Raw genomic sequence first — 228,565 nt, 5'->3', positions numbered from 1 at the left:
TGCTGGCAACGCGGTGCGCGGTTTTGTCGATCTCATCGACGGCCTAGAAGAGCAGGTGGGCCTGCTGCCCCTGCACCAGCAGGCGGACATCGCCATCCAGAACTCGGGCCTCAAAGCCATGTACTTGGCTGAGAAAGGGGAAAAATCCCAAGCGCGGGTGGAGAACTTGGAGGAACTGGTGACCGCCTGCCGCCAGTTCACCCGCCCCGAAGAGGCGGACGAGATGAGCGATCTCTCGGCCTTCTTGGCCAATGCGGCGCTGGAGGCGGGCGAAGGCCAGGCCGACGAGCACGCCGACGCGGTGCAGCTGATGACCCTGCACAGCGCCAAGGGGCTCGAGTTCCCGCTGGTCTTCATGGTGGGGGTGGAAGAGGGCATGTTCCCGAGCCAGCAGACCACCGAAGAGGCCGGGCGCCTCGAAGAGGAGCGCCGCCTCTGTTACGTGGGCATGACCCGCGCCATGGAGAAGCTCTACCTCTGCTATGCCGAGAGCCGCCGCATCTATGGCCGCGAGATGTTCCACAAGCCGAGCCGCTTCATCCGCGAGATGCCCGCCGAGTGCCTGGAGGAGATCCGTCTGCGCACCCAGGTGAGCCGCCCGACCCAATATGGGCGCTTTAGCCAGAACGAGGTGCAGCAGAGCTTCGCCCAGAGCGGCTTCAACCTGGGCCAGCGGGTGTTGCACCCCAAGTTTGGCGAAGGCACAGTGCTCAACTTCGAAGGGGTCGGCCCCCAGAGCCGGGTGCAGATCCACTTCGACGACGCCGGCGCCAAGTGGCTGGTGGCGGCGTATGCCCGGCTTGAGGCGCTGTAAGGCGCAGCGCACCCGCCAGTGATGTGAAAAGGAGCCGATGGCTCCTTTTTCTTTGGTGTTCTGCGGCTGACTCGACGGTCCTTTGCAAAAGCACGGCTGGCGCCGTGCAGGACGCGAGGGCGTTGCCCTCGACAGGGTTTCGCCCGCCCTTCGGGCTGGGGCGAGTGACTTTTCTTTGCGTGGCCAAAGAAAAGTCACCAAAAGAAAGGCCACCCCCCGCTGATTCGCTCTCCTTCGTCGCGTTCCCTCACCTCAGCCACAGCACCGACGGTACGCGCCGACGGGCCCTCCATGGCCCGCCGCCGCTCGCTCGACATCCCTGTCTCGCGACCTGGTGCAGTGGCCTCATCTCGGCGAATCAGAGGGGGAGTTAATACTGTGCCTGACAGTGGCTAAGTGGGCTCGCTACGCGGCGCTCGTAATGGTGGGTGTCCCAGATAAATTTCAGTCAACGGCAAGCTGCCCAGCCGCCGGCGAGATCAGGCCCCCTGCCAGCGCTTGAACAGCACGCTGGCATTCACACCGCCAAAGCCAAACCCATTGGAGATGGCGTGCTCGATCCCCATGTCACGGGCCGCGCCACGCACTATGTCCACGCCGTCGGCGAGGGGGTCGGGTTGCTGCAGGTTGCGGGTGGCAGGCACTCTCTGATCGCGAATGGCCAGGGCGGTGAAGATCGCCTCTATGCCCCCGGCGGCCCCCAGCAGATGGCCGGTGGCGGACTTGGTGGAGGTCACGGCTATCTGGTTGTTATCGCCAAAGACACGTTTGATGGCGGCGAGCTCCCCCCTGTCACCCACCGGAGTCGAGGTGGCATGGGCATTGAGGTGCTGGACATCCGCCCCCTGAATGCCGGCCTGAGCCAGGGCCGCCATCATGGCGCGGCGTGCGCCGTCGCCATCTTCGGGACCGGCGGTGAGGTGATAGGCGTCGGCACTGGTGCCATAGCCTACCAGCTCCACTATGGGGGTGGCGCCCCGGGCCAGGGCGTGTTCCAGGGATTCAATCACCAGGATCCCGGCCCCTTCTCCCATCACAAACCCATCGCGGTCGACATCGAACGGGCGGGAGGCCGCTTTGGGATCATCGGCATAGGCGGATGACAGGGCGCGAGCGGCGGCAAACCCGCCCAGACTGACGCGGTCTATGGTGGCCTCGGCCCCGCCACAGATGGCGATGTCGGCCTCACCGCAGCGAATGAGGCGGGCGGCGTCGCCAATGGCCTGCACCCCGGCGGCGCAGGCCGTGACCGGCGCCCCGAGCGGCCCCTTGAAGCCGAAGTTGATGGAGACATGGCCCGCCGCCATGTTGACCAGGAAGGAGGGGATGGTGAAGGGGGATAGGCGGCGCGGTCCCCGTTCATCCGTGGTACGCACGGCATCGACAATGGCGGGGAAGCCGCCGATGCCCGAGGCGATGATGGTGGCGGTGCGCTCCTGCTCCGCCGTCGTCTTGGGGGTCCAGTTGGCTTGCAACAGGGCCTCCTTGGCCGCGGCAATGGCAAACAGGATGAAGCGATCCATCTTCTTCTGCTCCTTGGTCGACACCACGGCATCGGGGTCAAACCCGGCCACGGGATCCTCGGCCAAGGTCGGAACCATGGCACCCACCTTGGCCGCCAGCCCCTCGGTGAAGGCCTCCGGCAGGCGGCGCAAGCCGGACTGGCCCGCCAGCAGCCGCTGCCACACGGTTTCCACCCCAGATCCAAGCGGGGTCACCGCTCCCATTCCCGTTACAACGATGCGATGTGCATTCATGACTCTGATTCCTGTTTCCAAGGGTTATCGCCGCTCATCACACCATTGGCATGGTGCAGACGCTGCTTCATGCCGTCGCTGGCAGCCGGTCCTGGCACCAGGGTATGGCGCGAGGGTGAAATCTCCTGACCCGTGTGCCTGTCCACCAGCATGGGCTCGACCAGCTCGCCCGTCTGGGTATCCCTCAGCTGGATGCTGGCCCCCTCGGGTGCCAGGTGGTTGTTGCCCCAGGTGAGCAGCGCGATCAGCACTGTGCTGAGATCCTGGCCGCGGGGGGTGAGTGCATATTGATAGCGAGGGGGGCGCTCGGAGTAGAGCCGTTTCTCCATCAGGCCCCCCTCGACCAGAGCAGTGAGGCGTCGGGTCAGTATGTTGGGGGAGATGCCAAGGCTCTTTTGAAATTCATCGAAGCGCGACAGGCCATGCATGGCATCGCGGATAATCAGCAGACTCCACCATTCGCCGACGTGATCCAGGCTGCGGGCGATGGGGCACTGCTGTTCACTCAGACTCTTCTTGCGCATATGGGTCATCAGGTTACTTGCATAATGGAAGTAACCTTACGGCCCTTACTTCCATTATGCAAGTGACTCGTGTCATCCGGTGGCGGACGACATCTTGGGGATAGGAAAAGCTGGGATTCAGAAACCCGGCCACCAATGGGGCGCGGCGGCCGGGTGAATTGTAAAGAGTAGGGTGACAGAGTACGCGGGGTATCAGCCTAGTCTAATCAACTCGATGGGGGCGAAACGCTCCTGGGAGTGGGTCAGCAGCACGCACTTTTCGTGCTCAGCCTGATAGGGGGTCAGGTTGTCGGTGTGGGCCTCTTTGAGCACATCCACGGCGCCGGTGGCGGCGATCATCACCCGTTGGCCCAGAGTCAGTGCGTTGCGGTTGCGGTCATAGATCTTCATGGTTTTCTCCTGTGGTATGTCGAGAAACCCGATCAGACTACGCCCCTCAAAAAACGCGATACCTGTTACAGATCAAAAAAGGGCATAAAAAGGACTCACCCGACATCGAGCATGGCGGGCCGGATAAAGGTGGGCGGAACGTGCGGCATACAGGGGGGATCTGGCGGGGTGATGCGCTATAGTGGGTCTCGCCCGAACGGCCCCGCCGTTCATTTATCGAGAGCACACCATGAATCGTGAAATTGCTGCCCAGTTTATCAAGATGCTGACCAACCTCGACCACTGCCTCGCCAAGGCAGAGGCCCACGCCGAAGCAAAGCACTTCAACGTCGACAACTTCGTCGGCGATCGGCTGATCGTCGACATGCTGCCCCTGGCCAAGCAGGTGCTGATCTGCTGCGACTCGGCTCGCGCCGTGGTGGCCACCGCCAGCCTGACCGCCCCGCCGGTGCTGGGGGATGATCCCAAGACCATGGCCGAGCTGCGTGCCCACGTGGGCAAGACCATCGCCTATCTGCAAGGGATGCTGGAGGCCGACTTCAGCCAATACCAGAGCGGGCGCTACGTGCCCCACTGGGCCGGTGGCAAGGGGATGGATGGTCACACCTGCGTGCACGAGTACGGCATCCCCAACTTCTATTTCCACCTGACCATGACCTACGCCCTGCTGCGCCGCGCCGGTGTCGAGCTTGGCAAGGGGGACTACCTGGGCGCGCTGGATCTGCACTAAGGGGCGCCCCACGGCAGGGCTGCGCCCTGCCGCTTTCTCCTGGCCCGCCTGCCCTTGGCGGGCCGTCATCGACCATCACCGCTTTATTCTCGATCCGTCTCGCGGGCTCTGGCTTGTTGCCGGCGCCGATGGCGTGATCCCCCAGACAGACAGGGGCGGGAGGGCTCCCTATAATGGGCCGGTTCACCAGACAGAGTAAGGAGACTCGGGTGCGCTGGGGGTGGTTGTTATTGCTGTGGTTGGCCCTGCCGGGCCAGGCGGAGGAGCTGACTCCCGTGACGGGGTGGCTGAGCGGCGCGTTTTCGAGTGCCGAGCAGGCGGCGCAGGATCGCCGCTTCGAGCGGGTCGAGCTGCGCAGCCGGGAGATCTGGCGCGGCACCAGCCGCACCACCCGCTGGATCTATTTCGAGCAGTACCTGAGCCACAAGCCGGCTCATCCATTTCGCCAGCGTATCTTTCGCCTGACCCCTGAGGGGGGCGGGGTGGTGCGCATGGTCGAGTTCACCATGCCGCGCGCCATCGACTTTGCCGGCGCGTGGCGCACACCGGCGCTGCTGGACGGACTCACCCCGGATCAGCTCTCGCACCGTCAGGGGTGCGATCTGCTGCTGCGCCGCCTCCCCTCGGGGGATTACGAGGGGCGCAACCAGGTGGGCGAGTGTGCCACTGACTTTGCCGGCGCCACGACATTGGTGCAGTACCTCTGGGTCGGCCCGCGCTACATCCGGCTGCTCGATCGCGCCTATGACGACGTCGGTACCCTGCGCTGGGGCAGCCCAGGCGAGGGGTATGTCTACCTGCGCCATTAGCATCAGGCCGCCAGAGGCAGGGCTGTCTCCAGCAAAATCGACCCGCTCACCACCATAAACAGCAGCCCGGTCACCAGGTTGAGGGGGCGCTGCGCCCGTGCGAGCAGGCGCTGGGCGCGCGCAGTGGAAAGGCTCCATGCCAGCAGGCCAAACCAGACCAGCGAAAGGGCAAACAGCTCGAGCGCCAGCAGCAGGCGCACCCCAGTGCCCACCTCCGGGGTCACCATGGCGGCCAGCAGGCCGACAAAAAACAGCAGCGCCTTGGGGTTGAGCAGGTTGGTCGCCACCCCCTGGCGCAGCCCCAGTAGCAGCGATCCCTGCGCCCCCTCCTGTGCAGAAAACCCCGACTGCCGGCTGCGTGCCGCCCGCAGCGCCCCATAGCCGAGCCAGCCGAGGTAGAGGGCGCCGACCACTCTGACCAGGGTAAACAGCAGGGGGGCGCCGGCGATCAGCAGGCTGATGCCGGTCAGGCTGAAGGTGGCGTGCAGCAGGATGGCGAGTGAGATGCCGATGGCGGCGCCGAGCGCGCGCGCCCTGTGGTGGCAGCTACGCAGGATCAGGGCGAAGTCGGGGCCGGGGCTGGCCAGCGCCACTAGGTGCATGGCACCCAGGGTGAGAAACAAAGAGATGTACATGATGGCCTCCTTCAATGGAGGGCCCAGTGTCCCCCTGAGCGCGGGCGCCGGCTTGTAAACAATTGCAGGGCGTTACGGGCGCGGGCCGCGCACCTGCTCACGAAACTGCGCCGGAGTGAGGCCGAAGGCTTGGCAAAAGCCGTGGTGAAAGTGGCTCTGATCGAAAAAGCCCACCGTCAGCGCTACCTCGCTCAGTGCCATGCCGCCGGCCAGCAGCCGCTTGGCCTGCTCTAGGCGCAGCCGCTTGAGCCAGGCATAGGGAGTCATGCCGGTGCGCTTTTTAAACTGGCGCAGGAAGGCAAAGCGCTCGAGCCCGACCTTGGCCGCCAGAGCGTCCAGGGTGTGGCGCTGATCCAGACTGGCGAGCAGTTGTTCGCGCAGAAAACGTAGCTGGGGATCGGCCAGCGCATGACCGGGAACGGGCAGGGCAAACAGATTGCCCAGCAGCTCAAGCAGGGTGCTCTCGGCGTGCAGCGGATCGGCATCTGGCCGCTCCAGATAGGCGTGCAGGCGGGCAAAGCCGTGATAGAGATCGGGGCGGTGCAGCAGCGGGGTAGCGAAGAAGCGCTCCGGCCCCGGTAGCCAGCGGGCAATAAGCTCTGGCGGGATCGAGAAGACCCGCACCTCGTACCCTTCCGGCAGCAGGCTCAGGCCGTCGTGCATCTCGTCGGGATTGACGATGGAGAGGCGCCCGGCCACCAGCTCGTGGCTGTTCCCCTTGTGGATGAACTTCTGCCCGCCGCGCTGCACCAGACCGATGTGGTAGTCGAGGTGAACATGGCGGCCGTAGCTGAACTCCCTGTGGTGGGCACGGCACAGCTCGACCCCGGGAAGCAGGGGGGAGTGCCAGTAATGGATGGGGCGGTGCGGGTTCATGTCGCCATTGTTAGCGCAAAACGGCGGCAGGGGCTTGTAAAAAATTGCGCCATGCAAAAGGGCCCGTGTCGGGCCCTTCGTTTCAGGGGGTGGGCAGCGCGCTCTTGCGGCTGGTGCGTAGGCCATCGAGGCTGAACAGCACCAGGGCGCTCCAGATGCAGGCAAAGGTGACCAGCTTGTCGGCCTGCAACGGCTCGCCATAGAGGCCGACCGCCAGCAGGAACATCAGGCTTGGCCCTATGTACTGGAAGAAACCCAGAGTCGAGAGCTTGAGGCTATTGGCGGCGGCGGTGAAGCAGAGCAGCGGCACCGTGGTGATGAGGCCAGCGGCAATCAGCAGCAGGTTGAGGCTGACCGGGTTGGCACCGAGGTGGCTGGTCGGGCTGTCGGCCACCCCCCACAGGTAGAGGGCGGCGGGCGGCAGCAGGATCAGGGTCTCGAGCAGCAGGCCGGTGAGGGCATCGAGCCCCAGCTTCTTACGGATGAGGCCATAGAAGGCGAAAGTGGCGGCCAGGGTGAGGGCAATCCAGGGCAGCGAACCAAACGCCACCAACTGGATGGCGACGCCGAGGGCGGCCAGAGTCACCGCCCACCACTGTAAGCGGCGCAGCCGTTCCCCGAGGAACAACAGCCCCAGCAGCACGTTGAACAGAGGGTTGATGTAGTAGCCGAGGCTAGCATCGAGCATGTGATCGTTGTTGATGGCCCAGATAAAGAGCAGCCAGTTGCCCCCGACCAGGGTCGAGGTCAGGGTCAGCAGGGCCAGTTGGCGCGGCTGGCGCAGCACCTCGCGCACCTTGTGCCATTGGCGCTTGAGCAGCACCAAGGCCAGCAGCAGCACGCAGGACCAGATCACGCGGTGGGTCAGGATCTCGCCGGCGGGCACCTGGCTTATCAGTTTGAAGTAGATGGGGGCCAGCCCCCAGATGAAGTAGGCCGACAGGGCGAAGATGACGCCCTGGCGCTGCGCAGTCTGTTGCATGGAATGCCTTGGGTGATGGGGATCACAGAGAGGCAGTGTAACGAGTCATGACGTGGGAACAAAGGGGCAATTAAAATGTGCATTATTTTGCTCATCATGGTGGTGGTGGTGCCATTTTGAGTAAAATATTTCTCAAAAAAGCGTACCGATGCTATTTTTGAGCAAAATAATGCTCATCTTGGGAGAGGCCATGGAACTGACAATCCAGATCTACGGTGAGGAGGGGTGGTGTGATGCCGCCTTGCTGAGTCTGGACGAAGGGGCCGGTCGTGCCGCTCGCCTCTCCTATGAGGCGGATTACGCCATTGCGCATCTGGATAAGACAAGCGGCTGGCATGCCTGCGCCCTGCGTTACCCGGTGGAGCTGATGATCCCCCATGATGGCCGCTGGTTCCGCTTTCTCGATGACATCATCCCCTCAGGCAGTGCTCGTCGTTACTGGGTGCGGCAGCTGAATATCGGACATCTGGGCGAAGTGGCGCAGGAGCTGGCGCTGCTGGCGCAGGGAACCATAGCGCCGATAGGCAACTTGCGCATCAAGGAGGCGGTGGAGCGGGTCAGGACACAGATGCCGGAACAGAGCCGGATTGCCCAGCGCCGTTTTCCACTGGCGATGGTATTGGAGCGCGACACAGATTTTCTGGAGTATGCCCAGCAGATGGGCGCCGCCAGCGGGGGCGCCACCGGGGCAGGGGGTGAGGCACCCAAGCTGCTGCTGCGGCAGAATGGGGAGCGAGAGGTCTGGATCGACACCTTCCAAGATGACCCGACCTGTTTGGATGAGAGTTATCTCGTCAAGTTTCCCCGTAACCGAAGAAGCGCCATCGATCAGGATATTCTCAGGGCTGAATATCATTATTATCAAGAGCTTGATGCCCTTGGAATCGATACGATCCCGGTGGGTCGTATGCGACTTGAAGAGGGGACAAGGTATCCCTCGCTCTGGCTGCCCCGCTTCGACGTGGGGGTGAAGGATGGCCGGCTGATCCGTTTCGGTGTTGAGTCGATCTACAGCGTGATGGAGGCCGCTCCCGGCATGGATCTCAATCACCTTCAGGTGCTTGCGACCTTGGTGCCCATGTTGGAGGAAGAGGCCGGGCTAAGGAGCGAGCCCTTCGACAGCGCTGCGTTTGTGATCGAATGGGTTAAGCGCGACCTGCTCAACGTGGTCTTCGGTAACTCAGACAACCATGGCCGCAACACTGCGCTCATCAAGAGTGATCAGGGGATATGGCTGGCTCCGGTCTATGATTTCGCCCCCATGAAGGCAGACCCGGAGGGGATTCGTCGTACCACCCAGTGGGGGCTCGGGCTTGAGGAAGGGGGGCAGTTTGACTGGGTTGCTATCGCCGGGCAGCTATCGGATTGGGTGGCTCCGGCTCGTTTGCTTGCCGAGCTGGCCAGCCTAGCGCGTCAGCTAGTGGGCCTGAAAGCACGCCTTGCCCAGCGGGGCGTGCCTCTCTCCATCCTCGAGATGCCGACGTTCAACTTCAACACCCTCGATGAAAGGCTGGTTTCATGGATCGAGCAGTGGGAGGGCATGCAATGAAAAGCCTATCGATGGAGGCGCGTGAGTCACTGCTGTGTGACCTGCTGGTCAAGTTGCAACGCGGTGAGATCCATGAGGGGGAGCTGCTGCGCAAGTTGCGCAAAGAGGTGCTCGGCATGGATCAGGAGGGGTACGCCAAGCTGGTCGGGATCAGCCGGCGAACCCTGTCGGATATTGAGCGCAACAGGGCGGCCCCTTCGCTCAAGATGATCAATCAGGTGTTCCGCCCCTTCAGCATGAAGATGATGTTGATGCCGAAGAGCCGGGCCTTGCAAGAGCAGATTGCCACTCGGTTGAACGCGGTCGACTAGCCCCCGCGACGGATGTTGGTCACGTCCTTGAGTAGCCACAGCATCAGGGCGACGGCCGAGATCCAGGGGCCCCAGGTGACATAGGCCTCTCCGTGCCCAAGGACGAAGAAAAGCAGGGGCAGCCCGATCACAAGAAACAGTACACTTCCCAGAAAAAACAGCATTTTCTTTATTAAATTTAAGGGTTTGTTACAAGGTCGATTATATCGGCAAGGGCCGCGAGTGAAAGGGCCAAAAAACAAAAAGGGGGATCATCCCCCTTTTTGCCGTGAGAAGCGGTATTTCTGGCACTAAGTGAGCTGGATCCAGGTGCTTTTGAGCTCGGTATATTTCTCCAGCGCGTGGATCGACTTGTCACGGCCATTGCCCGACTGCTTGTAGCCGCCAAACGGCATGGTCATGTCGCCGCCGTCCCAGTTGTTGACGAACACGGTGCCGGCCCGCAGGGCGCGCGAGGCCTTTACCGCCCGGGTCAGATCGGCGGTCCAGACTGCGGCGGCAAGGCCGTAGCAGCTGTCGTTGGCTAGGTTGATCGCCTCTTCTAGGGTATCGAAACCGGTGATGGAGAGCACGGGGCCGAAGATCTCTTCCCGGTAGATGCGCATGTTCGGGTGCACGTCATCGAAGATGGTGGGGGCGATGTAATAGCCGCCACTTTCGCGCAGCACCTGCTCGCCGCCCAGCAGCAGGGTGGCCCCCTCCTGCTTGCCTATCTCGATGTAGTTCAGTACCTGCTTCATCTGCGCCGCATCAACCATGGCCCCGAGGCGGGTGGCCGGGTCGATGGGGTTGTCACAGACCCAGTCGTAGGCGTATTCGAGCACCCGGTCGACGAAGGCCGACTTGATGTTGTTTTGCACCAGCAGCCGGGAGGCGGCGGTACACACCTCACCCTGGTTATAGAAGATGGCTGAGGCGGCGACGCGTGCTGCAAGATCAAGATCTGGCGCGTCGCTCAGTATGATGTTGGGGCTCTTGCCGCCGCACTCCATGAAGGTGCGCTTGAGGTTGGACTTACCCGCGCACTCGAGCAGGTGCTTGCCGACCCGGGTCGAGCCGGTGAAGGTGATGCAGTCGACATCCATGTGCATGGCCAGCGCCTCGCCCACCGTGTGACCAAAGCCGGGCAGCACGTTGAATACCCCGTCCGGGATGCCGGCCTGCTTGGCCAGCGCCGCCAGCTTGAGGGCGCTCAGGGGGGATTTCTCCGAAGGCTTGAGGATCACCGAGTTGCCGGTGGCGAGCGCCGGCCCCAGCTTCCAGCAGGCCATCACCAGCGGGAAATTCCACGGCACTATGGCCGCTACCACGCCGATTGGCTCGCGGGTGACCAGCGCCAAGGCGTCCTCCTCGACCGGGGCCACCTGGTCATAGAACTTGTCGATCGCCTCGGCATTCCAGGCGATGCAGTTGGCGGCGGCGGGGGCGTCGTAGTTCATTGCGTCGCCGATCGGCTTGCCCATGTCGATGGTCTCGAGCAGGGCCAGCTCCTCTTGATGTTCGCGCAGTAGGGCGGCGAAGCGCAGCAGCAACTGCTTGCGGTACTTGGGGGCCATGCCGGCCCAGCGGCGATCGGTGAAGGCCCACCGCGCCGCCTCGACCGCCAGCTCGGCGTCGGCGGCGTCACAGGCGGCCACCTTGGTCAGCAGTTGGCCATTGGCCGGGTTGATGCAATCGAAGGTGGCGCCGCTTTGCGCCGCCACGAAGCGGCCGTCAATGAAGGCGCGCCACTCCAGTTCCAGCTCGCCAGCGCGAGCCTCCCACTCAGCCATGCTCATGTTCGCTCCTTGAACCCTAGGTCGGTGACTGCATCACTATCCTAAACAAGCCGTGGGAAGTAAATCGGCACCTGTAACATTTTCTTAAACAGATCAGAAGGTGGCGGGGGTGTTGGCCGAGATCAGCACGCACTCGTCCTGACCCGGATTGCGAAAGCGGTGCGGGGTGCGGCTGTCAAAGTAGTAGCCGTCACCCGGTTGCAGCAGATAGACCTGCTCGCCGACCGTCACCTCGGCGCAGCCGGTAATGACGATGCCACACTCTTCTCCGTCGTGGCTCAGCATGTCGTCGCCGGTATCGGCCCCCGGTGGCAGCACCTCCTTGAGCATGCCGATGGCGCGGTTGGCCCGGCTGTGGCCGACCAGCCGGTAGCTGATGGGGTGGCTGCCGAGATCCGGCATGTCGGCGGCGCGAAACACCACCTCAGCGCCCATCTCGGTCTCCTCGGTGAAGAAGCTCGCCAGACTCATGGGGATGCCCTCAAGCACCTTGCGCAGGGAGGAGACCGAGGGGCTGACCTGGTTCTTCTCGATCTGCGAGATGAAGCCGTTGGTCACCCCCGAGCGTTTGGCCAGCTCCCGCTGGGAAAGGGCGGCCTTGGTGCGCACGGCCTTGAGGCGATTCCCGATATCCATCGATAGAGACTCCGTCGGTTGCTTGTGTGTTTACTATTATTGGAAATGTGTTAATTATCTTATACCACTCGCAGGGTGGTACCAATCGGAAGGGGACGAGATGTCCCCTTCTTCGGGAGCAAGCTGTTTAATTTAATAGCCGAAAGCTATGGATAGCTAAACACCTTAGGATGAGGTGCCCATGAAGCCTGTCAACGAGATCCCCACCCCCGCCGATCTGTCCGCCTTCTGGATGCCGTTCACCGCCAACCAGCAGTTCAAGGCGGCGCCGCGCATCCTGACTTCGGCGGCGGGGATGCATTATCGCTCAGAGGATGGCCGCACGATACTCGACGGCACCGCCGGCCTCTGGTGCTGCAACGCCGGCCACGGTCGGCGCGAGATCGCCGAGGCGGTGGCGGCCCAGATAAGCCACCTCGACTTTGCTCCGACGTTCCAGATGGGGCATCCGCTCCCCTTCGAGCTGGCCGACCGGCTGGTGGAGACCGCCCCGCCCGGCTTTAAGCACGTCTTCTATACCAACTCGGGTTCCGAGTCGGTCGATACCGCCCTCAAGATTGCCCTCGCCTGGCAGCGGGCGCGCGGCGAGGGAACCCGCACCCGCCTCATCGGCCGCGAGCGCGGCTACCACGGCGTCGGGTTCGGCGGTATCTCAGTCGGTGGCATACCGGGCAACCGCAAGTGGTTTGGCTCCCTGCTGCCCGGCGTCGACCACCTGCCGCACACCCTCGATATTCCCCGCAACGCCTTCACCCGTGGCCTGCCGGAGGCGTGTCCGGCCCTGGCCGACGAGCTGGAGAAGCTGGTGTTTTTGCATGATGCCAGCAACATCGCCGCCGTCATCGTCGAGCCCATCGCCGGCAGTACCGGCGTCATCCTACCGCCCAAGGGCTACCTCAAGCGGCTGCGCGAGATCTGCACTCAGCACGGCATTCTGCTCATCTTCGACGAGGTGATCACCGGCTTTGGCCGCCTCGGTGCGCCGTTCGCCGCCCAAGAGTTCGAGGTGCTGCCAGACATGATCACCTGTGCCAAGGGGCTCACCAACGGGGCCATTCCCATGGGGGCGGTGCTGGTGCAGGGCCCGCTCTATGACGACATGATGGCGGCAGGCAAGGGGGGCATCGAGCTGTTCCACGGTTACACCTACTCGGGGCACCCAGTGGCAGCCGCCGCGGGGCTGGCGACCCTAGAGATATACCGTCAGGAGCAGTTGCTGACCCGGGCGCGCGACATGGCGGGCTATTGGGAGGCGGCGGCCCATTCCCTCAAGGGCTGCAAGCATGTGAAGGATGTGCGTAACTACGGCCTGGTGGCGGGAGTTGAGCTTGAGCCCATGGCCGGGGCGCCGGGGCGGCGCGCCTACGAGGTGTTCGTGCGCTGCTTTGAGCGGGGGGCGCTGATCCGGGTCACCGGTGACATCATCGCCCTCTCGCCGCCCCTCATCATCGAGCGCGAGCAGATCGATCAGTTGTTCAATCTGTTGCAAGAGGCCTTGCAGGCCCAGCGCTGAATTGACGGAGCGTTTGATGTGGCCAGCAATGATTTCTGCTCTGGCCACTTCACAGGCACGGGCCGGACAGGGTACGTTTTTACACTAGGGGGAAGGCGGTGACGGCTGGCCGTAGGGGCTGTCATCGCGTTCACCTTGCCCACCATGACGTCGTCACTGAGCCACAAGGAGTGTGCTGGATGAAATTGGGGATCCTCGATTGCGACCACCTTGACGCGGACTTTACCGAACGGTTTGGCCGCGTCTATTCGGAGATGTTTATCAGCGGTTTCAGGGCGCTACAGCCGGCGCTGACGTTTCGCGTCTGGGCTGCCTGCGAGGGGGAGCTGCCGGCGGATCTGGCCGAGTGCGATGCCTGGCTTATCACCGGCTCGCGCCACGATGCCTACAGCGATCTGCCCTGGGTGGTGGCTCTGCGCGAATGGATCGTGCGGGCTGATGCGGCGCGGGTGCCGCTCGCCGGCGTCTGTTTCGGCCACCAGGCCATCGCCCAAGCGCTTGGCGGTGCCGTGAACAAGTCGGCCAAGGGGTGGGGGCTTGGGGTTGCCACCAACCCTGTGTTGGCATCCCAATCATGGATGGTGCCGGGGAGCGAGCAGATCCGCATTCTGGCCAGCCATCAGGATCAGGTCGAGACACTGCCACCGGGCGCGCAGCGGCTGGCTGGCAACGATTTTTGTCCCAACTTCATGTTCCAGAGCGGTGAACACGTGGTGGCGATCCAGGGGCATCCTGAGTTTTCGGTGGAGTACGATCGCGCCCTCATCGAGAAGCGCCGCGACAGCCTCGGCGAGGCCCGCTATCAGGCCTGTCTGGCCACGCTGGAGTCGGGGGTTGACTCGGCACTGGTGCTGCGTTGGTTGTTGCAGTTTCTCGGGTTGCTGCCAGTCAATCAGGCCGCTGTGGCGTGAGCGGTTTGTCATCGCGTCGCCGTAAATGCTAGATTTTGTAGGAAAATAAAGGATAAAGCGGCGAGTGAATGGCCCCGATGCTACACTGGCCGCCCCGTGGGGCGGCCCGTTCATAGGAGAGCCCCCGAGTCGAATCAGCCAGTGAGGGAGGCGTCTTGAAACTACAGCAGCTGAAATATCTGGTCGCGATCAGGGATCACAATCTCAATGTTTCTGCGGCCTCTGACGCCCTCTACACCAGCCAGCCCGGCGTGAGCAAGCAGATTGGGTTGCTCGAGAGTGAGCTGGGAGTGCGTATCTTCGAGCGGCGCGGCAAGCACCTGCACCGCATCACCCCGGTGGGGGAGGAGATCATCAAGTGCGCCGAGGCCATGCTCAACATCGAGAGCAAGATCAAGGCTATCTCCCGCGAATACCTCGATCCCACTGTGGGCACGCTCAACATCCACACCACCCACACCATAGCGCGCCACCTGTTGCCGAAATCGGTCACCTACTTCACCAAGAAGTACCCCAAGATCTCGTTCCACCTGCATCCCGTGATGTCGTCGAACAAGGATCAGATCAGCAAGGGATATTCGGATTTTTCCATCGTCGCCCACGACATCGGTTTTGATAAAGATCTCATCGTGCTGCCGGCCTACCTGTGGACCCTTTCGCTGATCGTTCCGCAGGATCACCCGCTGGCCAAGGTGAAAAAACCGACCCTGGAGCAATTGTGCCAATTCCCCATCCTCAGCTATGAGAGCGGGGCGACCGGGCGCCAGGCACAGGATGATGCCTTCGAGGCAGCCGGCCTCACCCCCAACTACTACATGACGGTGATGGATGCCGGGGTTATCAAGCGCTATGTCGAGCTGGGGTTTGGCATCGGCATCATCTCTTCGCTGGTCGCCAACGATCGCGACGGTTCGGATCTGGTCTCGATCAACCTCGAACACCTGTTCAAGCCTTGCCCGGCTCAGCTCTGCTTTAGCAAGAGCATTCTGCTGCAAAATTACATGTATGACTTCATCAGCTCCTTCTCACCTCACCTTACCAAGGAGGTGATCCAGAACGTGATGCAGCAGCCGACCCAGGCGCGCATCGACGAGCTGCTCAAGGATGTGGATCTGCCCGTCTACTGATCCCCTTGGTGTGGGCGATGGCGTCCACACCGCATTATCGCCTTTCTTGCGAGGTCTCCATGTCCCGCCTGCTGTTGCTTGCCAACCTCAATTGCGATCATGTGCTCTCCCTCTCCGAGCCGCTGGTGGCGGGGGCCCGTCTGCAATATGTGGATCAGGGGCGACGCCTTGGTGGCGGCGGGGCTAACACTGGGGTGGGGCTGGTGTGGGCAGGCCATCAGGTGCTGCTTGCCTCGCGGGTTGGTCTCGATGAGACCGGCGACTGGCTGCTGGAGCAGGCCGCGGCGTTTGGCCTCGACTGTCGTCATGTGGAGCGCTTCGGTGGGGAGACCGGTGAGCTACTGGTGCTGGTCGATGCCAGTGGTGAACGCACCATACTGCGCCGGCCGCGCCGCCCCGATCTGCCGTCCGGCTTGCCGCAGGAGGGGATCGACTGCCTCTACGTCAACTATCCCGGTACGGCGGTGATCCCCTACCTGCAACAGATGTTGGAGCGCACCTTCGTGGTGGCCCAGTACCCCAAGGGGGGGCAACTGCGCCGTCCCTGCCACGTGCTGGTGGCCTCGTGCAGTGATGTCGCCAGCCATGACGATCCCTGGGCACATGCCCGTGATCTGGCCGGTGAGAGCCTGCAATGGCTGGTGCTGACCGAGGGGGCGCAGGGAGCGGTGGCGATCCATGGCGAAGAGCGGGTCCGGGTGCCGGCCCGGCCCGTTTCGGTGGTCGATACCACTGGGGCGGGCGATGCGTTTGCTGGCGGTCTCATCCATGGCCTGGCCTCCGGCATGGCGATGGAGCAGGCGTTGGCATGCGGTGTCGACTGGGGGGCATTCGCGGTGGCGTCGGAGAGTTCAATTCCACCATTAGCGCTGAAAAAGTGGCTAAATTCGTCCTATTCGTCCCATTGACCGGCATAGTTGCGAAAAATCAAAGAAAGTGTCGATTTATTTCCATCTTCATCGACACCCGCAGTCAGACCCCATACTCTTGCCCTAGAAACTACTTTCCGGAGCCCGCCCCTTGGATCACTGAGGCCATCTGACATGCAATTAACCCGTTTTACCGATTATTCCCTGCGCACCCTGACCTTCCTCGCGATCCAGCCGGACGATCGCCTGTCAACCATCACTGAGGTGGCCGATACCTTTGGCATCTCGCGCAACCATGTGGTCAAGATCGTGCACCAGCTTGGTTTGAAGGGATACATCGAGACGGTGCGTGGTAAGCATGGTGGCATTCGCCTCGGACGGGCTGCGGTGTCCATCAACCTGCGTGACGTGGTGGTGGACATGGAAAACAATCTGGCGCCGGCCTACTGCAAGACCGATGACTGCCGTCTGGCTGGCGGTTGCCGCATTCAGGGGATCTTGCGCAAGGCGATGAATGCCTTCCTCGACGTGCTGGGTGAATATACCTTGGCGGATGCGGTGCGTGACCCGGCTCGCCTGTGTAACCTGCTCGGGTTTGAGCCGGATGAACTGCTCATCATGAGCACGGCGGAGTAAGCCGAAACATGGAATGAGAGGGGCCTGTAGGCCCCTTCGTTTTTTCAGGGGCGCCGGCTAAAGGAGATGGCATCGTGCAGGCAGGCAACGCCGCAGAGGCCGCAGCCGTTGCACGCTTCCTGATTGAGCTGGACTCCTCCCCCCGTCACCTTGATGGCAAAACGCGGGCAGGCATCCTCGCACAGCAGGCAGTAGAAGCCCTGGCTGGCCTGGCACTGTTTGGCGACCCGCACCCGGGTCTGAACCTGGCGGCCAAGGGCCAGATCCAGCGCCCCGGTCGGACAGGTGCGCACACACTGGCCGCAGTAGTTGCAGCTACCAAAGGTGAGATCGAGGGTGGGGGTGCCGAGGATCGGGCTATCCCGGTATTTGGGGTGTTGTGCCGGCCGCAGCAATACCCGAGGGCAGGCAGTGGCACAGGCACCGCAGCGGGTGCACAGCGAGAGGAACTGGAGCTCGTCGACGGCCCAAGGGGGGCGCGGCTCCTGACAGCTGGTTGGCGTCGCCGTGGGCGGCAGGAGACGGCGCAGCCATTGATGTAGGAAGTTGACCATAGCTCTTCTCTTTACCCATTAGGGGTTAATTTTACGATCTCCTTGGTTACCACTCCAGCACCATTCGGAACGCTGTCGCCAGCCGCTCCCCCCTTGTGTAAGCTAGGCGGGTTCATCATCGCGACCGATACTCCTATGCTGCTATTTCTCTGGCGAGCCTCGTTGCTCTACATGTTTCCCCTCATCATTTTCACCTACGGCCGGTTGGCCGATGTCTCTTTCGAGGCCATCGACAGCGGGGTGAACAGCCATAAATGGGTGATCATCGGCGCCTATCTGGCCTATTCGATCATCTGGTTGCTGGCCAACCGCTATCTGGAACAACTGCTGAGACGACGAGGTCGCCGGTGACGGCGCCGCTCTGGGCGCTGCTTGCCGCCGGCCTGTTGCTGTGCGCCATCGCCGGCTGGCTGGCCGGGCGCCGTGATACTCGCCGGCTGGCCGATGAACTGGCTCAGGCGCAGGGACGCATCGAGGCGCTGTTGCTGCGCCAGGATGAACTCAACGACGAGCGTGCCCACCTGCAAGAGCGTCAGGAGGAGCGCCAGCAGCTCATCATCAAGCTCACTGCCCGCCACAAGGAACTCGAGACCATGCTGCGTGCCGAGCGCCAAGCGGCAGCCGAGAAGTTGCAATTGCAGCAGCAGGCGGAGGCGCGCCTGGTCGAGCAGTTCGAGAACCTCTCACACCGCATTGTCGAGCAGAACTCGACTCAGTTTCGCGATCTCAACCAACACAGTCTGGATCGGGTGCTCACCCCGCTGCGTGAGCAGATCGAGAGCTTTCGTCGCCAGGTGGGGGAGACCCACGCCCAGGAGACCGAGCAACGCCACAGCTTGCGCTTCGAGCTGGAGCGTCTGGCCGAGCTCAATGCCCGCATGACCGAAGAGGCGGCGGCCCTGACCCGCGCCCTCAAGGGGGACAGCAAGCAGCAGGGTAACTGGGGTGAAGTGGTGCTGGCCCGCATCCTCGGTGAGTGCGGGTTGCGCGAGGGACACGAGTACGAGACTCAGGTCAGCATCACCAGCGAGAAGGGGCAGCGCTACCAGCCCGATGTCATCGTGCACCTGCCTCAGGGCAAGGAGATCATCATCGATGCCAAGGTCTCCCTGACCGCCTATGAGCGCTGGTACAACAGCGATGATGAGCTGGAAAAGGCGGTGGCGCTCAAGGAGCACGTCGCATCGGTGCGCAACCACATCCGCGAGCTGGGGCGCAAGGATTACCAGCAATTGCCTGGGGTGCGCACCCTCGACTACGTGCTGATGTTCGTGGCGGTGGAGCCAGCCTTCCTGGTGGCGATGGAGGCTGAGCCCGGCTTGGTGCGCTATGGCCTCGAGCACAATATCCTGCTGGTGAGCCCGACCAACCTGATGGTGGCGCTGCGCACCATCGAAAATCTGTGGCGGGTGGATCGGCAAAACCAAAATGCCCGCCTCATCGCCGAGCGGGCAGGGCGTCTTTACGAGAAACTGCGTCTGTTTGTCGAGGAGATGCAGAGCCTAGGTGGCAGCCTGCAACGGGCCAGCGAGAGTTACGACAAGGCGATGGGGCGCCTCGCCACCGGGCGCGGCAACCTGCTGGTGCAGGCCGAGCGACTGCGCGAGCTGGGGGTCGAGGTGCCCAAGCCACTGCCCGAGGCCCTGCGCGAGCAGGCGCTGGAACAGGGCGATGCCGAGCCGCCAGCGCGTCTCGCCGCCAATGAGCCGGAGTGAGAAGGGCAGCCGCAGGGCTGCCCTTCTTGTATGCCGGAGGCGGTTACTGGCGCCAGAAGGAGGGGAAGAAGAGCACTGCCACGGTCAGAATTTCGAGGCGACCCAGCATCATGCCAAACGAGAGCAGCCACTTGGCCGAGTCGGGCAGGGTAGCGAAGTTGGTGCTTGGGCCTATGACCGGCCCCATGCCAGGGCCCACGTTGGCCACGGCGGTGATGGAGCCTGAGATGGCGGTGAGCGGATCGAGGCCGATGGTGGTCAGCAGGGCGGCGATGACCAAGATGACGGCGAAATAGGCCAGCACGAAGGCCACCATGGAGCGCACGATCCCCTCGTTGACTGGCCGGCCATTGTACTTCTGGGGGAAGACCCCGGAGGGGTGCATCAGTTGCAGCATCTGTTTGCGAAAGAGCGCAAACGAGAGCTGGATGCGGAAGATTTTCAGGCCCCCAGCGGTCGAGCCCGAGCAGGCGCCGATGGCCAGCAGCACGAGAAAGAGCAGGCTGGTGAGGGGCCCCCAGGTGCCGAAGTCACCGAGGCCATAGCCGGTGGTGGTGAGCACCGAGACGATGTTGAAGCAGCTGATGCGCAGGGCATCCCAGAAGCCGAACACCTCGCGTTGCCACAGGTAGAGGGTCATGATGATGGTGGTCCACACCACCAGCCAGAAGAAGCCACGCACCTGGGCGTCGTTGATAAGGCCGTGGTCGCGCCGCGCCAAGCTCTGCACGTAGAGCAGGAAGGGGAGCCCCCCGAGGAACATGAACAGGGTGCCTATCCAGTGCGCTGCATGGGAGAAGTGGGACATGGACTGATCCGAGGTGGAGTAGCCCCCGGTGCTGAGGGTGGTCATGGCGTGGTTGACCGCCTCAAAGGTGTTCATGCCGCTAGCCCAGTAGGCGAGAAAACAGAGCATGGAGAGCACCAGATAGACCAGCACTATGTTATTGGCCACCGTCTTGGCGCGCGGCGCACTTTTATCCGACCAGTCCGAACTCTCGGTCTGGAACAGCTTCATCCCACCCACGTTGAGGTAGGGCAGCACCGCCACCGCCATCACGATAAAGCCGACCCCACCGAGCCATTGCAGGATGGAGCGCCACAAAAGGATGCTGTGGGCCATGCGGTCGAGGCCGGAGAGTACGGTCGAGCCGGTGGTGGTCACGCCGGACATGGTCTCGAAGTAGGCGTCGGTGAAGCCGATGTGGTTGATAAAGACAAAGGGCAGGGCGCCGAAGATACACACCACCGCCCACACCGAGGTGGTGAGCAGGAACATTTCGCGCACCCCGAGCCGGAAGTGGGCCTGACGACCGTAGTGCAGGCAGAGGAAGGCGGCCGCATGGGTGATCAGCACCGACTTGAGGAATTCGACGAAGCCCTCGGTGCCGGTGAGCAGTGCCAGCAGGGTGGGCAACCACATAAAAAGGGCCAGCTTGGAGAGCACCAGACCCAGGGTGAAGAGGATGGGACGCAGCTTGATCATGGATGAGCGCCTGGTCGTTGATTAACAAAAAAGCCCGGCCAATCCTGTGAGGGGATGGGGCCGGGCCTGTGTTAGGTGGGTCATATTCGCGTTACAGGAAGAAGGGGCTGGGCTGGAACAGCCGCTCCACTTCGGGGATGTATTTCTTATCGACCAGGAACATCACCACATGGTCATCCTGCTGGATCACGGTGCGATCGTGGGCGATCAATACCTCCTCCCCCCGCACCACGGCACCGATGGTGGTGCCGGGCGGCAGCTTGAGCTCACCGACCGTGCGGCCGACCACCTTGGAGGTGTTCTCGTCGCCGTGGGCGATCGCCTCGATCGCCTCGGCAGCGCCACGGCGCAGGCTGTAGACGTTAGCGATGTCGGCTCGGCGCACATGGGTCAGCAGGGCCGAGATGGTGGCCTGCTGGGGCGAGATGGCGATGTCGATGGAGCCCCCTTGCACCAGATCCACATAGGCGCCGCGCTGGATCAGCACCATGGTCTTCTTGGCCCCCATCTTCTTGGCGAGCAGGGCCGACATGATGTTGGCCTCGTCCTCGTTGGTGACGGCGATGAAGACGTCGGTCTGATCGATGTGCTCCTCGGCCAACAGCTCCTGATCGGCGGCATCACCGCAGAAGACGATGGTGTGTTCGAGCAGTTCGGAGAGCTGCTCGGCCCGCTTGGGGCTGCGCTCGATGAGCTTGACGCTGTAGCGCTTCTCGAGCTGGCGAGCCAGCCCGGCGCCGATGTTGCCGCCGCCGACGATCATGATGCGCCGGTAGGGGCTCTCGAGGCGTTGCAGCTCCGACATCACGGCCCGGATGTGGCCGGCAGCCGCTACGAAGAACACCTCGTCATCGGCCTCGATGATGGTGGTGCCCTGAGGGCGGATCGGGCGCCCCTGGCGGAAGATGGCGGCGACCCGGGTCTCGATGTTGGGCATGTGCTCGCGCAGGGTGGAGAGGGCGTTGCCCACCAGCGGCCCACCGTAATAGGCCTTGACCGCCACCAGACCCACCCGGCCACCGGCGAAGTCCACGACTTGCAGTGCCCCCGGGTATTCGATCAGGCGGCGCACGTAGTCGGTCACCAGTTGTTCGGGGGCGATCAGGTGATCGACCGGCACCGATTCGGGCAGGAACAGGCGATCCCGCTCGGTCAGGTAGGCCGGGGAGCGGATGCGCGCCACCTTGTTCGGGGTGTTGAACAGGGAGTAGGCCACCTGACAGGCGATCATATTGGTCTCGTCACTGTTGGTGACCGCCACCAGCATGTCGGCATCCTGGGCCCCCGCCTCGCGCAGCACCCTGGGGTGGGCGCCGTGGCCATTGACTACCCGCAGGTCGAACTTGTCTTGCAGCTCGCGCAGGCGCTCGCTGTCGGTATCGACCAGGGTGATGTCGTTGTTCTCACCGGCCAGATTCTCGGCCAGGGTGCCGCCAACCTGGCCTGCCCCCAGAATGATGATCTTCATCGTGCGCTCACTGCTTTCTCAGCTTGGCGTAGTAGAAACCGTCCATGTTCTGCTCACCCGGCAGATACTGGCGACCTGGCTGCTCCGGGGTATCCCCGGCGTGCAGCGGCACCAGCTCGGCATCCGGTGTGGCGGCGAGGAAGGCGCGGATCTGATCGCGGTTCTCCTCCGGCAACACCGAGCAGGTAGCGTAGAGCAGGGTACCGCCGCTTTTGAGTTTCGACCAGAGGGCGACCAGGATCTGGCGCTGTAACTGGGCCAGCTCGCGGATATCCTGATCCCGGCGCAGCCACTTGATGTCCGGGTGACGGCGGATCACGCCGGTGGCCGAGCAGGGGGCGTCGAGCAGGATGCGATCGAAGGCCGGGCCTTGCCACCACTGCTCCGGCGCACTGGCGTCCCCGTGGATGAGCTGGGCCTTGAGGCCGATGCGATCGAGGTTCTGCTGCACGCGCTTGAGGCGCTCGGCATCGGCATCGACCGCCACCACGCCAGCCAGCGCCGGCTGGCGCTCCAGCAGGTGGGCGGTCTTGCCGCCGGGGGCGGCGCAGGCGTCGAGCACCCACTCGCCCGGCTGCGGATCGAGCAGCGCTGCCGCTTGCTGGGCGGCGCCATCTTGCACCGAGCAGTCACCTTCCTCGAAGCCGGGGAGCTTGGTCACGTCGCAGGGGCGTTCGAGCAAAATGCCGTCTTCCCCTTGGGCGCCGGCACTGGCTTCGATGCCGGCCTCGGCCATGCGCGCCAGCATGGCCTCGCGGCTCTGACGGCTGGCGTTGTTGCGGATCCACATGGGCGGGCGCTGGTTGTTGGCATCCATGATCGCCTCCCACTCCTCGGGATAGGCGTGGCGCAGCCGTTTGGCCAGCCACTCGGGGTGGCCGAGGCGCACGCTCGGGATGCGGTCGATGCGCATCAGGATCACCTCAGCGCTGCGCTGGAAGTTGCGCAGCACGCCGTTGATCAGGCCACGCAGGGCCTGCCCCTTGAGTAGCTTGGTGGCGTTGACCGTCTCGGCCACGGCGGCATGGGGCGGAATGCGGGTGTAGATGAGCTGGTAGAGTCCCACCAGCAGCAGGTAGTGGAAGATGCGGCTCTTATTTTTGAGCGGCTTGTCCATCATCTCGCCGACGGCGGCGTCGAGACGGGGCAGCCAGCGCAGGGTGCCGTAGCAGAGCTCCTGCAGCAGGGCGCGATCGCGCGGGGCAACCTTCTCCTGGGCGGCAGGCAGCACGGCGGAAAGCGAGTTGCCGTGATCCAGAACCTGTTGCATGACCAGAGCGGCCTGAGCACGTGTTTTCATAGGGTTACCTTAGATTGAGCGCTCGGAAACGAAACCGGCGGGGCTTGGCCCCGCCGCAATCAGGACAGTGTGGTTCCGATGGTGAACCAGTCGCGGCGGGAGTTGAGCAGATCCTGCACCGCCATCGGCTTCTTACCCGGGGGTTGCAGGGTCAGCAGGCGTAGCACGCCACGGCCGGTGGCGATGTCGATCCCCTCCCGGTCGGCCTTGAGCAGGGTGCCCGGTGCCTGACCGTGCTCGCTCTCCAGCACTTGGGCTGACCACACCTTGACGGTCTGACCGGCCACATCGAACCAGCTGATGGGCCAGGGGTTGAAGGCGCGGGTGCAGCGCTCGATGGCGGCCGCGTCCAGGGTCCAGTCGATGCGCGCCTCCTCCTTGGAGAGTTTCTCGGCGTAGTTGGCGAGGGCGTCGTCCTGCGGCTCGGGCTGGATTTCACCGGCGGCAAGCTGGCGGAGGGTCTCGACCAGCGCTTGCGGGCCCAGCTCGGCCAGCTTGTCGTAGAGGCTGGCCGAGGTCTCGTCGGCGGCGATCGGGCAGGCGGCCTTGCTCAGCATGGCGCCGGTGTCGAGGCCCACGTCCATCTGCATGATGGTGACGCCGGTCTCGGCATCGCCCGCCCAGATGGAACGCTGGATCGGGGCGGCGCCGCGCCAACGTGGCAGCAAGGAGCCGTGCACATTGATGCAGCCAAGGCGCGGGGTATCGAGCACCACCTTGGGCAGGATCAGGCCGTAGGCTACCACCACCATCAGATCGGCGCCCAGCGCCGCCAGCTCGGCCTGCGCCTCTTCACTGCGCAGGGTCGCGGGCTGGTAGACCGGCAGATGATGCGCCAGTGCCAACTCCTTGACCGGACTGGCGGTCAGCTTCTGGCCGCGCCCGGCCGGCTTATCGGGCTGGGTATAGACGGCCACCACCTCGTGGCCGGAAGACAACAACGCCGCCAGATGACGGGCGGCGAAGTCGGGGGTACCGGCAAAAATCAGTTTTAGCTTGTTCAAAACGGGGCTTCCTCAGGCGCTCTTGCGATCTTCGCGCGCCATTTTTTCGAGTTTCTGGCGAATGCGCTGGCGCTTCAGCGGAGAGAGGTAGTCGACAAACAGTTTGCCGATCAGGTGATCCATCTCATGCTGTATGCAGATGGCCAGCAGATCGTCGGTTTCCAGCTCGAAGAAGTCACCCTTGACGTCCTGGGCGCGGATCTTGATCTGCTCTGCGCGGGGAACCAGGGCGCGGCTGCCGGGAACGGAGAGGCAACCCTCTTCGATGCCGGTGCTGCCGGATTGCTCGAGGACTTCCGGGTTGATCAATACCAGGCGCTCGTCACGCTCCTCGGAGACGTCGATGACGATGATCCGCTGGTGAATATCGACCTGAGTTGCGGCCAGGCCGATCCCCTCCTCGGCATACATGGTCTCGAACATATCATCTACAATCTGCTGTAGTTCAGGCGTAAAGGCCTCGACGGGGGCGGCAACGGTGCGCAGGCGTTCGTCGGGGAAGCGCAGTACATCTAAAATGGCCATAAATCGGTTTGTAAGCCCTATCGGTAAATAAAGGTTGAAAGCTGGTGCAATTCTAGACATTTACACCGGCAAAGAACAGTCACCGTTCCCAGAGCAGTAACAAGGAGTGTTATGAATCTGACGCGAACCGCCCTGATCGGCCTGCTACTCGGTGGGAGCCAGGGAATATGGGCCGACACACTCGCCCTCAAGCAGGGGTACCCCGAGACTTACATGGTGCGAAGCGGTGACACGCTCTGGGACATAGCCGGGCATTATCTACAGAAACCCTGGCAATGGCCAACCTTGTGGCAGGGAAATCCCCAGATTGCCAACCCCCATCTTATCTATCCCGGTGATCGGCTCCAGTTGAGCTGGGTTGATGGCCAGCCTCGATTAATGAGTGCGGCGAGCGGGAGCAAGCGGGTGATCACCCTTTCACCCCGAGTGCGCAGCGAGAACAAGCTCTCCCCTATTCCCACGCTTTCACTCGATGCCATTGGCCCCTTCTTGCAGGGGGATTACGTCTTTTCCCATGCCGGTGAGGCGAGGGGACTTCCCTTTGTACTGGGTAACAACGACAAGCAGATCGCCGTGCTGGAGCAACATACGCTCTATGTACAGGGGTTGCTGGAGCCGGGCCGGCAGTATGGCACTTACCGCCCTGGGCGGACTTACAAGGACGCCAAGAGTGGTGAGTGGTTAGGGCAGGAGGCCGTGCTAACCGGCATAGTGCAGGCCGAGACCCAGTGGAACAACGGACAGACCCAGGCCAGGTTGCTGGCTAACCGCCGGGAGGTGCGCCAGGGCGATGTCTTGTTGCCATTACCCGATGACGTTCAGGGGCAGGCCCACTTCACGCCCCATGCCGGTGCGCTTCGCCAAGCCGGTCGCGTCATTGCGATCCCCAATCAGGCCAGTGCGGCAGGCAAGCTGGAGGTGGTACTCATTGACAAGGGCGGTCAGGATGGTTTGGATGCCGGCAGTGTGCTTGATATCCGGCGACCGGGTGTCGCCTACGTTGCCGGGGACACTACCCTCCACGACTACCGGGATACCGCCTCCAGCTTTGATCGGGCCTTTCACTCCGGCATCAACCAGCGACTCCCCTCCGAGGCGGTGGCCAAGGTGATGCTGTTCAAGGTCTATCACCGGCTCAGCTACGGCCTGATCGTGCAGAGTCAGGATATGGTTCGGGTAGGCTATTCGGTTGGCGCCCTCTGATACCGGAGTACTCCGCTGGTTGGCTTTGGCCGATCTGCCGGGCATTGGCCCCGTGGGCGCTTGGCGTTTGCTGGCGCGGGCGGAAGGGCGCATTGAAAGCCTATTTGAGCATGCGGACGCGGTACTGGCCTCATGGGGATTGAATGAAGCGCAGCGAGTGGCGCTGCGCCGTCCACCCAAGATGGGCGCGTTGGCGCATGACTGGATGCAACGTCCCGATCACCATTTGCTGACCCCTGACCATCCTCTTTATCCTCCCTTACTGCGAGAGATCCCTGCTGCCCCGTTACTACTCTGGTGCCGGGGCCGGGTGGAGGCGCTTTCTACTCGGCAGCTGGCCGTGGTGGGAAGCCGTCACCCCACCTTTTCCGGAAAAGAGAATGCCAGGCGGCTGGTACAGGCGCTGGTGGCGGCCAAGGTGGCCATCACCTCAGGCCTAGCGCTCGGCATTGACGGGGTATGTCATGAGGCGGCTCTGGATGCCGGTGGCATCACCTTGGCCGTGCTCGGCTCGGGCCTCGATAGCCTCTATCCCAAACGTCATCTTGCCTTGGCTGAACGCATCGTTGCGCAAGGCGGGGTGCTGGTGTCCGAGTTTTTCCCGCAGCAGGGGCCGCTGGCCGAACACTTTCCCCGCCGTAATCGCATCATCAGTGGTCTGGCGTTGGGTACCCTAGTGATCGAGGCGGCGGAGCAGAGCGGCTCGCTCATCACGGCGCGCCATGCTCTCGAACAAGGGCGCGACGTGTTTGCCGTGCCAGGGGCGTTGCAGAACCCACAGGCCCTCGGCTGCAATCGTCTCATTCAGCAAGGGGCAAAGCTTGTGCTGGATATTGCCGATATAGTGGGGGAGCTGGGATGGCCCGGAGCTCCTGTTTCTATGACGGCGTCGATGCCAGAGGCAGAGCCGCCCGGATTGCTATCTATCAGCTTGTTAGATAACGTAGATTATGAGACCACGAGTGTTGATGTCGTAGCCGCTCGGGCAGGCCTCTCAATTGAATCCGTAATCGGACAGTTGGTTGAGTTGGAGTTGGCCGGGCTGGTGACATCGGTTGCAGGTGGATATGTCAGAAGAGGAGGGTGAATCATGTTTGACGTATTGATGTACCTTTTCGAGACCTACATCCACAGCGATGCTGAGGTCATGATCGATCAGGATCAACTGACCGACGAACTGACCCGCGCCGGTTTCCATCAGGACGAAATCTACAAGGCGCTCGGCTGGCTTGAGCGTCTGGCCAATCTGCATGACAGCGAGCGGGAGACCTATGTCACCTGTAGCGCCCCGGGCTCGATGCGTATCTTTGCCCCGCAGGAGCTGGATCGCCTCAGCCCCGAATGCCGCGGTTTCCTGCTGTTTCTCGAACAGGCTCAGGTGCTCAACGCCGAGACCCGCGAAATTGTCATCGAGCGCCTGCTCGAGCTGGATACCCCCGAGATTGAACTCGACGATCTCAAGTGGGTGGTGATGATGGTGCTGTTCAATGTACCCGGTAGCGAACACGCCTATCAGCAGATGGAAGAGCTGGTGTTCGACGAGTCGAACGGTGTCCTGCACTGACATAAGCCGACCGCGCTGCTAGAATCCGGCCCATCCGACTTTCGGCAGCGCGGTAATACATGTCCAAGATCGATCCCTCTCTCTTCTCTGCGCACGAGCATGCCCTCGAGCGCGAAGCGTGCCCCCAGTGCGGCGCCGAGCTGGTGATCCGCCAGGGCAAGCATGGCCCCTTCCTCGGTTGCAGCGCCTACCCCGGCTGTGATTTCATCCGTTCACTTGCGCCAAACGGGCGCGATATTGAGAAGGTGCTGGAAGGTTCCTCTTGCCCCGAATGTGGCCAGCCGCTTGCCATCAAGAAAGGGCGTTACGGCCTCTTCGTCGGCTGCACCCAGTTTCCTCTTTGTCACCACATTGCCTCGTTGCAAGAGAGTGATGAGACCCAGATCGCCTGTCCCGCCTGTGATGAGGGGCACCTGCTCAGCCGCACCTCCCGTTATGGCAAACAGTTTTACTCCTGCAGCCGTTATCCCCACTGCAAATACGTGGTCAACGATAAGCCGATAGCCATGGCCTGTCCCGATTGTGGCTGGAAGATCATGGTGGAGAAGCGGGTGCGTGGCACCTTGCGCTGGGTCTGTCCACAGAAGGGATGTGGCAAGCAGGTGGATCAGGGAACCAAGTAGCAATGCCAGTCAAGGCGTCATGAATAACAAGTGGGGCAGGCTGCATTGGGCAGTCTGCCCCTTTAACTGACAGCAAGGTGAACATGAACGAACTGGAACGTGCGGTCGCGGCCCTCAAGCAGGAGGGGGTGATCGCCTATGCAACCGAAGCGGTGTTCGGGGTGGGATGTGATCCGGACTCTGAAGCCGCCGTCCATAAACTGCTGGCCATCAAGCAGCGCCCGGTCGAGAAGGGGCTGATCCTGATTGCGGATACCCTGGAACAGCTGCTGCCCTATATCGATATTGCTGCCCTGACGGCCGAGCAACGCGCCACCGTCGAGGCCAGTTGGCCTGGCCCGTTCACCTGGGTCATGCCGGCACGGGCCACCACGCCCAAATGGCTGACCGGCCAGTTTGACACCTTAGCGGTGCGGGTCACCGCGCATCCCCAGGTGCGGGCACTGTGCCGCGCCTTCGGCAAGCCGCTGGTGTCGACCAGCGCCAACCTGACCGGCGAGGAGCCGGGGCGCACCACGGCCGAGGTGGTGGCGGCGCTGGCGGGGCGCCTCGATTATGTGCTGCCGGGGGAAGTGGGTGGCCGTGCCAAACCTTCCGAGATCCGCGATGCGCGCACCGGCACTGTGCTGCGGGCATCCTGAGGAGGACGTATGGAAAGACCGGACGTGAGCCAGGTCAGGGCCTTCCTGCTTGGCTTGCAGGATCGCATCTGCGCCGCGCTGGAGCAGGCCGATGGTGCGGCGCACTTTATTGAGGACGCCTGGCAGCGCGAGGGCGGCGGCGGTGGCCGTACCCGGGTGCTGAAAAACGGGGCTGTGATTGAGCAGGGGGGGGTCAACTTCTCCCATGTTTATGGCGATGCGATGCCGGCCTCGGCGACGGCCCACCGTCCTGAGCTGGCGGGGCGTCGCTTCGAGGCGATGGGGGTCTCGCTGGTGATCCACCCGCATAATCCCCATGTGCCGACCAGCCATGCCAACGTGCGTTTCTTCATCGCAGAAAAAGAGGGAGAGGCGCCCATCTGGTGGTTCGGCGGCGGGTTCGATCTCACTCCCTTCTATCCGGTGGAGGAGGATTGCCGGCATTGGCATCGAGTGGCGAAGGATCTCTGTGCCCCGTTCGGTGACGGGGTCTATGAAGAGTACAAGGCTTGGTGCGATCGCTACTTCTTCCTCAAGCACAGAAACGAGACCCGCGGTGTGGGCGGACTGTTCTTCGACGATCTCAATGACTGGCCATTCGAGCAGTGCTTTGCCTTCATGCAAGCGGTGGGCGACGGTTATCTGGAGGCCTATCAGCCCATCATTGAGCGGCGCAAGAGTACCCCCTACGGTGAGCGCGAGCGCCAGTTCCAGCTCTATCGCCGTGGCCGCTATGTGGAGTTCAATCTGGTGTTCGATCGCGGCACCCTGTTTGGTCTGCAAAGCGGCGGGCGGACCGAGTCGATCCTGATGTCGATGCCGCCACTGGCCCGCTGGGAGTATGACTGGCAGCCCGAGCCGGGGAGTGCCGAAGCGGTGCTATACGACTACCTCACCCCACGGCAGTGGTGATGCAAGCGGCCCCGGTTCGGGGCCGTTTCGCTTGTGGCGGCCCGCAAAAAGCCGTTAAATCGAGCCATCAGCCGTATACAGGACAGTTTCGATGGATCGCTATCTCGTCGTTGGCAACCCGGTTCGCCACAGTAAGTCTCCCTTCATCCATACCCTCTTTGCCCGTCAGACCCAGCAGGAGATGGAGTATGGCCTGTGTGAGCCACCGCTCGATGGTTTCACCGATGCGATGCGGCTCTTCTTTGCCCGGGGTGGCAAGGGGTGCAATGTCACAGTGCCGTTCAAGGAGCAGGCCTTTGCCCTGGCCACTGAGCTGACGCCGCGGGCGCGTCGTGCCGGGGCGGTGAACACCCTCAAGCTGGGTGATGACGGGGTGCTGCTCGGTGACAATACCGATGGTGCCGGGTTGGTGGCCGATCTCAAGCAGCAGTCGGTCGAGTTGCAGGGGGCGCGTATCCTGCTGCTGGGGGCCGGAGGCGCGGCGCGTGGCGCCCTGGCTCCGCTGCTGGCAGAGCGCCCCAGTGCGTTGTGGATTGCCAACCGCACCCTGGCCAAGGCCGAGCAGCTGGCAGGCGAGTTTGCCGAACTCGGGCCGGTCAGCGCTGCCGCCTATGCCGCGCTGGAGGGGCCGTTCGATCTCATCATCAACTCCACCTCGGCCAGTCTGGCCGGTGAGCTGCCACCGCTGGATACCGCCCTCATTCATAAGCAGATCACTGTGTATGACATGATGTACGGTACCGGTGATACCGCCTTTAACGGCTGGGCCCGGCAGTTGGGGGCTGAGCGGGTCATCGATGGGCTCGGCATGCTGGTTGAGCAGGCGGCCGAGGCATTCACCCTGTGGCGCGGTATTCGGCCGGGCACCCGTCAGGTGCTGCGTGAGCTGCGCCGCAATCTGGGTTAAGGAGACAAGGTCATGAATCAGGAGATCCTGTTTCCAGATTTACAGGAGTGGCAGGCGGGCGAGCAGCGGGTGGGGTTTCCCGCCCAGGCGATGGGGGCCTTGATCCAGTGCTACATCGGGCGCAGCCAGCTCGAGCGGATGGCGGGTACCGCCCTGCTGGGTGAGGCGGAGGTGCTGCGCGCCTTCGATGCGCTGCGCTTTGACATCGAGGAGCTGGCGACCTTGGCCATCGAGGAGCAGGCGTTTGCCCCCGACGGCTCCATCCTGATCGGTGATGCTGCCCATGCCCGTCACGGTGGGCAACCGTGATGGGTGTTTCCCCCTTCCTTTTGTAGGAAATGGGCTGGCGGTGTGTAGGAAATTAGCTGGGCGTTTTTATTTCGAGATGAAAATAGGCACAAAATTCCTAGAGTTAAGGCGCACTGTAAGGGTGGGGAGGAGGCAATAAAACCGAATGGTGCGTTGAGCTTCATTTCACCTGATGTAAACTGCTTGACCCAGTCGCCAGCGCGCGACTCGCCAACAGGGATGATGCCCCTTCGGGATGAAGGTGGGTGCAGGATGCCCTTCTCCACATCGTGGGCAGGAGCCACGCGACGGGAGTCTAAAAAGAAAGCAAGCACACGCAAGATGTTCCAGGAATGAATAACAAGGTCAGGATGACTCTGTGCGCGCCCCGGGTTGTCCGGCTGGCGCATGATGCACCCTGCATCGGCTATGGAGAGGCAGCTCAGGCTGCCTTTTTTCTATGGACGATTAACCCGTTCCGGCATTTGTGTCAGAATAGCCGCCAATTACGCCCGAGCGGTGCGCGTCAGCGTCCTGTCGTGAATGGACAGAGGCGGTGCCGGGCACGGTCCCGCACTCCCGCCGCGTTCCCCCACCTATTCCCTCCGGAAGCCATCATGGGCTCTTGAGGCGGGTTCCACCTTTTTGTTTTTGGAGTGAGAAGTCATGTCGGCCAAACAACCTGTTCGCAAGCCCAAGAGCGGCGGCAAGAAAGAGTCCCAGGAGAGCGCTCAGGCCGGGCGCGAGCGCAAGCGCGCCGCCAAGCGTAAGGGTCTGAAGGCGGGTTCCCGCCACTCCGGCACCCAGAGCGGCGGCAAGGGGGGCAAGAAGGATCAGAAAGATCCGCGCATCGGCTCCCGCAAGCCAGTGGAGTTGGTGGTTGAGACCGCCAAGCCGCAGGCCCCCAAGGCGGCGCCGGTGAAAGAAGAGAAAAAGCGCGGGCTGACCCCCGAGCAGGAGCTGGCTGCCATCGAGAACGACGAGCGCCTCAACGGCCTGCTCGATCGCCTCGACGAGGGTGAGGAGCTCAGCCCGGCCGACCTGGCCTGGGTCGAGGAAAAAGTGGCCCGTCACCAGCAACTGATGGAAGAGCTGGGGCTGGTCGAGGAGGACGAAGAAGACGAAGAGGCGGAGCCCGCCAGCGATGAAGAGCTGTGGGATCGCTTCCTCGATTCTGACTACAAGCCAGAGCCCAAGCCGTGATCGGATGGGCGCTGGCCGGTGCGGCCATTTTGCTTGTGCTGGCGGTGTATGCTGCCAGCCTGTTGCTGAAACTGCGTGCCCAGAGCCGTGCCCGCGCCACCGCCATCCGGGCACGCAACGAGCGCATTCTCGAGAGCGTGCGCCTCATCGCCAAGGCGGTTAAAGAGGGGCAGTGCGACCCTTCCGAGGGGGCGATTCGCCTCACTAACCTGCTCGATGCCCTGCAATATGCGCGGCCCCGCCCCCATGCCGAGGAGTTCCCCGGCCTGTATGGCCTGTATGAGCGGATCAAGGATCTGCCGACCCATGAGGCGCGCCGGTTACTCAAGAAGAATGAGCTGCTGCGCCAGGATCTCGAGCGGGCCCGCCACGAAGAAGAACATAACGACCAGATCCAAGAGGATGTGGCACGACTGGCCGCCTTCACCCTGCCGGTGTGACGGCTTGCAATGAGGAGCGTGAAGTGCAAGCAGAGAAGATTGTCTGGGATCAGGCCCTGATCGAGAAGTACAACTACAGCGGCCCCCGCTATACCTCCTACCCGACCGCCCTCGAGTTCGACGAGGCTTTCGGATTCGACCAGTTTGAGGTGGCTGCCAGCCAGTATCCGGCGCGCCCGCTCTCCCTCTATGTGCACATCCCCTTCTGCCACAAGCTCTGCTACTACTGCGGCTGCAACAAGGTGATCACCCGCCACCGTCACAAGGCCGATCACTACCTCGACTATCTGGAGCGGGAGATCCGCACCCTGGCCCCGCGCTTTGCCGGACGCACTGTGACCCAGCTGCACTGGGGCGGCGGCACGCCAACCTACCTCGACGAGCCCCAGACCCGCCGTTTGATGGCCATGCTGCGCACGCACTTTCACTTCGCCGAGGCCGGAGAGATCAGCATCGAAGTCGATCCGCGCGAGATCGAACTCTCCATGCTCGACGTGCTGCGCGAGGTGGGGTTCAACCGCATCAGTCTCGGGGTGCAGGACTTCAACAAAGCGGTGCAGACAGCGGTCAACCGGGAGCAGGATAACGACTTCATCCGCGCCATGCTCGAGCGTGCCCGTGAGTTGGGCTTTCGCTCCACCAACCTGGATCTGATTTACGGCTTGCCGCTACAGACCCGCGAGGGCTTTCGCCACACCCTCGAAGAGGTGCTCAAGACCGATCCGGCGCGCCTCTCCATCTTCAACTATGCCCACCTACCGAGCCGCTTTGCCGCCCAGCGTAAGCTCAAGGAGGAGCAGATGCCGGCGCCGCACGAGAAGCTGGCCATGTTGCAGGAGACCATCGCCTTCCTGACCGGCCACGGCTACCAGTTCATCGGCATGGATCACTTCGCCAAGCCCGATGACGAGTTGGCGGTGGCCCAGCGCGAAGGCAAGCTGCATCGCAACTTCCAGGGTTACACCACCCAGGGGGAGTGCGATCTGCTGGGACTGGGGGTCTCCTCCATCAGCATGCTGGGGGATGCCTACTCCCAGAACCAGAAGGATCTCAAGGCCTACTATGCCCAGGTCGATGCACTGGGCCACGCCCAGTGGAAGGGGTGTGCACTGAGTCGCGACGATCTGATCCGCCGCGACGTCATCAAGGGGCTGATCTGCAACTTCCGCCTCGACTTTGCCGAGATAGAGCAGGCCCACGATCTGGTGTTTGCCGACTACTTTGCCGAGGATCTCGCCCTGCTCAAGACCTTCGTCGACGATGGCCTGGTCAGTCTCGACGAGCACGGCATCCGGGTAGCGCCGACCGGCCAGCTGCTCATTCGCAACATCTGCATGTGCTTCGATGCCTACCTGAGGCGGCGGGCCCGCCAGCAGCAGTTTTCCCGGGTGATCTAAACCGGAAGCTGGCAGGGGTCGCATGGGCGGCCCCTTTTATTGGCTTCGACGAGCCCTTATATGCGTTACTGATATAAGCAAAGCGTAACTTATTCGTTCTCACGTATAAAAACTCACGGCATGCTGACACCTCCTCAGATAAGGAGTGTCACCATGAAAGCGTCCGTCATCACCCTCTCCCTCATCGCCACCCTGGCTTGGAGCCCGCTGCGTGCCGCCGACGTGGAGCTACTCAATGTCTCCTACGACCCAACCCGCGAGCTGTTCCAGGAGTACAACAGCGCCTTCGCCAAGTACTGGCAGGCCAAGAGTGGCGACAGCGTCAGCGTCAAGCAGTCCCACGGTGGCTCCGGTAAGCAGGCGCGGGCCGTGGCCGACGGGCTGGAGGCCGACGTGGTGTCGCTGGCGCTCGCCTATGACATCAATGCCATCGCCAAGACCGGCCTGTTGCCCGAGAACTGGCAATCGGCCCTGCCGCACAATGCCTCCCCCTACACCTCGACCATCGTCTTCCTGGTGCGCAAGGGCAACCCCACGGGGATCAAAGACTGGGGCGATTTGGTGCGCGGTGATGTCTCCATCATTACCCCCAACCCGAAGACCTCGGGAGGGGCGCGCTGGAACTACCTAGCAGCCTGGGGTTATGCCTACCAGCAGGGCGGTGAGGAGAAGGCCAAGCAGTTCATCAGCGACCTCTACCGGCACGTGAAGGTGCTCGACTCGGGGGCGCGTGGCGCCACCACCAGCTTTGCCGAGCGCGGTCTCGGCGACGTGCTGCTGGCCTGGGAGAACGAGGCGCTGCTGGTGCTCAATCAGGCTGGCAATGCCGACAAGTTCGAGCTGGTGGTGCCCTCGGTCTCGATCCTGGCCGAGCCGCCAGTGGCGGTGGTCGACAAGGTGGCCAAGAAGCACGGCACCGAGGCGGTCGCCAAGGCCTATCTCAAGTATCTCTATTCACCCGAGGGGCAGCGCATCGCCGCCAAGCACTACTACCGCCCGACCGACCCCTCGGTGGCGGCCGAGGTGAAGGCGCGCTTCCCGGCCGTCAAGCTGCTGACGTTGCAGGAGCTGGAAGGGGATTGGGATAAGGCCCAGAAGCGCCAGTTCGCCAGGGGCGGCCTGTTCGACCAGCTCTACCAACCGGGCCGCTAAGCGCCAAGGGAGGCACACCATGCATCAAGTACTTCTGGTTCCCGGCCTGCACAACAGCGGCGATGAGCACTGGCAGAGCGTCTGGCACCGCCGTTTTCCCCACTGGCAGCGGCTGATTGGCCTGCCTTGGGATCAGCCCAACCTCACCGTCTGGAGCGAGCGGCTCGCCGAGCTGCTGGCCCAAAGCCAAGAGCCGGTGCATCTGGTGGCCCACTCCTTCGGCACCCTGACTGCGGTGGCGGCCAGTCGGCTGCAACCGAACAAGGTGGCTTCCCTGTTTCTGGCGGCGCCGGCCGATCCGGATCGCTTCGGCATCGCTGAGTCGCGCCTGGTCGGCCCGCTGCCGGCCCCCGCCTTGCTGGTGGCCAGCCGCAGCGATCCTTGGATGTCGTTTGCTCAGGCCAGCCGCTGGAGCCGGTTGTGGCAGGTGCCCCTGTTCGATGCCGGCGAGGTGGGCCACATCAATGTCCAGTCCGGCCACGGCGAGTGGGACGACGGGCTGGCCCTGCTCGGCGATCTGCATGGCCACATTGCCCCGCCGCGTCGTCCATTGCCGTGGGCCGAGACCCGGCTCAGGGCGTGGTGATGAGCTGACCGAGAAACAGGGTGAAGAGATCGGCGCGCGAGGCGAGCCCCAGCTTGGCATAGAGGTGCTTGCGGTGGTTTTTCACCGTGCCGGGGCCGATGCCGAGCCGCTCGGCGATCGTCACCGTGTCGCAGCCGTGCAGGATCAAGGTGGCCACCTCCCGCTCGCGGCGGGTCAGGTGGGGGCCGCCGAGCCGTGCCAGAGTGCGGGTCACGGCCTGACGCACTCGCTCCATTTCCGGCTCGCCCTCGGGGGCGGCGGGCAGGGGCGGTGGGGTGGCCCCCCACTGCTGGCGGCAGAGCGCGTGCACTAGCGCGAAGTGGCGGCGCAGCTTGGTCAGCTCGGCGCCGGTGACCGGGCGCCGTCCGGCTAGGCGGCCAAGGGAGATGAGCAGGGTGAAATCGGGGCGCACCGGCAGCAGCAGCCCCAGCTCTTCGCGCCAGCCGGTGGCGGGGTAGAAGTGGTGGGTGTAGTCGGGCTCGCGGCCGGTCAGGCGCGACACCTCGGCCAGGGTCCAGACGCCGGCGCCGAGCCCCTGGCGCAGGGCGAGCAGGAAGGGGTCTTGCTGATGGGCACCGGTCAGGTAGCGCTCGAATAGCAGCTCGCGGCGATCCGGCAGGTTGTCGTAGAGATAGACAGGGCGGCGGCCATGGCCGAGCACGATGGCGCAGTCAAAAGGCACCCAACTGCTCAGCAGGGCCACCAGCGCGGCGGGAAAACCGGGGCCGTGCAGCGTCTCTATGGTGCGGGTCAGAGGGTCGGGTGTGGTGGGCATGGGAGCGGCCAATGCAGTCGGAGTCTGCCCCCATGCTAGCAGGGGATCGCCAAACTGTCCCCTAGGGGACATATTCGGCAGTGTGGTGAGCGGCGAGCATAAGGGCTTTTCCGCCGATGTTTGGAGTGAACCATGACCGACCCCCAACTGCTTGCCGATCTGATGGCGCGCGGGCTCATCGCCCAGCAGACCGATGCCGACGCCCTGGCCGATCACCTTGCCAGCGGAGCGCGCACCGTCTATTGCGGCTTCGATCCGACGGCGGGCAGCCTGCACATCGGCCATCTGGTACCGCTCCTGATGCTGCGACGTTTCCAATTGGCGGGCCATACCCCGGTGGCCCTGGTTGGGGGCGCCACCGGCCTCATCGGTGACCCCAGCTTCAAGGCCAGCGAGCGCACCCTCAACGACGAGGCGACGGTGCTGGGCTGGGTTGCGGCGCTCGGGGCCCAGATCCGCGCCCTGCTGCCGGCCACCGCCGGGCTGGCCGAGCCACAGATGGTCAACAATGCCGACTGGATGGGCGGCATGTCGGCGTTGGCTTTCCTGCGCGACATCGGCAAGCACTTCTCGGTCAACACCATGATGGCGCGCGAGTCGGTGCGCCTGCGCCTGGCACGGCCCGATCAGGGGATCTCGTTTACCGAGTTCTCCTACAGCCTGCTGCAATCTTATGACTTTGCCGTGCTCAACCAGCGCCTCGGCTGTAGCGTGCAGATCGGCGGCAACGATCAGTGGGGCAATATCACCAGCGGCATCGATCTCACCCGTCGCCTGCACGGGGTGCGGGTGCATGGCATGACCCTACCCCTCATCACCAAGGCGGACGGCACCAAGTTCGGCAAGACCGAGGGGGGCGCGGTGTGGCTCGATCCCGAATTGACCTCCCCTTACGCCTTCTACCAGTTCTGGCTCGGCACGGCGGACGCCGACGTCTATCGCTTCCTGCGTTACTACACCTTCCTGCCCTTGGCCGAGATTGCCGCGCTGGAGGAGGCCGATCGCGCCCGCGCTGGGCGCCCGCACGCGCAGCGGGTGCTGGCCGAGCAGATGACCGCTCTGGTGCATGGGGAGGCCGCGCTCTTACAGGCGCAAGCCTTGAGCGAGCTGCTCTTTAGCGGCGAGGTGGCCGCGCTGGATGAGGCCCAGTTGCAGCAACTGGCGCGCGGCGGCCTGCCGGTGACGCAGTGGGAGCAGGAGGGGGATCGGGTCGATCTGCTGGTGGCGAGCGGGCTGGCCGGCTCGAAGCGGATCGCCCGTGAACTGCTGGCCGCCGGCGCCATCGCGATCAACGGCGCCCTGGTGCAGGAGGCCGAGCTGGTCGGCAGCGACTGGCGCTTCGGCCGCTTCTTGCTGCTGCGTCGGGGCAAGAAGCAGTACCACCTGGTGATCCGCCACGGATAAGACAACGCCCTCTTCGGAGGGCGTTTTTAATGGACTCAGCCGGCCAGTGGTAGCAGGTCGGCGTAGTCGTTGAGCGCGGCGAAGCGCGCAAAGCGCAGGGGCGGCTGCTGGCTGTCGGGGCGGGCAATGCCGAGCTGGTGGGCCACGCCGAACTCGGCCGAGGCGGCTAGAATGCGCTCGCTGTCGTCGATAAACAGGGTGCGAGCCGGGTCGAACGGTTCGCGCTGGCTCAGCGCCTGCCAGCTTTGCGGGCTCTCCTTGGCCCAGCCCAGTTGATGGCTGCTGACCATGGCGTCGAGGTGGGCATCGAGACCTAGTTCGGCCACCTTAACTTCGAGGCTGGCCGGGTGGGCATTGGTGAACAGGATGCGGCGCTTACCGGCACGCTTGAGCGCCGCCAGGAAGGGGATGACGTTGGCGCGCCAGCGGATCTTTTCGCGTAGCTCCCGGCTCAGGGCGCGGATGTCGAGCCCCAGCGTCTCACTCCAGTAATCCACGCAGTACCAGTTCAAGGTGCCAGCCACCGCCCCGTAGTGCTGCTCGATGCGGCGCCTAGCCTCGTCCAGCGGCAGGGCGTGGCGCACGGCGTAGCGCTCGGGCACCAGGGTCTGCCACAGGTGGCTGTCGAAATGGAGATCGATCAGGGTGCCGTCCATGTCGAGCAGGACTGTGTCTATGGTGTGCCAAGGCAAGCGGATGGGCATGGGGGTCTCCTTGAATGGACGGGCAGTATAGCAGGGCGCCCCGTCTCACTCCCGCGCGCCGCCAAAGCGTGCCAGCAGCGCCGCCTCGTCACCGATGCGCGCCTGCTCGGCCAGCGCCTCACGCCGCCACTCCTGCATCGCCGGATGGCGCAGCAGGGTCTGCACATAGGCTTGCAGATCCTCAGGCACTGCCACGTTGTAGCTGGAGAGGCGCCACACCACGGGGGCGTACATGGCGTCGGCGATGGAGAAGGGGCCGAACAGGTAGGGGCCGTGCTCTGCCATGGCACGCGCCTCGCGCCAGAGGGTGAACAGGCGCTCGAGATCGCGGGAAAGGGCCGCATCGGGCGTAGCGCCCCGCACCCGCAGGCGGATATTCATCGGCAACTGGCTGCGCAGGGCGCTGAAGCCGGAGTGCATCTCGGCGCTGATGCAGCGGGCGCGGGCACGCAGATCCGGGTGCTCCGGCCACATTTGCGGGCAGCGCTCGGCCAGGTACTCGGCGATGGCCAGGCTGTCCCACACCTGCAATGAACCGTCGTGCAGGCAGGGTACCAGGCCGCTGGCCGAGTAAGCCTTGTGGCGCTCGCTCACCCCCTGCCCGGAGATCGACACCTTGACGGTGGAGAAGGGGATGGCGAAGTGCTTGAGCAGCAGCCAGGGGCGCAGCGACCAAGATGAGTAGTTCTGATTACCGATATAGAGTGTGAGCATGGCTCCTCCTTGAACCTAAATGGGCTTTCGAGTGTGGCACCAATCCGGCTAGGGATACATGCCCCATTGGCGGGAGTGGGGCCATTTTGCCGATAGCCGGGAGCGGGCGACTCGTTTACTCTTGAGGCAAGATTTCAGCCCAGTGATCGCCATGGACCACGCAAAAGAGAAACCCGAGATCCTCAAGGCCGAGCTGGTGGCCGAGAGCCGCCTGTTCAAGGTCGAGTCCCTGCACCTCAAGTTTTCCAATGGGGTGGAGCGAGTCTATGAGCGGATGCGGGGGGGCAACCGGGGCGCCGTCATGGTGGTGCCTCTGATTGACCGCGACACCCTGCTGCTGGTGCGCGAATATGCCGCCGGCACCCACTCGTATGAGTTGGGTTTCCCCAAGGGGTTAATCGATCCGGGTGAGGATGCCGCTATGGCTGGCAACCGCGAGCTGATGGAGGAGGCCGGCTTTGGCGCCCGCGAGCTGATCCCGCTCAAGCAGGTGTCGCTCGCCCCCGGTTACTTCGCCAGCCGCATGGATATTCTGCTGGCCCGGGATCTCTACCCGGAGCAGCGCGAGGGGGACGAGCCCGAGCCGCTCGACGTGATCCCCTGGCCCCTGAGTGAGATGGATAGCCTGCTGGCCCGCCCCGACTTCAGCGAGGCGCGCAGCATCAGTGCCCTGCTGCTTGCCCGCAAGTGGCTCGATGAGGAGGAGTGATGATCGACCTGCTGGCCGTTGCCCCCGAGGCGCGGCGCATTGCCCGTGAAGCCGGGCGAATCCTGAGTGAGATCTACCGCAGCGGCCAGTTTGAGCGCCACCAGAAGGAGGACGACACCCCGGTCACCAGTGCCGATCTGGCGGCCGATGCCTACCTCAAGCAGGCGCTGTCGGCCCTCACCCCCGGCGTGCCGGTACTGACCGAGGAGGCGGCCGATATTCCGCTGGTCCAGCGTGCCGAGTGGCCGGAGTACTGGCTGGTGGACCCGCTCGACGGCACTGGCGAGTTCATCGCCGGCAGCGGGGATTTCGCCACCCTGATCGCCCTAGTACGCCACCACCATCCGGTGCTCGGCATCGTCTATGCCCCCGAGTCCGACGTGCTCTACTGGGCGGTGCAGGGCCACGGCGCCTTCAAGGAGTGTGGCGGCGAGCAGTACGCCATCGCGGCCATGCGCCACGAGGTGGCCCCCACCAGCTTGGTGGTGGCCATCAGCCGGCGCCAGAAGATTGAGCGCCTCACCCGCCGCCTCAACCCCGATTTTCACTACGATCTGCTGCCGCTTGGCTCGAGCTCGCTCAAGTCCTGCCTGGTGGCTGAGGGAGCGGCCGATTGCTATGTGCGCCTTGGCCCCACCGGAGAGTGGGATACCGCCGCCGCCCAGTGCATCGTCGAGGAGGCGGGGGGGCGCATCCTCAACCTCGGCTTGCAGCCACTTAGCTACAACCGCCGCGAGTCGCTAGAGAACCCCGATTTCATCACCCTGGGTGATCCCTCGCTCGCCTGGGAGCGCATCCTGCGTCCCTGATGGGTGCCATAAAAAAGGCGGCCAGTGGCCGCCTTTTTTATCATCCGCCCCTGCTGGGGTGGGCTCAGTACTCGCTATTGGCGCGTTTGGCCCTGTGGATCATGGGGGTGATGGTCATGCCCTGCACCACGATGGAGAACATCACCACCGAGTAGGTCATCACCAAAATGACCTCGCGCAGATCGACCCCGTGCTCGGGCAGCAGCATCTGGCCTGAGGGGAGCGCTAGCGCCATGGCCATCGCCAGACCGCCGCGCAGGCCGCCCCAGGTCAGGATCCGCACCGAGAACTTGTTGTAGCTGCGCACCCGGCGAAACGCCACATAGGGCAGGGCGACGCTGATGAAGCGGGCCGCCAGACACAGGGGCACGGCGATCACCAGCAGCACCCAGTCGTGCCAGGCGAGATCGAGCAGCACCAGCGCCAGACCGATCAGCAGGAACAACAGGGCGTTGAGGAACTGATCCATCAACTCCCAGAAGTGATCCAGGTGGTGCTTGCTCTGCTCGGAGAAGCCGGAGTGGCGGGTCCAGTTGCCGATCATGATGCCGGTGACCACCATGGCCAGGGCGCCGGAGACGCCGAGCATGTTGGCTAGGGCGAAGCCGGCGGTCGGGATGCACAGGGTCAGCAGCAGCTCGAGCGAACCGTCGTCGGTGGCGCTGATCATGATGTGGGCCACCAAACCCAGCACCACACCGAACAGGATGCCGCCGAGGGCCTCATGCAGGAACAGGCTGGCTACGCCGCCGAAGGTGGGCTCGACGCCGCCAAACGCCACGGCGAACACGGTGGCGAAGATCACCAGACCGACACCGTCGTTGAACAGGGACTCCCCCTCGATCTGGATGGCGATCTGGGGCGGCGCCTTGAGCTTCTTGACGATGGCCAGCACGGCAATCGGGTCGGTGGGGGAGATCAGCGCCCCGAACAGCATGCAGTAGACCAGCGGGATCTCCCAGCCGAGCAGAGCAGCAATCCACCAGAAGCCATAGCCGATGATGAAGGTCGAGAGCAGGGTGGAGAAGACCGCCATGATGGTGATCTCCCACTTCTGGTTGCGCAGGGCCGGCAGATTGATGCCGATACCGCCAGCAAACAGCAGAAAGCCCAGGATCCCCTTAAGCAGGAAGTTCTGGAAGTCGATGCTCTGCATGGTGCTGATGGCCAGCGGCTCAAGGTTGAACCAGCCCAATTTCCCGAACAGTACGATCAGGGCGGAAATCAGCATGGACCCCGCCGTGATGGCGATGGTGGTCTGGATCTTGATGACGTACTGATTGGCAAAGGCAATGAAGATCGCCATCGCTGCCAAGAAGCAGAGAGTGTAATAGACGCTCATTGTTATCTTTCTCTTTGGTGGGATAGCAAGCACGTTTGGCCCGCGTCAACGAGCCGCCAATAGGGTACCCCGCGCTACCGGGGGACTCACGAGCTATTTTCGCTTGTGGCTGAAATTTTTGGACAGATAGACGGCTGGATTTCTATTGCTGCGTTTTATTGATAGGATGGAGCGCAGGTCGCATGGAAGTCACAAGAAAAGGAGCAGTCGTGTCGCGAGCCAAACAGAGCCTGGAGGCCCAACTCAAAGAGCGGATCCTGATCATCGACGGTGGCATGGGCACCATGATCCAGGGGCACAAACTGGCGGAAGCCGATTATCGTGGCGAGCGTTTCGCCGACTGGCCTTCCGATCTCAAGGGTAACAACGATCTGCTGGTGCTGACCAGACCGAATGTGATCCGGGAGATCCACGACGCCTACTGCGCCGCCGGTGCCGACATCCTCGAGACCAACACCTTCAACGCCACCCGTATCGCCATGGCCGACTACCGCATGGAGTCCCTATCGGCCGAGATCAACCGCGAGGCGGCCCGTCTGGCCCGTGCCGTAGCCGACGAGTGGACGGCCAAAGAGCCGCACAAGCCGCGCTTCGTGGCCGGTGTCTTGGGCCCCACCAACCGCACCTGCTCTATCTCGCCGGACGTCAACGATCCGGGCAAGCGCAACGTCACCTTCGACGAGCTGGTGGTGGCCTATGACGAGTCGACCCGCGCCCTGATCGAGGGGGGAGCCGATCTCATCCTGATCGAGACCATCTTCGATACCCTCAATGCCAAGGCGGCGGCTTTTGCCGTCGACCAGGTGTTCGAGGCGCTCGGGGTGCGCCTGCCGGTGATGATCTCGGGCACCATCACCGATGCCTCCGGCCGTACCCTGTCGGGCCAGACCACCGAGGCTTTCTACAACGCCATGCGCCACGTGCGCCCCCTCTCGTTTGGCCTCAACTGCGCCCTTGGGCCGGATGAGCTGCGCCAGTACGTGGCCGAGCTGTCGCGCATCTGCGAATCCTATGTGAGTGCCCACCCCAACGCCGGCTTGCCGAACGCCTTCGGTGAGTACGATCTCGGTGCGGCTGAGATGGCGACCCACATCCGTGAGTGGGCGTCGAGCGGCTTTCTCAACCTGGTGGGCGGCTGCTGCGGCACCACCCCAGAGCACATCCGCGCCATGAGCGAGGCGGTGGCCGGCATCGCGCCGCGCCCCCTGCCCGAGCTGCCGGTCGCCTGCCGCCTCTCGGGCCTTGAGCCGCTCACCATCGATGCCGACTCGATGTTTGTGAACGTCGGTGAGCGTACCAACGTCACCGGCTCGGCTCGCTTCAAGCGCCTCATCAAGGAGGAGCTCTACGACGAGGCGCTCGAGGTGGCCAAGCAGCAGGTCGAGAGCGGCGCCCAGATCATCGACATCAACATGGATGAGGGGATGCTCGACGCCGAGGCGGCCATGGTGCGCTTCTTGAATCTCATCGCCGCCGAGCCGGACATCGCCCGGGTGCCCGTGATGATCGACTCCTCCAAGTGGGAGGTGCTGGAAGCCGGCCTCAAGTGTGTGCAGGGCAAGGGGATCGTCAACTCCATCTCGATGAAGGAGGGGGAGGCCAAGTTTATCGAGCAGGCGAAACTGATCCGCCGCTACGGCGCCGCCGTCATCGTCATGGCCTTCGACGAGAAGGGGCAGGCCGACACCCGGGCGCGCAAGACCGAGATCTGCCAGCGCGCCTACCGCATCCTGGTCGAGCAGGTCGGCTTCCCGCCGGAAGACATCATCTTCGACCCCAACATCTTCGCGGTCGCCACCGGCATCGACGAGCACAACAACTATGCGGTGGACTTCATCGAGGCGGTGAAGGACATCAAGGAGAGCCTGCCCCACGCCATGATCTCGGGCGGCGTCTCCAACGTTTCGTTTTCATTTCGTGGCAACGAGCCGGTGCGCGAGGCGATCCACGCCGTGTTCCTCTATCACGCCATCAAGAACGGCATGGACATGGGGATCGTCAACGCCGGCCAGCTCGCCATCTATGAGGAGATCCCAAAAGATCTCAAGGAGAAGGTCGAGGCGGTGGTGCTCAACACCCACCCCGGTGCCACCGAGGCGCTGCTGGCGATTGCCGAGCAGTATCGCGGCGGCGCGGCCGAGGTGGTCGACCCGCGCGAGCAGGAGTGGCGCAGTTGGCCGGTGGGCAAGCGGCTCGAGCACGCCCTGGTGAAAGGGATCACCGATTTCATCGAAGAGGATACCGAAGAGGCGCGGGCCCAGGCCGAGCGGCCGCTGCACGTCATCGAGGGGCCGCTGATGGACGGCATGAACGTGGTGGGTGACCTGTTTGGCGCCGGCAAGATGTTCCTGCCCCAGGTGGTGAAGTCGGCGCGGGTGATGAAGCGGGCGGTGGCCTACCTGCAACCCTACATCGAGGCGGAGAAATCCGGCGGCACCAGCAACGGCAAGATCGTGCTGGCCACCGTGAAGGGGGACGTGCACGACATCGGCAAGAACATCGTCGGGGTGGTGCTCGCTTGCAACAACTTCGAGATCGTCGATCTCGGGGTCATGGTGCCCGCCGAGACCATCTTGAAGACCGCCCGCGAGGTGAACGCCGACATCATCGGCCTGTCGGGCCTCATCACCCCGTCGCTCGACGAGATGGTACACGTGGCCAAAGAGATGCAGCGCCAGGGCTTTACCCTGCCGCTGCTTATCGGCGGCGCCACCACCTCCAAGGCGCACACCGCGGTCAAGATCGAGCAGAACTACTCCGAGCCCGTGGTCTATGTCTCGAATGCCTCGCGCGCCGTGGGGGTGGCCCAGAGCCTGCTGAGCCCCGAGCTCAAGGGCCCCTTCGTCGAGCGCCTCGACAAGGAGTACGAGGTGGTGCGCGAGCAGCACGCCCGCAAGCAGCCGCGCACGCCGCCGGTGTCGCTGGCGGTGGCGCGCGCCAACAAGCACCAGCTCGACTGGGCTCATTACCAGCCGCCGCGCCCGCAGGTGAGCGGCGTGCAGGTGATCGAATCGATGCCGATCGCCACCTTGCGCCGCTACATCGACTGGACTCCTTTCTTCCTGAGCTGGGAGCTGGCCGGCAAGTACCCGCGCATCCTCGAAGACGAGGTGGTGGGGGAGGAGGCGACGCGCCTGTTTGCCGATGCCAACGCCATGCTGGATCGGCTTGAGCAGGAGGGTTCGGTGCGCTGCGCCGGGGTGTTTGGCCTGTTCCCGGCCAACGCGGTGGGCGACAGCATCGAGGTCTACGCCGACGAATCCCGTGAGCGCGTCATCGAGACCTTGCACCACCTGCGTCAGCAGACCGAGAAGAAGGGCTTCCCCAACTACTGCCTCGCCGACTATGTGGCCCCCAAGGAGAGCGGCGTCGCCGACTGGGTCGGCGCCTTCGCGGTGACCGGCGGTATCGGCGAGGAGGAGATAGCCAGGGCCTTCAAGGCCGAGCACGACGACTTCAACGCCATCCTCATTCAGGCGGTGTGCGATCGCCTGGCCGAGGCCTTCGCCGAGTACCTGCACGAGCAGGTGCGCAAAGTGCACTGGGGTTATGCGCCGGACGAGCAGCTCTCTAACGAGGAGCTCATTCGCGAGAACTACCGTGGCACCCGCCCGGCGCCGGGCTACCCGGCCTGCCCCGAGCACACCGAGAAGGGGGCCATCTGGCGGCTGCTGGGGGTGGAGGAGCGAGTCGGCATGAAGCTGACCGAATCCTACGCCATGTGGCCGGGGGCGGCGGTGTCGGGCTGGTACTTCTCCCATCCCGACAGCCGCTACTTCGCGGTGGCCCAGATCCAGCGCGATCAGTTGGAGGACTACGCGGCGCGCAAGGGAATGAGTCTGGAGGAGGCCGAGCGCTGGCTGGGGCCTAACCTCGGTTGATGACATGCTGATGACAAGCGGGCCTACGGGCCCGCTTTTGCGTATTTTGCCTTGTGGTCAGGATAAACAATTGGCGTTGTCGCGCTGGGATGGCACCTTATACTCTCTCGCCCTTTCCCGAGATCCTGAGCGTCATGAAGATAGCCATCCTCTCCCGCGAACCGAACAACTACTCGACCCGCCGCCTGGTGGAGACGGCAGAGCGCCGTGGCCACCGGGTCGAGGTGCTCGATACCCTGCGCTGCTACATGAACATCGCCTCTCACTGCCCCTCCATTCACTACGAGGGGATGGAGCTGGGCGGCTATGACGCCATCATTCCGCGCATCGGCGCTAGCATCACCGCCTACGGCACCGCCGTGCTGCGCCAGTTCGAGATGATGGGCACTTTGCCCCTCAACAGCTCGGTCGGTATCTCCCGCTCGCGCGACAAGCTGCGCGCCATGCAACTGCTCTCGCGCCACGGCCTCGGGCTGCCCATCACCGGCTACGCCCACAGCACCCGCGACGTGCCCGACCTCATCACCATGGTGGGCGGCGCCCCGCTGGTGGTGAAGCTGCTCGAAGGTACCCAGGGGATCGGCGTGGTGCTGTGCGAGACCCAAAAAGCCGCCGAGAGCGTGATCGAAGCCTTCATCCAGACCAACAACAACATCCTGGTACAGGAGTACATCCGCGAGGCCAACGGCGCCGACATCCGCTGCGTGGTGGTGGGGGGCAAGGTGGTGGCCGCCATGCGCCGTCAGGCCCAGGAGGGGGAGTTTCGCTCCAACCTGCACCGGGGCGGCTCGGCCGAGGCTATCACCATTACCCCGGAGGAGCGGGCCACCGCGGTGCAGGCGGCCAAGATCATGGGGCTCGACGTGGCCGGGGTCGACATATTGCGCTCTGCCCGTGGCCCGCTGGTGCTGGAGGTGAACTCCTCCCCCGGTCTGCAAGGGGTCGAGGCGGCCTCGGGCAAGGATGTGGCCGACAAGATCATCGAGTACCTCGAGAAGAAGGCGTCGAAGAAGCACAAGCCAGCCGAATAAGGTGGGGCTCAGCCAAGTGAGATAGGGCGTTCAGCCCCACTCCGCCGCCTGTGGTAAGCCGAGGGTTTGCCCTGTGCGCCAGTGCCAAGCGCCCCCATCCGGGGGCGTTTTGCTATCTACGGGCTCGGCGCCGAGGGTTCGTGTTGGCATGGTGATGCCATGCCGTTTCATCGGTTCGGTTTGGCGTAGGGGGCGATAAGCGGAGCGCATTGCTCCAACTGTGATGTAGGGAGTGCTTGATGCGGCTGCATCGCATGGGAAGCGAGAGCATCGCTTCAATTCGCCGTTAGGCGTAATTGGACGTTTGTGAGTTGGCCCTGAGGTGTTTGATGCGGCTGCGCCGCATGGGACGCGAGGCCGCTGGCCTCGACGGGTTTCGCCCGCCCTGCGGGCCGGGGCGAGTGACTTTGGAAAGACCCAAAGTCACCAAAGGTCTTCTCCCCCGCCAACCCGACCGCTACGCGGTGTCCCTCGGATCGGTCGCCAGGTCGGACGGAGCGCCGCAGATGGGGCATCCCTGCCCCGCTGCGGCTGCGCCATCATCCCTGATGGCGCTCCTGGCCTTGCTCCCTCCCCTCGGCGGGTAGGAGGGGGCTCCAATACCGTGTCCACCCGCGACAGAGAAGGCTGGGCGTCGATCTATTAGCCGCTATGCTCAGATTGGTGGGTGTCCCTGGATATCTCTCTATCCGATATCAATTAATTTATTGATCTTGCTTAGAAAATTATAACCTATATCTTCCATGCACTGTCTCATTCGATAACATACTCGCTTGGAAATCATCTTGTCGAAGTGGCCCATGGGCCAAGCAGAGAAATTTCAAAGGTGAAAAGCAGAAACTAAACACTGTGAGGTTTGTGACCATTACTTTATAACACACCTTCATGTGGTATTAGATTTCACAAGGTAGAGACAAAAAAATGTTTGAAATAGGGAAAATCTACAACCGCAAAGAAGAAATTCACGGTGTATATGGTGGGCAAGGCCAAGGTGGAATTAGTACTCCCTCAAAGCACGCCATGGTTCTCCTCTTCACAAGCGATGCCGGATCAAACTACGGTTACCAGGACCAGTTTCGCCCAGATGGCATGTTCTGGTATACAGGGGAAGGGCAGATCGGAGACATGGAAATTCTCCGTGGGAATGCAGCCATTTATTTTCATGAGAAAACAGGAAAACAATTGCATCTTTTTGAATACATCAAAAAAGCTCATGTGCGTTACCTTGGCAGAGCTCAGTATGTAGGTCATCACATTGAGGAGAGGGCTGATCGTGAAGGTTGTATAAGGAATGCAATAATCTTCCATCTTGCGCTTCTTCCATCTGTTGGAAATGAAGTTAGTGAGGTAAAAGGTAGTTACGACAGTTCTTCTAAACTTCATCGAAATTTATCGCTGGATCAGCTTAAAATATTAGCTCTTCAAGCTGCCTCAGAACATGCATCGAAAGAACAGATCATTAAAAATACCGCTATGCGGTCTGAAGCTATTCGACGTTATGTGCTGAAACTCTCTCAAGGTACTTGTGAAGGTTGCTTATCACCAGCCCCGTTTCGGGGGAGAGAAGGTCCTTTCCTCGAAGTGCATCATATCTTTAGGCTTAGTGATGGTGGTCCAGATCATCCAGAAAATGTAATTGCACTTTGCCCCAACTGTCATCGTCGTGTGCATTTTGGGAAAGATGGCTATGCGTACAATGAACAATTAAAAGGGAAAGTATTGATAATCACAAATTTGAGTGATGTATCTTGAGTTATCAGCGCGATGGGGCTCCTGTTTTTTCAAAATGGCGGGGTCCCATTTTTAACAAGTTTTTATTCCAATATGCTACGCGGAGCAATTCCAACTCCAAGATACTGATTTGGATTATTATTTTAAAAATGATATTCTAGAGGTGTCGAAATGAATGCTCTCTTAGCTACGTTTAAAAAGCTATATCATATTTGTTCTTTTTTTTCTGCTTGGTGTTGTTCTAATATTTATCTTTTCTGTAGACACTCCTGTATATGCTGATAAACCATTTACAGATGGGAATGATATTAGATGGATGAAATATAATGGCGTTACTCATGACTATCAAGTGGCTGAATCAAGTTCAGGAGTATTCAATTTAAAAATCTATGAATTGGATGAAAATAAAAAATACAGTGTAGTTAATGAAAGAACCTTTAAAGTCGATTTGCCTTTGGCCTCACCATTAAAATCAGGCAATTTTTCTTCATATGATGAGCAGAAAGTGGTATTAAAAGTTCCATTAACTTTGAAATAATAAATTGAAAGTCTCGTGCTGATGGGTATTTAGTTTTTTTAAAAACAACCTTGTATTAAATTCCTTCTTGGTAAGAAGAATCGGGGCCCCCCCCGTTGTAATAGCCGCGTAGCGGGGCGTTATGGTGATGGGTGTCCCTGTTTCGCTTCCCTATTTCGTTTCTGATTTCTTACCTACAGAAAGCGTTAGCCTCTGCCTTTGAACTGTTTGATGCTGCGTTTGGCCTGGGTGCGGCGGTTGGCTTGCTTGTCGCGGGGCGGGCGTTTGCCGGCGCCGCTGGCGGGTTGGTCGGTGACCGGGAAGTCGGCGAGGGTCTCTAGCGGCAGAGGGCGGCCGGTGAGGGAGCGGATCGCCGCCAGCGTTTCGGCCTCGCCGTGGCAGGTGAGCGAGAGGGCCAGCCCGCTGCGCCCGGCGCGGGCGGTACGGCCGAGGCGGTGCACGTAGACAGGGGCATTGGCCGGCAAGTCCAGATTGATCACCACCGGCAGCGCCTCGATGTGGATGCCGCGCGCCATCAGATCGGTGGCCACCAGTACCCGCACCTTGCCCCCCTTGAAGTCCCCGAGCGCTTGCTCGCGCGCCCCCTGATCCTTCTCCCCGTGCAGGGCCGCCACCGCGATGCCGGCCTTGGCGAGCTTGCGGGCCACGCTGTCGGCGTCGTCCCTGGCGCTGATAAAGACCAGCACCTGTGGCCATGGGTGTGCCTTTAAAAGAGCGATCAGCGCCGGCACCTTGCTGCTCTTGTTGACCAGATAGAGGTGCTCCTCGATGTGGTCGGCCACGCTGTTGCGCGGATCGGCGTCGACCCGCACGGGCTCGTTCAGCAGGCCGGTAGCCAGGCTCTCCAGCTCGCCCGGCAGGGTGGCTGAGAAGAGCAGGGTCTGCCGCTCTTTTGGCATCAATCCAAGCAGGGTTTGGATGTCGGGCCAAAAGCCCATCTCCAGCAAACGATCCGCCTCGTCCAGCACCAGCATGCGCAGTACCTCCAGCGTCACTATCTGCTGGCTCAGCAGATCGCGCAGTCGCCCCGGCGTTGCCACCAGCAGTTGGGGCCCTTGCGCCAGCGCGATCTGTTGCTGCTCTTGCGCCACGCCGCCGCACAGGGTGACCAGTTGCACCCCCAGCGCATCGGCACCCCCTTGCAGCGCGGCGCTCACCTGGGCCGCCAGTTCGCGGGTCGGCACCAGCACCACACCCTGCACCGAGGGTTGGGCGGGATCGAGCCGCGCCAGCAAGGGTAGGCCGAAGGCCAGCGTCTTGCCGCTGCCGGTGCGGGCCAGCGCCAGCAGATCCCGTCCCGCCAGCACGGCCGGGATGGCTAGCTGCTGCACCTGGGTCGGGTGCTGAAGAGCGGTGGGCAGGGCTGCCAGCAGGGCAGGGGAGAGGTCGAGTTGCTCAAAGGTCATGGGGGCGCACGGATCAGTCTGTGGGAAGCGCAGTCTAGTGAGCGAGGGGACAGAAGTAAAACCTCATCCCCTCTTGGCAACTAGCGATAGCGCCCGCATGGCGCTTTCGCAAGATGCCGCCGGCCTTCAACACCATCACAGGGGGCCTTGGGCCTTCAATACTACCGGGGCGTGCCCTTGTGGATGAGGTGGGCCGCCGTTGGGGTCGGCTGCCACGTATCGCCAGCACCACGGCATCCCTAGATCAGCCAAGCGGCGCTGTTAACGCTATGCCATAGCGCGACAGGGGGGCGAATGGCGCGCCCTTATCATTATCATCTGTTGCAAAATTGCGCGGCGTTAAGATCAAACTCCAGTGTTTAATTAATTTTTGGATGAAGTGGCTGCATTGATGGGGGCCTCTTGCCTCTTTTCGGCACAAACGCTCTACTTAGCCCCCTCCGCTACTCGCGGAACATAAAAATTAAATAAGGCCACATGCAGATTCTCAGCCCGAATTCGCCATTCTGGCCGGCTTCTGCCGTGGTTTTCTCTGGTCACAGGCAGGCAACGCAACATGAACAATCAAAGCTTAACGTCCAAGGACATCGTCGCGCTGGGTTTCATGACCTTCGCGCTCTTTGTCGGGGCCGGCAACATCATCTTCCCACCCATGGTGGGGTTACAGGCGGGCGAACAGGTATGGAGTGCGGCGCTCGGCTTTCTGCTGACCGCGGTCGGCTTGCCGGTGCTGACCGTGGTGGCGCTGGCTAAGGTCGGCGGCGGCATCGATGCCCTGAGCGCCCCCATCGGTCGCAAGGCTGGGCTGCTGCTCGCCACCGTCTGTTATCTGGCTGTCGGGCCGCTATTTGCCACCCCGCGCACCGCGACTGTCTCTTATGAAGTGGGGCTGGCGCCCCTGTTCGGTGACGATGGCTCGGCCCTGCTGGTCTACAGCCTGGTCTACTTCGCTCTGGTGATCGGTATCTCCTTCTACCCCGGCCGGCTGCTCGACACGGTGGGCCACGTGTTGGCGCCGATCAAGATCTTGGCGCTGGCCGCGCTCGGTGTCGCGGTGCTGTTGTGGCCGGCCGGCTCGGCCATTCCCGCCATCGAGAGCTACCAGCATCAGCCCCTCTCCAACGGTGTCATCAACGGCTACCTCACCATGGACACCTTGGGGGCCATGGTATTTGGCATCGTCATCGTCAACGCGGCCCGCTCGCGCGGGGTGAGCAGCGCCGGCTTGCTGACCCGCTACACCATACTGGCTGGTCTCATTGCCGGAGTGGGCTTGACCCTGGTCTACCTCAGCCTGTTTCGCCTCGGCTCGGTGAGTGGCGAGCTGGCCCCCCACGCCCAGAATGGCGCCGAGATCCTGCACGTTTATGTGCAGCACACCTTCGGCGGCATGGGCAGCGGCTTTCTGGCCCTGCTTATCTTCATCGCCTGTCTGGTGACGGCGGTCGGCCTGACCTGCGCCTGCGCCGAGTTTTTCGCCCAGTACCTGCCGCTCTCCTACCGCACCCTGGTGCTGCTGCTGGGGGGCTTCTCCATGCTGGTCTCTAACCTTGGCCTGAGCCACCTGATCCAACTCTCGGTGCCGGTACTGACTGCCATCTATCCCCCCTGCATCGTGCTGGTGGGGCTGAGTTTCACCCTGCGCTGGTGGAACAACGGCAGCCGGGTGGTGGCGCCGGTCATGTTGGTGAGCCTGCTGTTTGGCCTCATCGACGGCCTCAAGGCCTCGGCGCTGGCCGACATGCTGCCGGGCTGGAGCCTTGCACTGCCCCTGAGCGAGCAAGGGCTGGCCTGGTTGCCCCCCTCTCTGGGCACCCTGCTGCTGGCGGCCCTGTGCGATCGCCTGCTGAACCGCCCGCCGGTGGCCACCTGCCAATAAGGCGCGCCGTCCCCCATGCCAACCTCGCCTCTTGGGCCGGGTTAACCATAAAAAAAGGAGCCTACGGGCTCCTTTTGCATTGGGGGGTTACCCCCACAGGGCGAACAGGAGTGTGCCGCTCGCCCCGGCCAGTAGCAAGATGACGCCGACCCGACCTGGGCCGTGCAGCTTGGTCCACATGAAGAGGCTGGTGAGGGCGAGCAGCAGCAGGGCGAGGGCGGCCAGATCGCCGAAGAGCTGCCAACCGAGGCCGGTGCCCATGCCCCGGTGCAGTCGGTTGAGGCTGGCGGCCAAGTTGGCCTGCTGGGTCTCTACCCGCACCTCCAGGGTGCCGGCCACATAGGTCGCCATCAGGCTGTGGCGCAAGTCCAGCATGCGCAGCTCCCAGCGGGCCGGCAGGGTCAGGCTCCCCTCCGGGGTTGGCAGGGTCTGCGGCGGCGTGAGGCGCACGCGCCCCTCCTCGCCGGCCTGAGGGTAGCGCTGGCGCAGCAGGGTGCGCAGCGCATCCACATCGGCCAGCGGGGCGGCCAGCGGCAGGGTCTCGCTCCCCTGTTCGGTGTGGGGGCCGGGCAGAGGGAGCACGGCGCGATGTTGCAGCCACAGGCCGGTCAGGCCATAGAGCAGCATCAGGGTCAGGGTCAGTAGACCGGCCCAGGCGTGCAGGCGGCGCACCCATTTGTTGTTGTGCAGGGGAAGGCGGCGTCTCATGGCGATATTGGCCGGCGTGGCCGGCCCAATCTCCTTCTCATTAGAAGCGGTAGGTGGCGCTCAGGTTCACCTGGCGCGGGCTGCCCGGCATGATCTGCGCGGCGCTGGTGGCACTGACGAAGTACTCCTTGTCGAGCAGGTTCTCCATGGCGAGCTGGGCCTCCCAGTGGGGCCAGCGGTAACCGGCGCGGCCGTCAATGCGGGCGTAGCCGGGTAGCACTGTGCTGTTGTCGTTGTCGGCATAGCGTTTGCCAACCGCAGTGACGCCGCTCTCACCGAACCAGCCGAGCTGGCCCTGCTGATAGCCTGCAAACAGTTCGCCGTTGTGGCGCGACACGTTGCTCGGGCGCTTGCCTTGATAGCGCGCTTCGGCCTTGACCTGTTCGGCGTCTTGCAGGGCGAGGCCGCCGCGCAGGTAGATCTCGTCGCTGAGCTGGGCGCGGGCGCTCAGCTCGATGCCGTCGGTGCGTTGCAGGCCGGTCAGGATCACCCGGGTCGGATCGTCGGGATCCTTGCTGCGCTTGTTGTACATCTCGAGGCGGTAGAGCGAGAGGGTGGTGGCCAGGCGGCCGTCGAACCAGTCGCTCTTCACCCCGGTCTCGTACTGGCGGGTGTGCTCGGGATCGAGGTGGTTGCTGGGATCGCCTGGGGTGATGCCGATGAGGCCGCCGCCGGCCGGGGCAAAGCTCTTGCTGTAGGAGGCGTAGAGTGCGTGTGCCTCAATGGGGTTCCACACCAGACCGAGGCGCGGGCTCAGGCTGTCGTCGCTCACGCTCTGCTGGGTGCCTTTGTCAATGCGCTCGCTGGTGACGGTGAAGTGGTCGTAGCGCAGGCCGGCCAGCAGGTGCCAGTCGCCCAGACTCAGTTGATCTTGCAGGTAAGCTGCCTGGCTGCGCACCCGGTGGCGGGCATCGCTGGCAAGCTTCATGGCGCCGTCGTGGCTCGGCAGGCTGGCCGAGTCATACAGGTTGCCGGGCGGGATCGGGGTGGCGTTTTGCCACAGCGTGGGGGTGCGCTCCTGCCACCCCTGCTCGACCCCGATGAGCAGCCGATGCGCCAGCGGGCCGCTTTGTAGCTGGCCTTCGGCTTCTAGGTTGGAGGCGAGGTTGCGGGCGTGCAGATCCTGCTGCCAGCGGGCACGGGTCACCTGATCGCCCTTGACGGCGGTGACATAGGTGTTGTCGAACTGGCTGTCGAGATCGATGAGGCTCAGCTGGTGGCGCAGTTGCCAAGCATCGCTGATGTCCCAGCTCAGACGGGAGCGGGCCGACTGGGCCAGATCGTTGATGTAGTCGCGGCGGGTATCGCTGTAGACCGCTTTGCGCGACACCTCGGCCGGGCGGCCATCGACGCCGGGAATGCCGCGATCCGGGGTGCGCTTGTACTCGTTGCGCTCGTATTGCAGCAGCCAGCTGGCCCGCTCGCTCAGATCCCAGTTCAGCGCTGGCGCCAGCAGGGTGCGCTTGCCATGTACGCCATGGCGGAAGCTGTCGGCATCCTCCTGAGCCACGTTCAGGCGCAGTTGCACCTGCTCGCCGGCCTCGGCGTTGAGGTCTGCCGCCAGCCGCTGGCTGTCGTGGCTGCCGGCGCGCACGCTCACGCTCGACACCTGTCCCTTCTGCGGTTTCTTGCTGATGCGGTTGACGATGCCGCCGCTGCTGCCACGGCCATAGAGCACGGCGGCCGGCCCCTTGAGCACCTCGACCCGCTCTATGTTACCGAGATCGCGGGTGTACTGCATGTCGTCACGAAAGCCGTCGAGGAACAGATCGCTGCCGGCGCTGAAGCCACGGATGGTGACGCCGTCGAAGCGGGTGTCACCGCTGGCATCGACGCCGGGGATGCCGACCAGCGACTCGCTGAGGGTGCTCTGGCCGAAGGCGGTCAGCTCGCTGGCCGCGACGCTGTCGATGGTTTGCGGCACCAGCTTGGCTGGGGTGGCAGTGCGGGTGGCGGTGGCCACTTCGGGGTGTTGGGTGCGTTTGCCGTTGATGACGAGGGTCTCGTCGCTGGCGAGCGCCGGGCCACAGGTGGCCAGCAGCGCCAGACACACCAGAGAGGGGCTGCAATGGGGGTGGTGCATGGGGTTGTCGACTCTTGTTGTTATTGCCTGAACTGCATCTGTTGATTCTCACGCTCCGGTGAGGTTCGCAATGATAGTTATTTTCATTAGCAATACAACCCCGCGAATAGCAGGGGATCGAGGCGGTGTGAGCCGGGCTGGGAGGGGAATAAACAGGCCCGCATGAGACGGGCCTGGGAAGGGTCAGCGGCGGGCGGCGCAGCGCTCAGCAATTGCCCGCTTCTCGGTCTCATCGAGGAAGGCCAGGGTCAGGCCATTACGCTGGGCCTGGCGGATCTCGGCGGCGCTGAGGCCAACGGCCGGGGCGGCGACGTTATATTCATGGGGCAGCTCGATCCCCTCGACCGCCGGATCGTCGGTGTTGAGGCAGGCCAGGATGCCGTGGGCGAGGAAGGGGCGGATCGGGTGGCGCTCGAAGTTCTCGACCGTGCTGGTTTGCACGTTGGAAGTGAGGCAGGACTCGATGCCGATGCGGCGCTCGGCGAGGAAATCCATCAGGCGCGGATCCTCGATGGCCTTGACCCCGTGGCCGATACGCTCGGCGCCGAGATCGCGGATCGCCTGCCACATGCTTTCGGGGCCGGCGGCCTCACCGGCGTGAACCGTGACGCGCAGACCGGCGTCGCGCACCCGGCGAAAGTGGTCGGTGAACAGCTCACCCGGGAAGCCCAGCTCATCGCCGGCCAGATCGATGGCGACCAGCTGGCTGGCATGGGCCAGGCAGGCCTCCAGCTCGCGGCGGCACTGCTCGGTGCCGAAGGTGCGGCTCATGATGCCGATGAGGTTGGCCTGCACACCGAAGTCGCGGCAGCCGGCCTGCACGCCGTCGATGACCGCCTCCACCACCCCTTGCGGGTCGAGGCGGTGGGCCATGGCCATGTAGGCGGGGCTGAAGCGCAGCTCGGCATAGTCGATGCCGGCGCGCAGCAGATCCTCGGCATTCTCGTAAGCCACCCGGCGGCAGGCGTCATAGTCGGCCAGCACCGCCACCCCCCAGTCCAGTTTCTTCAGGAAGGCGACCAGGCTCGGTTCGTTTTCGACGATCTGCACGTGGGGGCGTAGCGCCTCGAGATCCATGGCCGGCAGGGCGATGTTGTGCTGGCGACCCAGTTCTAGGATGGTCTGGGCGCGGATGTTGCCATCCAAGTGGCGATGCAGGTCGGTCAGGGGGAGCGAGCGATCAATCATGATGAGCCTTCTTGTTCTGTGCCTCGATGAACAGACATTCTAGGGGCGGGCGGCGGAAAAGATAGCCCGCCGCAGCCTAGGTGGAGGTGTGGCGGGCGGGCAATGTTCGGCGGCGTGACGGGAATCGTTTTTACCGATCAGGCGCCAAGCACGAAACGTTCGATGGCGACGGCAACCCCGTCCTCGTCATTGCTGGCGGTGATGTGGCCGGCCAGCGCCTTGAGCTCGTCGGTGGCATTGCCCATGGCGATGCCAAGGCCGGCATATTCGATCATGTGGCTGTCGTTGCCGGCATCCCCCATGCAGATCACCTGCTGGCGCTCGATACCGAGGTGCTCGGCCAGTGCCGAGACGCCGGCGCCCTTGTGGCTGTGGCGGTTCATGATCTCGAGGAAGAAGGGGGCGCTCTGTACCACGGTGTAATCCTGATAGAGCGAGGCTGGCAGTTGGGCGATGGCCGGGGTGAGCAGCTCGGGCGGGTCGATCAGCATCACCTTGAGGATCTCGTCCTCCGGGTCAAGCTCGGCGAAGTCGAGCAGGGTGATGGGCAGATCGTTGAGGCGGGACTCGTGCTCGGTGTAGTGATTGAGCGCCGGGGTGATGAGGCCAAGAGTGCGCGAGAAGGCGTGCACGTTGACGCCAAGCTGGTGGGCCAACTGTGCGACGCGGGAGGCATCGCGGCCACGCAGCGCCTGGCTGCGGATCACGCTGCGATCGGCGGCGCGCTGCACCAGGGTGCCGTTGTAGCAGATGACGTAGTCATCGGCGCCGGTCATCGCAAGCTCGTCTAGGTAGCGGGTCATGCCCTCGAGCGGGCGTCCTGAGGCGAGCACCACGGTCACCCCCTGCTGGCGGGCGGCAGCAATGGCGGCCTTATTGCGAGCCGAGATCTGCTGGTCGTGACCGAGCAGAGTCCCATCCATGTCGAGAGCGATCAGTTTGTACATACGGCTACCTGCAAGGGGTTGAGAAGAGGCCAGAGTCTACTCAAAAGTGCAGGGTGATGCGACCTCAGCGTGCGGTGCGCGGCGCGCTCCACGGCAGCACAACAGCCTTCCCCTCCTGAACCCGGATCTGCACCGGCCCATGCTCGCTGTCGACGCGGCAGGAGAGGGGGCCGAGCTCGACCTCCACCCCGGCATAGAGGTGCTGGGCCGCCACGACCTTCATGCGGCTCAGCGCCATCTGTTGCTCCTCGCGGCAGCGCTCTACCTCGCTTTCGAGTCGCGTCAGGGTGGACATGTGTTGCTCCCGTTGCAACTTGAGGCGCTGCAACAGGGCCGGATCGCGGCGCTCGCGCGGCAGTTGCAGCAGCTTGAGCAGCACCTCATGCACCTTATCGAACCAGAGGTGGGCGGCCTCCTTCTCGCAGAGCAGCTCCTGCTCTTGGCTGCGCAGCGCGAAGACACCGCCAAGCACCTGCAACGTGGTCTGATTGGCCGCCTGGGCGCCGATGATGGCCGCCTGGATGCTCTCGCCTGCAATGTTGAGGCCACCGAGCAGGGTGCCCTTGTGCAGCGCCGGATCGCCGACCAGCAGGTGGTAGCCGGCCCGGCAGTAGCAGTGGGAGATCTGGTTATGGATATGGACATCCAGCTCGGCCTCCAGGCTGGCGTACTGGGCGAAGGCCAGGGTCAGGTTGCCGCCGGCCGTCAGGCAGCAGTTGAAGGGCTCCCCCTGGCGGTTGTGGTGGCCGATGGCTCCATGCTTGATGGTGAGATTGCCCCCCGCCCGTACGCTGGCAGCCTCGACGAAGCCACCGATGACGATGTCGCCACCGGCCTGCACCCGCATGCCAGGCTGCACGTCGCCACTGATCACCAGACTGCCGTTGAACTCCACATGGCCGTGCTTGGCATCGACGTTCTTCAAGGTGAGCAGGTCATCGACCGCCATGCCGCCAGGCTGGTGGCGAGGCATCCCAGCGCGCTGGGCCAGTAGCAGGGTGGTATCGTCGGCCAGCACAGTGCCTTCGCCTGCCGTCATGGTCACCTCTTTCCCCGGTTTGGCGGGGATCACGTGGCCATGGACATCGACGCCGGGCTCACCGGCGGTGGCTGGGTGGCGGCGCAGCAGTGGTGTGTCAGCCTGAACCGTGGCCAATGTGCCGAGATCGCGCAGATCAACTCGGCCATTGTCCAGCTCACGGGGGCGCAGTACCCGTTCGGCCAAGGTTTCGACCAGCGGCTCTAGAAAGCCGTCGCTGCCATGGCGGGGGGGACGTCCTTCGGCGATGGGCAGCAGCAGCTCGTGGCCGGGCGGGGCCTGGCGGGCGGCGAGCAGCGCCTGTTGCTCGAGTTGGGGAGAGAGACCCGTGGTGACGCCGGCGGCTTGCATGGCGCCGTGTAGCCGGGCCTGGGTGATGGGCTCGCCACCCCAGTCGCAGCGGATCTGGGCATAGGCGGTCATCTTGTCTTTGTCGATGCGGATCTTCAGTTCGGCATCGAGGCGGGAGGCTATCCAGAAGCGGTCGAGAACCCCTGGCGGTTCGTGGTGTTCGAGTAAAAATTGCAGGCGTGCCAGGCTTTGTTGAATCCCTTCAGGGCGGGGCTTCCAGCGCGACCAGGGGGACGCATCCAGCAGGGCCCTCAGTTCGGCCTCCGTCGTTTGATACGCCGTATGCAGGCAAATAAACAATCGCCCCTGTTCTGTCTCTTCACCGACACTGAGCCAGCTCTGTTCCAGCATGGACACCTCCTTGTTGCAGGGAGTATCCCGACTCTGGCCTTGTGGCGTCAACCTGAACCGTTCACCGACGCCATAAAGCAACGAGGCTCCTTGCGGAGCCTCGTTGTGGGTCAGTTCACCACGGCGACGTTCACCTTGCCGTTGCCCTGACTCATGCGCACCTTGGCGCCCGGCTGGAAGCTCGGGTTGGCCTTTTGCACCACGGCGATGACCTCGCCGGTGTCCTTGCGGATCTCCAGCTCGACGCCGTCAACCTGGTTGACCTTGTCGTTGATGGCCTTGCCCGCGACCGCACCGGCAATGGCGCCACCGGCAGCGGCCAGGCTGCGACCGGTGCCGCCGCCGATCGTGCTGCCGAGCAGGCCGCCGACCACACCACCACCGACAGTGCCGATGAGGCCATTGTCATCGGCCTGGATCTTGACCGGGCGCACCGCCTGGATGGTGCCATAGGTGACGGTCTGAACCTGCTTGGCACGATCCGAGGTGTAGACGTCACCAGAGTAGATGTCGCTGTTGGCACACCCGCTCAGGGTGGCGACCAGCATGGCCAGGAGGGTAACTTTCTTGTTCAGCATGGATGCCTCCATCAGTGAATCCGTCGAACATGAGCGCGACTTAACTGTAGCTCCGCCCGTGTTCGAGTGAAACACCCTATCTGTTACCCCTTGTTTAGGCGCGGATAGCCGGCTGGCCCTGTTCGAGGGTGAAATGCAGGGCCTTTTCCAGCACATTGCGCGGCTCGCCCGGCCCGAAGTATTCGGCCTCGACCGCCACCAACTGGTAGCCCAGCCGCTGGTAGAGGCGATTGGCCGGGTTGCTGGGGTCGACGGTGAGGCGGGCGCGTTGCATCCCCTGCTTGCGCAGTTGCCACTCCAGCTCTTCCAGCAGGCGCTGCGCCAGACCCTGACCGCGGGCCTCGGGCTGCACCGCCAATGAGAGCACCCAACCGAGTTCCCTATCCTGGCCAAGGCCGCCCAGCACATAACCGAGCAGACGCTCGTCCTGCTCTATCACCAGCAGCAACTCGGGCCACAGATCCAGGGCCTGACGAAAGAAAAAGGCGGGATAGATGGGATCGCCGAAGACGCTCGACTCGATCTGCCAGATGGCATCGAGGTCGGTATGGCGGGCGAGGCGGATAAGGGGGGATGGGGTCATGGCGTCTCCTTCTGGGATAGCGCGGCGAGGCCGCGCCGACGAATGGGATGGCCGCACATTGGCCGGGGTGGGGGAGTATGCCGATGCAAGCCAGCCAGGGCAAGCTGGAGTCTCAGAAAACGAAACGGGGCCCAGCGGCCCCGTCTCAGGTTACAGCAGTGCCGTGGCCTGCTCGAGCCAGGCGAGATCCGCGCCGTCGAGCTGGGGGGCCAGACGGCGGCGCACCTCGGCGTGGTATTCGTTGATCCAGCGGAACTCATCCGGGCTCAGCAGGGCGCGGTCGATGAGGCGGGTATCGAACGGCACATAGGTCAGCCGCTCGAAGCGCAGCATGGGCACTTCCCCTTGCTCATCGCTCTCGCTCACCACCACCAGGTTTTCACAGCGGATGCCGAAGGCGTTCTCGCGGTAGTAGCCGGGTTCGTTGGAGAGCACCATGCCCGGTTGCAGCGGCTCCATGCTCCCCTTGGGAGCGATGCGCTGCGGCCCTTCGTGCACGCTGAGGAAGTGACCCACGCCATGGCCGGTGCCGTGGTCGTAGTTGAAACCGGCGCGCCACAAGGGCATGCGGGCCAGTACGTCGAGCTGGATGCCGGCGGTGCCACGCGGGAAGCGGGCCTGATCGAGCGCGATGTGGCCCTGCATCACGCGGGTGAACATCGCCTTCTGCTCTTCGTCCACCTCGCCGACACAGACGGTGCGGGTGATGTCGGTGGTGCCGTCGAGGTACTGGCCGCCGGAGTCGACCAGATAGATACCATCTTGGCCGAAGGGGCGCGGCACCCCGTTGCTGTGGTGGTAGTGGCACATGGCGGCATTGGGCCCCAGCGCCGAGATGGTGTCAAAGCTCGGCTCGACGTAGAGATCGCTCGCCTTGCGGAAAGATTCGAGCCGATCGGCCAGGGTGCCCTCGTCGACACCGGCGGTCTCACCGCTTTCGACCAGCCGATCCAGCCAGGCCAGGAAGCGCACCATGGCCACCGCGTCGCGCTGGTGGGCGGCACGCATGCCGGCCAGCTCCACCTCGTTCTTGCACGCCTTGAGGCGCAGGGTCGGGTCTTGTCCTGCCACCAAGGTGGCGCCGGCCTGCTCCATGGTGAGCTGGCACCAGGCGTTGGCGGTGGCCGGATCGGCCTGTACCTTCAGGCCATCCTCGCCGAGGCGGGTCAGCACCTCGCCCAGGTTGTCTATGGGGTGCAGCGAGACGTCGTTGCCCACGTGCTGGGTGAAGGGGAAGCACTCCAGCTTGTCGCTGTCGACGAAGAAGTCGAGGGTGCTGTTGGCATAGAGCACGGCAAAGCCAAGCACCACCGGCAGCCGCTCCACGTCGCGGCCACGCAGGTTGAGCAGCCAGTTGATCGATTCGGCTTGGGTCAGCAGGGCGGCGTCGAGGCCGCGGCGGCGCAGATCGGCGGCGATCTGCTCGCGCTTGGCGGTGCTCGACATTCCCGTCAGCTCCTCACCATAGAGGATCACCGGGGCCTTGCTCGGTGCCGGACGATCACTCCAGTGGCGATCGATCGGATTGTCGGTTACCTGAACCAGCTCGATGCCACGCTCGCGCAGCAGGGCGTCGGCTTCGCGGTACCAGTTGAGGCTGTGCAGGCGCGGATCGAAGCCAACCTTGGCGCCGCGCTCAAGCTGGTCGGCCAGCCACACCAAGTGCGGGGTGTCGATCAGGTGGTGGTATTCGAAGATCTCGCCGGGAGCTTGCAGGCGGGCCTGCACGGTATAACGGCCATCGATGAACAGGGCGGCCCGTTCGATGAGCAGCACGGCCAGCCCGGCCGAGCCGGTAAAGCCGGTCACCCAGGCGAGACGCTCGGCCTCGGCCGGAATGTACTCACCCAGATGTTCGTCATCATGGGGGACGATGAAGGCATCCAGTTCCAGTTCTCTCAGGGATTCCCTGACCAGGTTGACCCGGTCTGCGATGATCTCAAAGCTGTTCATTGTCAGTTGCCATTGTGGATTGCGAGCGAATAGACGGTCATGCACCGGCCTGTAGGATGCGCTTGACCGAGGCGGCTGCATCGGCGATATGCCGTTGCAACAACACCACGGCCTCATGCTTGCGCCGCTCGCGGCACAGCGTCAGCAGCTGGGCGTGCTCCCGTTCGGCCTTGTCCACTCCGTCGCTGGCAAACAACAGCTCGAAGCGGACATAGCGATCGCAACCCAGGTTTATCTGGGCGATCAGCTCAAGGGCCTGGGGGCGTCCGGCGGCACGATAGAGGGTGGCGTGGAAGCGGTGGTTCAGTTCGGCCCAGCGCTCTACCTGGGTTCCGCTCTCCAACGCCTGGTCAAACTCGGCCAGAATCGACTCCGCCTCGGCGAAGGTCGCTTCTGTCATCAGGTCGACGGCGTGAAACAGGGTATCGGCTTCCAGTAGGGCTCGCAAATAAAACAGCTCATCAATGGCGGTGGCGTCCAGTGCGGTGACCACGGCGCCGCGATGGGCGGCGAATTTGACCAGCCCTTGTGCTTCGAGCTGCATCAGTGCCTCACGCACCGGGATACGGCTCACCATGAGTTCGCGCGCCAGCGCATCCTGGCGTAGCGGAGCCCCGGCCGGCAGCTCGCCGCTGAGGATCCGGGCGCGCAGGTTGTCCACTACCATCTGGGTTCGGGTTGTATAGCCTTGGCTCATGATGCCCTGTCACTGCCCCTGTTGTCCGGGGGGCAGCAGACCACAGAAGGGGACATGTTGCAAGTCTGTTGCCGGTGCTTGACCGGCGTGATGGCTTGGTAGAGAGTTGTTTGACACCGTTCTCCATGATGGGCCTCGGAGCGGATGCCGGGAGCCTGTTACAAAGGGTTCACCTGACCACAAGGAGTGTGCGATGAATCTGATGTCTTGGTCGCTGCTGGCGACCCTCTGGCTCTGTACCGTGCTCAGCCCCGCCTTGCTGCTGGCGTTGCTGGTGCTCTGCCTGCTGGCCCTGCTGGATATCTGGTGGCCATGGCTGCCCTTGTGGTGCGGCCTGCTGGGCGTGCTCCCCGGCATCGCATGGGCCGAAATCATCCGCCGCCGGACGGGTCTGCTCCCCTTCTATGCCCATCTTCTACACATGCCGCAACTGCTGCGCAGCGAGGCCGATGAGCGCCACCGCTCCTGACGGTCTCTGCCCACACGGATGAGCGCGCTCATTGATGGTGAGTGCGATTGATACTAATTATCATTTACATAATCTTGTCTATCGATAAAATGGGGACACGTTCAGGCCTTCTAGCACCACGAGCCGTCTCACCCACGTTATCCAGATAAGAGCAGAGATCATGACTGTATTTCGTTATTCCCCGCTATCCACGTTCATCGTTGCCACCCTGGCTACCGGGGGGGCCCTGGCCGCGCCGAGTGATGAAGTCATGGTGGTGACCGCCTCGGGCTTCCAGCAGAAGATCGAGGACTCCGCCGCCTCCATCTCTGTGGTTACCCGAGAGGATCTGGAGAAGCGGGCCTACACCGACGTCACCGATGCCCTCAAGGATGTGCCGGGGGTGGTGGTGACCGGGGGCGGCAGCAGCCGCGACATTAGCATCCGCGGCATGGGGGCCAAGTACACCCTGATGCTGATCGACGGCCGCCGCGTCGATACCCGTGGCACCCGCCCCAACAGCGATGGCCCCGGCATTGAGCAGGGGTGGATGCCGCCCTTGCAGGCGATCGAGCGCATCGAGGTGGTGCGTGGCCCCATGTCCTCGCTCTATGGCTCCGATGCCATGGGGGGGGTCATCAACATCATCACCCGTAAGACCAGCAAGGGGCCCTGGCAGGGCACCCTGCACAGTGATGCCACCATGCAGGAGAACCGTGACTCGGGCGATCAGTTCCAGGGCAGCGGCTATGCCGGTGGCGCGCTCATCGACGGCCTGCTCGGCCTGCGCCTGACCGGCCAGATGCTGCGCCGTGATGAGGATCAGATCGTCAACGGCTTCAACGAGCAGCGCACCCGCAACGGCGGGGTGGCGCTGACCCTGACCCCCAGCGAGCAGCACCGCTTCGACCTCGATATCAGCCGCACCCTGCAAGATCGCAACGGCACCCCCGGCCAGTCGCGCGATCTGCTCAACAGCCGTGGTCAGCCCAACAGCGCCAGCCTCAACCGCTATGAGCACACCGTCTATGCCCTGACCCACAACGGCCAGTTCGATGGCGCCTCCTCGACCAGCTATGTGCAGCGCGAGCAGAGCAAGAACCCGGGCCGCGCGATGCAGCTCGACAACACCCTGTTCAACACCCAGACCCAGTTCAATCTGGGGGCTCACATCCTGAGTCTGGGTGGTCAGTACCGCTACGAAGAGCTGGAGGATCTTGGCAACCAGCTAGCCGGGGCCGGCCACGTCAATCAGCTCGATCGCCGTAGCTGGGCCCTGTTTGCCGAGGATGAGTGGGCCATCACCGATCGTTTCGCCCTGACCGGCGGCCTGCGTCTTGACGATGACGAGAACTACGGTAGCCACTGGTCACCGCGCCTTTACGGGGTATGGCATCTGGACGATGAGTGGACCCTCAAGGGGGGCGTCTCCAGCGGCTACCGCTCACCCGAACTGCGCATGGCGGCGGCCAACTGGGGTCAGGCCACCGGCGGCGGCAGCTCGGACGGGGTGATCGTCGGCAACCCCGACCTCAAGCCCGAGCAGAGCGTGAGCGAGGAGATCGCCCTGCTGTGGAACAACCGGGCCGGGCTCTCGACCGGCCTGACCCTGTTCAACACCGACTTCAAGGACAAGATCACCGAGGTGCGCCGTTGCAGCAGCGCGCAAGACCCGGCCTGTACCATCAACGGCCACAGCTATGACTTCGTGAGCGACCGGGTCAACGTCGACAAGGCCAACATGCGCGGGGTGGAGGGCACCTTGGAGTGGGCCATCAATGACGCCTGGTCGCTGGCCTCCAGCTACACCTGGACCGACTCGGAGCAAAAGAGCGGGGTGTTCAGCGGCCAGCCGCTCAACCAGATGCCGCGCCACATGTTCAACACCAAGGTCGACTGGGCGGCCGCCGATGATCTGGATGTGTGGGCGCGGGCCAACTTCCGCGGCAAGACTTCGGAATATCTGAACCGGGTCACCATGGCCGACGGCACCCCCTCCTACACCTTCGTCGATCTGGGGTTGCGCTATCGTGCCAACCGTCATCTGGACGTGACGGCCGGGGTCTACAACCTGCTCGACAAGACGGTGGATTACGCCAGCTATCAGACGGTGCTGGACGGGCGCCGCTACAACCTAGGGGTGACCTACAACTTCTAACCTGAGGGGGTCATAAGACCCCCTTTTCGCGGCTGGCCTTTGCCTGCGCGGACGTGTAGGCTGGGTTTCGGGTGGTGACGATAGCGCCACCACAACGGCAAGAGGTGCGTGCCTCTGATGTCGGCGGCACGCGATAGAGTCTCGGTCTGAAATGGAGCTCACATCATGAGTAAGTCCCACGGCAAAGATGCCAAGAAGAAACCGCAGATGACGTTGAAAGAGAAACGTGAGGCCAAGCGCCACAAGGATGAGTTGAAAAACGCCGCCGGTCCCATGAAGTAACCCACTTGCAGCATCAAGCCAGCCCGAGGGCTGGCTTTTTTATGCCTGAAAACCGACAAAAAAACGGCGCCGTCAGGCGCCGTTTTGGGTCTCGAGTCGGCTTAGGCGCCGGCCGGCACCGCGTGGGCGGTGTTGCGCGGGGCGGGGCCGCTGAACTTCTCCACCTCCAGTTGGGCCATGTGGCCGCAGTTACCCTGGGCCAGGCTCGATGAGCCCACGTCGAAGGTGAGGCAGTTGACGTTGCCGTTCTTGCACAGGCTGCCCGGCTTGCCCGGCTCGGCTGGATCGAACCAAGCCCCCTCGCAGATCCGCACCGCTCCTTGGCGGATCTCGTCCGACACCAGGGCCCCAACCAGGATCTGGCCGCGATCGTTGAAGGCGCGCACCAGATCGCCATTTTGAATGCCGCGCGCCTTGGCGTCCTCGGGGTGAATCAGGATCGCCTCCCGATCGGCCACCGCGAACTTGTCGCGCAGCGGGGTGTTGTCGAGCTGGGAGTGCAGCCGCTGGGTCGGGTGCGCGGTGTTGAGCGAAAGCGGGTAGCGTTTGGCCTCTTCGCCCTTGTACCACTCCTTGGGCTCATACCACTTGGGATGGCCGGCGCAGTCGGCGTAACCCATGCCGGCCACCGTCTTGGAGAAGATCTCTATCTTGCCGGACGGGGTGCCGAGCGGGTTGAGCAGCGGATTGTCGCGAAAATCGCCGTGACGCACCCAGTTACGGTTCGCCTCGGGCACCGGGAAGCGTACGTAGTTGTTGGACTCCCAGAACAGGTTGAACGGCGGCAGCGGCACCCGGGCGGCGCGCGCCTGGGCGGCCATGCCGTCGTACATCTGCTTGAGCCACAGCATCTCGTCCTTGCCCTCGGAGTACTGCTCCTGCACGCCCAGCTTGGCGGCCAGCGCGCTGAAGATGTCGAAGTCGTTGCGCGACTCAAACTGGGGCGGCACGCACTGGTGCATCGGGAACACGTAGCGCTGGGAGTAGTCGCCGCCCATCTCCAGATCGTTGCGCTCATAGCTGGTGGTCACCGGCAGCACGATGTCGGCGTGCTTGGCGGTGGCGGTCCAGTAAGGCTCGTGCACGATCACGGTCTGCGGACGGCGCCAGGCCTCGAGCAGGGTGTTGGTGTCCTGATGGTGGTGGAAGGGGTTACCACCCGCCACATAGACCATCTTGATGTCCGGATAGGTCACCTTGCGGCCGTTGAAGTCGATGGTCTTGCCGGGGTTGGCAAGGCAGTCGGCGATACGGGCCACCGGGATCGGTGCCGGGCTGTTGGCCGGCGCGTTACCGGCCGAGATCCCGGCCAGAATGCCACCCTTGGCGGTCGGGCTGCCGCCGGAGGAGTAGTGGTAGCTAAAGCCAAAACCGCCGCCCGGCAGGCCGATCTGGCCCAGCATGGCGGCCAGGGTGACCAGCATCCAGTTCGGCTGCTCGCCGTGGTGCTGCCGCTGCATGCCCCAGCCGGCCATGATCATGGTGCGCTTGGCGGCCATGTCGAGGGCGAGCTGGCGAATGATCTTGGCGTCGACGCCGCAGATCTCGGCCGCCCACTCGGCGCTCTTGGGCTGACCATCCTCCTTGCCGAGCAGGTAGGCAAGGAACTGCTCGAACCCGACCGTGTAGCGATCGAGGAAGGCCTGATCGTGCTTCTGCTCGCTGTACAGGGTGTGGGCTACCCCCAGCATCATGGCGACGTCGGTGTAGGGGCGCGGGGCAATCCACTCGGCGCCGACCTGCTTGGCGGTCTCGTTGTGCACCGGATCGATGCTGATGATGCGGGTGCCCTTCTTCTTGAGGGCCTCAAAGCCGGCCTGCCCCTCGTGATCCGGCATGTTCCAGCTGTTTTTCAGGGTGACTTGGGCGTTGACCCCCCACAGCACCACCAGTTCGGCGTGCTCGACCACGTTGGGCCAGGCGGTCTGCTGCTCGTACACCTCGATGGAGCCCATCACGTGGGACATGATCACCTGGGCCGCGCCGGTGGAGTAGTCGCCGGCATAGCCGGTGAAGCCGCCCGCCAGGTTCATCAGGCGGTGCAGCAGGGTGCGGCAGTTGTGGAACATGCCCACGCTCTTCCAGCCGTAGGAGCCCGCATGGATGGCCTGCGGGCCGAAATCACGCTGGATGCGCCGGATCTCGCCAGCCACCAGTTCGATGGCGTGCTCCCAGCTCACCCGCACCCACTCATCGGCGCCGCGCAGTTCCGGCTTGGCGCCAGGGCCGTGCTCAAGCCAGCTCTTGCGCACCATGGGGTACTTGATGCGGTTCTTGGCATGCACCTGATAGGGCGCCATCTCGATGAGATCGTTAGGGGCCGGATCGTCGGCGACCGGCTGGACGCGCACCATGCGCCCCTCCTCGACGATGGCCTCGAAGGCGCCCCAGTGGGCGCCGGTCAGAATGCCCTTCTGGGCTGGCACCAGGGTCGGGAACTGCTCCAGTGCGGTGCTGATGGCTTGGGCCAGGGCACTTTTCGGGAACAGACCGCCGAGCAGTGGCAGGGCGGCGCAGGCGCCGAGCCCTTTGAGCAGGGCGCGGCGGGAGAGGTCCGGTTGCTGCGATTTACATGTGGTCATGGAGTGCTTCCTCTTCGGTCCGTTCTCAGTGGGCGGCCATGTCGCTGGCGTGTTTTTGCACATACTGGGTCAGCATGCGCGCCTGTTCCGGGGTGAGGGAGGTGCGCGACTCCATCCCCTTGATGACGCCGATCCACTGGTTGGCGTTGAAGTGATCCAGGGCGGTGAGGCCGTGGCAGCCGGTGCAGTTGTTGGACATCAGGTTGGCCGCGTACTGCCACAGCTTCTCCTGCTCGCCGATGAGCTGGCTCTGGTCGACCCAAGCGGTCAGGCTGACCTGGTGCCAGGTGAGGTTGGTGGCGCTGTCGGTCTCGCTCTGGCCTGTGGTGAGCTGCGCCTTGGCCTTGTCACCGAGCAGCACGCTCAAGATCCGTTTGCCGGGGGCGGCGTAGAACACCTCGCTCACCCCATCCTGCTGCCAGCCCTCAATGCGCACTTGGGCGCGGCCGTTTTCATTGGCCAGCACCTCTACTTGGGTGGAGGGCATCAGGTTGCCCTCGTTGGCCTCCGCCTTGGCGTCCAGATAAAGCGGGGTGGTGGCGATGGCATAGCGGGTGGTGACTGAGGCCGGAGTCTGGGCGGCGGCCTGGGCCAGTTCGCTGGCGCCGGCGGCGGCCAGCTCACTCATGTCGGGCATGATGTGGGCCACGCCGCGGTGGCAGTCGATGCAGGTCTGCCCTTCCTTGATGGCGACCGGGTGCTCGGCACGGGCGTTGGGGCGCTGGGCCAGCACGTCCATCGCTTCGTAGCTGTGGCAACTGCGGCAGGTGGCTGAGTCGTTGGCCTTGAGCTGATCCCACACGCTCTGCGCCATGCGCAGCTTGTGGGATTCGTATTTTTCCGGGCTATCTAAGGTGCCGATCGCCTCGTGATAGATGTCCTTCACGGCGCGGATCTTGGTCCACAGGTAGGCGGTCGGTTCATTGGGGATGTGGCAGTCGGCGCACTCGGCGCGGATCCCCTTGGGGTTTTGGAAGTGAACGCTGCCCTGGTATTCGGCGAGCGGGGTCTGCATCGAGTGGCAGGAGACGCAAAATTCGGTAGAGCTGGTCTTGTGCAGTACGGTGACGGTGACGCCGAGGGCGGCGACGCCGAGCAGGGCACCGAGCAGCAGGATCCAGAACCAGGGCTTCTTGAACAGGGAGCCAGCGATCATGGGGGCCTCACATGTGCGGTTGTGCGGACGCGTTCAGCCTGGTGAGCCGGGGTCAAGGCGTGGCCACGACACGGCGTTTCAGTGCTGAATTTAATTCCGCTTTATTGTGTTTTTGTTGGATGTAATGGAAGTGCGCGGCGAGTTTAACACACAATATTTCTATGGTTAACGCGAAAGCACCACCAAAGAGATAGTTCTTGCGGGGTAAGCGTAGGCGGGAGAGTGGGGTGACACCAGCCCCCGTTTCAGGGGGCGCAGGCCGTGGCCTATGGGGCGGCCGGCAGAGAGACAACCAGCCGGCCAGGGGGCGAGCGGGGGTTACGCTTCCTCTGCCCAGGGCATCTCGGGCAGGGTATCGAGCAAGCCTTGGTAGCGCTCGAGATTGAAGGGGCCCTGGTCGGCCTCCATCGCCATCAGCTCGGCGCCGAGAGCGCAGACGATGTAGTCGATGGCCTCTTCCCGTGGCAGCCCCTTCATGGTCAGGCGCAGCAGGGTGGCGGTGACGTGGGGAGGGTTGCGCTCTGCCAGTTGGTTGGCCACGATCTCGCGCAGGCCGGCTTCGTCAAAAAGTTGTTCGCTCATGGGCTCTCCTCGTTGCGAGCGGCGAGTATATCACGGCAGGTCGCTTGCCTTGCCGCCCCCTTCTCCGGCACCCTGCTTCTTTTCGATGGAGAGTTCCATGCATATCGAGAGCGAACGGCTGCGCTTGCGCGAACTGGTGGCGGAGGATGCCCCCTTCATCCTGACCCTGCTCAACGACCCCGATTTTCACCGCCACATCGGCGATCGCGGGGTGCGCGATCTGGCCGCCGCGCGCGACTATATCGAGCAGGGGCCGCGTCTGAGCTATGCCCGTCACGGCTTTGGTCTCTATCTCATGGAGCGGCGCAGTGATGGGGCGGCCATGGGGATCTGTGGCCTGGTCAAGCGCGATCATCTGCCCGATGTGGACATCGGCTACGCCCTGCTGCCGGCCTTTCGCCGTCAGGGTTATGCCATGGAGGCGGCTCAGGCGGCCCTGCGCGATGGGCGGGAGCGGCTCGGCATCAAGCGAGTGGTCGGCATCGTCAGCGCCGGCAACCGCGACTCCATCGCCCTGCTCGAGCGGCTGGGGCTGCATGAGAGCGGCACCGTCATGATGGGCGAGGAGGCGTGTCTGCTGCTGGTGCCCGCCACTGATTGAGTTTGCCCCGACAAAAAGGCACTCTGAGGGGAACATCAAGACTCTGGGAGAAGGAATGAAAAACCTGGATCAACTCGACCTGGACATATTGTCCCACCTGTTTCGCGACGCGGGCATGACCAACAAGGATCTGGCGGCCCTGGTCGGCGTGGCCCCCTCGACCTGCCTCGAGCGGGTGCGCAAGTTGCAGGCGGAAGGGGTGTTGCTGGGGGCCCACTGTGAGGTGGATCACCAGGCCCTCGGTGGTCACATACAGGCCATGGTATCGCTGCGGCTAGCCCGCCACAGCCGCCAGATCATCGATGAGCTGCGCGACGCCATCATAGGTCTGCCCGAGGTGATCAGCCTGTTCCACATGGGGGGCAAGGATGATTTCCTGGTGCACCTGTGCGTGCCCGATACCGATCACCTGCGCAATTTCGTGTTCGACAATTTCACCTCTCGCGAGGAGGTGGTGCATCTGGAAACCTCGCTGGTGTTTGAGCACCGTTTCAGCCGCTCCTTGCCTTGTTTCATCGGCTCCTGAGGGGCCGGTTTGACCAAGTGGGGGGAGAATTACAAAAACGTTTTCTTTTGCCTTTTCCTTAGGCTGTAGCGTTTTATAATGGCTCTGCTGTTTATAGTAGAGCCAAGTTAATGCCTTTTTTCATTGATGTAGAATTCCTATCTGGCTGGCGCCTGTTTGTCGTGCTCTCCGATGGCACGACCGGTGTGTTGGACCTGTCCGAGTGGAAGATGCAGCCCCGCTGCGCGACGCTGCGGGATGAACGCGAGTTTGCCCGGGTGGCCATCGACGATCACCACGCCTTGAGCTGGCCGGGAGGCCCTCGGTTGGCTGCCCATGAGGTGTATCACCGCATCCGCCGTGACGAGGGCGCCCCCTTTTCTACCTGTTGAGGCGCCGCGGGTAACGGTTTCAGTCACGGTCGCTTGGCGTCGCTCCCGTTAATATGGAGGCCAAATAGTCACTCCACAGCGGGAAGATAACAATGAAACATGGATGGACACGCCGTGGCGCGCTCGGCGCCTTCACTCTGCTGCTGACGGCTTGCGGCGGTGGTGGCGGCGGCAGTAGCAGCACTCCCACCACGCCGACCAACCCCCAACCGCCGGTTCAGCAGGCGACCCGGGCCTGCTATGGCGAGAACCAGGCTGCCTGTAACCTGCGGATGTACCAGGTGATGGTCGAGTCATTCGTCGACGGCGATGCCAGCCGGGGCTATGGGGTCGGCTATGGCCCCTCCCAGCACCAAGGGGATCTGGCCGGTATCCGCCAGAGCCTGGATCACATCGCCTCGCTCGGGGTCAACGCCCTGTGGCTGACTCCGGTGTTTGACTCCTGCGCTGGCCAGAGTGGCGACGATCGCCTCGACGCCACCGGCTACTACGCCTGCAACTACTTCAAGGTTGACCCCAACTTCGGTACCAACGAAGAGCTCAAGGCGCTCATCGACGAGGCCCACGCCAAGGGGCTGTACGTCTTCCTCGACGGTGTCTTTGGTCACGTCAACAAGGTCGGGATCAGCGAACCCTCGCCCGAGGGGCGCCTGCCGGCGCTCAAGAGCGACAGCCCGGGCCAGTTGGTGGATTACAGCAAGCCGCAGAGCCTGGCCTACTTCCAGGAGGTGGCCCGCTACTGGATCGAGCAGTACGGCATCGACGGCTGGCGTCTCGATCAGGCCTATCAGGTCGATCTGGCCAGTTGGCGCGCCATCCGCAAGACGGTGGAAGAGACCAGTGCCGCCCGCAAGGCCAAGGGAGAGCAGTGGGGCACTCTGGGCTACATGGTGGGTGAGGTGTGGAACGACGCCAACACCATCTCCCAGACCGCCTACGGCCCGGCCAGCGCCCCGGCGCTTGGCTCGGCCTTCGACTTCCCGCTGCGCTATGGTCTGGTGCAGGCACTGGCGGTCGAGGAGTCGGGTAAGGGAGGCCAAGGTGCAGCCGTGCTCGACGCGGCCTGGAACAAGGTCGAGAACTACCCGGCCCACGCCATGCCCAACCTGATGCTGGGGAACCACGATCTGGTGCGCTTCGGCGACCTGCTCGAGCGCGGCCACTTCGACCCTGCCGGCTACTGGCTGCGTCACAAGGCCGCCTTCAGCTTCCTGGCCGCCCGCTCCGGCCCCATCACCTTCTATTACGGTGAGGAGTGGGGTGACGAAGTGCCCGGTTTTGCCGCCAAGGTGACCAGTGACTGCGCCGCCAAGGGGTTGTGTGACGACCATGTGTCGCGCAGCGATGGCAAGGTGCCGGCCAACTTCACCCCGAGCGCCGAGCAGAGCGATCTCAAGGCCTACCTGGCTCAATTGATGCAACTGCGCGCCGCTCATCCGGCCCTCTATCGGGGTGAGCGCAGCAAGCTGGTGGCCGAGGGGAGTCTCTATGGCGACATCAAGTCGGCCGATGGGGAGCAGATCGTCTACCTACTCAACGTCTCCAGCGCTCCGCTGAGCTACACCCTGCCGGCCGGCAAGCTGGGCAGTGCGGCGTCACTGGTCGACATGCTGACCGGTGAGAAGATCCTGCTTGGTGGTGGTAGCCAGGCTATCGATGTGCCGGCGTTAACCGGGCGCTTCCTGCTGGCCCAGTAAGACATGCACGTAGCAAAGAGGCCCTGCGGGGCCTCTTTTTTTGTCCTGTTTCAGGCCCTGACCGGCAGCAGGCGGCGCCCGGCCAGCCACAGGGCATCAAGCCCCCAGATGAGCAGCAAGGAGGCGCCCAGCAAGGGGAAGGCCAGCCCCAGCCCAATCAGCAACAGGGCCGCGCCGCGCCAGCCCGGCAGGACGGCGGGCAGGGAAGGGAGACCGAGACGGCCGGCCGGACGGCGGCGCCACCAGATCCACAACCCCGATAGGCAAGAGCCGATCACCATGAGGCACAGGGCCAGCATCAGCAACTGATGGGGGAGGCCATACATACGCCCCATGTGCAGCATCACCGAGGTCTCGACCGTCTTGGCCACGGCGCCATAGTCCTGCCAGCGCACATCGGCCAGCACCTGGCCGCTGTACTGATCGAGGTGCAAGGTGGCGTCGTTGCGCGGATCATCGGCGAACAGGGCGATGGTGAAGACCCCGCTCTCCCCCTTGGGCAGGCTGATGCTGTAACCCGGCGTCACGCCGCGATCGCGGGCGATATCGACCACCTTTTGCAGCGGGATGCGCCCCGCCACCGTGCCGTGCTCGGCCATGGCGTGACCGTGATGGGCGGTGTGGGAGCGCGGCAGCGGCAGGGTCTCGGCGCCCCAGGCGACGGTCTGCTGGTGCGGCTGGTTCAGGCTGCGGCTGAGGGTTGAGCTGGGCACCTCGTTCCACATGGCCGCCGGGAAGCGGTTCCACAGGTCGGCGAAACGCTGGCCCCAGATGCCGGTCCAGGTCATGCCGCTCAAGGCAAAAAAGAGCAGGCCGGCCGCTCCCCAGAGGCCGAGCACCGCATGCAGGTCGCGCCACCACAGGCGGCCGCGGCGATCCGGGCGTGGCAGCAGGATCCCCTGCATGCCCCCCTTCTGTCGTGGCCACCACAGGTAGAGGCCCGAGCAGAGCAGCAGCAGGGTCCAGCCGGCGGCCAGCTCAATCACCGCGTCGCCGGTGTTGCCCAGCATCAGCTCGGCGTGCAGGGCACGGGCGATGGCTTGCAGGTTGTCATGGGCATCCAGAGCGCCGAGCAGGGCGCCATCGGCCGGATTGATGAAGAGGTTCAGCTCGTGCTCCCCACTGCGCAGCACGAACTGGGCGCTGCGATCTGATGCGCTGGGGGGCAGATACTGGGTCAGGACGGCATCCGGATAGGCCGCCTGTGCCACGGCAGCGAGCCGATCGGCAGAGAGGGGGTGTGCGATGGGGGTGACCTGAAGCAGGTGCGGGTACATCAGCTCGTCGAGCTGAGGCTTGAACAGATAGATGATCCCGGTCACCGAGAGCAGGATCAGCAGGGGAGCGAGGAAGAGGCCGGCCAGAAAGTGCCAGCGCCAGGCGCGTTGATAGAAGGCGGTATCTGAGGTGGCCACTGGGTGTCCTTAGCAAAGGTTATAGCTGGTGGAAGGTTTGTGCCGCGCATCCTACAGGCAACGTTTTGTTAACGCCAGTGTTGCATGAGGGAGGGAAAAGCCTTTCCAACCGGCCATCGGCCATGTATTAACTGCATGGATGTGTTGATGAAATGTTGGATGTAAAGGACGCAGAGTGATGCAGCCACACGGCGATTTTCAGGTGCAAAGGCAGGGAGCCATGGTGATTTGCCGCCCGAGCGGCCCGTTCAACCTCGATGGTGCCAGGGCCTATGAAGCGCAATTTCTGGATACGGTAGCGCCGCTGCTCGGGCAGCGCTGGGGGATTGTCGAGATCGCCAGTCAGTTCGAAGCGGCAGGGCCTGAGGTCATGGCGCATTTTCGTAGGCAGTTTGACTGGTGCCAGCGCCACGGGTGCCGCTTTCTGGCGCTGGTGTGCGAGGGGGCCTTCAAGCGCTACATGGCCGAGCGCATCTTTGCCGACATTCCCTTTGAAGCGATGGCTCACTTCGGTGACGAGGGGACGGCGAGGCAGTGGCTGGCCCATCGATTGGGTGGGCCGCGGCCCGCCGCAGGGGAGTGATCGCCCACATCCGTGTGCGCCATGCGTCACCCGCTAGAGGGGCAGCGTGACCCGCGCCTCCAGCCCCCCGGCGGGGCGGTTGTGCAGGGTCAGCTCGCCACCATGCTGGTGGATCAGGGTGCGAGCGATGGCCAGCCCCAGCCCCACGCTGCCACTTTCGGTGTTGCGGGCCTCGTCGAGCCGTACAAACGGCTTGAACACCTCTTCGATCTGTTGCTCGTCGATACCGGGCCCCTCATCGCTGACGCAGATCACCAGCAGCCCCTTCTGGCGCTCCAGGCTTACGTCGGCGCTACCGGCGTACTTGATGGCGTTGCCGATCAGGTTTTGCAGCACCCGGCGCATGGCGTTCGGCCGGCAGGCGTAGACCTGCTTGCCCTCGGCCAGGCTGGTCACCTGCTCGCCCATGTCGCTGTAGTCGTCGCAGATGCTCTCGATGAGGCTTACCAGATCCAGCTCGCGGGTTGGCTCCTGCTGCCCCTCTTCCCGGGCAAAGCTCAGGGTGGCCGCGAGCATCTGCTCCATCTGTTGCAGGGTCTGCTGGATGCGCTCTTTATCCTCCCCATCGGCCAGGAATTCGCTGCGCAATCTCAGGCTGGTGATGGGGGTGCGCAGGTCATGGGAGATGGCCGCCAGCATGCGGGTGCGATCCTGCACGAAACGGTTGAGCCGGGTCTGCATTCGGTTGAAGGCGATGATGCTGCCGCGCACCTCAGCCGGGCCGTTCTCGGCCAGTGGCTCGATATCCTCGCCACGGCCGAGCCGCTCGGCATTGGCTGCCAGCTGCTTGAGCGGGCGGGTGGCGCGGCGCAGCAGCCACACCATGATCCCGATCACCAGGGTGGCGACCAGCAGCAGGTTGAGGGTGGTGCGCAGCGACCAGCCGGCCCCTTCGCTGTCGACCAGCGAGCTGAAGTTGAGCCAGCGACCGTGACCGAGTTCGATGGAGCCGTACAGGCGCATGTCTTGCTGCGGTGGGCGCATCCGTTCACCCATCATGCGGGCGTGGTGACGCCACGCCTTGCTGCGTTGGGCGGCCTCTTTGAGTTCGGCGCTGATCTCGATGCGTAGCTGCTGCGGGTGGTTGAGGCGGGCGCGCAGCAGTTGCTCGAACTGGGGGCTGCGGGTCTCCGGTTGCAGCGGCTCCTCCGCTAGGCGCAGCAGCAGGGTTTCGCTGCGGCTCGCCTTGAGGATCTCGTCATAGAGGTAGGGGGGCGACTGGGTTAGCAGACTCACCACGGAGGAGAGGCGCTGCATGGCGTTGCGACTGCTGACAAAGCCGAGTGCCTCTTCCCGATCGGAGCGGTAGATTTGCAGCGAGAGCAGTTGGATCAGCAGCAGACCGGTGAGGGTCACCAGGATGATCTGGCCGGCCAGACTACCGGGCCACAGGCGCTTAGGCATCCTGCACCTCGGCGGCAAACAGGTAGCCGCCACCCCAAATGGTCTTGATCAGCTCCGGGTTCTTGGGATCGCGTTCGAGCTTACGGCGCAGGCGGCTGACCAGGGTATCGATGGCGCGATCGAAGGCCTGGGCCTCGCGGCCGCGCGCCAGATCGAGCAGTTGATCCCGGCTCAGCACCCGCTGTGGCCGCTCGATGAAGACCTTAAGCAGATCGAATTCGGCGGTGGAGAGGCTGTGGGCCACCCCCGCTTCGTCGACCAGTTCACGGCGGTTGAGATCGAGTCGCCAACGGTCAAAGCGCAGCTCGGAAGGCAGGTCGGTGGGGCGCTCGGGCTCGGCATGGGTGCGGCGCATCACCGCCTTGATGCGGGCCAGCAGCTCGCGCGGGTTGAACGGTTTGGCCAGGTAGTCGTCGGCCCCCATCTCGAGGCCAATGATGCGGTCGGTCTCCTCGCCCATGGCGGTGAGCATGATGACCGGAATGCTGGATTTGACCCGCAGCTCGCGGCACAGGGTGAGGCCATCTTCGCCCGGCATCATCAGATCGAGCACGATCAAATCCATCTCCCGCTCTTCCAGCAGGCGTTTCATCTCGCGCCCGTCGCGGGCTACGCTGACGCGAAAGCCGTGTTGCTCGAGAAAGCGCTTGAGCAGATCGCGGATCTCGCCGTGGTCGTCGACCACCAGGATATGGGGGGACTCCTGCTTCATGACTACCTCATCTGGTTCATCTGGTTGCGAGTATACGGAAAAGAAGCGCGCGGTTTGTGGCAAAGTGTGGCAAACCCGCGCTCCGACATACTCTGCTACAAAAAAGGCCCCAACTGGCATAATTGAGACAAGAGAAAGGGCTGTAATGACCTCAAGCAAGGCGAATGGCCGCCTTGAACCACTGAATCACGAAGAGGAGTTGCACCATGAAAAAGCTGACCAAGACCCTGCTGGCGACCACCCTGATCCTCGGCCTGCCGCTCGGTGCCTACGCGGCCAGTGAAGCTGCCGCCACTGCGCCGGCGACCGCTCAGTCCACTGCGACCCCCTGCCCTATGGGTGGCCCCATGATGGACGGCAAGGGCCCGCATCACGGCAAGCGCCACGACCGCATGATGCGGATGCAGAACATGACCCCTGAGCAGATGAAGGCCAACTTGCAGCAGCGTTACGACAAGATTGAAGATCCGGCCAAGAAGGCTGAGTTCATCAAGAATCTGGACGTGCGTTCTGACACCATGACCAAGCACGCTGAGGTGATGAAAGAGTTCGCTGACGCCAACAAGTAATCCCGTTCTCATGTCAAAAGGGAGGTCGTATGACCTCCCTTTTTTTGTGTCTGCGTTCACGTATTCGGATAAAACGAGCTAAATACGCTCATTTTGTGAGCGAACACGCTCATCATGCGCATGTTCGTGCCGATAGGGTCAAGGTTGATAATGCGACTAGACCCGACGGTACAGGGAGGCAAGATGAGTGTATTGACTGCCACGATTCGTGGCCGCTACACGGCGGTATTTGTTCTTTTCATGGTGCTGGTGACAGGGCTGACCGTGCTCGGCATCCAGTTGTGGGTCAAGCCGCGTCTGCAACAGGCGGCCGAGCAGAATCTGGCCTTGCTGGTCAGCGAGATTGCCACCGACATCACCCGCGAACTGGATGCGGTGCAGAGTCAGGCGCGGGCGATCACCCAGTTGGTGCCTGAGCTTGGCAGCGAGCAGATTGACGCCCTGCTGCCCAGCCTTATCGATCAATACGGCAATGCCATGGTGTTCGGGGGTGGCATCTGGCCGCTGCCCAATCAGCGCGCCGAAGGGCGCGACAAGTTCAGCACCTTCTATCACCGTGACGCCGGCAACCAGCTCATCGTCAATACCTACTGGAACTCGTCCGAGGCCCCCAACTACTACGAGCAGCCCTGGCACAGGGCCGGGCAGCAGGCGCCGCGTGGCCAGTGCGTCTGGGCGGCGGCCTACAAGGATGGTGCCAGCGCCCAGCCGCGCACTAACTGCGCCATGGGGATCTATCGGGGGGGCGCTCTTTATGGGGTGTCGACCATCGACGTGACCTTGGGTTTTTTCAACGATCTGGTGGCCAAGAAGGAGCGCGAGATCGGTGGCCAGGTGCTGATCGTGGAAGGCGATGGCAAGATCCTGAGCCGCAACGGTGCGCTGCAAGGGGATGTGGTGCTGAGCAACCTCTCCGAGCAGGGTAAAGACCCCTTTGCCAGCGCCCTGCGCCCGCTGCTCGCCCAGGTGCAAGGGGATGTGGTGCGCGGTACCTTCAGCGCTCAGGGTGAAGAGCAGACCCTGCTGTTACAGGCGGTGCCGGGTACCCCATGGCTGCTGGCGACCGCGCTGCCGACTCGGGTATTGACCCAGAGCAGCAGTGAGGTGCTGACGCTGCTCGCCTCGATCCAGTTGCCGCTGGTGGGGCTCTTGTTCCTGCTGATGTTGTGGGCCATTCGCCAGCTTGGTCAGCGCTTGGCGGAACTCAAGTGCAACATCGAGGCGCTTTCGGCCGGAGATGCCGATCTGACCGCCCGGATCCGGGTCAGCGGCTCCGATGAAATCGATCAGATAGCCGGCTCCATCAACCACTTCATCGCCTATCTGCAACAGCTGATGCGTGAGGTCACCGACTCCAGCGCCCTGTTTGTGCGTGAGCTGGAACGCCTTGGAGGGCAGACCAGCGACTCCCACGCTACGCTGGCGCGCCATGCGGCGGAGACCGAGCAGGTGGTGACGGCGGTCAACGAGCTGAGCTCCACCGCCGATAGCGTGGCGGGCCATGCCACCGAGACCGCGGACTTCACCCGCCAGGCCAGCAGCCAGGCAGAGCACTCGCGCGCTGTGGTAGCCAGTGCCTCGGCCAGCGTCATGGCGCTGATCGACGAGGTGGATGCTGCCGCCGCCAAGGTGCAGACCATGCAGGAGGAGGCCAACCACATCAGCTGCGTGCTCGGGGTGATCGGCGGTATCGCCGAACAGACCAACTTGCTGGCGCTTAACGCGGCCATTGAGGCGGCGCGGGCCGGTGAGCAGGGGCGGGGGTTTGCCGTGGTGGCCGACGAGGTGCGGGCCTTGGCGGCACGCACCCAGAACAGCACGGCCGAAGTGGGGGGCATGTTGAGCCGCTTGACCCAGGGGGTAGCCCAGGTGGTCGTCGCCATGGAGCAGACCAAGCGGCGCTGCCAGGAGGCCGCCAGCACCACGGGTGAGGTGAACGAAGGGCTCGACAGCATGGCCGACTCTGTGGTGCGCATCAACGACCTCAGCAGCCAGATTGCCACGGCGGCGGAGGAGCAGAGTCGGGTCACCGAGGAGATCAACCGCAACATGGTGGCGATCCGCGACATGCTGAGCCATCTGGCAGACAGCGTCGAGTCGACCCGGGAGAGCACGACGACCCTGACCGGCGCCAACCAGCAATTGCAACAGATGGTTCACCGTTTCAGGGTGTGAACTATCTAAAAGGGAGGGGCGGTCAGCTCCTCCCTAGACCACGTCTGGCGCGGGATTGCGCCCCTCTCTTATCGCTCTTCCTATCGCGGCCTGTTGCTGTTAAAAATGTAAATAAATCACCCCGTCATCGGGGTGGTTAGAATTGTATTCGGCAACATATTGTGTCTTGGCGGCAATCCAATATGATGTCGGTCGCCACATGGGTGGCGCTATTCAGAATGAGAGTGAGCAAGGGCCCACAGAGGCTGCCGAGGGATGGAATGAAAGCCGTATTGATGTGTCTGCTGGCGTTATGGCCAGCATTGAGTTTTGCCTCGCTTTCTGCGGACATGGTGGTGGTGCATAAGTCGCGCTACAGCCTGACTCTGATGAAGGATGGCAAGGAAGTGAAGCGTTACTGGATCGCTCTCGGGCCAGCCCCCAAGGGGCACAAGGAGCGTGAAGGGGATCAGCGGACGCCGGAAGGCCGCTACCTGCTGGATTATAAGAAGACCAACTCCGGTTATCACAAAGCCATTCACATCAGCTATCCGGGGCTGGCCGATTTGGCCAGTGCCAAGGCCAAGGGGGTCAACCCAGGCGGCATGATCATGATCCATGGTCAGCGCAATAGCTGGGGCAGCCCGGCAGTACAGCGTTCGAACTGGACCAATGGTTGTATCGCCATGCTCAATCACGACATGGATGAGGTGTGGGAGGCGGTCCAGCCTGGAACCCCCATCGTCATTTACCCCTGATTTCAGGCTCTTCACTCGCCGCCGATCCGAGACTCGGATTGGCGGTGGTCTCTTCAGATAACGGCGGCGTTATGCCGTCAGCGCTCACTTCACCTGAACCATCGCGATAGGGATACCCTGCTGTTACTGCCGCCGGGGGGTGACCTGTTGCGCCAATACGGCTGGCGTGGTGTGAGCGGGTCGCCTTAACGCTGGGTGTCTGTTCCCAAGAGCGGGTCTGCGCTTTGCAATCAAAAGAGAGCCCCGTCATGCGGGGCTCGCCGTTATCAGGATGCCAGCACGGCGGCGATGGCGTCTGCCACATACTCCACGTTGCGGCTATTGAGGCCTGCCACGCACATGCGACCGGAGCGCACCAGATAGACGGCATGCTCCTCGCGCAGGCGATCCACTTGTTCCGGGATGAGGCCGGTGTAGCTGAACATGCCACGTTGCTGGATGAAGTAGCTGAAGTCACGGCCAGGCACCTTGGCGCTCAGCACGCTGTAGAGTTTCTCGCGCATCGCCTTGATGCGGGTGCGCATCTCGGTCACTTCATTGACCCACATGGCATGCAGTTCGGGCTGGGTCATGACGGCGGCGGTGATTTGGCCACCGTGGGTGGGGGGGCTGGAGTAGTTGCGGCGCACGGTTGCCTTCAACTGGCCCAGCACCCGAGCTGCTTCGTCGCTGGTTTGGCAGACCACGGAGAGACCACCACAGCGTTCACCATAAAAAGAGAGATTCTTGGAGAAGGAGTTGCTCACAAAGAAGCTGACTCCGGCATCGGTCATGGCTCGGATGGCATAGGCATCGTCATCCAGGCCGTCGCCAAATCCTTGGTAGGCAATGTCCATGAAGGGGATGAGGCCCTGCTCGACCACCACGGCAATCACCTGATCCCATTGTTCACGCGAGAGATCCACCCCGGTTGGGTTGTGGCAGCAGGGGTGCAGCAGCACTATGCTGCGAGCCGGCATGTTGTTCAGGCAGGCGAGCATGTCGGCAAAGCGCACTCCACCCGTAGCGGCATCGTAATAGGGATAGTCGTGCACCTTGATGCCGGCCCCCTCGAACATGGCTTTGTGGTTATCCCAGGTGGGATCGCTCACCCATACCTCGGAGCCGGGGAAGTAACGTTTGAGAAAATCGGCCCCGATCTTCAGGGCGCCGGAGCCGCCTATGGTCTGGATGGTGGCGATGCGGCCGGCGTTGACTGCCTCATGACAGGCTCCAAACAGCAGATGCTGCACCGCGGTGCGGTAATTGGCTGCACCCTCCATCGGCAGATAAGGGCGCGGAGCGAGAGCTGCGGCTCGTTGGGTTTCGGCTTGTTGTACCGAAGGCAGCAGCGGAATGCGGCCCTGTTCATCGTAGTAGAGGCCGATCCCGAGATTCACCTTCTGTTCACGTACATCTTTGTGGAAGGTTTCGACCAGGGTCAGGATGGGATCGCCGGGATAGGCGTCAACGTGTTCAAACATGGGGAGTCCTTGAAGTCATGTTTCCAATGCCTCGGAGGGCTCCCCATGATGGCCGAATCCATGACACCGCTCAAGAGAACGAAATCGGCTACGCTATCGAATCTAACGACATTTTCTGACAGAAGAGGAAGGGGCGGTGACAGATGCATTTGTGTGGAGTCATGTGAATATTATTGGAAAATATATACGTGTCAGCAGTAGGATAAACGGGCTCATTGGACTATATCCTGTTGAAGTATCAAACGGGTGAGAGCCCGATGGGTTTCATGCTGAGGGGGGTGGGGTACTGCCCTGATTAATCATGGCAACTGATTCAGTTGCATAATGAAACTATAATTAGATTCCTCGACAATCTGCAGTGTGTCCGGACGTACCTTGCTATCCGGCAATAATAAAGGTGAGCCAGTCGCCAATGATTCGAACGTCTTCTCTTTCTCCTTGGCAGGAGTGGTATGGCCTGGGGGGGTGGAATCTCTACTTTCTCTTCAAACTGGCCTTACTCTGGGCCGGGTATCTTAACTTTCATCCACTACCCAACCTGGTGTTTGCTTGCATCCTGCTGTTGCCATTGCGCCGGCCTAGTTTGCGTAAGGTTCGCCATTGGCTAGCCCTGCCCGTGGGGCTAGTGCTGCTTTATCACGACACCTGGTTGCCAGGTATCGACAGCATCATGAGCCAGGGCAGTCAGGTGTTCTCCTTTACGCTCGATTACTGGCTCGACCTGCTGTCTCGCTTCATCAACTGGGAGATGCTGGGGGCCGCCTTTGTGATGGCCTGCCTCTATCTTTTCCTGGCTCAGTGGCTTCGTTTCACGCCTTGGATCGTACTCTCCCTGCTCTGGCTGTGGTTGGTGCCCATCGTGGGTAATCCATTCCAAGGGCTGTTTGCCGCGGTGACGGCGCCCTCTTCGAGTGCGCAGGCGCCGCGCCAGGAACCCGCTGCTGCCGAGGAAGATCTTGCGCTGCAACTGGATCAGAGTGCACCGCCCACCAATGAGAATCTGACTGCCTACCTCAACGATTTCTATAACGAGGAGATAGGGCACAGGGTCACATTCCCCACCGAGTTGCCAGCGCAGGCTACGCCTTTTGATGTGCTCATCATCAATATCTGCTCACTGGCTTGGAGCGATGTGGAGGCGAGTGGATTGACCGAGCATCCGGTGTGGCGGCATTTCGACCTGCGTTTCACCCACTTTAACTCGGCAACTTCATACAGCGGCCCAGCCTCCATTCGTCTGCTGCGTGCCAGCTGCGGTCAGCCCAGCCATGAAGGACTCTATACGGCGGCGGCCCGTCAATGCCTGCTGATGGAAAACCTAGCTTCGCTGGGGTTCGAGAAGCAGGTTGCCATGGATCACTCGGGAACGTTTGGTAACTACCTCAAAGATCTGAACGAGTATGCCGGATTGGATGTATCGCCCATGGATCGGCAAGGGTTGCCCCATGATATTGCCTCATTCGACGGAGAGCCCATCTTCCGCGGTGATGCGGTGTTTGCGCGCTGGGCCAAGCTGCGGGAGCAAAGTGAGGCGGCCCGCAATGTCACTTTCTTCAACCTGATCGCCCTGCATGACGGCAATCGCTATGTCGCCAATAAGCAGATTGCTCCCTTCAAGCCACGTCTGAAAACCCTGCTCGATCAAATGGATCACTTCATGACAGAGCTGGAGTCTTCGGGCAGGAAGGTGGCGGTGATCGTGGTGCCTGAGCACGGTGCCGCGCTGTCTGGCGATCGGATGCAGATGTCGGGGTTGCGTGATATTCCCAGCCCCTCCATCACGCAGGTTCCGGTGGGGGTGGCATTGCTTGGCACCAAGGCCAAACATGAGCAGACCCGGATCATCGATGCGCCGAGCAGCTATCTGGCCATCTCCGAGCTGGTCTCCAGACTGGTGAAGGGTGATTTGTTTGGCAGCGACTCCATCGACTGGGGCCAGCTATTGCAAGGATTGCCACAGACGCCGGTGGTCTCTGAAAACAGCGGCGCCGTGGTGATCGAATACCAGGACAAGTATCACATTCGGTTGGGCAAGGGGGACTGGGTTCCCTATCCCCAGTAATTGCGAGGCCATGAGCTTGAAACAACAACCGGAAACCACCGATCTGCCCTTTGGAGTCACTGTTGAAGACTTCGCGGCAACCGATATCGATATGTTGCAGAGAACCTTTGGGGTGACTCTGCCCTACCATGACATCGCCCGTCAGGAACACCTGATTGTTCTTGGTCAGCACTTCCCACTGCTGGCCGAGTTACCGGTCAAGGTGGTGAGACCATGATGAGAGTGGGCTTACAAGGGTTGCGCGGTGGTGTGGGCACCACCTCTATTGTCGCGGGCCTCGCCTATGCCGCATGGCAGCAAGGGGCGCGGGTGCTGGTGGTGGAACTCAATCGGGAGGGGCAGCTCGGACTGCACTTCGGCCTCCCTTACGACACGCCCGGTGGCTGGAGCGTGTTACCGCATCCGGAGCAGGAGTGGCGTCAGGCCTTACATCACTGCCAGGATGGCCTGGATCTGTTGCTGCACGGCGGAGAGGAGGGGACATATTCTTGGTTGGAGCAGTTGGATGGTTATGATCTGCTGCTGCTGGATCTCCCCCGCTCACAGCGGATCCCTCACCTCGATCGCCACTTAACGGTGGTTAACGCCGATGCCAACTGCCACGTACGCCTCTATCGACATGAGTTTGAGCAAAATGAACAGGTGCTGGTGACCCAATTCACCAGCCGCCGCGCCCTGCAACAAGAGCTGCTCGAGCTGTGGCTAGATGGTGGCGTGCCCTTGCTCAGCATTCGCCTGCACCGGGATGAGGCCATGGCAGAGTCCCTAGCTGCCAAGCAGCCGGTGGGTCAATACCAGCCCGAGAGCCTGATCGCCAGTGAACTGGTTGCCTTGGCTCGCTGGTGTCTGGAGTCGGTATGATGGCGCTTCGTTGGTTGACGCCTCATGCCGGACACTGGTTGCGGCTGCGCTATCGCTGGCTGCGCTGGCGAGGTGCCTCCCGCCTAGGGGCCATGGGGCTAAGCATGGGATGGTTGCTGGCTTGGGCCCTGCTGCCGCTGGAGCGCTCCAACTGGCAGTTGGTCATGGCTCATGGCCGCGATCTCTTTCCCCACCTGGATCGCCCCCGTTGTGGTGATCCACTCCGGATGGTGCTTCAGGTCATCTGGCTGGTGATCTGCCGCCCAGAGCCGCGTCCTTTCCAGTGGCCCGCCTCTTGGCGCCGCCTCTGGTTGCGCGGAACTACCGCCCTTTCCGAGCTATTGCGAAAACCCGAAGTCGTGGGGATCCGTGCCGAACGCGAGGCACCTCGCGCCGCTCGCTGGCAGAGCGTGGCGCTTTGTGTGGCGGCGGGCTTACTCTCCTTGCTTTGCATTACCCAGCCCTTCGATCTCGAATCCCAGTTGATCTTTGTGCTGCTGCTGGCCGCCATGGCCTGGGTGCTGCGTGCGGTACCGGGCCGTTATCCCATGCTGATGATGATGGTGCTCTCGCTCACCGTCTCCTGCCGTTATATCTGGTGGCGCTACACCGCCACCCTGGACTGGCTCGATCCCATGAGCCTGTTTTGTGGCATGTTGTTGCTGTTTGCGGAGACCTATGCCTGGGTGGTGTTGGTACTCGGCTATTGGCAGACCGCGTGGCCATTGAACCGCCCTCCCGCCCGGCTGCCGGATGATCCTTCTACCTGGCCGTGTGTGGATCTCATGATCCCCACCTACAACGAGGATCTCTCCATCGTGAAAGGCACCGTCTATGCGGCGCTGGCGCTGGACTGGCCCAAGGAGAAGCTCTCTATCTGGCTACTCGACGACGGGGGGCGTGAGGAGTTTCGTCAGTTTGCCGAGGATGCAGGGATCCGTTATGTCGCCCGCACCACTCACGAGCATGCCAAGGCGGGCAACATTAATAACGCCTTGCGTCAGGCCACCGGCGATCTGGTGGCCATCTTCGACTGTGACCACTTGCCAACCCGTTCTTTCCTGCAAATGACGGTCGGCTGGTTCTACAAGGACCCGAAGCTCGGGGTGGTTCAGACGCCGCACCACTTCTTCTCGGCCGACCCGTTTGAGCGCAACTTGCAGCGTTTTCGCAAGATGCCCAACGAAGGGGCCCTCTTCTATGGTCTGGTGCAAGATGGTAACGATATGTGGGATGCTACCTTTTTCTGTGGCTCTTGCGCCGTTATCAAGCGGTCGGCCCTTAACCAGATTGGCGGCATCGCCGTTGAGACGGTGACCGAAGATGCTCATACCTCGCTACGGCTGCACCGGCTCGGCTATACCTCGGCCTACATCCGTATTCCCCAGGCGGCAGGGCTGGCAACCGAGAGCCTCTCAGCCCACATTGGCCAGCGTATTCGCTGGGCGCGCGGCATGGTGCAGATCCTGCGCCTCGACAATCCGCTGTTTGGCAAGGGCATGAGCCTGGGCCAGCGTCTGTGCTACTTCAATGCCATGCTGCACTTCCTGTCGGGGATCCCGCGCCTCATCTTCCTGACGGCGCCGCTCGCCTTCCTGATCCTGCATGCCTACATCATCTATGCCCCTGCGGTGCTCATCGCGCTCTACATGTTGCCGCATATCTTCCACAGCTCTATCACCAACTCCAGAATCCAGGGGAAGGTGCGCCACTCCTTCTGGGGTGAGGTCTATGAGACGGTGCTGGCTTGGTACATAGCCCGGCCGACCACGGTGGCCCTGTTTGCTCCCCACAAGGGGACGTTTAACGTGACGGCCAAGGGGGGGCTGACTGAGGAGGTCTATCTAGACCTGGGCGTCTCTCGCCCCTACTTGGTGCTGGTGTTGCTCAATGTGGCCGGTCTGGGATTTGGGATCTGGCGCATCTTCTACGGTCTGGCAGACGAGGTACCGACCGTGCTGCTCAGTATGCTGTGGACCCTCTACAACCTGACCATACTGGGCGGGGCACTTGCGGTGGCGTTCGAGTCACGCCAGGTGCGAACCAACCCTCGTGTCGAGATGACGATGCCGGCGGCCATCAAGCTCGCCAGCGGACATATCTATCCCTGTACCCTGAAGGACTACTCCAACGGCGGGGTCGGTGTCGAACTCGCGGCCAAGCTGCCGTTGCAGGGCAAGGAACGGGTCTGGCTGCTGCTGCGCCATGGCCAGCGTGAGGCCGCCTTCCCAGCCAAGGTACAGCGTGCCTTTGACTGCAAGCTGGGGCTGGAACTTGACCCCATGGACAAGGATCAGCACATCGCCTTCATTCAGTGCACCTTTGCCCGGGCCGATACCTGGTCACTGTGGCAGACACGTCTGAGCACGGATCGCCCGCTGCACAGTCTTGTCGACATTACCCTGCTGGGTTGGAGTGCCTACTGGCGCCTGCTCAAAGCCTCCCCGGTAGGGCGTATCTGTATTGTTTTTGAGAAGCTGGGTCGCTGGCTGCTCTCATTTGTACCACGTCGCGTCTCACCGGATTTCCGGTATCAGGCTCCGACCTCACAGACAGTGAAAGGATGATGAAACTACAACGCTATCTAATCCCTAGCCTGCTGATGACACAGTGTGCGGTGGCGGCAGAGTCGCAACCGACTGTCTCGGAGACAGGGCCACTGCCACCGTTTCCTGCACCGATCCGCACTCAGACGCTGACTCTGGAACAGCTGGCAGCCGCTCCGGGCACCCTCTCATTGCGAGGAGTATCCCCGGAAGGTCTGGCTGATTTCACCGTTCGTCGTGACGAAGTGGTGACGAGCGCCGCTCTGGCGGTGGACTACACCCCGTCCCCCTCGCTGCAACCGCTCATCTCCCAGCTTAAGGTCTATTTCAATGACGAGCTGATGGGGGTCACCGCCTTCCAGCAAGAGCAGATGGGGCAGCGCAGTCATGCCGACTTCGATCTGGACCCGCGTTACGCCAAGGATTTCAACCGCCTCAGATTTAACTTCATCGGCCACTACCCGGCGTCATGTGAAAATCCAGCCAGTGAGACCCTGTGGCTCAACGTGAATCGTGACACCAAGCTGACGTTGCAACTACAGACGCTACCGGTACGCAATGAGCTCTCGTTCTTCCCTATGCCGTTCCTCGATACCCAGGATCACGGCAAGCTGGAGCTGCCCATGGTGTTTGCCGGTCAACCCTCTTTGACCGAACAAAAGGCCGCGGCGGTGTTGGCCTCCTGGTTCGGGGTTCAGGCTCAATGGCGTGGGCAGCACTTCCCGGTGGCCTTCAACCAGGTGCCCGAGCGCAACAGCGTGGTCTTTGCCACCAATGAGTCGCGTCCTGCCTTCCTGGGGGACTACCCCAAGGTGAAGGGGCCGACCATCGACATGATCAGTACTCCCGACAACCCTTACGTCAAGTTGCTGCTGGTGTTGGGGCGTGATGACGAAGATCTGCTGACGGCGACCCGCGCCCTGGCCCAGGGCAATGTGCTGCTGCGTGGCCAGAGTGTCTTGGTTGAAGAGTTCAAGCCGCTGGCACCGCGCCAGCCTTATGACGCGCCAAACTGGGTGCGCCTCGACCGGCCGGTACGCTTTGGCGAACTCATTGACTACCCGAACCAGCTGCAAGCGGCGGGCCGTAACCTGTGGCCGCTCAGCCTGACCCTGCGTCTGCCACCGGATCTCTACATCATCGGCTCCCAGGGGCTGCGGCTGGATCTGAAGTATCACTACACCTCACCGACGACCCGGGATGGCTCGCGACTGGACGTCTCCATCAACGATCAGTTCATGAAGTCCTACTCGCTGCCACCCGATGACATTCAGGGCGAACAGCTGATCAGCCTGCCGCTGTGGCTGTTTGGGGATGGTGATGAGCGGGTGCTGCGCATGCCGGGGCTCAAGACGGGGCAACCCAACCGCCTTGGTTTTTCGTTTGAATATGCCCAGCAGTTCCTAGGGGGAAGCTCTGGTGGGAGTTGCAGCATGACCATGCCCACTGGGCAGCAGGTGCGCATCGATGATAACTCGACTATCGATGTCACCGGTTATCGCCACTTCCTCGAGATGCCGAATCTGCGCGCCTTTACCGGTTCCGGTTTCCCGTTCAGTCGGCTGGCCGATCTCTCTGAGACCCAGGTCGTGATGCCTGCCAAGCCGCTGCCGGGGCAGATTACCACCCTGCTCGATACGGTCGGTGCCATCGGTGCCGAGACCGGTTATCCGACTCTGGCGCTGCAACTGGCCGATGATTGGGCCAAGGTGCGCGATGCGGATCTCGACACCTTGCTGATCGGTACGCTGCCCACTGAATTTCGTGGTGACGCCGAGCCCGATGCCCTGCTCGAGATGACCCGCAGCTGGGTCAATCAGCCCATGCAGCCGCTTGGCAATGAGTTCCAGCGCTCCTTGGACGATCGCAAGGCCGAGGCCCGGGTGGGGATGCGCGGTAATACCGCCATCGCTGCCATTTTGGGGGTGCAGTCGCCGAGCCACGAACAGCGTAGCGTCGTCGCCCTGCTTGCCGACAGCGACAGCGGCGTCAAGCTGCTCAACGAAGCGATGCAGACTCCAGCCCTGCGCGATCAGGTGGCGGGCTCGGTCGCCATCGTTCGTGAGTCCGGCGTGACCAGCCTGGATGTGGGCGAGCGCTATGAGGTCGGTAACCTGCCTTGGTGGGAGAAGCTGTGGCACCGCTTTGCCAATCACCCTGTCTATCTGGCCATGGTGGCCCTGATCAGTATGTTGTTGCTGGGGTGGGGTCTGCGGGTTCTGCTGGCGGGCATCAGTCGCCGTCGCCTGAAGGAAGAGTGAGAATGAACATGATGAAAACCCTCTGTGGTGGCCTGCTGTTGTGGGCCCTCTCCATGCTGCCGGCCATGGCGGATTGCGACTGGCCCGAGTGGCAGCGTTTCAAGCAGGACTACATCAGCGAGGATGGCCGGGTCATTGACCCGGCGGGTGGCCAGCGCATCACCACCTCAGAAGGACAGAGCTACGGTCTCTTCTTCGCCTTGGTCAATAACGACAAGGAGACCTTCGATCGCTTGTTGCAGTGGACTGAACTTCAACTCTCGCGCGGCGATCTGACCGGTTTTCTGCCGGCCTGGCTGTGGGGAGAGCGCCCGGATGGCAGTTGGGGCGTGCTCGATGAGAACAGTGCCTCCGATTCTGACCTGTGGATCGCCTACACCCTGCTTGAGGCTGGCCGCCTGTGGGACAACCACAGTTATGAAGCGGTCGGCACCATGCTGCTGCGCCGGGTCGCCCGTGAAGAGGTGGCCAGACTACCTGGTCTCGGCCCCATCGCCTTGCCGGGGGCTCACGGTTTTGCCGCAGAGGGGCGCTGGACGCTGAACCCCAGCTATCTGCCGCCTCAGTTGCTGGCCCGTTTTGAGCCGATGCTCGGCCCCTGGAAGGAGATGCGGGCTCTGCTGCCGCGTTTCCTCAGCGAGAGTGCGCCCAAGGGATTTGCCCCCGACTGGATCGACTGGAGTGGCACTACCGGCTGGCAGGTGAGTGAAGGTAAGGGGCCGCTCGGCGGTTATGACGCCATCCGGGTTTATCTGTGGATCGGCATGCTGAGCGATGAGGATCCGGCCAAGGCGGCCCTGCTGCAACATTACGCGCCCATGCGCACCCTGCTGGCAGAGGGCAAGGTGCCCGAGAAGGTTGACGCCCAGACGGGCCAGGTCAGTAGCTGGGGTGGCCGTGGTTTTGCCGCAGCGCTGCTCCCCTTGATGCAGGGGCAACCTGGGCTGGAGACGCTGCGTGAGCAGGTGCGCCAGCAAGGCATGGACGCCGATGCCTACTTTGGCAGTGTGCTGACTCTGTTTGGGTCTGGCTGGGATCAAGGACGCTATCGTTTCGCCGCCGACGGTACCCTGGTGCCGAACTGGAGCGCAACATGCCAAGACGCACACTGACCGCCAGCTTGCTGCTGGGGGTATTGCTGACCGGTCTTCCCGCTCATGGCGCGGTGGAGCCGGTCAGTTGGTTGCTGGAGCAGATCCGCATTGGCGAGGCGACCGGTCGTGAGGATCTGGTCAGCAACTCGCTCTATTCTCTCTCCCTCATCGATGAGGCCCATCCCGAGCTGCTGGCCGCTCAGGCCAGACAGGCGCTGCGCCAGGGCAAGGTGGAGGAGGCCAAGCGGCTGTTGGCACAGCTCGGTCAAGTCGCGCCCGACTCGCCACTGTACCGGCAGGGCATGGCCAACCTCGCCTTAAGTGAACCCGCCAAGCGGCAGCAATTGCAGCAGGCACGCCTGTTGGTCAACGCGGGCCGGCTGGACGAGGCGCAGGCGCTCTATCAGTCACTGCTGGTCGATGGCCTGGCGCCAAATCTGGAGGTCGCCGTTGAGTATGCCCTGCTGCAAGCCAGGATCCCCGCCCTGCATGCCAAAGGGGTGGCGGCGTTGCAGGCGCTGGAGCAGCAGTACCCTGGTCAAGCCGGGGTCCGTGCCGGCCTGGCTCGCCAGCTGCTGAACGATGGCCGCAACCAGGAGGCGTTTGCCATCCTGGGCAAGATGGCACAGAGCCCGAGCAGCCGGGGAGAGGCTGCCGACATCTGGCTGGCGGCCATCAAGGAGATGCCGGTCGGGCCGCAGAGCATTAAGGCGCTCGAGCAGTACATAGTGACCTTTGGCAGCGGTGACAATGTGAACGAGGCGCAGACCTTGCTGGCCGATTATGAAAGCAAGTGGGCATCACCGGCCTTTCGCTCACGTCAGCAGGCGCTGGAGCGACGCGAGAGCGGGACGGCCTCGGTGGCCGAGCTGCAACGAGCCCTGGCCCAGAATCCGAGCGATACCGAGTTGATGGGCGCATTGGGCGAGGCCTATTCCCGCAACAACCAGCGGGCACTAGCGATCGCTCAGTTCGAGAAGGTGTTGCGCCAGAGTGACGTGAAAGACCCGGACAAGTGGCAGGGGTTACTCGACACCAACCGCTACTGGTTGCTGCTTGAGCAGGCGGAGAAGGCCCAAGAGAAGGGGGATCTTGACCGTGCGCAGAGCCTGTATCAGCAGGCGCAGCGCCTCGATGGGCGCGAACCGGAAGGGTGGCTCGGGCTGGGCGATGTCCAGCTCGCCCGTGGCAACAAGGCGGAGGCTGAACGCACTTATCGCAAGGTGCTCTCTCTTGAGCCCGGTAACGAGCGCGCCTTGCGTCGACTGTTTGATCTCTACCGTGAAGAGGATCCGGCCAAGGCGCTGGCCTTTATCGAGCAGACCCGCAGTCGCAACCTGGCTTCACTCGGCCACGACTTGAAGGCCGAACTGCTGCAACAGGAGGCCGACCTGCTGGAGCAGCAGGGGAATTTGGACGCCGCCCTGGCCAAGCGCCAGCAGGCGCTGGCCATGCAGCCGCAGGATGTCTGGCTGGCCTATCGCACCGCCAATCTGCTGGCGGCGACCGGCCATTCTGAGCAGGGTGAAAAACTGCTGCGCGATCGCCTCGCCACCACTCCACGCGACACCACACTGCGTTACGCCACCGCGCTCTATTTGTCCGGGCAGGACAAGGACAGCGAGGCTCGTACTCTGCTGGCCGGTGAACCTACCAGTGGCTGGAGCGACAACATGCGCGAACTCGACGCTAGGCTGGCCCGTGGCGCCAGGTTCGATGAGGCGCGCCGCCTGCGTGCGGCCGGTGATGAGGCGGCCGCCGAGCAGTTGCTGGCCGAGCTGTTGCCTGATGAGCGGGCGCTGCTGATGCTGGCGGAGTGGGCCCAAGAGCGGGGTGACTGGCAGATAGCCGAGCAGCATTACCGCATCCTGCTGGAGAAGGATCCGGATGATCAGCAAACCCGCCTCAGCATGGCCAGGCTACTGCTGGCCAAGGGCGATCGTGCTGGCGCCCGCAGCTATCTGCCGGCCTGGCCGGTCTCGCCGCTGCCGGGTGGCCAGGCCAACCTCTATCGGCGGGTAGCCAACCTCTACCGTGAGCTGGGGGATGAGCAGACGGCGAGCGCCATCTTCGATGCCCTCTCGACCGAGGTGGCGCGCCAACCGGCCTCCGAGGCGTCGGCCCTGTTCTGGCGCGATGCGGCCCGTCAACGCTTCGCGCAAGGGGACAACGAGGGGGCGCTGGCCTTCGATCGCAAGGCGCTGACCGCCGCAGGGCTGGCGCCGCGCGAGGATATCGACGATGCCTCACTGACCCGGATTGGCCGCGCCAGAGAAGGGGAGGGGTGGCTCGCCGCCGGGCTGCGCAGCGATCTCGATAAGCACTATCGCCAGAGTCAGACCACGGTGTCGCTCGACAGCGATTATTGGGGCGACAAGGGCACGGGGGGGATCTCGGATCTGCGCGCCCTGACTCAGATGCTGCAACTCGATACGCCGCTGGCGGCGGGGCGGGCTTTCGGCCGTCTGGAGTGGGTGCACCTGGATGCCGGCTCGTTTGCGGACTCCCCTTATCGCGAGAAGTTCGGCACCTGCTATCAGCGCGATTGTTACGGCGATGAGCAGCAAAAGAGCGACGGCGTCACGCTGGCGGCCGGCTGGGCCAACGAACGATTCGCCTTCGATCTCGGTACCACCCCGCTTGGCTTCGAGGTGGTGGACTGGGTCGGCGGTGCCAGCGTCAAGAGCGACTGGCACGATTTTGGTTTTACCTTTACGGCCTCGCGCCGACCGATCAGCAGCTCGCTGCTCTCCTATGCCGGCACCGTCGATCCCGGTACCGGCATCCGTTGGGGGGGGGTCAGGGCCAACGGCGTGCGCGTCGATGTCAGCCACGATCTGGGTGGCGCTGTCGGTTACTGGGGCAGCCTGCAACAGCATCTGCTGACCGGTGAGAATGTCGAGGACAACTGGCGTACCCGCCTGATGGGGGGCACCTACTACAAGGTGGTCAACGAGGAGCAGCGCCGGGTCAGCGTCGGCTTGAGCAGCATGTTGTGGCGTTTCCAGCACGACCTGAGTGCCTACACCCTGGGGCAGGGGGGATACTACAGCCCGCAGCGTTACTTCTCGCTGGCGGTGCCGGTCAACTACCGGCAGCGAACTCCGGACTGGTCGTGGGAGCTGGGGGGCTCGGTCTCTTGGTCGGCTTCCAAGACCGATGACGAGCGGCGTTATCCGCTGCAAGGGCTGATCCCGACGTCACTGCCGGATCGGGATGCGCTGGAGGAGGGGAGCAGTAGCACCGGCTTTGGCTATACCCTCAACGCTCTGGTGGAGCATCGGTTGACCGACCACTGGCGAGTCGGCGGGCGGGTCGACATCCAGCAGGCGGATGACTATGCGCCGAGCCACTTCCTGCTCTACCTGCGCTACACCTTCAAGCCGTGGCAGGGGGATCTCGATATGCCGCCACAGCCGCTGACCCCTTACGCAGACTTCGATTGACCCAACGCCCGGCAATGCCGGGCGTTTTTTTGTCCCTTATTTTAAGTAAGAGCGCAGCACCCGGCTGATCTGCTCGAGATCCTGCTGGCGTTGCTCCTGGCTGGCCGCTTCATCCATCAGGTGCTCGCGCATGTGTCCTTCCAGCACCTCCATCATCAGACCGTTGACGGCGCCGCGGATGGCAGCGATCTGTTGCAAGATGGCCCCGCACTCCCCCCCTTGCTCAAGGGCCTGCTCGAGGGCGCCGGCCTGACCACGGATCCGGCGTACCCTGGCCAGCAGCTTCTTCTTGTCGTGGATGGTGTGGGACATCTAGGCGCTCCAGTGGTGTGAGAGTATACTGGGGGGGAGTATATTTCATGAGACTGGAGCCGCCAACATGCATGCCCACCCCTTCCCTTGTTATGCCCCCTTGGTCAATGAGGGGAACCCCTTAGCCGAGCGTAAGACCCGCTGGGCCGTGTTGCTTACTCTGGTCATGATGGTGGCCGAGATCGGGGGTGGCTGGTGGTTTAACTCGATGGCGCTGCTGGCCGACGGCTGGCACATGAGCTCCCATGCACTGGCACTCGGGTTGGCGATCCTCGCCTATCGGGCGGCTCGTCACTTTGCCCGTGACCACAGGTTCAGCTTCGGAACTTGGAAGATCGAGGTGTTAGGCGGTTTTACCAGTGCGCTGATGTTGGTGGGAGTGGCGCTGCTGATGCTGGTGGAGTCCACCGAGCGGCTGCTCAATCCGAGTGCGATCCAGTACCAACAGGCGATTGCGGTGGCGCTGCTTGGGCTGCTCGTCAACCTAGCCTGCGCCTGGCTGCTCAAGGATGACCATCACCACGACCACGATCATCCGCACAGTCATGACCATCACCACGAGCATGAGCACGAGGATCTGAACCTCAGGGCTGCCTACATCCATGTACTGGCCGATGCTGCCACCTCAGTGCTGGCGATCATCGCCCTGTGCGGTGGATTGTGGTGGGGGGCTAGTTGGCTCGATCCGGTGATGGGGCTCGTCGGTGCGGCCCTGGTCGGGATCTGGGCGGTGGGGCTGCTGCGTCAGACCGGGCGGGTACTGCTCGATGCCGAGATGGATGCGCCTGTCGTGGAGGAGATCCGCGCGATCGTGGCCGCAGCGCCAGAAGGGGCCACCTTGCGCGATCTGCATGTCTGGCGGGTCGGGCAGGCCCGTTATGTCTGCATGCTTTCGCTGCATACCGAGCAGCCGCTGAGCGCCGACGAGATGCGGCGGCGGCTCTCGATACACGAGGAGCTGGTGCACATCACGGTCGAGATCAGCCAGCGGGGGGAAGATGGTGCAGGGCTGCCAGCAACAGCCTGAGCAGCAGCGCCGGCGGGTCGTCGAGCAGATGGCCCGCCTCCAGTTGTAACCGCCCGTCCGCATGCAGGGTGAGGGCGGCCAGCACCTGGTTGCCCTCATCGCGGATCTGCATGTGCCCGAGCAGCTCGCCGCTCGGGCTGGGGCGGCATTGCAGCACTAGCCAACGCGACTCGCCGAGCAGGCTGAATTGCCGTGACTGGGAGGGCTCGTCCTCGTAGTCGGGCCAGCTCAGCCAGCCATATTGTCCGCAGAGGCTGCCCGCCTCAATGCAGAAATGGCTAAACAAGCGCTGCAGCGCCGCATACTCCTGATCCAGGCGCTCGGCCTGCTCTTTGTGTTTGTTCATCGCCCCCTCCTACTGCCTTCATGAAGCATCCCTCTTCCCTGCGGCAAGTCTGTGACCTGACTCGAGTTTTTATTACAAAAAAATTACAAGGTTCCTTTGAAAAAGGTTTCAGTCACGTTCGTCCTGATGGGCTCTGACTAGTATGTGCGCTATCCCGTGCCGGTCGTTTCAGGCGCGGGCGGACACACAGATCCGACGACAAACTACAGCGGGAATAACAACGACATGGATATGAAAAAGACCAAAGTGGCGCTGGCGACAGTGTCACTGCTTGCCTTATTGGCAGGCTGTAATGGCAGCTCCTCCAGCAGTAACGGAGGCCAGACGGACGATCCCCAAGCCCATCTTCCTCAAGTCACCCCTCCCAGTGAAGCGCTGACCGCCAGCGACAACGAAGCGGTGATCTCCTATGTAAACACCTCTGGCCTCGCCGCGCGTGGTGTCGATGCCGCCTACGCCGACTGGAGCCTGCACCTGTGGAACAACGAGGCTTGCTCCTCGACCGATCCGGCCGGACTCAACAGCAGTTGGGATGACAAGTCTAAGACCCCGGAGACCTCCGATAGCTTTGGCCCCACCTGGGTGGTGCCCTTGTCCAAGCTGGAAGGTTGCATCAACTTCATCGCCCGTAACAGCGACCTCGGTAACCTGACCGGTCAGGACATGAAGCTCGACTTCGCCGAGCACCCTGACCGTACCATCGCCATCGTGGCGGGCAAGGGCACCATCTACGGCAGCCGCGCCGAGGCGTTCACCGCCTCCTTCGGGGTGGCCGGTGCCAGTGCTCACCTTATCGACGACAGCACCCTGATCTGGGAAGGGGGCAAGGGCCAGCCGCTGGTTCGCCTCTACTACAGCGAATCCGGTACCATCCAGGCCAACAGTGAAGGGGTGTTTGACTTCCCCTACATCAAACTCAACGCCACCGAGCTGAGCGAGGCCCAGCAGGCCAAGTACCCGCACCTCAAGGGCAAGGCCGCCTTCCGTCTGCCGGCTGACCAGGATCTCAAGGGCATACTCAAGGGCGAGCTGGTGGCTATCGCCACCGACGCCAACGGCGTCTTGCAGTCCGCCACCCTGGTGCAAAGCGCCGGTGCTCTCGACGCCCTCTACTCGGATGCCGCCAAGGCGCTCCAGTACGGCGCCGTGGTCGATGGCAGCAAGGTGCAGTTCCGCGTTTGGGCGCCGACCGCCAAGTCGGTCAAGCTGGCACTCTATGACGCCAACCACCAGAAGAGCGGCGATGTGGCCATGACCTTCGACAGCGCCAGCGGTAGCTGGAGCTATGAAGGCGGCAGCGACCTGATCGGTCAGTACTATCGCTACGACATGGAGGTCTACCACCCGGTCAGCCGTAAGGTTGAGCACTATGAGGTGACCGACCCCTACTCACTGAGCCTGGCGATGAACTCCGAGTTCAGTCAGGTGGTGGATCTCAACGATCCGGATCTCAAGCCCGCCGGTTGGGACAGCCTCAAGGCTCCGCACAGTCAGGCTAATCCGGCCGACATCGTTATCTATGAGGCGCACGTGCGTGACCTCACCGGTAACGATGAGTCCACCCCGGCTGAGCATCGCGGCAAGTTCGTCGGCCTGACCGAAGGCGAGAGCAAGCCGGTACAGCACCTGAAGTCGCTGGCCAAGTCCGGCGTCAGCCACCTGCACCTGCTGCCGGTGTTCGACATTGCCACCGTCAACGAGGATCCGGCCAAGGTGGCCAACCTCAGCGACGACTTCAGCAAGCTGTGCGAGGTCAACCCGGATGTGAAGAGCTCCAGCTTCTCCGGTTATTGTGGCGGCGGCCAGACGGTCGGCCAGGTGCTCGAGAGCCTGGACCCCAGCAGCAATCAAGCCCAGTCGCTGTATAGCTACATCCGTGGTTTTGACTCCTTCAACTGGGGTTATGACCCCTATCACTACACGGTGCCGGAAGGCTCCTATGCAACCGATGCCGAGGGCACTGCCCGGATCAAGGAGTTCCGCGAGATGGTCATGGCCATCAAGCAGAACATCGGTATGAACGTGGTGATGGACGTGGTCTACAACCACACCAATGAGGCCGGTCTTGGCAGCAAGTCCGTGCTCGACAAGATTGTCCCCTGGTACTACCAGCGCCTGAACCCGGAAACCGGCTCGGTCGAGAACTCCACCTGCTGCTCCAATACGGCGCCGGAACACGCCATGTTCGCCAAGCTGATGGACGACTCCCTGGTGACCTGGGCCCGTGACTATAAGATCGATGCTTTCCGCTTCGACCTGATGGGTCACCACCCCAAGGCGCAGATGGTTGAAGCGCTGGCGGCGGTGAAGAAGGTCAATCCCGAGATGTACTTCTACGGTGAAGGCTGGAACTTCGGTGAAGTGCAGGATGACGCCCGCTTCGAGCAGGCGACCCAGAAGCACCTGGCCGGCACCGGTATCGGCTCCTTCTCCGATCGCCTGCGTGACGCGGTGCGCGGCGGTAGCCCGTTTGATGGTGGCGACGCCATTCGTGAAACCCAGGGCTTCGGTAACGGCGCCTTCGTCGCTCCGAACGAAGCCAACAAGGTGGATGAAGCTACGGCGCTGCATCAGGCTGACTTGGTTCGCCTTGGCATGGCCGGTAACCTCAAGGATTTCATCCTGACCGATAAGGATGGCATGCCGCGTAAGGGGAGCGACATCGACTACAACGGTCAGGCCGCCGGTTACGCTCAGGATCCGACCGAAATCCAGAACTATGTCGACAAGCACGACAACCAGACCCTGTTCGATAACCTGGTCTATAAGGCGCCGGAAGGGGCCGATCTGGTGCGGATGCAGGGCGTTTCGCTGGCCACCGCTATGCTGGGTCAAGCTATCCCCTTCACTCACGCCGGTGTTGAACTGTTGCGCTCCAAGTCCATGGAACGTGACAGCTATGACTCAGGTGACTGGTACAACAAGGTCGACTACACGCTGCAAGACAACAACTTCAACAAGGGGTTGCCGCGCAGTGACAAGGATGGTGACAACTATCCGTTGATCGAGAAGGTGCTTGGCCTGCATAACAAGCCGGCCCCGGCTGATATGACCACCATGGTGAGCTTCTACCAGGAGCTGGCCGAGCTGCGGCAATCCTCCCGCCTGCTGCGTCTTGGCAGCGGTGCTGAGGTGATTAAGCGGGTCGACTTCCGCAACACTGGGCCTGAGCAGGTTCCGGGTCTCATCGTGATGAGCGTGGATGACGGTGTCAAGGCGGGCTCCGATCTGGACTCGACTATCGATGGCCTGGTGGTGATGATCAACGCGACCAACGCGTCTCAGAGCATCGGTGACTTCCGCGATGGTGACGATAATCCGATCGATCTCAGCGGCATGGTGCTGAGTTCGGCTCACCGCGACAGCGACAGTATCGCCAAGGATGCAGCCGTCAGCGGCGGCAAGCTCACCCTGGGCCCCTGGTCTGCGGCCGTCTTCGTCAAGCCGCAGGTGGGTGCACAAGGCAGCGGTCTGCCGGTCAGCAAGAAGGTGGATCTGAGCACGGTACCGCCGTTTGGTGAGACCGAGCTGTTCCTTAAGGGCTTCCAGGATCCCCTCTTTGGAGACAAGAATCCGCTGATATTTACCAGCAACTTCATGTACGAGTTCACCACTGAGGTGACCGAGGAGCAGTTGGGTAGCACCGAAGTGAAGGTGGCTGATTCTGGCTGGTCCGTTGCTAACTATGGCATTTGCAACGATGGAGACAAGCTGGTTGTAGGGACGCCACTGACCATGTGCCACGATGGCGGCAATCTACCGTTTGAGATCACCAAGGCGGGCACCTACAAGTTCGTGTTCACTGCGATGAACAAGGACAAGCCGACCTTAAGCGTCAGCTACACCGAGCCGCTGCAAAGCTGCAAGGTGCTCGATACCGTGGCAGGTGATCCGCTTGGCTATCCGCTCTTTGTGCGCGGCAGCTTGAGCGGCTGGAATCCGAAGCCAGAGTACCAGCTGCGCTACAAGGGGATGGACGGTGATCTGGCCATCTACCAGGCCGTGTTCAACTACGAAGGCAGCTTCGACTTCAAGTTTGCCAATGATGACGACAGCTGGACCAAGCAGTTCTTCGTCAAGGACGCAGGTGGCGCGCTGATTGCCTTGGAGCCGGAGCAGTTCTATCCGCTACAGCATGGTGATGGCGGCATGGGTAACAACAGCGTGGCCCTGGATAACGGTCTGTGGAGCTTCCTGCTCAAGATCGATCCGAGCAAGGCCTCCGGTGAGGTCGGTTCGATGATCATCCAGGAGTGCAGTGCCAAGTAATTCGCTTGGGCCCTGGCAGTTGACTCGGCACTGCCAGGGTGGAATTCCTCCCTTGCCAAGGGGCGGAATAACACCGAGAGAGTAATAAAAGCGCGGCTTTGCCGCGCTTTATTTTTTTGTTTAAGAAAACGGGGAAACTGGTCGCTCTGTTTTGTCTAAAGTAACTATCTGTTATCTGCGGGTCAGCACCCGCCATGCCGAGTATGCACAAATGACCCAAGAGATCATGAAATTTGCCATCGATGATGGCTCCACCAACGTCAAGGCCAGCTGGATCGAGAACGGGATCCTCAAGACCGTGGTGTCCCCCAACTCGTTTCGCAAAGATTGGAAGAGCGCGGCCCTGCTGCGCGGGCAGAAGGTGTTCAACTACACCATAGGCACCACCAAGTACACCTACGACGCCACCTCCGACAAGGCGCTCTCCACCACCCATATCGAGTATCAGTACGACGATCTCAACTTGCTGGCGGTGCATCACGCCCTGCTGCAAAGCGGTCTCGAACCCCGCCCGGTTTCCCTGGTGGTGACGCTGCCCATCACCGAGTTCTACAACCCGGACGACTGCCAGCGTAACGAAGCCAAGATTGAGGCCAAGCGTCGCAATCTGATGCGCGACATCGAACTCAACAAAGGCGAGCTGTTCCAGATCGTGGAGGTTGAGGTCATGCCCGAGAGCTTGCCGGCGGCCCTTTCCCACCTGCTGAGCGCCAATTGCAGCGAGTTCACCAAGTCGCTGGTGATCGACTGTGGTGGCACCACTCTCGACATGGGGGTGATCGTGGGTGAGTTTGACGATGTCTCGGCCATCTACGGCAACAACGAGATTGGCGTCGCCATGGTCACCGATGCGGCGCGCAAGGCGCTGGCTGCGGCTGACAGTGACTCCAGCTATCTGGTGGCCAACGAGCTGATCAAGCGCCGCCACGACATGAGCTTCGTGCAGAGCGTGGTCAACGACGAGTCGCGCATTCCCGAGATCCTGCAACGCATCGAAACCAAGATCCGTGAGCTGGGGGATCAGGTTGCCTATGAGGCGAAGAAGTTCGCCAAGCACCCGAACCGGGTCTATCTGGTGGGCGGCGGCGCGCCGCTGATCGAGGGGGCGATCCGTGAGGCTTATGCCACCTTGGGAGATCGGGTCGTGATGGTGGAGAATCCGCAGAGCGCCCTCTCGCGTGAGATCTGCCTCTATCATGCCCAGCAGCCGGCCAGCGCGATCGCTGAGCCGGTGCTGCTTGAGGTAGGGGAAGATGCATAAGGGACCGGTCAAGCGGATCAATCCCTCTATCCACCTCAATCCGGAGCAGAGTGAGGCGGATCGCCGTGCCATCCTGGCCTTGCAGGAGTGGTATCAAAAGCTGCGCCAGAGTGACAGTGAACGCGACTCCATTAACGTGGCGATGCGCACCTTCCATCGCAGCGTCTATCTGGCCGGCTTGCGCCTGCATCTGCTCAGCCCGCGGCTGTGTCAGCATGTCGCCGAGTCACTGGGGCGTGAGTCACGTTCGTTTCCTGAACTGCTCGTCGAGTTAGGTGAATGCGGGTTGTTGCCCGCCGGTACGGCCATGCCTAGCGTCACGGTCGCGGCGCCGGGGGGAGCTGAGGGAGAGGCAGACTTTTCTTCGCGTCAGTTGGAGCGGCTAGCGGCGCTCATGGGGAGTGCCGGAGAGGGCGCCGCGAGTGGGGCGCTGCTGGCCCAGCTTGAGGCGCAGCGAGGTGAGTTGGCGGAGCTGCGCGCCATGCTGGCCTCATCCTCACCGGCCCAGGCTGCTCAAGGAAGCCAAGGGGATGGCGCTGCCTTGCTGGCCGCGCAGGGCGCCGAGTTCGAACGCTTGCATCAGGAGTTGGCTCAGTTGCGTACCCTGGCTGAGCAGCAGGCGTTGCAGTTGCAGCAGTTGCGACTGAGCGGGCGCGGCACGGTCGCCGAGCCGACCCGTAGCGGGGGCGGCACCGAGGAGGTGCTGCTCGACGACGTTGCCCCGGCGGCAGAAAAGCTGCAACGGGTGCGGCAAAAAGGACTGTTCTGAGCAAAGCGCGTGGCCATGGTCACGCGCTTCTCTTTTAGGGGTTACAGAGCCAGAGCAGGGCTGAGAAGAAGAGCAGATTACCGGCAACGCTCAGCCACAGCGGCAGCTTGTACTCCTTCTTGCTCGATTTGTGGCGCAAGTAGTGACGGGCCAGCAGGGCGCCCGGCCAGCCGCCGAGCCAGCTCCAGCCGTGCAGGGTGCGCTCCGGCACCCGGCTCCTCTTGAGGCGGGCTGCCCGCTTATCCCAGGCATAGACGCAGAAGGTGAGCAGGCTCATGACGGCGTAGAGGCCGGCCACCGCCAGCGGCAACATGCCAATGAAGGTCAGTAAGGGGAGGGCGGCGAGCTGACTCAAGGCCAGCAGGACGGGAAAGGGCACTGAGATTAGTCTCCTGCGGGGTTACGGCGGGTGGCCTTGATGGCCCCCTTGCGTTTCTTGGCATCGACCCGGCGCCGTTGGGAGGCGCGGGTCGGGCGGGTGGCATGGCGCACCTTGGGGCGTTCGGCCGCCTTGGCGAGCAGGGCGTGCAGCCGGTCGATCGCCTCCTGGCGGTTCATCTCCTGACTGCGATGGGTTTCGGCGCGGATCAGGATGAAGCCATCATGCACCCGGCTGTCGCGCAGCCGATCCAGCCCCTCTTTGAGGTGATCGGAGAGGGTGGGGGAGCTGCGGTAATCGAAGCGCAGCCAGACGGCGGTCTCGGTCTTGTTGACGTGCTGGCCACCGGCGCCTTGGGCGCGCATGGTCTGAAAGGTGAGCTCCTGCCAGGGCAGGGTCAGGCGGGACATGGCTTGCTCCGTTTTGGTGCGTTATCGTGCGGTGATCCAAGATGGTGCGTCGCTTTGGCGCACGGGGTGCCAGATTGGCGCTAGCGACCGGCCATGAGGGGCTCGGCAGACAAGATCCTCCGCGCATCAATAAGTTGGCACAGGAATTGTTTATTGGTTATCCGGACCACCTAAGGATTGGGAGAAACCAGATGAAACTCATCACCGCCATCATCAAGCCCTTCAAACTGGACGACGTGCGCGAGGCCGTCGCACAACTTGGCGTCGAAGGGTTGACTGTATCCGAGGTCAAAGGCTTCGGCCGCCAGAAGGGCCACACCGAATTGTACCGCGGAGCCGAGTATCAGGTCGACTTCCTGCCCAAGGTGAAGCTGGAGATCGCTACCTCTGACGACAATGTGGAGCCGGTGATCGAGGCCATCTGCAAGGCGGCCTACACCGGCAAGATCGGCGATGGCAAAATCTTCGTCTATGACCTGGAGCACGCGGTGCGGATCCGAACTGGCGAGGCCGATGGCGAAGCGCTTTGACGCCGCAGGCGCGGATACGATACCGACCGGATGGCTTGCCGTCCGGTTTTTTTATCTGTGCTGCAATTTTGTGATACCGCTCTGCGCTTTTGCTTGTGTCTGGTCGGTGAGTGTGCAAAATACAAACGCGAATTATTGCTACTTGCAACTCACACCAGGAACCTGCTGAGATGAAAAAGAGACTGCTGGCATTGACCCTTTGCACCATGGCCGCGCCTTCTGCCTTTGCCGCACAGGAAGTGAACGTCTACTCCAACCGTCAGGATGAGCTGATCAAGCCGATCATCACGCAGTTTGAACGGGAGAGCGGTATCAAGGTGAACCTGGTGTTCGCCAAGGATGGGCTGACCGAGCGCCTGCAACGTGAGGGCAAACTGACCCCGGCCGATCTGATGCTGACCACCGACATCAGCCGCCTGACCGAGCTGGTGGACAAGGATCTGGTACAACCGGTACAGAGCCCGGTTCTGGAGCAGAACATTCCGGCGGCCCTGCGCGACCCCGACGATCGCTGGTTTGCGCTCACTACCCGGGTGCGGGCCATCTATTCGAGCAAGGATCGTCTGGGCAAGCTCGATGCCATCAGCTACGAGGATCTCGCCAAGCCCGAGTACAAGGGCAAGATCTGTGTGCGCAGCGGTAAGAATGACTACAACGTGGCCCTGGTGGCCTCGATGATTGCCCACCACGGCAAAGCGGATGCCAAGCAGTGGCTGGAAGGGCTCAAGGCCAACCTGGCGCGCAAGCCCCAGGGCAACGACCGGGATCAGGTCAAGGCGATCAAGGACGGGGTGTGTGACCTGTCGCTTGGCAACAGCTACTACCTTGGCAAGATGCTGGCCGATCCGGCCCAGAAGGCGTGGGCCGATGCCGTTTACATCAACTTCCCGAACCAGCAGAACCGTGGTGCCCACGTCAACGTGAGTGGCATGGCCATGACCAAGTTCGCCAAGAACAAGGAGGCCGCCGTCAAGCTGATGGAGTTCCTCTCCGGTGATGAGGCCCAGCATCTGTACGCCGATCTCAACACCGAGTATCCGGTCAAGCCGGGGGTTGAGCGCTCGCCGCTGGTTAAATCCTGGGGGGATTTCAAGGCCGACAGCCTGCCGGTGAGCGATTACGCCAGACTGCGCAAGGATGCCCTGACGCTGCTGGATGAAGTGAAGTTCGATCTGTAAGGTGTGGGGGTTTTTCTCACCCGAGTCAGGAAACCGATGAAGTATTCCGGTTGGATGGCCGGCAGTTGGCTCACGGGTCTGCTGCTGGCCTTGCCCATTGTGGCGCTCTTCTTTTCCGCTCCGTCTGCCGACGGGGCGGTGATCTCGCATCTGGTCGACACCGTACTCGGAACCTATGTGGCCAACACCCTGTTGCTGGTGGTGCTGGTGGTGGCCCTCTCGCTGCTGCTCGGGGTGCCGACCGCTTGGTTGGTGGCCATGTGTCAGGTGCCGGGGCGGCGAGCCTTAGAGTGGGCGTTGATCCTACCCATGGCGATGCCCTCTTATATCGTCGCCTACGTCTATACCGACCTGCTCGACTTCTCCGGCCCGTTGCAACAGGCCCTGCGCCGCTGGTTCGGGCCGGATCTGCGGCTGCCTGAGATCCGCTCCCTCGGCGGCGCCGCCTGGATGCTGGCGCTGGTGCTCTTTCCCTATATCTACCTGTTGGCCCGCGCCGCGTTTTTGGAGCAGTCGGTGAGCCTGATCCAGTCGAGTCGCCTGCTCGGTTGCTCCCCCTGGCAGAGCTTTGCTCGCCTGAGTCTGCCGCTGGCACGCCCGGCCATCATGGTCGCCGCCTCGCTGGTGGCGATGGAGACGCTGGCCGACTTTGCCACCGTGCACTTTTTTGCCGTCAACACCCTGACCACGGCGGTGTATGACACCTGGCTCGGTTATGGCAGTCTGTCGGCCGCCGCCGCCCTCTCCTGCTTCATGCTGGTGGGGGTGGTGGCGCTGATCGCTCTGGAGCGTTTCAGCCGGCGCCGCCGTCAGGTGTTCCAGAAAGGGACGGGGCAGGAGGCCGCGCTGCGCTACCCGCTTTCGCCGCTGCGCCGCTCGCTGGCCGGCCTCTGGTGCTGGTCACTGGTGCTGGCCGGTTTTGCCCTGCCGTTTGCCATCTTGCTCGGTTATGCCATCGACTACGCCGGCCCCTCGTGGACGCCGGAGTTTGTGCGCTTCTCCGGCAACAGCCTGCTGGTCTCCTCTCTGGTGGCCCTGCTTGCTACCTTGGTGGCGGTGCTGCTGGTGTTTTACCGTCGCCTCGAAGGGGGTGTGCCGAGTCTGATCCCGCTGCGCCTCGCCGCGCTTGGCTATGCCCTGCCGGGGACCGTGCTCGCCATCGGTGTGCTGGTGCCGCTCACCGCCCTCGATTTTGCCCTCAATGATCTTGCCCAGTGGTGGGGGCTAAGCGGCCCAGGGCTGCTCTTTACCGGTACCCTGGCTGCCATCGTGTTCGGCTATCTAGTGCGTTTTTGCGCCATCGCCATCGGCTCGGTGGAGAGCAGCATGGCCAAGGTGGGGCCGAGCCTCGATATGGCGGCGCGCACCCTGGGGGAGAACAGCGCCGGCATGTTGCGCCGGGTACACCTGCCGCTGGTGCGCCGTGGCCTGCTGGCCGGAGCCCTGTTGGTGTTCATCGAGTCGATGAAGGAGCTGCCGGCGGCCCTGCTGCTGCGCCCCTTTAACTTCGAGACCCTGGCCACCCATGTCTATCAATTCGTATCAGACGAGATGCTCGAGCGCGGTGCGCTCGGCGCCATCGTCATCGTGCTGGTCGGCCTGTTGCCCCTCATCTGGGTCAATCGCTCGCTCGATCGCCACTGATTTGTAAGGAGTTGCCGATGTCTGTGCTTTGCGTCGAACGGGTCAGTTGCCGCTATAACGGCAGCAACGTGCTCGAGGATCTCTCTCTTCACGTCGCAGAGAACGAGATCGTCTGCCTGCTCGGGGCGAGCGGTTGCGGCAAGACCACCCTGCTCAAGGCCATCGCCGGTCTGTTGCCGCTGGCTGCGGGCGCTATTCGCCTCGGTGATCGCCTGCTGGAGGGGGAAGGGCGTGTGGTCGCCCCCGAGGATCGCCAGATCGGCATGATCTTTCAGGATTACGCGCTCTTCCCCCACCTGACGGTGGCGGGCAACATCGCTTTTGGCATCGCGCATCTGCCCGCGCGGGAGCAGGCCGCCGAGGTCGAGCAGGTGCTGGCGCTGGTCAACTTGCAAGGGCTGGCCGACCGCTACCCGCACCAGCTCTCCGGCGGTCAGCAGCAGCGGGTGGCCATCGCCCGCGCCCTGGTGTGCCGGCCACGGCTGATGCTGCTCGACGAGCCCTTCTCCAACATCGACACCCAGGTGCGCATGAAGCTCATCGCCGAGATCCGCACCCTGCTCAAGAGCCGCGGCATCGGCGCCGTGTTTGTCAGCCACAGCAAGGAGGAGGCGTTCGCCTTTGCCGATCGGCTGGCGCTGTTTCGTGCCGGTCACATCGAGCAGGTGGGTGAGCCGGAGCGGCTCTACCGCCGACCCGGCAACCGCTTCGTGGCCGACTTTTTGGGGGCCACCAACTACCTGCTGGCCGAGGGGGTGGATGAGTGGCGCGTCATGACGCCGGTTGGCCCCGTGCAGGGCAGTGAGCCGCACGGTCTTGCATCCGGTCAGCGGGCCGTATTGATGCTGCGACCGCATCAGCTGCGGCTGATCCCGGACGAGGCGGGCAGCGAGGTGCGGGAGCAGCAGTTTCTCGGCCACCATTGCAAGGTCACGATCGCCTGTGGTGAGCAACTGCTCGAGGCGAGCTGTAGTGAGCCGCTGCATGCCTCCCGGGTGCGCGTGGACGTCGCCCCCCATCCACTGGTACTGTTTGACCCCGCGCCGTGAATCCCTTGCTCTGGGGCAAGGAATGGGCGGTGCGCCGGCCTATAATGGCCAGACCCATATGACGAGGGAGAAGATATGCAAGCACAACAAGGCATCTGCGCCGAGCCCAATCTGCACGCGCTCTATCTGATGCTCAACCGCACCGGCGATGCGACCGAGCTGGTGGCCCGTCTGGCCAAGGTGCCGACCCTGTGGGAGTCCGTTCAGGCCGATTTTTCCGATGCGCATTTCAGCGGTCTGGTGGCTATCGGCGCCGAGGCTTGGGATTCCCTCTACCCGGCAGCGCGCCCGCCCCAGCTACGCGGTTTCATGGCTCAATCGGCCAATGGCCAGGAGGCGCCGAGCACGCCGTTTGATCTCTTCGTCCAACTGCGGGCCGATCGCATCGACGTGCTGCACCATGCCGGTCACCGCCTGCTGGCCCTGCTCGATGGGTTGGTGGAGATCGCCGAGGAGCAGCGCGGTTTTCGTAACCTCGACCTGCGCGATCTGACCGGCTTTGTCGATGGCACCGAGAATCCGCAGGGCGATCATCGCCCGGAAGTGGCGCTGGTGGCCGAGGGTGAGTTCGCCGGTGGCTCCTATCTGCACGTACAGCGCTGGGTACACAACCTGACTGACTGGCAGCGACTGGCCCTGAAAGAGCAGGAAGACATTATCGGTCGCACCAAGGTCGACAACATCGAGTATGAATCTGAGGACAAACCGCTGACCGCCCACATCAAGCGGGTTAACCTCAAGACCCCTAAGGGGGAGTCGATGGAGATCCTGCGCCAGAGCATGCCGTGGGGCACCATGCGTGAGCAGGGGCTCTATTTCATCTCCTGCTGCCGTACCCCGATGCACTTCAATACCATGCTGGCCAGCATGTACAAGGGCGAGGGCAGTCACTTCGATCACCTGCTGCGTTTCACCCGTGCCGTGACCGGTGCCGCCTTCTTTGCGCCGAGCATCGATTTTCTGCGCCGAGCCGGCCGCTGAGCTGACTCGGACACAAAAAAACCCGGCCAAGGCCGGGTTTTTTCATGGGGGAACACACCTCAGGCGGTCTGCTCGAACAGCTCGAGCGCCGACATGTAGAGCTCTTCGACGTCGGTGTCGCTGGTCGGGGTGATGAAGATGGTGTCATCACCGGCAATGGTGCCGAGGATCCCCTCCGCCTTGCCGAGGGAGTCGAGCAGGCGGGCGATCAGCTGCGCGGCACCGGGGCTGGTGTGGATCACCACCAAGGCGCCGTTGTGGTCGATGTCTAGCACCAGGTTCTTAAGTGGACTGGAGGTGGTCGGCACCCCCAGCTCCACTGGCAGGCAGTAGACCATCTCCATCTTGGCGTTGCGGGTGCGCACCGCACCGAAGCGGCTCAGCATCCGCGATACCTTGGACTGGTTGATGTTTTCGAAACCCATTTCCTGCAAGGCGGCAACAATTTCCGCCTGGGAGCCAAACCGTTCTTCCTTGAGCAGAGCTTTGAAGGCCTTCGCCAGCTTTTCTTGCTTGTCGTTGTGTTTCATTTTGGTCTCGTAGATGAGGAAGTGAGGCCGCCATGGCCGGATCCGGGCGGACCGATTTGCCCGCTTATTCTGCATTCAGAGAGGCTCTGGCGCAAGAAATAGGGGTTTGTTTTGCATATTGATGCAAATATGGCTTGCATCAACCTATCTGGGGACTAAAATCGGAAGCTAATTCTGAAAACTTATTCACTAATAATCTATGGGTATTGAGCTTACCGGTGTCGCCAAGTCGTGGCAGGAACACACCATATTGCAGCAGGTCACGTTTCGCTCCGAGCCCGGAGAAACCCTGGTATTACTGGGGCCGAGCGGTGCCGGAAAGAGCTCTTTGCTGCGTTTACTGAATCTGCTCGACGTGCCGGATCAGGGAACCTTGCGCATTGGCGACAGTGCATTTTCTTTCCCGAACACCCTGTCGGCAGCAGAGTTTGCTCGCCAGAGTCAGGCGCTGCGGCGCAAGGTGGGCATGGTGTTCCAGCAATACCATCTGTGGCCGCACCTGACCGTGATGGAGAACCTTATCGAGGCGCCGACCAAGGTACTTGGCATGAGTCGTGCTGACGCTATCGACAAGGGACGCTATCTGCTGGCCCAGTTGCGCCTCGCTGACAAGCAGGACGTGTGGCCGGCCCGCCTCTCCGGTGGCCAGCAGCAGCGGGTGGCGATCGCCCGTGCCCTGATGATGGATCCGCAGATCCTGTTGTTTGATGAGCCGACGGCGGCCCTTGATCCCGAGATCACCAAGGAGGTGGCCGAGATCATCCGGACCCTCGCCGGCACCGGCATCACCCAGGTGGTGGTGACCCATGAGGTGGACTTTGCCCGCCGCATCGCCAGTCAGGTCATCTATCTGGAGCGGGGGCAGATTGTGGAAATGGGCGGACGCGAGATTTTTGACGCCCCGCAAACCGAGCGCTTTGCGCAGTTCTTGAAGCATTGATAAGGAAAGTTGTCATGAAAAAAGCCGTACTGCTGTTGGCTGCCGTGGGAATGCTGGCAGGTCAGGCCGTTGCCAAGGAAGTGAAGTTCGCGACCGAAGCCACCTACCCGCCGTTCGAGTACATCGACGACAAGAACGAGTTCCAGGGCTTCGACATCGAGCTGGCTCGTGCCATCTGCGCCGAGGCCAAGCTGGAGTGCACCTTCCACAACCAGGCCTTTGACAGCCTGATCCCGAGCCTCAAGTTCCGTCGTTATGACGTGGCCATTGCCGCCATGGACATCACGCCGGAGCGCGCAGCCCAGGTCGATTTCTCTGATATCTATTACGAGAACTCTGCCGTGTTCGTGAGCAAGAAGGGCGCCTTCAAGAGCCCGGAGGCCCTGACCCAGAAGACTGTGGGCGTGCAAAACGGCACTTCCCATCAGACCTATGTGCAGGACAACTGGACCAGCAAGGGGGTGCTGAGCGTGCCTTATGCCAGCTACCAGAATGCCTTCCTCGATATGCTTAACGGCCGTATCGATGCCGTCTTTGCTGACACCGCCGTGGCCGCTGAGTGGCTCAAGAAGCAGCCCGAGTACGCCATGCTGGGCGACAAGGTGACCGATACCAAGTACTTCGGTACCGGTTTTGGCATGGCGGTAGCTAAGGGTAACGGCGAGCTGCTTGGCCAGCTCAACGCGGGTCTGAAGGCGGTCAAGGCCAACGGCACCTACCAGAAGATCTACGACAAGTACTTCAGCCACTAATCCATGCTGCAACTGTTGTTACAGGCCACCCTCATGACCCTGGGTCTGGGGCTGGCCTCTTTAATTGGTGGCCTGCTGCTGGCCATACTGCTGAGCGCCGCTGAGTTGTCGGGTAAGCGCCTGCTGGTCTGGCCGGTGGCGCTGTTCACCTCGCTGATCCGCGGTCTGCCCGAGATCCTGGTGGTGCTCTTCATCTATTTCGGCTCGACCCAGCTGCTGTTTCTCATCACCGGTGATTATGTAGAGTTCAGCCCGTTTGCCTGCGGCGTGCTGGCGCTCTCGCTGCTGTTTGCCAGCTATGCCAGTCAGACCTTGCGCGGTGCCCTCAATGCGGTGCCGATGGGGCAGCGTCAGGCGGCATGGGCACTCGGCTTGGGGCGAACCCGCACTTTCTTGCGTATCGTCTTGCCCCAGGCATGGCGCCATGCCCTGCCGGGTCTTGGTAACCAGTGGCTGGTGCTGCTCAAGGATACGGCGCTAATCTCCCTCATCGGGGTCAATGATCTGATGCGTCAGGCCCAGCTCGCATCGGCCAGCACCTACGAGCCCTTTACCTGGTACGCCACGGCGGCCCTCATCTATCTGGTCATCTCCCTGTGCAGCGAGTGGCTGCTGGGGCGGGCCACCCGTTATACCCGCCGCTACGGAGGCTAGTCATGCTCGGCTATCTCATCACCCTGCTTGAGGGCATGACCACCACCCTCGGCCTGAGCGCGGCCAGCTTGCTGGTTGGCCTGACCCTGGCCCTGCTGATGACCTGGGCGCTGGAGCGCCGGGTCGTGCTGTTAACTCAGGCGGTACAGCTGTGGATCCTGCTCTTCACCGGCACTCCGCTGCTGGTGCAGATCTTCCTCATCTATTACGGCCCCGGGCAGTTTGTCTGGATCAAGGAGAGCTGGCTCTGGGAGTGGCTCAAGCAGCCTTGGTTCTGCGCCATGCTGGCCCTGGCGTTTAACACCGCCGCCTACTCAACCCGCCTGTTTAAGGGGGCGCTCGACGCCATTTCGGCCGGTGAGGTCGAGGCGTGCCGCGCACTCGGGATGAGTGCCGGGCAAACCCTCTGGATGAAGGTACGCCATGCGGCGCGGCGACTGGTGCCGGCCTACTCCAACGAGGTGATCCTGGTGATCAAGGGGAGTTCGCTCGCCAGCACCATCACCATCATGGATATCATGGGGCTGGCCCAGCGCCTCAATGCCCAGACCTATGACACCCTGGCGGTGTTCGGGGTCGCGGGTGCCCTCTATCTGGGTATGAACGGTTTGTTAACGTTAATGTTCCGCTGGTGCGAAAAACGGGCACTCCGTTTCCAGTCGTAAACGCTCAAACGAGCATAAAAACGAAAAAAAACCGTGTTTCATATCCATTTCTGGGTAATCAAGACCGATAAAATGGCGTGCATGTACGGCGGCTCACAGAACCCGAAGTTGTCCCTGTTATCAGATTGTTTTTTCTGGGGTGATCCAGTAAGGTGAGGCGCACAAGAACATAATGCCTTCCAACCTACGCTTAAACAGGGAGTTGATCATGAAAGTTGCCGTTCTGGGTGCCGCCGGTGGTATCGGCCAGGCCCTTGCTCTGCTGCTGAAGAACCGTCTGCCGGCTGGCGCCGAACTGAGCCTGTACGATATCGCGCCTGTCACCCCGGGGGTTGCCGTGGATCTCAGCCACATCCCGACCGACGTCAAGGTGAAGGGGTTCAGCGGTGAAGATCCCACTCCGGCCCTGGTCGGCGCCGATGTGGTGCTGATCTCCGCCGGTGTGGCCCGCAAGCCCGGCATGGATCGCTCCGACCTGTTTAACATCAACGCCGGTATCGTGCGCAACCTCATCGAAAAGTGCGCAGCCACCTGCCCGAAGGCCCTGATCGGCATTATCACCAACCCGGTCAACACCACGGTAGCCATCGCGGCCGAAGTGCTCAAGAAAGCCGGTGTCTATGACAAGCATCGCCTGTTCGGTATCACCACGCTGGATGTGATCCGTGCCGAGACCTTTGTTGCCGAGGCTAAGGGGCTGAACGTCGATAACGTTCGCGTCAATGTCATCGGTGGCCACAGTGGTACCACCATACTGCCGCTGCTCTCCCAAGTGGAAGGGGCCTCCTTCACCGAGGAAGAGGTCGCGGCCATGACCAAGCGCATCCAGAACGCCGGTACCGAGGTGGTGGAAGCCAAGGCCGGTGGCGGCTCTGCGACCCTCTCCATGGGTCAGGCGGCTTGCCGCTTTGGCCTGTCGCTGATCAAGGGTCTGCAAGGCGAGGCCAATGTGATCGAGTGCGCTTATGTGGAAGGCAACGGCGAGCACGCTACCTTCTTCGCCCAGCCGGTACGTCTTGGCAAGAACGGTATCGAGGCCGTGCTGGATTACGGCAAGCTGAGCGCCTTCGAACAGCAGGCCATGGCGAGCATGCTGGATACCCTCAAGGCTGATATCCAGCTCGGTATCGACTTCGTCAAGTAAGTCACGGCCACGCGAAAAAGGGGAGCTTCGGCTCCCCTTTTGCATTGTTCCGGCTTCAAGCCTGACGCCGGGCGGCCGATAAACGGGGATAGCAGGAGGGTAGTATGAAGAGAAAGCTCTGGATATCCCTGTGGGGCATGCTCTCGCTGGCGCAGGCTGCCGAGGAGATACCGGTGGCGCGGCCCCCGCTGCCGGCGGTCGATCCGTCGCTCCAGGTGGTACAGATTTACCGGCAAGATGATCTGCTCGACTGGATTGAGCAGGGCAAGCACCTAGCTAGGGTGAAGGCGGACAAGTGCCAGCTGACTCAAGATATCGAGGCGCGCGCCGAGGTGATGAAGCTGCCCGCATATCAGTTCCTGTGGGGCGACATGCTGGCATGGGGCGTTTGTACCCAACGCAATGCCGAACTCGGTGTGCAGTACATGTGGGATGCCGCCGATCAGGGGCTGGCTCCCGCCCTCGAGCAATTGGGGCGCTACTACTGGAAGGGCACTCTGGTGCAGAAAGATTTGCAGCGCGCCGAGGTGCTGCTGCGTGAGGCGGCGGGGGCTGGGTTTCTCAAGGCCCAGTTGGAGTGGGTCGAGTTTTTGCTGGCAGGTCATGGCAGCCCGCTTGATTATGAGGATGCCTACCGTTGGCTGCACAATGCGGTGATAGGCGATCAGGCGCTGCATCGCCAGGCTAGCACCCTGCTTGCCAGGTTGGAGGGGCGGATGCCGGCCAACGTGGTGCAGAAGGCGGCAGCGATACGTTGATATGAAAGGGGGAGTGCCGTGGCACTCCCCCTGCTCTTTTACAGCTCTTGATGAGGGCCGAAGCACTCGTAGTGGATGCGTTCATTCGGAACACCGCGTGCCACGAGCTGGCTCTTGATGGCTTGCATGAAGCCGGTGGGGCCGCAGAAGTAGTAGTGGGCGCCGGCCGGCAGCAAGTCATTGACCTGCTCGAGATCCATGGTGCCGTGAAAGTCGAAATGGCTTGCATCCTCGGTACGCGGGGTACGATACCAGGTACGCGCTGCGAGCCGTGGGTGGGTAGCGCTCTTGCTGGCCACCTCTTCTGCGAAGGCATGCACGCCACCGTGCTCGCAGGCGTGCAACCAACGGATCTCCGCTTGGTGTTCACCGGCCAGCAGTTGATTGAGCATCGCCAGCATGGGAGTGAGGCCGACCCCGGCCGAGAGCAGTACCACAGGGGTCTGTGCATCGGCAGTCAGGGTGAAATCCCCAGCAGGCGGCATCACGGCCAGCTCGTCGCCCTGCTGGATCTGGTCGTGCAGCAGGTTAGAAACCTGGCCATTGGCCTCACGTTTGACGCTGATACGGTAGGATTGACCGTTGGGTGCATCGGAGAGAGAGTACTGGCGGATCTCGGTGTTGGCGAGGCTTGGATGGGTAAGTTGCAGGCTTAGGTACTGGCCCGGTACGAAGTCGATGACCGGCTGGCCATCCTTGGGCTCCAGAACAAAGTTGGTGATGAGTTCGGATTCGACCCGCTTCTCGCGCACGATGAAGGCTCGGGCGCCACGCCAGCCCCCTTTGGCTTCGGCGCGCTCGGTATAGAGTTGCTCCTCGCGGCCGATGAAGACCGAGGCCAGCAGGCCATAGGCCTGTTCCCAGGCATACAGGATCTCGTCGCTCACCGCGTCACCGCCCACTTCTTTGAGCGTGGCTAAGAGATGGCTACCCACTATGTGATATTGTTCCGGCTGGATCATGAAACCGGTATGCTTGTGCGCGATGCGCTCGACCGCACCGGTGAGGGCGCCTAGATTGTCGATGTTGCGGGCATAGGCCGCCACGGCGTTGAACAGGGCCACCGGCTGGCCACCGCTGTGCTGATGCGCCAGATTGAACACATCCTTCAGCTCGGGGTTGTGGTGGAACATGCGCTGGTAGAAGTGCTGGGTCAGCGCCGGCCCGGCAGACTCCAGCAGAGGGATGGTGCTCTTGATGGTTGCAATGATCTGTGGATCCAGCATCATGATCTCCGTTTAATTGAACATGTAAAATGCCATTTAATGAAGTGGCATCCTAGATGTTTATTTGATTTGGATCAATACGCATGATGTCATGCGTGCGGACATATATATGAGACTGACCAGCTATACCGATTTTGGATTGAGGGCTCTGCTCTATCTGGCCACCCTGCCGGAGGGAGAGTTGTCCAGTGTGGCCAAGGTCTCGGCCCTTTACGGCGTTTCCCGCAACCACATGGTCAAGGTGATCAACCAGCTAGTGAAGCTGGGCTATCTGGGTTCCCAACGAGGTAAGAACGGGGGGATCTGGCTGGCGGTCAAACCGGCCGAGGTGAACATTGGGGCGGTGATCCGCGAGCTGGAGGGGAACCTAGACGGCATCGACTGCGGCTCACCGGCCTGCCACATCGTCTCGGTCTGTCTGCTGAAAAATGCGCTGAAGGAGGCGATGAACGCCTTCTTGGGCGTGATGGATGGTTACTCGCTGGAAGCGCTGCTGGCCAACAAGGCCGAGCTGCAACAGGTGTTTGGGGAGCTCATCCCCACCCTGATGGTGGAAGAGGCGCCGCTCGAATAACGAGCGGCCTCTGAGCGCGGCGTTATTCCTCGTCGCTAGTGGGTTGGTACCAGGCAGGCATGATGCGGGCCAGTTTCACCATGTTCTGCTCTACCTCAACGATTTCGATGGGGTAGCCAGCCAGCCGCATGCTGATGTTGGGCTGGGGCAAGTCTTCCAGATACTCCAAGATCAGGCCGTTGAGGGTGCGTGGCCCATCGGTCGGCAGATGCCACTCCATCTCCTTGTTCAGCTCACGGATGCTGACGCCCCCCTCGACCAGGAAGGTGCCGTCCGGCTGGGGATGGATCTCGTCGCTCGGTGCCGGTGCCATCGAGGTGGTGAAGTCGCCGACGATTTCTTCCAGAATGTCATCCAGTGTCACCAGCCCCTGAATATCGCCGTACTCGTCGACGATGAGCCCGATGCGCTCCTTGTTGCGCTGGAACTTGGCCATCTGCACATTGAGTGGCGTTCCTTCCGGAATGAAGTAGATCTCTTTGACCGCGCGCAGCAGGCTCGACTTGTTGAACTGCTCTTTGGCCAACAGGCGCAGGGCGTCGCGGGCGTGCAGAAAGCCCACCACGTCGTCGATGTTGTCTCGATAGAGCAGCACCTTGGTGTGCGGGCTGTGGATCAGTTTGCGTACGATGACCTTCCAGTCGTCGTTGATGTCGATGGCATAGATGTCGCTGCGCGGCACCATGATGTCCTCAACTTGCACTTTGTCGAGATCCAGAATGCTGAGCAGCATATCCTGGTGATGCTGGGGAATGAGATTGCCCGCCTCGTTGACGATGGTGCGCAGTTCATCACTGCTGAGGTTGTGATCGCCACCGGGTTTGAGATGCAGCAGTTTGAGCAACAGGCCGGTGATGCCATTCATCAGCTGCACAAAGGGATAGAGCGGCACCATCAGGAACTTCAGCACGATGGAGGCCGGGTAGGCCACCTTCTCCGGGTACATGGCCGCCAACGTCTTGGGAGTGACCTCCCCGAAGATCAGCACGACGATGGTCAGGCCAAAAGTGGCCACCGCCACCCCGAGATCGCCGAACAAGCGGATGCAGACCACGGTGGCGATGGCCGAGGCCAAGATATTGACTAGGTTGTTGCCGATGAGAATGAGGCCGAGCAGGTTGTCCGGGCGTTCAAGCAGCTTCTCCACCCGGCGGGCGGCGCTGTGCTTGCTCTGGGCCAGATGGCGCAACCGGTAGCGGTTGAGCGACATCATGCCGGTTTCGGAACTGGAGAAAAAAGCGGAAAAGAGGATCAGCAGCACCAGCGTAATGAGAAGGGTGCTTGTCGATATGCTATCCAAGAGTGTCTCCCATGGTGGAACAGGTGAGCCGGCGCAGGCCGGCTCAGCTCAGGATGACTTCCTTGACGAAACGGCTTCCAAAGTAAGCCAGCGTGAGGATGAACCCTCCCAGCAGGCTCAACCAGGCGACGCGGCGGCCACGCCAGCCATGCACATGATGCCCCCATAACACGAGCACATAGGTACACCAGGCGACGATCGAGAGGATCGCCTTGTGCGCCTTGCCTTGAGCAAACATGTCGTGGAGGAAGAAGAGGCCGGAGGCGATAGAGAGGGTGAGCAGGAACAAGCCGATCGTCATCAGTTGGAACAGGCGCTGTTCGACCGACATCAGCGGCGGCATGGAGGGGAGCTGGGTCAGTTTGCGCGACTTGAGCCGATAGTCGAGGTAAGCCAACTGCAAGGCAAACAGACTGGCGATGGAGAGCACCGAGTAGGCGAGCAGTGCCAGACCGATGTGCAACAGCAGTTGGGGGTGATTCTCCAGATGGGTGATGTAGCGGTTCGGGATCAGGGTATCGGCCACGATCAGCAGGGCCGAGAAGCCGTAGACCACCGGCAGCAGGATCCATCCATTGACGCGGCGGGCAATGCCCGTCATGAAGGCGCTGATGATGAGGCTGATGAGCGACGCCACGTTGAGCATGCTCAGGTTCTGCCCAGATTGGGTCATGACCTCCTGAGTCAGCAGGATGGCATGGCAGAGCAGGGCAAGCGCGCCGCACGCAAACAGCCGTCCATATCCCTCTTTGCCCGGGTTGAGCAGCAGATGCAGGGTGGCGATGCTGGCCAGCAGGTAAAAGGCCAATGCCAATAGGGAGGAGGCGATCATGGGGTAAGTGGTTGCCGGGTAAACTGTTATGGGCCTAAGGAGGGCAGTATACCCCCTGCTGAGGTATGGTCGCCAGTTGTACAGCTCGGATCCTGCCCCCATCTCTGTTGACATGAGGGCTAGCTCACCATCGTGCCGGGGACGATGCTGGGTTATAATGCCGCCAATTTGCAACGCCAGAACATTCGGAACGCGTCATGTTTGAGAATTTGACAGATCGACTCTCGCGCACCCTGCGCAACATCAGTGGCCGTGGCCGCCTCACCGAAGAGAACATCAAAGAGACCCTGCGCGAAGTGCGCATGGCCTTGCTGGAGGCCGACGTTGCCCTGCCGGTAGTGCGTGATTTCGTGGCGCGCGTCAAGGAGCGGGCGGTGGGCCAGGAAGTGGCCAAGTCGCTGAGCCCGGGGCAGGCTTTCATCAAGATCGTCCACGGTGAGCTGGTCGGTGTGATGGGGGAGGCCAACGAAGCGCTCAATTTGGCGGCGCAACCACCTGCCGTCATCCTGATGGCAGGCTTGCAGGGGGCCGGTAAGACCACCTCGGTAGCCAAACTGGCCAAGTTCCTGAAAGAGCGCAATAAGAAAAAAGTGCTGGTGGTCAGTGCTGACGTTTACCGTCCGGCCGCCATCAAGCAGTTGGAAACCCTGGCCAACGACATTGAGGTCGATTTTTTCCCGAGTGAGGCGACCCAGAAGCCCATCGATATTGCCAATGCCGCCGTCGATCATGCCCGTAGAAAGTTCTATGACGTGGTGATCGTCGATACCGCAGGCCGCTTGCACGTGGATGGCGAGATGATGGAGGAGATCAAGGATCTGCACGCCTCCATCAAGCCGATCGAGACCCTGTTCGTGGTCGATGCCATGACTGGCCAAGATGCGGCCAATACCGCCAAGGCCTTCAGTGAAGCGCTGCCGCTGACCGGTGTCATCCTCACCAAGGCTGACGGCGATGCCCGTGGCGGTGCCGCCCTTTCGGTTCGCCACATCACAGGCAAACCGGTCAAATTTATCGGGGTCGGTGAGAAGACCGATGCCCTCGAGCCGTTCCATCCGGACAGACTGGCCTCCCGTATCCTCGGCATGGGGGACGTGCTCTCCCTCATCGAAGAGGTGGAGCGCAACGTCGACAAGGAGAAGGCCGCCAAGCTGGCCGAGAAGGTCAAGAAAGGGAAGGGGTTCGATCTCGAGGACTTTCGTGAGCAGCTGGCCCAGATGCGCAACATGGGCGGCATGATGGGGCTGCTCGACAAGCTGCCAGGCATGTCGGGGCTGCCGGATAACGTCAAGGATCAGATGGATGACAAGCTGACCGTGCGCATGGAGGCCATCATCAGCTCCATGACCCGCAAGGAGCGCGCCCACCCTGACATCATCAAGGGATCGCGCAAGCGCCGTATCGCTGCCGGTGCCGGTGTCGAGGTGCAGGAGGTCAACCGCCTGCTCAAGCAGTTCACCGAGATGCAGCGCATGATGAAGAAGATGTCCGGCAAGGGGGGCATGCGCAAGATGATGGGACAGATGCGGGGCATGATGCCGCCAGGCTTTGGCGGTGGTCGCGGATTCTGACACCCGATCCTCCAGATACAAGGGGCTCGCCATGGCGAGCCCCTTGTTGTTCGGGTTGGGCAAAAAGTGGCAGGTTCGGTTGCATTTGTCCCGAATCCAAGTAGAATTATGCGGCTTATTTTAAGCTAGGGTCCGCGTGTTTGCGGGCCTTGTTCATTTGATGTTTATGAGGACGATATGGTAACCATTCGTTTACAACGTGGCGGCGCGAAAAAGCGTCCGTTTTACCAGGTAGTAGTTGCCGATAGCCGTAACGCCCGTGACGGCCGCTTCATCGAGCGTGTTGGCTTCTTCAACCCGATCGCCGCCGGCCAAGCTGAAAAGCTGAACCTGGACATGGCTCGCATCGACCACTGGGTTGCCACTGGCGCTACCCTGTCTGATCGCGTTGCCAAGCTGATCAAAGACGCCCGCAAGGCTGCTTAATCAGTCTGATTGGTAAGGAGTCCGAGGTGGAAAAACCTGTAGTCATGGGCACGCTGGGTACCGTTTACGGTATCAAGGGCTGGCTCAAAGTGAACTCCTTCACCGATGTTGCCGAAGCGATTTTCGATTACACCCCCTGGCTGATTCAGCAACATGGGGAGTGGCGTGAAATCCAGGTTTCTGCTTGGAAGCGCCACAACAAGGGTCTGATTTGCAAGCTCGATGGTATCGATCTGCGCGAAGATGCCCTCGCCCTGACCAATCTCGAGATTGGCGTCAAACCGGAACTGCTGCCGGAGCTACCCGAAGGGGAGTTCTACTGGCGTGACCTCATCGGTTGCTCCGTAGTGACCACCAAGGGGTATGACCTTGGCAAGGTAACCGAGTTGATGGAGACCGGCTCCAACGATGTGCTGGTTGTCATGGCGAATGTAAAAGATGCCTTTGGCAAAAAGGAGCGGCTGCTGCCGTTTCTGGAAGGGCAGGTGATCCTCAACGTGGATCTGGCTGCCAAAACAATCGAAGTAGATTGGGATCCTGGTTTCTAGTTCCCTGATATTCGGGGGCGGAGGTTTCAGATGTGGATTGGGGTCATAAGCCTCTTCCCGGAAATGTTCCGAGCCATCACCGAACACGGGGTAACGGGTCGGGCCGTCAAGAATGGCCTGTTGCAGATTGAGTGCTGGAACCCTCGGGACTTTACCCACGACAAACACCGCACGGTCGATGATCGTCCATACGGTGGTGGGCCCGGTATGTTGATGATGGTTCAGCCGCTGCGTGATGCGATTCACGCGGCCAAGCAGGCGGCAGGTGACGGGGCGAAAGTCATCTATCTCTCACCGCAGGGGCGCAAGCTGACACAGGCTGGCGTGACCGAGCTGGCGGTTAACCAGAAGCTGATTCTGGTGGCCGGTCGATACGAAGGTATCGACGAGCGGGTAATCCAGACCGAGGTCGACGAAGAGTGGTCCATCGGTGATTACGTGCTCAGTGGCGGCGAACTGCCTGCCATGACCCTGATCGACGCGGTTTCGCGGCTGGTTCCAGGTGTCTTGGGGGATCAGGCAAGTGCCGAGCAGGACTCCTTTACGGATGGCCTGCTGGATCATCCCCACTACACCAGACCCGAGGTGTTGGATGGGCTGACGGTGCCGTCAGAGCTGCTCAGTGGTAACCATGCGCTGATTAAGCGCTGGCGCCTGAAACAGTCTCTGGGACGGACCTGGCAGAGAAGGCCGGAACTAATTAACAACCTAGCTCTGACTGACGAGCAAGAATCACTTCTTGCCGAGTATGTCCGCGAACAGCATGACATCGTTAAGTAGAGTTATCAGTTAACCCTAGGTAGGAAAAGACAATGAGCAAGATTATTCAACAGCTTGAACAAGAGCAACTGCGTACCGACATCCCGGCTTTTGCCCAGGGCGACACCGTACGTGTTCAAGTTCGCGTAAAAGAAGGTGGTAAAGAGCGTCTGCAGGCTTTCGAAGGCGTTGTCATTGCCAAGCGTAACCGCGGTCTGCACTCTGCTTTCACCGTTCGCAAGATCTCCAACGGCGAAGGTGTTGAGCGTGTATTCCAGACCCACTCCCCGCTGATCCACAGCGTGGAAGTGAAGCGTCGTGGTGACGTTCGCCGCGCCAAGCTGTACTACCTGCGTAACCTGTCCGGTAAGGCTGCTCGTATCAAAGAGAAGCTCAACTAATTCCGACAGGAAGCAAAGAAAGGCTCGCCATTGGCGAGCCTTTTTTGTTGCCGCAGGATCAGGGCTGAACCTGGACGACCGAGTTATCCCGACCGTAGGGGCAGGGCACGTAGGCATCCGCTTCCCAGTCGTTGTCGTAGCGCTCGGTACCGGCCTCATCAATCAACTGGTAGCAGAACTGATACTGCGCCTGTTCATCCGTGGGCAGATTGAGGGTGGTCTTGAACTCACCGCTTTTGAGTCGGCGCATGGCATGCGGTTGCCATTGATTGAACTCTCCGACCAGGAATACCTGATGGGCATCTCCGGCAGCTTCACGGGTGACCACGAAGGTCACCTTTACCTCGGGACGTGACTTCAGGAATTGCTTTATCAGCGACATGGGGGCTCCTCTGTTCATGATGCGAATCCATTAGCGGAGAACAGTTTTACACCATTTAATGATAAAGGTGTTAGTTTGCGGCTTGTCCCATACCGGCGTAATAGTTGCGCAGCAGGGCATGGGTGAACGCAATTTTCAGATAGAAGCCGCGCGGGCGGGTCAGTGTCGGTTCACCATCGTGGCCGATGGCGCGGGTCAGTGCCTGCCCATTGGCCGCCTTGGGTCGCAGTTGCAACACCTGGCCGTGGCGCGCCGTGATTTGCTCCACCTCGCCCAGCACTATCATGTCCATCAGCTCTTCCCAATCCTGACGTAACAACGCCTCCTCTTCACGGGAGGGGCTCCACAGCAGCGGCATACCGACGCGGCGTTCGGCTAGCGGGATCGTGCGAGAGCCTTCGACCGGGATCCACAGCACCCTGGATAGCTTGTTGCGGATATTGGAGTGTTCCCAGGTCAACCCGGATACCCCCACGAGTGGTGCCACGCAGACAAAGGTCGTCTCGAGCGGCTTACCGAAAGGATCGATGGGGATCGTCTTGAGTTCGATGCCGAGGTCGGGGAAATCCTGCTCCGGTTTACTGCCGGCGCTGGCACCCAGGTGCCACTCGATCAGTTGACCTATCCACCCCTTGTGGCGGCGTAGATCGCGGGGAACCTGCTGGCCTGCCATGGCCGCTAATTCACCCAAGGTGAGACCGGCCAGGGCATCGGCTCGTTCCAGTAGGAGCTGTTTATTGTGGGGGGGAGAAGGCGCTTTCATGTGGGCAGTTTACCGGAATTGTCGCACTTCGTCTTTTTGGTGTTTTTTTGAACATAAATATTTGGCTAGTTGGGAATGGATCCCAAAACCATGTGTAAGCTAAATTATGTTTACAATCAATTGGTTATTGGTTTTTTATTGTCTGGTTATCGCTACTTTTTAATTGTGCTCCGCTTGTCCCATGGTTGGGCAAGGTTGGTGCACACACTTATCCACAAAAAAATGGGATAAGTGGATGGGAAGGGCGGTAAAAGCATTTACCAAAGAAAATAGTGTGAGGGCCAGACCATTTTTACAGCCATTCCGGTCGATATTATGGGCATGATTTGTGGATAAAATCGCTTTGTTTATTCTTTGAGCAGTCAAACTTGTTCACAACGATCCTGCCGGATCTTGTCTGGATCCTGAACTCGGTAAAGGATCCTTTTTTATGCTGTATCTTAATGTTTTTACATGGATTATTATCTTTAGAAAAGACGGTGAGTCGAGTGGCAGCAGGATGATTCCGTGCAGAGAAATGGTAGCTATACCAAGATATCCCAAGCTTTTTCCACAGAACAGGTGGGAAACTCCATCTGATCTGGCACGAGAAATGTTTATAAGTCTGCTTGAAAAGTAAAGTTATTCATGATGAACCCTGTTCCGAGGTGGTTTGCCGCCATCAGATGAATATGGAACAATCATCCCAATTAGATTTAGCCTTAAGGTGATCACGTGATTGATGGTGACGGGTTTCGTCCCAATGTCGGCATCGTGATCTGTAACCGTGATGGGCAGGTGTTGTGGGCGAAGCGCTACGGCCAGCACTCCTGGCAATTTCCGCAGGGGGGCGTGGATGATGGAGAGACGCCTGAGCAAGCCATGTATCGCGAGCTTTACGAAGAGATCGGTCTCAAGCCAGAGGATGTCACCATCCTGGCGACCAGTCGAAACTGGCTCAAGTACCGCCTGCCCAAACGCCTGGTTCGCTGGGACAGTTCACCGGTCTGCATAGGCCAAAAACAGAAGTGGTTCCTGCTGCTGCTGGGGCAGGGCAAGGAGTCCCATATCGAGTTTGGCTGCCATGGCCACCCGGAGTTTGATGACTGGCGCTGGGTCAGTTTCTGGTATCCGGTACGTCAGGTGGTCTCGTTCAAGCGCGAAGTCTATCGCCGGGTGATGAAAGAGTTCGCCCCTGTGGCCATGCCGATGTCACAGCCGGCCGTACCCAGGCAGGGGAAAAAGGAGGGGCGACGGCATCGCCCGCGTTGAGGAGAAGCAGATTGCTGACACAGCTGCGCCACATCGTCGAGAGCATGACCGAGGCGTCCTCTCTCGAGCAGGCACTGCATGCCCTGGTGCGGCTGACGCGTTCGGCCATGGTGGTCGATTGCTGCTCGGTTTACGTGGCCGAGCCGGAGCAGCGTTGTTACCGTCTGGCGGCCACCGATGGCCTGGCCGCTACGGCCGTCGGTAAGGCTTTTCTCCCCTTCGAGGAGGGGATTGTTGGGCTGATCGGCCAGCGCGAAGAGCTGATCAACCTAGCGGATGCCCCCTCTCACCCTGCCTTCAAATTTCTTCCCGATGTTGCCGAGGAGCCGTTTCGCTCCTTTCTCGGCGCACCCATCATGCATCAGCGCCAAGTGGTCGGAGTGTTGGTCGTGCAGCAGAAAGATTGCCGCCTCTTTGACGAGGGGGAGGAGTCTTTTCTGGTGACCCTGGCGGCCCAGTTGGCGGCTCGAATCGCGCATGCTCAGGCCAAGGGACTATTGCGCAAGGCTGACTGGAGCAAGCCGCTGCGCGGCGTAGCCGGTTCACCCGGGGTGGCGATTGCCAAGGCGTGGGTATGGCGTCCACGCAAGGAGCTGTCGGCTATCACACCGCGCAAGAGCGACGATAGAGCCGCTCAGCTGACCCACTTCGAGGAGGCCGTCGGAGCGGTCCGCCGTGATGTGGAGGCGCTTGCCCTGCGCTTTCGTGATAGCGCAGGGCAAGATTCCGCTACCTTGTTCGACATCTATCTTCACCTGCTGGATGACCCCAGCTACATCCGCCCCATCAGCCACCGCATCACCCAGGAAGGGTGGACCGCCATCAGCGCGGTCAAACTGATCAGTGAAGCGCTCATGGGGCGTTTCTCCGCCATGAAAGATGCTTATTTTCGTGAACGCGCCAGCGACATCAAGGATATCGCTCAGCGCATCATAGGGCGTCTGGCACAGAGTGAACCCGACCACATCCATGTTAGCGAGCCGGTGATTCTGGTGGCCGAAGAGGTAACGGCGACCGTGCTGGCCGAAGTGCCGCGCCACTGTCTGGCTGGGGTTGTCTCGTTGACCGGCTCTACCAACTCCCATGCGGCCATTTTGGCGCGCGCCATGGGGGTGCCGGCCATCATGGGGGTGGACTTCCCGCTGGCCGAGATCCATCAGCACCTGCTGGTTGTCGATGGCTACAGCGGCGACCTGTTTGTGGAACCGAGCGAGCCACTGCTTATCGAATATCGCCAACTGCTGCACGAGGAGCAGGCGCTCGATGCCTTGGTGCACAGCACCGACGGACAACCCTCCGAGACGCTGGACGGGGTCAAGGTCTCCTTGCTGCTCAATGCCGGTCTCAGTGCCGATACCGAAATCGCCCTCAACGATCTGGCCGACGGTGTGGGGCTGTATCGCACCGAGATCCCTTTCATGCTGCACGACAGTTTCCCCTCCGAATGGGAACAGACCGAGCGTTATCGGGCCATTCTCGAGACCTATCGGGGTCGCCCCGTCTGCATGCGCACGCTGGATGTGGGCGGTGACAAGCAGTTGCCCTATTTCCCGATTGTCGAGGAGAACCCCTTTCTCGGCTGGCGCGGTATTCGCCTGACTCTGGATCACCCCGAGCTGTTTCTGGTGCAGCTCAAGGCCATGCTGCGTGCCAGCGAGGGGCTCGACAACCTTTCTATCATGTTGCCGATGATCAGCTGCATCGGTGAGATAGAGTCGGCCCGCCGCCTGCTCGATCAGGCGTGGCGCGAGGTATCGGAAGAGGTGGCCTCGCGTGGTCATACCCTGCATTACCCCTCACTTGGTGTGATGATTGAGGTGCCCTCGGCCCTCTACATCCTGCCCGAGATGACGCCCCTCATCGACTTCTGGTCGGTCGGCTCGAACGATCTCATCCAGTACCTGCTGGCGGTGGATCGTAACAATGCTAGGGTGGCGAGTATTTACGACGCCTTCCATCCCGCGGTGATCCGGGCGTTGCAATTGCTGGTCGACTCGGCGCGCCGCTATGGCAAGCCGGTCTCGGTCTGTGGCGAGCTGGCCGGTGATCCGGTGGGGGTGCTGGTGCTGCTGGCCATGGGCTATCGCCGCTTCAGCATGAACACCTTCAACATACCGCGCATCAAATACGTGTTGCGTCATGCCCGCCTCGACGAGCTGACCCCGCTGCTGGCAGAAGGGCTGAGGGTCGACTCACCCCATACCCTGCGTGGCTTGTTTGCCCGCTATCTCGAGGAGCGCGGGATGGGAGGCTTCTTGCGTGCCGGCCATAAGAGTCGTTAATCGAGATTCCATCGCGCCTTGATCGGCTCTCGAGGTTGCCCGTCGATGTGAATGATTGCACAATGCGGGCACTTTAAATTCATGCGACAGACTCTCCTATGCAAGTGCAAGACGGTTATTGGGTATTCCCACAGTTCGATCCTGTGGCCTTCTCGATGGGGCCGCTTCAGGTGCGCTGGTACGGTCTCATGTACCTGTTCGGTTTCGCCTTCGCCATGTGGCTGGCTGGTCGACGTGCCGATGAGCCGGGCAGCGGATGGACCCGTGATGAGGTCTCTGATCTGCTGTTTTACGGCTTTCTTGGGGTGATCCTCGGTGGCCGTGTCGGTTATGTGCTTTTCTACAATTTCGATCTGTTCCTGGCCGACCCTCTCTATTTGTTCAAGATCTGGACGGGCGGCATGTCGTTCCACGGTGGCCTCATCGGTGTCATCACCGCCATGATCTGGTTTGCCCACAAGACTCGGCGCCACTTCTTTACCGTGGCGGATTTTGTGGCGCCGCTCATCCCGTTTGGTCTCGGGGTGGGGCGTATCGGTAACTTCCTCAATGGTGAGTTGTGGGGTCGTGTCACCGACGTCCCTTGGGCGATGATCTTCCCGGAGGCGGGCAACATGCCACGTCACCCCTCTCAGCTCTATCAGTTCGCCTTGGAAGGGGTGGTGCTGTTCGTCATCCTGAATCTGTTCTGGCGCAAGCATCCGCCGCGCGGGGCCATCTCCGGTCTGTTCCTGCTGTTCTACGGCCTGTTCCGCTTTCTGGTGGAGTTTGTGCGCGAGCCTGACAGCCAGCTTGGCCTCTACTTCAACGAGATCAGCATGGGGCAGATCCTCTCCACCCCGATGATCCTGGTCGGTATTCTGATGGTCTGGGCTGCCTATACGCTGCCGCGCCTGTTTGGTGTTAAACCCGAGGGAGTGAAATGAAGAGTTATCTCGACCTGATGCGCAAGATCTTGGCCGAAGGCAGCGACAAATCAGATCGTACCGGCACCGGTACCCGCTCCATCTTCGGCCACCAGATGCGCTTCAACCTGGCCGAGGGGTTTCCCTTGGTCACCACCAAGAAGTGTCACCTGCGCTCCATCATTCATGAGCTGCTGTGGTTCCTCAACGGCGATACCAATACTGCCTACCTGAAGGAGAACGGGGTCAGTATCTGGGACGAGTGGGCCGATGAGAATGGCGATCTCGGCCCTGTCTATGGGGCTCAGTGGCGCTCCTGGCCGACCGCCGATGGCGGCGTGGTGGATCAGATCCAGAAGGCGCTTGACGATATTCGCAGCAATCCCGATTCACGGCGCATCATCGTCTCGGCCTGGAACGTGGGTGAGCTCGACAAGATGGCGCTGGCTCCTTGCCATGCCTTCTTTCAGTTCTATGTGGCCGGTGGCAAGCTCTCTTGTCAGCTCTACCAGCGCAGTTGCGATGTCTTCCTCGGCCTGCCGTTCAACATTGCCAGCTATGCCCTGCTGACCCACATGGTGGCCCAGCAGTGTGATCTGGAGGTGGGTGACTTCGTCTGGACTGGTGGTGATGTGCACCTTTACTCCAACCATATGGAGCAGACGGCACTGCAATTGAGCCGCGAGCCGCGCCCATTGCCCCAGCTGGTGATCAAGCGCAAGCCGGACACCCTGTTCGACTACCGCTTTGAGGACTTTGAGATCGTGGGTTATGACCCCTATCCCGGTATCAAAGCACCTGTGGCCATCTGATGGCTACGGAGATAAAAAAAGCGCCTAAAGGCGCTTTTTTTATATGGTAATTCCATTTTTGTTCGGTTTTACCGAGGTGTTAGTTAACTAGAATCGATTTTTCAAGATGCCTCTCACTCACTAGACTGAATCCATCTGACAAGACGAGGTTTTGTTCAATGAGTGAAATGGTCAAAAAATTCCTGCGTCTGGAGTCGGCATCGGGGATCATTCTGATCCTGTCGGCAGCCTTGGCGATGCTGCTGGCGAACTCGTCATTGGCGGGTAGCTACCAGGCTTTTCTCGACGTACCAGTACAAATCCGCATCGCTGCGCTCGATATCAACAAGCCGCTGTTGCTCTGGATCAACGATGGTTTCATGGCGATCTTCTTTCTGCTGGTCGGCCTTGAGGTCAAGCGGGAGATGCTGGAGGGCGCGCTCTCCACCCGTGAGCAGGCCACCTTCCCTGCCATCGCTGCCCTGGGTGGCATGTTGGCGCCTGCGCTGGTCTACACCCTGTTCAACTACTCCGACGAGGTTGCCAGGGCTGGCTGGGCGATTCCGGCTGCCACCGATATTGCCTTTGCCCTCGGCGTGATGGCGCTGCTTGGCAAGCGAGTGCCGCTCAGTCTCAAGGTGTTTTTGCTGGCGCTGGCGATCATGGATGACCTAGGGGTCATCGTCATCATCGCGCTGTTCTACACCAGTCAGCTTTCGCTGGAGGCCCTGGTGGTCTCATTGATGGCCATCGCTGTGCTGTGGTGGATGAACCGGCGCGGGGTCGACCGCATCTCGGCCTACATTCTGGTCGGGGTAGTGCTGTGGGTGGCTGTGCTCAAGTCGGGCGTACATGCCACGTTGGCCGGTGTCATCGTCGGCTTCATGGTGCCGATCAAGGGGGTACGCCACGAGTCGCCACTTAAGCATCTGGAGCATGCCTTGCACCCTTGGTCTGCTTATCTGATCTTACCGCTGTTTGCCTTTGCCAACGCCGGTGTGTCGCTAGCCGGCATCGGTCTGGCCGACATGCTCAAGCCAGTGCCGCTCGGTATCATGCTGGGGCTCTTCATCGGTAAGCCGCTGGGGGTGTTCACCATCAGCTGGCTGGCGGTCAAAATTGGGGTTGCCAAGATGCCGGATGGGATCACCTTGCGCCACATCTTCGCCGTCAGCATCCTGTGCGGCATTGGCTTCACCATGTCGATGTTTATTGCATCGCTCGCCTTTGAGCATGGTGGCCTGGACTATGGCAACTATTCACGGCTCGGGATCCTGAGTGGCTCGACGTTGGCGGCTGTGTTTGGGTATCTGGCACTGCGCTGGGCGTTGCCCTCCCATACGACACGCTGAATGAGACAAGCCCGCCATTGGCGGGCTTGTTGTTGGCGAACAGGCAACCCTCTGTGACATACTGACGGCGCCGCCCCTCCTGTAATGATTCTATGTCGCACCTCAATTACAACCACCTTTATTACTTCTGGATGACCCAGAAGAAGGGATCTGTTACCCAGGCCGCCGAGGCGCTGTTTCTCACCCCACAGACGGTGACGGGGCAGATCAAGCTGCTCGAGCAGCGCCTCGGCGGCAAGCTGTTCAAACGTAAGGGACGCTCTCTCGAGGCGACCGAGTTGGGCCAGCTGGTCTATCGCTATGCCGATCGCATGTTCAGCCTCTCTTACGAGATGCTAGATATCGTCAACTACCGCAAAGAGAACCAGATCCTGTTCGATGTGGGGATCGCCGATGCGCTCTCCAAGCGATTGGCGAGCCGAGTGTTGCTCTCGGTCATTCCTAATGATGGCTCTATTCACCTGCGCTGTTTCGAGTCGACTCACGAGTTGCTGCTGGAGCAGTTGAGTGAGCACAAGCTGGATATGATCCTCTCCGACTGCCCGGTGGACTCCTCCCAGCATGCGGGTCTGCTCTCCAAGCGTCTCGGTGGCTGTGGGGTCAGTTTTTTTTGCAAAGCTCCGCTGCCAGAGAAACCCTTCCCGGCCTGCCTTGAGGAGCGCAAGCTGCTGATCCCTGGCCGGCGCACCGCCATGGGGCGCCAGCTGACTCAGTGGTTTGAGGAGCAAGGGGTGACACCCAGCATTCTGGGGGAGTTTGATGATGCCGCTTTGATGAAGGCATTTGGCTTCTTCAACCAAGGGATCTTCATGGCCCCCTCCATCTATCGCGACGAGTTGTTGGAGAGTGAGGAGGTGGTGCTGCTAGGGGAGACCCAAGATCTCAAGGAGGAGTACTACGTCATCTTCGCTGAGCGAATGATCCAGCATCCGGCGGTCAAACGTATCTGTGAGAGTGATTTTACGGCGTTGTTTGCTGGCGATGAGCATCTGGATCAGTCGCCTCCCGCAGCACTCTCGTTTTAAAAGTGGGGGGTAGCCAGTATGATACGGGCCTTTCAGAGAGGAGGTAAGTGATGGAACTTGCACAGATGGAGGCCAATGCATCCCGCGCGGTTGCCCTGCTCAAGGCGCTGGCCAACGAACGACGTCTGTTCATCCTATGCCATCTGTTGGATAAAGAGCTCTCGGTCAGTGAACTCAATGGCATGCTGGGGCTCAGCCAGTCGGCGCTTTCACAGCATCTGGCGGTGCTGCGTCGTGATGGGTTGGTGGCGACCCGTAAAGAGGCGCAGACGGTCTACTACTCCCTCAACAGTCATGAGGTCAGGGAGGTGATCAGCTTGCTGCATTCGCTTTACTGTCAGCCTAAAAAATAAAAAACCGGCAATTCTGCCGGTTTTTTCGTTCGTGCGAACAGCTGTGTCGATTAGGCGAGAGCCTTGATCTGAGCAGCCAGACGGCTCTTGTGACGAGCAGCCTTGTTCTTGTGGATCAGACCCTTGGTTGCCATGCGGTCGAGGATCGGCTGAGCCTTCTCGAAAGCGGCAACGGCAGCAGCCTTGTCACCAGCGGCAATGGCAGCTACGACTTTCTTGACGTAGGTACGGGTCATGGAACGACGGCTGGCATTGTGCTGACGACGTTTCTCTGCCTGAATCGCGCGCTTCTTAGCAGATTTGATGTTAGCCAAGTTAAACTCCTAAAACTGTCTTAGCGAGTGTATTGCAAAGGCCGAGGAATATGCCTTTGCAACCACATTTTGTCAAACAATTTGTGCAAATAAGCACCGACCCCCGATGGTGTGTCAGCGGGTGTGCGGGTAAACTGTCGGCCGATTCTATCAGCATTCGTTGCATTCCGACAGTTCCCGAGGCCCTCCTTGAGCAAGAAATTGATTAAATCCGGGATGATTGTGTCCTTTATGACACTGCTCTCCCGCATCATGGGTTTGGTGCGTGATATCGTCATCGCCAACCTGTTGGGGGCGGGTGCCGCCGCCGACGTGTTCTTCTTCGCCAACCGTATTCCCAACTTTTTGCGCCGCCTGTTTGCCGAGGGGGCCTTCAACCAGGCCTTCGTACCGGTGATGACGGAATATAAGAAGGAAGGGGACGAGGAGAAGGTGCGCGAGCTGCTGGCTGCGGTATCGGGCACGCTGGGGGGGATCGTCACCATAGTGACCCTGCTCGGCGTGCTCTTCTCCGGGGTGCTGACCGCACTGTTCGGTTGGGGCTGGTTCTGGGAGTGGCTGCACGGCGGCCCCTCTGCCGAGAAGTTCGAGATGGCGAGCCTGATGCTCAAGATTACCTTCCCCTACCTTTGGTTCATTACCTTCACCGCCATGGCCGGGGCTGTACTCAATACTTTCGGCCGCTTCGGGGTCTCCTCGTTTACTCCCATCTTTCTCAATATCACCATGATTGCCGCCGCCTGGTGGGTCGCGCCTTGGCTTGATGATCCTGAGCTGGCATTGGCTCTGGGTGTCTTCTTCGGTGGTCTGGTGCAGTTCTTGTTCCAGTTCCCCTTCCTGCGCCAGCTCAACATGCTGGTGCGGCCGAAGTGGGGCTGGCATCACCCGGGAGTGGTGAAGATCCGCACCCTGATGATCCCGGCCCTGTTCGGGGTGTCGGTGAGTCAGATCAACCTGCTGCTCAACACCATGCTGGCGTCGTTTCTTGCCACCGGTGCCATCAGCCATCTCTATTACTCGGATCGGTTGCTGGAGTTCCCGCTCGGCCTATTTGGGGTAGCCATCAGTACTGTCATCCTGCCGGCCTTGGCCAAGAAGCACGTCGACGCCGACTCGGCCGACTTTGCCCGCACCATGGACTGGGGGGTGCGCATGGTGGTGCTGCTCGGTCTGCCGGCCATGGCCGGGATTGGTGTGTTGCGTGAGCCGATCCTGCGGGTGCTCTTCATGCGTGGCGAGTTCGGCATGCATGAAGTCAGCATGTCGAGTGCCAGCCTGCTGGCATCTGTCTCTGGTCTGCTCTCGCTCATGCTCATCAAGGTGCTTGCCCCCGGCTACTATGCCCGCCAGGACACCAAAACCCCGGTGCGTATCGGCATCATCGCCATGGTGGCCAACATGGTGTTCAACCTGGCCTTTATCTACCCCCTCGATTATGTGGGGCTGGCGCTCTCGACGGCCTGCTCGGGGACGGTGAATGCCTTCCTGCTCTATCGTGGTCTGAGTCAGCACGGGGTTTATCGTATTACCCGCGAGACGTGGAGCTTCTTCCTGCGGCTGTTGCTGGCGACGGTCACCATGTCCCTGTTGCTGTGGCAGTTGTCGCCGAGTCTGGCCCAGTGGGGTGAGTGGAACATGCTCAAGGCCAGTTGGGAGCTGACCAAGCTGTTGATCTTGGGAGGGGGGACCTATGGCGGCATCCTGTTGTTGACCGGTATTCGCCTGCACCACCTGAAAGCGGGACGCGAGGGCTGATCGCAGAGCCCACCTGAGATATAATCCGGCGATTTCGACAGCAGCAAGACACAAGGCACTGATGGAGCTTATTCGCGGCATCCACAATCTGCGGCCTCGCCACCGGGGCTGCGTGTTGACCATTGGCAACTTCGACGGGGTGCATCTTGGCCATCGCGCCGTGTTGGCGCGCCTGCAAGAGAAGGCCGCCAGCCTGGGCCTGCCCGCTTGCGTCATGCTGTTCGAGCCGCAGCCGCTGGAGCTGTTTGCCGACGCTAAGGCGCCGCCACGCCTCAGCCGGCTGCGCGAGAAGGCCGAGGCGTTACAGGCCATCGGCATCGAGCGGCTACTCTGCGTACGCTTCAACCATGATTTTGCCAGTCAGTCGGCCGAGCGCTTCATCGAGGAGTTGCTGGTCGGCAAGCTGGGGGTGCGCTATCTGGTGGTGGGGGATGATTTTCGCTTCGGCAAGGGGCGGTGCGGTGACTTCCATCTGCTGGAAGAGGCTGGCCGCCGCTTTGGTTTCGAGGTGATCAGTACCCAGAGTTTCAGCCTCTCCCGTCAGCGGGTGAGCAGCACGCTGGTGCGTGAGGCGCTGGCTGCCGGCCGGATGGCCGAGGTGGAGATGATGCTGGGGCGCCCCTACAGCATCAGCGGGCGGGTCGCCCATGGCGACAAGCTTGGCCGCACCATCGGTTTTCCTACCGCCAATCTGGCCCTGAAGCGGCGCGTGGCGCCAGTCAGTGGCGTCTATGCGGTGGAAGTGTTATGTTCCGGCAAGACCTTCCCCGGCGTTGCCAATGTGGGACAACGACCCACCCTGAACGGTACACAAGCCCGTTTAGAGGTACATCTTTTTGATTTCTCCGGTGATCTCTACGGGCAACAGGTGCAGGTTATGCTGCACCACAAACTGCGCGAGGAGCAGAAATTTCCCTCCTTCGACGCCCTGCGAGCCCAGATCGAACGCGACGCCCAGGCCGCCCGACATTGGTTCGGCCTGCCGGCAACCGATGAACCATCCGGCACTCTTTTAGAAATGCAGTCTTTAGATATGAAGGGAAACCAGGATCGATGAGCGACTATAAACACACCCTGAATCTTCCGGAAACCGAGTTTCCGATGCGCGGCGATCTGGCCAAGCGTGAACCCCAGATGCTCCAGCGTTGGTATGATCAGGATCTCTACGGCGCGATTCGCAGCGTCAAGAAGGGCAAGAAGTCCTTCATCCTGCACGATGGCCCTCCCTATGCCAACGGCAGCATCCACATCGGTCACTCCGTCAACAAGATCCTCAAAGACATCATCATCAAGTCCAAGGGGCTCTCTGGTTTCGACTCTCCCTATGTGCCGGGTTGGGACTGCCACGGCCTGCCTATCGAGCTCAAAGTCGAAGGCATGGTCGGCAAGCCGGGCGAGAAGGTGACCCCGGCCGAGTTCCGTGAAGAGTGCCGTAAGTATGCCAAGACCCAGATTGAGGCCCAGAAGGCCGATTTCATCCGTCTTGGCGTGCTGGGCGATTGGGAGCATCCCTACCTGACCATGAATTTTGGCACCGAAGCCAACATCATCCGCTCCCTGGCCAAGATCGTTGGTAATGGTCACCTGCACAAGGGCTCTAAGCCGGTACACTGGTGTACTGACTGCGGCTCCGCCCTGGCGGAGGCCGAGGTCGAGTATTACGACAAGAACTCTCCCTCCATCGACGTGCGTTTCAAGGCCGTCGACGAGGCCGCCGTGGTCGCCAAGTTTGATTGCGCCGAAGGTCATACCGGCAAGGGGCCGCTCTCTGCGGTGATCTGGACCACCACGCCGTGGACTCTGCCGGCTAACCGCGGTATCGCCATGAATGCCGAGCTCGACTATGCCCTGGTGCAGGTCGAAGGGGACAACCCTGAGCGTCTGATCCTGGCCACCGAACTGGTCAAGGATGTGATGGATCGCGCCGGTATCGAGCATTATCACAACCTGGGCTTTGCCAAGGGAGCGGCTCTTGAGCTGCTGCGCTTTAACCACCCCTTCTACCACTTCGACGTACCTGTGGTGCTGGGCGACCACGTCACCCTGGACGCGGGTACCGGCGCCGTACACACCGCTCCTGGCCACGGCCAGGAAGACTTCGTGGTCGGTCAGAAGTACGGGCTTGAAGTGGCGAACCCGGTTGGCAGCAACGGCGTCTATCTGCCGGATACCGAGCTGTTTGCCGGTCAGCATGTGTTCAAGGCCAATGCCTCCGTCATCGACGTGCTGATCGAGCGTGGTGCCCTGCTGCATCACGAGGTGTTCAACCATTCCTATCCGCACTGCTGGCGTCACAAGACCCCGATCATCTTCCGTGCCACCCCGCAGTGGTTCATCAGCATGGATCAGAACGGTCTGCGCAAGCGCGCCTTGGAAGAGATCGATCGCATCGAGACACAAGGCATCGCCGAACACGGCCAGAGCGGCTGGGTGCCTGCCTGGGGTAAGAACCGCATCCAGGCCATGGTAGAAGGTCGCCCGGACTGGTGTATCTCCCGTCAGCGTACTTGGGGTGTGCCCATCGCACTGTTCGTGGATAAGGATACTCATGCCATCCATCCGGATTCGGTCCGTCTGATGGAAGAGGTGGCCAAGCGCGTCGAGCAGAAGGGCATCCAGGCCTGGTGGGATCTGGACAAGGCCGAGCTGCTGGGCAGCGATGCCGATCAGTATGAGAAGGTGCCCGATACCCTGGACGTCTGGTTTGACTCCGGTTCGACCCACGCCTCCGTGGTGGACGCTCGCCCGGAATTCAACGGCAAGCCGGCCGACATGTATCTGGAGGGCTCTGACCAGCACCGTGGCTGGTTTATGTCCTCGCTCATGATCGGCGTGGCCATGAAGAATAAGGCCCCCTACAACCAGGTGCTGACCCACGGCTTCACCGTGGATGGCCAGGGCCGCAAGATGTCTAAGTCGATCGGCAATGTGGTGAGCCCGCAGGACGTGATGAACAAGCTGGGGGCCGACATCCTGCGTCTGTGGGTCGCCAGCACCGACTACACCGGCGAGATGACGGTCTCCGACGAGATCCTCAAGCGCTCTGCCGACGCCTATCGCCGGATCCGCAATACTGCCCGCTTCCTGCTGGCCAACCTCAACGGCTTCAACCCGGCCACCGACATGGTCGCTCCCAGCGACATGGTGCTGGTGGACCGTTGGGCCGTTGGTCGTGCCAAGGCGGTGCAGGCGGAGATCGTCGAGGCGTTCGATGCTTACAACTTCCACGGTGTGACCCAGAAGTTGATGCAGTTCTGCTCGGTCGAGATGGGCTCTTTCTATCTCGACATCATCAAGGATCGCCAGTACACCGCCAAGGCGGATAGTCTGGCTCGTCGCTCCTGCCAGAGCGCCCTCTACCATATCGCCGAGGCCATGGTGCGCTGGATGGCACCCATCATGAGCTTCACTGCCGATGAGATTTGGGCCCTGCTGCCGGGTGAGCGCGCCAAGTTCGTGTTCACCGAGGAGTGGTACCAGGGGCTGTTCGGCCTGGCTGCGGATGAGCAGATGGGCGATGCCTTCTGGGCCGAGATCCTGAGTGTGCGTGGCGAAGTGAACAAGGCACTGGAAGCGGCCCGTGGCGAGAAGCGCATTGGCGGCTCTTTGCAGGCTGAGGTAACCCTCTATGCCAAGCCGGCGCTGGCCGAGCAGCTGCGAGCCCTGGGCGATGAGCTGCGCTTCGTGCTGCTGACCTCCAAGGCCACCGTGGTGACTGCCGAGGCCGCTGGCGAGGGCGCGGTAGCAACCGAGCGTGACGATCTGTGGGTGAGCGTGGTGCAATCTGCTGCGGCCAAGTGCGATCGCTGCTGGCACCATGTGGAAGACGTGGGCACCATAGCGGGCCACGAAGAGATCTGTGGCCGCTGTGTGACCAACGTCGATGGCGCCGGCGAAGTGCGGTCCTTTGCCTGATGGGTGACATGATGCAACACAAGAGTGGTTTGCGTTGGCTGTGGCTGGCCGTGCTGGCCTTCATCCTTGACCAGGCGAGCAAGCTCGCCGTGGTCAAGATGCTGCCATACGGCTACCCGGGGGTGGAGATCACCCCCTTCTTCAATCTGGTGCATGTCTACAACAAGGGCGCTGCGTTCAGCTTTCTGGCCGATCAGGGCGGATGGCAGCGCTGGTTCTTCGCTGTGCTGGCCTTTGCCATCTGCGGCCTGCTGACCCATTGGCTGCGCAAGCAATCGGTCACCGAGCGCTGGAGTGGTATTGCTTACGCCTTCATCATCGGTGGGGCGCTCGGTAATGTGTTCGATCGGCTGGTACTGGGTCACGTGGTCGACTTTCTCGACTTCTACTGGGGCCGTTCCCACTGGCCGGCCTTCAATCTGGCCGACAGCTTCATCTTCATCGGTGCTGCCATGATAGTGTTGGATGGCCTGCGCGGTGACAAACAAGCCAAGGAGCCTGCATGAGCAGCGTCATCGCGGCAGACAGCCAGGTAATTTTCCACTTCACCATCAAGCTGGAAGATGGTTCGGTGGCGGACAGCACCCAGCTCGGCGGTAAGCCGGCCCGGCTGGTGATGGGGGATGGTAGCCTGACCCCGAGCTTTGAGGCGTGCCTACTGGGCCTAAGTGCCGGTGAGACCAAGAGCTTCACCTTGGCGCCGGAGCAGGCCTTTGGCCTGCCCAACCCCGACAATATCCATCACCTCGATCGTGCCAAGTTCGGCGCCGACGCCGAACCCGAGGTCGGCGCCATCATCGGGTTCAGCCTGCCTAATGGCGGCGAGATCCCGGGGATTGTCAGAGCCGTGGAGGGGATGTCGGTGACCGTCGATTTCAACCATCCGCTGGCCGGGCATACCGTGACCTTCGAGGTCGAGATCCTGGCGGTGGATGAGGAGCTGGAGGAGGCCTGATGGAGATCCTGCTTGCCAACCCACGCGGGTTTTGCGCCGGTGTCGACCGTGCTATCAGCATTGTCGAGAGCGCGCTGGAGAAGTTTGGTGCACCCATCTATGTGCGCCATGAGGTGGTGCATAACCGCTATGTGGTGAACAAGCTCAAGGAGGCGGGGGCCATCTTTGTCGAGGAGATCGACGAGGTGCCGGATGACAGCATTGTCATTTTCTCTGCCCATGGCGTTTCCAAGGCGGTACGTGAGAAGGCCAAGTCGCGGGAGCTCAAGGTATTTGACGCGACCTGCCCACTGGTGACCAAGGTGCATATGGAAGTCCATCGCGCCAGTCGCAAGGGGTCAGAGGCCGTGCTCATCGGCCACGCAGGTCATCCTGAGGTGATCGGCACCATGGGGCAGTACGAGAATCCGAACGGCGGCATGTATCTGGTGGAGACTCCGGATGATGTGGCGCGTCTTATCGTGAAAAATCCGGACGATCTCTGCTTTGTCACCCAGACCACCCTGAGCGTGGATGAGACCTCTGACGTCATCGATGCCCTGCGTCGCCACTTCCCCAAGATCCAGGGGCCGCGCAAGGATGACATCTGCTACGCCACCCAGAACCGTCAGGATGCGGTGCGCGAGATGGCGGGCCTGGTGCAGGTCATGCTGGTGGTGGGTTCGCGTAACTCCTCCAACTCCAACCGCTTGCGCGAGCTGGCCGAAAAGGTGGGCGCCCGTGCCTATCTGATCGACGATGCCGCCATGATCGAGCCGAGCTGGCTGGAAGGGGTTGAACGGGTGGGGGTCACCGCGGGAGCCTCGGCCCCCGAGGTGCTGGTTCAGTCGGTCATCACCAGGTTGCGCGAGCTGGGCGGCCAGATGGTGGCCGAGCATCCCGGCCGTGAAGAGAATGTAGTGTTTGAGGTGCCCGCCGAGCTGCGGATCCTTTAATCCGAGATGCCGGCAGATGCCGGCATCATTCTTTTTGTCCCCTTGATTCTTTCTATTTCCAGCAATCAGCAGGTGTCTTTATATCGGCCTTATTGATGGTCATGGTGGCACAACCGGTGTCACCTACTTGCGCTCCTTTAGCAACCGCCCTGAGGGTGTAGGTCGTGGCACTAGCCCCTGAGATGGAGAAGTCGTAGTAATCACTGCTCGGATTACCGACTTGTGCCGGGTTGCTGCTGTAGCTGGCATTGCTGAGACGATACTCCTCCTGCTTTAGCTGCATGGAAAAGAGCCCCTTGATGGCGTCAGCGCGGCGGGTCTGCTGCAACCCCTTAGTAAAGGAGGGGTAGGCTATGGCCGCGATGATCGCCACGATGGCCACCGCAACCAACAGTTCGATGAGTGTTATGCCATTCATTGAGCGTTTTGACATCGGCACTATTCCTGAAAAGAGTCGATACTGTGAGGATAGTAGGCCATGCCCACGGAAGGGCGGTTGATGGGGGCGCAGTAGATGAAAAGGGCGCGTTGTGAGCAGGGACGGGGGTTCACGTTATTGGAGCTGATGGTGTCCATTGCGATGGTCGCCATTCTCGTTACCGTCGCCTTGCCCAGCTACAGCTCTTTGCGTCAGGAACAACTCGTTAAAGCGGCCACCCAAGCCATTTATACCGACATGATGCTGCTCAAGTCCGAGTCGATTAAGCGCAATCAGGGGCTCTCCCTCATCATCTTTAACAGCGGCCAGAGTAACTGGTGCTATCGCATCGCCATCGATGGCACGGCGACGTGCACCAGTTGCAACACCACTTGTTCGACTCTGGAGGGGCGTAAAGGTGGGGATGCAACCGAGTTCCCCGGTATTTCCCTGAGTGCTAACTATGGCGAGTCGGCCAGCAATATTCGCCCTATCGACTTCTCTCCGCGCCGTGGATCGCTTACAGCGGGGCATGTTCTACTGAGCGCGAATGCCTATAGCATGCAGGTTGTTACTTATCATCTGGGCCGAGTGCGAAGCTGTGCGCCTGCCGGAAGTAAGGTCGGAGGGGTACCCGCATGCTGAGCCGTCACACTGGTTTTAGTCTGGTGGAGCTGATGGTGGCCATGGTCGCTGGACTGCTGCTGGTTGCCGCCGTATCGGCACTGTTTGCCTCCATTCTGCGCGCCAATCAGACCTCGATGCAGGTCAGCCGGCTCAATCAGGAGATGCAATCGATCGTGGACATGATGGCCAGAGATCTGCAGCGCTCCGGCTATGATGCAGGCGCAACCGCCTTTCTTGGGGCAACATCGAGTGCCCGCTCCTCCTTCTATTTTGACTCCACAACCGATCTGATGAACGAAACGGTAGTGGGCTCCAAGCGCTATCAGTGCCTGCGTGTTCGTTATGATGATGATGCTGATGGATGCGTGGATGACCCAGGCAATCTATCAAAGCCTCCAGCATGTCGAGATCCAGCAGAGACTCGGGTCTACAGCTACAGCAGTGCCAGCATGGGGGTCAGGCTCGATACCGGGGATTCTGCTTCTTGCTCGGGGGGGAATCTACTCAGTACCGATAACACCATAGCGATATCGGCTCTGACTTTTGAACTGTTGGGGAGCAGTCTGACTACCGGCGCAAGAACCATCCGCCTTTCCATGACAGGTAATTACAAGGCGGCACCGGCCATATCTCTTTCGCTGCAGCGCGATATCAAGCTGCGCAATGATGGGTACTGACACGATGCGGCGCTCGCTTGGTTTCACCACCTTTACTGTCACCTTGTTGCTGATCACCATTTTGATTGGCGTCTCGTTGCTGGTCGGTAAATTGATGGTGGTCGACAGGCGGATCACACTGAATGAGGTGCAGTACCGTCAGGCTCTGGCTCTGGCTGAACTGGGGATCGCTGATGGTATTGGGCGGCTGGCCTACGACGCCAGTTGGCGAACCAGTGGTAGTGGAACCACAGTCTCGTCGGCAACCGGCAGTTACACCCTGATCGCACTCAATGATACGGCACTTAATGTGGGATCGGCCGTAGTGACCCCGGTTCGTGTGAGAGCTCAGGCCACTCTGGCTGATACGACGGCGCAAGCCGCAGTGGAGGTCAAAACCGTGAGTGTGAATGTGCTGGCAGGAACACCCGCAGCGCCGTTGACTGTGGCTGGGGGCATGGTCATTGGCGGTAATTTTACTGCTGTAGCAAATCCCAACGGCGGGGGGCTCGGAGTGCCCCTCTCCGTCTGGACGAATGATGATGTTGGTGGGCACGGCTCTTGGCAAACCTGCCATCAAGGTGATTACAGCGCTGGGTGTAGTTCTAACCTCAGTGATAACAGCCACAAGAACTCCGATATCAAGGACAACGACCCGGATTTCCCGACCGACCTGGTCTGGTACCTGTTCAATCAACCTGATACGGAAGAGGGGTGGTTGAATCTGGAAGCCTTGGCCGTACAACAGGTAAATGACTGCAATGGTCTCACTACGGCGTCGAGCGGCTTGATCATCGTTGATGGGGATTGCGCCATGCCAGGAGAGATCGGCAGTGTGGCGAGTCCGGTCATACTGATTGTCAGAGACGGAGAGCTGACAATGAACGGGGGCAGTGTCTTCAATGGCCTTATCTTTGATTATTCATCTGACCCCGCCACGATTGTTCCGGATGCCAAGGCAAACGGGACGGCGACCGTGAATGGCGCTTTGGTGGCTAACTTCCCGCTCGAGATTACCAGCGGGACATTCAATGCTGTCTATGATGCGTCGGTGTTGCAGAATCTCGGAAGCGGGGCTGCCTTTAAGCGGATCAATATGGTTCCTGGCAGTTGGCGAGACTGGTAGAGGTCATCATGAAACAGTGGAAGTCTCACAAGGGATACGGTCTGCTGGAGATCTTGCTCACACTGGTGCTGCTGGGAGTCGGTGTGGCGGGATTGGTGGCATTCTCCCGAGGACTACTGGGCGTCTCTCAAGATGGAAAACGCTACGAAGTGGCTATGCGCTTGGCTGAGTCCAAGCTGGATGAATTGCGTAATTTCAATGGCATCGTAACAGCGGTATCACCTCTGCGTGCCTATCAGGGGATATCGGCGGGCAGTGGCAATCAGACGGTCTCAGGGGATACCTACAGCCTGAGCTGGGCGGTCAGTAATCAGTTTTGGGGGGGGAGTGGTTGGGTCACCAGCCAACCTGCGGGTTATCTCTTTTCCTATCCAGCACGCAAAGTTGTGACGGTGACGGTCAGTTGGAGTGATAACCAAGGGCAGAGCAAAAGTCTCCAGCTATCAGGAGCGATAACCCCCGTCGATACACTCTCGGCCTCTCAACTGAACAATGGTCTGGATACTACCCGTCCTAAGCCAAAAATCTCTTACACACCAGGTGTGGTCCCCGACGTGGTTTCGGTCGATCTGGGTAATGGCAGCAAGAAAGAGACCAGCAAGCCGCTACCTCATATCAAGGGCAACACGGGCTCCAGTCGACTGATCCAGTTTGACTCGATCACTTATCAAACCCAGGGCACGGCCAGCAATAAACAGTCGCTACAAGACACGGCCACGGTCTACTGTTCTTGTTCCACGACCGGGAACCTTGAAAAAGCTTATCTTCCTGACACTCCTTACTATTCAGCTAATGACAGGGTTCAGTACTGGAAAACGGGGGAGTTGGTCGACAAAGGGGTTGGGGTATTGCAGGGTAACAGCAATCAGCAAGAGACTCTCTGTCCCTCCTGTTGCCGTGAACATTATGATGTGGCTGACAAAGGGTTTTTTGGTTATTACGCCCCCTTGAATACCAGTCGCAACAAATATCGGATCAGTGGCTCTTCGCTACAGTCTGTCAGTAGCGGCGAGTATATAGATGCGTGCCGTTTTATCAGAATCGATGGTGTTTACCGACCAGCCCCGGATTGGCGATTGGTCTCATTAACAACCTTTTCCGCAGCGTTTCTTAACGATGCAACCAATCTTGCCAATTACCAAGCCTATATCGCCTACGTCATCACCGAGCATGCAAAATGGCAACAGAGCGCCTTTGCCAGCAAAAGTGACAGCAACTGGTCGGCTGTCAGTTCATCCCCTTCGATACCGAGCTTTAACACCTGGTTGGCTGACAATCGAGGTGGCAGTAGTACCGATCTCTCCACCCCTATCGGAACCCTGCAACTCATCAGTCGGGGTATCTATGTCGATATTATGTCTCCCGGCTACTTGAATAATGAGGTCTTTCAAGGGGGAGTGAGCGAGCCGAATATCGCCAAGATCCCCTTCCAGGATGTCAACATGACCCTGCTCAGTGAGTGGAGCAGTGGTGACAGTAACAAGGCGACGGTGACCAGCCAGCCCATAGCGACGGTCGTCGACCCGACCAACAACTATTACGGCACTTATAGTCGGGGGTTACTCAGTGCCAAGAATTCCACTTTCTCCGGCACACCACAGACTGACACACCGATCACCATCACGGCCCGCAGTTATCAGGGGAACTCCGGCATAGTGGGGGCTCCGGTGTCGCAGCAGGATATCGATGCACAGGTCAGTTCGACCATGCAGGTCAGCATCCTGGCATCTGCTGTTGCCAATCTGCACGGTGTCGTCGAGTGCTTGCAGTTGAAGACAACGGGGAATGCAAATAATCCCAATCACAGCGCCGTCTCTTGTGATGCGACCTCTGTCGGTTTGAGTGTGGGCGTCAACAATATGAATGTCACCTGCTCGCTCCTCGATATGGGCAAGCCTGCCAAACCGAATTACACCTGCAGTGGAGTGCCTAACTCGAGTTTCACGCTGACCTTGTCCAAGAGTGGTTACAGAGTGACCCCCTCTTCCCAATCACTGACCTTGCCAGATAGTGGTTCAACCAGTAGTGGTTGTGTGATGATGGTGGAGGAGGCATTGTTGGCCGTTCTGCCAGCGACGCCCACAACTTGTAGCTCTCAGCCTTGAGTTGCCTATAATCGGCGCATTGTGTTTATGGAACGGAACTAATGATGACTGACGATCCTTGGGCCCTGTGCCATCTTGATGACTCCTTCGATGCCTCGGTGTTAGGCACCAAAGGCGCTCAACTGCAATGGTTTGAAGATCGGGATGATCTGCTGGAATTCCTGCGGGAGGATTTCGTCGACCTGCTGGCCGATACTGGGGAGCTGGACGAGGAGCAGACTGAGGCGGCCAAGGCTCGTTTTGCGCTGTTGATCGAACAGAGTTTTGACGACAGAGGGCTGGTGGATGCGCTCAATGATCTGGCGTCAGGCCTGCGCCGTATCATCTGGATGGGGCCGCTCTCCGAGTTGGCGGAGGTACATGAAGAGTTTGCATCGGCCCTGCGGCGCTATTTCTGGGAGCAGTTTGAGGGGGATGAAGATGATCCCGATGCCTGGATTCCAGAAGAGTTATGGCCACAGCTGGCTGAAATCGTGGATGAGTTTTTAGCTGAGGGTGAGTACTGAGCTTCATCTTTATCGGGGCGTGAATCACATCAAGAAAAAGGCCGACGGTATCTGTCGGCCTTTTTCTTGATGGCGGGATGGATAGCCTGGAGTCATTTGTCGTGCAGGCCAAAGGTGACCCGGCTGAGCTCTTCATTGACGTCGAAGAGCTTGTACTGAACGTTACGGGCCCCCATCGCCAGCACTCGCTGCTCGTGCATGGTGACATAAGCGCGGGCGTGCTCTTCGTTGTCAAACAGGTAGATGCCTCCCGCTTCACCGGTTTGTGGATTTTCAGTCCAAATCTTGGAAATAAATCCGGGCTCGTGGGTGATGGATTCAGCCAGAGGGAGGGCCGCGCTGGCTAACGAGGGCCCCATCATGTCAGCAGGAAAATCGAAGTGGATCTGTAGCAGGGTGGTCACGGTGTTCTCCTTTTCGATATGTGGTTGGCATCATAGGGAGCTGGGGGACTCTTCTGCAAGAAGGCACTTTTTCGTGGCATAGTAACTAAAAAGTAACCTCTACCGAGTATGAGACGCGATATGAACGAACCCCTTTGTCCCGCCTATTCCGTGTTGAGACTACTCAGCGGTAAGTGGAAGCCCGCAATTCTCTATCACTTGCGTGAGGGGAGCCTGCGTTTTGGTGATTTGCGGCGATCTCTGCCTGGGGTCAGTCAAAAGATGCTGACGGCTCAGTTACGTGAACTGGAAGCCGATGGCGTGGTGGTCCGCAGTGTGATGGCCTGCGTACCGCCACGAGTCGATTATGCCTTGAGCTCATTAGGGCTTGCACTATTGCCTCTTCTTCAGCAGATGGATGATTTTGTTCAGGAAAATAGAGAGTTTTTCCCATCAGAAGAGGGATGACTGAAAGGTCGTCTTGGTGGTCATGCTGTTGCGTGGGTGTGAGCGCAAAGGGGGGCTGCTGAGCCCCCGTGTTTTTAAGGTGACGTTGTGTTGTGCACTGCTGAGAGGGGGCTTTCGGTACTCCGTCTCATTCGATTCGGCGTGCTAAGGTGGGGCGTATGCAATGTGGTTCGATAGGTTCGGTTTTCACATTCCCCACCTTGATTGGCCGTGGTGTATCTCCCTGGCGTTGTGGTCGCTAGTTCTAACCTACCTGAGTAGCCCCGTCTTGGTTTTGTGGGGAGGGGCGGTTATCCCTCCTGCTTGTTGTTTTCGCCTCAGGGGAGGATGTCTCCTGTGTGAGGGGATATAGGGGAGAGGAAGGCTGGCGTGGATAGGGAAAGTAGTGACCGCTTAACGGCACATCAACGGCACTGGCTAGCGCGTCTCCGACAGTGAGCCTTATCCCCAGCCCTCGAACGACCCCAAGATCGACGGGTTTACCGTGACCAAGTCGCGTGATGGGGAGCCCAAGGCGACGATAAATACGTTCCACAGGCGTGCTGGCGACACCTATTAACTCTTTCACTCCATGCTCCATGGCGTAGGCATTGGTTTCACGAAACAGCACTAGGGTCAGCTCGCTGACGCCGTTGCCAAAGCGCGGGGCGCGCTCGGCATCTATGGCTAGCCGGGTCATCTCCCAACTTTGTGCGGTGCGGGGGGCCGGTTCACCGGCCAGGGTGGAGGGAAAAATATCGGGCATCATATAAGGCCCGTCACAACTGAGTAGTCTGACGCAGGCAATCAGCTCTCCATCATCCTCTATCAATACCCATCTAGTCTGCTCCGTATCATAGCCGTCCCGCTCCTGATCCCCTTCGGGTGAGACTTCCCAGCCCAGTCGGTCGGCAAAGACTTGTTTGCGGAACTGATAAAGTTGGCGGGATATGCTCGGATTGGGGGGCTCGGAAAGGGTTCCTCTAAAGATATGCATAGTGCTCTTCTCCACGACTCGCGTTTATAATTCCGCTCACCACCGGACGCGGGAGCGGAGACATGAATCAAGACCGGCAACTTGAATATCTGGAGCAGTTTTCGTTGGCTTCGGACGCACAGGCGCTGTCGACCCTTATCGGTCGATTTACCCGTGAAATGGGATATGACTATTTTGGTTTCACCCTGATTTTGCCGATGTCGATGCAGCGTCCCAAGGTGGTGCTGTTTAACGAGTGCCCCGACTCTTGGGTTCAGGTCTATACCGAAAACCATCTGATGACCCGGGATCCCATCATCCATTTGGCGCGAACCCAGACATTGCCGATCTACTGGAACCGGCTCGATGAGCGAGCCAGTTTCCTGCAAAAGGAAAGTTTGATCGTGATGGAGCAGGCGGCTGATTTTGGCCTGCGTAATGGCGTATCGTTCCCGCTCCATGGGGCCTGTGGGGAAAGTGGCATCCTCTCTTTTATCACTCGCGAAGCGGCCTCGACCGAGCTGCTGCTGGATACCTCGCCGATCCTGAGCTGGCTTTCTCACTACATCTTTGATGCGGCCATCAGGGTGGTACTGGCGACTATGCCGGAGGGGAAAGAAGAGCCGTTGACCGAGCGTGAGACCCAGTGTCTGTTCTGGGCGAGTGAAGGGAAAACATCGTCGGAGATTGCCTGCATCCTGGGAATTACCGAGCGCACCGTTAACTTTCATCTCAATCAGGTCACTCGCAAGACGGGCACGATCAACCGCTACCAGGCCATAGCGAAAGGGGTCAATCAGGGGATTATTCGCCCCAATCTGGAACAGGTGGTCATCACCAACTACTCGTCCTGCCGCAGGTTGCAATAACGAGAAATCAAGACATCTTGATCAGGGAGGGGGGGGCTGGCAATTGACAGATCCTGTAATTGACAAAACAGCTATTAATGAGGGCGTGGCCATTGTTTGAATAGAATGGCCCTTTATAGAGTGTTTTGTCAGCTTAAAAGACCACTATGAAGCAACTCATACTGAAGTATGTCCACCGAGGCAGAATCTTTAACCCAAATGGGGGTGGTCTATATCTGTTTGTATTGTAAGAAAAATACGGATTTTAACGGCGCCTCATGCTTTTTTAATACTGAGACTTTTACCAGTGCTGAATTAATCTTTTCGTGAAGTGTGTAAAAGTTTTGGTTATTAGTAGTAAGGAAACAGTGATGTCCGTGGCGCATCATATAGGTCTCATCACCGAGGATAATTTACAGGCGGATATGCTCCGTCATTACCTCATGGAGCAACTGGCACAGGATATCGTGCTGGTGCGACAGACCGAGGAGCTCTCCATGCTCTGCTCTGTGATTCCCCAACTGCTGTTGATCGACTTGGATTATCTCAAAGGGCTGCATGGCTCCCGGTGGCGGGATGCCATCATGGCGCAGAGCGCAGGCGCGAGGGTGGTGTTGCTCAATGCCCCCCATGATGTTGGGCATGAGATGCTGGTGGATTGGCCCAATCTGAGTGGTCTGTTCTTTCGGCGAGATCCCCTGCAACAACTGGTCAGCGGTATTCGCAGGGTGTTGCTGGGAGAGATGTGGTTGCCGCGTCAGCTGATGAGCGAGTTGCTCTGTTATTACCGCGATAGCCAGCCGCAGGGGCGACGTCAGGTTGTGGGGTTGACCCTGCGTGAACAGGAGATCCTTCGCTACCTCATGACGGGGGCGTCAAACGGTGAAATTGCGAACAGCTTGTTCGTGAGCGAGCACACCATCAAGTCGCACCTCTATAACGTATTCAAGAAGATCCACGTGAAGAACCGGTTGCAAGCGATGCAGTGGGCCAAAGAGCATCTTGACGCTAGAGGCTGGCACTGAGTCCCCTCCACTGTCTATTCATCCAGTATTCTCTGTGCGATACTCACCCGCCTGACGTGTCGAAACGAGCGTGTGCAAGATGGAAAAAATAGTGGTCCGGGGTGCTCGCACCCACAACCTTAAGAACATCAACCTGACCCTGCCCCGCGACAAGCTGATTGTGGTCACCGGCCTCTCTGGCTCGGGCAAATCCTCCCTGGCGTTCGATACCCTCTATGCCGAGGGGCAGAGGCGCTATGTGGAGTCGCTTTCGGCTTATGCCCGCCAGTTTCTCTCTCTGATGGAGAAGCCGGACGTGGATCATATCGAAGGGCTCTCGCCAGCCATCTCCATCGAGCAGAAATCCACCTCGCACAACCCGCGTTCTACGGTCGGCACCATTACCGAAATTTATGACTACCTGCGGTTGCTGTTTGCCCGGGTCGGTGAGCCCCGTTGTCCGACTCATGGCATCCCGCTGACGGCCCAAACCATCAGTCAGATGGTGGATCAGGTGCTGGCGCAGCCCGAAGGGGCCAAGCTGATGTTGCTTGCCCCCGTGGTGCGCAACCGCAAGGGGGAGCACGTCAAGCTGCTGGAGAACCTGGCCGCCCAAGGCTACATCCGTGCCCGTATCGACGGCGAGGTGTGCGATCTCTCCGATCCCCCGAGCCTGGAGCTGCAAAAAAAGCACACCATCGAGGTGGTGGTGGATCGCTTCAAGGTGCGCGACGATCTGCAACAACGCCTCGCCGAGTCGTTCGAGACGGCGCTGACCCTCTCGGGTGGCATAGTGCAGGTGGTGCCCATGGACGGGGAGGAGGGGGTTGCCCCCATGACTTTTTCGGCCAACTTCGCCTGCCCTGAGTGTGGCCATTCGGTCTCCGAGCTGGAGCCGCGCATCTTTTCGTTCAACAACCCGGCCGGGGCGTGCCCCACCTGCGACGGGCTTGGGGTGCAGCAATATTTCGATCCGGATAAGGTGATCCACGATCCGAGCCAGAGTCTGGCCGGCGGCGCCATCCGTGGTTGGGATAAGCGCAGCTTCTACTACTTCCAGATGCTGAAATCGCTGGCCGAGCACTATGAGTTCGATCTCGAGGCGCCGTGGGAGGATCTGCCGCCCAAGGTGCAGGAGGTGCTCCTGCGCGGCTCCGGTCGCAGCGATATCGAGTTTCGCTACATGAACGACCGTGGCGATGTGGTGGTGCGCAAGCATCCGTTCGAGGGGATCTTGCACAATATGGAGCGCCGCTACCGGGAGACCGAGTCCAACGCGGTGCGCGAAGAGCTCTCCAAATACATCGCCAACAAGCCCTGCACCAGCTGTGGTGGCAGCCGGCTGCGTGAAGAGGCGCGTCACGTCTTCATCGAGAACCGCAACCTGCCGGCCATTGCCGACGACTCCATCGGCGATGCGCTCAGCTTCTTTGCCGGCCTGACCCTGACCGGCCAGCGCGCCCAGATTGCCGAAAAAATCTTAAAAGAGATCGTCGAGCGACTCGGTTTTCTGGTGAATGTGGGTCTTAACTACCTAAGCCTGTCGCGCAGTGCCGAGACCCTCTCCGGTGGTGAGGCGCAGCGCATCCGGCTGGCTAGCCAGATTGGCGCTGGTCTGGTGGGGGTGATGTATGTGCTCGACGAGCCTAGCATCGGTCTGCATCAGCGCGACAACGAGCGGCTGCTCAAGACCCTGACCCATCTGCGCGATCTCGGCAACACGGTGATCGTGGTGGAGCACGATGAAGATGCGATCCGGCTTGCCGATCACGTGCTCGATATCGGCCCCGGTGCCGGGGTGCACGGTGGCAACATCGTGGCTCAGGGCACGCCCCAGCAGATCATCGACAACCCGGAGTCGCTGACCGGTGACTATCTCTCCGGCCGCAAGCAGATTGAGGTGCCGCGTGAACGTACGCCGCTCACCGGCAAGTGGTTGAAGCTCAAGGGGGCGAGCGGAAACAACCTGCGCAACGTCAATCTGGACTTGCCCATCGGGGTGATGACCTGCGTCACCGGGGTCTCCGGCTCCGGCAAGTCGACCCTGATCAACGATACCCTGTTTCGCATCGCGCACCGGGAGTTGAACAAGGCGACCGAATCGACGCCGGCGCCTTATCGCAGCGTCGAGGGGCTGGAGCATCTGGACAAGGTGGTCGACATCGACCAGAGCCCGATCGGGCGCACTCCGCGCTCAAACCCGGCCACCTACACTGGCCTCTTCACCCCGATCCGCGAGTTGCTCTCCGGTACCCAGGAGGCGCGGGCTCGTGGCTACCAGCCGGGCCGCTTCTCCTTCAACGTGAAGGGCGGGCGCTGCGAAGCCTGCCAAGGGGATGGGGTCATCAAGGTGGAGATGCACTTCCTGCCGGACGTCTACGTGCCGTGCGACGTCTGCAAGGGGCAGCGCTACAACCGCGAGACCTTGGAGGTGAAGTACAAGGGCAAGAACATCCACGAGATCCTCGAGATGACGGTGGAAGATGCCCGGGCCTTCTTCGACCCGGTGCCGGCGGTGGCGCGCAAGCTGCAAACCCTGATGGACGTGGGGCTCTCCTACATCCGCCTCGGTCAGTCGGCCACCACCCTGTCAGGCGGTGAGGCGCAGCGGGTCAAGCTGGCGCGCGAGCTCTCCAAGCGCGATACCGGCCAGACCCTCTACATCTTGGACGAGCCGACCACAGGGCTGCACTTCCACGACATCCAGCAATTGCTCAAGGTGCTGCACCAGTTGCGCGATCGCGGCAACACCATCGTCATCATCGAGCACAACTTGGATGTCATCAAAACCGCCGACTGGATCGTCGATCTGGGGCCGGAAGGGGGCTCGGGAGGGGGCTGCATTCTGGTGACGGGGACTCCAGAGGCCATCTGCGATAACACCGAGTCGCATACCGCGCGTTTCCTGAAGCCGATGTTGTGACCAAGAAAAGTGACCAAACAAGGGGCCGATGGCCCCTTTGCTTTTAGACGGTTCGATGCCAGCATACGCCGGCCCGATTCGGATGCTATCGATAAGATTCATCATAATAAGGGCGAACGGCCTCAGGAGTCTCAGGCATGAACAGAGCGATGCGGACAATCAACTATCAGGTGGCGTTCTCCATGGCGCGGATCTGGGCTATCGCCATGGGGCTGATGGTGATGCTGTTGTTCAGCATACTGGTGCCTGAGTTACGCCGCATGGAGCAGCAGCAGATGCGCCAGCAACTGGCCCGGGCCGTGGGGTTGATCCAGACCGATCTCGAAAGCTTGCGCGCCTTTGTCAGAGATTGGGGAGCCTGGGACGATGCCTATCACTTTATGGCCGAACACGATAGCCGCTTCGTCCGCTCCAACCTGTTAACCGATATGCCGATGCAGGATTTTCGGCTAAACGTGATGAGCTTTCTCGATCTCTCGGGTCACGAGCGTTGGAGCCGGGTTCGCATGCCGGATGTGGACCCCGAGCTGCTGCTCGACTATCCCCCCTTCTTCGAGCGTCTCAAGCAGGAGCTGCTCCCTCAGGTGGGCCGTGATGGGCTACAAGGGCTCAAGAGCACCAGTTGGGGGCCTGCCCTGTTCGCCATCTTTCCCATCACCGACTCCCAACGCAGCCAGCCCAACAACGGTTATCTGTTGGTGACGCGCTGGCTCGACGACACCTATCTGCAAACCCTGTCGGAGCGGGTGGCCGCCCCATTACAACTGCGTGAGCTGGTTCATGCTGGTGAGACCCGTCACTTCATGCGGCTGCATGAGGGCTCTCTCTATCGGGTAGGGTATCGGGGCCTGGGTATCATGTGGGGCGAGGTGCTGCTGCTCGATAGTCAGGGCAAGCCGGGACTGGTATTGCGGCTAGAATCGACCCGCGACCTCATTCTCGGTAGCGCTCAGGTGTTGCTGTGGACACTGCTGGGGACATTGCTGATCTGTCTGCTGTGTGGCTTGCTGGCATTTCGGCGGTTACAGGCGATCGTACTACAGCCGCTCGACGCCTTGATCCATGGCGTGCAGCAATACGCCTATGATGCCGAGGTGCAGCATCTGCCCAGCATCGACTCCAGCCGCGAGATGAGCATATTGACCCGCCGGTTCCGCGAGATGGCGCTGCGCCTGAGCCAGCGCCAGCAAGCGAGCCAAGCCTATGGCCAGCGCATGGAGCAGGCGGCCTACCTAGATCCGCTGACCCACTGCTTCAATCGACGTTATCTGGATGCCTGGTTGGAGCAGATCGACTATCGCACGTCACACCATGTGCTGATGATCCTCGATATCGATCACTTCAAGCTGGTCAACGACACCCATGGCCATGACATGGGGGATCAGATCCTCTGTCAGTTTGCCGATGTGTTGCGCCGCCAGTTGCGGCATGGGGAGCGCTTGGTGCGGCTGGGGGGTGAGGAGTTTCTGGTGATTGGCGAGTGTGACTCATCGGCGCAGGCGAAAGCCATGGTGGGGCGGCTGCGGCGGGAGATTGGGCAGAGTGATTTTGGTTCGCCTGAGCTACCGCTTGGCATGACGGCCTCCATCGGTTTCTGCCTCTATCCGTTGGGGGCTGAGAAGCACCAGGCTGGCTGGAAGTTGTGTCTCAAGCTGGCGGACATCGCGCTCTATCGGGCCAAGTTGAACGGACGCAATACCTGGGTAGGCGTGACCTGTGATGTCGATGGGCCATTGCCACTGCTGCAAGCTGAGGAGTTGATCCGGCGGGAGGTGGTGCATCTGCTACAACCGGAGGATAAATAGGTTGATGTGATATGCAGCATTGGATGAATTGTTATGTGTGGCGCGATGGGGATGGAGGGCGCGACGCCCATTGCGAAGATGATTAGTACATCCATCTTTATATTGAGTAACAATTGAGCTAAATCAACTGACGGGGTGTTACCTTCCCGTAAAGTGTGGGTGCTTGCAGCACAACTAACACTAAAAAGGTAATAACGATGAAAAAGTCACTTCCTCTGCTGATGACCGCTATGTTGGTTTCCCCCTTGGCGATGGCCCATCAGGCTGGCGACATCCTGGTGCGTGGCGGTATCGCCGTCGTCTCCCCGCAGGAGAGCAGCGATGATGTTGCTAACTCCGGTGAATTGCAGATCGACAGCAACGCCCAGCTCGGGCTGACCCTCTCTTACATGATCACCGACAACTGGGGGGTTGAACTGCTGGCCGCCACGCCGTTCTCTCACTCCGTCAGCACTCCGGGTCTGGGTGACGTGGCCAAGGTCAAGCACCTGCCGCCGACCCTGATGGCCCAGTACTACTTCGGCAATGCCCAGAGTAAGGTGCGTCCGTATGTCGGTGTAGGGGTCAACTACACCACCTTCTTCGACGAAAAGGGCAAGGGCGCACTGGCCGGCACTGATGTCAGCGTCGACGACTCCTGGGGCGTGGCCGGTCAGATTGGCGTGGATATGGCGCTCACCGATCGCTGGTTCGTTAACGGCTCGGCCTGGATCATCGATATCGACACCGACGTAAATACCGCTGTCGGTACCATCAAGACCCACATCGATCCCATGGTGTTCATGGTCGGGATGGGCTACCGCTTCTGATCTCGCTTCAGCTAAGGGCCCGCATCCTGGGCCCTGCACGCTCCTTGGCCCGACTAGTTCGGGCCTTTTTGTCTCCGCAAGGGGGGCAATGCAGACTTGAGTCACCCGTCGCGGCGGGTTAGCCTGAGCGCCGGTTTGACGACAAGGAAGCCAAGATGCTGGAGATGCAGGTTGATCCGCGCTTTCAGGAGACCGACGCCCTCGGCCACATCAATAACACGGTACCGGCGGTCTGGTTCGAAGCGGCCCGAGAGCCGCTGTTTAGGATCTTCACCCCCGATCTCGATGTGCGGCAGTGGCGCCTGATCCTGGCGGGCTATACGGTACAGTTCAAACGCGAACTCTTCTATGGCGAGCCGGTCACCATTCGCACCGGCGTCAAGCGGATTGGCTCCAGCTCTTTTACCCTCTGGCAGGAGGCCTGGCAGCAGAACATGCTGGCGGTCACTGCCGAGACCACCCTGATCCATTTCGATTACCCGACTCGCTCCCCCGTGCCACTGGCCGAGCATCATCGCGAGGGGCTGCGGGTCTGGCTTGTGGAGGATACCCATTGAAGCTCTCCCCCCTTCTGCCATTGACGCTGGCGGCCACTTTTCCTGCTATGGCGCTACCCATGATGACCCTTGATCAGCAGTTCGACACGATGGAGAAGGCGGCCCGTGGCGCCCTCGATACCCGCCAGTTCACCTTAGATGGGGTGGTGGTGACTGCTTGGCTGGATGGTGACACGCCCGTCATCATTGCGGTGCCACGCCTTGATGAGAAGGGGCAGGAGCAGGGGGTGAACCGCTACTACTTCAAGGGCGGGGTACTGTTTGGGGTGCGTGAGCCCGAGTCGCGCTTTCAGTTCGAGCAGGGAAAATTGACTGCCTGGCTGGATGAAGAGGGTCAGCCACAGCCCTTCGTCAGCCAGGTCAGCCTGGCGCAGCGTGAACAGTGGCTGCTCAAGCGTGCCGCGCAGCTACGAGGGCTGTTCACGCCGAGCCAGGGTGAACAACGGTTGGATCGCCAAGACCCGTCGGTCAAGGTCACCGGCACCGATCGCACCCAGTGGCTCTGTCACGACAAGCTGGTCACCCTGACCGGCGGCGAGAAGGTGATTTTCGACGCCGGCAAGGTGCAGGCCTCAGAGCAGGACGTAAAGGGCAGGGTCAGCCTGCTAAAGGGGGATGATTGGCAGGATCTCGATATGCAGTGCCATGTCCGTGGCTACCGGGTGGTGAGCCTCATCTGGCGAGCGCCCAAGAGGTCATGAAAAAGCGGGGCCTAGGCCCCGCTTTTTCTTGCCGCAACGGCCTATCGCTCGGGTAGGCAGGGCTGCTGGGTTCCGATGGTGCTGAGAGAGTGGCAGAGGGTGGGGGAGCCAATAACGATCGGCTCACCGAGGAATTTGGGCTCTTTGCTGAGAATGTAGAGATCGAGCAGGCTCATGAAACGGGCGAAGATCTCGCGCACCCGGGTTTTGAATCCCTCGTGGGGGGCCAGGTCGGGGGCATTGAAACCGATGGCATCAATGCCGAAGCGGTGGGCGATGAAGATGGCGCGCTCGTTATGGAATTTCTGGGAGACGATGATGTAGGAGGCTTGGCCGAATACCTCCTTGGCCCGCACCACCGAGTCGAGGGTGCGAAACCCGGCGAAGTCCATATAGATGGCGGAGGCGGGGATTCCGGCTTTGATCAGAGCGCGGCGCATCAGGCGTGGCTCATTGTATTGCACGGTGGCATTGTCACCCGAGACGATCAGGTAATCGACCTTGGCATTGTTGTAGAGTTCGATCGCCGCCTTGATCCGATTGCTGAAGTAGGGGTTGTGACCTCCCCCGACCAGATACTTGGATGTCCCAAGCACCACGGCCACCTTGTGATAGGGCACCTCGGTGACGTTGTCGTAGGTAAAGCGGGACGTTTTGGAGACACGCCACTCCCCGTAGCCAAGCAGCCCCAGCGCGATGACCAGCAGCAGTAACAGTATGGCGAGGAGGAGTAAGGCAAATCTCTTCATGAGCACCGGTGGTTCGAGGCGAATGGCCGCATTCTATTACAACTGGCGCGCTGCGTCAGCGCGGGTGGGCAGATCGATTCAGCCAGCAGTAAGCGAAAAGGGGGCATTTAAGCCGGCGATGCGGGCAAGGAGCTTATGGCTTCACCGGCCTATCCCCTGATTCGTGGCCCGGCTTTTGGGTGGCGTGAGCGGATGAATGCCGGCTCGCTGCGACGATTTTGAGCTGCTGACGGGAAGGCTTGAGCGCGCCCCCCAGATCGGGCCAGGGCAGCCAGTCATCGGGCACCATGAAGCCGGGAAGGGCGGCCCGAACCCACTGCTCCAGCTCGAGTTCGCTCATCGGCTCGCCTTGCCAGTCGATGAAGCAGGCCGGCCGCTCCCCCCACTCCTCGCTGGGGACGGGCACCACCAAGGCCTGTGCAATGGCGGGATGATCGACCAGTCGCTGCTCTATGGTCTCGGGCTGGATATTCTCCCCTCCCGAGATGAAGAGGTTATCGAGTCGCCCTTCCACCACCAGTTCACCTGCCGCCGTCAGAGAGCCCTTATCCCGGGTATGAAACCATCCTTGTGCATCGCGGGCCGTATCGAGCCCGGCGGGGTGGTCATAACCAAGAAACAGGGTGTCACCGCGCACACAGATCTCCCCCTCTTCAATTTTGACCTCGCGCCCCGGCAGCGGATGGCCGACCAGGCCGGGGCGACTAGGCGCAGCGGTGCACACCTGGCTGCCCATTTCGGAGAGGCCGTAACTCACCTTGGGGGTCAATCCCATGGCGCTGAGGCGCTCGACCAGCGGCGCTGGGATGGCGGCCCCGCCCAGCAGCAGTTCGCGCAGGCGGGTACGGGCAGGATGGAACCCTTCGGCCAGCAGCCGCCACAACTGGGTCGGCACCAAGGAGAGATGGGTGATGGGCTGGGTCTCGAGACGCGCCTTGAGGGGGCGATCCCGTTCATCGAGTACCAGTGCTGCGCCGGCCAGGAAGACCCGGAACAGGATGGCGTAGCCGCCGACGTGAAACAGCGGCAGCGAGAGTAGCCAGCCGCAGTCGTGATCGAGGGGAATGAGGCTGGCCGAACCGCGTGCCGAGGCTAGGTGGTTGGCCAGTCGGTGCAGCACCGCCTTGGGCTCTCCGCTCGAGCCGGAGGTGAGGATGAGGTTATTGGGCTGCTCTGGCGCTAGCCACACCTCGTCGGCAGCCTCACGCTCACCGGAGAAATCGAGCTGCAATCTGTGCCACGGGCCCGCCACGCTGGCCTCGGTAGACCAGAAGCCGTCGATGTTGAGCCGGGTTGCCAGCGCCTGTTGCCGGGCCGGCGGAAAGGCGGGATTGAGTGGGCAGAAGATGAGACCGAGCCGCACGCAGGCCCAGGCCAGCAGCACCCCTTCCAAGCTGGCGCGCACCGGGGCGGCCAGCCGCATGCCACTGTGCATGCCCTGTGCCTGTAGCTGGGCGGTGAGGTGGTTGAGCCGGCGATCCAGCGTCCGGTAATCAAGGGTGATACCCTGGCTGATAAGGGCCGGCTGCGCCGGACGCTCTTTGGCCCAGCGGCGAACCGGACAAGCTTCAGCCATGTTGCCACACGGTATCGAGCTGGCTCATCTCCGGTGCTCCCTCTTTCCCCATCAGATCCTGAGCGAGGAAACGGCGGGTGCCGAGCCCGGGGGCCTGCTGCGGATCCCACTCGGCGCCAAGCTGGGCCAGCTGGGCCAGACCCAGGCCGGACTCGAAGCAGGAGGAGACGATCACCTTGAGGTGCAACTCACGCGCCTTGGCAACCAGCGCCTCGCAGTGGCACAGGGAGCCGAGCAGGGTGGGCTTGAGCACCAGAGCCCGCAGTTGGGGGATAGGCTCCCACGGTTTGCCTTGGGCCAGCAGCTCGTCGAGGGCCACCGGCATGCCGGTGCGGTTGGCCACGAAGCGGATGTCGTCGAAATCGGCGCACGGATCTTCGAGGTACTCGATGCGGGCAGGATCGAGGTGCAGGCAGAAGGTCCACGCCTCCTCACGGTTCCATCCCTGGTTGGCATCGAGGATCAACTTGAGATTCGGGTTGCGATCGAGCAGCAAGCGGATCAAGGCCAGCTCGTCGCGCATCGGATAACGGGCCACCTTGAGCTTGGCCTTGTTGGTGGGGGCGTTGTGCAGCACCACCTTCCAGTTCTTGAGCAGATCCTGGGGAGCCCCTTGGATCAGCGGATAGGGATCGGGCAGCGGCGCCTTGAGCGTGGGCCAGCTGCGACGGGCGCAGTCGAGGCCGAACTGCACCGAGGGCAGGGTGGCGGTGATGGTTTCGCCGCGGGCCAGCGCCTTGAGGCAGAGCAGGGCCTGCTCCTGGGCCTCGGCCAGGGTTTCGCGGGAGAAACCGGGCAGGGGGGCAATCTCCCCCCAGCCGCCATCTATGTTGACCAGCAGGCCCTGACGCACCGTTTCGACCCGGCCATGAAACGTCAGGGGGTGAGTAAAGAGCAATTCGTAGCGATACAGGGCCAGTTTCATCAGGGGTTCCGTTTGAATTTGGAAAAATCAGGACGGCGCTTCTGGTTGAAGGCGTTGCGTCCTTCCTGACCTTCATCGGTCATGTAGAACAGCATGGTGGCGTTACCGGCCAGCTCTTGCAGGCCGGATTGACCGTCGCAGTCGGCGTTCAGTGCCGCCTTCAGGCAGCGCAGCGCCATCGGGCTGTGTTGCAGCATCTCACGGCACCAGCGCACGCTCTCGCGCTCCAGCTCGGCCAGCGGCACCACTGTGTTGACCAGACCCATGTCGAGGGCTTGCTGCGCGTCATACAGGCGGCACAGGAACCAGATCTCGCGGGCCTTCTTCTGGCCGACGATGCGCGCCATGTAGGAGGCACCCCAGCCGCCGTCGAACGAGCCCACCTTGGGGCCGGTCTGGCCAAACATGGCGTTGTCAGCGGCGATGGTGAGGTCGCACATCATGTGCAGCACGTGGCCCCCCCCGACCGCATAACCGGCCACCATGGCGACCACCGGTTTCGGGCAGGTGCGGATGTCGCGCTGGAAGTCGAGCACGTTGAGGTGATGCACGCCGGAGTCATCGCGATAGCCACCGTAGTCGCCCCGGATCTTCTGGTCACCGCCGGCGCAGAAGGCCTGATCACCGAAGCCGGTCAGGATGATGGCGCCGATGTGGTCGTCATAGCGGGCGTCGGCCAGAGCCTGGATCATCTCCTTCACCGTCTGGGGGCGGAAGGCGTTGCGCACCTGGGGGCGGTTGATGGTGATCTTGGCGATGCCCTCGGCGGACTTGTGGTAGAGGATGTCCTCGTAACCGGCGGTACAGTCGCGCCATTCGGCGGGGGCATACAGCTGCGCTTCGGTCATACCTTCAATCATGTGCTCTTCTCTTCTGGTTGAGTGGCCCAGCGAGCCAGCTCGCGGGCATAAACCTCGGGGAGGGCAGCGTGCAGATTGTGCCCGCCGTCTAGCACCCGCAGGTCGATTGTTGAACCCGGCGTCGCCAATTGGCAAGCCAAGTTGTGGAATTTGTGATCTTGCCGCCCTGCCACATAGGTGACGGGCAGCGTTGTGGTAGCCAGCCAGGTGCGCAGCTCTGGCTGGTGGCCGAGCGAGGTGGCGCGCAGCATGGCGGCGACGGCCTCGCCCCGGTTGCCGAGGCGCCGGACGATCAGGTGCTCCCGCTCTTGGGTGTCGAGATCCGAGAAGACCCCCTGACAGTACCAGTCATGCAGCACGGTTGGCAGCGGCTCGCTCTCGAAACGGTGGGCCCAGCGAGCGTCATGGGCCAGGCGCATGGCGCGTTCGACTTCAGGCAGGCCGGGGTGGCTGTTCTCCAGCCATAGCGCCGTCAGCCCTTGTGGCTGCAAGCTGGCGTGATAGAGGGCGATGCGCCCGCCGAGGGAATAGCCGGCCAGCCGGTAGCGAGTGACGCCGTGCTGCGACAGGGTATCACGCAGCCAGTGATCGCACTCGGCAAAATCGGCTACGTCGAGATCCTGCCGCTCACCGTGTCCGGGCAGATCCAGCGCCAGCCAGGGGCCGGTCAGATGATGGGTGACCGAAGCCCAATCGTGCTGGTCACCGAGCAGGCCGTGCAGCAGAACCGTGGTGATCTCAGCCATGCAGCACCCTCCCCAAGGTCTTGAGATCGTCGCTGACCCCCTCGCTGGGCACCCTGATCTCGATCAGGGTCACGCCGGATTGCAGTGCCGAGCGATAGGCCAGCTCGAACGCCTCCAACGTCTGTGGCGCGACATAGTTCAGGCCGAACATGGCCGCCGCATGGGCGAAGTCGAGGCCGTGCGGCAGCCGGTAGTAGCTCTCCCTGAGCCCCTCGGCGGTCGGCACCGGCAGCATGTTGAAGATGCTGCCGCCGTCGTTGTTGAGCAGCACCAGCACCATCGGGGCACGGCGCTTGGTGAGCAGCGCCAGGCTGTTGAGATCGTGCAGGGCGCTGAGATCGCCGATGAGCAGGGTGGTGGGCTGCGCACTGCTCTCGGCAAAGCCGCAGGCGCTGGCGATGAGGCCGTCGATGCCCGAGGCGCCTCGGTTGGTCATCACCCGACTGGGGCCATGGCCCGGCGTGCCCAGCATGTCCATCAGTCGCGCCGGCATGCTGTTGCCAACGAACAGTTGCCCCTCGATCAGGCGGTTGAGGCGATGGCAGACGCCAAGCTCGGAGAAGTGGGCGCAGGCCTGCTCGATCTGCGCGGCGACCCGCGTCAGCACGGGCGCCAGTGCGGCCCAGCCGGACGGCGCATGGTCGATGGGATGGGCGGCGGCGAAATCCGGCGCCGAGCCAAGCAGGCGGCGACGTACCCGGTAGTCAGGGTCGAGGCGGGCCGGTTGGGGATCGACCAGCCAGTAATCCTGCCAGGTGTGATCACGCACGAAGTGGGCGAGGCGCTTGGAGATAAGGCGGGCTCCAAATTGCAGCAGCACCTCGGCGCGCCCTAGCTCGGCGCGAAAGGCCGGGTCATGCAGGGCAAGATCCGTGTGCAGCAGCGCCCGCGGGTCAAAGCGCAGTTGGCTTTGCAGGTCGGCGATGAGGGGCCAGCCGAGCCGCTCGGCCAGCGCGGCCACGGCGTCGGCCTCCTTTGGATCGTCGATACGCCCGGCGATGATGAGGCCACGGCGCGCCGCGAAGCTCGGCCACTGTGGCTGGGGCGTGATGGCGCGGGGCGGCTCTTGCCATGGCCCCCACGGGGCGCCACTCGTCAACCAGTCTCCGAGGGGGGCTAGGTAGTCGGTAAAGTCGGGCTGCTCGGCACCTGGGTAGAGGGGCTCGGGATACATGCAGTTGAGGTGCACCACGCCCGGCGTGCGGCGCTGCACGGCGAGCGCCTGATCCACGCAGCTCAGCACGAAGGGGGCGGCGATGGTGGGGGTCGGGCTCGGCAGATTCTGCTGGTACACCGGGTAGCGGGCGAAGATCCCCTGCTGATCGATGGCCTGGTTGGCGCCGTTGTCGATGAGCTCGGGTGGCCGGTCGGCCGACAGTATGATGAGCGCTACCCCGGTCAGTTGGGCCTCGGCCACGGCAGGCCAGAGGTTGGCCACGGCGGTGCCCGAGGTGGTGATGACGGCGACCGGCCGGCCGCTGCCCTTGGCCAGACCGAGGGCGAAGAAGCCGAGGCCGCGCTCATCGAAATGCACGTGGCGGCGCAGGCCGGGGTGAGCGGCGGCGGACATGGTCAGCGGTGCGCTGCGCGAACCGGGGGCCAGTGCCACGTCGCGCACCCCCAGACGGTAGAGCTCCTCGAGCAGGAGCGCAGCCCAGAGGTGGTTGAAGGTGGCGTGACGGCTCGCGAACATGGGATCTCCTTCGGGCTAGCGCTGCTCCAGCAGGGAGAGCACGTTACCTATCTTGTTGTCGAGTTCGGCCCACTCGGCGGCAGGCTCAGATCCGGCGACGATACCGGCACCGGCAAACAGGGTAACCGACTTGGCATCGAGCAGGGCACTGCGGATGCCGACGGCGAACTCGCTGGTGTCGCGACTGAGCAGGCCACAGGCGCCGGCATACCAGCCCCGTTGATAGGGTTCGTGATGACGGATGAAATCGAGCGCCGCCTCGCGCGGGGCGCCGCCGACCGCCGGAGTCGGGTGCAGCGCGGCCAGCAGTTGCCAGTCACACACCTCGGGCTTGAGCGCAGCCTCGATGTCGCACTTGAGGTGCTGCAACAGGCGCAGCTTGAGGATGCGCGGCTCGGTCAGGCTGGTTTGCTCGGCCAGTGGGGCCAGGCGTTGCAGTATGTCGGCGTGTACCAGCCGGTTCTCCAGCCGGTTCTTGCTGTCGGCCAGCAGTTCGGCGGCCAGGGCCGCGTCCAGCGCATCGTCACCGCTGCGACGAATCGTGCCGGCCAGCGCCTCGGTGAAGAGGTGGCGCCCCTCGCGCCGGTAGAGGCGCTCGGGTGAGCAGGAGATAAAGGCCTGCTCGGGGGCGAACTCGAAACCGAAGTGGAAGCAGTCGTGGGCCCGTTCACGCCAGGCAGCCAGCATCGACCAGGGGGCAACCCGGATCGGGCTGTCGAGGCGGCTGGCCCGTGACAACACCACCTTGGGGGTGTGGGCTTGGAAGTCGGGGGCCGTGACCTGCTCGACCAGTGTGCGCCACAGCGCCGGGTCCGGGCTGTCGCTGCGCACGAAAGGTTGGGCCGGCAGCGGTGGCAACGGCTGCGCCGGGCGCAGCGCTTGCAGGGCCTGCTCGGCGGCGGCCAGTTCGGCCTCCCGATTGCTGGCATCGAGGCAGAGGTTGAGGCACAGGCTCACCTCTTCGCCACGGCGCACCAGTTCGATCCGTGGCAGCACGAAACGACAGGCGCCGAAACCGGGCCAGCCGGGGGACGTCGGATCGAAGGCAAGGCCGCCAAAGTAACGCGGAGAGTCAGCGCCCGCCTCGGCGATCTGTTTGCACAGGGCGGTCAGTTGCTGGGGATCATCCAGGGTGTGAATGCTGCCGAGCGCGGCGTACTCGGGCCGCTCTGCACCGCGGGAGTGCCAGTAGATGCGCGGATAGAGCGGTTGCGCCGCCAGCCAGCCGAGGAAGGAGTCGACCACGAACGGGATCCGCAGGCGAACAAAGCCTGTGGTCGCGTCATGGCGAAGGGCGTCCAGTTGTTGCAGGAGATGTGTGGGTGCCAGCATGGGTCAGAGTTCGGAGGGCGCAGCGCCGGTGTGTGCCAAAAGGCTAACAATTCATATATATTAACGGCCCATTCTTCCATGTAAATCATCTGGACATCTGATCCCGGGGCGTGGCCAGTATAAGGGGGGGGCCCCCGCCATAACCTCGACAGGATCAATATCCGGCTGCTTGGCTACCGACTATGACTGAAAAACTCACCGCCTGGGTGCTGGCGGCTCGTCTGCGCACCCTGCCATTGGCCTGTTCCTCGATCCTGCTGGGTACCGGCCTGGCGGCTCGCAACGGCGCCTTTGACGGAGCCATCATGGGGCTGTCGCTGCTGACCGCGATCCTGCTACAGATCCTCTCCAACCTAGCCAACGACTATGGCGACGCCGTCTCGGGGGCCGATAACGAGACGCGCATCGGGCCACAGCGGGCCGTGGTTTCTGGCCTCATCAGCCGTGGTGAGATGGTGCGCGCCATGGTGCTGGTGGCCCTGGGGGCCGTGGCGAGCGGGCTGGGACTGCTGATCACCGCGTTTGGCAACAACTGGCTCGATGTGCTGCTGTTTGTCGCCTTCGGTGGTTTCGCCATCATCGCCGCCATCACCTATACGGTGGGTAAGACCCCCTATGGCTATCGTGGCTTTGGCGATATTTCGGTGTTCCTGTTCTTCGGGCTGCTCGGGGTGCTGGGCTCTTTCTATCTCTTCACCCACAGCCTGAGTTGGCCGCTGCTGCTACCGGCGGCCGCCTGTGGCCTGCTGGCCACCGCCGTGCTCAACATCAACAACGTGCGTGACATCGAAGGGGACAGGGTGAGTGGCAAGATCACCCTGGCGGTGCGACTTGGTCGGGAGAAGGCGATCGCCTATCACTGGGTGTTGCTGGGCGCGGCCCTGTTGCTGACCATCGCCTTTTTACTGCTGGAGGGGGCGGGGCCCTGGCCCTGGATCTTCCTGCCGGCCCTCAAGCCGCTCAGCGGCGCCGCTCGCATCCTCTCCGAGACGCGCGACGGGGCACGCCTCAACGGGGCCCTCAAGCAGACCGCCATCAGCGCCTTCCTCTACAGCCTGCTGCTGGCCATCGGTCTGGCCCTGAGTTGAGGGCAGACAGGCCGATGCGGCTTTGTTAGTGTGAAAAGGGGCGCCAGTGGCGCCCCTTCGCTATGACAAGGTGGGGAAAACCCAACCGATGAGAGGGAATTTATGTCTGCCAGGACCTATTTTGACGAACTAAACCGGGACTACCTTGCGGTGCACCGACGCAAGGAGGATCTCTTCTGGGCCACCTACATGGGCACCAGCGACGATCAGGCCGGCTTCACGGCGGCCGAGCAAGCCTACAAGGGGTTTTGTGCCGATCCGGCGCGACTGCCACAACTGCGTGCCGCGCTCGAGCAGGCGGGTGACGACCCGCAGCTCGCCGCCGGCCTGCGTGGCTGGATCGCCTTTTTCGAGTGCAATGTAATAGAAGACTCGGCCGCTGCCCACCTGATGGATGAGTTGGTGGCGGCCGAGTCGGCCCTGTTTGCGGCGCGGCGCACCCTGACGCTGACCCTGACGGGTGAGAATGGGGAGTCGTTGCCGGGCTCACTGCCGGCCGCTGCCACCTTGCTCGGCACCAGCCCGAGCGAAGCGTCGCGGCGCAGTGCCATCGCCCTTTTCCAGACCCTGGAGCAGTGGGTGGTGACGCACGGTTTTCTCGACATAGTGCGGCTGCGTAACCGTTTTGCCCGCGCCATGGGGTATCGCGACTACTTCGATTACAAGGTGCACAAGAATGAGCGAATGAGCCCGGAGCAGCTGTTTGCCGTGCTCGATGCCTTCGAGGCCGCCACCGAGGCGCGCTGCGTGGCCTCCCTCGCTGAGTTGCGGGCGCGTCACGGAGAGGTGGCCTGCGCCCCCCATAACCTGCGCTTTTTCTCCGGTGGGGATGCCATTCGCCAGCTCGATGCTTATGTGCCTTTCGAGCGCGCCTTGCGCGACTGGGTGGAGAGCTTCGCTCGCCTTGGCATCCAGTTTCGGGGCGCCACCCTGACCCTGGATCTGCTGGAGCGGGCCGGCAAGTACGAGAACGGCTTCTGCCACGGCCCGGTGCCGAGCCACTGGCAGGGAGGGGTCTGGGTCCCTGCCATGGTCAACTTCACCAGTCTGGCGCGCCCGGATCAGGTGGGCAGCGGTTGGCGTGGCCTCAACACCTTGTTCCACGAGGGGGGGCACGCCGCTCACTTTGCCAACGTGACCGGTAATGCCCCCTGCTTCTCCCAGGAGTTCCCCCCCACCTCCATGGCCTATGCCGAAACTCAGTCGATGTTCTGCGACAGCTTGCTGGGGGATGCGGACTGGCTCAAACGCTATGCCCGCAACGAGGCCGGGGAGGCCATTCCCGATGCGCTGATCCATACCTTGATTGAAACCAGTCAGCCGATGCGCGCCTTCAACGAGCGGCAGATTGCCCTGGTGGCCTACTTCGAGCGGGATCTCTACCGGCTGGCGGAAGATGAACTGACGGGTGAGCGGGTGATCGCGCTGGCCCGCGAATGGGAGCGGCGCATTCTCGGTGTTGAGAGCCCGCGGCCGCTGTTGGCCATTCCCCACCTGCTCAACCAAGAGTCGGCCTGTGCCTATCACGGCTACCTGCTGGCCCAGATGGCGGTGGAGCAGACCCGCGCCTTCTTCCTGGCCCGAGATGGTTATCTGACCGACAACCCGCGCATCGGGCCGGATCTGGCCGCCCACTACTGGGCGCCGGGCAATGGCAAGAGCCATGATGAGACCTTGCAGAGCCTGACCGGGGAGGGGTTCAACCCCCACTATCTGGCTGAGGCGTGCAACCGGACGGTCGAGCAGACCTGGCAGGAGGCTCAAGCCTGTATGGCGGCCGCCGCCGCGCGTACAGCCCCCGGCGATGGAGTACCGCTTGAGGCCATCATCCGGGTGGTGCATGGGGAGGAGCTGATCGCCGATAACAGTGAGTCGCAAGCGCAGATGCTGGACGACTTTGAGCGTTGGATCCGGGATCATTATCCTGCTGTATCGCAGGGGTGAGACTCGCCTGAAATCGAACCCGGACGCCCTCCCTTGTGGAGGGCGTTTTTTTGTCATTCGGTTCGAATAAAGATGAAAAACGTGTTCTACATCAAGGGAATGGGGGGCAATAAGGCTCCAGTTACCGTTTAAGTGGCCGATAAGCACTATGTTGAACACACTCCCTAGTTTGAGGACAGCGACATGAGTCTCTCCATAGTGCAAAGGATCATTGCCGGTTTTGTGTTGATGCTCCTTCTGCTGATCCTGCTTGGCACCGTTAGTGCGCTCAAGATCCGTGGCATCAATGCGGGTCTGACCGAGGTGACCGAGCGAGCAACACCGCTGGTGGTGGCGGCGGCCAACCTGAAGGGAACCCTACAGGATGCCAATCGTTGGGTACTGGAGTACCGCAACAGTGAAGAGGGCAGTGCCCTGGATGGGCTGGCGGCACAGATCAGCCAGCAGCGACAGCGTTTCGAACAGAGCCGTGAGGCGTTGGATCAGGGGGATGAGGCGGCCGCCAAGCTGCAATCGGTCAGCGAGGCGGCCGAGCACTTCTTTGCGTTGAGCGATCAAGTGATGGCCCAGCACCGCCTCTGGGTGGCGGCGCACCAGCACCTGACCGAGCTCGGCAAGGGCTTCATTCGTCTTGAGGATACCTATCAGTGGGCCGCCGATCTGCTGTTGCAGCAGGCCTCGAGCCAGCGCTCCATGCGTAACAAGGCCGAACTCATCACCTCGGGCATTGCCCGCGATATCAAGAATATCCGTCGCGCCGATCAGCAGACCGATCTGGCCACGCTGGAGAAGGTGCTCTCGACTGACATCGACATGGCCCGCAAGCGCCTCGAGCGGGTAGCGGTGGCCGATGACGTCAAAGCCCGCTATCTGGCCAACCTCGGCAAGCTCGAAGAGCTGACCTTGGGCAAGAGCGGCATGCTGGTGACCATGCGCAGCCAGCAGCAGTTGGGGGCCACCCTCAAGGATCTCAACTTGCAACTCGACAGCACCCTAGCCAAGGTGCTGGGGCTGCTCGACGAATTCAGTGCCAGCGCCACCCACACGGCCTCGGTCAGTCGTAACAGCGCCGACGGGGCAGTGAGCAGCGCTAGCTTCTGGATTCTCACGGTGGCGGCCGTTTCGGCGCTGGTGGCGCTGGTGATCGGCTACACCACGGCGCGCAGCATTCAGCGTCCGCTGCAACGGATCAACGGCGAGCTGGCGCTGATGGCCGCCGGGGACATGACCCGCCGCATCAACTACCGCAGCGGTTGTGAGTTTGGGGCGCTCTCTAAATCGATCGACACCCTGGCTAGCAAGACAGGTGAGTTGCTGAGCGAGATCAGTTCGGGTTCGCGCCATCTGGTGGATGAGGCGGCCCGTGCCGCCGAGATCAGCGAGCGCGCCATGGCTCGGGTACAGGAGCAGAAGAGCCAGACCGATCAGGTGGCCGCCGCCATCACCGAGCTGGAGGTGAGTGCCGGCGAGGTGGCTCGCTCCACCGAGAACACCAAGCGTGAGGTGGATCTTGCCAACGATGAGGCCAAGTCGGGGCGGCGCAAGGTGGCCGATACCCGGCGCCTCACCGAGGGGCTGGCTACCGCTATGGAGGAGGCCGTCGGCATCACCCACAAACTGGGTGAGTTCAGCGACAACATCGGCAGCATTCTCGATGTGATCCGCAGCATCGCCGAACAGACCAACCTGCTGGCCCTTAACGCCGCGATTGAGGCGGCCCGAGCCGGCGATGCCGGACGTGGTTTTGCCGTGGTGGCCGACGAGGTGCGGGCGCTGGCTAACCGTACCCAGACCAGCACGGAGGAGATCCAGGCGATGATCGAGAACTTGCAGTCCTCGAGCCGCCACGTTGTGGAGGTGATGGGGCGCAGCCAGGATCAGACCCAGACCTGCGTGACCCAGACCCGTGAGATGGATGACGCGTTGCAGTCTATCGCCCGGCGGATGGAGGTGATCAAGGAGCTGGCCGATCAGGTCGCCCACGCCGCAGATGAACAGATCTCGGTCAGCCAGGGGGTGGCACAACACATCTCGGGGATTGCCGAGGTGGCCTTCGAGACCGAGCGTGAGGCGCGTCAGTCGGCGGGCAGCAGTGAGGTGTTGGCCGATCTGGTCTCGCAACAACAGAAACTGATTTCCCACTTCAAGGTCTAGGAGGCGCTATGTCAAAGCAATGGTTAGGGGCGCTCGGCCTGCTGTGTTGTTCCCATCTGGTGGCGGGTGAGCTGGTGATAGAGAGCTGGCGTGTCGATGACAAGGCCCTGTGGGAGCAGAAAATCATTCCGGCGTTTGAGAAGAGCCATCCCGGGATCAAACTGACCTTCCGCCCGGTACAGAACGTCAGCTTCATGCCGACACTGCAAGAGAGCCTCAAGGCTGGCAAGGCGGGGGATCTCATCACCTGCCGCCCGTTTGACGACTCGCTGGCCCTGTTCAAAGCCGGTCATCTGGCTGAGCTGACCGAGATGGCGGGGATGGAGAACTTCCCGAGTTTCGCCCAGTCCCCATGGCAGACGGACTCGGGGGCTCAGACCTTCTGTGTGCCGATGGCATCGGTCATCCACGGCTTTTTCTATAACAAGGGGATCTTCAAGGATCTGGGGATTACCCCGCCGCAGACTCGGGATCAGTTCTTTGCAGCCCTCGACAAGGTCAAAGCCGATGGTCGCTATGTACCGCTCGCGATGAGCGGTGCCGAGAGCTGGGTGGCCTCTGAACTCGGCTTTCAGAATATCGGCCCCAACTACTGGAAGGGGGAAGATGGCCGATTGGCGCTCATCAGCGGCAGTGAGCGGCTCGACAATGCCCCCTATGTGCAGGCTTTCAGCGAGCTGGCCCGCTGGCGCCCCTATCTGGGGGAGGGGGCTGAACTGCGTGATTATGCAGCGGCGAACGAACTGTTTACCTCGGGCAAAGCGGCCATGTATGTTGCCGGCTCCTGGGAGATCGCTCCTTTCACCGGCAAGGTCGATTTTGGCGTGCTGCGTCCGCCCGTCGCCAAGGCGGGAGACAGTTGCTACTTCACCGACCATACCGACATCGGCATGGGGATGAACACGGCGAGCAAGAACAAAGAGGAAGCCATGCAGTTCCTGCAGTGGCTCACCACTTCCGAATTTGCCGAACTCTACACCAACGCCTTGCCCGGTTTCTTCTCTTTATCGAACCACTTCTTCGATGTGAGCAACCCGGCGGCGCGCGAGATGATGGAGTGGCGCGATCAATGTGACTCCACCATACGGGTGGCGACTCAGATCCTCTCGCGTGGCAGTCCCAAACTTGGGGATCAGCTGGCAGAGGTGAGCCAGCAGGTGTTGCTCGGTAAGCTTGAGCCCCAGGCGGCCGCCACCCAACTGGAGAGTGGGCTGCTCAGTTGGTATGCGCCGCAGCAGAAGGGAAAGAAGGGCGCCGCCGCTTGCGACTGTACGGCGCCAACCCCGGCAGCGGCGCCCACCGTCGCCCCGTCGACGGCCCCAGCCGTTCAGGAAAATACACCGGCTCCGGCCACCATGGCGCCGGCGGCGAGTGCCGCGGCCACGGCAGCCAGTGAAGAGGCGCTCTCTAGAGAGCTGGAGCAGGGGGCGACCCCGCAGTAAAGGGGGTGGGATAAAAACAGGGAGGCCATTGGCCTCCCTGTTTTTTTATGGCTCTGGCCGCTTTCGGCGAAACAGGCTGCCCAGCCGGCCCCGCGTCTCAAAGCCGAGGTTGCGGTAGATGCGATGGGCAAAGTAGTCGCTGTCGGCCACGATGATGATCTCGGGCACCCGTTGCAGCCCGTGGGACGCCACCTGATAGAGCAGGTGCCGGCACAGGCCGCGATTGCGCCAGCGTTCGCGGGTGCGCACCCATTGAAAGCGGCCGAGTGACCCCTTGAAAAAGAGGCCACAACTGGCGACCAGCTCCTCTCCCTCCCACATTCCCCACCACTGGCCGAGACCATCGGCAATCATGGCGTGGTAGAGCGCCATGCGTCCGTCAAGAAAGCGAGCGTAGTCCCGCGCATTATGTGCGGGGTCTCGCTCTGCCAGTTCGAGCGCATGCCAGGCGGGCCAATCATGATGGACGAAGGGGCGCACAGGCAGGGGTTGCTTCCCTGCGGGTTGCCGCAGTTGTGTTGCCGTGACACAGAGCGCTTGCAGCTCCAGGTAGTGGTATCCGGAGGTGATGAAACCCGCCAGGCGGCTGTGTTGCCCCTCTTGGAGCGTCCACTGGAAGGTGCGGTGACGAATACGGGGATCTCGCCCTATGTGGCGATCGAAGCTCTGCTCCAGCCACCCCTTGTCATGGTCGTGAGGAGGGGTGGCCAGCAACAGGTAGTTGCCGAAGTAGTCATCGGGCGCATCGGGAACCGTAATGGCCCAGAAGTCGGGGTAGCGGGCAATTTGTCCCCGATAGCCATCGAATAGCAATTCGGTGGCAATGGCGGGATGGTCGTCCATGACAGGCTCCTTATAGGGACTCTCATGGTTATCGGCGGCAGGCAGTAAAAAAAGAAGGGCCGGAGAAAACTCCGGCCAAACAATCACACGCAGATTCAGAACGTAAAACGTTCTCGTCGGTATGATACTGTGCTTCTTGTCGATTTGGGATGGGGTTTATTCATTCTACTGACATTTTTATTTTTTTACGGAGCGGACACGGGTAAAAAAGAGAGGGTGTGATTGACATCATGGGGAAATCCGGTAAGGATAGAAAGACGTTTGGACGTCCAAACATCCAGATTTCGGAAACGTGCAGTACAGGGAGAGACACAGATGGGATTTCACAGTGCACGCCAGGTTGAAGCACTCAACCAAAGCATCGCGGACTTGAGCGGCGACATTTCGGTCAGTTTCGAGTTCTTTCCGCCCAATAGCGAGAGCATGGAGCAAACCCTGTGGCAATCCATCGAGCGGCTCAAGGTGCTCGAGCCCAAGTTCGTTTCGGTTACCTACGGCGCCAATTCGGGCACCCGCGATCGCACTCACAAGGTGATCAAGGATATCAAGGAGCGCACCGGCCTCATCGCCGCGCCGCACCTGACCTGTATCGATGCCAGCCGTGATGAGCTGCGCACCATTGCCCGTGATTACTGGAACAGCGGGATCCGCCACATCGTTGCCCTGCGCGGTGATCTGCCGCAAGGGGTCGACAAGCCCGAGATGTACGGCGCCGATCTGGTGGCCCTGCTCAAGGCTGAAGCCGATTTCGACATTTCGGTGGCGGCCTATCCGGAAGTCCACCCGGAGGCGCGCAGCGCCCAGTCGGATCTGCTCAACCTCAAGCGCAAGATCGATGCCGGCGCCAACCGCGCCATCACCCAGTTCTTCTTCGACGTGGAGACTTACCTGCGTTTTCGGGATCGCTGCGCCGCCATCGGCATTGATGCCGAGATAGTGCCGGGCATACTGCCGGTCTCCAACTATCAGACACTGGCCAAGTTCGCCGGTTTCACCAACGTCAAGGTACCGCGCTGGATGCATCAGCGCTTTGAGGGGCTGGATAACGACCAGATGACCCGTAACTTGGTGGGAGCCAGCATCGCCATCGATCAGGTGCGGGTACTGAGTCAGGAGGGGGTGAAGGATTTCCACTTCTATACCCTGAACCGCTCCGAGCTGACCTACGCCATCTGCCATACCTTGGGGGTGCGCCCCAAGCAGGCCTGAACGCAGACGTGAAAAAGCCCCGCAGTGCGGGGCTTTTTTTATTGCAGGCAGATCAGCGCTTGCGCAACAGACGCAAGGCATTGGCGGTGACCAGGGCGGTGGCCCCGGTATCGGCCAGTACCGCCAGCCACAGGCCGGTCAGACCGAGCAGACTGGTGACCAGGAAGATCGCCTTGAGACCGAGGGCCAGGGCGATATTCTGGTGAATGTTGGCCAGCGCCGCCCGTGACAGACGGATCATGGCCGGCAGACCATGCAGCTGGCTGGTGGTCAGGGCCGCGTCGGCGGTCTCTAGCGCCACGTCGGTCCCGGAGCCCATGGCGATGCCGATGCGGGCCCGCTTCATGGCGGGGGCATCGTTGATCCCGTCCCCGACCATGGCGATCGCCCGTTGCCCGGAGAGGGCCGCGATGGCATCCACCTTGTCGGCGGGGAGCAGGCTGGCGCGGTAATCCAGGCCAAGTTGCCCGGCGATGGCCGCGGCGGCCCTCGGGTTGTCTCCGGTCAGCATCACCCCCTCAATGCCCAGTGCTTTCAGCTCGTCCAGGGCGGCGCGGGCGTCGCTGCGCAGTTGATCCTGTAGCGCCAGCAGCGCCAGCGGGCTCTCTTCGCGGGCCAGCACGATCACTGTCTTGCCTTGCTGCTCCAGGGACTGGATGCGGGCCTGGGTCGGCTCATCCAGTCCCTGCTGGTGTTGGGGGGCCAGCAGGCTCCAGCGTTTGCCATCGATGATCCCCTCGACCCCCATGCCGGGGAGGGCCCGGATCTCGCCCGCCGCGGCAGTCGTGATACCTTGTTCGGTGGCGTGGCTCACCACCGCCTGCGCCAGCGGATGATGGGAGCCGGTCTCGATGGCGGCGGCCATGGTCAGCAGGAAGGTGGCCTCTTCGGCGGAGCCCAGCACCTCGAGGTCGGTGACCGCAGGCTTGCCCAGGGTCAGGGTGCCGGTCTTGTCGAAGGCGATCATGTCAATAGCGGCCAGTTGCTCCAGTGCCGCTCCCCCTTTGATCAGCGCCCCTTGGCGGGTCGCGGCGGCCAGAGCCGAGGTGACGGCTGCCGGGGTCGAGATCACCAGGGCGCAAGGGCAGCCGATCAGCAGCAGGGCCAGGCCACGGTAAGTCCAGGTTTCCCAGTCGGCACCCAATGCCAGGGGAGGGATCAGGATGACGGCGAGGGCTACTAGCATCATGGCCGGGGTATACCAGCGGCTGAACCGGTCAATGAAGCGTTCGATCGGTGCGCGCTTGGATTCGGCCTCTTCGATGAGCTGCAATATGCGGTCGATGGCATTGTGGCCGGGTTCCGAGGTGACGCGCAGCCGGATCAGTCGATCCACGCAGAGGGAGCCGGCGGCGATCTTCTCGCCGGCGCGGCGTTCGACCGGGATCGACTCTCCGGTGAGGGCGCTCTCGTCAAAGGCGGCAAGCGAGTCGAGCAACACCGCATCGGCTGGCAGGCGTGCTCCTGGGGCCACCTCTATGATGTCGCCCGGCCGCAATTCGCTCGCCTCTACCTCTTCGCGTTGCTCATCACGTACCCGGATGGCCCGCTCTGGCACCAGCGCCATCAGGGCGGTGACACCGGCGCGGGCACGTCCGGCAGCATAGGATTCAAGCTTTTCACCGAGCATGAAGAGCAGCAGAACCATGGCGGCCTCGGCGGTCTCGCCGAGATAGAGGGCGCCGACAGCGGCGACACTCATCAGGGTTTCGATGGCAAATGGAGTGCCACTGCGTGCCAATTGCCATGCCTTACGGGTGACCGGCCACAGGCCCCACAGGGTCGCCAGGGTAAAGAGCCACTGGCCGAGTTCGGGCATCACTTGGCCAAGCAGGGTGGCCAACCCCATCATGGCGGCAAGTGAAATAATGCCTGCATTTTCACGCAGCCAGTTGGACTGAGTTGCAGAGCTGGCGGTTCGAGAGGGGCCACCACTTAGGGTAAAGCCCGCGGCACCGACCGCCTCCATGATCACGCTGGGGGAAAGAGTGGGAGCGGCATCCACAACGAGTCGCTCGGTCGCAAACAGCACGCGTGCCTGGCTGACACCGTCTAGGCGGCCCACAGCGGTCTCGATCTTGCGGGCACAACTGGGGCAGTCCATCCCGCTGACTTGCCAGCTGTGACGCTGGTTACCGGAGACGGGCGCTCGGGGGGGATCGTCGTCTTCTGTCGATGCGTCATGAACATGGCCGCTGTCATGGGGGTCATGTTCGGCGTGGGAGTGCGGTGAGGCGGTGGCATCACAGCAGTGGCTATTATGCTGATGTGCTTCGCTCTGGGTGGGCTTGGATTTGCCCGAGCAGCAGGAGTGGCTCATGGGGGGCTCCTTTGAGTGTCAGTGCTTGCTGGAGACTGTAGACCTTTGACCATAGTCCAAGGTCAAGCATGAGATTCGTAGTAGTTCACACTGTTTATCGCTCTTTGAGATTGGGAGCGCTAAGCAAGGGAAGCGGCAGGCGAAAACTGTGGCGTAGGCTGGAGAGATACACTGTCAGCCCCCTTGCGAAGACGCGTGGTCTGTTGTGGATGAGATCTCGTTGAACCGTGCGGCAGAAGTTAAGGTCATAACATTGATGATGGTCAGGGATTGGCGAGGCCAAGCCGACGCCATCGTGCGCTGAGGAGTTCTTGCTGTTACTATGTCGGGCACGGTTGTGGCAGACTGCGACCCCTTGCCTGCCAGGTCAGGCCCAGTCGGGACAACATGTAGTACCGCCAAGGCGCTGCCTGAATTGCGGGCAAGCAAACGATGAATATGGCCGGACAAGAGCCGGTTTAAAGAATGAGGTGAGAGTGAATTATGGCCAGTCGCGGCGTCAATAAAGTGATCCTGATCGGTAACCTCGGGCAAGACCCCGAGGTGCGCTACATGCCCAGTGGGGGTGCGGTGACCAACATCACCCTGGCGACTTCCGATACCTGGCGCGACAAGCAGACCGGCGAACAGAAAGAGCGGACCGAGTGGCACCGTGTCGTGTTGTTTGGCAAGTTGGCCGAGGTCGCCGGTGAGTATTTGCGTAAGGGCTCCCAAGTCTATATCGAAGGTCGTCTGCAAACTCGTAAGTGGCAGGATCAGAATGGCCAGGAGCGTTACACTACCGAGGTCGTGGTCGATATCGGTGGCAGCATGCAGATGCTGGGTGGCCGTCCGCAAGGTGGTGGTCAACCGATGAATCAGGGTGGCGGCCAGCAGCAGAGCTGGGGTCAGCCGCAGCAACCGATGCAACAGGCCAGCCGCCCGGCGGCATCGCCTAGCCCGCAGCAGCAAGGTGGTTACAACCGTCCGACCGCTCCCCAGGCTCAACCCCAGTCCGCCCCGCCGGTCTACAATGAGCCGCCGATGGACTTTGATGACGATATTCCGTTCTAGGGCCGGTTTTTTTAAAATGTAAAGCGTTTTGTAAAGCGAAATGCCTAAAAACCCCGATATTTCGGGGTTTTTTCTTTTCTGAGAATGTAAAGATTGCACATTCTGAAAGCACGCAGTATACCTTAGGAATGGGTGTATAAAAGTGTAAAGGAGTGATGCAGTGAAGCTCAGAACCGTCAACATGAAGCAGTACAATGAACGTAAGTATCTAATCGTTGATGAGAGAGGACTCCCCATCCCGAGGCTATGTGAGTTCACACTGACACACCTGTATGGTGCGGAAAAAACACAGGAGAATAATGCAAACCACCTAATCCATATCGAACGATGGGCAGCAATGCTAAAAGTAGATCTAGCGGAAATTGTTGCTGGCACAGGGTTTGCTGACACTGGCTTATACCAGAGTTTTCTCAAACATCTTGAGCATCGCTCATACGATATCAACGGAGCAAGACCCCTCCGACCAGATATTGTTAGTCCTGATTATTTCAATCAACGCCTTGATTTGGTATTGGTTTATTTTCAATTTTTAGCCGACAAAGCAATATCCAAGCGCCGTAATACTGATCCTCTATTCAGTCAAATCCCCGAGATGATGAGAAGGCTTCAAGTAAAACTAGTCAAGCTGAGAAGACCAAAGACAGCTCCAGGCCGCATTCTTGGATTGTCATTAGTCCAACAAGCAACACTGTATGACATCATGGAAATACCGAGTTCTCTTGGCTGGAATAAATCTACTCAGTTACGTAACAAGCTAATTCTTAGGTTACTTTTAGAAACAGGAATTAGAAAAAGTGAACTGCTATCACTTACTACATCAAACTGCCATACGAGCAAGCTGGTACATGGTGTTTACCCATTTATCCTGACACAACAGAATATTGAACATAACGATCCTCGTAATAGAGTGCCACGCGAGAAAACAGTTGGCAGGATTATTCCTATTTCATTTCCTCTAGCTTCACTGATTGATGAATATAAACAGGCGAGAAAATCTCTTGGCGACTCAGCCATGAAGAGCCCCTATTTACTCTTATCGACAACTAAGCCACATAATCCGCTATCAATAGCAGCATTGGATGATATTTTCTCAAGTATCAAGAATAAAATTTTAGAGTTATCAGATATTCATCCTCATAAATTAAGGCATACACTCTTTGAAAATATTGACAGAATGCTTACTAAAATGGGGATTGACGCAGCTCAACAGAAAAAGATAAAAAATAATGTTGGGGGGTGGAAGTATAACTCAGATAGTAGTCTAATATATGAAACTGGGTCAATAATGGAGCAATGCAACCTAGTTCTAAACCAACTTCACGCTGAAATGGAATTACATAGAAAAATATCATAAAAAATTGCCAAGGTGGTGGCCATGCCGACAAAAAAATTAGATAAAAACGAAATCATGTTGGTACAAATAGACCAGCATCCACAATTTTCTTATGACCCATATCCTGTAAGCCAGTCAGGCCAACAACTGGATTTAACACAAAGTAAAGTAGTTCTGGAACCGGAGAGGGAGACCCTATTCTTTGAAAAAATCTCTCCCCAACTAAGAGAGCATGCCCGTGCATGGATTTCTTATGCTTGTCATATCTACTCTAACTATGCTCTTTTCTCACAACAACATTGTTGGCGCCTACTCAAAATCCCTGACGATACTGTAGCAGAAGATATTGCCGAAAAAATACAAGAAATCTACAGAGAGCTTTTGAGCTCTGAACGTAGTCCTAGCACTAAATCTGCTTTAAGAATACTGTATAAATGGTGTGTTGAAGAGGGTCTACCACACTTTGATGAAGACTTTTATGATTACTACCTAGCCAGTATAAAGTTTGGTACAGCTGAGGGTAAGGGCCTTGATGTAATTATGGAAATTCCTGACCGTGGACCACTCACGATCAAGGAAGAACGAATCTTCATCTCCACATTAAACTCAGTTTTACCAGAGACACTCACCACCCATGAGTTACAGGGATTGGTGTCACTAAAATGTGCCCAAGTTCTTGGCATGAGAAATATCCAGGTGATGAGACTAAAGTTCTCCGACTTGCAAATCTCTGACAAAGGTGTACATACCCTAAAAGTTTTAAGGGCAAAACAAAGAGGGAGGACCAATAATAACGTTTATAAAATTCGCCCCATAACAAAAACACTTGCAAAACTAATTTCATCAATGAAATCACGTTACGAAGATATACTAGGTACAAAAATCACTGATGATTGGCCTGTAATCTCAGAGTATTACAGTCTTAGAGATGAATTAGTTAAGCAGCAAGTAAAGATAACCAAGATAACATACATCACCAATCAGTTCAGAATGGCTGTTGGATTGGACTTCAAGGTAACCAACCGTAGACTTCGTAAAACCTTCTGCTCGCGGCTAATCGCCAAGGGCACTCCTATGACTGTTGTTGCAGAACTAATGGATCATAGTGATTTACAACAGCTAGACGTTTATTATAGACAATCGCATAACGTTGCTAAAAAACTAGATGATATACTGCGAAGTCAGGCCATCGACATAATCGATGTATTTGCAGGTAAAGTTGTTACGCCCGATTATGCCTCTCAGAGAGGACAAGGAATTTTCGCCCCATCGAAAAATTTAAATCTTGTTAAAATTGGTAGCTGTGGTAGCACAACCCCATGTTCTCTTCAACCCCCACTTTCTTGTTACAACTGTTCTTCTCTAGAAGCCTTTGAAGACGTTGACCATAAGGAAGTTGTAGATACGATGGTAGAAGAAATAAAAGAAGTATTTGGTGATGCTCACGCCATAAATATTCTACAACATAAAGATTTTTTAGCTGCTCGCAAGTTTGCTGACATGTTTGATCGGGGTGAACTATGAATACCAGCCTACAATTATTACCGTCAATTGGTGTGGATTCTGATAGCAATCTGGCACAATTGGTTCACTTTTACAAAAAAAACACTCCCTTTGCAAAAATAGAAAGTTGGGAATGGGATGACATTAGCTGGGATGCTAAAGGTATTTGTAAGACTCAAGCTAGAAAATCTGGATATAATATATCAGTCAATTTTAGCAGAGATAACAAGCTCGGAAAAAAAGTTAAGTCATCATATAATGACATAAAGCCGTTTCACAATCTTGATCTATCTGATATCGCTAAATGTCATATCTCAGCATTGCAAATTGAGAAGGCGAAAGATGTAGGGACACTCAATTTCTATATTGTTGCATATCGGTATTTAGATAATGCGATGCTAAAAAGGAATATTACAGCAAGTAATCTGACTACTTATGACTTCAAAGTAGCAGAGGCTGAAGCACACGATAGGTTAGAAAGTTCTACCTTCTATCGTATTGGTCAGAAACTTGAATCCATTGCGACTTTCATTAACAAGAAGAAGCTTTCTATCCAAAAGATAGTATTCAAAAAGTCAGCTAAACGCGGTGACACGCATACCGCCAGTGATTCAAGAATCGATTTTGAGTCAACTACCAAACGGCATGAGAAGTTACCTACCCACGAAAGCCTCATCGCAGTAGCAACACTTTCTAACTCGAATCTAGAAGGTGATGATGCCCTGTTTCAGGCTATCGTAGAAATTATGTTTGCAACAGGTCTGCGATTTGATGAGGTGATCTGCTTGGATGTCGAGTGTTTACAGGCCAGGGAAGTTGAGGAGCTAAACGTCTTCACAGGCGAAATTGACATAGTATGCATTAATGAGATCCGCTATCGAGCCAAAAAAGGCGCTGCATATCAGACCAAGGCTATAGCCTCAAGCCTGCTGCCGATTCTACAAAAAGGTCTGACTAGCGCACTTGAAATATTAGCACCTGTACGTGACACGATTAAATGTGTCATTAATGGAAAATACGACTTCTTCCCAATTATCACCGAAGATTGTGAGCTGTTTGTCACTGACATTTGGGAAAGATTAAACTGGTCATCACGTTCAAATCTATTATCCTATCTAAAGAAAAGAAATGTTAATCTGACTAATAAACTGAATCCAAATACAGGTAAAAATGCGGCCGCATTCCACTCAGTAGACTTAAAGGAAAAAACATTTTCATTAGCGAAGAAGTCTATCGATGAATTATGGAAACAGATGTCAGTGTTAAGTGTGGCTGATTGCCCAGATAAACTAATATTTGTTACCCAACATCAGCGCCATCATTCTGATAAGAGCACAGAGCCCTGGGAATTCACAATGATAACGCATACTCAGATATCAGACTATATTTCAGGTCGCCCTGAACTTGGTATCAAAAATATATTTGAACGCAAACATCTGTGCTATCAAGGTGAACAAATCCGGCTGACATCACATCAATTTCGTCACTTTCTAGGCACTATGCTGGAGATCTCAGATTCAGTAACTCCTATAGAGGTTGCTCGCTACTTTGGGCGAAAGTATACTCCAGACAATATAGCCTATGACCACACTAATCCAGCTAAAAGAGTCATGGATAACGCAGACATACTCTTTGCCGCCTCAAATATAACACCAGAGCAAGCAAAAGAGGCATCAGTGATCTTTACGCTGGTTGATCGTGATGAGGTTCTTGAAACGATAGAAGACATTGGCACAACACTTATCACTGCAATTGGCTTATGTAAACATGACTATAGTGACTCTCCATGTGGAAAATACTATGCATGCGTCCGTGGGTGCTCTGAGTATTATCGTATAAAAGGAAAACAAGGAGAGATAATTCATTTACAAAAACTTCAAGATGAACAAGAAACTCGAATTCAGCATGTTAAGGCAGCTGTTGACGCAGAATATCATGGCTCCAATAACTGGCTACGTTCTCATGAAGAGCTATTAAATGGTTGTCGTATAGCCCTCGCTATTGAGCAGGATAATTCAATTTCAGATGGCGAACGAGTGCAAGTTTTTCCTAATGGTAATAATGGGTGTGTTGCAATATGAAAAAAGAACAGAAACAAATTACAGCTGCACTAGAGCAAGACTTCTGCAAACTCATCGTAATCCTAGCTGCCCGCAGTGGGAGGAATAAGGTCACCTGGAAGGAACTAGAACAGGAGACAGGGTTTACTCGGCAAGCATTGTCCAAAAAAGAATCTATTGTTAAGGCTTATAAAGAAGCCAATCAAAGTAGCAACATAATAGAAAATATCGGCAGGCGTGCAGAAGAAACCCAATCAAAACTTGATAAAGTGAAAGAGGAAAATATCAAGTTAAAAAAACTATTAGCTGACTATGATGAGACTTTTGTTCGCTGGTTCGCCAATGCAACAAGTCATGGTATGTCCATTGAGGAGTTGGAAGCACCGCTCCCACACTCTATGAAGACAAAAGCTAGATTGAAAGATCTTAAAAAATGAATAGAGCATTCAGTATTAGTCGTGAACTGGAAGATTTCGATCTCGATAGAATGCATGCCAAGGCGCGTGAAAATCTAGTTAAGGTGGCAAATTTGGTCGGGCCACTTGACCTTGCTGAATGGCAAAACTTCATAGAAAATGGCAGTTTAAATGCAACTGCAATAATAAAAGAGATTGGCATATCTCGCTCTAGCTATTACCAAAACAAATACATTGTTGCGTACCTTAAAAGTAAGGCTCAATGGCTAGCTGAACAGAATACCTTACAGGAGCTGCCCTACCAGGCTCGGGATACTTCAAAAACACCCGCAAATCGATACAGCCCGCTAGAAAAGAGCATTCAAGAGAAAGATAAAATGATTCGCCAATTACAGCTACGGGTTGCAGAACTAGAATCTCATCTAGAAGGATTGAAGCAGGAATATAAATCTCTTCAATCAAATTCACATCGAGATCAGCATCGCATGGAATTGCTAGAAATATTTAAGCGGGTGCCAAGATGAATGACTTCGGGCAAGAGAGGTTTTTCCGCATCACAAGATCACCATATTCATCCAGAAAAGGTCGATCATTTCATGCTGTACAGATAGATCCTGACACTCTACGTAACTGCAATTACAAGCAGAACTACATCATTCACATAAATGAACATAACAGTGAGCGCCTATCACTAATATTGGCAAAGGGTGCATTGGTTAAATTAGCTGTCAAAAAGCAGTATAGTAGACGAGTAGAGCACGGAGGTATTCTCACTGTAATCACCCCTCAATACCTAGACCTTATTAGGCCATCAGGGGAGCAGATCGCACTTATGTTAGGCAGTCACACCAGATTTAAAGGTGTTGGCCCAGTGAAAGCCCGTAAATTATGGTCTACATTTGGTGAGTCCCTATTTGAAATATTGGATAATGGGGATATTGTAAGCCTGCGTAAGATATTAAGTGAAAACACTGCAAAAAATACTGCCGATGCATGGCGTAGCTATATAAATATTAATGCTATGCGATTCTGCAATGCAAATTTAGGCTTATCAGTATCAACCTCATTTTTGGTATCAGATTATTATCAACAGGAAACCATAAGTAAGATAAGCGAAGATCCTTACCGATTATTAGCATTTGGTGTTGATTTTAATGAATGTGATCGGATCTCACTGGCTCTAGGCTTTCAATTGGACGCTCCTATTAGGTTCGCAGCAGCAGCCGAGGAGGCGTTGTACTGTCATCTTTCTAACGGGAGTACATTAGCAACACGATATGATTTAGATATATGGCTGAAACAACTCTTGCATATCCCAATGAATCCAGAAAAAACAGAGTGCTATGTTAATCAAGCATTCGCACTCGCCACATCGTGTGAAAATATCCTTGAGGTTGGTGATAATGAATTACAGAGCGCAGGTGCTTTCACCATGGAAGCATATGTTGCTCAGCGATTGGTGAACCTCATCACAACCCCGAGTAAATTATCTCTCGATGAAAAAAGGATAAACTTCTATATCAATCAATACGAAAGTAAAAAGTGCTTTCACTTAAGCTCTCTTCAAAAAGAAGCTATCTTTGGGGCTATAAAACATCGTTTTCTAATTATTAATGGTGGTGCAGGTGTAGGTAAAACTACATTATTAGATGCGCTTTATTCAGTGCTTCATAAGTTAGATATAATACCAGTACAAGTCGCACTTGCAGGCAAAGCAGCAAAAAGGATGGCAGAGGCAACAAATCAAGAGGCTTATACTATCGCAAGATTTATTAGAAATTTCAATGCTAAAGATTATGAAGGCAGACAACTTGTTATTGTTGTCGATGAAAGCTCAATGGTAGACTTACCTAGTATGTACCGCCTATTGAGATGTGTTCCTAATTCTGCACATGTAATCATGTTAGGCGATATTGGGCAGCTCCCACCTGTAGATTTTGGTCTTGTTTTCCATGAACTGGTGCCAATGCACGACATTCCCAAAATCACATTAACAGAGGTTCGTCGGCAAGATAGACTCTCAAATATTCCGGCTATCTCAGCCGCTATCCGTAATGGTGTTCTTCCAACATTTAGCTACGATGATGTCGTCCATATTGATATAAATGGAACTAATGCAATTCAAAGGAGAGCAGTCTCAATATATTTAGAAAAACCTGATGAAACACAAATAATTTGCGCTACAACCAAAATGGTTAATGATATAAATAAACGCTGCGTAGCATTTAATAAAAGCAAGCCATTAAGAGTATTCATAGAAGAAGTAAATCGATATTTAGATACTGAGTTTAAACTACATGACAAAGTAATGTGCTGCTCCAACCTTTACGACCATGACCTGATGAATGGTTCCACAGGACACATTTGCCAAGTTTACAACGTAATGAAAATTCTAAAGAATGATGACAACGATGAATCTTTGACTAGCTTTGGTAAGATACTGTGGGATGACGGCATAGAACGAGAGATCTCGTTGGATATAATCAATGCCCTTCGCCATGCTTATGCTATGACAATTCACAAGAGTCAGGGTTCACAGTTTAAACAAGTCATCATTGTTCTGGATAAGGCCCCAAACATTGATCGAACAATGTGTTATACCGCGATTACACGAGCCGTAGAAAAGGTCTACTTGATCGGGCCTTTGAATATTCTGAGCCAAGCTCTAACGCATGAGTCAGCAAGCAAACGAAATGTTGATCTTGGACATAAGGTGAAGGCGTTGCTATTAAAAAAATAGCAGGCCTTCCTTTAGCTATTGGTGAATAGCTACCCAGAGTTTGAGTCACTTATCATATCAAAGACCGATTCTGAGCGAACGGGTTCAGGCAATAACCCCATGTTCAATCCGACCAATGAGATCGACCACGGCTTGGACACCGCTTGGTGTAGTCAAGATATTCATAGGTATCTCACCTCCCAGCCCTTTTGCAGGGCAATGTAACCAAGCCATAGCCATAGCCATAGCCATAGCAAGATCATCATTGTGTAGCGAGATTGTTGCATCAAGTGCTTGTATTACACTGTATACTCTAGACCCTTGCTCAGGAGTTAGAGGAGTTCCATTCTTTAGTTTACGGGTTATGGTCCTTTTGCTAATACCAACAAGATGACAGATTGTCTTCATATCAGACCTGACAGATTCAACAAGCCTTATAATAATCTCAGGGGGAATTCCTGCAACAATCCATGAATGAACACTCAATGGGTCGGAAGGAATACCTAGAGACATGACAAGTCGTGCACAATGGGGCTTCACATGCCCCTGATTATATGCTGAGTAAGTCATAATGCTCATGTTCTCATTGCAAGATATAGTCTTAAAAGTAGCGATAAAATTCTTCACTGGAAAGCACATCGGTACACTCGATGATCCTCCGTAGGCAACCGAGCGTTAGGTCTTCTCACAGTGGCGACCAGAACCAGCCCGTGAAGTTCAGGTGTTTCCCACAGGTGCGACCTGAACCAGCCCGTAAAGTTCAGGTGTTTCCCACAGTGGCGACCTGAACCAGCCCGTGAAGTTCAGGTGTTTCCCACAGTGGCGACCTGAACCAGCCCGTGAAGTTCAGGTGTTTCCCACAGTAGCGGCCTGCACCAGCCCGAGAAGTTCAGGTGTTTCCCATATTGAAGTCATATCGACCTCCCACTCGCACCACAAAGTTCAGGCATTTCCCGTAGTGGCGACCTGAACCAGCCCGTAAAGTTCAGGTGTTTCCCACAGTGGCGACCTGAACCAGCCCGTGAAGTTCAGGTGTTTCCCACAGTGGCGACCTGAACCAGCCCGTGAAGTTCAGGTGTTTCCCACAGTAGCGGCCTGCACCAGCCCGAGAAGTTCAGGTGTTTCCCATATTGAAGTCATATCGACCTCCCACTCGCACCACAAAGTTCAGGCATTTCCCGTAGTGGCGACCTGAACCAGCCCGTGAAGTTCAGGTGTTTCCCACAGTAGCGACCTGAACCAGCCCGAGAAGTTCAGGTGTTTCCCATATTGAAGTCATATCGACCTCCCACTCGCACCACAAAGTTCAGGCATTTCCCGTAGTGGCGACCTGAACCAGCCCATGAAGTTCAGGTGTTTCCCACAGTAGCGACCTGAACCAGCCCGTGAAGTTCAGGTGTTTCCCACAGTGGCGACCTGAATCGGCCCATGAAGTTCAGGTGTTTCCCACAATAGCGACTTGAACCAGTTCATGAAGTTCAGGTGTTTCCCACAGTAGCGACCTGAACCAGCCCGAGAAGTTCAGGTGTTTCCCATAGTAGCGACTTGAACCAGCTCATGAAGTTCAGGTGTTTCCCACAGTAGCGATCTGAACCAGCCCGAGAAGTTCAGGTGTTTCCCATATTGAAGTCATATCGACCTCCCACTCACACCACAAAGTTCAGGTATTTCCCATAGTGGCTATCTGAACCAGTCAGGGAAGTTCAGCTGCCCCATATTGAAGTCATATCGACCTCCCACTCGCACCACAAAGTTCAGGCATTTCCCGTAGTGGCGACCTGAACCAGCCCGTGAAGTTCAGGTGTTTCCCACAGTAGCGACCTGAACCAGCCCGTGAAGTTCAGGTGTTTCCCACAGTGGCGACCTGAATCGGCCCATGAAGTTCAGGTGTTTCCCACAGTAGCGACCTGAACCAGCCCGTGAAGTTCAGGTGTTTCCCACAGTGGCGACCTGAATCGGCCCATGAAGTTCAGGTGTTTCCCACAGTAGCGACTTGAACCAGTTCATGAAGTTCAGGTGTTTCCCACAGTAGCGACCTGAACCAGCCCGAGAAGTTCAGGTGTTTCCCATAGTAGCGACTTGAACCAGCTCATGAAGTTCAGGTGTTTCCCACAGTAGCGATCTGAACCAGCCCGAGAAGTTCAGGTGTTTCCCATATTGAAGTCATATCGACCTCCCACTCACACCACAAAGTTCAGGTATTTCCCATAGTGGCTATCTGAACCAGTCAGGGAAGTTCAGCTGCCCCATATAGAGACCCTATCGACCCCTGGCGCACTACAAAGTTCAGGTATTTCCCATAGTGGCAACCTGAACCAGCCAGGGAAGTTCAGCTATTCCCCATATTGAGGTCATATCAACGGCCTTTCGCGATGGAAGCTGTGCGGTATACCGATGTACCTACGTTTGTGATCTTGAAAGCCCAGGATCATCGTCGGGAAAGGAACGATTCCGCACACCTCATCCATGCGGGCATTCTGGTCAATACAGGATAGAATATACAAAACTTAGCCTATAGAGGGTTGTTAGCTGTTCAGCTAATGATACGATAAGGCCTAAACATTAGCTGAAAAGGCGTTTTTTGCTGTACAGCTAATAATGCTATGGGGGCTAAGGTTATGGAACGTTACTCACATCATTCGGGGTTCGAATTCGAAAGGCAGATGTTGGATGCACTGGTTGAGGCTCTTGCTGGGGCATTCGGCCCTGAAGCCTCGGTGCACAATGCTTCGCACGAGCTTCGTGGGGTTGGGGTTGAGCTTGATGGCATGATCGAGATAAAGGCTCCGAGTAAAACCCTACTGGTATTCGTCGAAGTCAAAAGAGAGGTCTATCCAAGAGACTTAAGAAATGCAGTGTACCAGCTCCACAGGCGCATACGCGACACTCATCATAGTCACGACGCGATTGGATTGCTCGCGGCAGGCGTACTAAGCTCAGGGGCTAAGCAGGAGCTTAGGGAACAGAATATCGCCTCATTCGAACTAGGAGGCAGCCTTTATCTAAAGCACGACGGCTGGCTCATCAATATTGAAAAGCCTTCTCACCGTACCAAAAAGAACACCCAGGGCATTGCTCTTTTCACTGGAGCTCGTGAAAGTGTAATCCACTCGCTTCTGATGAATAGTCATGGGTGGCTAACTGGTAGAGAGCTGGCCGAGCAAGCCGAAACTTCTGCGTACACCTGCTCTCTTGTGTTGCAGGAACTGACGTTACGTGAATGGGTGAAATCTACTGGTGGAGGACCTAGCAAGCGTAGAATGCTCACTCACCCTGATAAGCTTTTGGACGCTTGGTCTGAGCAGTGGCGGCATCGCAAAGAACAGAAGTCGAAGTGGTACACCTTTGTCGAAAATCCCAAACACCTGTTAGCTCATCTGGCAGAACGGATAGACCATCAGAAGGTGGATTATCCGTGGGCGTTCACAGGTGCTGCTGCCGCCAATATTCTTGCACCGTTGCTGACCAGTACTGAAGGAGCGGAGATCATTGTGCCCAAGGGCTACGCGGATAGAATGGCTGACGTGCTAGGCCTGAAGCCAGTCAGCAAAGGGGCAAACGTCACACTTATCGAGCGCGAACCCGCGAGTTTGCTTTACCGGGATGTGAGCCCAAACCACCCTATTTTTTTCGCAAGTCCTTACATTCTGTACTTGGACTTATTGGATGGCCGAGGCCGCAATAAAGAACTGGCGGAACATATCAGAGAACAATTGGAGTCTTTATGGCAACGGGATTGAAGCCTCGTACAGCGGCTGGATATAGTCAAGACGTTACATCGGCGTGCGAGATGACACTGCTCACACTGCTAAGCGCCTTTGGACATCTGAAGGAAACCCTAAGACTTGTCGGCGGCCTGGTTCCTCGTTATCTCACTCCAGAGAACCTACCCGATGTTCCGATGCATGCGGGGACTTCGGACGTGGACATAGTATTAAACCTAGAGGTGCTGGCAGCTGACAACGAATACGCTAGCCTTGCGGATCAGCTAAAAGCTCGGGGCTTCATCAGGTGGGTCGAAGAGGGAAAGCCCGCATCTTGGCGCTGGCGTCGCAAGGTCGATGACCATATAGAAGTAGTCGTTGAACTTCTACGAGATGCCGGTGCAGAGGAACCTGGCAGGACCATCAGCGTCGATGGGGAAAGAGTATCGGCGCTCACCATTAAGCATGCCCGAATCGTCCACGACTGGTATCAGGAGAAGATAGTTTCTGCCCAGCTCCTGGGTGGTGATGGTCTATCAGTGGATACTGTGCGATTTGCGGACGTGCCAGCATTTGTAATTTTGAAAGCTCTGGCTCTGGATCAGCGTCAGGAGAGGAAGGATGCCGCTGACCTAATTCATGTGATCCAATACTCAGGCTCGGTAAAGGAAGTCGCAGCTCTATTCGTTGAACGCATCCGTTCACAACAGCATCAAGAGGCAATGCAAGATGGGTTAGCAGCGTTAGCGAGACGTTTCGGGGACGACGAGCATGGTGAAGGCTATGAGAAGGTGGGGGCTGTTGCCTACGCACGCTTCCACGGTGGAGACAACGAAGATGAGCTTGTTGGTCGTCAGCGTTTTGCCGCAGGGTTAGTCCAAAGCTTACTGGCCGAAGTTGAGAGGCAACGGGTAATATAAGGAAAGTGCGAATAAGTACCTCTTGCGCAAAAACTGAAACTTAGTCATTTAATATCAATTAGTTATGGTGGAGTGTTTTTGTGTCAAGTGACTTGTTAGCACCTTCCCTAGAACTACAAAGCTCAGGTGTTTCCCACAATGTTAACGCTCATAATTCAGCAACTACCTCAGTACTCAACGATAAAATCGCGTGGCATACGTCATAGATCATCTAGCGATACGCTGACCTTATCGAGTAGGGCCATGCGTTCATCGGCGATACGATTAAGCTCAGCGTCTTCGGCTAGTTCTATATAGTAAGCAAAGAGCTCTGGTGGCACGCAGTAGAAGGCTGGTTCGTTGTGCTTGAGGATAGCAACGGCAGAACCATTGCCTTTTTTGACAGTGCCCATGGGGTTGCGTTTCAGTTCGGTAATGCTGGCCGCCGCAGCGGAGAGAATCTGGTAGCTCATGTTCGGTTCCTACTCGTTTTGGCATTAATTATTGTGGGGTTCTAGGGATTTTCCGTCCAAAAACGACAAAGTGCTCTGGAGGCCCCGCCGTCTGTGGCCTCCAGAGGGGTATTACTTTTTTCGAGATCCCTATTTGGGCTCTGTTTGAGTAAGATTTAGTCTTTTTGGGCTAAATCCATGGCATTCGAAGAACGTGTCCAAATCTTGTCCGAGGCAGAACAAGATGAGTTATATGGACCCCCCGCTTTCACCTCCGCCGACCAACGCTTCTTTTTCTCGCTGAACGATAAGGAACTGGCGATCGCTAAAAGCCTCCGTCATCGGGGCCAGCGTTACATGCTGGTGGTACTGCTGGGCTATTTCAAAGCCAAGCCGGTGGTGCTGAATCCCGGCTTTCATCAGATCAAGCAGGACCTCAAATACGTTTATCAAACCGTTCTACCAGGCCCAGGCTGTAGACCCTTTAATCTCACGCCAAAAGAGAACGAACGGATTTACCAACGTGTTTTCCAGCTCTGCAACTACCAGCGCTGGAATGTCAAAGACCATGGAGCGGCGTTGAGAGATTACTTATCCCAGCAAGCCAGAGCCTGGACAGCGCCTAGGCACCTCTTCGATGCGGCCATTGAATATTGTTCGGGGCAGAAGATCGCAATCCCTGCCTACAGCACGCTGCAAAAGATCATCAGTCAGGTGGTGGGAGACGAACAGGAACACATGGCCGCGCACCTTGAGCGTGCAATGTCACGCGGTCTTAAGCAAGCACTGGCGGAGCTCGTGAACGGCACAGGTCCACTGCCGTTCCGACAGTTGCGACAATCGGCTCGTAACTTCACCGGAACCGAGTTGGAGAAAGAACTGATTGTCTATCGCCATATCCAGCATTGGATGCCGGAAGTGGATCTGCTGTTGAGCACGCTATCACTGTCGCAGAAAAATCTGCAACACCTGGCAGAGAAAGTCGACTACTACGGTGCCAAACTGAAACGTCAAACCGTAGGCAGCCAATGGCTGTATTTATTGTGCTATCTTCAAACGCGATGGCAGCAAGCGCTGGAACGTATTGCCGATGGCTTTGTGCATCATGTCAGACAGACCAAACAGAAGGCAAAGGATTATGCGCAGGAAGCGGTGTTTAAGGATTGGCAAAAAGCAGCTAAAAATGTCAGCAAGGCAGCTGAAGTACTGCACCTGTTCATTGATGACAGCATTGATCTGCAACTACCGTTTGCAACAGTAAGACAGCAAGCACTGAGCCTGCTGACCAAAAGGGATCTGGAATCTGTATGTCTCTTCCTGAACGAGCAGCGACGATCGGTCGATGAAGCCATGTGGCAGTACTGCGACGAGAAAGAAAGTCTGCGGAAAGGTTTGCTGCGAGAGTTGTTCCTATGTCTGCGCTTCGAAGGCTGCGACGGCACCCAGCACTTAGCGGCCGCCTTGGCGAAAACACAAAACGAACTCAACGGCCAGGACGCTCAGTTGCAAACTGCCGACACCAGACTCCTTTCCAAAAAATCACGTGAATTCCTGCTGGATGGTGAAGGGAATATCCTGATCGATCGTTATGAGTGGTTCCTCTATCAACAGATTCCTGATCGCCTGAATGGCCAGCTGACGCTGCCTGATATCACTAAATACCGGGCACTCGACGCCGACCTGATCGACGGGGAACATTGGCGAAAAAACAAATATACGCTGCTTCAACAGAGCCATTTTACAAAATTAGCGGAGGAGCCTGAAAAGCTGATCAAACAGATGGCCATGGAATTGGATACCCGTTTGTACGAAGTCGGCGAATATCTTGAACAGGAAGACAACCGGAATATCATCTTGCGTAATCCGCAGGGTAAACGCTTCTGGCGCCTGCCTTCGGCCAGCAAACATCATCTGGTCAACAATCCCTTCTTCCAGCAAATTCCCACAACGGGGATTGCGGATGTACTGCGCATGGTTGATCGTGACACCGGTTTCATTGACTGCTTCGCTCATGTGCTGGGTTCCCAATCCAGAAGCCGTTCCCATGAATATGACCTGTTGGCAATTCTGGTCGGCAATGCAACCAATCAAGGCATTTACGGCATGGCACAGATCTCTGATCGTACCTATGATCAGCTCAGCACTATCCAGGCGAACTATCTTCGCCTGGAAACATTGAATGCTGCTAACGACAACATCAATAACGCGACAGCCAAGCTACCCATCTTCCGGTACTACAACATCCAGGAAGATGTGATCCACGCCAGTGCCGATGGTCAAAAGTTCGAAGCCCGGCGCGAGACCTTCAAAACCCGTTATTCGTCGAAGTACTTTGGCACTCAAAAAGGTGTTTCTGCCATGACCTTGATCGCCAATCACGCTGCGATCAACGCCAGAGTGATCGGCGCCAACGAACATGAATCGCACTACATCTTTGATTTGTTGATGAGCAATACGTCAGACATCATTCCGGATGTGCTCTCAACCGATACCCATGGGGTGAACCATGTGAACTTCGCGTTACTGGATCTGTTCGGATACCAGTTTGCCCCACGCTATGCCCAGGTTGGCAAAGTGATCAATGACATGTTTGATGTCAAGGAAGACAAAGAACACCGAATTCAGCTGTGCTTAAAAAGCCAATCAATACCCATCGTATTGCGCAGCACTGGGATACCATCCAACGGATTGCAGTATCACTTAAGCAGCGGAAAACAACGCAAGCCACCTTGGTGAGAAAGCTCTCGGAGTACAAGCGCAATCACCCGCTGCTGGAAGCCCTGACGGAATACAATCGCCTGGTGAAAGCGAATTATCTACTGTGCTACATCGATGATGCCAGTTTAAGAAACTATGTTCAGCGCGCGCTGAACCGGGGAGAGGCCTATCACCAACTGCGTCGGGCCGTGAGCAGCGTCAATGGGGATCAGTTCCGGGGCAGTTCAGACGAAGAAATCCAGCTATGGAATGAGTGCGCTCGCCTGGTCACCAATGCCATCGTTTACTTCAACTCCAGGATACTCAGCCAGCTGTTGACCAGCTTCGAATACCAAGGAGATACCAAGAGAATAGATATCGTCAAACAGGCATCCCCTGTGGCCTGGCACAACATTAACCTCAAGGGGACTTACCACTTCGAATTGAGCGAAAAATTGCCAGATCTGGAGGAGCTTATGCGCTCAATCGAGGGATATTTACCCGTCAGCGAAAAGTAATACCCCTCTGGAGGCCACGGACGGCGCGGCCTCCAGAGCACTTTGTCGTTTTTGGACGGAAAATCCCTAGAACCCCAAGAAGGCGAGCGGTGCGCTCCTCAGGGTCTGTGAAGGGCGCACACTAGGGGTCCCGCCGCAACGCCTCCGGACCGAGTGGTCCCGTCTGAAGCCTACGAGGCGGCGACTGAAATCCTGCGGACCGCCGCCAAGCCATTCGCGCTGGCGCATGTGTTGGCTCTCTCTCCTCCATTACACCGTGTGGCCGTAAAGGCGTAGGCGTCGGACCGGTGTGGCCGGGCGGTCGGGTGTTGTGGTAGTTGGACTGCGTGAACTCCCAAGCCGACAACTTTGACGACGACCAGGAAGCGACCGCCGAGGGCATTGCCGACATTGAGGCAGGCCGGACTATCAGCCACGAGGCTGTGAAAGCCTGGCTATTGTCGTGGGGAACGCCGAACGAACTGCCGCCCCCCAAGGTTGGCGATTAGCTGACGGCAACATCGGAAGGCATGTCGCTGAGCTACCCTTTTGGCGGCCCCCAAGCACCTCATGCGACCCCTTTTGGCGTAGGCCGATGCGAGCGTCTCCTTGGAGGCATCGCATGCAGCAAGGCACATTATTCACCCGGCGGACGGTCGAGCGACATTTTCGCAAACATCAAGCTCGCTGCCCGCCGGAATACCGCGAGATCCTCATCGAACGGATTCTGGCCAAACGGTGGACAGAAGCCTCGCTAGGCAAGGTCGTCGGCATTGTGGCCTCAACCTTCGCCCGCCACCAACTTACCGACTACGATCGACTTTTGGCGATCTCCGGTATGGCTCGCGCCGAGGCGCGGTTAATTGTCAGCCGCGAAGTAAGCGACATTCTAGAAAGCTGGCGCAGCACCGCGCTCCCCTAGCCAAATCGGTGGAGCGAGCCGCGCGCACGCTTATCCGCCGGTGCATGGCTATGCACCCCCGCCCCGTCCCAGCGCCCAATGCGCTAGGAGTAGCTTAAGCACTCCGCTGGCATCGTCGAGACATGGATGCCGTCGCTGCAACTCGCGACTAGGAGCTCGGATCTCAGGACGAAGGTCTCCGCGAATGTCCGGTCGATCCGCGCGACGTCCCAGGCGGGCGTTCCCTTGGCGGACATCCACGCCGCAGCGTCGTGCATCAGCCGCACAACCTCGTCGATATCACCCGAGCAGGCGACCCGAACGTTCGGAGGCTCCTCGCTGTCCATTCGCTCCCCTGGCGCGGTATGAACCGCCGCCTCATAGTGCAGTTTGATCCTGACGAGCCCAGCATGTCTGCGCCCACCTTCGCGGAACCTGACCAGGTCCGCTAGCGGGCGGCCGGAAGGTGAATGCTAGGCATGATCTAACCCTCGGTCTCTGGCGTCGCGACTGCGAAATTTCGCGAGGGTTTCCGAGAAGGTGATTGCGCTTCGCAGATCTCCAGGCGCGTGGGTGCGGACGTAGTCAGCGCCATTGCCGATCGCGTGAAGTTCCGCCGCAAGGCTCGCTGGACCCAGATCCTTTACAGGAAGGCCAACGGTGGCGCCCAAGAAGGATTTCCGCGACACCGAGACCAATAGCGGAAGCCCCAACGCCGACTTCAGCTTTTGAAGGTTCGACAGCACGTGCAGCGATGTTTCCGGTGCGGGGCTCAAGAAAAATCCCATCCCCGGATCGAGGATGAGCCGGTCGGCAGCGACCCCGCTCCGTCGCAAGGCGGAAACCCGCGCCTCGAAGAACCGCACAATCTCGTCGAGCGCGTCTTCGGGTCGAAGGTGACCGGTGCGGGTGGCGATGCCATCCCGCTGCGCTGAGTGCATAACCACCAGCCTGCAGTCCGCCTCAGCAATATCGGGATAGAGCGCAGGGTCAGGAAATCCTTGGATATCGTTCAGGTAGCCCACGCCGCGCTTGAGCGCATAGCGCTGGGTTTCCGGTTGGAAGCTGTCGATTGAAACACGGTGCATCTGATCGGACAGGGCGTCTAAGAGCGGCGCAATACGTCTGATCTCATCGGCCGGCGATACAGGCCTCGCGTCCGGATGGCTGGCGGCCGGTCCGACATCCACGACGTCTGATCCGACTCGCAGCATTTCGATCGCCGCGGTGACAGCGCCGGCGGGGTCTAGCCGCCGGCTCTCATCGAAGAAGGAGTCCTCGGTGAGATTCAGAATGCCGAACACCGTCACCATGGCGTCGGCCTCCGCAGCGACTTCCACGATGGGGATCGGGCGAGCAAAAAGGCAGCAATGACGCCGTGGCACATTGGCGACTTCCACGTGGAAGTTTCACCGAGCTGACTCGGCTGGAGCATGGGCTTGGTCATGATGCGGTCCTTCGAGTCGAAAAGCCCGGCAACCGATAATGGCTTCCGGGCAACCTTATATGAAGAAATGTCGCATGAACGGCCGACTATGGCAAACATAAACGCCAATTTGGTAGCAAAAAGCCCGCGCGAGAGTAGCGTCGCAACTGTTTGAGATTCATGATGAAAGGCGTCGCGTTAATGAAGACTCACCGTGGCGCAGCGGCAACGCATCCAACACCCAGCGACGAACAGGCGACCGCCGTCAGGGCGTCAGGTAACGGATCACTGGATCGGCATAGGCGAACGGTGATCGGCCATAGCGCCGGTCCGCAAACGCCCAGGACTTCCAGACCCGGGCGTCGGCGCAGTGGCCCACAAACAGCCACGGCCACCCGCGCATCGCCCGGGCGGTGAGGCCTGATAGTCGATGTCGATCAGCGGCCGAAGCGGTCTCGATCTGCTTGGCGGCGTAGGGCGCGGGATCACCGCCCCAACTGCGCGCGACCTCGTCGCGCAGACCCTGCGACCGCTCGCCGCCGCTGAGCACGGTCATCACCTGACGAACCAGGCCGAAATAGGCCAGCGGGTGAATGGCCTCCAAGTCGGTCCGCGGGACGACGTCGGGCGCGAGCATTTCGCTGAGCCGAAACTCGAACTGTAGCGCCTGGCTCTCGGCCGCCATCACCGGGTGGTCGCGCCGATCGGCGGTGCAGATGTGGCACCAGGGATCGGCGCCCCGATGAGGGACCGCGGGCGCGCCGCAGTCATGGCAGCTGTCGGCCAGCACCAAGCCGTGGCGAGGACAGGTGCTGGCGATCGCCAGGCGCCAGCGACGCCGATAGTAGGGCTCGGCGTCCTCGGTCAGGCAGAGGGGGCACCACTGCTGGCCCGGCCGCCGGCGGGTGCGGTGATGAATGCCCACGGGCAGCAGCCACTGGGTCGCCCCCGTGACCCGGACCTCTTCGAACAACGTGCCGACCCAGGGCCGGAAGGTCGTCAACTCCGCGACCTGCGCATCGACCCCGGTATGCGCGACCAGCCCCTCCATGAGCCGAGGCGGCGCCAGCCCGTCGATGTCGCGATTCCAGATCTGCAGCCCGGGCCAGACGGCGTGACAAAAGCTATGCAGCTTGGCGGAGTTGCCGAGCGCGATCCGCCGCAGCCAACTAGAGAGCAGTTCGTCGGCCTGCGGGCGGGGACGCCAAGGCCACAGACGCAGGTCCGACATCTCAGAGCGGCGGCAGCGAGGCGGCTCTGAGGAGGACGTCCTCCCGCTGCCGCCGAACCGATGGCCTCACATGGTTCAGCGAGCGCAGCAGCGGAAGATCAATGCGCTCTTTCTCTGAGCGGATGGCCATCAGGGCGGCGCGGCGCACCAGATAGGCGATCTCGCGCGTGGTCCCCTCCGACTCGTTGATAATCCAGGTCGCGATCTTGTCATCGGAAAGCCCGGAAGCGTGGCGAAGCGGCAGACAGGTCTCCAGGCTGTTGAGCAGGCCATAGGTCTGTTCGTTATGACCCCAGACCTCGAGTCGATGCGGCTCGAACCGGCGCTCGATCTGCGGGTCCCACCGAAGCGTGCGCAGCGCGGCGATCGTGCCGCACCCGACGATGGTGATGCCGAGGTCATTGCCGAGCAGCTTGATTGTCGCCAGCGCCTCTTCGCGTTGTTTGCGATTGCCCTTCTCGATGTGATGCAATTCGTCGATGACCAGGATCTTGACCCCGCTGGTTCGGAGCAGTCTGAGGACGTCAGGATAAAGGGTGTCGGTGCTCGCGCTCTTGCCGTAGGGCGCGTTGAGTTGCCCAAGGATCCGCACCAGCAGCCCTCGGGCAGAACCGGTCGGCCCCATGCTCACGACCAGCACCGGGACGTTGGCCTTGGACGCCCTCGGATCGTCCGGGAGGTTCTGCAACTTGGCGAAGCGCTTGACGATTTGGCTTTTGCCGATGCCCGACGGCCCCCAGATCAGGATGTGGCTGTCGCCTTCGGTCGGATAATCCTCCAGCGCCTCCTGAAGCCGCTCGGTGATCGCATCGGCGGCGGCGTAGCGGATGAAGACTTTCTGCCGGATCAGGTTGAGCCGCTGGGCGGTGTTGTCCGCCTCAAGCGCCTCGCGGGCGGCCTTGGTGAGGCGGCGGTCCTGCGAGATGAGGATCATTCGTCGATCTCATAAAAGATGTCGCGACGAACCGGAGCCTGCGGCGCTGGCGGTGCGTCTTCGGAGATGGGCGCATGCGGCGTGAGTTCGGCGGTGACTTGTTCGCCGACCCGCCGACGCTCCTGCTTCAAGCGACTCCTGTGTCGCTTCTTCGCGTTCTGTGCGTCCTGCTCCAGCAGGCGTTGGCGCTCCATTGACGCCATGATGGTCGCCATGTCCGGCTTGTCGCCGATTTGGGCGACCAACCGCTTGCGGGTCTCGTTGAACTCCCACACCGACACGTTGGGAAGGGTAATCTGCTCGCAGCGCAGCTCGCAATAGGTCCCCTCGATTGGGTGGAGGAAGTAGATGCGTGAGGCGTCGTAGGGGTTTCGGCGGACGACGAACTTGCGTTGCTCTCCAGCGTCCAGGAACGGCCGCAACACCTCGTCCCAGTATTCGATATTGTCCCAGCGCATGCCGTAGCGCTCGATCGTCCGGTCTTCGATGTCGGCGAAGTCGAGATAGAGCTTCTGCTTGTCAGCGATGATCGGCGGGAGGCCGGCGCCTGCACGCTTCTCGGTGCCATAGATGCCGCGCTCCCAGGCCAGATCCGGGCGCTGCTTGGTCGTGCTGTGCGGCCGGACGTGATACTGGCCGCAGATGAACTCGAGCATCCAGACCTCTAGCTCATCGAGGGTCATCTCGGCCGCCTCGTTCGGATTGCGGGTCTTGACCTTGTCGAAGCCGCGATCACGGGCGGTTGCTGCGGGGAGCAGCCGCATCTGGTCCATCGCCGTGCCCATGAAGCGTTCAATGATGCCGCCGAAATGGACCAGCCCTGGCGGGCGATGCTCCGGCGGCGCGATGCCGTATTCCCTGCACCCATAGAACAGGGCGCGTGACCAAAACTCAGCTGCGTTGTCGAGATAGACGCTATTGGGCGTGCCATACATCGGCCATGGGAGTGGAACGCCGACGCGCTCCAGCCACTCATCCTTGGGCGTCATCACCCGCGTCATGCACTGAGCGACGGTCGAGGCGTTTGGATATTCCCAGGTCAGCACGAACGCGAGGACGGCTCGGGTGCATTCGTCGAGCGCGATAGTGATCCAGGGACGGCCGACATGCTCACGGTCGAAAGCGCTCGCGCAGACCACGTCGACGAGCGTGTGGTCGATCTGGATACGCTCAAGTGGAAACGTCGTTTCGGGCGTCTTGCCTCGGATATGCTCGTATCGCTCACGAGCCACCTTCTTTCCGTACTTCAGGCCGACGCGCTCACGCGCCGGAACGCCGGCGAAGCGGCTTCGCAACGTGTTGTGCGAGGGCGGTATCAAGCCCCGCCGCACGCAGCGGTTTCGAATCTCGGCGAATGCGTGATGGTTCTTGGCCTCCTTGCGATGACGGCTGAACTCCAGCCGCACCTCGGTGATGACTTCCTCGACGCGGAGGTCGAGCCGCAGCCGCCCCCGCCCGCCGCTCCGCCCGCGCGGCAACAGGCAGGTCAGCGCGCCGGTATTTCGGAGGCTTTTGCGGTAGCGGTTAAATTGCCGCTTGCTGGCTCCGAACTCGGCGGCGGCAGCCTCCACGGTCGCGCTGTCGAAACGACCGCCGGCTTCCAGGCGCGCGATGATGTCGCGCCGGCGCTCGGCTTCGGCGACCTGCGCCTCATCCATCGTCGAAATGTCGAGCGGCGCCCCTGGCCCGGGTAGTGCGCGCTTCGCCTCATAGTCGCTTCTGCGATCCAACAACGGCAACCCACGTCTGAGGTCCAATCGGCTGACCGCGGTCGAGGGAGAGTTGGCCTCGCGCGACCATACGGTAGAGCACGGGCAGTAGAGCTTGAGGATTAAGACCTCGTTGTTGCGCCAGCGCGAGAATCTCGCTGATGCGGTAGCTGTCACGTTGTTGCAGGAACGCGACGCAATCCTGCTCGAATTGCACATCGAAAGGCTTGTCGAGGTGGCCTGACAACAACCGGGTGCTGGACAACCATTCGCCGCTCATCATCCGGTCGGTCACCACTCGGAAGATCGTGCCTTCTTGGGGTTCTAGGGATTTTCCGTCCAAATGCGACATTCAGACTGCTAAGTGATTGATTTATTGTGACTGGCTATGTGAAGCGCCAAAAAAGTAATACCCCTCTGGAGGCCGCGGACGGCGTGGCCTCCAGAGCACTTTGTCGTTTTTGGACGGAAAATCCCTAGAACCCCAGAGAGGCCGAGCGCGGCCGTGAGGCTTGGACGCTAGGGCAGGGCATGAAAAAGCCCGTAGCGGGCTGCTACGGGCGTCTGACGCGGTGGAAAGGGGGAGGGGATGTTGTCTACATGGCTCTGCTGTAGTGAGTGGGTTGCGCTCCGGCAGCGGTCCTGATCAATCGTCACCCTTTCTCGGTCCTTCAACGTTCCTGACAACGAGCCTCCTTTTCGCCAATCCATCGACAATCACCGCGAGTCCCTGCTCGAACGCTGCGTCCGGATCGGCTTCGTCGAAGGCGTCTATCGCGGCCCGCAACAGCGGCGAGAGCGGAGCCTGTTCAACGGTGCCGCCGCGCTCGCCGGCATCGCTGTCGCCGGCCTGCTCCTCAAGCACGGCCCCAACAGTGAAGTAGCTGATTGTCATCAGCGCATTGACGGCGTCCCCGGCCGAAAAACCCGCCTCGCAGAGGAAGCGAAGCTGCGCGTCGGCCGTTTCCATCTGCGGTGCGCCCGGTCGCGTGCCGGCATGGATGCGCGCGCCATCGCGGTAGGCGAGCAGCGCCTGCCTGAAGCTGCGGGCATTCCCGATCAGAAATGAGCGCCAGTCGTCGTCGGCTCTCGGCACCGAATGCGTATGATTCTCCGCCAGCATGGCTTCGGCCAGTGCGTCGAGCAGCGCCCGCTTGTTCCTGAAGTGCCAGTAAAGCGCCGGCTGCTGAACCCCCAACCGTTCCGCCAGTTTGCGTGTCGTCAGACCGTCTACGCCGACCTCGTTCAACAGGTCCAGGGCGGCACGGATCACTGTATTCGGCTGCAACTTTGTCATGCTTGACACTTTATCACTGATAAACATAATATGTCCACCAACTTATCAGTGATAAAGAATCCGCGCGTTCAATCGGACCAGCGGAGGCTGGTCCGGAGGCCAGACGTGAAACCCAACAGACCCCTGATCGTAATTCTGAGCACTGTCGCGCTCGACGCTGTCGGCATCGGCCTGATTATGCCGGTGCTGCCGGGCCTCCTGCGCGATCTGGTTCACTCGAACGACGTCACCGCCCACTATGGCATTCTGCTGGCGCTGTATGCGTTGATGCAATTTGCCTGCGCACCTGTGCTGGGCGCGCTGTCGGATCGTTTCGGGCGGCGGCCGGTCTTGCTCGTCTCGCTGGCCGGCGCTGCTGTCGACTACGCCATCATGGCGACGACGCCTTTCCTTTGGGTTCTCTATATCGGGCGGATCGTGGCCGGCATCACCGGGGCGACTGGGGCGGTAGCCGGCGCTTATATTGCCGATATCACTGATGGCGATGAGCGCGCGCGGCACTTCGGCTTCATGAGCGCCTGTTTCGGGTTCGGGATGGTCGCGGGACCTGTGCTCGGTGGGCTGATGGGCGGTTTCTCCCCCCACGCTCCGTTCTTCGCCGCGGCAGCCTTGAACGGCCTCAATTTCCTGACGGGCTGTTTCCTTTTGCCGGAGTCGCACAAAGGCGAACGCCGGCCGTTACGCCGGGAGGCTCTCAACCCGCTCGCTTCGTTCCGGTGGGCCCGGGGCATGACCGTCGTCGCCGCCCTGATGGCGGTCTTCTTCATCATGCAACTTGTCGGACAGGTGCCGGCCGCGCTTTGGGTCATTTTCGGCGAGGATCGCTTTCACTGGGACGCGACCACGATCGGCATTTCGCTTGCCGCATTTGGCATTCTGCATTCACTCGCCCAGGCAATGATCACCGGCCCTGTAGCCGCCCGGCTCGGCGAAAGGCGGGCACTCATGCTCGGAATGATTGCCGACGGCACAGGCTACATCCTGCTTGCCTTCGCGACACGGGGATGGATGGCGTTCCCGATCATGGTCCTGCTTGCTTCGGGTGGCATCGGAATGCCGGCGCTGCAAGCAATGTTGTCCAGGCAGGTGGATGAGGAACGTCAGGGGCAGCTGCAAGGCTCACTGGCGGCGCTCACCAGCCTGACCTCGATCGTCGGACCCCTCCTCTTCACGGCGATCTATGCGGCTTCTATAACAACGTGGAACGGGTGGGCATGGATTGCAGGCGCTGCCCTCTACTTGCTCTGCCTGCCGGCGCTGCGTCGCGGGCTTTGGAGAAATTCTTCAAATTCCCGTTGCACATAGCCCGGCAATTCCTTTCCCTGCTCTGCCATAAGCGCAGCGAATGCCGGGTAATACTCGTCAACGATCTGATAGAGAAGGGTTTGCTCGGGTCGGTGGCTCTGGTAACGACCAGTATCCCGATCCCGGCTGGCCGTCCTGGCCGCCACATGAGGCATGTTCCGCGTCCTTGCAATACTGTGTTTACATACAGTCTATCGCTTAGCGGAAAGTTCTTTTACCCTCAGCCGAAATGCCTGCCGTTGCTAGACATTGCCAGCCAGTGCCCGTCACTCCGCGGTCTTCACTGCGTGATCGAGTTGATCGACACCCGCCGTGACACGCTCCATGAAGTGCCTGCCTGCGTCTGTTAGCCGAACGCCCCGCGCATGGCGCTCAAATAGCAGGACACCAAGGTTATCCTCCAGCGCTTTCACACGCGCGCTGACGCTCGACTGGCTGATACCAAGTGCCTTGGCCGCATGCCGAAAATTCAGATGCTCGGCGACGGCGATGAACTGAACAAGGGAAATGAGCGGTATCCTGCCAGACAGGATACCGACATTCACGAGGTTTCGATGGTTAGTGCGCCGCATCGGAGCGGGCCTGCTACCAGTCGTCGGTTAGACGACTGGCGACTTCTCGGTGGCAGCCCCACGGAGCCGAAGGAGCACCAGCCCCAACGAAACCAGTACCGCCATCGCCGTGGCGTAACAGATCACGGGCCACGCTGTGTCACCGTTTAAAAGTGCCACCGCCAATGTCCCGACAATGCTGACTATCAGGCTTTGAACGCAGAAGTAGAACGCGACCGCTGATCCCGCGATGTCGTCGAACTCTGCCAAAGCGCCGTTCGCGGTAACGGACACCGTGAAGACAATACCGACCGCGACAACCCACATCGGTAGGATGAAGGTGAGGAATGACGGCGAGCCGTAAAGTTCGCCGATCCCCAACAGGACCGCTCCGCAAACAAGCAACGCCATCCCACGCGCCACGCATCCTGCGATGCCCCATCTGGCGACAAAGGACTTCGCGAAACGGGTTGTCACGATCATTACAAGCGCGACAGTGGCGAAGGCAAAGCTGAATCCGATCTCGGAATATTCCGCTTGGCCTATGAGCACACGGGGAGCCGTCGAGAAGAAGACGAAGTAGGTGCCCATACCGGCGCTAAAGCCGACAGTGTAAACCCAAAAAGCCGGACTCGCGAAGATCGGCAAGACAGATCGGCGCGTCTTGACTTGATCCAGAGGGCGGGTTTCGTGCCACCTGAAACCCGCATTTAGGAGTGCGAGCATCGCCAGTATAGCCAAAGTAATGAATATCGCCTGCCATCCCAAGAACTCGCCGATCAATGTTCCGGCGATAGGGCCGAGCGCAGGCACGAACGCCAGCATCGAACTGAAAAGGCCGTAGATGACGACACCCTCAGGACGGTTGGCATAAACGTCGCGAACCGTCGCGAACGTCGCCACCAGCATGGCCGACGCGCCCACTGCTTGAAGTAGACGGAAAGCGACAAAGGCCGGTGCAGTTGAAGACCAAGCTGCTCCCAGAGACGCAATGACGAAAGCCGTTGCGCCCGCAAGTAGAATTGGCCGTCGCCCGATTCTGTCTGAGAGCGGACCAAAAATCACCTGGCCCACGCCGAGCATCACCATATAGAGGCTCAACGTGAGTTGGATCATAGCGGGCGTCGTGTTCAGGATGCCGGGCATCGCTGGAACGACAGGGAGATAAATATCCATCGCCAGTGAAGCGAGGATGTCGAAAGGAGCCATCAGCAGCAGTGCTGCCGGCAGCGTATAGGCCCACGCGGGGCGTGTGGTGGTCATGACGAATCAACCCTCGATTAAGGAATACCGGGCGACGTCTGCTCGTCAGCAATCAGATGAGACTAGCCTTACAGAGCGCCGCAACAACAATACTGGTTGTTGCGGCTTACTTGTCTGCTGACTTGGAATTTCCCATCTGATTACTCCACGCTTACGAATATGAATTGCTACATTTTATCCGATTATCTTTTGCTTCGCAATGCGGCATGGGCGCACTCAGCGTTCCAGCCCCCTCTGCCGCCCTAACTGCCACGACACCGACCCGCCCTGCACGATGCCCATAACCTCGCGGCCGAGTTGGCGGTCGATGATCGGCCGCCACGGGACAAGGGTGAACTCATGGGATTTCTCGACCACGGCGAACTTGCCGCTCGATAGATGCACGGTTCCGGTAAACTTGCCGCTGACGCTCTCGCCGTCCGTGGCGGCGCGGAACGGCAGGCCCTTACTCAAAGCCATATCCGATCCGACGCCGGCTACCTCGCGCTCCCGCAGGATGGCGAGAAGGTTGCGCCGGTAGAAGACGCGGCTGTCCCGGCTGCGGGTGGCGTCGCCCTGTTCGATATGGTGCTCGCGGCGCTGGTCCATGGCTTCGCGGACTTGTTGCCCGAAGCCGGTTGGCGCAAGGTCGGCCGTCTCGCCGTGGATCAGCCGCCGGTCCAGCCAGGTCGCGCCGTCCGATCCGATCTGTTTGTTCAGATCGACCGGGGAAAGGACGCGAACGCTGGCCTGACTGTCTCGGCCGGCGTCATGGGCGGCGGCACGGCTGACCAGATCATTGGGGATGCGCCATTGGTCGGCGTCGATCCGCTCGACGATACCGGCCCGGCGTAGCGCCTCCAGCCGGCGCACATGGGCATCGACATAGCCCTCATAGTCGCCGCCTGGAACGCGGCACGTATAGGAAGAATAAACGCCCTTTTCACCCAAGTCCAACAGCTTTGGACCGCAGTTGACTCTTTCGACACCCCTGCGATGCAACCCAATCCGGCTGACGGGGAGCCAGCAACGCTGAAAATTTACCCTCCTCTTTCCCACTAGCGGCTCCTTTTCCGACAACCAGCACGGCGGATCCCTGCCGCGGCGCTGTGAACGCAGCATTTTGATTGGTATCGTTGGCCTTCAGGCTCGTCAGTCAAACAGACCCAGGAGCAGCTCAGCCGGTGGCGCCCGGCTTTCGGGTAACGCCCTGGTCCCGCTGGTTTCGGCTTTGTGCTTCAGGTGATCAAGGATCTGCTTGATCACTATAGGGTCTTCAATGCAGGCGATGACTTTCATGGCGCCGCCGCAGCCGCTGCAGGTCTCGATGTCGATATTGAAAACACGCTTGAGCCGTTGCGCCCATGTCATCGACGCTCGCCGTTGTGCTGGTGTTGCCGGTTCATCAGCCACCCTGACCTTGTTGCCCCTGCCCCGTTTTGCCGGCGTGACCAACGCCCGGTGCCGACTGTTGGGTGCGAACACCCCGTGGAAGCGGGTTAGGTTGACTCTGGGCTTCGGTACCAGGGCGGCCAGCCTTGCAATGAAATCCAATGGTTCGAAAATGACGTGCGTGGTGCCGTCCCGGTACGGCGTCTTGAGCTGGTAGCGCACGTTGCCGCCTCGTGTTAACGACAGCCGCTTCTCGGATACCGCCGGGCGGCTGATGTACCGGCACAGCCGTTCGAGCTTCTTGCGTTCATCGGCCCTGGCCGCCACGCCGGCGTGCAGGCTGGACCCGGCTACCTTGCCAATCCCGTCACCGAACGGATCACCACTGGTCGGCAGAGTTTGCAAAGTGAACACCTTTCGCCCCGCCTGTGAACCGACAGCGATACGGTAAGTGATCGAGTGCCCCAGCAGGGGTGTCATCGGGTCGTCATCCACCGCATCCGAGGCCAGATAGCTGTTTTCGACATCCCGTTCCAGCAGGCCTTGCCGTTCCAGATAGCGACCCACCCGGTGGGCGATGGTGTGCGTCAGCTGGGTGAGCTCTGGGCTGGTCGGCGCCTTGACCCAGCGGAAACGCGCTGAGCCGTGGGATTGCTCGACATACACACCGTCGAGAAACAGCATGTGGAAGTGAACATTCAGATTGAGCGCCGATCCAAAACGCTGGATCAGGGTGACCGCGCCCGTCTTGGCCACTTGGTGGGTATGGCCCGCTTTCTTGACCAGGTGCGTGGCAATGACGCGGTAAACGATGCCCAGCACCCACCCCATGATCTCGGGCCGGCTGGCAAACAGGAAACGCAGCTGAAACGGGAAGCTCAACACCCACTGACGCATGGGTTGTTCAGGCAGTACTTCATCAACCAGCAAGGCGGCACTTTCGGCCATCCGCCGCGCCCCACAGCTCGGGCAGAAACCGCGACGCTTACAGCTGAAAGCGACCAGGTGCTCGGCGTGGCAAGACTCGCAGCGAACCCGTAGAAAGCCATGCTCCAGCCGCCCGCATTGGAGAAATTCTTCAAATTCCCGTTGCACATAGCCCGGCAATTCCTTTCCCTGCTCTGCCATAAGCGCAGCGAATGCCGGGTAATACTCGTCAACGATCTGATAGAGAAGGGTTTGCTCGGGTCGGTGGCTCTGGTAACGACCAGTATCCCGATCCCGGCTGGCCGTCCTGGCCGCCACATGAGGCATGTTCCGCGTCCTTGCAATACTGTGTTTACATACAGTCTATCGCTTAGCGGAAAGTTCTTTTACCCTCAGCCGAAATGCCTGCCGTTGCTAGACATTGCCAGCCAGTGCCCGTCACTCCCACTCGATTGTAAACAAGCACACAAAACCCTTTAGTGACAACAATTTGCAAGAACTATCAGGCTCAGTGCCATGAAAAATACCATGACCAGATCATGAGGTTGAACACGGCTTGCGCCGGCAGCGTTCACGCTCCTGGTCGGCGATCTCGCCCGGCTGCAATGCTAGCTCAGCATCGGTCATGCGCTCCAGCACGTCGCGTAGGCGGATGGTGCAAGGAATGGGCGGCAGCTCGAACTCATAGCCGCCGGCGATCATTTCGGCCGCAATCTCCTCGGTGATGAAAAACGGCTCGTCGTCTTGGTTCGGCTTCTTCATGCCCTTTCCTCCTGGCGCTCATCCTGGCCGACAGCGGCCAGGGCATCGGCTTCCGTCAATGCGTCCTCCACGAACGCGCCGTGCTGCTTCGCTTCGGCCTGGCTGACCTCGGCCCATATCCGTTTCACCTGGGCCGCACTGTACCCGGCCAGCTCGGCGGTCTTGTTGATGCTGTAGCCGGACTTGCGCAGCGCGACAACTTGGGCGCGGCGCTTCGGATCAGCACGGCGGCCCTTGTACCGCCCGGCCTGGCGGGCCAACTCAATGCCTTGGCGCTGGCGTTCGCGCCTGTCCTCGTAGTCGTCGCGGGCCATCTGCAAGGCCAGGCGAAAAAGCATGATCTGCACGGCTTCCAGTACGATCTTGGCGACGCCCTGGGCCTCGGCCGCCAGGTCGGATAGATCGACCACGCCAGGGACGGCCAGGCGTGCGCCTTTGGCCTGTATCGAGGCCACCAGGCGCTCGGCCTCGGGCAAAGGTAGGCGGCTGATGCGGTCGATCTTCTCGGCAATGACCACCTCGCCGGGCTGTAGGTCGCCGATCATGCGCAGCAGCTCAGGCCGGTCGGCGCGTGCGCCGGATGCCTTCTCACGGTAGATGCCGGCGACGTAGTAGCCGGCGGCCTTCGCGGCCGTAGTGATCGCCTCTTGGCGTTCCAAGTCCTGCGCGTCGGTGCTGACGCGCAGATAGACCCGCGCCACCATCGGCGCGGCTACTGGCTTCGTCCTGCGCATACTTGCGGGCTCCTTTGGGCATACGCAAAGTGTCCGGTCATGCTACCCCCGGCCAAAAAGGCCGTCATGCGATTTATCTTGGCCGGGTCGTTATTGGCGGGTCTAAATGGCCGCTCCGTGGATCTCATCGCCAGAAATGGCGATGCGAGATCCAGGGCAGGGCGGCCGCCATCGTCAGACCTGGCGATGGTCGACGCCGGCGCGCATCGTCGGATGTGGCGATGCGAGCTCGAGGTCGGTGGCCACCGCCGGCGACCTGGTGCCATCGTCGGCAATGGCGATGCTGCAGCTCGACGTGCGCGGCCTGGTCGTCTCGGCATCGTCGGATGCGGCGATGCTCGAGCGAGGCGAAAAAAAACCGCCTCGGGGTGTCCGAGGCGGCAAGTCTGCATGCGGTTCAGGGAGGAAGAAACCGCGCCGGCGATCAGGGAGGAAAACCGCGCGGCCTGATGTGCAGCTCGGCCACTTTAGCCGGATTTTTCGACTTATCCGATGCGAGCGGCCCGCCGTGGGCGCTGCTCGATCTGCTGTTGCTTTTTCTCGACGTGCTTCTGCTCCTGGTGCTGCTGCTCGTCGCGCGGCACTGTTGCAAAGTTAGCGATGAGGCAGCCTTTTGTCTTATTCAAAGGCCTTACATTTCAAAAACTCTGCTTACCAGGCGCATTTCGCCCAGGGGATCACCATAATAAAATGCTGAGGCCTGGCCTTTGCGTAGTGCACGCATCACCTCAATACCTTTGATGGTGGCGTAAGCCGTCTTCATGGATTTAAATCCCAGCGTGGCGCCGATTATCCGTTTCAGTTTGCCATGATCGCATTCAATCACGTTGTTCCGGTACTTAATCTGTCGGTGTTCAACGTCAGACGGGCACCGGCCTTCGCGTTTGAGCAGAGCAAGCGCGCGACCATAGGCGGGCGCTTTATCCGTGTTGATGAATCGCGGGATCTGCCACTTCTTCACGTTGTTGAGGATTTTACCCAGAAACCGGTATGCAGCTTTGCTGTTACGACGGGAGGAGAGATAAAAATCGACAGTGCGGCCCCGGCTGTCGACGGCCCGGTACAGATACGCCCAGCGGCCATTGACCTTCACGTAGGTTTCATCCATGTGCCACGGGCAAAGATCGGAAGGGTTACGCCAGTACCAGCGCAGCCGTTTTTCCATTTCAGGCGCATAACGCTGAACCCAGCGGTAAATCGTGGAGTGATCGACATTCACTCCGCGTTCAGCCAGCATCTCCTGCAGCTCACGGTAACTGATGCCGTATTTGCAGTACCAGCGTACGGCCCACAGAATGATGTCACGCTGAAAATGCCGGCCTTTGAATGGGTTCATGTGCAGCTCCATCAGCAAAAGGGGATGATAAGTTTATCACCACCGACTATTTGCAACAGTGCCGTTTGTTCCACAGGCGCAACGTCGCCTTTTCCCTTACCTCTGAAATCAACCGGGTCAGCGTAGTGGCTCCGGGGAGAATAATACGATGTTGCATAAGCCACCCTGTCGCCAGATCGAAAAGCAGGCCAGGACGTTCGTTGCTTATCCAGCTCCGGGTATATAAAAGACGGGTAAGGCGAAATGTCCAGGGCCAGGCAAATTCACGATACTGATAGTGCTGACGTATCAGCGCTGCATGCTCACGGCGGGTATTTTCCCTCTGACCGTATTCTGCAAGAACGGTGATATCACGAATCCCGAGCTGTCTGGCGGTAAAATGCCGGGCACTGTTGCAAAGTTAGCGATGAGGCAGCCTTTTGTCTTATTCAAAGGCCTTACATTTCAAAAACTCTGCTTACCAGGCGCATTTCGCCCAGGGGATCACCATAATAAAATGCTGAGGCCTGGCCTTTGCGTAGTGCACGCATCACCTCAATACCTTTGATGGTGGCGTAAGCCGTCTTCATGGATTTAAATCCCAGCGTGGCGCCGATTATCCGTTTCAGTTTGCCATGATCGCATTCAATCACGTTGTTCCGGTACTTAATCTGTCGGTGTTCAACGTCAGACGGGCACCGGCCTTCGCGTTTGAGCAGAGCAAGCGCGCGACCATAGGCGGGCGCTTTATCCGTGTTGATGAATCGCGGGATCTGCCACTTCTTCACGTTGTTGAGGATTTTACCCAGAAACCGGTATGCAGCTTTGCTGTTACGACGGGAGGAGAGATAAAAATCGACAGTGCGGCCCCGGCTGTCGACGGCCCGGTACAGATACGCCCAGCGGCCATTGACCTTCACGTAGGTTTCATCCATGTGCCACGGGCAAAGATCGGAAGGGTTACGCCAGTACCAGCGCAGCCGTTTTTCCATTTCAGGCGCATAACGCTGAACCCAGCGGTAAATCGTGGAGTGATCGACATTCACTCCGCGTTCAGCCAGCATCTCCTGCAGCTCACGGTAACTGATGCCGTATTTGCAGTACCAGCGTACGGCCCACAGAATGATGTCACGCTGAAAATGCCGGCCTTTGAATGGGTTCATGTGCAGCTCCATCAGCAAAAGGGGATGATAAGTTTATCACCACCGACTATTTGCAACAGTGCCCTGAGACGTGTCGGGTGGCCCAGTTCTCGAAGTGCGTTTGCAGCAGTGTTTAAATCCATAATACCTCCTTTATCTATATTTCCAGAATAATAGAAATATAGCCTGCGTCAATCGTTTCTGCCGTGAGGGGTTCTAGGGATTTTCCGTCCAAATGCGACATTCAGACTGCTAAGTGATTGATTTATTGTGACTGGCTATGTGAAGCGCCAAAAAAGTAATACCCCTCTGGAGGCCGCGGACGGCGTGGCCTCCAGAGCACTTTGTCGTTTTTGGACGGAAAATCCCTAGAACCCCAATGTTCTCGGCCTGGCGTGGCTCGGCCTGATCGGAGCGGGTTTAACCTACTTCCTTTGGTTCCGGGGGATCTCGCGACTCGAACCTACAGTTGTTTCCTTACTGGGCTTTCTCAGCCCGGGGACCGCCGTGTTGCTAGGATGGTTGTTCTTGGATCAGACGCTGAGTGCGCTTCAAATCATCGGCGTCCTGCTCGTGATCGGGAGTATCTGGCTGGGCCAACGTTCCAACCGCACTCCTAGGGCGCGTATAGCTTGCCGGAAGTCGCCTTGACCCGCATGGCATAGGCCTATCGTTTCCACGATCAGCGATCGGCTCGTTGCCCTGCGCCGCTCCAAAGCCCGCGACGCAGCGCCGGCAGGCAGAGCAAGTAGAGGGCAGCGCCTGCAATCCATGCCCACCCGTTCCACGTTGTTATAGAAGCCGCATAGATCGCCGTGAAGAGGAGGGGTCCGACGATCGAGGTCAGGCTGGTGAGCGCCGCCAGTGAGCCTTGCAGCTGCCCCTGACGTTCCTCATCCACCTGCCTGGACAACATTGTTTGCAGCGCCGGCATTCCGATGCCACCCGAAGCAAGCAGGACCATGATCGGGAACGCCATCCATCCCCGTGTCGCGAAGGCAAGCAGGATGTAGCCTGTGCCGTCGGCAATCATTCCGAGCATGAGTGCCCGCCTTTCGCCGAGCCGGGCGGCTACAGGGCCGGTGATCATTGCCTGGGCGAGTGAATGCAGAATGCCAAATGCGGCAAGCGAAATGCCGATCGTGGTCGCGTCCCAGTGAAAGCGATCCTCGCCGAAAATGACCCAAAGCGCGGCCGGCACCTGTCCGACAAGTTGCATGATGAAGAAGACCGCCATCAGGGCGGCGACGACGGTCATGCCCCGGGCCCACCGGAACGAAGCGAGCGGGTTGAGAGCCTCCCGGCGTAACGGCCGGCGTTCGCCTTTGTGCGACTCCGGCAAAAGGAAACAGCCCGTCAGGAAATTGAGGCCGTTCAAGGCTGCCGCGGCGAAGAAGGGGTTGTAAGCCGGAACCGCCGAAATTTCCGTCAACTCCTCTAACCCCCTGCCACAAGGGCATCTAGGTCAATCATCTTGCGGTCACTCTGAAAGATTTAATTCTTTACCAACCCCAACCCCTGCAACGAAGTCGGGATCGTGAGAAACCAATAGCAGAGTGCCTGGGTAGTCCGCCAGGACCTGAGTGAGCAACTGACGCGAGGGGTGATCCAGATGGTTGTCCGGTTCATCGAGCAGCAGCAGGTCGGGCAGTTGCGCCAGTACCATCAGCAGACCCAGTTTTAACCTCTCCCCCCCACTCAGACCATGACAAGGCGTCAGAGCGCGATCGCCGCGCAGGGCTATGCCCGCCAGCCGTGTTCTCGCATCACTCTCGGCCAGTGTCGGAGCCACTGTCAACAGGTTGGCAAGCGGGCTGAGATCCCGCGCAATCAGGCTGAGCCCCTGATCGAGGCAAGCCATCTTGCCATTGATGCGAAAGCTGCCCGTCTCGGGCTCCAGCACCCCGCGCAACATCTGCAGCAGACTCGATTTGCCGCAGCCATTGCGACCGCCGAGCAAACAGCGCTCACCCCGTTGCAGCACCAGATCAACCCGCTGGCCATGCCAGCGCACGTGAGACGCAGCCGTAATCACCAGCGGCTGGGCAGCCCCCTTGCGCTCGATCTCCTCCGGCCACTGCATGATGAGCGGCTGCACCGCCGCCAGCGCGGCTGCTGCCTCGGTGCGGGCCTCCACTTGCGCACTGTGGCCCCGCTCGTGGCGGTCCAGCACTCTGCCAAGGGATTTGCCTGCCTGTTCCGCCTTGAAATCAAGCAGGATTTTGGCTTGGGAGCCGCGCTCACGCCGCCCCTGACTGGCTCGTCTGGCCGCCTGTTCACGCACTTTTTGCAAGCTGCGCGCCGCCGCCTTTTCGCCTCGCACCGCTTGCGCCAAACTGGTGCTGCGGGCAGCCTGTACCTCGGCCTGCTGTGCCAGAAACTCGTCAAACGAGAGGCGGGCACTCTGTAACCCCTGCTCGCTCAGCTCCAGAATCTGACTGGTTTGATTGAGCAGGCGCCGGTCGTGGCTCACCAGCAGGTAACCTCCGCGATGTCTGGCCAGTTGCTGGCTTAGCCAGTCGATGCCAGAGGCATCGAGGTGGTTGTCTGGCTCATCAAGCAACAGAAAGTGAGCAGGCCTCGCAAACAGCGCCAGCAGGCGCAAACGGGTGAGCTGGCCACCGCTCAGGGTGCTGACCGGGACATGGGGATCGAGTCTGAGGCCTGCTTCTGCCAGCAGGTCGGCAAGATCGCTGCGCAGGTTCCAGCGATCAGCCAGCAACTCGAAATCGTCCTGGGCGCAGCTCCCCTGCTCGATGCGCTCAAGGGCCCGTAGCGGCTCGCCCCAGCCGATAAGGTCGGCCACACTGGCTGCGCAGTCATGATCTTGAGCCGGTGCAAACTGGGACAACCAGCTGATGGGGGTCAACCACTCGATCTTGCCAGAATCCGCGCGGCGCTGGCCCGCCAGCAGTTCCAGCAGCAGGCTCTTGCCGATGCCGTTACGGCCGATCAGGGTGCAGCCCGCAGCGGGCAAAGTGAAGGTAAGGGGCACAGTACAGGCGACGAAGGGCAGCTGCAAAGTGTTGATATGACATGCGATATGGGTCATCTGAACTCCTGTAGGCCAATGCGGAAGCCGCAGGCCAAGAGCTAAACCAAATGACAGGGACACGTGTCCACAAGTGGGAAAACAGCAGAGGAATCAGCATCAACCTGTCACGGTGAGACGCACCCGCTCTCCCTGGCGGGAGAAGAATCAAAAGTGGGGTGCGGACAGGTTAAATGCGCATCGGCGAAATACTCTTTACTGATGAAAGTAAAATCATACTTCAGATAGTAAAAAATGCCAAATGTTCCGGTATCACTCACTTGCATGTTGTATCAATAAGTCAAGTGTCAGTCTGGGCTATACCCTAACTTGATGTCAGATGCCATGTGTCATTTTCAGAAGACGACTGCACCAGTTGATTGGGCGTAATGGCTGTTGTGCAGCCAGCTCCTGACAGTTCAATATCAGAAGTGATCTGCACCAATCTCGACTATGCTCAATACTCGTGTGCACCAAAGCGAGGTGAGCATGGCGACGGAGGCTCTGTTGCAAAGATTGGCGGCAGTCAGAGGTAGGCTGTCGCTCTGCGCCGATCAGGCGGCTGCTGCGAAATGGTGGTTGAGCATGCCCATGGCCTCCGTCAGCGCCGAGGGCCCAATGCCAAAAGCTCTCTCCACAAGGCGCACCTCGCCCCTGATGCCGGGCTGCAGGCACCAGGGGCGAGCCTGTCCTTTGCGCAGGGCTCGCATGACTTCGAATCCCTTGATCGTGGCATAGGCCGTGGGGATCGATTTGAAACCGCGCACCGGCTTGATCAGTATCTTGAGCTTTCCGTGATCGGCCTCGATCACGTTATTGAGATACTTCACCTGCCGGTGGGCCGTCTCCCGGTCCAGCTTTCCTTCGCGCTTCAATTCGGTGATCGCTGCACCATAGCTCGGCGCTTTGTCGGTATTGAGCGTGGCAGGCTTTTCCCAGTGCTTCAGGCCTCGCAGGGCCTTGCCCAGGAACCGCTTCGCTGCCTTGGCGCTGCGGGTCGGCGACAGGTAGAAATCGATCGTGTCGCCCCGCTTGTCGACTGCCCGGTACAGGTAGGTCCACTTGCCCCGCACCTTGACGTAGGTTTCATCCAGGCGCCAGCTCGGATCAAAGCCACGCCGCCAGAACCAGCGCAGCCGCTTCTCCATCTCCGGGGCGTAGCACTGGACCCAGCGATAGATCGTCGTATGGTCGACCGAAATGCCGCGTTCCGCCAGCATTTCCTCAAGGTCGCGATAGCTGATCGGATAGCGACAATACCAGCGCACCGCCCACAGGATCACATCACCCTGGAAATGGCGCCACTTGAAATCCGTCATCGTTCCGTCCGTCCAATCTCCGCCAAGCATGCTCAAGCTTCACGATTTTTGCAACAGAGCCCACACGAGTATTGAGCATAGTCGAGATTGGTGCAGATCACTTCTGATATTGAACTGTCAGGAGCTGGCTGCACAACAGCCATTACGCCCAATCAACTGGTGCAGTCGTCTTCTGAAAATGACAATCGTGCCACCGGCTCCAGGTCTTATCGAACAGCTCAGACACATGGTCCAAATGCTGGTCGATCCGTTCGGCCAGTTTTTCGATGGCCTCTTGCTTGAGCTTGTCACTTTCCCTGAACTCGATGTTCAAGGCCCTGGCCACCTGGTTGAGGTTCCGGCCGATAGCTCCAAGCTGCCGGCACGATTCCCGTACGGTGTTCACTTCTTCATCAGTGAGGACCGGCATCCGGTTCAACGACCGCAGTCATTTCTGTACCTAAACAGTCCTGCGAATATGTGAGTTTTGACCTAATGAGCCACAAAAACTCATTTTCGCCCACGATAATTTTTCTACTTCCTTTCTTTGGAATGCTCATTTCAATATTCACATAACGTCGCTATCAATCGCGGAAAAGGCGTAGTGCGCGAAGCGAACGAAGCTTTTTGCCGTCGATTGCATAGCTTTGTTAACCCTTTTTCCAAATTTGATAGCAATAGTTAATGTTTGAAGTAAAGTGTTGCTCAAAAACAACTTCGAAGGTATTTGGAATACTCGGGAAGAAAACATCCCCCTCTGGCTCGATGTCGATCGTCGATAAGTGGAGCGTAGAGGCCATGGGTAATGTTTCTCGGTAAATTTCTCCGCCACCAGACACTATAACGTGACCGGTGAATTCAGCTAGCCTGTCCATGGCCTCTTCGATTGACTGAAATACAACTACATTGTCATCATTTGATGTCCAACCTGAGCGGGTAACGACCGCGTATTTCCTATTGGGGAGTGCGCCCATAGATTCAAACGTCTTGCGACCCACCAGAAGCCACTGATTGTAGGTCAATGCTTTAAAAAGTAGCTGCTCCCCTTTCGCGGACCAGGGTATGTCTGGACCGCAACCAATCACGCCGTTTTTCGCTTTCGCAGCCATCAATGATACTTTCAAGGTTCTCATCCTGGGTTAACGCTTGAGTTAGACATTATTTGCCGACTACCTTGGTGATCTCGCCTTTCACGTAGTGAACAAATTCTTCCAACTGATCTGCGCGCGAGGCCAAGCGATCTTCTTCTTGTCCAAGATAAGCCTGTCTAGCTTCAAGTATGACGGGCTGATACTGGGCCGGCAGGCGCTCCATTGCCCAGTCGGCAGCGACATCCTTCGGCGCGATTTTGCCGGTTACTGCGCTGTACCAAATGCGGGACAACGTAAGCACTACATTTCGCTCATCGCCAGCCCAGTCGGGCGGCGAGTTCCATAGCGTTAAGGTTTCATTTAGCGCCTCAAATAGATCCTGTTCAGGAACCGGATCAAAGAGTTCCTCCGCCGCTGGACCTACCAAGGCAACGCTATGTTCTCTTGCTTTTGTCAGCAAGATAGCCAGATCAATGTCGATCGTGGCTGGCTCGAAGATACCTGCAAGAATGTCATTGCGCTGCCATTCTCCAAATTGCAGTTCGCGCTTAGCTGGATAACGCCACGGAATGATGTCGTCGTGCACAACAATGGTGACTTCTACAGCGCGGAGAATCTCGCTCTCTCCAGGGGAAGCCGAAGTTTCCAAAAGGTCGTTGATCAAAGCTCGCCGCGTTGTTTCATCAAGCCTTACGGTCACCGTAACCAGCAAATCAATATCACTGTGTGGCTTCAGGCCGCCATCCACTGCGGAGCCGTACAAATGTACGGCCAGCAACGTCGGTTCGAGATGGCGCTCGATGACGCCAACTACCTCTGATAGTTGAGTCGATACTTCGGCGATCACCACTTCCCTCATGATGTTTAACGTTTGACATGAGGGGCGGCCAAGGGCGCCAGCCCTTGGACGTCCCCCTCGATGGAAGGGTTAGGCATCACTGCGTGTTCGCTCGAATGCCTGGCGTGTTTGAACCATGTACACGGCTGGACCATCTGGGGTGGTTACGGTACCTTGCCTCTCAAACCCCGCTTTCTCGTAGCATCGGATCGCTCGCAAGTTGCTCGGCGACGGGTCCGTTTGGATCTTGGTGACCTCGGGATCATTGAACAGCAACTCAACCAGAGCTCGAACCAGCTTGGTTCCCAAGCCTTTGCCCAGTTGTGATGCATTCGCCAGTGACTGGTCTATTCCGCGTACTCCTGGATCGGTTTCTTCTTCCCACCATCCGTCCCCGCTTCCAAGAGCAACGTACGACTGGGCATACCCAATCGGCTCTCCATTCAGCATTGCAATGTATGGAGTGACGGACTCTTGCGCTAAAACGCTTGGCAAGTACTGTTCCTGTACGTCAGCAAGTGTCGGGCGTGCTTCTTCTCCGCCCCACCACTCGACAATATGAGATCGATTTAGCCACTCATAGAGCATCGCAAGGTCATGCTCAGTCATGAGGCGCAGTGTGACGGAATCGTTGCTGTTGGTCACGATGCTGTACTTTGTGATGCCTAACTTTGTTTTAGCCACCAATGATGCCCTCACTTTCCATGATTTTGGTGGGAATGGATTTTCTTAGCGGCAACTTACTTTCGTTGTCTATATCCATGTTAAAGGCGAAAAAGTAAACCTCTGTCTCCTTCTCAACCCACCCAACCCACCATGCGACACCAGGATTTGACTCAGTTCCCACACCAGAAAAACCAGTTTTTGAATGCACTAGATATTCAGGTGCCGCCTCCGTTACCAAAGCCTCTTTTACTATTAGCTGGTTTTCTTTAGATGCTGACAATTTATTTAAATATAGAGACTCTAGAAACTCCACTTGATTAACTGCGGAAATTCTAAGCTGGCCTTCCAACCAGAATTTGTCAATGCCACCACTGATATTCTGGTTGCCATAGGAAAATTTTTTAAGGTATTTCTGCATTCTTACTTCGCCAACTTCTCTGGCGATTTGTTGAAATACGGGAACAGCTGAAACTTGTATTGCCCCTCTTAAGGTCAAGTCTCTTTCCCATTGCTTCATGGCTCTTGGCTTTCCGTCCCATTTGAAAACCTGATGCTCATTCTTTATGACACCAGTTTCTAGGCCGATAATTGCGTTGGGGATCTTAAATGTTGATGCTGGAAGATATTCCTTTGATGCACGAGCTAAGTCATTGGTAGCGCAGGATTTACTGCTACTTTTACAAAGCACGAAGACACCATTGACGGCTTCGGCAGAGAACTCTTTGTTCCAAGACGTATTTTCTGTAATTGAACCAGCTAATGCCGTACTCGAAAGACACGCGATAATTACATATGCGGCAAATGTTTTCATGGCACCTTCTTGGTGGCTAACGTTAATTCGACCTCAGAGGCGTTTAAGTCAAAATACCTCTGACGTCTAACATGATTAATCAAAGTCTGATTTTTTAACAAAATCAGAAAGATAGACGCGAAACTTTAAAACAAAGGCGTCAACACTTCAAGTAGCGATCTTTCGCTTCGGCGAGGCCTAACGCCTGAGCTCAGCCGACCGAAACCGCGTAGCGGTTTTGGGTCGGCTGCAGCGATTTGTTGGGCGATAGCTTGCCACATTCTCTCAACGATTGGGATTTGATGTACTTTCCGCACTTTGTAGCGCGACCACATCATGCTCCCCCTGGCCGCGAGAGCCCTTCACTCGGGAAACACAAGACAGACCGAGCACGACTGTTGCAAGGGTCAAACAGTACACGACAACCGGCCAAGCCGTGTTGCGCGGCAACAGCGAAATGATCAACGTTCCGATGCTTCCTAGCAGTACACCGCCCAAGCAGAAGTAGACTGCCGTGACCGTTCCAGCAACATGGTCGAATCCTCGAAGAGCGCCATTGGGCGACACAGATACCGCTGTGGCGACACCAATACCCACTAGCCACATTGGAGCAATAAAGCCTAACACGGACTGCGAAGCCCATATTTCGGTGATGGCAAGCAATACTGCTCCAGCTATCAGGCATCCCATTCCCATTCGCAAGACACTTGGGCTGCCCCACTTGGGTATCACACGCCCCATAAAACGAGCCGTAAACACCATGGCAATTGCCACTGTGGCGAACAGCAGGCTGAAGCCAAGCTGAGACACACCTTGCCTGCCCATCATTAGTCCGGGCGCAATGGAGAAAAAGACGAAGAAGCTACCCATTCCAGCGGCGTAACACAACGTGTACAACCAGAAGTTCAGGCACTTAACGGGGAGTAGCAGCTGCGACCATTGCAAGCCCGCAACTCGTTGCACCCGGGTTTCAGGCCAGAATCGCCACGCTGCTGCAGATGCAGCGATCATGCCCAAACCTAGAAACGCAAAGATAGCCCGCCACCCAAGCCACATGTCGACGAGCGCTCCGAGCAATGGGCCTACCGCCGGGACCATGGCCAGCATGGATCCGAGTATGCCGTAAATGACATTACTTTCCTCGCGACCTGCGTAAATGTCACGTACTGTTGCAAATGTGGAAACAAGGCACGCCGAGGCACCACAAGCCTGAAGAATCCGAAGCCCCAGAAAGACTTCAGCCGATGACGTAAGAGCGAGGCCCATTGACGCCACAACGTAGGCGAGGCCACCTCCCAGTAGAACGGGGCGGCGCCCCAGTCGGTCCGATAGCGGTCCAAACAAGAGCTGACCGGCACCAATCATGACCAAGTACGTTGTCAGCGTAAGCTGAATTGTGCTCGCTGTCGTACCAAGCGCGTTTGGCATAAACGGCACTGCTGGCAAGTACATGTCCATGCCGAGTGATGCCAATAAATCGAACGGTGATAACAACAACACCGTGGCGGCAAGGGAGTACCGCCAACTAAAGTTTTTTGAGCGCACGAAACCATCTCCTTGAACAAAGGATTTGGCGGCGCTCCCGTAGAGCAAAAGGATTCATGAGAACGCCGCAACAACCGAAAAATGAAGGTTGCTGCGGCTTACTTGTCTGCGTTCTTGGAAGTGCTCATCTGCTGACTATCTCATGATTGAATTTGAATCGTAACAACTTTCAAGCAACTCTGCGAGGAGCCTTATTGTGCGCCCAACGTTTGACTTAGGCATCACTGCGTGTTCGCTCGAATGCCTGGCGTGTTTGAACCATGTACACGGCTGGACCATCTGGGGTGGTTACGGTACCTTGCTTCTCAAACCCCGCTTTCTCGTAGCATCGGATCGCTCGCAAGTTGCTCGGCGACGGGTCCGTTTGGATCTTGGTGACCTCGGGATCATTGAACAGCAACTCAACCAGAGCTCGAACCAGCTTGGTTCCCAAGCCTTTGCCCAGTTGTGATGCATTCGCCAGTGACTGGTCTATTCCGCGTACTCCTGGATCGGTTTCTTCTTCCCACCATCCGTCCCCGCTTCCAAGAGCAACGTACGACTGGGCATACCCAATCGGCTCTCCATTCAGCATTGCAATGTATGGAGTGACGGACTCTTGCGCTAAAACGCTTGGCAAGTACTGTTCCTGTACGTCAGCAAGTGTCGGGCGTGCTTCTTCTCCGCCCCACCACTCGACGATATGAGATCGATTTAGCCACTCATAGAGCATCGCAAGGTCATGCTCAGTCATGAGGCGCAGTGTGACGGAATCGTTGCTGTTGGTCACGATGCTGTACTTTGTGATGCCTAACGCCCGCCTAAGGGGCTGGCAACGCATGACACTAAACCCAAACACAACAGCCGTAACCACCACAGCTCATTGGGACTGGAAACGCCACGCGTTGACAGTCCCTCTTGAGGCGTTTGTTATGTGTGTGTTCAAACCATCAAATTTAGTCAGGAACTACTATTAAACCTAATTGCTCTAAAAGTTGTTCTTGCTGCCACGAACAGATTTTTACACCTGTAAGGTCAACTTTCCGAGGGTCTAAACCATACAACTCCGAGTGGCTCAAATCACAACCTTGCAACCTACACTGGCTCCAACACCCTTCAGAAAATACTCCCCGACTTAAATCAGACTCTTTAAATGATGCACCACTCAGATTTGCGCCAATCCATCTATTCTCAAACAAATCACACTTTTCGATACACTGCCTTTCAAAGTTGGCGTATGAAAGATTACAACCTGTTATATAAGCTGAACAAAAATACATTCTGTTCGATACCTGATTCATGAAGCTAGCTTGAGCAAAATTGGCACCCTTTAAATCGCATTCTCTGAACTCGATACCAAAACAATTTGCACCTTTGAAATACGACATTGAAAGACTGCAGTTTTTAAAAGATGCATCTCTAAGATCCGAGTAAGAAAAATCACACCCCTCTAATTCACCTCGTTCAATGAAAGAACAATCTACAAATTGTGTATCGCGGAGGTTCGCTCGTTTAAAGGAACAGCAGAAAAATTTGCAATTTTTAAAATACTGACCACTCATGTCTTGATGTGAAAAGTCTGCTTGTACATATAACTGGTCTGTTTTATCCATTTTCTAGCCCTCTTTCTATTTGAGTCGAAGACTAACATTTACCAACCAGTTCTCAAGAAAAATAAACACCTTAAAAACAGCAACTTACAACCACTTAAAATCGCAAAAATAAGGTACCAAATTGACGCTCTAAGGCACTGTTTTTTAATTCACCCATGCCGCATGGCTAGAAAAAAGTTTTGATTAATCATGGCGCTTGCAAGAAAAACACATAACTTTGTTTTAGGGCGACTGCCCTGCTGCGTAACATCGTTGCTGCTCCATAACATCAAACATCGACCCACGGCGTAACGCGCTTGCTGCTTGGATGCCCGAGGCATAGACTGTACAAAAAAACAGTCATAACAAGCCATGAAAACCGCCACTGCGCCGTTACCACCGCTGCGTTCGGTCAAGGTTCTGGACCAGTTGCGTGAGCGCATACGCTACTTGCATTACAGCTTACGAACCGAACAGGCTTATGTCCACTGGGTTCGTGCCTTCATCCGTTTCCACGGTGTGCGTCACCCGGCAACCTTGGGCAGCAGCGAAGTCGAGGCATTTCTGTCCTGGCTGGCGAACGAGCGCAAGGTTTCGGTCTCCACGCATCGTCAGGCATTGGCGGCCTTGCTGTTCTTCTACGGCAAGGTGCTGTGCACGGATCTGCCCTGGCTTCAGGAGATCGGAAGACCTCGGCCGTCGCGGCGCTTGCCGGTGGTGCTGACCCCGGATGAAGTGGTTCGCATCCTCGGTTTTCTGGAAGGCGAGCATCGTTTGTTCGCCCAGCTTCTGTATGGAACGGGCATGCGGATCAGTGAGGGTTTGCAACTGCGGGTCAAGGATCTGGATTTCGATCACGGCACGATCATCGTGCGGGAGGGCAAGGGCTCCAAGGATCGGGCCTTGATGTTACCCGAGAGCTTGGCACCCAGCCTGCGCGAGCAGCTGTCGCGTGCACGGGCATGGTGGCTGAAGGACCAGGCCGAGGGCCGCAGCGGCGTTGCGCTTCCCGACGCCCTTGAGCGGAAGTATCCGCGCGCCGGGCATTCCTGGCCGTGGTTCTGGGTTTTTGCGCAGCACACGCATTCGACCGATCCACGGAGCGGTGTCGTGCGTCGCCATCACATGTATGACCAGACCTTTCAGCGCGCCTTCAAACGTGCCGTAGAACAAGCAGGCATCACGAAGCCCGCCACACCGCACACCCTCCGCCACTCGTTCGCGACGGCCTTGCTCCGCAGCGGTTACGACATTCGAACCGTGCAGGATCTGCTCGGCCATTCCGACGTCTCTGGGGTTCTAGGGATTTTCCGTCCAAATGCGACATTCAGACTGCTAAGTGATTGATTTATTGTGACTGGCTATGTGAAGCGCCAAAAAAGTAATACCCCTCTGGAGGCCGCGGACGGCGTGGCCTCCAGAGCACTTTGTCGTTTTTGGACGGAAAATCCCTAGAACCCCTGGATGCTCTGGCCGGCGAGCTCTCGCCGGCGGCTCAGGATCCCGTCTCCCCAGATCTCGGCGAGGTCGCCGCATAGGGGTCGTTTGCGGGAGAGGGCGAAATCCTACGCTAAGGCTTTGGCCAACGATATTCTCCGGTAAGATTGATGTGTTCCCAGGGGATAGGAGAAGTCGCTTGATATCTAGTATGACGTCTGTCGCACCTGCTTGATCGCGGCCGCGATAGCTAGATCGCGTTGCTCCTCTTCTCCATCCGCGTTCCAAGCTGCGGAAAGGCACCCATAAGCGTACGCCTGGTCGAGCAGGCGACGCGGATCGACGTCCAGCGCACGAGAGAATGCGTCCGCCATCTGTGCAATGCGTCTAGGATCGAGACAAAGGTCGTCTCTGTCAGCCGGATCGTAGAACATATTGGCGGCGCCAAAGCCCACTTCACCGACCAGACCGACGGGATCTATCACCAGCCAGCCGCGACTGGAGAACATGATGTTTTCATGATGCAGATCGCCATGTAGCCCACGCAGTTCCGAGGCATTGCTCATCATTTGATCGGCTATAATCGCCGCGTGGACGTAGTCAGTTTGACAACCTGCGTTTTGATCATCGCGCGCCCGCTGAAACAAAGCTGCAAAGCGATCCCGGATCGGGAGAAGGGCAGAAGGCAGGGGTTCCTCAGATGCGGCATACAGCTTCGCCATTAGTTCCGCTGCAATTTCGGTCGCCTGGTAGTCGCCGTGCTCGGCAACGATGTGAGAGAGCATTCGCTCCCCGGCATATTCGAGCAACATCAGATTGTTCTCACGACCGAGCAACCGGACTGCTCCCCTCCCATTGCGCCATACCAGATAGTCGGCCCCGCGCAGTTCATCAGCAATGTCTTCTATAGGTTTCAATCCCTTGACGATTGCAGGAGTCCCGTCTGGCAATGAAACTTTCCAAACGAGGCTGGAAAAGGTGTCCGCAATGAGAACAGGTTGCGAAACGTGCCAATGAGCAGGAAAAACAGGCGGCATGAACATCAACCCCAAGTCAGAGGGTCCAATCGCAGATAGAAGGCAAGGCGTTCGCGGTCGGGGGCTTCGATCCCCAATACATTGAATAGGACAGCGAAGGCGCGCTCTGCTTCATCTGGCGCTGCCCAGTTCTCTTCGGCGTTAGCAATCATGAGTGCCAAATCGGCATAGCGATCTGCTGTTCCGAGCCGCCCAAGGTCGATCAGACCCGTGCATTGAAGAGTTTTAGGGTCCACCATGAAGTTCGGCATGCAGGGATCACCATGGCAAACAACCATATCGGTGCGCTCTTGGTCGAGCCGCACCGGTAGCTCTCGTTCGACACGAGCCAAAAGATCGAGCTGCGGCGTACTCTTGTCCTCGTCCGGTAAGAAGTCGGGATTGACGGCATTGCGGGACACCACATCAACGGCGCGTCCGAACATTCGCGACAGCCTGCGCTCAAACGGACATTGATCAACCGATAGGCTGTGAACAGCGCCAAGTTGCTGCCCCATTGACGGCCACGCTTTGAGCAAATCCGCTCCAGACAGATCAGCCGCCGGTACTCCCGGAATTGCCGTTATCACCAAGCATGCACCCTCCTGTTCCTCCTGCCAGTTGATCACCTCGGGGCAAGCCACACCTCGACCTTTGAGCCAAATGAGGCGGTCACGCTCTCCAGCGAGCTCACCGCGGCGGGAAGCAGGTGCGATTTTCGCGAAGGCATGCCCGTCACCACGTCGAAAAACAAAATCACCAGATTCTCCGCCTCTGACAGGCAACCAGTCAGAATGCGATTCACCAAAAAAAATATTAGTTCGATTCAATGGAGGTTCCTTCAGTTTTCTGATGAAGCGCGGAGGTGGCTCAACCTGCGAAAAGAAACGAGTTGCTACGTAAGTCCGAGAACATGCTTTCCATGGTCTCTGAGCTCGCCTTTGGGACCGACATATCGGTAGAGAGTGACGCGCTCGATGCCGAGTTCCTTGCAGAGATCGGAAACTGAAGTATCGCGCTGGGCCATGGCGGCTTGCGCGAGACGCACCTGAGCTTTGGTGAGCGCGAATTTTCGTCCGCCCTTGCGACCGCGCGCTCTCGCGGAGGCGAGACCCGCCATGGTGCGCTCTCGGATCAGATCCCGCTCGAACTCGGCCAAGGTGGCGAAGATTCCGAACACCATGCGACCGGACGCAGTCGTGGTGTCGATCTGAGCGCCCTTTCCAGTCAGAACCCGCAGGCCGATCTTGCGGTCTGACAGCTCCTTCACCGTGTTGACGAGATGGGCAAGCGATCGTCCGAGGCGATCGAGCTTCCAGACCACCAGCACATCGCCGTCACGCAATGACTTGAGGCAGGCAGTCAAGCCAAGGCGATCATCACGACCGCCGGAAGCAAGATCATCATAGATATTGTCCCGTTCGACACCTGCGGCGCGCAAGGCGTCGTGCTGCAGGTCGAGAGACTGCGAGCCATCGGCTTTGGAGACGCGGGCATATCCGATCAGCATGTATCACAAACGTTGGTTTGAGGCGGCGCTTCGGCCACGATTGCATTGACCTCTGGAAATGTATCTCAACCAGCTTCATAAACAAAGCGTCTTGAACGCTATCAGATTTTGAAAAAGGAACATGTATGCCGCGTCGCGTCACTCTAACCGATCGGCAGAAAGACGCGCTGTTGCGCTTGCCGACTTCACAGACGGATTTGCTCAAGCACTATACGCTGAGTGATGAAGACTTTGGGCATATCAGGCTGCGTCGGCGCGCTCACAACAGGTTCGGCTTCGCCCTGCAATTGTGTGTCCTGCGCTATCCCGGCCGGGTGCTGGCTCCAGGCGAACTGATCCCTGCAGAGGTCATCGAATTTATCGGAGCGCAGCTTGGCCTGGGTGCCGACGATCTCGTAGACTATGCTGCCCGCGAGGAAACACGGCACGAGCATCTTGCCGAGTTACGGGGGCTCTACGGCTTCCGCACCTTCTCCGGACGTGGTGCGAGCGAGCTGAAGGAATGGTTGTTCCGAGAAGCCGAGATGGCGGTGTCGAACGAGGATATCGCCCGTCGCTTCGTAGCCGAGTGCCGACGCACCCGCACTGTCCTTCCCGCGACATCCACGATCGAGCGGCTTTGTGCCGCGGCTCTCGTCGATGCCGAGCGACGCATCGAGACGAGGATCGCCAGTCGGCTGCCTATGTCGATCCGAGAACAGTTGCTGGCATTGCTCGAGGAGACGGCTGATGATCGGGTGACCCGTTTTGTGTGGCTGCGCCAGTTCGAGCCTGGCTCGAACTCTTCGTCGGCCAACCGGCTGCTCGACCGGCTCGAATATCTGCAACGCGTCGATCTCCCCGAGGATCTGCTTGCCGGCGTTCCTGCCCATCGGGTGACTCGTCTGCGCAGGCAGGGTGAACGGTATTATGCCGACGGCATGCGCGATCTCCCGGAGGACAGGCGGCTTGCGATCTTGGCTGTTTGCGTCTCGGAATGGCAGGCGATGTTGGCCGACGCAGTGGTCGAAACCCACGACCGGATCGTCGGCCGTCTCTACCGTGCTTCGGAGCGTATTTGCCATGCAAAGGTCGCAGACGAAGCGGGGGTGGTGCGTGACACCCTGAAATCCTTCGCCGAGATCGGGGGCGCCCTGGTCGATGCACAGGATGATGGCCAGCCGCTGGGCGATGTCATCGCGAGTGGGTCAGGGTGGGACGGCTTAAAAACCCTTGTTGCAATGGCAACCAGGCTGACCGCCACCATGGCCGACGATCCGCTCAATCATGTGCTCGACGGTTATCACCGCTTCCGCCGATACGCTCCACGCATGTTGCGCCTGCTCGATCTGCGAGCTGCGCCCGTTGCACTGCCGCTTCTGGAAGCGGTGACGGCCCTTCGTACCGGTTTGAACGATGCCGCGATGACCAGCTTCTTGCGGCCCAGCTCGAAATGGCATCGCCACCTTCGGGCCCAGAGGGCTGGCGACGCTCGCCTATGGGAGATCGCGGTGCTGTTCCATCTGCGCGATGCGTTCCGCTCCGGAGATGTCTGGCTTACTAGGTCCCGGCGCTATGGCGATCTGAAACACGCACTCGTTCCGGCACAAGCCATCGCGGAAGGCGGTCGTCTCGCTGTGCCATTGCGGCCGGAGGAATGGCTGGCAGACCGGCAAGCTCGCCTCGACATGCGGTTGCGCGAGCTTGGCCGTGCCGCTCGCGCAGGCACGATCCCGGGCGGGTCGATTGAAAACGGCGTTCTGCATATCGAGAAACTCGAAGCCGCCGCGCCGACAGGCGCCGAAGATCTGGTGCTCGATCTCTACAAGCAGATCCCGCCCACGCGCATCACCGATCTCCTGCTGGAGGTGGATGCGGCGACCGGCTTCACCGAAGCGTTCACCCATCTGCGCACAGGAGCACCCTGCGCTGACCGGATCGGGCTAATGAACGTTATCTTGGCGGAAGGGATCAACCTCGGCTTGCGCAAAATGGCGGATGCGACAAACACCCACACCTTCTGGGAATTGATCCGCATTGGACGGTGGCATGTCGAGGGCGAAGCCTATGACCGGGCGCTGGCCATGGTGGTCGAGGCACAGGCAGCGTTACCCATGGCCCGGTTCTGGGGCATGGGCACGTCGGCTTCGAGCGACGGACAGTTCTTCGTCGCTACAGAGCAAGGTGAGGCCATGAACCTGGTCAACGCGAAATATGGCAATACCCCGGGCCTGAAAGCCTATAGCCACGTCTCCGACCAATATGCGCCGTTCGCAACCCAGGTGATTCCTGCAACGGCAAGCGAAGCGCCTTACATCCTCGATGGCCTGCTGATGAACGATGCTGGACGCCATATCCGCGAGCAGTTCACCGACACGGGCGGCTTCACCGATCACGTCTTTGCCGCATGTGCCATTCTCGGCTACCGGTTCGCTCCGCGCATCCGCGACCTGCCATCCAAACGGCTCTACGCGTTCAATCCGTCGGCCGCCCCGGCGCACCTGCGAGCGTTGATCGGCGGAAAGGTCAACCAAGCCATGATCGAGCGCAATTGGCCCGACATCCTGCGCATCGCCGCCACCATTGCTGCCGGGACCGTCGCGCCAAGCCAGATTCTGCGGAAACTCGCCTCCTATCCGCGGCAGAACGAGCTCGCGACAGCCCTGCGGGAAGTCGGTCGCGTCGAGCGCACCCTGTTCATGATCGACTGGATTCTGGATGCCGAACTCCAACGGCGTGCCCAGATCGGGCTCAACAAAGGCGAAGCTCATCATGCGCTGAAGCGGGCAATCAGCTTCCACCGCCGCGGTGAAATCCGCGACCGTTCCGCCGAAGGCCAGCATTACCGCATCGCCGGCATGAATCTGCTCGCCGCCATCATCATCTTCTGGAACACCATGAAGCTCGGCGAGGTCGTTGCAAACCAGAAACGCGATGGAAAGCTGCTATCGCCCGATCTCTTGGCCCATGTTTCGCCGCTCGGATGGGAACACATCAATCTCACCGGAGAATATCGCTGGCCAAAGCCTTAGCGTAGGATTCCGCCCCCTCCCGCAAACGACCCCATGGAGGCCGGAAGGTAAGCAGGGACAAGAAAAAGCCCGTAGCGCGTGCTACGGGCTTTCTTGCCGGTTCCCCGATACAGCCGAGGGGAGGGGAGGGCGGCTAAGCCATCTTGGACTTGGAAAAGATCGGGTCATAGAACACTTCGACCAGCTTCCGATCTTTGAAGAACAGCACAACGTCAATTGTCGTGTAGAGCACCAGCTTTATCATTTCCATTTCGAGCTGACGGCCCACATCGGATTTCTTGATGAGTGTGGCGCACCGCTCGAATGTCTGCAAAGCATTGTTCGCGTGCGTCGTCGTGATCGAGCCGGGATGCCCGGTGTTCAGTGAATTGAGGTATTCCCAAGCCTCATTGCCGCGCAGCTCGGCCAGAAAGATGCGGTCGGGTGACTGGCGCATACACGCGGCCAAGCACTCGTCGGCCGACACCCGGCCCGCACCGTAGCCATAGAGCATGTGAACCCGGTTCGGATGGTTCGGCAAGAAAAGCTCGTGCACATCTTCAATCGTGATGATGCGTTCCTCGGGCGGCACTTTTTCAATCAACGACCGGGCAAACGTGGTTTTGCCCGAGCCGGTCTTGCCCGCGATGATGGGGTTCTAGGGATTTTCCGTCCAAATGCGACATTCAGACTGCTAAGGAAAGTGCGAACAAGTATCCCAAGAACAAAAAATGAAAATTTTAGTCATTTAATATCAATGGGTTACCAGTAAATGCTCTCGTGCCATATGACTTATTCGCACCTTCCCTAGTAAGAACGGCTGGGAAGTGTCTAAATCACTGGTGGCGATTCAGGGAATGAGCTAACAATGAAGCTAAAAGCCACCTTAGATTTTCATCATCACAGCCCCGAGACTTCAGAACTGGTGTAGTATGACCTCAGTAATCAGAGGAAGACGTTCGAAGAGTTGTGTAAACTTTTTTATCGTATAAGTATCAGATGTTGACACGAACAGCGTTAATGATAGGTTTAATGCGATTTATGGGCATGTGGGTGAGATAACAAGGTGGATAGAAGCTGTCGTTACTTGCCATGCACCCAACCAACTCACACACACAGTAGTATTTACACTGTAATGTTCCTGCCCTTCCTTTTTAGGATTTACCTAAGACATTTTTATAACGAATTCGCGCTCAAGCCTCTGTTTATACAGAGGCTTTTTTGTTTTAAGCGCCCCAACGGGTCAAGTGTTGATGGACAGCTTTACTGAATCGCCTCCGAACCAGAAACAAGATGAAAAAGTGCGGCAATAGGAATGCTTGTACGAAGCCATAGCTGCATATTGACATATATGAATATATAAAATAGTCTTCAGTCAGAATCCGCTGCACTCACCTCAGGAGGCGCCCCATACAAAACACCAGTGATACCCACCAAAGCCACCTTCCCGGCAGCAGCGACGGCCTGTTTGTCGACAACCGGTGGCTGACGGTGAAACTCTCGATATCATCAACCCGGTAAACGAAGAAATTCTCACCAGCATCCCAAATGCCACCGCTGCGAACCGCGCAGTGCGGGTTGCGCAACGTGCCTTCGTCACGAGGCGTACTCGCTCACCAGTGGAACGCGAAATACATTGCTGAAGATCGCCGACCTGCTGGAAGCCGCCGTTCTGGAAAACCTTGATCTAGGCAAGCCCATGCGTGAATGTCGCGCTATCGACATCCGTTTAAGGATGAAGCTGAGGTCATCGCCATGGCCAATGACTCCGAGTACAGCCTAGCGGATGCAGTTTGGATCCAAGGTTCAACCGGGCGCTGCGCGTAGCACGCGCGGTGGAAACCGGACGTATGTGGATAAATACCTACCATGAGATCCATGCCCCACCTTTGGTGGCGACAAGACTTCGGGCCTAGGACGGGAACCCCACAAATCAAGGCTGGAAGCCAACAGCCAGAAGAAAAACATCGATATCAGTCTCAACGAGACAACTCTCGGGCGCTTGTGAGGCATGTATCCACGCTTTTTTGACTCTAAATATTGAATATTTTAGATATGCAGGTAAATGAAATGACAAAGTCAGAACTCTTCAACGCCACCCAACTGGGCCCATACACCCTCAAGAACCGTATCGTTCTGCCGCCACTGACGCGTTCGCGCAGCTCCCAACCCGGCAACATTACGAACGACCTCATGGCCACCTATTACCGTCAGCGCAGCGGTGCTGGCTTTATGGTGACCGAGGGCACCCAGATTGAGCCTAGGGGGCAGGGCTACGCCTGGACCCCAGGCATTCATAGCCCAGAACAGATACAAGGCTGGCGTAAGGTCACCGACGCTGTTCACGCCGAAGGGGGGGTGATCTTTGCTCAACTTTGGCATGTGGGCCGCGTGTCGCACACATCATTGCAGCCCAGGGGTGAAGCACCTATCGCGCCATCAGCCATCCGTGCGGACAACGTCAAGGTGTTCATCGAGACTGGCCCCGGCACGGGTGTGCTGGCCGAACCATCGCTCCCACGCGCGCTGTCCACCAAGGAGGTAAAAGAACTGGTTAAGCTCTACGCCCAAGCCGCCCAAAATGCCTTGGACGCAGGTTTTGACGGAGTCGAGCTTCACTGCGCGAACGGGTATCTGGTAAACCAGTTC

Annotated in this window: 204 protein-coding genes and 8 pseudogenes (2 of these 212 only partly in view); 118 read left to right on the top strand and 94 right to left on the bottom strand. The window is 59.9% G+C overall.

What is annotated here, in order from left to right; translation table 11 throughout:
• Positions 1–814: the end of a DNA helicase II gene (uvrD, locus tag FE240_RS16560; protein WP_193002517.1), read on the top strand. Its footprint begins 1,358 nt before the window's first position; 814 of the gene's 2,172 nt are visible here — the last part of the coding sequence; its start codon lies off the left edge, out of view; its stop codon occupies positions 812–814.
• A 479-nt stretch (positions 815–1,293) separates the two neighbouring features.
• On the opposite strand, the gene fabF is transcribed toward uvrD, so the two are convergent.
• The 3 genes from fabF to ydfZ all read right to left on the bottom strand — a co-directional run bounded on the left by fabF (position 1,294) and on the right by ydfZ (position 3,485).
• A complete protein-coding gene (gene fabF / locus FE240_RS16555; protein WP_193002515.1) occupies positions 1,294–2,571 on the bottom strand; it encodes a beta-ketoacyl-ACP synthase II in 1,278 nt (425 codons plus the stop codon).
• Positions 2,568–3,104: a winged helix-turn-helix transcriptional regulator gene (locus FE240_RS16550; protein ID WP_226798877.1), complete on the bottom strand. Its 537-nt coding sequence runs from the start codon at positions 3,102–3,104 to the stop codon at positions 2,568–2,570. The genes fabF and FE240_RS16550 overlap by 4 nt, the downstream gene beginning before the upstream one ends.
• Positions 3,105–3,287: 183 nt before the next feature.
• Positions 3,288–3,485, bottom strand: a complete 198-nt coding sequence (ydfZ, locus tag FE240_RS16545) for a putative selenium delivery protein YdfZ (protein ID WP_042045869.1) — start codon at positions 3,483–3,485, stop codon at positions 3,288–3,290.
• 229 nt (positions 3,486–3,714) lie between these two features.
• Between ydfZ and FE240_RS16540 the strand changes: the two genes are divergently transcribed.
• Together FE240_RS16540 and FE240_RS16535 are read left to right on the top strand one after the other, a co-directional pair.
• Positions 3,715–4,215 (top strand): DUF1993 domain-containing protein, encoded by a 501-nt coding sequence (locus FE240_RS16540; RefSeq protein ID WP_042045870.1) that lies wholly within the window; start codon positions 3,715–3,717, stop codon positions 4,213–4,215.
• Between the two features lie 173 nt (positions 4,216–4,388).
• On the top strand, positions 4,389–5,024 hold the full coding sequence (locus tag FE240_RS16535; RefSeq protein WP_193002513.1) for a chromophore lyase CpcT/CpeT: 636 nt from the start codon (positions 4,389–4,391) through the stop codon (positions 5,022–5,024).
• A 2-nt stretch (positions 5,025–5,026) separates the two neighbouring features.
• On the opposite strand, the gene FE240_RS16530 is transcribed toward FE240_RS16535, so the two are convergent.
• From FE240_RS16530 to rarD, 3 genes are all read right to left on the bottom strand, one after another.
• Positions 5,027–5,659, bottom strand: a complete 633-nt coding sequence (locus FE240_RS16530; RefSeq protein ID WP_193002511.1) for a LysE family translocator — start codon at positions 5,657–5,659, stop codon at positions 5,027–5,029.
• Positions 5,660–5,731: 72 nt separating this feature from the next.
• A complete protein-coding gene (locus FE240_RS16525) occupies positions 5,732–6,535 on the bottom strand; it encodes an AraC family transcriptional regulator (protein ID WP_193002509.1) in 804 nt (267 codons plus the stop codon).
• Between the two features lie 82 nt (positions 6,536–6,617).
• The gene (gene rarD / locus FE240_RS16520) at positions 6,618–7,517 is read right to left on the bottom strand and encodes an EamA family transporter RarD (protein WP_193002507.1); all 900 of its coding nucleotides are present in this window, start codon (positions 7,515–7,517) and stop codon (positions 6,618–6,620) included.
• A 190-nt stretch (positions 7,518–7,707) separates the two neighbouring features.
• On the opposite strand from rarD, the gene FE240_RS16515 reads away from it, so the two are divergent.
• A complete protein-coding gene (locus FE240_RS16515) occupies positions 7,708–9,066 on the top strand; it encodes a type II toxin-antitoxin system HipA family toxin (protein ID WP_193002505.1) in 1,359 nt (452 codons plus the stop codon).
• Positions 9,063–9,377, top strand: a complete 315-nt coding sequence (locus tag FE240_RS16510; RefSeq protein WP_193002503.1) for a helix-turn-helix transcriptional regulator — start codon at positions 9,063–9,065, stop codon at positions 9,375–9,377. Before FE240_RS16515 ends, FE240_RS16510 begins: the two co-directional genes overlap by 4 nt.
• Here the strand turns inward: FE240_RS16510 and FE240_RS19020 are convergent.
• The 3 genes from FE240_RS19020 to FE240_RS16500 all read right to left on the bottom strand — a co-directional run bounded on the left by FE240_RS19020 (position 9,374) and on the right by FE240_RS16500 (position 11,791).
• Positions 9,374–9,508 (bottom strand): hypothetical protein, encoded by a 135-nt coding sequence (locus tag FE240_RS19020; RefSeq protein WP_264293145.1) that lies wholly within the window; start codon positions 9,506–9,508, stop codon positions 9,374–9,376. The two genes, FE240_RS16510 and FE240_RS19020, sit on opposite strands and share 4 nt — an antisense overlap.
• 159 nt (positions 9,509–9,667) lie before the next feature.
• Positions 9,668–11,155: an aldehyde dehydrogenase gene (locus FE240_RS16505; RefSeq protein WP_193002501.1), complete on the bottom strand. Its 1,488-nt coding sequence runs from the start codon at positions 11,153–11,155 to the stop codon at positions 9,668–9,670.
• Between the two features lie 93 nt (positions 11,156–11,248).
• Entirely contained in the window at positions 11,249–11,791 is a 543-nt protein-coding gene (locus FE240_RS16500; protein WP_193002499.1) for a cupin domain-containing protein, read from the bottom strand.
• Between the two features lie 181 nt (positions 11,792–11,972).
• Here FE240_RS16500 and FE240_RS16495 point away from each other — a divergent pair, with 181 nt between their 5' ends.
• From FE240_RS16495 to FE240_RS16475, 5 genes are all read left to right on the top strand, one after another.
• On the top strand, positions 11,973–13,304 hold the full coding sequence (locus tag FE240_RS16495) for an aspartate aminotransferase family protein (protein WP_193002497.1): 1,332 nt from the start codon (positions 11,973–11,975) through the stop codon (positions 13,302–13,304).
• Between the two features lie 179 nt (positions 13,305–13,483).
• Positions 13,484–14,215, top strand: coding sequence for a glutamine amidotransferase-related protein (locus FE240_RS16490; protein ID WP_193002495.1), 732 nt, complete (start codon positions 13,484–13,486; stop codon positions 14,213–14,215).
• Positions 14,216–14,370: 155 nt separating this feature from the next.
• On the top strand, positions 14,371–15,342 hold the full coding sequence (locus tag FE240_RS16485; RefSeq protein ID WP_193002493.1) for a LysR substrate-binding domain-containing protein: 972 nt from the start codon (positions 14,371–14,373) through the stop codon (positions 15,340–15,342).
• Positions 15,343–15,401: 59 nt separating this feature from the next.
• Positions 15,402–16,250, top strand: a complete 849-nt coding sequence (locus FE240_RS16480) for a PfkB family carbohydrate kinase (RefSeq protein WP_193002491.1) — start codon at positions 15,402–15,404, stop codon at positions 16,248–16,250.
• 135 nt (positions 16,251–16,385) lie between these two features.
• Complete coding sequence (locus tag FE240_RS16475; protein WP_193002489.1) at positions 16,386–16,847, top strand: Rrf2 family transcriptional regulator; 462 nt, start codon at positions 16,386–16,388, stop codon at positions 16,845–16,847.
• A 44-nt stretch (positions 16,848–16,891) separates the two neighbouring features.
• Here the strand turns inward: FE240_RS16475 and FE240_RS16470 are convergent, their stop codons facing one another.
• Positions 16,892–17,401, bottom strand: a complete 510-nt coding sequence (locus tag FE240_RS16470) for a 4Fe-4S binding protein (RefSeq protein ID WP_193002487.1) — start codon at positions 17,399–17,401, stop codon at positions 16,892–16,894.
• A 135-nt stretch (positions 17,402–17,536) separates the two neighbouring features.
• On the opposite strand from FE240_RS16470, the gene FE240_RS16465 reads away from it, so the two are divergent.
• Together FE240_RS16465 and rmuC are read left to right on the top strand one after the other, a co-directional pair.
• Complete coding sequence (locus tag FE240_RS16465) at positions 17,537–17,752, top strand: hypothetical protein (protein WP_042045894.1); 216 nt, start codon at positions 17,537–17,539, stop codon at positions 17,750–17,752.
• Positions 17,749–19,116 carry a DNA recombination protein RmuC gene (gene rmuC, locus FE240_RS16460; RefSeq protein WP_193002485.1) on the top strand — a complete coding sequence of 456 codons (1,368 nt, stop codon included), beginning with the start codon at positions 17,749–17,751 and terminating at the stop codon, positions 19,114–19,116. Before FE240_RS16465 ends, rmuC begins: the two co-directional genes overlap by 4 nt.
• A 43-nt stretch (positions 19,117–19,159) precedes the next feature.
• Here the strand turns inward: rmuC and FE240_RS16455 are convergent, their stop codons facing one another.
• From FE240_RS16455 to def, 5 genes are all read right to left on the bottom strand, one after another.
• Entirely contained in the window at positions 19,160–20,602 is a 1,443-nt protein-coding gene (locus tag FE240_RS16455; RefSeq protein ID WP_193002483.1) for a TrkH family potassium uptake protein, read from the bottom strand.
• Between the two features lie 91 nt (positions 20,603–20,693).
• Complete coding sequence (gene trkA / locus FE240_RS16450; RefSeq protein WP_193002481.1) at positions 20,694–22,070, bottom strand: Trk system potassium transporter TrkA; 1,377 nt, start codon at positions 22,068–22,070, stop codon at positions 20,694–20,696.
• Between the two features lie 7 nt (positions 22,071–22,077).
• Positions 22,078–23,370, bottom strand: a complete 1,293-nt coding sequence (gene rsmB, locus FE240_RS16445) for a 16S rRNA (cytosine(967)-C(5))-methyltransferase RsmB (RefSeq protein ID WP_193002479.1) — start codon at positions 23,368–23,370, stop codon at positions 22,078–22,080.
• A 59-nt stretch (positions 23,371–23,429) separates the two neighbouring features.
• Positions 23,430–24,374 (bottom strand): methionyl-tRNA formyltransferase, encoded by a 945-nt coding sequence (gene fmt, locus FE240_RS16440; protein ID WP_193002477.1) that lies wholly within the window; start codon positions 24,372–24,374, stop codon positions 23,430–23,432.
• 12 nt (positions 24,375–24,386) lie between these two features.
• Positions 24,387–24,899 carry a peptide deformylase gene (gene def / locus FE240_RS16435; RefSeq protein ID WP_193002475.1) on the bottom strand — a complete coding sequence of 171 codons (513 nt, stop codon included), beginning with the start codon at positions 24,897–24,899 and terminating at the stop codon, positions 24,387–24,389.
• Positions 24,900–25,010: 111 nt separating this feature from the next.
• Here def and FE240_RS16430 point away from each other — a divergent pair, with 111 nt between their 5' ends.
• The 13 genes and pseudogenes from FE240_RS16430 to FE240_RS16370 all read left to right on the top strand — a co-directional run bounded on the left by FE240_RS16430 (position 25,011) and on the right by FE240_RS16370 (position 35,815).
• Entirely contained in the window at positions 25,011–26,102 is a 1,092-nt protein-coding gene (locus FE240_RS16430) for a LysM peptidoglycan-binding domain-containing protein (RefSeq protein WP_193002473.1), read from the top strand.
• Positions 26,089–27,200: pseudogene (gene dprA / locus FE240_RS16425) on the top strand (DNA-processing protein DprA). The gene FE240_RS16430 and the pseudogene dprA overlap by 14 nt, the downstream one beginning before the upstream one ends.
• Entirely contained in the window at positions 27,193–27,666 is a 474-nt protein-coding gene (locus tag FE240_RS16420; RefSeq protein ID WP_042045908.1) for a DUF494 family protein, read from the top strand. Before dprA ends, FE240_RS16420 begins: the two are co-directional and overlap by 8 nt.
• A 59-nt stretch (positions 27,667–27,725) precedes the next feature.
• Complete coding sequence (locus FE240_RS16415; RefSeq protein WP_193002469.1) at positions 27,726–28,289, top strand: DNA topoisomerase family protein; 564 nt, start codon at positions 27,726–27,728, stop codon at positions 28,287–28,289.
• An 83-nt stretch (positions 28,290–28,372) separates the two neighbouring features.
• Positions 28,373–28,930, top strand: a complete 558-nt coding sequence (locus FE240_RS16410) for a Sua5/YciO/YrdC/YwlC family protein (RefSeq protein ID WP_193002467.1) — start codon at positions 28,373–28,375, stop codon at positions 28,928–28,930.
• A 9-nt stretch (positions 28,931–28,939) separates the two neighbouring features.
• The gene (gene hemF, locus FE240_RS16405; RefSeq protein ID WP_193002466.1) at positions 28,940–29,842 is read left to right on the top strand and encodes an oxygen-dependent coproporphyrinogen oxidase; all 903 of its coding nucleotides are present in this window, start codon (positions 28,940–28,942) and stop codon (positions 29,840–29,842) included.
• A gap of 91 nt (positions 29,843–29,933) precedes the next feature.
• A complete protein-coding gene (gene aroE, locus FE240_RS16400; RefSeq protein ID WP_193002464.1) occupies positions 29,934–30,749 on the top strand; it encodes a shikimate dehydrogenase in 816 nt (271 codons plus the stop codon).
• A 12-nt stretch (positions 30,750–30,761) separates the two neighbouring features.
• The gene (locus FE240_RS16395; RefSeq protein WP_193002462.1) at positions 30,762–31,058 is read left to right on the top strand and encodes a DUF1488 family protein; all 297 of its coding nucleotides are present in this window, start codon (positions 30,762–30,764) and stop codon (positions 31,056–31,058) included.
• Positions 31,059–31,703: 645 nt separating this feature from the next.
• Positions 31,704–32,240: a Der GTPase-activating protein YihI gene (gene yihI / locus FE240_RS16390; RefSeq protein ID WP_042045917.1), complete on the top strand. Its 537-nt coding sequence runs from the start codon at positions 31,704–31,706 to the stop codon at positions 32,238–32,240.
• Positions 32,240–32,680, top strand: a complete 441-nt coding sequence (locus tag FE240_RS16385; protein ID WP_193004588.1) for a DUF2489 domain-containing protein — start codon at positions 32,240–32,242, stop codon at positions 32,678–32,680. The genes yihI and FE240_RS16385 overlap by 1 nt, the downstream gene beginning before the upstream one ends.
• A gap of 23 nt (positions 32,681–32,703) precedes the next feature.
• Positions 32,704–34,077, top strand: a complete 1,374-nt coding sequence (gene hemN, locus FE240_RS16380; protein ID WP_193002460.1) for an oxygen-independent coproporphyrinogen III oxidase — start codon at positions 32,704–32,706, stop codon at positions 34,075–34,077.
• A gap of 153 nt (positions 34,078–34,230) precedes the next feature.
• On the top strand, positions 34,231–35,229 hold the full coding sequence (locus tag FE240_RS16375) for a sulfate ABC transporter substrate-binding protein (RefSeq protein WP_193002458.1): 999 nt from the start codon (positions 34,231–34,233) through the stop codon (positions 35,227–35,229).
• A 19-nt stretch (positions 35,230–35,248) separates the two neighbouring features.
• Complete coding sequence (locus FE240_RS16370) at positions 35,249–35,815, top strand: RBBP9/YdeN family alpha/beta hydrolase (protein WP_193002456.1); 567 nt, start codon at positions 35,249–35,251, stop codon at positions 35,813–35,815.
• On the opposite strand, the gene FE240_RS16365 is transcribed toward FE240_RS16370, so the two are convergent.
• Positions 35,802–36,590: a helix-turn-helix transcriptional regulator gene (locus tag FE240_RS16365; protein ID WP_193002454.1), complete on the bottom strand. Its 789-nt coding sequence runs from the start codon at positions 36,588–36,590 to the stop codon at positions 35,802–35,804. The two genes, FE240_RS16370 and FE240_RS16365, sit on opposite strands and share 14 nt — an antisense overlap.
• A gap of 132 nt (positions 36,591–36,722) precedes the next feature.
• On the opposite strand from FE240_RS16365, the gene tyrS reads away from it, so the two are divergent.
• Positions 36,723–37,994, top strand: coding sequence for a tyrosine--tRNA ligase (gene tyrS, locus FE240_RS16360; protein ID WP_193002452.1), 1,272 nt, complete (start codon positions 36,723–36,725; stop codon positions 37,992–37,994).
• A 35-nt stretch (positions 37,995–38,029) separates the two neighbouring features.
• Here tyrS and yrfG read toward each other — a convergent pair whose 3' ends face one another.
• A complete protein-coding gene (gene yrfG / locus FE240_RS16355; RefSeq protein ID WP_193002450.1) occupies positions 38,030–38,698 on the bottom strand; it encodes a GMP/IMP nucleotidase in 669 nt (222 codons plus the stop codon).
• A 45-nt stretch (positions 38,699–38,743) separates the two neighbouring features.
• Complete coding sequence (locus FE240_RS16350; protein WP_193002448.1) at positions 38,744–39,412, bottom strand: glutathione S-transferase family protein; 669 nt, start codon at positions 39,410–39,412, stop codon at positions 38,744–38,746.
• Between the two features lie 151 nt (positions 39,413–39,563).
• On the opposite strand from FE240_RS16350, the gene nudE reads away from it, so the two are divergent.
• Together nudE and cysQ are read left to right on the top strand one after the other, a co-directional pair.
• Positions 39,564–40,121, top strand: a complete 558-nt coding sequence (nudE, locus tag FE240_RS16345) for an ADP compounds hydrolase NudE (protein WP_193002446.1) — start codon at positions 39,564–39,566, stop codon at positions 40,119–40,121.
• On the top strand, positions 40,121–40,930 hold the full coding sequence (cysQ, locus tag FE240_RS16340; protein ID WP_193002444.1) for a 3'(2'),5'-bisphosphate nucleotidase CysQ: 810 nt from the start codon (positions 40,121–40,123) through the stop codon (positions 40,928–40,930). The genes nudE and cysQ overlap by 1 nt, the downstream gene beginning before the upstream one ends.
• 64 nt (positions 40,931–40,994) lie before the next feature.
• Here the strand turns inward: cysQ and FE240_RS16335 are convergent, their stop codons facing one another.
• Positions 40,995–42,272 carry a cation:proton antiporter gene (locus FE240_RS16335; RefSeq protein WP_193002442.1) on the bottom strand — a complete coding sequence of 426 codons (1,278 nt, stop codon included), beginning with the start codon at positions 42,270–42,272 and terminating at the stop codon, positions 40,995–40,997.
• 209 nt (positions 42,273–42,481) lie between these two features.
• Here FE240_RS16335 and metH point away from each other — a divergent pair, with 209 nt between their 5' ends.
• The 4 genes from metH (at position 42,482) to FE240_RS16315 (ending at position 49,453) form a co-directional block, all read left to right on the top strand.
• Positions 42,482–46,153, top strand: a complete 3,672-nt coding sequence (gene metH / locus FE240_RS16330) for a methionine synthase (protein ID WP_226798875.1) — start codon at positions 42,482–42,484, stop codon at positions 46,151–46,153.
• Between the two features lie 134 nt (positions 46,154–46,287).
• Positions 46,288–47,184, top strand: coding sequence for a 30S ribosomal protein S6--L-glutamate ligase (gene rimK / locus FE240_RS16325; protein ID WP_042045931.1), 897 nt, complete (start codon positions 46,288–46,290; stop codon positions 47,182–47,184).
• Between the two features lie 921 nt (positions 47,185–48,105).
• Complete coding sequence (locus FE240_RS16320; protein WP_193002438.1) at positions 48,106–48,936, top strand: HNH endonuclease; 831 nt, start codon at positions 48,106–48,108, stop codon at positions 48,934–48,936.
• Between the two features lie 295 nt (positions 48,937–49,231).
• Complete coding sequence (locus FE240_RS16315) at positions 49,232–49,453, top strand: hypothetical protein (RefSeq protein ID WP_193002436.1); 222 nt, start codon at positions 49,232–49,234, stop codon at positions 49,451–49,453.
• A gap of 185 nt (positions 49,454–49,638) precedes the next feature.
• Here the strand turns inward: FE240_RS16315 and FE240_RS16310 are convergent, their stop codons facing one another.
• Entirely contained in the window at positions 49,639–50,859 is a 1,221-nt protein-coding gene (locus FE240_RS16310) for a DEAD/DEAH box helicase (protein ID WP_193002434.1), read from the bottom strand.
• A gap of 556 nt (positions 50,860–51,415) precedes the next feature.
• Here FE240_RS16310 and brnQ point away from each other — a divergent pair.
• A complete protein-coding gene (gene brnQ, locus FE240_RS16305) occupies positions 51,416–52,738 on the top strand; it encodes a branched-chain amino acid transport system II carrier protein (protein ID WP_193002432.1) in 1,323 nt (440 codons plus the stop codon).
• A gap of 87 nt (positions 52,739–52,825) precedes the next feature.
• Here brnQ and FE240_RS16300 read toward each other — a convergent pair whose 3' ends face one another.
• The 9 genes from FE240_RS16300 to FE240_RS16260 form a co-directional block, all read right to left on the bottom strand.
• A complete protein-coding gene (locus tag FE240_RS16300; protein ID WP_042045936.1) occupies positions 52,826–53,446 on the bottom strand; it encodes a PepSY-associated TM helix domain-containing protein in 621 nt (206 codons plus the stop codon).
• Positions 53,447–53,486: 40 nt separating this feature from the next.
• Positions 53,487–55,529 carry a TonB-dependent receptor gene (locus FE240_RS16295; RefSeq protein ID WP_193002430.1) on the bottom strand — a complete coding sequence of 681 codons (2,043 nt, stop codon included), beginning with the start codon at positions 55,527–55,529 and terminating at the stop codon, positions 53,487–53,489.
• Positions 55,530–55,712: 183 nt separating this feature from the next.
• On the bottom strand, positions 55,713–56,717 hold the full coding sequence (gene add, locus FE240_RS16290; RefSeq protein WP_193002428.1) for an adenosine deaminase: 1,005 nt from the start codon (positions 56,715–56,717) through the stop codon (positions 55,713–55,715).
• 137 nt (positions 56,718–56,854) lie between these two features.
• Positions 56,855–57,664, bottom strand: a complete 810-nt coding sequence (gene yidA / locus FE240_RS16285; protein ID WP_193002426.1) for a sugar-phosphatase — start codon at positions 57,662–57,664, stop codon at positions 56,855–56,857.
• Between the two features lie 64 nt (positions 57,665–57,728).
• Positions 57,729–59,405, bottom strand: a complete 1,677-nt coding sequence (locus tag FE240_RS16280) for a DUF342 domain-containing protein (protein WP_193002424.1) — start codon at positions 59,403–59,405, stop codon at positions 57,729–57,731.
• 110 nt (positions 59,406–59,515) lie between these two features.
• A complete protein-coding gene (locus tag FE240_RS16275) occupies positions 59,516–59,983 on the bottom strand; it encodes an outer membrane lipoprotein (RefSeq protein WP_404800036.1) in 468 nt (155 codons plus the stop codon).
• A 94-nt stretch (positions 59,984–60,077) separates the two neighbouring features.
• A complete protein-coding gene (locus tag FE240_RS16270; protein ID WP_193002422.1) occupies positions 60,078–60,566 on the bottom strand; it encodes a GNAT family N-acetyltransferase in 489 nt (162 codons plus the stop codon).
• 150 nt (positions 60,567–60,716) lie between these two features.
• Positions 60,717–62,519, bottom strand: a complete 1,803-nt coding sequence (locus tag FE240_RS16265) for an aminopeptidase P family protein (RefSeq protein WP_193002420.1) — start codon at positions 62,517–62,519, stop codon at positions 60,717–60,719.
• A 37-nt stretch (positions 62,520–62,556) separates the two neighbouring features.
• The gene (locus FE240_RS16260) at positions 62,557–63,216 is read right to left on the bottom strand and encodes a GntR family transcriptional regulator (protein WP_193002418.1); all 660 of its coding nucleotides are present in this window, start codon (positions 63,214–63,216) and stop codon (positions 62,557–62,559) included.
• Between the two features lie 193 nt (positions 63,217–63,409).
• Between FE240_RS16260 and FE240_RS16255 the strand changes: the two genes are divergently transcribed.
• Positions 63,410–63,685, top strand: coding sequence for a hypothetical protein (locus tag FE240_RS16255; RefSeq protein WP_193002416.1), 276 nt, complete (start codon positions 63,410–63,412; stop codon positions 63,683–63,685).
• Between the two features lie 160 nt (positions 63,686–63,845).
• Positions 63,846–65,822 carry a ligand-gated channel protein gene (locus FE240_RS16250; RefSeq protein WP_193002414.1) on the top strand — a complete coding sequence of 659 codons (1,977 nt, stop codon included), beginning with the start codon at positions 63,846–63,848 and terminating at the stop codon, positions 65,820–65,822.
• 383 nt (positions 65,823–66,205) lie between these two features.
• Here the strand turns inward: FE240_RS16250 and torA are convergent, their stop codons facing one another.
• The 3 genes from torA to FE240_RS16235 all read right to left on the bottom strand — a co-directional run bounded on the left by torA (position 66,206) and on the right by FE240_RS16235 (position 70,424).
• Entirely contained in the window at positions 66,206–68,686 is a 2,481-nt protein-coding gene (torA, locus tag FE240_RS16245; RefSeq protein WP_193002412.1) for a trimethylamine-N-oxide reductase TorA, read from the bottom strand.
• A 25-nt stretch (positions 68,687–68,711) separates the two neighbouring features.
• Complete coding sequence (locus FE240_RS16240; protein WP_404800035.1) at positions 68,712–69,842, bottom strand: NapC/NirT family cytochrome c; 1,131 nt, start codon at positions 69,840–69,842, stop codon at positions 68,712–68,714.
• Positions 69,843–70,160: 318 nt separating this feature from the next.
• Complete coding sequence (locus tag FE240_RS16235; protein WP_042045951.1) at positions 70,161–70,424, bottom strand: hypothetical protein; 264 nt, start codon at positions 70,422–70,424, stop codon at positions 70,161–70,163.
• A gap of 97 nt (positions 70,425–70,521) precedes the next feature.
• On the opposite strand from FE240_RS16235, the gene FE240_RS16230 reads away from it, so the two are divergent.
• The 4 genes from FE240_RS16230 to FE240_RS16215 all read left to right on the top strand — a co-directional run bounded on the left by FE240_RS16230 (position 70,522) and on the right by FE240_RS16215 (position 73,619).
• A complete protein-coding gene (locus FE240_RS16230; RefSeq protein WP_193002410.1) occupies positions 70,522–71,025 on the top strand; it encodes a GNAT family N-acetyltransferase in 504 nt (167 codons plus the stop codon).
• A gap of 55 nt (positions 71,026–71,080) precedes the next feature.
• Entirely contained in the window at positions 71,081–71,551 is a 471-nt protein-coding gene (locus FE240_RS16225; RefSeq protein WP_042045955.1) for an Lrp/AsnC family transcriptional regulator, read from the top strand.
• Positions 71,552–71,661: 110 nt separating this feature from the next.
• Entirely contained in the window at positions 71,662–71,922 is a 261-nt protein-coding gene (locus tag FE240_RS16220; protein ID WP_193002408.1) for a DUF2442 domain-containing protein, read from the top strand.
• A gap of 92 nt (positions 71,923–72,014) precedes the next feature.
• Positions 72,015–73,619, top strand: a complete 1,605-nt coding sequence (locus FE240_RS16215; protein ID WP_193002406.1) for an alpha-amylase family glycosyl hydrolase — start codon at positions 72,015–72,017, stop codon at positions 73,617–73,619.
• Positions 73,620–73,669: 50 nt separating this feature from the next.
• Here FE240_RS16215 and FE240_RS16210 read toward each other — a convergent pair whose 3' ends face one another.
• Positions 73,670–75,034 (bottom strand): PepSY-associated TM helix domain-containing protein, encoded by a 1,365-nt coding sequence (locus FE240_RS16210; RefSeq protein ID WP_193002404.1) that lies wholly within the window; start codon positions 75,032–75,034, stop codon positions 73,670–73,672.
• Positions 75,035–75,212: 178 nt separating this feature from the next.
• Between FE240_RS16210 and FE240_RS16205 the strand changes: the two genes are divergently transcribed.
• A complete protein-coding gene (locus FE240_RS16205) occupies positions 75,213–75,617 on the top strand; it encodes a hypothetical protein (protein ID WP_193002402.1) in 405 nt (134 codons plus the stop codon).
• A 33-nt stretch (positions 75,618–75,650) separates the two neighbouring features.
• Here the strand turns inward: FE240_RS16205 and FE240_RS16200 are convergent, their stop codons facing one another.
• Together FE240_RS16200 and FE240_RS16195 are read right to left on the bottom strand one after the other, a co-directional pair.
• Positions 75,651–77,021, bottom strand: coding sequence for an ATP-binding protein (locus FE240_RS16200; RefSeq protein WP_193002400.1), 1,371 nt, complete (start codon positions 77,019–77,021; stop codon positions 75,651–75,653).
• Positions 77,014–77,733 carry a response regulator gene (locus tag FE240_RS16195; RefSeq protein WP_193002397.1) on the bottom strand — a complete coding sequence of 240 codons (720 nt, stop codon included), beginning with the start codon at positions 77,731–77,733 and terminating at the stop codon, positions 77,014–77,016. The genes FE240_RS16200 and FE240_RS16195 overlap by 8 nt, the downstream gene beginning before the upstream one ends.
• 206 nt (positions 77,734–77,939) lie before the next feature.
• Here FE240_RS16195 and FE240_RS16190 point away from each other — a divergent pair, with 206 nt between their 5' ends.
• The 3 genes from FE240_RS16190 (at position 77,940) to FE240_RS16180 (ending at position 81,214) form a co-directional block, all read left to right on the top strand.
• A complete protein-coding gene (locus FE240_RS16190) occupies positions 77,940–78,302 on the top strand; it encodes a hypothetical protein (protein WP_193002395.1) in 363 nt (120 codons plus the stop codon).
• 183 nt (positions 78,303–78,485) lie between these two features.
• Complete coding sequence (locus tag FE240_RS16185; RefSeq protein WP_193002393.1) at positions 78,486–80,477, top strand: methyl-accepting chemotaxis protein; 1,992 nt, start codon at positions 78,486–78,488, stop codon at positions 80,475–80,477.
• Positions 80,478–80,737: 260 nt separating this feature from the next.
• A complete protein-coding gene (locus FE240_RS16180) occupies positions 80,738–81,214 on the top strand; it encodes a L,D-transpeptidase family protein (protein WP_042045971.1) in 477 nt (158 codons plus the stop codon).
• A 266-nt stretch (positions 81,215–81,480) separates the two neighbouring features.
• Here the strand turns inward: FE240_RS16180 and FE240_RS16175 are convergent, their stop codons facing one another.
• A complete protein-coding gene (locus FE240_RS16175) occupies positions 81,481–82,677 on the bottom strand; it encodes an amino acid aminotransferase (protein WP_193002391.1) in 1,197 nt (398 codons plus the stop codon).
• A 412-nt stretch (positions 82,678–83,089) separates the two neighbouring features.
• On the opposite strand from FE240_RS16175, the gene bcsG reads away from it, so the two are divergent.
• Genes bcsG through bcsC form a run of 7 tightly spaced genes read left to right on the top strand, consistent with a single transcriptional unit; the run spans position 83,090 to position 94,947 of the window.
• Complete coding sequence (bcsG, locus tag FE240_RS16170; RefSeq protein ID WP_193002389.1) at positions 83,090–84,739, top strand: cellulose biosynthesis protein BcsG; 1,650 nt, start codon at positions 83,090–83,092, stop codon at positions 84,737–84,739.
• 10 nt (positions 84,740–84,749) lie between these two features.
• Positions 84,750–84,956 (top strand): cellulose biosynthesis BcsR family protein, encoded by a 207-nt coding sequence (locus tag FE240_RS16165; protein WP_193002387.1) that lies wholly within the window; start codon positions 84,750–84,752, stop codon positions 84,954–84,956.
• Complete coding sequence (locus FE240_RS16160; protein ID WP_193002385.1) at positions 84,953–85,600, top strand: cellulose synthase operon protein YhjQ/BcsQ; 648 nt, start codon at positions 84,953–84,955, stop codon at positions 85,598–85,600. The genes FE240_RS16165 and FE240_RS16160 overlap by 4 nt, the downstream gene beginning before the upstream one ends.
• Positions 85,597–88,167, top strand: a complete 2,571-nt coding sequence (gene bcsA / locus FE240_RS16155) for a UDP-forming cellulose synthase catalytic subunit (protein ID WP_226798873.1) — start codon at positions 85,597–85,599, stop codon at positions 88,165–88,167. The genes FE240_RS16160 and bcsA overlap by 4 nt, the downstream gene beginning before the upstream one ends.
• On the top strand, positions 88,164–90,407 hold the full coding sequence (bcsB, locus tag FE240_RS16150; RefSeq protein WP_193002383.1) for a cellulose biosynthesis cyclic di-GMP-binding regulatory protein BcsB: 2,244 nt from the start codon (positions 88,164–88,166) through the stop codon (positions 90,405–90,407). Before bcsA ends, bcsB begins: the two co-directional genes overlap by 4 nt.
• Positions 90,408–90,409: 2 nt before the next feature.
• Positions 90,410–91,519 (top strand): cellulose synthase complex periplasmic endoglucanase BcsZ, encoded by a 1,110-nt coding sequence (gene bcsZ / locus FE240_RS16145; RefSeq protein ID WP_226798871.1) that lies wholly within the window; start codon positions 90,410–90,412, stop codon positions 91,517–91,519.
• A complete protein-coding gene (gene bcsC, locus FE240_RS16140) occupies positions 91,501–94,947 on the top strand; it encodes a cellulose synthase complex outer membrane protein BcsC (RefSeq protein ID WP_193002381.1) in 3,447 nt (1,148 codons plus the stop codon). The genes bcsZ and bcsC overlap by 19 nt, the downstream gene beginning before the upstream one ends.
• Positions 94,948–94,983: 36 nt before the next feature.
• Here bcsC and FE240_RS16135 read toward each other — a convergent pair whose 3' ends face one another.
• A complete protein-coding gene (locus FE240_RS16135) occupies positions 94,984–95,259 on the bottom strand; it encodes a metal/formaldehyde-sensitive transcriptional repressor (protein WP_193002379.1) in 276 nt (91 codons plus the stop codon).
• Positions 95,260–95,326: 67 nt separating this feature from the next.
• Here FE240_RS16135 and dmeF point away from each other — a divergent pair, with 67 nt between their 5' ends.
• Positions 95,327–96,286 carry a CDF family Co(II)/Ni(II) efflux transporter DmeF gene (gene dmeF, locus FE240_RS16130; protein WP_193002376.1) on the top strand — a complete coding sequence of 320 codons (960 nt, stop codon included), beginning with the start codon at positions 95,327–95,329 and terminating at the stop codon, positions 96,284–96,286.
• Here dmeF and FE240_RS16125 read toward each other — a convergent pair.
• Positions 96,240–96,632, bottom strand: coding sequence for a hypothetical protein (locus FE240_RS16125; RefSeq protein ID WP_193002374.1), 393 nt, complete (start codon positions 96,630–96,632; stop codon positions 96,240–96,242). The two genes, dmeF and FE240_RS16125, sit on opposite strands and share 47 nt — an antisense overlap.
• A gap of 225 nt (positions 96,633–96,857) precedes the next feature.
• On the opposite strand from FE240_RS16125, the gene pulA reads away from it, so the two are divergent.
• From pulA to FE240_RS16110, 3 genes are all read left to right on the top strand, one after another.
• Complete coding sequence (gene pulA / locus FE240_RS16120; protein ID WP_193002371.1) at positions 96,858–100,901, top strand: pullulanase-type alpha-1,6-glucosidase; 4,044 nt, start codon at positions 96,858–96,860, stop codon at positions 100,899–100,901.
• Between the two features lie 211 nt (positions 100,902–101,112).
• Positions 101,113–102,162 carry a plasmid segregation protein ParM domain-containing protein gene (gene parM / locus FE240_RS16115; RefSeq protein ID WP_193004583.1) on the top strand — a complete coding sequence of 350 codons (1,050 nt, stop codon included), beginning with the start codon at positions 101,113–101,115 and terminating at the stop codon, positions 102,160–102,162.
• Positions 102,155–102,931, top strand: a complete 777-nt coding sequence (locus FE240_RS16110; RefSeq protein WP_193002369.1) for a hypothetical protein — start codon at positions 102,155–102,157, stop codon at positions 102,929–102,931. Before parM ends, FE240_RS16110 begins: the two co-directional genes overlap by 8 nt.
• 34 nt (positions 102,932–102,965) lie before the next feature.
• Here the strand turns inward: FE240_RS16110 and FE240_RS16105 are convergent, their stop codons facing one another.
• The gene (locus tag FE240_RS16105; RefSeq protein ID WP_226798869.1) at positions 102,966–103,310 is read right to left on the bottom strand and encodes a DUF1294 domain-containing protein; all 345 of its coding nucleotides are present in this window, start codon (positions 103,308–103,310) and stop codon (positions 102,966–102,968) included.
• A 5-nt stretch (positions 103,311–103,315) separates the two neighbouring features.
• On the bottom strand, positions 103,316–103,720 hold the full coding sequence (gene arfB, locus FE240_RS16100) for an alternative ribosome rescue aminoacyl-tRNA hydrolase ArfB (protein ID WP_042045994.1): 405 nt from the start codon (positions 103,718–103,720) through the stop codon (positions 103,316–103,318).
• Between the two features lie 191 nt (positions 103,721–103,911).
• On the opposite strand from arfB, the gene glnK reads away from it, so the two are divergent.
• The 5 genes from glnK (at position 103,912) to FE240_RS16075 (ending at position 109,102) form a co-directional block, all read left to right on the top strand.
• Complete coding sequence (gene glnK / locus FE240_RS16095; protein ID WP_042045995.1) at positions 103,912–104,250, top strand: P-II family nitrogen regulator; 339 nt, start codon at positions 103,912–103,914, stop codon at positions 104,248–104,250.
• Between the two features lie 170 nt (positions 104,251–104,420).
• Positions 104,421–105,428: a Fe(3+) ABC transporter substrate-binding protein gene (locus FE240_RS16090; RefSeq protein ID WP_193002367.1), complete on the top strand. Its 1,008-nt coding sequence runs from the start codon at positions 104,421–104,423 to the stop codon at positions 105,426–105,428.
• A 36-nt stretch (positions 105,429–105,464) separates the two neighbouring features.
• Positions 105,465–107,072 carry an ABC transporter permease gene (locus FE240_RS16085; protein WP_193002366.1) on the top strand — a complete coding sequence of 536 codons (1,608 nt, stop codon included), beginning with the start codon at positions 105,465–105,467 and terminating at the stop codon, positions 107,070–107,072.
• 17 nt (positions 107,073–107,089) lie between these two features.
• Positions 107,090–108,121 (top strand): ABC transporter ATP-binding protein, encoded by a 1,032-nt coding sequence (locus FE240_RS16080; RefSeq protein ID WP_193002364.1) that lies wholly within the window; start codon positions 107,090–107,092, stop codon positions 108,119–108,121.
• Positions 108,122–108,196: 75 nt separating this feature from the next.
• The gene (locus tag FE240_RS16075; RefSeq protein ID WP_042046002.1) at positions 108,197–109,102 is read left to right on the top strand and encodes a Dyp-type peroxidase; all 906 of its coding nucleotides are present in this window, start codon (positions 108,197–108,199) and stop codon (positions 109,100–109,102) included.
• A 59-nt stretch (positions 109,103–109,161) separates the two neighbouring features.
• Here FE240_RS16075 and argR read toward each other — a convergent pair whose 3' ends face one another.
• The gene (gene argR / locus FE240_RS16070) at positions 109,162–109,632 is read right to left on the bottom strand and encodes a transcriptional regulator ArgR (protein ID WP_042046003.1); all 471 of its coding nucleotides are present in this window, start codon (positions 109,630–109,632) and stop codon (positions 109,162–109,164) included.
• A 199-nt stretch (positions 109,633–109,831) separates the two neighbouring features.
• Here argR and FE240_RS16065 point away from each other — a divergent pair, with 199 nt between their 5' ends.
• The 6 genes from FE240_RS16065 (at position 109,832) to FE240_RS16040 (ending at position 114,545) form a co-directional block, all read left to right on the top strand.
• Positions 109,832–110,572, top strand: a complete 741-nt coding sequence (locus FE240_RS16065; protein WP_193002362.1) for an ATP-binding cassette domain-containing protein — start codon at positions 109,832–109,834, stop codon at positions 110,570–110,572.
• 14 nt (positions 110,573–110,586) lie between these two features.
• On the top strand, positions 110,587–111,324 hold the full coding sequence (locus FE240_RS16060) for a lysine/arginine/ornithine ABC transporter substrate-binding protein (RefSeq protein WP_193002360.1): 738 nt from the start codon (positions 110,587–110,589) through the stop codon (positions 111,322–111,324).
• A gap of 3 nt (positions 111,325–111,327) precedes the next feature.
• The gene (artQ, locus tag FE240_RS16055) at positions 111,328–111,978 is read left to right on the top strand and encodes an arginine ABC transporter permease ArtQ (RefSeq protein ID WP_042046008.1); all 651 of its coding nucleotides are present in this window, start codon (positions 111,328–111,330) and stop codon (positions 111,976–111,978) included.
• A gap of 2 nt (positions 111,979–111,980) precedes the next feature.
• Positions 111,981–112,643 (top strand): arginine ABC transporter permease ArtM, encoded by a 663-nt coding sequence (artM, locus tag FE240_RS16050; protein WP_193002358.1) that lies wholly within the window; start codon positions 111,981–111,983, stop codon positions 112,641–112,643.
• A gap of 208 nt (positions 112,644–112,851) precedes the next feature.
• Entirely contained in the window at positions 112,852–113,787 is a 936-nt protein-coding gene (gene mdh / locus FE240_RS16045) for a malate dehydrogenase (protein ID WP_193002356.1), read from the top strand.
• Between the two features lie 104 nt (positions 113,788–113,891).
• Positions 113,892–114,545, top strand: coding sequence for a tetratricopeptide repeat protein (locus FE240_RS16040; RefSeq protein WP_226798867.1), 654 nt, complete (start codon positions 113,892–113,894; stop codon positions 114,543–114,545).
• Between the two features lie 38 nt (positions 114,546–114,583).
• Here the strand turns inward: FE240_RS16040 and hmpA are convergent, their stop codons facing one another.
• Positions 114,584–115,771: an NO-inducible flavohemoprotein gene (gene hmpA, locus FE240_RS16035; protein ID WP_193004580.1), complete on the bottom strand. Its 1,188-nt coding sequence runs from the start codon at positions 115,769–115,771 to the stop codon at positions 114,584–114,586.
• 109 nt (positions 115,772–115,880) lie between these two features.
• On the opposite strand from hmpA, the gene FE240_RS16030 reads away from it, so the two are divergent.
• Positions 115,881–116,345, top strand: a complete 465-nt coding sequence (locus tag FE240_RS16030) for an Rrf2 family transcriptional regulator (RefSeq protein WP_193002354.1) — start codon at positions 115,881–115,883, stop codon at positions 116,343–116,345.
• A 22-nt stretch (positions 116,346–116,367) separates the two neighbouring features.
• Here FE240_RS16030 and FE240_RS16025 read toward each other — a convergent pair whose 3' ends face one another.
• Together FE240_RS16025 and FE240_RS16020 are read right to left on the bottom strand one after the other, a co-directional pair.
• Complete coding sequence (locus tag FE240_RS16025) at positions 116,368–117,645, bottom strand: HlyC/CorC family transporter (protein WP_193002352.1); 1,278 nt, start codon at positions 117,643–117,645, stop codon at positions 116,368–116,370.
• 43 nt (positions 117,646–117,688) lie between these two features.
• Positions 117,689–118,477, bottom strand: coding sequence for a cytochrome C assembly family protein (locus FE240_RS16020; RefSeq protein WP_193002350.1), 789 nt, complete (start codon positions 118,475–118,477; stop codon positions 117,689–117,691).
• Between the two features lie 197 nt (positions 118,478–118,674).
• On the opposite strand from FE240_RS16020, the gene ffh reads away from it, so the two are divergent.
• The 5 genes from ffh (at position 118,675) to rplS (ending at position 122,182) form a co-directional block, all read left to right on the top strand.
• Positions 118,675–120,048, top strand: coding sequence for a signal recognition particle protein (ffh, locus tag FE240_RS16015; protein ID WP_193002347.1), 1,374 nt, complete (start codon positions 118,675–118,677; stop codon positions 120,046–120,048).
• A gap of 177 nt (positions 120,049–120,225) precedes the next feature.
• Complete coding sequence (rpsP, locus tag FE240_RS16010) at positions 120,226–120,474, top strand: 30S ribosomal protein S16 (RefSeq protein ID WP_042046019.1); 249 nt, start codon at positions 120,226–120,228, stop codon at positions 120,472–120,474.
• A 26-nt stretch (positions 120,475–120,500) separates the two neighbouring features.
• A complete protein-coding gene (gene rimM, locus FE240_RS16005) occupies positions 120,501–121,022 on the top strand; it encodes a ribosome maturation factor RimM (protein WP_226798865.1) in 522 nt (173 codons plus the stop codon).
• A 30-nt stretch (positions 121,023–121,052) separates the two neighbouring features.
• Positions 121,053–121,802: a tRNA (guanosine(37)-N1)-methyltransferase TrmD gene (gene trmD / locus FE240_RS16000; protein WP_042046022.1), complete on the top strand. Its 750-nt coding sequence runs from the start codon at positions 121,053–121,055 to the stop codon at positions 121,800–121,802.
• A 32-nt stretch (positions 121,803–121,834) separates the two neighbouring features.
• Positions 121,835–122,182 (top strand): 50S ribosomal protein L19, encoded by a 348-nt coding sequence (gene rplS, locus FE240_RS15995; protein ID WP_042046023.1) that lies wholly within the window; start codon positions 121,835–121,837, stop codon positions 122,180–122,182.
• A gap of 58 nt (positions 122,183–122,240) precedes the next feature.
• On the opposite strand, the gene FE240_RS15990 is transcribed toward rplS, so the two are convergent.
• Positions 122,241–122,564 carry an isoamylase early set domain-containing protein gene (locus tag FE240_RS15990; protein ID WP_193002346.1) on the bottom strand — a complete coding sequence of 108 codons (324 nt, stop codon included), beginning with the start codon at positions 122,562–122,564 and terminating at the stop codon, positions 122,241–122,243.
• A gap of 70 nt (positions 122,565–122,634) precedes the next feature.
• Positions 122,635–123,327, bottom strand: coding sequence for a DNA mismatch repair endonuclease MutH (mutH, locus tag FE240_RS15985; RefSeq protein WP_193002344.1), 693 nt, complete (start codon positions 123,325–123,327; stop codon positions 122,635–122,637).
• A gap of 714 nt (positions 123,328–124,041) precedes the next feature.
• On the opposite strand from mutH, the gene rppH reads away from it, so the two are divergent.
• The 7 genes from rppH (at position 124,042) to FE240_RS15950 (ending at position 131,286) form a co-directional block, all read left to right on the top strand.
• Positions 124,042–124,578 (top strand): RNA pyrophosphohydrolase, encoded by a 537-nt coding sequence (rppH, locus tag FE240_RS15980; RefSeq protein ID WP_042046030.1) that lies wholly within the window; start codon positions 124,042–124,044, stop codon positions 124,576–124,578.
• A gap of 11 nt (positions 124,579–124,589) precedes the next feature.
• On the top strand, positions 124,590–126,860 hold the full coding sequence (gene ptsP, locus FE240_RS15975) for a phosphoenolpyruvate--protein phosphotransferase (RefSeq protein WP_193002342.1): 2,271 nt from the start codon (positions 124,590–124,592) through the stop codon (positions 126,858–126,860).
• Between the two features lie 98 nt (positions 126,861–126,958).
• A complete protein-coding gene (gene lgt / locus FE240_RS15970; protein WP_193002340.1) occupies positions 126,959–127,786 on the top strand; it encodes a prolipoprotein diacylglyceryl transferase in 828 nt (275 codons plus the stop codon).
• The gene (gene thyA / locus FE240_RS15965) at positions 127,783–128,577 is read left to right on the top strand and encodes a thymidylate synthase (protein WP_193002338.1); all 795 of its coding nucleotides are present in this window, start codon (positions 127,783–127,785) and stop codon (positions 128,575–128,577) included. Before lgt ends, thyA begins: the two co-directional genes overlap by 4 nt.
• Positions 128,578–128,735: 158 nt before the next feature.
• On the top strand, positions 128,736–129,908 hold the full coding sequence (gene nhaA / locus FE240_RS15960) for a Na+/H+ antiporter NhaA (protein ID WP_193002336.1): 1,173 nt from the start codon (positions 128,736–128,738) through the stop codon (positions 129,906–129,908).
• Between the two features lie 92 nt (positions 129,909–130,000).
• Entirely contained in the window at positions 130,001–130,933 is a 933-nt protein-coding gene (nhaR, locus tag FE240_RS15955; protein ID WP_193002334.1) for a transcriptional activator NhaR, read from the top strand.
• Positions 130,934–130,983: 50 nt separating this feature from the next.
• A complete protein-coding gene (locus FE240_RS15950) occupies positions 130,984–131,286 on the top strand; it encodes an ArsR/SmtB family transcription factor (RefSeq protein WP_042046036.1) in 303 nt (100 codons plus the stop codon).
• A 50-nt stretch (positions 131,287–131,336) separates the two neighbouring features.
• On the opposite strand, the gene rpsT is transcribed toward FE240_RS15950, so the two are convergent.
• Positions 131,337–131,600, bottom strand: a complete 264-nt coding sequence (rpsT, locus tag FE240_RS15945) for a 30S ribosomal protein S20 (protein ID WP_042046038.1) — start codon at positions 131,598–131,600, stop codon at positions 131,337–131,339.
• Between the two features lie 189 nt (positions 131,601–131,789).
• Between rpsT and murJ the strand changes: the two genes are divergently transcribed.
• The 6 genes from murJ to ispH all read left to right on the top strand — a co-directional run bounded on the left by murJ (position 131,790) and on the right by ispH (position 139,160).
• Positions 131,790–133,355, top strand: a complete 1,566-nt coding sequence (murJ, locus tag FE240_RS15940) for a murein biosynthesis integral membrane protein MurJ (RefSeq protein ID WP_193002333.1) — start codon at positions 131,790–131,792, stop codon at positions 133,353–133,355.
• Between the two features lie 61 nt (positions 133,356–133,416).
• Entirely contained in the window at positions 133,417–134,412 is a 996-nt protein-coding gene (gene ribF / locus FE240_RS15935; RefSeq protein ID WP_193002331.1) for a bifunctional riboflavin kinase/FAD synthetase, read from the top strand.
• Positions 134,409–137,270 carry an isoleucine--tRNA ligase gene (gene ileS, locus FE240_RS15930; RefSeq protein ID WP_193002329.1) on the top strand — a complete coding sequence of 954 codons (2,862 nt, stop codon included), beginning with the start codon at positions 134,409–134,411 and terminating at the stop codon, positions 137,268–137,270. Before ribF ends, ileS begins: the two co-directional genes overlap by 4 nt.
• The gene (gene lspA / locus FE240_RS15925; RefSeq protein WP_193002327.1) at positions 137,270–137,776 is read left to right on the top strand and encodes a signal peptidase II; all 507 of its coding nucleotides are present in this window, start codon (positions 137,270–137,272) and stop codon (positions 137,774–137,776) included. The genes ileS and lspA overlap by 1 nt, the downstream gene beginning before the upstream one ends.
• On the top strand, positions 137,773–138,225 hold the full coding sequence (gene fkpB, locus FE240_RS15920; protein WP_193002325.1) for an FKBP-type peptidyl-prolyl cis-trans isomerase: 453 nt from the start codon (positions 137,773–137,775) through the stop codon (positions 138,223–138,225). Before lspA ends, fkpB begins: the two co-directional genes overlap by 4 nt.
• Positions 138,225–139,160: a 4-hydroxy-3-methylbut-2-enyl diphosphate reductase gene (ispH, locus tag FE240_RS15915; RefSeq protein ID WP_193002323.1), complete on the top strand. Its 936-nt coding sequence runs from the start codon at positions 138,225–138,227 to the stop codon at positions 139,158–139,160. Before fkpB ends, ispH begins: the two co-directional genes overlap by 1 nt.
• Before the next feature lie 52 nt (positions 139,161–139,212).
• Here ispH and FE240_RS15910 read toward each other — a convergent pair whose 3' ends face one another.
• Entirely contained in the window at positions 139,213–139,593 is a 381-nt protein-coding gene (locus FE240_RS15910) for a type IV pilin protein (RefSeq protein WP_226798863.1), read from the bottom strand.
• Positions 139,594–139,674: 81 nt separating this feature from the next.
• On the opposite strand from FE240_RS15910, the gene FE240_RS15905 reads away from it, so the two are divergent.
• From FE240_RS15905 to FE240_RS15885, 5 genes are read left to right on the top strand one after another with little or no spacing between them, the layout of a single operon-like run.
• Positions 139,675–140,223 (top strand): GspH/FimT family pseudopilin, encoded by a 549-nt coding sequence (locus FE240_RS15905; protein WP_193002321.1) that lies wholly within the window; start codon positions 139,675–139,677, stop codon positions 140,221–140,223.
• 20 nt (positions 140,224–140,243) lie between these two features.
• Positions 140,244–140,882 carry a type IV pilin gene (locus tag FE240_RS15900; protein WP_319016759.1) on the top strand — a complete coding sequence of 213 codons (639 nt, stop codon included), beginning with the start codon at positions 140,244–140,246 and terminating at the stop codon, positions 140,880–140,882.
• Positions 140,869–141,987 (top strand): PilX N-terminal domain-containing pilus assembly protein, encoded by a 1,119-nt coding sequence (locus FE240_RS15895; protein ID WP_226798861.1) that lies wholly within the window; start codon positions 140,869–140,871, stop codon positions 141,985–141,987. The genes FE240_RS15900 and FE240_RS15895 overlap by 14 nt, the downstream gene beginning before the upstream one ends.
• A gap of 8 nt (positions 141,988–141,995) precedes the next feature.
• Positions 141,996–144,092: a type IV pilin gene (locus tag FE240_RS15890; protein WP_193002317.1), complete on the top strand. Its 2,097-nt coding sequence runs from the start codon at positions 141,996–141,998 to the stop codon at positions 144,090–144,092.
• A gap of 44 nt (positions 144,093–144,136) precedes the next feature.
• Positions 144,137–144,598: a hypothetical protein gene (locus FE240_RS15885; RefSeq protein ID WP_042046054.1), complete on the top strand. Its 462-nt coding sequence runs from the start codon at positions 144,137–144,139 to the stop codon at positions 144,596–144,598.
• A 92-nt stretch (positions 144,599–144,690) separates the two neighbouring features.
• On the opposite strand, the gene FE240_RS15880 is transcribed toward FE240_RS15885, so the two are convergent.
• Positions 144,691–145,002 (bottom strand): monooxygenase, encoded by a 312-nt coding sequence (locus FE240_RS15880; protein WP_042046056.1) that lies wholly within the window; start codon positions 145,000–145,002, stop codon positions 144,691–144,693.
• 120 nt (positions 145,003–145,122) lie between these two features.
• Here FE240_RS15880 and FE240_RS15875 point away from each other — a divergent pair, with 120 nt between their 5' ends.
• Positions 145,123–145,449 carry a winged helix-turn-helix transcriptional regulator gene (locus FE240_RS15875; protein WP_193002315.1) on the top strand — a complete coding sequence of 109 codons (327 nt, stop codon included), beginning with the start codon at positions 145,123–145,125 and terminating at the stop codon, positions 145,447–145,449.
• A gap of 382 nt (positions 145,450–145,831) precedes the next feature.
• Here the strand turns inward: FE240_RS15875 and FE240_RS15870 are convergent.
• Positions 145,832–146,425 (bottom strand): annotated as a pseudogene (locus FE240_RS15870) (acyl-homoserine-lactone synthase); the annotation flags it as partial.
• Positions 146,426–146,487: 62 nt separating this feature from the next.
• On the opposite strand from FE240_RS15870, the gene FE240_RS15865 reads away from it, so the two are divergent.
• The 7 genes from FE240_RS15865 to FE240_RS15835 all read left to right on the top strand — a co-directional run bounded on the left by FE240_RS15865 (position 146,488) and on the right by FE240_RS15835 (position 155,051).
• Positions 146,488–147,273 carry a LuxR family transcriptional regulator gene (locus tag FE240_RS15865; protein ID WP_193002311.1) on the top strand — a complete coding sequence of 262 codons (786 nt, stop codon included), beginning with the start codon at positions 146,488–146,490 and terminating at the stop codon, positions 147,271–147,273.
• Between the two features lie 350 nt (positions 147,274–147,623).
• A complete protein-coding gene (locus FE240_RS15860; RefSeq protein ID WP_193002308.1) occupies positions 147,624–148,277 on the top strand; it encodes a LuxR C-terminal-related transcriptional regulator in 654 nt (217 codons plus the stop codon).
• Positions 148,278–148,356: 79 nt separating this feature from the next.
• Entirely contained in the window at positions 148,357–151,179 is a 2,823-nt protein-coding gene (gene uvrA / locus FE240_RS15855; RefSeq protein WP_193002306.1) for an excinuclease ABC subunit UvrA, read from the top strand.
• A 137-nt stretch (positions 151,180–151,316) separates the two neighbouring features.
• Positions 151,317–152,984 carry a sensor domain-containing diguanylate cyclase gene (locus tag FE240_RS15850; protein ID WP_193002302.1) on the top strand — a complete coding sequence of 556 codons (1,668 nt, stop codon included), beginning with the start codon at positions 151,317–151,319 and terminating at the stop codon, positions 152,982–152,984.
• 197 nt (positions 152,985–153,181) lie between these two features.
• Positions 153,182–153,793 carry an OmpW family outer membrane protein gene (locus tag FE240_RS15845; protein WP_193002286.1) on the top strand — a complete coding sequence of 204 codons (612 nt, stop codon included), beginning with the start codon at positions 153,182–153,184 and terminating at the stop codon, positions 153,791–153,793.
• A gap of 155 nt (positions 153,794–153,948) precedes the next feature.
• Positions 153,949–154,350, top strand: a complete 402-nt coding sequence (locus FE240_RS15840; protein ID WP_193002284.1) for an acyl-CoA thioesterase — start codon at positions 153,949–153,951, stop codon at positions 154,348–154,350.
• Positions 154,351–154,409: 59 nt separating this feature from the next.
• Positions 154,410–155,051, top strand: a complete 642-nt coding sequence (locus tag FE240_RS15835) for a hypothetical protein (RefSeq protein WP_226798859.1) — start codon at positions 154,410–154,412, stop codon at positions 155,049–155,051.
• 50 nt (positions 155,052–155,101) lie between these two features.
• Here FE240_RS15835 and FE240_RS15830 read toward each other — a convergent pair.
• The 7 genes and pseudogenes from FE240_RS15830 to FE240_RS15800 all read right to left on the bottom strand — a co-directional run.
• A pseudogene (locus FE240_RS15830) lies at positions 155,102–155,800 on the bottom strand (SanA/YdcF family protein); the annotation flags it as partial.
• Positions 155,801–155,933: 133 nt separating this feature from the next.
• Positions 155,934–157,376, bottom strand: coding sequence for an o-succinylbenzoate--CoA ligase (menE, locus tag FE240_RS15825; protein WP_193002281.1), 1,443 nt, complete (start codon positions 157,374–157,376; stop codon positions 155,934–155,936).
• Positions 157,369–158,301 (bottom strand): o-succinylbenzoate synthase, encoded by a 933-nt coding sequence (gene menC, locus FE240_RS15820; protein ID WP_193002279.1) that lies wholly within the window; start codon positions 158,299–158,301, stop codon positions 157,369–157,371. The genes menE and menC overlap by 8 nt, the downstream gene beginning before the upstream one ends.
• A complete protein-coding gene (gene menB, locus FE240_RS15815; protein ID WP_193002277.1) occupies positions 158,301–159,161 on the bottom strand; it encodes a 1,4-dihydroxy-2-naphthoyl-CoA synthase in 861 nt (286 codons plus the stop codon). The genes menC and menB overlap by 1 nt, the downstream gene beginning before the upstream one ends.
• A complete protein-coding gene (gene menH, locus FE240_RS15810) occupies positions 159,158–159,907 on the bottom strand; it encodes a 2-succinyl-6-hydroxy-2,4-cyclohexadiene-1-carboxylate synthase (protein ID WP_193002275.1) in 750 nt (249 codons plus the stop codon). Before menH ends, menB begins: the two co-directional genes overlap by 4 nt.
• Positions 159,900–161,600: a 2-succinyl-5-enolpyruvyl-6-hydroxy-3-cyclohexene-1-carboxylic-acid synthase gene (menD, locus tag FE240_RS15805; protein WP_193002272.1), complete on the bottom strand. Its 1,701-nt coding sequence runs from the start codon at positions 161,598–161,600 to the stop codon at positions 159,900–159,902. Before menD ends, menH begins: the two co-directional genes overlap by 8 nt.
• A 15-nt stretch (positions 161,601–161,615) precedes the next feature.
• Positions 161,616–162,932, bottom strand: a complete 1,317-nt coding sequence (locus FE240_RS15800; protein ID WP_193002269.1) for an isochorismate synthase — start codon at positions 162,930–162,932, stop codon at positions 161,616–161,618.
• 182 nt (positions 162,933–163,114) lie between these two features.
• On the opposite strand from FE240_RS15800, the gene FE240_RS15795 reads away from it, so the two are divergent.
• The 4 genes from FE240_RS15795 (at position 163,115) to FE240_RS15780 (ending at position 169,560) form a co-directional block, all read left to right on the top strand.
• The gene (locus FE240_RS15795; RefSeq protein ID WP_193002266.1) at positions 163,115–164,020 is read left to right on the top strand and encodes a 1,4-dihydroxy-2-naphthoate polyprenyltransferase; all 906 of its coding nucleotides are present in this window, start codon (positions 163,115–163,117) and stop codon (positions 164,018–164,020) included.
• 102 nt (positions 164,021–164,122) lie between these two features.
• Entirely contained in the window at positions 164,123–165,964 is a 1,842-nt protein-coding gene (locus tag FE240_RS15790; RefSeq protein ID WP_193002263.1) for a M3 family metallopeptidase, read from the top strand.
• Between the two features lie 183 nt (positions 165,965–166,147).
• Entirely contained in the window at positions 166,148–168,118 is a 1,971-nt protein-coding gene (locus tag FE240_RS15785; protein ID WP_193002261.1) for a methyl-accepting chemotaxis protein, read from the top strand.
• 8 nt (positions 168,119–168,126) lie between these two features.
• On the top strand, positions 168,127–169,560 hold the full coding sequence (locus FE240_RS15780; protein WP_193002258.1) for an ABC transporter substrate-binding protein: 1,434 nt from the start codon (positions 168,127–168,129) through the stop codon (positions 169,558–169,560).
• Between the two features lie 45 nt (positions 169,561–169,605).
• Here the strand turns inward: FE240_RS15780 and FE240_RS15775 are convergent, their stop codons facing one another.
• Positions 169,606–170,403 (bottom strand): GNAT family N-acetyltransferase, encoded by a 798-nt coding sequence (locus FE240_RS15775; protein WP_193002255.1) that lies wholly within the window; start codon positions 170,401–170,403, stop codon positions 169,606–169,608.
• A 315-nt stretch (positions 170,404–170,718) separates the two neighbouring features.
• On the opposite strand from FE240_RS15775, the gene metF reads away from it, so the two are divergent.
• Positions 170,719–171,612 carry a methylenetetrahydrofolate reductase gene (gene metF, locus FE240_RS15770; protein WP_042044566.1) on the top strand — a complete coding sequence of 298 codons (894 nt, stop codon included), beginning with the start codon at positions 170,719–170,721 and terminating at the stop codon, positions 171,610–171,612.
• 52 nt (positions 171,613–171,664) lie between these two features.
• On the opposite strand, the gene FE240_RS15765 is transcribed toward metF, so the two are convergent.
• Positions 171,665–173,932: a zinc/cadmium/mercury/lead-transporting ATPase gene (locus FE240_RS15765; RefSeq protein ID WP_193002252.1), complete on the bottom strand. Its 2,268-nt coding sequence runs from the start codon at positions 173,930–173,932 to the stop codon at positions 171,665–171,667.
• A gap of 483 nt (positions 173,933–174,415) precedes the next feature.
• Between FE240_RS15765 and FE240_RS15760 the strand changes: the two genes are divergently transcribed.
• The 7 genes from FE240_RS15760 to FE240_RS15730 all read left to right on the top strand — a co-directional run bounded on the left by FE240_RS15760 (position 174,416) and on the right by FE240_RS15730 (position 183,037).
• Positions 174,416–174,985: a single-stranded DNA-binding protein gene (locus FE240_RS15760; protein ID WP_193002250.1), complete on the top strand. Its 570-nt coding sequence runs from the start codon at positions 174,416–174,418 to the stop codon at positions 174,983–174,985.
• 160 nt (positions 174,986–175,145) lie between these two features.
• Positions 175,146–176,339 carry a tyrosine-type recombinase/integrase gene (locus FE240_RS15755; protein WP_143236977.1) on the top strand — a complete coding sequence of 398 codons (1,194 nt, stop codon included), beginning with the start codon at positions 175,146–175,148 and terminating at the stop codon, positions 176,337–176,339.
• A 21-nt stretch (positions 176,340–176,360) separates the two neighbouring features.
• A complete protein-coding gene (locus FE240_RS15750) occupies positions 176,361–177,842 on the top strand; it encodes a site-specific integrase (protein ID WP_134997597.1) in 1,482 nt (493 codons plus the stop codon).
• Positions 177,839–179,902, top strand: a complete 2,064-nt coding sequence (locus FE240_RS15745) for an integrase (RefSeq protein ID WP_226798857.1) — start codon at positions 177,839–177,841, stop codon at positions 179,900–179,902. Before FE240_RS15750 ends, FE240_RS15745 begins: the two co-directional genes overlap by 4 nt.
• Positions 179,899–180,318, top strand: a complete 420-nt coding sequence (locus FE240_RS15740; RefSeq protein ID WP_134997596.1) for a hypothetical protein — start codon at positions 179,899–179,901, stop codon at positions 180,316–180,318. Before FE240_RS15745 ends, FE240_RS15740 begins: the two co-directional genes overlap by 4 nt.
• Positions 180,315–180,821 (top strand): hypothetical protein, encoded by a 507-nt coding sequence (locus tag FE240_RS15735; protein ID WP_134997595.1) that lies wholly within the window; start codon positions 180,315–180,317, stop codon positions 180,819–180,821. The genes FE240_RS15740 and FE240_RS15735 overlap by 4 nt, the downstream gene beginning before the upstream one ends.
• Positions 180,818–183,037: an AAA family ATPase gene (locus FE240_RS15730; RefSeq protein ID WP_134997594.1), complete on the top strand. Its 2,220-nt coding sequence runs from the start codon at positions 180,818–180,820 to the stop codon at positions 183,035–183,037. The genes FE240_RS15735 and FE240_RS15730 overlap by 4 nt, the downstream gene beginning before the upstream one ends.
• A gap of 84 nt (positions 183,038–183,121) precedes the next feature.
• Here FE240_RS15730 and FE240_RS15725 read toward each other — a convergent pair whose 3' ends face one another.
• Positions 183,122–183,595, bottom strand: coding sequence for an antitoxin Xre/MbcA/ParS toxin-binding domain-containing protein (locus tag FE240_RS15725; protein ID WP_226798855.1), 474 nt, complete (start codon positions 183,593–183,595; stop codon positions 183,122–183,124).
• 2,084 nt (positions 183,596–185,679) lie between these two features.
• On the opposite strand from FE240_RS15725, the gene FE240_RS15720 reads away from it, so the two are divergent.
• Positions 185,680–186,756, top strand: a complete 1,077-nt coding sequence (locus FE240_RS15720) for a type IV toxin-antitoxin system AbiEi family antitoxin (RefSeq protein WP_221933462.1) — start codon at positions 185,680–185,682, stop codon at positions 186,754–186,756.
• 50 nt (positions 186,757–186,806) lie between these two features.
• Positions 186,807–187,640: a hypothetical protein gene (locus FE240_RS15715; RefSeq protein ID WP_223933913.1), complete on the top strand. Its 834-nt coding sequence runs from the start codon at positions 186,807–186,809 to the stop codon at positions 187,638–187,640.
• Between the two features lie 200 nt (positions 187,641–187,840).
• Here FE240_RS15715 and FE240_RS15710 read toward each other — a convergent pair whose 3' ends face one another.
• The gene (locus tag FE240_RS15710) at positions 187,841–188,092 is read right to left on the bottom strand and encodes a plasmid stabilization protein (RefSeq protein WP_134996526.1); all 252 of its coding nucleotides are present in this window, start codon (positions 188,090–188,092) and stop codon (positions 187,841–187,843) included.
• A 177-nt stretch (positions 188,093–188,269) separates the two neighbouring features.
• Here FE240_RS15710 and FE240_RS15705 point away from each other — a divergent pair.
• Both FE240_RS15705 and FE240_RS15700 read left to right on the top strand, forming a co-directional pair.
• Positions 188,270–191,286: pseudogene (locus tag FE240_RS15705) on the top strand (Tn3-like element IS3000 family transposase).
• Between the two features lie 601 nt (positions 191,287–191,887).
• Positions 191,888–192,187 carry a DUF2293 domain-containing protein gene (locus tag FE240_RS15700; protein ID WP_001183923.1) on the top strand — a complete coding sequence of 100 codons (300 nt, stop codon included), beginning with the start codon at positions 191,888–191,890 and terminating at the stop codon, positions 192,185–192,187.
• An 83-nt stretch (positions 192,188–192,270) separates the two neighbouring features.
• On the opposite strand, the gene FE240_RS15695 is transcribed toward FE240_RS15700, so the two are convergent.
• The 7 genes from FE240_RS15695 to tetR(A) all read right to left on the bottom strand — a co-directional run bounded on the left by FE240_RS15695 (position 192,271) and on the right by tetR(A) (position 198,763).
• On the bottom strand, positions 192,271–192,513 hold the full coding sequence (locus FE240_RS15695; protein ID WP_000376617.1) for a hypothetical protein: 243 nt from the start codon (positions 192,511–192,513) through the stop codon (positions 192,271–192,273).
• Between the two features lie 126 nt (positions 192,514–192,639).
• Positions 192,640–193,479 (bottom strand): sulfonamide-resistant dihydropteroate synthase Sul1, encoded by an 840-nt coding sequence (sul1, locus tag FE240_RS15690; protein WP_000259031.1) that lies wholly within the window; start codon positions 193,477–193,479, stop codon positions 192,640–192,642.
• A gap of 378 nt (positions 193,480–193,857) precedes the next feature.
• Complete coding sequence (locus FE240_RS15680) at positions 193,858–194,823, bottom strand: TniQ family protein (protein WP_015460530.1); 966 nt, start codon at positions 194,821–194,823, stop codon at positions 193,858–193,860.
• Position 194,824: 1 nt separating this feature from the next.
• Positions 194,825–195,757, bottom strand: coding sequence for a TniB family NTP-binding protein (locus FE240_RS15675; RefSeq protein WP_015460531.1), 933 nt, complete (start codon positions 195,755–195,757; stop codon positions 194,825–194,827).
• Positions 195,754–197,487 (bottom strand): Mu transposase C-terminal domain-containing protein, encoded by a 1,734-nt coding sequence (locus FE240_RS15670; RefSeq protein WP_157034217.1) that lies wholly within the window; start codon positions 197,485–197,487, stop codon positions 195,754–195,756. Before FE240_RS15670 ends, FE240_RS15675 begins: the two co-directional genes overlap by 4 nt.
• Positions 197,465–197,818, bottom strand: a complete 354-nt coding sequence (locus FE240_RS15665; RefSeq protein ID WP_226798853.1) for a hypothetical protein — start codon at positions 197,816–197,818, stop codon at positions 197,465–197,467. The genes FE240_RS15670 and FE240_RS15665 overlap by 23 nt, the downstream gene beginning before the upstream one ends.
• Positions 197,819–198,112: 294 nt before the next feature.
• On the bottom strand, positions 198,113–198,763 hold the full coding sequence (gene tetR(A) / locus FE240_RS15660; protein ID WP_001493764.1) for a tetracycline resistance transcriptional repressor TetR(A): 651 nt from the start codon (positions 198,761–198,763) through the stop codon (positions 198,113–198,115).
• A 105-nt stretch (positions 198,764–198,868) separates the two neighbouring features.
• Here tetR(A) and tet(A) point away from each other — a divergent pair, with 105 nt between their 5' ends.
• Entirely contained in the window at positions 198,869–200,068 is a 1,200-nt protein-coding gene (tet(A), locus tag FE240_RS15655) for a tetracycline efflux MFS transporter Tet(A) (protein ID WP_032153701.1), read from the top strand.
• Here tet(A) and FE240_RS15650 read toward each other — a convergent pair.
• From FE240_RS15650 to FE240_RS15600, 11 genes and pseudogenes are all read right to left on the bottom strand, one after another.
• Positions 200,014–200,223 (bottom strand): annotated as a pseudogene (locus tag FE240_RS15650) (IS91 family transposase); the annotation flags it as partial. The gene tet(A) and the pseudogene FE240_RS15650 overlap by 55 nt on opposite strands.
• Positions 200,224–200,334: 111 nt before the next feature.
• On the bottom strand, positions 200,335–200,613 hold the full coding sequence (locus FE240_RS15645) for a LysR family transcriptional regulator (protein ID WP_001100557.1): 279 nt from the start codon (positions 200,611–200,613) through the stop codon (positions 200,335–200,337).
• A 54-nt stretch (positions 200,614–200,667) separates the two neighbouring features.
• On the bottom strand, positions 200,668–201,882 hold the full coding sequence (gene floR, locus FE240_RS15640; protein WP_023300759.1) for a chloramphenicol/florfenicol efflux MFS transporter FloR: 1,215 nt from the start codon (positions 201,880–201,882) through the stop codon (positions 200,668–200,670).
• A gap of 216 nt (positions 201,883–202,098) precedes the next feature.
• A complete protein-coding gene (locus tag FE240_RS15635; protein ID WP_021598067.1) occupies positions 202,099–202,983 on the bottom strand; it encodes a DUF3363 domain-containing protein in 885 nt (294 codons plus the stop codon).
• A 30-nt stretch (positions 202,984–203,013) separates the two neighbouring features.
• Positions 203,014–204,507 (bottom strand): IS91-like element ISCR2 family transposase, encoded by a 1,494-nt coding sequence (locus FE240_RS15630; RefSeq protein WP_001120888.1) that lies wholly within the window; start codon positions 204,505–204,507, stop codon positions 203,014–203,016.
• A 210-nt stretch (positions 204,508–204,717) separates the two neighbouring features.
• Complete coding sequence (locus FE240_RS15625; protein ID WP_000743213.1) at positions 204,718–204,942, bottom strand: hypothetical protein; 225 nt, start codon at positions 204,940–204,942, stop codon at positions 204,718–204,720.
• Positions 204,939–205,676 (bottom strand): recombinase family protein, encoded by a 738-nt coding sequence (locus FE240_RS15620; protein ID WP_001366550.1) that lies wholly within the window; start codon positions 205,674–205,676, stop codon positions 204,939–204,941. Before FE240_RS15620 ends, FE240_RS15625 begins: the two co-directional genes overlap by 4 nt.
• 485 nt (positions 205,677–206,161) lie before the next feature.
• Complete coding sequence (locus FE240_RS15615; protein ID WP_001044210.1) at positions 206,162–206,302, bottom strand: hypothetical protein; 141 nt, start codon at positions 206,300–206,302, stop codon at positions 206,162–206,164.
• A gap of 5 nt (positions 206,303–206,307) precedes the next feature.
• On the bottom strand, positions 206,308–207,012 hold the full coding sequence (locus FE240_RS15610) for an IS6-like element IS26 family transposase (RefSeq protein ID WP_001067855.1): 705 nt from the start codon (positions 207,010–207,012) through the stop codon (positions 206,308–206,310).
• Between the two features lie 64 nt (positions 207,013–207,076).
• Positions 207,077–207,397: pseudogene (locus FE240_RS15605) on the bottom strand (DUF4158 domain-containing protein); the annotation flags it as partial.
• Between the two features lie 52 nt (positions 207,398–207,449).
• Complete coding sequence (locus FE240_RS15600) at positions 207,450–208,154, bottom strand: IS6-like element IS26 family transposase (protein ID WP_001067855.1); 705 nt, start codon at positions 208,152–208,154, stop codon at positions 207,450–207,452.
• Positions 208,155–208,523: 369 nt separating this feature from the next.
• Between FE240_RS15600 and FE240_RS15595 the strand changes: the two genes are divergently transcribed.
• On the top strand, positions 208,524–208,784 hold the full coding sequence (locus FE240_RS15595; protein WP_425330936.1) for an EamA family transporter: 261 nt from the start codon (positions 208,524–208,526) through the stop codon (positions 208,782–208,784).
• A 31-nt stretch (positions 208,785–208,815) separates the two neighbouring features.
• On the opposite strand, the pseudogene FE240_RS15590 reads toward FE240_RS15595, so the two are convergent.
• The 11 genes and pseudogenes from FE240_RS15590 to FE240_RS15535 all read right to left on the bottom strand — a co-directional run.
• A pseudogene (locus tag FE240_RS15590) lies at positions 208,816–209,532 on the bottom strand (MFS transporter); the annotation flags it as partial.
• An 81-nt stretch (positions 209,533–209,613) separates the two neighbouring features.
• Positions 209,614–211,185, bottom strand: a complete 1,572-nt coding sequence (locus FE240_RS15585) for an ATP-binding cassette domain-containing protein (protein WP_094307857.1) — start codon at positions 211,183–211,185, stop codon at positions 209,614–209,616.
• 533 nt (positions 211,186–211,718) lie between these two features.
• Positions 211,719–212,483, bottom strand: a complete 765-nt coding sequence (locus FE240_RS15575) for an IS6-like element IS6100 family transposase (RefSeq protein WP_001389365.1) — start codon at positions 212,481–212,483, stop codon at positions 211,719–211,721.
• Between the two features lie 142 nt (positions 212,484–212,625).
• On the bottom strand, positions 212,626–212,892 hold the full coding sequence (gene mobC / locus FE240_RS19070) for a plasmid mobilization relaxosome protein MobC (RefSeq protein ID WP_001144737.1): 267 nt from the start codon (positions 212,890–212,892) through the stop codon (positions 212,626–212,628).
• Between the two features lie 220 nt (positions 212,893–213,112).
• Positions 213,113–213,586, bottom strand: coding sequence for a trimethoprim-resistant dihydrofolate reductase DfrA14 (gene dfrA14 / locus FE240_RS15565; protein WP_004201280.1), 474 nt, complete (start codon positions 213,584–213,586; stop codon positions 213,113–213,115).
• 34 nt (positions 213,587–213,620) lie between these two features.
• Positions 213,621–214,412: an ANT(3'')-Ia family aminoglycoside nucleotidyltransferase AadA1 gene (gene aadA1, locus FE240_RS15560; RefSeq protein WP_001209508.1), complete on the bottom strand. Its 792-nt coding sequence runs from the start codon at positions 214,410–214,412 to the stop codon at positions 213,621–213,623.
• A gap of 69 nt (positions 214,413–214,481) precedes the next feature.
• Positions 214,482–215,036: an aminoglycoside N-acetyltransferase AAC(6')-Ib4 gene (locus FE240_RS15555; RefSeq protein ID WP_003159191.1), complete on the bottom strand. Its 555-nt coding sequence runs from the start codon at positions 215,034–215,036 to the stop codon at positions 214,482–214,484.
• A 31-nt stretch (positions 215,037–215,067) separates the two neighbouring features.
• On the bottom strand, positions 215,068–215,868 hold the full coding sequence (locus FE240_RS15550; protein WP_000846390.1) for an oxacillin-hydrolyzing class D beta-lactamase OXA-10: 801 nt from the start codon (positions 215,866–215,868) through the stop codon (positions 215,068–215,070).
• A gap of 264 nt (positions 215,869–216,132) precedes the next feature.
• Positions 216,133–217,392: a chloramphenicol efflux MFS transporter CmlA5 gene (locus FE240_RS15545; protein WP_012300772.1), complete on the bottom strand. Its 1,260-nt coding sequence runs from the start codon at positions 217,390–217,392 to the stop codon at positions 216,133–216,135.
• A gap of 214 nt (positions 217,393–217,606) precedes the next feature.
• The gene (aac(6')-Ib, locus tag FE240_RS15540; RefSeq protein ID WP_022631510.1) at positions 217,607–218,161 is read right to left on the bottom strand and encodes an AAC(6')-Ib family aminoglycoside 6'-N-acetyltransferase; all 555 of its coding nucleotides are present in this window, start codon (positions 218,159–218,161) and stop codon (positions 217,607–217,609) included.
• A 166-nt stretch (positions 218,162–218,327) separates the two neighbouring features.
• Complete coding sequence (locus FE240_RS15535; protein ID WP_000361704.1) at positions 218,328–218,984, bottom strand: quinolone resistance pentapeptide repeat protein QnrVC4; 657 nt, start codon at positions 218,982–218,984, stop codon at positions 218,328–218,330.
• Between the two features lie 351 nt (positions 218,985–219,335).
• Here FE240_RS15535 and intI1 point away from each other — a divergent pair, with 351 nt between their 5' ends.
• Positions 219,336–220,310 (top strand): class 1 integron integrase IntI1, encoded by a 975-nt coding sequence (gene intI1 / locus FE240_RS15530; RefSeq protein WP_143236976.1) that lies wholly within the window; start codon positions 219,336–219,338, stop codon positions 220,308–220,310.
• A gap of 296 nt (positions 220,311–220,606) precedes the next feature.
• On the opposite strand, the gene FE240_RS15525 is transcribed toward intI1, so the two are convergent.
• The 3 genes from FE240_RS15525 to FE240_RS15515 all read right to left on the bottom strand — a co-directional run bounded on the left by FE240_RS15525 (position 220,607) and on the right by FE240_RS15515 (position 222,926).
• On the bottom strand, positions 220,607–221,443 hold the full coding sequence (locus FE240_RS15525; protein ID WP_000480968.1) for an aminoglycoside O-phosphotransferase APH(6)-Id: 837 nt from the start codon (positions 221,441–221,443) through the stop codon (positions 220,607–220,609).
• Complete coding sequence (gene aph(3'')-Ib, locus FE240_RS15520) at positions 221,443–222,246, bottom strand: aminoglycoside O-phosphotransferase APH(3'')-Ib (RefSeq protein WP_001082319.1); 804 nt, start codon at positions 222,244–222,246, stop codon at positions 221,443–221,445. The genes FE240_RS15525 and aph(3'')-Ib overlap by 1 nt, the downstream gene beginning before the upstream one ends.
• Positions 222,247–222,311: 65 nt before the next feature.
• Positions 222,312–222,926, bottom strand: coding sequence for a recombinase family protein (locus FE240_RS15515; protein WP_000904895.1), 615 nt, complete (start codon positions 222,924–222,926; stop codon positions 222,312–222,314).
• A 125-nt stretch (positions 222,927–223,051) separates the two neighbouring features.
• Here FE240_RS15515 and FE240_RS15510 point away from each other — a divergent pair, with 125 nt between their 5' ends.
• Positions 223,052–225,937 (top strand): Tn3 family transposase, encoded by a 2,886-nt coding sequence (locus FE240_RS15510; protein ID WP_011116984.1) that lies wholly within the window; start codon positions 223,052–223,054, stop codon positions 225,935–225,937.
• A 133-nt stretch (positions 225,938–226,070) separates the two neighbouring features.
• On the opposite strand, the pseudogene FE240_RS15505 reads toward FE240_RS15510, so the two are convergent.
• A pseudogene (locus tag FE240_RS15505) lies at positions 226,071–226,574 on the bottom strand (CpaF/VirB11 family protein); the annotation flags it as partial.
• A gap of 1,412 nt (positions 226,575–227,986) precedes the next feature.
• Here FE240_RS15505 and FE240_RS15500 point away from each other — a divergent pair.
• Positions 227,987–228,565 carry the 5' portion of an alkene reductase gene (locus FE240_RS15500; protein WP_193002246.1) on the top strand. Its footprint extends 546 nt past the window's final position, so 579 of the gene's 1,125 nt are visible here — the first part of the coding sequence; it begins with the start codon at positions 227,987–227,989; the stop codon falls past the right edge of the window.

The organism is Aeromonas simiae, assembly GCF_014892695.1.
Classification (GTDB): Bacteria; Pseudomonadota; Gammaproteobacteria; order Enterobacterales; family Aeromonadaceae; genus Aeromonas; species Aeromonas simiae.
The sequence above is the reverse complement of the archived record's forward strand: the minus strand, read 5'-3'. Positions and strand labels throughout refer to the sequence as shown.

What these genes read in the sequence shown, in the direction of transcription:
- FE240_RS16175 (WP_193002391.1), bottom strand. Translation starts at nt 82,677, where the DNA reads ATGTTTGAACACGTTGACGCCTATCCCGGCGATCCCATCCTGACCCTG.
- FE240_RS16075 (WP_042046002.1), top strand. Translation starts at nt 108,197, where the DNA reads ATGCAAGCACAACAAGGCATCTGCGCCGAGCCCAATCTGCACGCGCTC.
- FE240_RS16040 (WP_226798867.1), top strand. Translation starts at nt 113,892, where the DNA reads ATGAAGAGAAAGCTCTGGATATCCCTGTGGGGCATGCTCTCGCTGGCG.
- FE240_RS16125 (WP_193002374.1), bottom strand. Translation starts at nt 96,632, where the DNA reads ATGAACAAACACAAAGAGCAGGCCGAGCGCCTGGATCAGGAGTATGCG.
- FE240_RS16550 (WP_226798877.1), bottom strand. Translation starts at nt 3,104, where the DNA reads ATGACCCATATGCGCAAGAAGAGTCTGAGTGAACAGCAGTGCCCCATC.
- tyrS (WP_193002452.1), top strand. Translation starts at nt 36,723, where the DNA reads ATGACCGACCCCCAACTGCTTGCCGATCTGATGGCGCGCGGGCTCATC.
- FE240_RS16480 (WP_193002491.1), top strand. Translation starts at nt 15,402, where the DNA reads ATGTCCCGCCTGCTGTTGCTTGCCAACCTCAATTGCGATCATGTGCTC.
- FE240_RS16255 (WP_193002416.1), top strand. Translation starts at nt 63,410, where the DNA reads ATGAATCTGATGTCTTGGTCGCTGCTGGCGACCCTCTGGCTCTGTACC.
- FE240_RS16270 (WP_193002422.1), bottom strand. Translation starts at nt 60,566, where the DNA reads ATGACCCCATCCCCCCTTATCCGCCTCGCCCGCCATACCGACCTCGAT.
- yrfG (WP_193002450.1), bottom strand. Translation starts at nt 38,698, where the DNA reads ATGCCCATCCGCTTGCCTTGGCACACCATAGACACAGTCCTGCTCGAC.
- FE240_RS15775 (WP_193002255.1), bottom strand. Translation starts at nt 170,403, where the DNA reads ATGGACGACCATCCCGCCATTGCCACCGAATTGCTATTCGATGGCTAT.
- FE240_RS16410 (WP_193002467.1), top strand. Translation starts at nt 28,373, where the DNA reads ATGAACGAACTGGAACGTGCGGTCGCGGCCCTCAAGCAGGAGGGGGTG.
- FE240_RS15865 (WP_193002311.1), top strand. Translation starts at nt 146,488, where the DNA reads ATGAATCAAGACCGGCAACTTGAATATCTGGAGCAGTTTTCGTTGGCT.
- FE240_RS16505 (WP_193002501.1), bottom strand. Translation starts at nt 11,155, where the DNA reads ATGAGCATGGCTGAGTGGGAGGCTCGCGCTGGCGAGCTGGAACTGGAG.
- FE240_RS16510 (WP_193002503.1), top strand. Translation starts at nt 9,063, where the DNA reads ATGAAAAGCCTATCGATGGAGGCGCGTGAGTCACTGCTGTGTGACCTG.
- FE240_RS15515 (WP_000904895.1), bottom strand. Translation starts at nt 222,926, where the DNA reads ATGCTGATCGGATATGCCCGCGTCTCCAAAGCCGATGGCTCGCAGTCT.
- bcsB (WP_193002383.1), top strand. Translation starts at nt 88,164, where the DNA reads ATGATGAAACTACAACGCTATCTAATCCCTAGCCTGCTGATGACACAG.
- FE240_RS16515 (WP_193002505.1), top strand. Translation starts at nt 7,708, where the DNA reads ATGGAACTGACAATCCAGATCTACGGTGAGGAGGGGTGGTGTGATGCC.
- artQ (WP_042046008.1), top strand. Translation starts at nt 111,328, where the DNA reads ATGCTGCAACTGTTGTTACAGGCCACCCTCATGACCCTGGGTCTGGGG.
- bcsC (WP_193002381.1), top strand. Translation starts at nt 91,501, where the DNA reads ATGCCAAGACGCACACTGACCGCCAGCTTGCTGCTGGGGGTATTGCTG.
- FE240_RS16475 (WP_193002489.1), top strand. Translation starts at nt 16,386, where the DNA reads ATGCAATTAACCCGTTTTACCGATTATTCCCTGCGCACCCTGACCTTC.
- FE240_RS15910 (WP_226798863.1), bottom strand. Translation starts at nt 139,593, where the DNA reads ATGTCAAAACGCTCAATGAATGGCATAACACTCATCGAACTGTTGGTT.
- FE240_RS16265 (WP_193002420.1), bottom strand. Translation starts at nt 62,519, where the DNA reads ATGAACAGCTTTGAGATCATCGCAGACCGGGTCAACCTGGTCAGGGAA.
- FE240_RS16430 (WP_193002473.1), top strand. Translation starts at nt 25,011, where the DNA reads ATGAATCTGACGCGAACCGCCCTGATCGGCCTGCTACTCGGTGGGAGC.
- FE240_RS15885 (WP_042046054.1), top strand. Translation starts at nt 144,137, where the DNA reads ATGACTGACGATCCTTGGGCCCTGTGCCATCTTGATGACTCCTTCGAT.
- FE240_RS15845 (WP_193002286.1), top strand. Translation starts at nt 153,182, where the DNA reads ATGAAAAAGTCACTTCCTCTGCTGATGACCGCTATGTTGGTTTCCCCC.
- FE240_RS16200 (WP_193002400.1), bottom strand. Translation starts at nt 77,021, where the DNA reads ATGCCTAAGCGCCTGTGGCCCGGTAGTCTGGCCGGCCAGATCATCCTG.
- FE240_RS16530 (WP_193002511.1), bottom strand. Translation starts at nt 5,659, where the DNA reads ATGTACATCTCTTTGTTTCTCACCCTGGGTGCCATGCACCTAGTGGCG.
- FE240_RS16195 (WP_193002397.1), bottom strand. Translation starts at nt 77,733, where the DNA reads ATGAAGCAGGAGTCCCCCCATATCCTGGTGGTCGACGACCACGGCGAG.
- ffh (WP_193002347.1), top strand. Translation starts at nt 118,675, where the DNA reads ATGTTTGAGAATTTGACAGATCGACTCTCGCGCACCCTGCGCAACATC.
- FE240_RS16470 (WP_193002487.1), bottom strand. Translation starts at nt 17,401, where the DNA reads ATGGTCAACTTCCTACATCAATGGCTGCGCCGTCTCCTGCCGCCCACG.
- FE240_RS16350 (WP_193002448.1), bottom strand. Translation starts at nt 39,412, where the DNA reads ATGCTCACACTCTATATCGGTAATCAGAACTACTCATCTTGGTCGCTG.
- FE240_RS16295 (WP_193002430.1), bottom strand. Translation starts at nt 55,529, where the DNA reads ATGCACCACCCCCATTGCAGCCCCTCTCTGGTGTGTCTGGCGCTGCTG.
- ispH (WP_193002323.1), top strand. Translation starts at nt 138,225, where the DNA reads ATGGAGATCCTGCTTGCCAACCCACGCGGGTTTTGCGCCGGTGTCGAC.
- FE240_RS16280 (WP_193002424.1), bottom strand. Translation starts at nt 59,405, where the DNA reads ATGCTGGAACAGAGCTGGCTCAGTGTCGGTGAAGAGACAGAACAGGGG.
- FE240_RS15850 (WP_193002302.1), top strand. Translation starts at nt 151,317, where the DNA reads ATGAACAGAGCGATGCGGACAATCAACTATCAGGTGGCGTTCTCCATG.
- FE240_RS16395 (WP_193002462.1), top strand. Translation starts at nt 30,762, where the DNA reads ATGAATCAGGAGATCCTGTTTCCAGATTTACAGGAGTGGCAGGCGGGC.
- FE240_RS15725 (WP_226798855.1), bottom strand. Translation starts at nt 183,595, where the DNA reads ATGAGCATTATGACTTACTCAGCATATAATCAGGGGCATGTGAAGCCC.
- menC (WP_193002279.1), bottom strand. Translation starts at nt 158,301, where the DNA reads ATGAAACTGGCCCTGTATCGCTACGAATTGCTCTTTACTCACCCCCTG.
- FE240_RS16315 (WP_193002436.1), top strand. Translation starts at nt 49,232, where the DNA reads ATGAAATATAATGGCGTTACTCATGACTATCAAGTGGCTGAATCAAGT.
- bcsZ (WP_226798871.1), top strand. Translation starts at nt 90,410, where the DNA reads ATGAACATGATGAAAACCCTCTGTGGTGGCCTGCTGTTGTGGGCCCTC.
- parM (WP_193004583.1), top strand. Translation starts at nt 101,113, where the DNA reads ATGACCCAAGAGATCATGAAATTTGCCATCGATGATGGCTCCACCAAC.
- FE240_RS15665 (WP_226798853.1), bottom strand. Translation starts at nt 197,818, where the DNA reads ATGTCGCATTTGGACGGAAAATCCCTAGAACCCCAAGAAGGCACGATC.
- FE240_RS16320 (WP_193002438.1), top strand. Translation starts at nt 48,106, where the DNA reads ATGTTTGAAATAGGGAAAATCTACAACCGCAAAGAAGAAATTCACGGT.
- FE240_RS15585 (WP_094307857.1), bottom strand. Translation starts at nt 211,185, where the DNA reads ATGACCCATATCGCATGTCATATCAACACTTTGCAGCTGCCCTTCGTC.
- FE240_RS16300 (WP_042045936.1), bottom strand. Translation starts at nt 53,446, where the DNA reads ATGAGACGCCGCCTTCCCCTGCACAACAACAAATGGGTGCGCCGCCTG.
- hmpA (WP_193004580.1), bottom strand. Translation starts at nt 115,771, where the DNA reads ATGCTGGATCCACAGATCATTGCAACCATCAAGAGCACCATCCCTCTG.
- uvrA (WP_193002306.1), top strand. Translation starts at nt 148,357, where the DNA reads ATGGAAAAAATAGTGGTCCGGGGTGCTCGCACCCACAACCTTAAGAAC.
- FE240_RS15715 (WP_223933913.1), top strand. Translation starts at nt 186,807, where the DNA reads ATGACACTGCTCACACTGCTAAGCGCCTTTGGACATCTGAAGGAAACC.
- FE240_RS16375 (WP_193002458.1), top strand. Translation starts at nt 34,231, where the DNA reads ATGAAAGCGTCCGTCATCACCCTCTCCCTCATCGCCACCCTGGCTTGG.
- FE240_RS16415 (WP_193002469.1), top strand. Translation starts at nt 27,726, where the DNA reads ATGTCCAAGATCGATCCCTCTCTCTTCTCTGCGCACGAGCATGCCCTC.
- torA (WP_193002412.1), bottom strand. Translation starts at nt 68,686, where the DNA reads ATGACCACATGTAAATCGCAGCAACCGGACCTCTCCCGCCGCGCCCTG.
- menB (WP_193002277.1), bottom strand. Translation starts at nt 159,161, where the DNA reads ATGATTGAAGGTATGACCGAAGCGCAGCTGTATGCCCCCGCCGAATGG.
- FE240_RS15895 (WP_226798861.1), top strand. Translation starts at nt 140,869, where the DNA reads ATGATGGGTACTGACACGATGCGGCGCTCGCTTGGTTTCACCACCTTT.
- lspA (WP_193002327.1), top strand. Translation starts at nt 137,270, where the DNA reads ATGGGTGACATGATGCAACACAAGAGTGGTTTGCGTTGGCTGTGGCTG.
- FE240_RS16495 (WP_193002497.1), top strand. Translation starts at nt 11,973, where the DNA reads ATGAAGCCTGTCAACGAGATCCCCACCCCCGCCGATCTGTCCGCCTTC.
- FE240_RS15890 (WP_193002317.1), top strand. Translation starts at nt 141,996, where the DNA reads ATGAAACAGTGGAAGTCTCACAAGGGATACGGTCTGCTGGAGATCTTG.
- sul1 (WP_000259031.1), bottom strand. Translation starts at nt 193,479, where the DNA reads ATGGTGACGGTGTTCGGCATTCTGAATCTCACCGAGGACTCCTTCTTC.
- FE240_RS16110 (WP_193002369.1), top strand. Translation starts at nt 102,155, where the DNA reads ATGCATAAGGGACCGGTCAAGCGGATCAATCCCTCTATCCACCTCAAT.
- FE240_RS15795 (WP_193002266.1), top strand. Translation starts at nt 163,115, where the DNA reads ATGACTGAAAAACTCACCGCCTGGGTGCTGGCGGCTCGTCTGCGCACC.
- intI1 (WP_143236976.1), top strand. Translation starts at nt 219,336, where the DNA reads ATGAAAACCGCCACTGCGCCGTTACCACCGCTGCGTTCGGTCAAGGTT.
- bcsA (WP_226798873.1), top strand. Translation starts at nt 85,597, where the DNA reads ATGATGGCGCTTCGTTGGTTGACGCCTCATGCCGGACACTGGTTGCGG.
- FE240_RS16455 (WP_193002483.1), bottom strand. Translation starts at nt 20,602, where the DNA reads ATGATCAAGCTGCGTCCCATCCTCTTCACCCTGGGTCTGGTGCTCTCC.
- argR (WP_042046003.1), bottom strand. Translation starts at nt 109,632, where the DNA reads ATGAAACACAACGACAAGCAAGAAAAGCTGGCGAAGGCCTTCAAAGCT.
- yihI (WP_042045917.1), top strand. Translation starts at nt 31,704, where the DNA reads ATGTCGGCCAAACAACCTGTTCGCAAGCCCAAGAGCGGCGGCAAGAAA.
- FE240_RS16030 (WP_193002354.1), top strand. Translation starts at nt 115,881, where the DNA reads ATGAGACTGACCAGCTATACCGATTTTGGATTGAGGGCTCTGCTCTAT.
- FE240_RS15990 (WP_193002346.1), bottom strand. Translation starts at nt 122,564, where the DNA reads ATGTCGCTGATAAAGCAATTCCTGAAGTCACGTCCCGAGGTAAAGGTG.
- arfB (WP_042045994.1), bottom strand. Translation starts at nt 103,720, where the DNA reads ATGTCCCGCCTGACCCTGCCCTGGCAGGAGCTCACCTTTCAGACCATG.
- rimK (WP_042045931.1), top strand. Translation starts at nt 46,288, where the DNA reads ATGAAGATAGCCATCCTCTCCCGCGAACCGAACAACTACTCGACCCGC.
- FE240_RS16135 (WP_193002379.1), bottom strand. Translation starts at nt 95,259, where the DNA reads ATGTCCCACACCATCCACGACAAGAAGAAGCTGCTGGCCAGGGTACGC.
- FE240_RS16275 (WP_404800036.1), bottom strand. Translation starts at nt 59,983, where the DNA reads ATGCTGAACAAGAAAGTTACCCTCCTGGCCATGCTGGTCGCCACCCTG.
- FE240_RS15790 (WP_193002263.1), top strand. Translation starts at nt 164,123, where the DNA reads ATGTCTGCCAGGACCTATTTTGACGAACTAAACCGGGACTACCTTGCG.
- FE240_RS16525 (WP_193002509.1), bottom strand. Translation starts at nt 6,535, where the DNA reads ATGAACCCGCACCGCCCCATCCATTACTGGCACTCCCCCCTGCTTCCC.
- FE240_RS16365 (WP_193002454.1), bottom strand. Translation starts at nt 36,590, where the DNA reads ATGCCCACCACACCCGACCCTCTGACCCGCACCATAGAGACGCTGCAC.
- FE240_RS15905 (WP_193002321.1), top strand. Translation starts at nt 139,675, where the DNA reads ATGAAAAGGGCGCGTTGTGAGCAGGGACGGGGGTTCACGTTATTGGAG.
- artM (WP_193002358.1), top strand. Translation starts at nt 111,981, where the DNA reads ATGCTCGGCTATCTCATCACCCTGCTTGAGGGCATGACCACCACCCTC.
- FE240_RS15740 (WP_134997596.1), top strand. Translation starts at nt 179,899, where the DNA reads ATGAAAAAAGAACAGAAACAAATTACAGCTGCACTAGAGCAAGACTTC.
- aadA1 (WP_001209508.1), bottom strand. Translation starts at nt 214,412, where the DNA reads ATGAGGGAAGTGGTGATCGCCGAAGTATCGACTCAACTATCAGAGGTA.
- fabF (WP_193002515.1), bottom strand. Translation starts at nt 2,571, where the DNA reads ATGAATGCACATCGCATCGTTGTAACGGGAATGGGAGCGGTGACCCCG.
- FE240_RS16335 (WP_193002442.1), bottom strand. Translation starts at nt 42,272, where the DNA reads ATGAGCGTCTATTACACTCTCTGCTTCTTGGCAGCGATGGCGATCTTC.
- FE240_RS16230 (WP_193002410.1), top strand. Translation starts at nt 70,522, where the DNA reads ATGCATATCGAGAGCGAACGGCTGCGCTTGCGCGAACTGGTGGCGGAG.
- rsmB (WP_193002479.1), bottom strand. Translation starts at nt 23,370, where the DNA reads ATGAAAACACGTGCTCAGGCCGCTCTGGTCATGCAACAGGTTCTGGAT.
- FE240_RS16250 (WP_193002414.1), top strand. Translation starts at nt 63,846, where the DNA reads ATGACTGTATTTCGTTATTCCCCGCTATCCACGTTCATCGTTGCCACC.
- FE240_RS15835 (WP_226798859.1), top strand. Translation starts at nt 154,410, where the DNA reads ATGATGACCCTTGATCAGCAGTTCGACACGATGGAGAAGGCGGCCCGT.
- FE240_RS16540 (WP_042045870.1), top strand. Translation starts at nt 3,715, where the DNA reads ATGAATCGTGAAATTGCTGCCCAGTTTATCAAGATGCTGACCAACCTC.
- FE240_RS16060 (WP_193002360.1), top strand. Translation starts at nt 110,587, where the DNA reads ATGAAAAAAGCCGTACTGCTGTTGGCTGCCGTGGGAATGCTGGCAGGT.
- ydfZ (WP_042045869.1), bottom strand. Translation starts at nt 3,485, where the DNA reads ATGAAGATCTATGACCGCAACCGCAACGCACTGACTCTGGGCCAACGG.
- glnK (WP_042045995.1), top strand. Translation starts at nt 103,912, where the DNA reads ATGAAACTCATCACCGCCATCATCAAGCCCTTCAAACTGGACGACGTG.
- FE240_RS15610 (WP_001067855.1), bottom strand. Translation starts at nt 207,012, where the DNA reads ATGAACCCATTCAAAGGCCGGCATTTTCAGCGTGACATCATTCTGTGG.
- thyA (WP_193002338.1), top strand. Translation starts at nt 127,783, where the DNA reads ATGAAGAGTTATCTCGACCTGATGCGCAAGATCTTGGCCGAAGGCAGC.
- FE240_RS16180 (WP_042045971.1), top strand. Translation starts at nt 80,738, where the DNA reads ATGAAAGCCGTATTGATGTGTCTGCTGGCGTTATGGCCAGCATTGAGT.
- rpsP (WP_042046019.1), top strand. Translation starts at nt 120,226, where the DNA reads ATGGTAACCATTCGTTTACAACGTGGCGGCGCGAAAAAGCGTCCGTTT.
- ribF (WP_193002331.1), top strand. Translation starts at nt 133,417, where the DNA reads ATGGAGCTTATTCGCGGCATCCACAATCTGCGGCCTCGCCACCGGGGC.
- mobC (WP_001144737.1), bottom strand. Translation starts at nt 212,892, where the DNA reads ATGCCGGTCCTCACTGATGAAGAAGTGAACACCGTACGGGAATCGTGC.
- bcsG (WP_193002389.1), top strand. Translation starts at nt 83,090, where the DNA reads ATGATTCGAACGTCTTCTCTTTCTCCTTGGCAGGAGTGGTATGGCCTG.
- FE240_RS16490 (WP_193002495.1), top strand. Translation starts at nt 13,484, where the DNA reads ATGAAATTGGGGATCCTCGATTGCGACCACCTTGACGCGGACTTTACC.
- FE240_RS15860 (WP_193002308.1), top strand. Translation starts at nt 147,624, where the DNA reads ATGTCCGTGGCGCATCATATAGGTCTCATCACCGAGGATAATTTACAG.
- FE240_RS15735 (WP_134997595.1), top strand. Translation starts at nt 180,315, where the DNA reads ATGAATAGAGCATTCAGTATTAGTCGTGAACTGGAAGATTTCGATCTC.
- nudE (WP_193002446.1), top strand. Translation starts at nt 39,564, where the DNA reads ATGGACCACGCAAAAGAGAAACCCGAGATCCTCAAGGCCGAGCTGGTG.
- lgt (WP_193002340.1), top strand. Translation starts at nt 126,959, where the DNA reads ATGCAAGTGCAAGACGGTTATTGGGTATTCCCACAGTTCGATCCTGTG.
- FE240_RS15765 (WP_193002252.1), bottom strand. Translation starts at nt 173,932, where the DNA reads ATGAGCCACTCCTGCTGCTCGGGCAAATCCAAGCCCACCCAGAGCGAA.
- FE240_RS16190 (WP_193002395.1), top strand. Translation starts at nt 77,940, where the DNA reads ATGAAAAAGCTGACCAAGACCCTGCTGGCGACCACCCTGATCCTCGGC.
- FE240_RS15535 (WP_000361704.1), bottom strand. Translation starts at nt 218,984, where the DNA reads ATGGATAAAACAGACCAGTTATATGTACAAGCAGACTTTTCACATCAA.
- nhaR (WP_193002334.1), top strand. Translation starts at nt 130,001, where the DNA reads ATGTCGCACCTCAATTACAACCACCTTTATTACTTCTGGATGACCCAG.
- FE240_RS16370 (WP_193002456.1), top strand. Translation starts at nt 35,249, where the DNA reads ATGCATCAAGTACTTCTGGTTCCCGGCCTGCACAACAGCGGCGATGAG.
- metF (WP_042044566.1), top strand. Translation starts at nt 170,719, where the DNA reads ATGGGATTTCACAGTGCACGCCAGGTTGAAGCACTCAACCAAAGCATC.
- FE240_RS15510 (WP_011116984.1), top strand. Translation starts at nt 223,052, where the DNA reads ATGCCGCGTCGCGTCACTCTAACCGATCGGCAGAAAGACGCGCTGTTG.
- FE240_RS15525 (WP_000480968.1), bottom strand. Translation starts at nt 221,443, where the DNA reads ATGTTCATGCCGCCTGTTTTTCCTGCTCATTGGCACGTTTCGCAACCT.
- rarD (WP_193002507.1), bottom strand. Translation starts at nt 7,517, where the DNA reads ATGCAACAGACTGCGCAGCGCCAGGGCGTCATCTTCGCCCTGTCGGCC.
- FE240_RS16085 (WP_193002366.1), top strand. Translation starts at nt 105,465, where the DNA reads ATGAAGTATTCCGGTTGGATGGCCGGCAGTTGGCTCACGGGTCTGCTG.
- menH (WP_193002275.1), bottom strand. Translation starts at nt 159,907, where the DNA reads ATGGCTGAGATCACCACGGTTCTGCTGCACGGCCTGCTCGGTGACCAG.
- ileS (WP_193002329.1), top strand. Translation starts at nt 134,409, where the DNA reads ATGAGCGACTATAAACACACCCTGAATCTTCCGGAAACCGAGTTTCCG.
- FE240_RS15635 (WP_021598067.1), bottom strand. Translation starts at nt 202,983, where the DNA reads ATGCTGCGTTCACAGCGCCGCGGCAGGGATCCGCCGTGCTGGTTGTCG.
- FE240_RS15575 (WP_001389365.1), bottom strand. Translation starts at nt 212,483, where the DNA reads ATGACGGATTTCAAGTGGCGCCATTTCCAGGGTGATGTGATCCTGTGG.
- FE240_RS16420 (WP_042045908.1), top strand. Translation starts at nt 27,193, where the DNA reads ATGTTTGACGTATTGATGTACCTTTTCGAGACCTACATCCACAGCGAT.
- FE240_RS15780 (WP_193002258.1), top strand. Translation starts at nt 168,127, where the DNA reads ATGTCAAAGCAATGGTTAGGGGCGCTCGGCCTGCTGTGTTGTTCCCAT.
- FE240_RS16080 (WP_193002364.1), top strand. Translation starts at nt 107,090, where the DNA reads ATGTCTGTGCTTTGCGTCGAACGGGTCAGTTGCCGCTATAACGGCAGC.
- FE240_RS16165 (WP_193002387.1), top strand. Translation starts at nt 84,750, where the DNA reads ATGAGCTTGAAACAACAACCGGAAACCACCGATCTGCCCTTTGGAGTC.
- FE240_RS15625 (WP_000743213.1), bottom strand. Translation starts at nt 204,942, where the DNA reads ATGAAGAAGCCGAACCAAGACGACGAGCCGTTTTTCATCACCGAGGAG.
- rplS (WP_042046023.1), top strand. Translation starts at nt 121,835, where the DNA reads ATGAGCAAGATTATTCAACAGCTTGAACAAGAGCAACTGCGTACCGAC.
- FE240_RS15675 (WP_015460531.1), bottom strand. Translation starts at nt 195,757, where the DNA reads ATGATCCTCATCTCGCAGGACCGCCGCCTCACCAAGGCCGCCCGCGAG.
- FE240_RS15630 (WP_001120888.1), bottom strand. Translation starts at nt 204,507, where the DNA reads ATGCCTCATGTGGCGGCCAGGACGGCCAGCCGGGATCGGGATACTGGT.
- trkA (WP_193002481.1), bottom strand. Translation starts at nt 22,070, where the DNA reads ATGAAGATCATCATTCTGGGGGCAGGCCAGGTTGGCGGCACCCTGGCC.
- cysQ (WP_193002444.1), top strand. Translation starts at nt 40,121, where the DNA reads ATGATCGACCTGCTGGCCGTTGCCCCCGAGGCGCGGCGCATTGCCCGT.
- FE240_RS15745 (WP_226798857.1), top strand. Translation starts at nt 177,839, where the DNA reads ATGAATACCAGCCTACAATTATTACCGTCAATTGGTGTGGATTCTGAT.
- trmD (WP_042046022.1), top strand. Translation starts at nt 121,053, where the DNA reads ATGTGGATTGGGGTCATAAGCCTCTTCCCGGAAATGTTCCGAGCCATC.
- FE240_RS16160 (WP_193002385.1), top strand. Translation starts at nt 84,953, where the DNA reads ATGATGAGAGTGGGCTTACAAGGGTTGCGCGGTGGTGTGGGCACCACC.
- FE240_RS16020 (WP_193002350.1), bottom strand. Translation starts at nt 118,477, where the DNA reads ATGATCGCCTCCTCCCTATTGGCATTGGCCTTTTACCTGCTGGCCAGC.
- hemF (WP_193002466.1), top strand. Translation starts at nt 28,940, where the DNA reads ATGGAAAGACCGGACGTGAGCCAGGTCAGGGCCTTCCTGCTTGGCTTG.
- FE240_RS15750 (WP_134997597.1), top strand. Translation starts at nt 176,361, where the DNA reads ATGCCGACAAAAAAATTAGATAAAAACGAAATCATGTTGGTACAAATA.
- FE240_RS16225 (WP_042045955.1), top strand. Translation starts at nt 71,081, where the DNA reads ATGAAAAACCTGGATCAACTCGACCTGGACATATTGTCCCACCTGTTT.
- FE240_RS15800 (WP_193002269.1), bottom strand. Translation starts at nt 162,932, where the DNA reads ATGCTGGCACCCACACATCTCCTGCAACAACTGGACGCCCTTCGCCAT.
- FE240_RS16235 (WP_042045951.1), bottom strand. Translation starts at nt 70,424, where the DNA reads ATGAGCGAACAACTTTTTGACGAAGCCGGCCTGCGCGAGATCGTGGCC.
- FE240_RS15680 (WP_015460530.1), bottom strand. Translation starts at nt 194,823, where the DNA reads ATGTCGGACCTGCGTCTGTGGCCTTGGCGTCCCCGCCCGCAGGCCGAC.
- FE240_RS15875 (WP_193002315.1), top strand. Translation starts at nt 145,123, where the DNA reads ATGAACGAACCCCTTTGTCCCGCCTATTCCGTGTTGAGACTACTCAGC.
- FE240_RS16090 (WP_193002367.1), top strand. Translation starts at nt 104,421, where the DNA reads ATGAAAAAGAGACTGCTGGCATTGACCCTTTGCACCATGGCCGCGCCT.
- FE240_RS16065 (WP_193002362.1), top strand. Translation starts at nt 109,832, where the DNA reads ATGGGTATTGAGCTTACCGGTGTCGCCAAGTCGTGGCAGGAACACACC.
- aroE (WP_193002464.1), top strand. Translation starts at nt 29,934, where the DNA reads ATGGATCGCTATCTCGTCGTTGGCAACCCGGTTCGCCACAGTAAGTCT.
- FE240_RS15695 (WP_000376617.1), bottom strand. Translation starts at nt 192,513, where the DNA reads ATGGACAGCGAGGAGCCTCCGAACGTTCGGGTCGCCTGCTCGGGTGAT.
- brnQ (WP_193002432.1), top strand. Translation starts at nt 51,416, where the DNA reads ATGAACAATCAAAGCTTAACGTCCAAGGACATCGTCGCGCTGGGTTTC.
- mdh (WP_193002356.1), top strand. Translation starts at nt 112,852, where the DNA reads ATGAAAGTTGCCGTTCTGGGTGCCGCCGGTGGTATCGGCCAGGCCCTT.
- menE (WP_193002281.1), bottom strand. Translation starts at nt 157,376, where the DNA reads ATGGCTGAAGCTTGTCCGGTTCGCCGCTGGGCCAAAGAGCGTCCGGCG.
- menD (WP_193002272.1), bottom strand. Translation starts at nt 161,600, where the DNA reads ATGTTCGCGAGCCGTCACGCCACCTTCAACCACCTCTGGGCTGCGCTC.
- FE240_RS15720 (WP_221933462.1), top strand. Translation starts at nt 185,680, where the DNA reads ATGTTGGATGCACTGGTTGAGGCTCTTGCTGGGGCATTCGGCCCTGAA.
- FE240_RS15760 (WP_193002250.1), top strand. Translation starts at nt 174,416, where the DNA reads ATGGCCAGTCGCGGCGTCAATAAAGTGATCCTGATCGGTAACCTCGGG.
- FE240_RS16185 (WP_193002393.1), top strand. Translation starts at nt 78,486, where the DNA reads ATGAGTGTATTGACTGCCACGATTCGTGGCCGCTACACGGCGGTATTT.
- FE240_RS16240 (WP_404800035.1), bottom strand. Translation starts at nt 69,842, where the DNA reads ATGATCGCTGGCTCCCTGTTCAAGAAGCCCTGGTTCTGGATCCTGCTG.
- FE240_RS15840 (WP_193002284.1), top strand. Translation starts at nt 153,949, where the DNA reads ATGCTGGAGATGCAGGTTGATCCGCGCTTTCAGGAGACCGACGCCCTC.
- FE240_RS16260 (WP_193002418.1), bottom strand. Translation starts at nt 63,216, where the DNA reads ATGAGCCAAGGCTATACAACCCGAACCCAGATGGTAGTGGACAACCTG.
- FE240_RS16310 (WP_193002434.1), bottom strand. Translation starts at nt 50,859, where the DNA reads ATGACCTTTGAGCAACTCGACCTCTCCCCTGCCCTGCTGGCAGCCCTG.
- FE240_RS16500 (WP_193002499.1), bottom strand. Translation starts at nt 11,791, where the DNA reads ATGGATATCGGGAATCGCCTCAAGGCCGTGCGCACCAAGGCCGCCCTT.
- FE240_RS15730 (WP_134997594.1), top strand. Translation starts at nt 180,818, where the DNA reads ATGAATGACTTCGGGCAAGAGAGGTTTTTCCGCATCACAAGATCACCA.
- FE240_RS15620 (WP_001366550.1), bottom strand. Translation starts at nt 205,676, where the DNA reads ATGCGCAGGACGAAGCCAGTAGCCGCGCCGATGGTGGCGCGGGTCTAT.
- dmeF (WP_193002376.1), top strand. Translation starts at nt 95,327, where the DNA reads ATGCATGCCCACCCCTTCCCTTGTTATGCCCCCTTGGTCAATGAGGGG.
- FE240_RS16215 (WP_193002406.1), top strand. Translation starts at nt 72,015, where the DNA reads ATGAAACATGGATGGACACGCCGTGGCGCGCTCGGCGCCTTCACTCTG.
- pulA (WP_193002371.1), top strand. Translation starts at nt 96,858, where the DNA reads ATGGATATGAAAAAGACCAAAGTGGCGCTGGCGACAGTGTCACTGCTT.
- FE240_RS15600 (WP_001067855.1), bottom strand. Translation starts at nt 208,154, where the DNA reads ATGAACCCATTCAAAGGCCGGCATTTTCAGCGTGACATCATTCTGTGG.
- FE240_RS16205 (WP_193002402.1), top strand. Translation starts at nt 75,213, where the DNA reads ATGCAGCCACACGGCGATTTTCAGGTGCAAAGGCAGGGAGCCATGGTG.
- FE240_RS16220 (WP_193002408.1), top strand. Translation starts at nt 71,662, where the DNA reads ATGCCTTTTTTCATTGATGTAGAATTCCTATCTGGCTGGCGCCTGTTT.
- FE240_RS15785 (WP_193002261.1), top strand. Translation starts at nt 166,148, where the DNA reads ATGAGTCTCTCCATAGTGCAAAGGATCATTGCCGGTTTTGTGTTGATG.
- nhaA (WP_193002336.1), top strand. Translation starts at nt 128,736, where the DNA reads ATGAGTGAAATGGTCAAAAAATTCCTGCGTCTGGAGTCGGCATCGGGG.
- FE240_RS15700 (WP_001183923.1), top strand. Translation starts at nt 191,888, where the DNA reads ATGCAGCAAGGCACATTATTCACCCGGCGGACGGTCGAGCGACATTTT.
- mutH (WP_193002344.1), bottom strand. Translation starts at nt 123,327, where the DNA reads ATGAAAGCGCCTTCTCCCCCCCACAATAAACAGCTCCTACTGGAACGA.
- FE240_RS15950 (WP_042046036.1), top strand. Translation starts at nt 130,984, where the DNA reads ATGGAACTTGCACAGATGGAGGCCAATGCATCCCGCGCGGTTGCCCTG.
- def (WP_193002475.1), bottom strand. Translation starts at nt 24,899, where the DNA reads ATGGCCATTTTAGATGTACTGCGCTTCCCCGACGAACGCCTGCGCACC.
- FE240_RS16535 (WP_193002513.1), top strand. Translation starts at nt 4,389, where the DNA reads ATGGGCCGGTTCACCAGACAGAGTAAGGAGACTCGGGTGCGCTGGGGG.
- FE240_RS15550 (WP_000846390.1), bottom strand. Translation starts at nt 215,868, where the DNA reads ATGAAAACATTTGCCGCATATGTAATTATCGCGTGTCTTTCGAGTACG.
- yidA (WP_193002426.1), bottom strand. Translation starts at nt 57,664, where the DNA reads ATGTACAAACTGATCGCTCTCGACATGGATGGGACTCTGCTCGGTCAC.
- FE240_RS15710 (WP_134996526.1), bottom strand. Translation starts at nt 188,092, where the DNA reads ATGAGCTACCAGATTCTCTCCGCTGCGGCGGCCAGCATTACCGAACTG.
- floR (WP_023300759.1), bottom strand. Translation starts at nt 201,882, where the DNA reads ATGACCACCACACGCCCCGCGTGGGCCTATACGCTGCCGGCAGCACTG.
- add (WP_193002428.1), bottom strand. Translation starts at nt 56,717, where the DNA reads ATGATTGATCGCTCGCTCCCCCTGACCGACCTGCATCGCCACTTGGAT.
- fkpB (WP_193002325.1), top strand. Translation starts at nt 137,773, where the DNA reads ATGAGCAGCGTCATCGCGGCAGACAGCCAGGTAATTTTCCACTTCACC.
- FE240_RS16465 (WP_042045894.1), top strand. Translation starts at nt 17,537, where the DNA reads ATGCTGCTATTTCTCTGGCGAGCCTCGTTGCTCTACATGTTTCCCCTC.